Genomic DNA, 230,686 nt, shown 5'->3' with positions numbered 1-230,686 from the left:
GAACCAAGTTCAGTAGAGTTCTGTTATAACACAGGAATGGATTACGTGAGCTGTTCACCTTATAGAGTACCTATAGCACGTTTGGTATCTGCACAAGCTGCTATAAAGGCAAAAATGTAGAATTTATTACTTAATTTAAAGAAAAGCCTAAGTCATATAAAATCGACTTAGGCTTTTATGTATTTCAGAATTTTGTTTTAACTATGGCTTTCAATCCACTTTCTAGCATTCACAAAAGCCTCTAACCAAGGAGACACTTCGTCTTTTCGACCTTCAGGATAGTGTGCCCAGTTCCACTGGAACGTAGAACGTTCTATATGTGGCATGGTTACTAAATGACGTCCAGTTTTATCACACATCATAGCGGTATTGAAGTCGGAACCATTTGGGTTGTGTGGATAACCTTCATAGGCATACTTTGCACAAATATTATATTGGTCTTCAGTATATGGCAAATTGTATTTTCCTTCACCATGTGAAATCCATACACCCAACCTACAACCAACTAATGATGATAGCATTATCGAATTGTTCTCTTGAATTATAACTGAGGTAAATGCGCTTTCGTGCTTATGGGAATTGTTATAGGTTAATTTACCGTGTATTTTATGTTCAGGATTTACCAGCTCCAACTCCATCCACAATTGAGCACCATTACATATACCAACAGATAAGGTGTCTTTACGTTTAAAAAAGTTTTTAATCACTTCATTGGCCTTATCGTTGTATTTTATAGCACCTGCCCAACCTTTGGCAGAGCCTAAAACATCTGAGTTACTAAATCCGCCAACAGCTCCTAAAAATTGGATATCTTCTAAAGTTTCGCGACCAGAAATCAAGTCGGTCATGTGTACGTCTTTCACTTCGAAACCGGCTAGATACATGGCATTTGCCATTTCGCGTTCACTGTTACTACCTTTTTCACGAAGGATAGCGGCTTTAGGTCTCGACTTCGATAGATTTGATAAACTAGGTAGTTTACCGGTGAAATGTTTTGGAAAAGTATATTGTAGGGGTTGGTTTTTATAATTATTGAATCGCTCTTCGGCCAAGCCATTAGCGGTTTGCTTTTTATCTAACAAATAGGAGGTTTTGTACCAAATATCTCGAAGTCTTGAAACGGTTAATGTAAATATATCGGTTCCATTAATAATACTCAATACATCATTGTTAGTAACTTTTCCAATATTGAAAAACTCTATATCTGCTTCAGATAATACCTTTTCAATAGAATCATCTTTTGTTTGTATAACAATACCTGTATTTTCACTAAATAATAATTTAAAGGAATCCTTTTCATTTAATAAAGACAGGTCTAATTCAGCTCCTAAATTATTGTCTGCAAAGCATAGTTCTAGTAAGGTTGTAATTAATCCACCTGAAGCAATATCATGTCCTGCAATTATTTGTTCATCAACAATTAATTGTTGAATGGTATTGAAAACTGTTTTAACATAGTTGGCATCTTTTACGGTAGGGGTTTCAATGCCAATTTTGTTTAGTATTTGAGCGAATGAACTACCACCTAATTTAAAGCTATCTTGTGAGATATTTATATAGTATATAGGACCTGCATTTTTCTTATATACAGGTTCAACTACTTTGTTGATATCATTACAATTTGCTGCAGCAGAAATAATAACCGTACCAGGGGCAATAACATCTTCATTAGGGTATTTTTGTTTCATGGATAACGAATCTTTACCGGTAGGAACATTAATGCCTAGGTCGATAGCAAATTCTGAAACAGCTTTTACAGCTTCATACAAACGGGCATCTTCACCTTCATTTTTACAAGGCCACATCCAATTGGCAGATAAGGACACATTTTTTAAGCCTTCTTTTAAAGGCGCCCATATAATGTTGGTTAAGGCTTCGGCAATGGAATTTCTACTACCAGCAATAGGGTCGATGAGCCCAGAGATAGGGGAGTGACCAATGGAGGTTGCAATCCCTTCCTTTCCTTTAAAATCCAAGGCCATAACGCCTAGGTTGTTTAAAGGCAGTTGTAATGGTCCGGCACATTGTTGTTTGGCAACCTTTCCCCCCACACAGCGGTCTACTTTATTGGTTAACCAGTCTTTACAGGCTACGGCTTCCAGTTGTAATAATTGTTCGAGATAATCGTGGAATTTATCCGTAGTATAGTTAACATCTTGGTAGTTTTGTTTCACCGTTTTATCAATCATTATTGTTTTAGGCGAGCTGCCAAACATATCTTCTAAAGCTAGATCCATAGGCGTATTACCATTGGTTTTAGATTGGAACGTAAACCGATTATCTCCAGTTACATCACCTACAGTATACATGGGCGAACGCTCACGATCTGCTATTTTATGAAGTGTTTCCAAGTGCTTTTTGGCAATAACCAATCCCATACGTTCTTGCGATTCGTTACCAATAATTTCTTTACTCGATAGGGTTGGGTCACCAATAGGTAAGGCATCTAGATCTATTATTCCACCAGTATCCTCTACCAGTTCAGATAAACAGTTTAAGTGACCTCCCGCACCATGGTCATGAATAGAAACAATAAAATTCTCTTCACTTTCTACCATACCACGCACAGCGTTGGAAGCACGTTTTTGCATTTCTGGATTAGAGCGCTGTACAGCATTTAATTCTATCCCAGAGGAGAACTCACCGGTATCGGCTGATGATACCGCGGCACCACCCATACCAATGCGATAGTTTTCACCACCTAGAATTACAATTTTATCTCCTGTTTTTGGTGTGTCCTTTAATGCTTGGTCTTTTTTACCATAGCCAATACCACCTGCGAGCATTATGACTTTATCAAAACCTAACTTTCTAGGTTTTGTGGCTGAGTTTATCAAATCCTCAATATTTTCAACAGCCTCTGCAATTAAGTTTTCCTCATGCTCAAAGGTCAATACAGAACCACAAATAAGAGGTTGACCAAATTTGTTTCCAAAATCGGATGCACCGTTAGAGGCTTTTATTAGAATATCCATTGGGGTTTGATATAACCAGTCACGTTCATTAAAGGCTTGTTCCCAAGGGCGATTTGCTTCCAACCGTGAATAGGATGTCATGTAAACTGCGGTTCCAGCTAAAGGAATAGAGCCTTTACCACCTGCCAATCGATCTCGGATTTCACCTCCAGATCCAGTAGCAGCACCATTAAAGGGTTCTACTGTAGTAGGGAAATTATGGGTTTCGGCCTTTAATGAGATAACCGATTCAAATTCTTGTGTTGCATAGTAGTCGGGAATATCAGCACGCTTTGGTGCAAATTGCTCTACTTTAGGGCCTTTAATAAAGGCTACATTATCTTTATATGCAGAAACGATATCGTTTGGATGGATTTCCGATGTTTTTTTTATCAGTTTAAAAAGCGACTTTGGTTTTTCTTCACCATCAATTATGAATGTGCCATTAAAAATTTTATGACGGCAGTGCTCGCTGTTTACTTGTGAAAAACCAAATACTTCAGAATCTGTCAATGGTCTACCAATTTTTTTTGCAACACCTTCTAGATATTCAATTTCTTCATTACTTAAAGCCAAGCCTTCCTGTTCGTTATAAGCTGCTATATCTTCAATGTTAAGTATAGGCTCTGGTGTAATGTTTATAGTAAATGAATCTTGGTTTAACCCTTTGAATTTCTCAGAAATCATAGGATCGTAATCTTTGAAATTTTCAGCCACAGCCTTAAATTTCTCAATGCGGATAATATCTGTAATGCCCATATTTTGGGTTATTTCCACTGCATTGGTGCTCCATGGGGTAATCATGGCTGCACGCGGACCAACAAAAAAAGCATCTAAGGATGCTTGTTCTATTTTAGGTTGGTTGCCAAATAACCATGTTAATTTTGATATAGTTTCAGGTGATAATTCTTTTGTGGTTTGAACAGCAAAAACTTTGCTATCTGTGTTTCCAAAGAAATGAATCATTATAGATGTATTATGTTGCGTTTTGAAAATGCAAAAATACGTTTTTATTTTAGATTGTTGATTAAGGATTTTTGATTTTTAAGTAGTTTTTGAACAAGCTTTTTAACAGTGGTTTTAACAATTCAGATGGTAGTCTTTGGTTACAACTTAAAGAAAAGCTTTTATAACACTATAATCTCTAATCAATAAAATCTAAAAGTAATTTTTTAAAATAGAAATCACCGATTGGTAATAGGAACTTCCAAACAAATTAAGATGGACCAAAAGATAATATAACTGATAAATTTTAATACGGATTGATGTGTATGCGTCTTGGGGTATACAATTAAAATAGGATTCATAGAATTTATTATCAAAACCACCAAAGAGTTTACTCATGGCAATATCGACCTCTGAATGGCCGTAATAAATTGCAGGGTCGATGAGATATGGAATTCCATCTCTAGATATTAAATAGTTACCACTCCATAAATCGCCATGTAACAGTGATGGTTTTATGTTGTTAAATAATGGTTCTAAGGTTTGGATAATGCGATCGTTGGTAGGACATTCGTTAGCGGAAAGCAAATAGTTTTGTTTAGCCAATTCAATTTGGGGTGACAAACGTTCAATTGCGTAAAATTCAGTCCATGATCTATGTTTATTATTGCTTTGGGGTAAGTTTCCAATAAAATTATCCTTGTCAAATCCAAAATTATTTGCAGTACATTGATGTAATTTGGTAAGGTGTAACCCTAAGTTTTCAAAATCTATCGGAGCAGGGGTTTTCTTTTCAATGTATTCTAAAAGTAAGTAAGCAGTATTTTCAAAAGTACCATAATTATAAACTTTTGGTGCTTTTATGGCTTTTGTATTGCTTATTAATTCCAATCCATTTGCTTCAGTTTTAAACATCTGAAAAGCATTTTTGTTGTTTAGTTTTAAAAAGTAAGAATGCCTAGAAGATTCAATTTTATAAGTTTTTGAAATATCTCCTCCTCCAACAGGAGTTAGTTTTGTGATAGTATCGTTTATAATACTCGAGATGAATATTTTGAAATTGTTAACCATAGTCTAAAAATAAGAAAGACCAACAGATTAATGTTGGTCTTTTTATTTTGTTTTATTGATAGTGTGTTATTGTATTATTAGCTTCTTTGTTATGGACACTTCATTAGAATTTAGTTTTACTAAATAAACGCCCTTGCTTAATATAGAAATGTCTATAAAATTCTTAGAGTTATTTATGGTATGTGTCATGATTTTTTTACCTAGTAAATTATAAACAACTACTTCTAGTTTTTCGGTAGTTGTAAAATAAACTAAGTTATGGGTTGTGGGGTTAGGATGCATTCTAATATTTACTATTGATTTATCCGTAACTCCAAGTGAACTCCATCTGTTCTCTGCCACAGGACCACCCCAAATTAAAGTAGCTAAGTACGGGTTGTCTATAAAAGGATTTCTATTGCCTTGTGCATAAGTGTTTTCACTCACATGGTAGGCGTTTCTATTATCTTCATAAGAAGATACAGGGTCTTCGGCATTCCATTCTAAAAATAAATCAATCATGTCATCTGGAGTAGAGGCACTACTTCCAACGCCAATGTTTGTTGGCAGGCATTGGTTTTCATATCGGATATACATATACATAATTACCCTTGCAACATCACCTTTCCAATTATCACCAGGGTACCAGTTTGTATTGCTATTTACTTTACCTGAATTCCCTGTTCCATCTGCAAAAGGTAAATTGTCCCTTTCGCCATTACGCTGAACATCTGAAGCTCTTATGTGGTGACCATCAGCACCGGGACCAGTATTGTCCATAGCTGGAGTGGCTTTAGATTTAGCATAGATATGTTCTCTGTTATAGTCACAATTTGAACCCCCATTTAAGTTTATGTTTCTTTCTAAATCGTTTGTACAATCTGAGTCAGAACCATCTTCCCATCCATAAATTAATAAAACGTTGGAAGCATTACTTGGGTTTTGGTCGGTAGCTTGTATGGCATCCCAACCATAGGATAATATATTAGTGTGCTTATTTATGGTTAAATTACTTAAGCTTGTTTTTAATGTTAGCCCAGTTTCCGAAAAATCTATACCAGAATAATAATCCTGTAATTCTGCAGGAGGCTCGAGTTGCCCGAAGCAGGTAATTGAAATGAATAAAAATAAAAAGTAAAGATGCTTCATAAACAATTATTTTCGTTGTAAAAGCGCCATGTAAAATCCGTCGAATCCCGATAGGTGTGCTAAGACCTTGTTATCCTTAACAAATATAAAATCTTTTCCAGACTCAGATGTTAAAAATTTATCCACTTGTTCTTGGTTTTCAGAAGGTAACACAGAACAAGTAGCATAAACCAATTGTCCTCCAGACTTCACCATTTTGGAGAATTGCTGTAAAATCTCTAGTTGGGTAGTTTTAATTTTGTCTAAAAATTTAGGTTCTAATTTCCATTTCGCATCTGGGTTTCTTCTTAGTACGCCTAACCCAGAACAAGGGGCGTCAATAAGCACACGATCGGCTTTGTCATAAAGCTTTTTAATGGTTTTTGTAGAGTCGATATGGCGTGTCTCTATATTATGAGCACCATTGCGTTTGGCCCTACGCTTTAACTCATATAGTTTGTTGGCATAGATATCCATGGCGATAATCTGCCCTTTGTTTTCCATTAAAGAGGCAATGTGTAAGGTTTTGCCTCCGGCACCGGCACAGGTATCGACCACGCGCATACCAGGTTTTACATTTAAAAATTCTGAAACCAATTGAGACGAGGCATCCTGTACTTCGAACAAACCATTTTTAAATGCTTGGGTTGAAAACACATTGGAGCGTTCCTTCAGTTTTAAAGCTTGAGGGTAGCCTTTCAGAAATTCAGTTTCAAAACCTAAGTCAAATAGTTCTGCTTGTAATTTTTCTTTGGTCGTTTTTAGGGTGTTTGTCCTTAAAATAACATGGGCCTGTTCGTTAAGTGCAGCAATTTCTCTAGTCCAAATGGTGTTACCCAATTCTTTTTGACCCAGTTCATCTAGCCAATCAGGGATAGATTCCCTAATCTTCCTAATTTTAGAAAGCTCATCAAAACGTCCTTTTATTTTTCGGGTTGGTGTATTTTCAAAATATTTCCAATCGGGCAATTTAATGCCTTTTAGCGTTGCCCAAACAGCAAACAAACGCCAGAGGTTATCACGATCAAAAGGCTCCTTTACTTCAGCGATTTCAGCATATAAACGTTTCCAGCGAACTATATCATAAGTTGTTTCGGCAACAAATGCACGATCTCGGGCACCCCAACGTTTGTCACGTTTTAGCAATTGCTCAATAACTTTATCGGCATATTTACTTTCGTTAAAGATTAAGGTTAAACCATCTATAATGGCAAAGCATAAATTTCTGTGTAGTCGCATTTTTTTATTTCTCAGTGTTCAGTAGGCAGTTTCTGCATTTTCTAAAAACCAAACTGTTTTAAGTTATTGAGTGCGCTAAGTTACATTAAAAGCATGAATTGACGAATGTTTTTATTTTTTCGACATTTAGGCTTATCTTTCTAAAAATTAATGCTTATGAAATCCTGTTTACTTCTTTTTTTGTGTTCACCGTTTTTAATTTCATGCAGAACTAAGGACAATAATTTTAAGCCTAGGCATTTTAATAAGGTTGACATTGAAACTGTTTTTGAGGATTCTTTGTTAAGTATAAGAGCGATAGAAATTTTGGATGATAAGAGTTTGTCATTTGCAGCGAATAATAACACTTTTGGCTTATTTAATCCTAAAACCAAGTTATGGAAAACCTCGATACAGAAGCATGATACATTGGACTTACATTTTCGAGCAGTAGCACATACAACTGAAGACTTTTTTATGTTAAGTATTGAAAACCCAGCGTTATTATTTAAAACGGGTGAAAAAGGCAAAATGGATTTGGTATATAGAGAAGATGCTGAAGGAGTGTTTTACGATGCCATGAACTTTTGGAATGATCAAGAAGGTATAGCCATTGGTGATAGTGTCGATGGTTGTTTATCGGTTATTATTACAAGGGATGCTGGTAGTACATGGAATAAATTGTTCTGTGACCAATTACCAAAAGGATTAAAAAATGAAGGTGCTTTTGCAGCGAGCAATACAAATATAGCTATAATAGGTAACAATACTTGGGTGGCTACTACCGCTGGCCGTATTTATTTTTCACCAGATAAAGGCCATACTTGGGAGGTGTTTGATACTCCCATTGTTAAGGAAAAAGCTACTGAAGGTATTTATTCCATTGATTTTTATGATGTACTAAACGGTTTTGCTATAGGTGGCGATTATACCAATCCCGATACCAATGCTGCTAATAAAATACGAACAATAGATGGCGGCAAAACTTGGCAATTGGTAGGTGAAAACCTAAATCCAGGTTATAGAAGTTGTGTGCAATATATGCCAAATAGGGAAGGCAAGGAGTTGGTAGCCCTTGGTTTTAAAGGTATTGATTATAGTAACGATTCTGGTAAAACTTGGAAACATTTAAGTGATGAAGGTTTTTACACCCTAAGATTTTTAAATGATAGTGTAGCTTATGCTGCTGGTGCTGGACGAATCTCTAAATTGCAATTTAAATAATAAAGAGAGATGTTAGCCTTACTCTTTTCTTCGTTTTTTAAATTCATCAATCATTTTTCGTTTAAAATCTTCTTCAGCTATTTTAAGCCATATTATTTTTTTCGGAGGGATGATATCGGTAAGTTTATTTGAAAATTCAACCCAAAGTTGATGTAGACTGTTTTCAGCTTCATTGTATTTTTCAATAAGTTCTCTTGCTCTTTCATCAGACATGGTGTCAAATGTTTCCTTAATTTCTCTTCGAATGTTTTTAATCTTTATATATTTAATTTTAGAACTATTTTTCTCAAAATCATTGTAAACTGGCCAAAATTTTTGGGCTTCTTTTTCAGTAAGGTCCAAACGTTCAGTTAAAAAAGACACTTTCAGCGCTTTAATGCGTTCCCTATGGTTTTGTGCTTTTATGTTAAGTGAAACCAGTAAAAGCACTATAAAAATGGTTTGTTTTATGTTCATATCCAATTGCATTTATTCAATTAATATAGTTTCAATATCTACATTATTTAAAAGATACTCTTCTAAGTTTTCTTTCTCGAGGTTGTAATCAACAAAAGTGTCTTCTGTAAGTTCTTCCTCAGTTAATAATATGGCTAATTCATAAGAGCTTATGTTTTCATCTATAAGAAAATTTTCAACGGTTTGGGTTTCTAAGGTATTAAAAGAAGGTTGGCTGTTAAAAACAAAAACATTTAAAAATACAATCATGGCTGCAGCTATGCTTGATGCGTAAAGCAATTGTTTCTTACTAAACAAGGCAATGACTTTGGTTTTATCATTAGTTGAAACTTTATCAATTAGTTTATCTTCTAAATTTTTAAAATAGTTTTTAGGTACATTAAAACCTGATGTTTCTGCAAATTTTAGTTTTCTATTGGGTTTTATGGAGCTTAATACCTTGTCATCAAAAGTTTCAAAATACCCAACCGGTGTTTTAAACCCTGTAGACTTTATGGTATGAAGTAAATTCTTTTTCATTTCTACTATATGACTTATAATTTCAATAAAGGTTTAATTATTAGTAAGATAAGCTTCAATTTTTTTTACGGCAAAATGGTATGATGCTTTTAGAGCACCTTCACTTGTTTCTAAAATCTCGGCCATTTCTTTATATTTTAAATCTTGAAAATATTTCATATTGAATACCAATTGTTGCTTCTCTGGTAGCGTAGCGATAGCTTTTTGCAATTTTATCTGAATATCATCACCCACAAAATAAATATCAGAAATTAATTTACCAATAGCAATTTGTTGGGCCTGTTCATTAGTGATTTGCATTCGTTTTGCATTCCTGTTTATATGTGTAATGGCTTCATTGGTTGCTATGCGATACATCCATGAAAATAATTTACTGTCGCCTTTAAAATTTTGAATGTTTTTAAACACCTTTATAAATGTGTTCTGTAATACGTCATCTGCATCATCATGTGACTTTACAATATTTCGAATGTGCCAATACAAACGTTCTTTATATAGAGAAACTAATGTTCTATATGCTTGCTCCTTATTGGTTTTGGACTGTAATTGTTTAACTAACTGTACCTCGTCGGTCACTAATTTTTTCTTATTTGACTCTTAAATATAACAAAAGTTTAAAATATTATTTTAAATAAGATTTCAACCTTCTTATGGCTTAAATATCGATAAAATACACAAAAATACGATAAAATGTTATTTTTTCTTGTTTTGTAAAACGTTTTGTGTTAAGTTTGTATCATAAACCTACTTATGTTGTTAGTTGTCCCCAAATCTAACAATGAATAAAAAAAGGATAGATGCCCAAATCTCTATCCTTTTTTGTATTAAACATGTCTTCTTGTCATTGTCTTAAGTAGTTAGGTTTACTCAAAACTTTGCATGTCAACCAGTTTCTTGTAAACACCATTTTTAGCAATGAGTTCATTGTGTTTGCCTTGTTCAACAATTTCACCTTTATTAAGTACAACTATGATATCGGCATTTTTAATAGTAGATAATCGATGTGCAATAACTATGGATGTCCTGTTTTTCATCATGTTTTCCAAAGCCACTTGTACTAAGCGTTCACTTTCAGTGTCCAGCGCAGAAGTGGCTTCATCTAGAATCATAATTGGAGGACTTTTTAACACTGCCCTTGCGATGCTTAAGCGTTGTTTCTGTCCGCCAGAGAGTTTATTTCCTGAGTCTCCTATATTGGTCTCTATACCTTTAGGTAGATCTTTCACAAATTCCCAGGCGTTGGCTACTTTTAAGGCTTCTATAACATCTTCCTCGGAAGCATTAGTATTTCCTAATTTTAAATTGTTTTTTATACTATCGTTAAATAAAATAGCATCTTGGGTTACAATGCCAAGTAACCCTCTTAGTGATTTAGTTGTTAATTCCCTTATATCTTGGCCATCAATTAAAATAGCTCCTTTGTTTACATCGTAAAAGCGGGTTATTAAATTGGCAATGGTAGATTTGCCACTACCTGATTGCCCAACTAAAGCAACAGTTTGTCCTTTGTTTATGGTTAAGGAGAAATTCTTTAAAACATATTCTTTTTCATATTTAAATGAAATGTCATTAAACACAATATTTTTTGCAAAACCTGATTTATTTACTGCATTAACACTATCCATTAAAGGATTTGGAGTATCTATAATTTCATGGATGCGTTCTGCAGCTGCACCACCTTTTTTAACATTAACCAATCCTCTTGAAATTGCTTTTGCCGGGGTTAGAATGTTATATGCTAATCCTATGTAAACTATAAACTTACTACCATCTAGAAATAAAGTCGAATCACCGCCAATAATTAAATTTCCACCATACCATAGAATTATTGATATCATGCAAATGCCTAAAAACTCACTTGTAGGAGAAGCTAAGTTTTGTCTGTTTAGTAATTTATTTGAAAAACTATAATATCTATTCGTTGATTCTTGAAAGTGGTCATTAAATTTTTCTTCGGCATTAAACCCTTTAATAATTCGAAGTCCGGTAAGTGTTTCTTCTAAAGTAGACAAGAATAATCCTTGCTCTTTTTGAACCCTGTCTGATTTTCGTTTTAAGCTTTTACCAATTTTGGAAATAATAAATCCCATTATGGGTATAAAAATGAATACAAATAAAGTAAGCTTAGAACTTATAATGAGCATGGTAACCAATGTAAAAATAATCGTTAATGGTTCTCTTACAATAAGTTCTAATACCGGAAGCATTGAGTATTGCAGGTCGTTAACATCCCCTGTAACTCTTGCTATTAGATCACCCTTTCTCTGTTCTGAAAAATAAGAAAGCGGTAGCGATAATATTTTGTTATAAACCACATTTCGTATATCCCTAATCACACCATTTCGTAAAAACACCATAAAATAATTGGCTAAATAGCCAAAAATGTTTTTTAGAAAAAAGGTTATGATGATAAGTATTATTACAAAAATAAGTGCTTTAGATTTGTCTCCTTGGGTAAATTCGTTCATGTAAAACGCTAAAGAATCTTCAGCGAAATGACCAATTTCAGAGATTCCTTTGTAAACAGGTTTTGTAGAAGGGATGACTTTTTCTTTTTCAAAAATCACATCTAACATTGGCATGAGTGCCACAAACGAAAGTGTACCAAATAAAGCAAAGAACACATTGGATATAATGTGTCCTACCGCAAATCGTTTATAAGGTTTTGCATACCTTAAAATATTAAAAAATAGGTTCATTAAATAAGTTTCATGTCTTTAAGAATGGTTTCGGCTTTTGTGTCCAAGGCAGTTTCGCAAGCTTTAAAATCTTCAATAGATTCCAAGGGCATATTAACGCTTACATAAAATTTAATTTTAGGTTCTGTTCCACTAGGCCTTAAGGCAACTTGACTACCATCTTCGGTATAATAAATCAATACATTGGACTTTGGAATGTCAATTGCGAATTCTTCTCCTGTAATCATATTTTTAGCTATAGATGCCTCATAATCTTCAAACTTAATAACTGTCGAACCGTTAATGGTCTTAACAGGTGTTTCCCTGGCTTCAATCATCATTTGTTTAATTTCCTGAGCGCCTTCAATACCCTTTTTGGTTTGCGATACCAATTTCTCTTTGTAGAAACCATGCTTTATGTAAAGTTTTATCAATTCATTAAAGAAAGAACTTCCATTGGATTTCGATATGGCAGCAATTTCACAGGCTAATAAAGTTGAAGTAACAGCATCTTTATCACGTACAAAATCGCCAACCATATAACCAAAACTTTCTTCGCCACCACCAATAAAATTAAGTTCTTTATGCTCTTTAATGAGTTTGGCAATCCATTTAAAACCAGTGAGTACAATCTTGCTTTCAACTTCATAGGTATTGGCTAATTTGGTCAACATAGGAGTTGAAACAATCGTTGAAGCAATAAATTCCTTGCCTTTAATTTTTCCTTCCACTTTCCATTGTTTTAAAAGGAAATTGGTCATCATGAGCATCGTTTGGTTGCCGTTTAAGAGTTGCAGTTCCCCATCGTTATTACGTACGGCCACCCCAAGTCGGTCACAATCAGGGTCGGTACCTATAACAATATCGGCATTTACTTTTTCAGCTAATTCCAATGCCATTTTTAGGGCGGCTGGTTCTTCTGGGTTTGGAGATTCAACAGTTGGAAAGTCACCATTTGGGACTTCTTGTTCTTTTACTAGATGCACATTGTTGTATCCTGCTTGTTTCAAAGTTTCTGGAACAGCCGTTATGGATGTGCCGTGCAAAGAGGTAAAAACTATGGTTAGGTTATCCTTTGCTTCTTGTGAGGCACCAACACATCCATTTTCAACAGATGCTTTAATAAAAGCTTCGTCGACTTCTTCCCCTATGTAATGTATTAAATCATTATTAGCTTCAAATTTAATATCGGCATAATCCAAATCATTAATCATTTTTATAACAGCGCCGTCATGAGGCGGCACCAATTGACCTCCATCTTGCCAATATACTTTATAGCCGTTGTATTCTGGCGGATTGTGTGACGCCGTTAAAACAATACCACAATGGCAATTTAAATGCTTTACTGCGAACGACAACTCCGGCGTTGGACGTAAATCTCCAAATAAATACACTTCAATACCATTTGCCGAGAACACATCAGCAACTACTTTGGCTAAAGATTTACTATTGTGTCTACAGTCGTAAGCAATGACAGCTTTAGGTGTTTCATTAGGAAATTGTTTGTGCAGATAGGCGCTTAAACCTTGAGTGCTTTTTCCTAGTGTATATTTGTTGATTCGATTGGTGCCAACCCCCATGATACCACGCATGCCACCTGTACCAAACTCTAAATCTTTATAAAAGCTTTCTTGAATATCCTTAGGGTTATTTGCTATGCTTTCTTTAATAATAGTTTGTGTTTCACTATCAAACTGTGGAGTTAACCATGTATTGATGCGTTCTAAAATTTTTGGTTCTATATATATCATGATTGCATTAAAATAAAGACAAAATTAAGTAATTGAAAACTAATATTAATTTTTGAACTATGATTTAAAATGAAATATAAACGAAATCGAAATAGTTAGAACAGGAGTTTACTAAAAATTCAACTTATCCTTTATAAGGTATCTTTTTTTGCTTTCTTTGGTTCGCAATATGATTTCTCCTAAAAATCCAGCAACAAAAAATTGCGTGCCAATAATCATAGTCGAAAGAGCAAGATAGAATTGTGGACGTTGGGTAATTAGCCTTCCAGCTGGGTTTAAAAATAATTTATCTATACCCAAATACACTGCAAAACAAAAACCAATAGCAAACATAAGCACGCCTAATGCTCCAAAAAGGTGCATGGGGCGTTTGCCAAAGTGTGATAAGAACCAAATTGTAATTAAATCTAGGAAACCGTGAATAAAGCGATCCATGCCAAATTTGGTGACCCCATATTTTCTGGCTTGATGGAGCACTATTTTTTCACCTATTTTGGTAAATCCGGCATTTTTAGAGAGTACGGGAATATAGCGGTGCATTTCACCATTAACATCAATATTTTTAACAACGTTTTTATTGTAAGCCTTTAAGCCGCAATTAAAATCATGTAATTTAACCCCAGATGTTTTTCTGGCAGCCCAATTGAATAGTTTTGAAGGTAGGTTTTTTGTAAGTACATCGTCATAACGTTTCTTTTTCCAGCCCGACACCAAATCGTAACCTTCATTTATAACCATACTGTAGAGTTCTGGTATTTCATCAGGGTTGTCTTGTAAGTCCGCATCCATGGTAATAACAATGTTACCCTGAGCCTTTTCAAAACCAGCATGCAATGCTTGGGATTTACCAAAATTCTTTAAAAACCTAATTCCCTTTACGCTTTTGTTTTTTTCTGATAGTTTCTTAATAATGCTCCATGAATCATCAGTACTACCATCATCTATAAAAATAATTTCATAAGAAAAATGATTAGCAGTCATGACTTTAACAATCCAATCATTCAATTCTTTTAGGGATTCGTATTCGTTAAGTAGTGGTATAACTACTGATATATCCATAGAATTATTTGAAATTTAACATTTCAAAAATACAGAAATTATTGTGAGTCTGGATTGTTTTTTTTCATAGTAGCTGCAACTAGTAACCCGATAACACATAAAGGCAACATATAGTTAACAAATAAGGCTATAAGACTATTTTTTATGGAGTACAGGTTTTCAGCTTCAAGTTTATCAACGGTTTCGGAAATTTTATCGGGAGGCATATTTATGCTTTCGTAGATTCCTACTGCCTTTTCAATTGATTTTTCTTTTAAAAAAGTGGCGGCATCGGTATCAATAAAGTTAAATAGGATAAAAGAAACTAAAGTAACAATTGTTAAACCAATTAAATTGGTTATGAAATAGGCCGTAAATGCTTCTTTAAAATTAGTGTAACCATCAAAGGCCTGCTTTACTTTAGCAATAGAAATAAGCCCAAATATAATTGCAATTGCATATATAGATAAGCCAAACCAAGTGTTGACAAATAAATTTAAGTCTATGGCATATGCAATGGTTAAAAGTAAAGTGAGTAAAACCCCTAAATAAAGCCCATAATCTTTGGCAATTGACTTTAAAGATTTTTCCATGATATAGTATTTTAGTATTTAAATGTTGGTATCCAAAGGTAGTAAAACGCTACTGTATTATTGAAAATAAAAAATAATAAAAAATATTGTTCATTTATAAAAAATACTTAAATTTGCAGCTCGAAAATTGAAAAGATAAAAGCATTTAGCGATGAGAAAAGGTATACATCCAGAAAATTATAGATTAGTAGCATTTAAAGACATGTCTAACGATGATGTTTTTATTACAAAATCTACTGCTAACACTAACGAAACAATAGAAGTTGATGGTGTTGAGTATCCACTTGTTAAAATGGAAATTTCAAGAACATCGCACCCATATTATACTGGTAAGTCTAAATTGGTAGATACAGCTGGTCGTATCGATAAGTTTAAAAGCAAATATGCTAAATTTAAAAAATAAGTTTAGCCTTAATTATTTAAATGAAAGCCTTTCAGTTCTGTTGAAAGGCTTTTTTTATGAATTGAATTTATGTTTTCGAACACATTTAGGGTATCTTTATTTGTTTGATTTTTTTAATTCAAAGGCATATGAATCTTTTCATTTGAAAATTTATAAAACCAAGTGAAAAGTTATATTGACTAATAAAGCGACAACAAAAACATAGCTGAATTTTGTATTTTTTTAAATCCAAGTTTTAGTTTTTACAGAAAGAAACTTAGAAATCACTGTTTTATGAATTATATTCTTTTTGATGGCCCATCCCGAAATAATTTGCTGCCCTTTACCTATACAAGGCCTGTAGCTGATATTAGAATAGGTATTTTAACCATTCGTGAAAAATGGGAAACCTTTTTAAAAACTACTACAACTACTGTTACCGAAGAGTATTTGTCTGACAAGTATCCCATGGTGGAAATGGACGAAAACATTATGATAAATGCTGCCTTTCTTCCCAGTTTGGAATTGGTCGAGATGGTTAATGGGCTAAAAGAGAACCAAGCTATTTTTAAAGGTGAGGACGTTATCGCTTTTTTTACAGAGGAATCCAAAGACGACATCGATTTTAAACAGTACGAGGTCTTGGAGTTTAGAGAGGAACTTATTAAAATAGAGAACACATGGGATATTTTTTCTAAAAACAATGAAGCTATTCAGGAGGATTTTAATCTAATTACCAAAGATAGAACCTCCCAACCAATCCCATCCAGCAACAATATTATTGGCGCGGAGCAAATTTTTATAGAAGAAGGAGCCATAGTAGAATTCGCTACTTTAAATGCCAATACAGGACCAATATATATAGGTAAAGATGCTCTAGTAATGGAAGGTACTTTAATAAGAGGACCTTTAGCGTTATGCAATAACGCCGTAACTAAATTAGGAACTAAAATATATGGTGCTACAACTATAGGGCCTTATTCTAAAGTAGGAGGCGAAGTGAAAAATGTAGTCCTTTTTGGTAATTCCAACAAAGGCCATGAAGGCTATCTTGGAGACTCTGTGTTGGGCGAATGGTGTAATTTGGGAGCAGATACCAATACCTCCAACCTTAAGAACAATTATGCAGAGGTTCGTTTATGGAATTACAATACTCAGGGGTTTGCTAGAACAGGATTGCAATTTTGCGGGCTGATGATGGGCGACCATAGTAAGTGTGGCATTAATACCATGTTTAATACTGGAACGGTTGTAGGTGTAAGTGCCAATATTTTTGGTTCTGGATTTCCTCGAAACTTTGTTCCCAGCTTTAGTTGGGGTGGCCATAGTGGATTGACAACTTATCAAACCAAAAAGGCTTTTGAAACTATTGAAAAGGTGTTTTCCAGACAAAATATGGTATTTGACCAAAAGGATAGGGATATCTTGGAACGTGTTTTTGAACTATCCAAAACCTACAGAAGGTCTTGATTTTTTGATGTTTATCCGATTACTTGAGTGGGTTTTCCATGAAATGTTATATTTGGTCAGCATCAAATCATTTTAATCATGAGGTCCATTTACTTTATTTTTCTCTTTTGGGGTTTTTATGGTTTTACACAGCCTTCAGATTACACCCTAACCAATTTAGAAATTAATAATGAATACCCCCATTTTGGTTTAATGAAAACCAAAGGAAAAAAAATACTGTTTACTTCCTTTGCATTGAATAAGAGGGGGAAAGTAGAATTGGTTGGAGGCAACCCAGTACTAACCATTTATGAAGGTACGTTATCAGGTGATGGCAAAATAATAAAAGTTCAACCCGTAGCAATCGATGCCAATATACCAACGGTAACCAGTGCTGTACTATCTCCTAACGAGAAGCATTTAATCATTACGACATTATATACCAATAAAAACAGGCCTAAAGGTGATTTTAAAGAAACGAATTTCCATTTAGAAATAGGAGAGTATCAAGAAGGTATAGGCTGGACCAACTTTAAGGTGTTGCCTTTTTGTAACCCAAGGTATTCCTATGCGCATCCTGCTTTTAGTAATGATGGTGAAACCTTGTATTTTACGGGTAATGTAAGGGGAGGAAAAGCGACTACCAAAGGCGGTTCCGATATTTTTAAAGTAAACATTATGGAAAACAATACCTATGGTGAACCAGAAAATCTGGGTAGCAATGTCAATTCCTACAGCCGTGAAATGTTTCCTTATGTAAGCGATGACAATACTTTGTATTTTGCGTCTAACCGACCTGGTTATGGTGGCTTCGACATTTATAAATGTGTCATGAAGGAAGATGGTAGTTTTGAAAAGGCTGAAAAATTGCCTAAACCGTTAAATAGTGATAAGGATGATTTTTCATTGATTATAAATTCTAATAGCGCTTCAGGGTTTTTGGTTTCAAAGCGCATTGGGGGAAAAGGCGATGATGACATCTATCATTTTGTTGTAAAGCCCTAAATGAGTCCAATGGACTAATTTTTCCTTACCCGCCTTAAATCCAATAAATTAATGGGGTTAATACCCAATCCCTTCACATTTTTTCTTGTAAAACGTAACACTTCATCGTAGTATAATGGAACCATAATGGCGTGCTCCATAGCAATAGAGTCCATTTGGGTATAAAGTAATTTTCGCTCTTCAATATTCGTAATGGTAAAGGCTTTGTTGTAGAGGCTGTCCAATAATTTATTTTTAAAATGAAAATAATTTGATCCATTAGGAGCAAAGTTTTTACTATAGAAGATAGACAAATAGTTTTCGGCATCTAAGTAATCGGCTATCCAAGAGCTTCTAAACATATCAATTTTACCATTGGATCTAGCGCTTCTTAGTGTAGCTTCGGGCATTACATCAATATTAATCTTTAATCCCGCTTTTTGCAATTCCTGTTGTATATACTCACAAAAGCTCAAATAGTTGCTAGTAGTGTTTAGCGTTATTTCTGGATGATTTATTCCTGTTTCGGTTTTAAATTGTTCTATAAGTTGTTTAGCTTTTTTCGGCTGATAATTATAACCATTAGTTTCACTATGGCCAGCAAGCCCAATAGGTATAAAGCCACCAATTGCAGGATTGCCAATACCGTTGTTTAAATAAAGCATCATTTTTTTTCTATCAAAACCAAGATTTATAGCTTTTCTTATCAACTCCGATTGTATTTCTGGTGTTTCAGAATCTAGATAAAAACCCAAGTATTCGGTGTTTAAATACGGTCCACGAATCATATTTATGGTTTCAAAATACTTTTTACGAAGCTTACCATTACTTGTTAGCAATTCATCCTTATAAGATGCATCTAAGCCAGAAATATAATCTATGTTGCCTTGGGCAAATTGTAAAAATTCACCTTGTTTATCAGGGAGAAAGGTGAGTGCTACAGCTTCTAAATAAGGTAATTGGTTGCCCTGTTCATCCTTTTCAAAATAAAGCTCATTTTTTCTAAACACCAGCTTGATATTTTCTTCCCAACGCTTAAATTTAAAGGGGCCAGTACCTATAGGGTGTGATCTAAATTCAGTGCCATAATGTTCTACTATTTCCTTAGGAACCACAGAGCAATATTTCATGGCCAATAGCCCTATAAATGCAGGAAAAGGCTGTTTTAAATCAATTTGAAAGACCGTATCGTTGATGGCCATAAAATCATCAACTTTGTTTAACACCCAACCTCCTGGAGCAGCTGTTTTAGAATCCCTTAACCGATTTAGACTAAATGTAAAATCTTCTGCGACAACTGTTCGGGTAGAATCTTTTCCAAATAAAGGGTGCTTATGGAAATAAACATCGTCCCTTAAAATGAAGGTATAAGAGGTGCCATCTTCAGATATCAGCCAACGTTTGGCTATTGCAGGATGAATATTGAGATTTTTATCCAATTGTACCAATCCGTTAAACAATTGATTGCAGGCCGAATTATCCTGTAATGTTCTGGAGAAAGCAGGGTCTAGTGTATTTAGATTCGCATATTCGTTATACCGAAAAACCAAATGGTCTTGGTTTATGTTTGAAATATTTTTGCAGGAGAAAAAGACTAAAACAATGCAACTAATTGACAAGTAGTTTTTTAAACATTTTAATGTGGGTTTTATCATATAACTTATTAGTTGTAAATTTGCAGTCTTTTAACGGTAAATATAAATCTTATTAGTTCCTGAAACAAGTTAGGACATACAAAAGGGTTAATGAGCAAAAAAGTCGCATTTTACACATTAGGTTGTAAGCTTAATTTTTCTGAAACATCTACCATAGCTAGAAGCTTTAAGGATGAAGGTTTTGACCGCGTTAATTTTTCGGAAAAAGCCGATATGTATGTGATTAACACTTGCTCGGTTACTGAAAATGCCGATAAGCGTTTTAAAACCATTGTGAAGCAGGCGCAAAAAGCAAATCCAAATGCGTTTATTGCAGCTGTGGGCTGTTACGCCCAACTAAAACCAGAAGAGCTTGCCAATGTTAATGGGGTGGATTTAGTATTAGGGGCAACCGAAAAGTTTAAGATTACCGATTATATAAACGACCTGAGCAAAAATGATTACGGTGAAGTGCATTCCTGTGAAATTGAAGAAGCCGATTTTTATGTAGGTTCTTATTCCATAGGTGATAGAACACGTGCCTTTTTAAAGGTTCAAGACGGGTGCGATTACAAATGCACATATTGTACCATTCCATTGGCTCGCGGCATTTCAAGAAGTGATACCATGGACAATGTATTAAAAAACGCTAGGGAAATTTCAGCACAGGATATTAAGGAAATTGTACTAACAGGAGTTAATATTGGTGACTATGGTAAAGGAGAGTTTGGGAACAAAAACCATGCGCATACCTTTTTGGATTTAGTGACTGAACTTGATAAAGTAGAAGGCATTGAGCGTTTGCGCATTTCGTCTATCGAGCCTAATTTATTGAAGAATGAAACCATAGAACTGGTTTCAAACTCTAGGGCTTTTGTACCACATTTTCATATTCCGTTACAATCAGGAAGCAACGAAATACTTAATAAAATGAAACGAAGGTATTTGAAAGAGCTTTATGTGGATAGGGTTGAAAAAATAAAATCGATTATGCCACATGCTTGTATTGGTGTTGATGTAATCGTTGGCTTTCCCGGTGAAACCGATATGCACTTTTTGGAAACCTACAATTTTTTAAACGAACTGGATATTTCCTATTTGCATGTGTTTACCTATTCTGAACGTGATAACACAGAAGCTGCCGATATGGATGGCGTTGTACCCAATAGCGTAAGAAGTAAGCGTAGTAAAATGCTAAGAGGGCTATCAGTTAAAAAACGCCGTGCCTTTTATGAAAGTCAGATTGGTACAACCAGAACGGTATTGTTTGAAAGCGAGAATAAGGAAGGTTTTATAAATGGGTTTACTGAAAATTATGTGAAAGTAAAAACTCCCTGGAATCCAATATTGGTCAATACATTACATCAAGTGAAGTTGACTAAAATTGATGATGATGGCTTGGTTAGATTTGAGTTTGTAAATCAATTGAAGCCTGTTAAAACCCTTTAAAGTACCTTTTGGGTTAGTTTTATTGACGTTTAACGGATTTTTTTGACGCAGCCAAAATACTGATGTAGGTTTGGATTGAAATACGATTTCAATACTAAGAATCCAAATCTATTAGTCATGAAACATTGTTTAAACCTACTTACAGCATGTATACTTATTTTATCTTTTACCTCTTGTTCACAAGAAGAGGTGCAACAGGATGTTGATTTATTGGGTATTTGGGAAAATATGGCATCTACAAAAACATACACGTTGGTTTTTGGGCAAAACAATACAGGGTTAAGTATTGAGACAAATTCAAATGGTTCTGAAATATCTTCAAGTGCTATTCCATTTAATTGGATAATTAATAATAAGGAAGTATTGCTTTTAGATGGTGCTACGCCTCAAGGGACTTATGTTATAAATGACGAAGGACAATTAGTTTCAAGTGATTTACAATTTGTTAAAGTTTCAAGCGACTATTCAAAATACTATTAAGAAAACCAAAAACCAAATAAAAACAAAAAACTCCCAAGCTTATAACTTGGGAGTTTTTTTATAATGTATTACCTTATTTATATCCTTACACCAACAGGAAGCATACGTTTGTATTTTCTATTACTTCGTACAAACTTTGCTATTTCGGGACTTGTAGGTACAATACTCAAGTTGCGTTCCCCAATTTGCTCAAAAACAGCAGCTAAAAATTCCTTTTTAAATTCATCTCCATTAATTTCACTCGGAATGACAAGTTTTGTTAAAAAAATCTTCCGTTCTTGTAGGGAGTACTCAATTTTAGCTAAATGATTTTCAATTTTTAATTCATATTGTCGTAAAAAATCATTGTCAATTAATTCTGCTACATCAACCATGGTAAGTATATTAATTTATTTTCTTAGGAGTAGTAAATAGTGATAACTATTTGTCTAAATTTGTTTTGCAAAATTACAAAAAAAATCCACATAACAAAAGGGAATATCCGTTAAAAGCTTATGGGTCAAGAGCTAATACATGTGTATTTAATGCCGGGGATGGCTGCAAGCCCCAAAATTTTTGAATATATTGAGTTACCCCAAGACCAATTTAAACTTCATTATTTAGAATGGATGCATCCATTTAACAATGAGACTATAGAAGCCTATGCTTTTCGTATGGTTCCACAAATAAAGCATAATAACATAGTATTATTGGGTGTGTCGTTTGGTGGGGTAATAGTTCAGGAGATGAGTAAACATTTTAAGGTTAGAAAATTAATTATTGTATCTAGCATTAAGTCAGTACATGAAATGCCTAAACGAATGCAACTTGCTAAAAAACTTAAAACATACAAGTTGCTACCGTTCAAATTGATTTCAAATATAGAGCTGTTTGCTAAATACGCTATGGGTGAATTCGTGCAAAAGCGATTGGAACTCTATAAAATGTATTTGTCTGTAAACGATCCTGCATATTTAAAATGGGCTATTACCAATATGTTGTGCTGGAACCAAAAAGAGGTTATTCAAAATATTGTTCATATTCATGGGGATAATGATTCGGTGTTTCCTATTGAAAACATCAAAGGCTGTATAGTTGTTAAAGGAGGAACACATATTATGATTTTAAATAAATATAAATGGTTTAATGCGAATTTACCTGCTATTATATTGGAGGGCTTCTAAAACAGATTCAAATATTTTTTATAATTTTAAGCAAAACTTATTGGTGATGAAGATAGTAAAAAATGCATTAGCGTTTGTTGGATTATTAAGTTTGTGTTATTTGTTTATTAATGCTCTACAAGACGCCCCAACAGATGAAAATTTTGAAAAGAAACTTATAAACGACTATAACGTTTATGCCTTGCAGGTACCACAATATTTAGATTTTGCGGGTGAAGCTTTACCTTTAAAAAATCCAGATATCCTGGAACGTATGGACAGGGAATTATTGGTTAATACTTATTGGCAATCTAATGGGTTGCTTATGTTTAAGCGAGCCAGAAAGTATTTTCCAACCATAGAACCTATTCTAGCGAAATATGGTGTCCCCGATGATTTTAAATATCTTGCAGTTATTGAAAGCGGCCTTACCAATGCGGTGTCGCCAGCTGGAGCTAGGGGTGTGTGGCAGATTATGACTACTACGGGAAAGGAAAACGGTTTAGAGGTGAACAATAATGTTGATGAACGTTACCATTTAGAAAAGGCAACAGAGGTAGCTTGCAAGTACCTTTTAAAATCGAAGGAAGAACTTGGCTCATGGACGTTGGCAGCAGCAGCTTATAATGCTGGGAATTCAGGAATATCAAGACGCCTTGAAGAACAAGGCGTAAACAATTATTACGACATGCTTTTAGGGGAAGAAACAGGGCGTTATATATTTAGGATAGTAGCTTTAAAAGAAATTTTATCCAATCCTAACAAATATGGATTCAACTTTAGGGAAAAGGATTTATATAGTAGCGTGCCAACCTATAAAGTTGAAGTGGACACAGCTGTTACAGATTTTACAAATTTCGCTGAAAAATTTGGTATAAACTATAAAATATTAAAGTTGCATAACCCATGGTTAAGGGAGCCTTATTTAAATAACAAGACACGTAAATTATATCATATTGAAATTCCAAAGGAAGGTTATTATCAATAATTACGCTTTGATGGTATGCTTCAGTTTTTAAAAGACTATTACTGGGAAATATTAATAGCATTCAACTACATTATCTCCATTTCAGTTGTAATCACCATTCTTCTTAAAAATATTAACCCTACAAAAACACTCTCCTATATAATAGTTTTAGTGTTTTTTCCTTTTTTCGGGTTAGTTGTTTATTACTTTTTTGGTCAAGAATATAGAAAGAATAAAATTTTCGGTAAAAAACACATTTTAAATAAAAATGTTGTAAAGTCTATTAATAAAGAGCTTGAGTTAACTAATCGAGACATTAAAAAGATTGATAAATATTTAGATGACAAAGTAAAACTGGTAAAATTACTTTACTCCAGTGATGCCGAACCTTTGACCTTAAAGAATGATGTAAAAATACTAAAGAATGGAGAAGAAAAGTTTCAAAAGCTTATAAAGGATTTGAGAGCTGCAAAGCATCACATACATATGGAATATTACATCATTAAGGATGATGCTATAGGTACTGAAGTTTTAAACATATTATGCGAAAAATCCAATGAGGGGATAGAGGTTAAACTTATATATGATGCTGTGGGGAGCAAAATTTCAAGCAAAATGAAAAAAAAGCTCACTAATTCAGGTGTAGAACATTACCCTTTTATGCCTGTATTGTTTTCTAGGTTTACAGGCAAAATGAATTATAGAAACCATAGAAAGATTACCATTATTGATGGTAAAACAGCCTATGTTGGTGGAATAAATATTGCAGATGAATACCTAAATGATCATCAAACTAAAAGATTCTGGAGGGATACTCATATTTGTATAAAAGGAGAAGGAGTTAAATCACTTCAAATCCATTTTTTAGCTACATGGGATTTTGTATGCGATAAAAAATTAACTGTTTATAAAACCTTTTTTCCAGAAGTTGAAACTAACCAAAATGTCGCAATTCAAATAGCCGCTAGTGGTCCAGATACAGATTGGGCAAACATTATGGAAGTGATTTTTACAGCAATTACTACGGCAGAAGACTATATTTATATTACAACACCCTATTTTGTGCCTAACGACCAAATAATTACGGCACTTCAAGTTGCTTCTAAAAGTGGAGTGGATGTAAGGTTAATTATACCGGATAAATCTGATTCATGGGTTGTTAAACATGCGTCCAATTCCTATCTGGAAGAGTTGTTAAAGGCCGGTGTAAAAGTTTATAAATATCAAAAAGGCTTTATCCATGCAAAGACTATGGTCATAGACGACATATTTTCAACTGTTGGAACATCAAATATGGATTATAGAAGCTTTAATATTAACTTTGAAGTCAATGCTTTTATTTATGATGTAAAACAAAGTGAAATATTAAAGTCCCATTTTATGGAAGATATAAACGAAAGTAAAGAAGTAAGTTATAAAGCCTATTTAAATAGATCTAAGTTTGATAAATTAAAAGAATCCTACTGTAGACTTTGGTCTCCTTTGATCTAAGCTATTTCGACTTTCATTTTTTATACTCTTTGATAGAACTAATGGTTAAAAAAATACACATTTTAGTCTACTTCTTGTGTTTAAATATGTGAATTTTTAGAGTTATTTATATAATACTAACTCTACTTATATAATTGTTCAATATCTACAATTGACACAAAAGTATTTTTCTGTATTGCATTGAGTGAATATTAGAATCCTTTAAATAGTAATCTATAAATGGCAAACAATTTATTATCTTTCAAACTATAAATTTTAAAAATAATTAAATATTTATTAATCAATAAAACCAAATTAGCATGAAATACTTTTATCTTTTTTTTCTAATTATTGGGGCATTTCCAGTATTATATGCACAGCATTTTCATGCAGGCAATGAGGCCTTGACTTATCCAGATATAGAAGGGTATATTACTTTAAAAACAGACTTTCACCAACATACTGTGTTCTCTGATGGGGAAGTATGGCCTTCTATTAGGGTAAGTGAAGCTCTTCGCGAGAACTTGGACGCCATTTCGTTAACTGAGCATATAGAGTACCAGCCACACAAAAAAGATATTCCGCACCCAGATCGCAATAGGGCTTACGAAATTGCATTAAAAGAGGCTGAAGACCATGACTTGTTGATTGTTTCCGGTTCTGAGATAACCCGGAAGGTGCCAATAGGGCATAGTAATGCTATATTCGTGACTGATTCTAACAAATTATTGACTAATCCTTCCGAAGCAGTTTTTGCTGAAGCAAAAAAGCAGGGCGCCTTTATTTTTTGGAACCATCCTTATTATAAAAGACAGGATGGTATTCCTGTTTGGAGTGATTTTCAGAAAGAACGAATCCAAAAAGGAGAACTTCACGGTATTGAGGTAATTAACTCAAATAATTACTCAGAAGAATCACTTGCTTTGGCATTAGAGCACAACTTAACTATTATGGGGACGAGTGATATACATGGACTCATTGATTGGGACTATACAGAAGAAGGTAACCATCGTCCTATCACCCTTGTTTTTGCTAAGGAAAAAACCTTGGAAAGTCTTAAAGAAGCACTTTTTGAAAAACGGACTGTAGCGGTGTTTAATTCCCTTTTGGTTGGAAGAGATGAATTTTTAAAACCCTTGCTAAAAGAAAGTGTCCTAATTAATGAGGCCACATATATAGATAAAGGTTCTATTCTTAAAATTGAGTTGGAAAATGTAAGTAGTAGCGATTTAATTTGGGAAAATGAAACACCTTATACATTCCATAATATGCCGTCGGTATTTGAGATAAAAGCAGGGAAGTCAACCACTTTATTAATAAAGACGATAGAAAGATTAAAGAAATTTGACCTTAAATTAAAAGCTTTGAGAGCTTTTTCTGCTCCAAAACAACAACCTGTAATTGAATGGAATATATCAACAAACATAAATGACATTTGATTAAGGAAAATAAAGGAATCGGTTTAGATGTCTACATGCCTTTGTATTGAGTTAAATTAATTGAAGTACAAAAGAATGACTTTTTAAATATTTGAAAAAATCTTATGAACTTAATATAGAAGCATAAGAGTTTTCGATAGTTTAAAAATAGATTAATCTATTTTAAATATATAAATCCAGTTTTATTTATAAAGGAAGTTTTGAATGAATTGCTTGTTAAAACAAAACCCCAAGAGAAACTAACTTAAGTTACTTCGATCTTCTTTTTTGTGCCCTTAATGAAGCACCAGCACCATAATGTTGGTTTGGGCCTACGGCACGCTTCATATTTTGTTTCATCATTTTAATCTGATCGTTAAGCATACCTTGTTTATCCAACTTTTGAGCTTCACTAAGAAGTTTTTGTGCTTCCTGCTTTCTGCGTTTAGAAAATGCAATACCAGCAAGGTTTAATTTGGCCATGGCAAGATCATGATTCATATTCAAACCCAAAGAAATCGCTTTTCTAAAGTATTTCTCGGCTTCGTTCATATTGCTCTGGGATACCATAATACCATGTAAATAGTTATAGTAGCCTTGCTGCTTTTTAACCAAAGCAGTTTCCGGGTTCTTTATTTTATTGAGCCATTTTTTTGCACCATCAAAATCCTGTTTTCGTAAACGTAAAAAAGCCAATAGGATGAATTCATTTTTAAAATAAAGAAAAATAAAAATAGACGATAAAAGTACATACATTATGCCATTACCTATATTACCTTCAGAAAATTGATAAACTGAATAGGCAAAAATTCCAGTAGCTATTATGAGTTTTATGATTTTATTGTACATAAAGTGTATTGTTAAATAATTTCAAGAAATATTTTAATGAAAAAGAAACTTTCAGATTCATTCCCGTTGCAAATAAACTAAAATTTAATCAAAATTGATGCATGTTCACTTAACAAAAAGCAGGCATAGCTCAAATAAATAAAGGGATTATAAGATTTTTTTACAGAAAAAAATATTTGTGAAATATTTTATAAAAATGATTTGCAAAGTTGTAAAGGCTTTGTATATTTGCCCTCAGTTTTGGAAGACCTCAAAACGACACTTGAAAACATTACAATTTTAGATTTTAAAGATACAAGATAATGAGTAAAAGAACATTTCAGCCTTCTAAAAGAAAGAGAAGAAATAAACACGGTTTTAGAGAAAGAATGGCTTCTGCTAATGGAAGAAAAGTATTGGCGCGTAGAAGAGCTAAAGGAAGAAAGAAATTATCTGTGTCATCTGAGTCAAGACATAAGAAATAATGATTAACAATTGTTGATAATATAAAGGTGTTACTTAAGTGTAACGCCTTTTTTTATATCTATTGATTACTATTTTTGTAACGAATTAAAACACAATATATAACCCTAAGAAAATGCCGAAAAATTCTAAACTTAAATCGATATTAATTATTGGCTCTGGACCTATTGTTATTGGGCAGGCGTGCGAATTTGATTATTCTGGATCACAAGCTTTAAGGTCGTTAAGAGAGGATGGAATTGAAACGATATTGATTAATTCCAATCCGGCAACAATAATGACCGATCCGTCAATGGCCGATCATGTTTATTTGTTGCCGCTTAATACCAAATCCATAATTAAAATTTTAAAGGAACACCCCCAAATTGATGCTGTATTGCCAACTATGGGGGGACAGACTGCCTTAAATTTATGTATTGAAGCTGACGAAAAAGGTATTTGGAAAGATTTTGGAGTAAAATTGATAGGCGTAGACATTAATGCCATTAATATAACAGAAGATAGAGAGCAGTTTAGGGAGTTGATGGAAAAAATAGGTGTTGCTATGGCGCCTCAAGCTACGGCCACGTCATTTTTGCAAGGAAAAGAAATTGCGCAAGAATTTGGTTTTCCGTTATGTATTCGTTCCTCATTTACTTTAGGAGGAGCTGGAGCAGCTATTGTTCATGATGAGAAGGATTTTGATAAATTATTACGTAGAGGCTTGGAAATTTCCCCAATTCACGAAGTGATGATTGACAAAGCAATGATGGGGTGGAAAGAATACGAATTGGAGCTACTTCGTGATAAAAATGATAATGTTGTTATTATCTGTTCTATAGAAAATATGGATCCAATGGGTATCCATACAGGAGATTCTATTACCGTAGCTCCTGCCATGACTTTGAGTGATAGAACTTATCAAAAAATGCGTGATATGGCTATTAAAATGATGCGCAGTATTGGTGATTTTGAAGGTGGTTGTAATGTACAGTTTGCTGTAAGTCCAGATGAAAAAGAAGATATTATTGCCATTGAAATTAACCCACGTGTATCGCGTTCTTCAGCTTTAGCTAGTAAGGCAACAGGATATCCAATAGCCAAAGTAGCTACTAAATTAGCCATAGGTTATACACTAGATGAATTGGATAACCAAATTACTAAGTCTACATCGGCTTTATTTGAACCTACATTAGATTATGTTATTGTAAAGATACCACGTTGGAACTTTGATAAATTTGAAGGATCTGATAGAACATTGGGCTTACAAATGAAGGCTGTAGGTGAGGTTATGGGTATTGGACGTTCGTTTCAGGAGGCTCTGCATAAAGCTACACAGTCATTAGAGATCAAAAGAAATGGTTTAGGAGCCGATGGTAAAGGTTATAAGGATTACAATCAAATTATTGAGAAATTAACCCATGCCTCTTGGGACAGGGTATTTGTCATTTACGATGCGATTGCAATGGGCATTCCGTTAAGCCAAATTTATGATATCACAAAAATAGATATGTGGTATTTAAAACAATATGAGGAATTGTTTCAATTGGAAAAAGAAATTTCGAAGTATACCATCGATACCTTAGAAAAAGAATTATTGTTGGAGGCTAAACAAAAAGGTTATGGTGATCGCCAGATTGCACATATGCTTGGTTGTTTGGAAAGTCAGGTGTATAACAAAAGGGATGAATTCAATATTCAGCGTGTATACAAATTAGTAGATACTTGTGCTGCCGAGTTTAGGGCCCAAACACCATATTACTATTCAACTTTTGAAAGTGATATGGAAATAGCTGGTGGTGAGCGTTATGCAGATAATGAAAGTATAGTTTCAAAAAAGAAAAAGATAGTAGTTTTAGGTTCTGGTCCTAATAGAATAGGGCAAGGGATTGAATTCGATTATTGTTGTGTTCATGGTGTGTTGGCTGCCGCAGAGTGTGGTTACGAAACCATAATGATTAACTGTAATCCAGAGACCGTTTCGACAGATTTTGATACTGCAGATAAGTTATACTTCGAACCTGTCTTCTGGGAGCATATATACGATATTATCCGACATGAAAAACCAGAAGGTGTTATTGTTCAGTTAGGTGGGCAAACCGCTTTGAAACTAGCTGAAAAATTAACCAAATACGGTATTAAGATTATAGGGACAAGTTTTGAATCGTTAGACTTGGCAGAAGATAGAGGAAGTTTCTCAACCTTACTAAAAGAGCATAACATACCATATCCAGAGTTTGGTGTGGCTGAAAATGCAGACGAAGCCTTAGCGTTAGCCGATAAATTGAATTTCCCAATTTTGGTTAGACCTAGTTATGTGCTTGGCGGCCAGGGAATGAAAATTGTAATTAACAAGGAGGAGTTGGTAGAGCATGTGGTAGATTTACTTCGAAAAATCCCCAATAATAAACTGTTATTGGATCATTATCTAGATGGTGCTATAGAAGCCGAAGCCGATGCTATTTGTGATGCTGATGGCAATGTATACATTATTGGTATTATGGAGCATATAGAGCCCTGTGGTGTACACTCGGGAGACTCCAATGCAACGTTACCAGCCTTTAACCTGGGGGATTTAGTCATGCAACAAATTATAGACCACACCCATACCATTGCTAGGGCATTGAATACAGTTGGATTAATTAATATTCAGTTCGCTATTAAAGATGATGTGGTTTATATTATTGAGGCCAATCCAAGAGCTTCCAGAACTGTACCTTTTATTGCTAAAGCCTATAAAGAGCCTTACGTGAATTATGCAACTAAGGTTATGCTGGGTGAGAAAAAGGTAACGGACTTTATTTTTAACCCAAAGTTGGAAGGTTACGCCATAAAACAACCTGTGTTCTCATTTAATAAATTCCCCAATGTTGATAAGCGTTTAGGTCCAGAAATGAAGAGTACAGGAGAAAGTATCCTGTTTATAGATAGTTTGAAGGATGACGAGTTTTACGACTTATACTCCAGAAGAAAGATGTATTTGAGTAAATAATACAATCTATAGAAAAAAAGCCGCTTTTAGCGGCTTTTTTTATTATCATTAGGGTCTTTTACTTTTTTCAACATGTTTTATAAAATACTTAGTATCCCCTAACCAGAAAAATGTTCGGTAGCGTTCTATATAAGTAAGTTTTACATAAGTTCCTTGAAGATTTTCTAAGTCTTCAATTATCTTTTTATCTCCTTTTTCTACAGAAAAATTGAATTGCAACTCTTCCGAGACCCCTTGACTAAGTTTACCTTCCCAAGTCTTAAAGAGCATACCTTTTTTACTGAATTTTATTAAATCTCCTGATCTGACACCTTCACTATATACAGCAAAGTACATAAATAAAAAATAAACCGTGATTAGAGCAATGAGAGCCAATAGGATTTTAATAAAAAACTTCTTCATGAGGTCATATATTTTATTTTAGTAAGCATTGGTTATGTTACTGTTTGATTTGTAAATCAAAACTAAAGAAAATCTCTATTACTTCTGCAATTTTGTTGCTAACTATTTTGGGAATTTTAATATCATAATCTGAAGCCAATGCCTTAAAACCTCCAGTAATAATTATATTTTTATCTTTTTTTGATATGATAGCCGGCACATTTTCTATCGAATTGGTTTTTCCATGAAAATTCAATTGGCCATCAATGGCTAAAGCGGTGTTATCACCTAATGTTGAAAAATCAAAATTTACAATTGTACCTTTAAAAGTGGCCTTAGGATAGGTGTCCGATTCCGCATAATTCTCATTAAAATGTTCTTCCATTAAGGCATTTTTAAATCGAAAACCTTTTACCAAAACTAAGGCAGCAAATTCTCCATTTTCTACATTGAGTATAGCAGTTGCCGAGTTATTCTCCGCTTTAACTTCTTCAAAGGAAGGTACTGATGCTTCAAAACCAACAGTTCCTGTTTTGGTGAGGTATTTGGTTTGTGAATAAATCGTCGTACTTAAAAAGAAAACACAATAAACTATATATTTCATAATACTACTTTAATTAAATAAGCAAAACCTTACCAGTTAGGTTGTTTAATTTTCCAATAAGCCATCATCTTTCCATTTTTGGATGATATCCCTTGTAGATTGTGGCATTAATCCACCTGAGGGAGGCATTGGGTTGGTTGAACTATTAATAGCTGTAATAATACTGTTTACCCTGTTTTTGACTTGTGTATAGGTCGTTAACGAAAATGGTGCGCCATTAGAAGTTGGGCTTCCATGACACCCTGTACAATTACTTGTCATAATAGCTTTTACGTTACCGTTATAGGTTGTTTTACCACTTGTGTCTGAGTCTGGATTTGATAAATCGTCACTACTGCTGGATGAACAACTAAATGTTAGAAAGGCAATAGCCAAAACAAAGATTAAATTTTTAAAATTCATAGCGTTTATTATTAAGGTTAATAAAATTTATAATTAAAAGCGTCTGCTTAGGTTAAATCCAAAATAAATATCACCGTCTCCCCAATCACCAGAACCTTGACCTAAAAAGGTGTTGGTATTCATGCCTTGGGCGTTAGAGAAGTGCATTTGAAACACATGGCCACCTGTTTCTAAATCGAAACCAATGGAAAATGGGTTTTTAAATGGTGAATTATCTGCTCTGTTCATATGCCATCCATAATCCATATTCAGAGACCATCTTTTTCCGAGTTTATAGCGACCGCCTAAACCTAAGGCAAATTGAGAATTATCCTGTTGATCAATAAAAACAAAATTATCATGGAAAAATGTTGGCGCTATCTCCAATGATAAATTAGCACTGAACTTTCTGGAAATTAACAGTTGGGTTACATAGCTTAAGCGATGTTTAAACTCTAACAAAGGCAGGTCTACTTCGTCCAAGGCTGTATTAACTAGCAGTTCATTAAATCCAACTACGGTAAAAGGAAACCCACCTTCTTTTTGTCTTAACAAACGATATTTTAATGAGAACTCATATATTTTTTGAAATGAACTTCTAGAGAAACCAATGTTTAAACCATCCATAATCCCATAAACAAAGTTTAGACGAGTAACGGCTTCATCCAACCCAAAAAAGTTATCCAATCCATTTTTCAAACTACCAAATCTATGGGAAACGATAAAGGTGAATTCTTTTTTGGCTACTAGTTTAGTTGATTCAAAATTCACAATCTTTAAACCTTTAAAAGCAGCATCTGCATAATTGGACCAAGTGGTATCTGTGTCTATTTCGTCTAATAGGTCATTTTGACTTAATAGTGATACTGGAATTAAACAGAGGAGAAGATATAGTTTGTACTTCATAATTTAGGTTGGTTTTATTGTTTTATAAATCGTTTGGTGTATTTGCCTCCAGATAAGGTAATATGTAAAAAATATAGGCCTTGGTTTAAATTAGAAACATCAATTCCAGATTGGAAAACTTTAGTGTTAACTATTTGTTTTCCTAAAACATTTGTAATAGCTATCGATTGGATGTCTAGTTGGTCAATATTTTTTAAATTAATATATGAACTGGTAGGGTTGGGGAATATGCCAATTGTATTTTTAGGGAATTCTTCAGTGCTTAAGGTAGTTAAAGCTTCAATATTGTCAATTTCAAGAGTAGCTACAATGGCATCGCCCCTCCAGGAAGGAGAAGTACTACTTAAAACTCTCATAGTACTAACATTTTGTAATGTATTTGTTATACTGGTTGCCCCTGATAGTAAGCTAAAGTCTGATGGGCTTATAGAAATTGTAAATTCTTCCCAAGGATTACCAGCTGTTACTAAAACAGCATTGGTTGTACATATTTGACCACCGGGGCCATTAAATGCTACCCTTAAGTTTAAATTATTAGTTAAGGCTTTTGCATGGAATTTAACTGCAATAACACCTTGGTTAGTAAAATCTCCAGACCATTGAGAGGAGTTGTGCATTACCATTTTGCTTCCTGCACCAAATCCACCACTGGATACATTTTGTAAATAATTATCATTTGCTCCGTTTGGTCCTCCCGTAGAAATGTTAGTTGGAGGGTTGGGGGATGAGGCAGCCCCTCCGTCTTCTTCCCAAGATAGAACTGTCCCGTTTTCAAAATCATCTATTTGTCCAGCCGTTACTTGAGAAAGGACTGGTGTGACAAAAAAGATGAGAATAGTAAAAAAGTGTAATTGTCTTTTCATAGCTTTTGGATTAATCATTAATTATACTACATTGGTCTAATTTGATTTCTTCCAATAAATCATCATAGCCTATAAATCGTCCTTTAATTTTTATAGGGGCATTCAGGTTTTGTTTTGTTTTAATATTTTTTGATAATTGGCAAAACACAGTTTGATTTAATGTTATGGTATGATCACTTATTCCTGTAATGTTTCCAATTATTTCGATGGATTTGTTAAGGTATTTTTTTTCTGATGTAGTGGGGTCTATAGCGAACTCATTAACTAATATTGATGCTTTCATAGTATAAGAAGCTTGTTCCTCTTCAATATTTCTGTGATCTTGATAAATGTAATTATAGCCTATTACTGAAGCAACTATAACTACTATGACAATAAAAATTAGTTTCTTCATTTTGAGTTGTTTTAAATAACAGCTTCAGCATTTTGCTGAAGCTGTTTGAGCTAGTGTTAAAAAATTATACTTTAGAATAATTAATTAACAAATGAAATCTTTCTTTTTCATATACTATTTCGACTAGCTTATTTTTTCAAATGTTAGAGTATCTGTGCCACCATTGCCTCCACTAATATGCATTAATTCAATTTTAGTACTACTTTTTGATACAATATCCCAATCTTCGGATAGGTCGTCGTTAAAGTTTGCGGGAGATGAAAAGAAGATATTAAAATCAATATCATCACTACTATCGTCATTACTACTACCATTTGTAACAGACCATGTTCCCATATATGTATTAATTCCATTAGTTGCTTCTAATGTCCCGTCTGAATTAAAAGTGAATGTATAGCCTGTAAAATGATTTGTTTCATCCACACCCGAGTCAATAAAGCTTGTGATTTTCCAAGAACTTGATTGGGCAATAGTTTTGATCTCTTTAATTTCCATACTATTGTCATTAGGATTAGTGTCATCGTTTGAACATGAAACTATTGCTAAAGAAAAAAGTAAAATCGTTATTATTTGTTCAATTCTCATAGTTAAGGGCTTTTATGTTTAATTACAATCATTTTTATAACGCATTCTATCCCCATAACCTACTCGCAAGTCTACTTTTGTTTCAGTGTATTTAGATATTTCATGTAAAATCCAATCGTTATTACAATAGGGTAGTTGGGGTATATTTATAGTAACAGTTATATTATTTCCAGAACCACTGGCTGTATAAGTACCATAAACTGTTATTCCTGACCAATAAGAAGAAACTGTTCCGTTTGAATAGAAATTAAAGACATAACCGTCGTAAGCATCATCATAATTGGTATTATAACGTTCTAGTTTGTCTACGGTCCAATTCGAGCAGCTTGTGAGAAAATCAATTAAATCATCAACATTGCAATCATCGCAATCATCATCATTATAATTATAGTCATCATCTTCGTCACAATCATTTTTATGTAAATCAATTGTGGACTCAAGTTGATACAAACTATTTATAATTATTTCAGTATCATCCCATAGTTTAACAGTTATAGGGAAATTAATACTTACAAAATAATTTGAATCCATATTTTTTATAAACCTAAACAGACTTGAATCTTCGGTAAAGGTTTTTGTAGATATTAAATCATTATTAGAATTAAAAACAGATGCGCTCATGGGGTAATTAAAATCTATACATTCTATATCATCATCTGCTTCATTTTCACCATTACAGTTATTAGAATAGCTGTTTAATTGTGATTGAGTGTTGATTTTAACTTCTGAAAAATCATTTAGTATAATGTTAACAGGGAATTTAATTATTAAGTTATCAATATCATCATCATCATCATCAAAAATATATTCAACAATTTTATAGTCTTCAATAGACTTGATAATAATGTCTTCTCCATTTGCAGTAACTTCAAAAGGATGTTTTATATTAAAACAGTTTGATTGGTCAATGATATTATCAATGGAGCCGTCGTTACTAGCAGTTTTAAGCATTAGGCTGGCAACTTTTGAGTTAACCGTTAAAAGGGTTTCATCTGGAGCTTGAATAAATTCTTCCTCTTCTGTTCTACAAGAATTAAAAGTAATAATACCCCATAGGGTGGTAAGAATAATAAAATACTTGGAAACAAAAGTCATTTGCATAAATGGTTTTATTATATAACAACCTAGATATAAAAACTCCTGAAAATTTTTTATATGTCTTTGTTGAGTTTTTTAACATCCTGTTCTAAATACTTTAATCTTAGGGTTGTTAAAATTAAATTGTCGAACCTTTCTTTAGCTATTTTGTGCCTTAATGCATAAACTTTATTACTTGGGTTGGTTTGCGTCAAGACTTTTAAATAGCTTACCTTTCCCTTGTAATCCATGAGCTCTCTATTTTTTATGTGAGAGAGCAAATTCACCATTCTATTTAATTTTTTTTGCATTTTGATTAATGGATTTTTTAATTACAAGAATTATTGTTCTCTAATTAATAAATCTTCAAGCCTTTTTAAGGATTGATTTAACCTAATGGATAATGAAGTTTCTTCTGGATGATCAATTATGGATTTTGTAAGTTGTAAAACGGTTTTTCTTAAGTATATAATTTCTTGATCTTTTATAGATCGTATCATTTTGTTAGGATTGTTTTCATTTTTCATAGCAAAAGGTAATTTGGGAAGGGTTTTTTATTATATAACAGCTTAAAACAAAAAATCCCCAAAATATTTTAATATTTTTTTTAATTAACTTTAAAAATTAAAATTTGAAACTTTGCCAAAACAACTTAATAACGACATCTGCGATACTAGTATATTTTCAAGCATTTACAATAAATATGCTAAAGATTTACAGAATTTCCTATATTACAAATATGGGTCGGGATATAACACTGATGACAAGGTTCAAGATGCTTTTGAGAAGTTATGGGATAATTGTAAAAAGGTGAGCTATAGTAAGGTTAAATCGTATTTATTTACCGTAGCTAATAATTTGATGTTAAATGAAATTAAACATCAAAAAGTTGTATTAAAATATAGTTTGAAGACTCAAAAGCATTACACAAATGAATCTCCAGAGTTTATTTTAGAAAAAGAGCAATTTTTTGAACGGTATAAACAAATACTTGAATCTTTAACCGAAGAGCAACGTGTTGCTTTTTTATTGAGTAAGGCTGAAGGTAAAAAACATAGTGAAATAGCAGAATTTTTAGGTGTTACCCAAAAAGTTGTGGAATATCGTATTTATAGTGCTTTTAAAATTCTAAGGGAAGAACTAGATGGATTTAAAATTAAATAAAGGAGATTTAGCAGTTTAATTGTTATATAATAAAGTTAAGGATTAATGAAAAATGAAGATTTAATTAAAAAATGGCTTAAAGGAGCGCTTACAGATGAAGAGCAAAAACAATTTGATGCTCTTGATGACGCTTTATTAAACACATATATTATAGATGCTGCAAGTGAATATAAGGCCTCACAATTTTTGGAATACAGCAACTTTGAGACGTTTAAGTCTAAATATCAAGAGGCTAAAAGAACTAGTAAACAAAACAACTGGTTCAATCTTCTTTTAAGGATTGCCAGTGTTATTGTAATTGCACTAGGAGTATATTTTACATTTTTTAATTCAAATTCAACCCTTGTTGAAACATTAGCGGGAGAAAAAATTGTTGTTGAGCTACCAGATCAATCAACTGTTGAACTTAATGCAGCTTCAGAAATTGAATATAGTGTAAATGGTTGGCAAAAAAACAGAAAAGTAAGGCTCTACGGTGAAGCCTTTTTTACAGTAGCTAAAGGAAAAACGTTCAGTGTTGTTACTAAAGATGGCGTTGTTACTGTAATTGGAACAAAATTTAATGTAAAGCAACGGGATGATTATTTTGAAGTCCAGTGTTTTGAAGGTAAAGTAAAAGTCACATCAAATGCCATATTAAAAGAGATTCGTTCGGGTACTATTTTTAAAGTTCTAAATGGTAAATTTACGGAAGAGAGTACTTTAATTTCCAAACCCACTTGGCTGGATAACATGAGTACTTTTGATGCTATTCCTGTTAAAGAAGTACTAGCAGAATTTGAAAGGCAATATCAAATAGAAGTAGTTACAAAGAATATAGATGGTAACAGACTATTTACCGGGGCATTTATACACCATAATCTTAAAGATGCACTAATAGCGATTACCCAGCCAATGAATATGACCTATGAATTGAGCTCTTCAAACCTAGTTATTGTTCATGGAAAAAAGAATTAGGCAATTAATCATAATAACTTTTTCTTTATTTTTTTTTGCTGGCGTTTTATCGGCCCAAGAAACCATTTTAAAAAGACAATTATCAGATGTTTTAAATTACCTTGAAACCAAGCATGAAATAAAATTTAATTACGCTCAAGATCAGGTTATGGATATAAAAGTATTTATGCCAGATACTATAGAAACTATTTTGGAAGTGTTAGAATATTTAACAAAACAGACCCCATTGACGTTTAGCTTAATAGGAGATAAAATTGTGGTTGTTAAACAAAAAGAAGCCTATGTGTTTTGTGGTGTGGTTAAAGATAAAAAAGACCATCAACCTATTATTAATGCAATAATAAGCAATGGCGACAATATGGTTTTGAGTGGCGAAAGTGGTTTCTTTTCATTAACAGTTAAAAATCTTGAAAAACCAATTGCTATAAATTGTTTGGGTTATAAATCCAGCAAAATTGAACCAAAATCACTTGTATTTAATGATTGTTTAGATGTGTTTTTGGATCAAGATTTTTATACCCTGTCCGAAGTCGTTATATCAAACTATTTAGTAAGTGGTATTAACAAAATTAACAACGGCTCATTTGAAATTGATTTTTCAAATTTTAAGATCCTTCCAGGATTAACTGAAACAGATGTTTTACATTCTATACAAGCCCTTCCTGGTGTAAACAGTACAAATGAAACAGTCTCTAATATTAACTTAAGAGGGGGAACACACGACCAAAATTTAATTTTATGGGACAATATAAAGATGTACCAATCTGGTCATTTTTTTGGTTTAATATCTATGTATAATCCTCAGATTACCCAAAAAGTATTTCTAAAGAAAAATGGTAGTGATGTATCTTCAACCGATGGAGTTTCCGGTACTATTGACATGCAAACAGATAAAGAAATCAATACCGATTTTAAAGGAAGTATAGGGCTAAATTTTACTAATTTTAATAGTTTTTTAGATGTACCATTAGGAGAAAAATCATCGATACAAATTGCAGCAAGAAAGTCGGTTAACGATTTTTTTAAAACACCTACTTATACGGCTTTTTTTGATAGAATCTCGCAAAATACTGAACTGAGTACAAATACTCCAACTGTAATCAATTCAAATAAAACGTTCGATTTTTATGACACTTCATTTAGATGGATATACAGGATTAATGATAAAGACCAATTACAGATTAATTTTATTAATGTTTATAATAGGCTTTTGTTTGATGAAAATTTAATTAACGAACAATCAACTGAATCAAGAAGAAGTAGTCTTAGTCAAAATAGCATTGCAGAAGGGCTTAGTTATAATCGTATTTGGAATGATAAATTTAAAACTGTATTTGAGTTTTATGAAACAGATTATAAATTAAAAGCCATAAATGTTAATATTGAAGACGATCAGCGCTTTTTGCAAAAAAATAGCGTATCTGAAAGTAGTGTAAAATTAAAAACGTTTTACAATTTAAACCATAGTCTACAGCTATTAGGTGGTTATCATTTTGTAGAGACTGAGATCACCAATTTAGACGATGTAGATAATCCTTTGTTTAGAAACTTAGTTTCTGAGGTGATTAGAACACATGGTATTTTTACTGAATTGGGATATAGGTCATCTAATAAAAAGATAGCCTTTAATTTTGGATTGAGGTACAATTATATTGGAAAATTTAAAAAACAAATACTGGAACCCAGATTTAGTTTTAATAAAAAATTATTAGATGGTTTAACCTTAGAAATTTTAGGAGAGTTGAAACATCAAAATACCTCACAAGTTATTAATTTTCAAAGTGATTTTTTGGGTATAGAAAAGCGCAGGTGGCAGCTTGCCAACAATGACAATATCCCCGTAATAAGAAGCAAGCAAATTTCAGTAGGAATAAACTTTAGTCAAAAGGGGTGGTTATTCAATGCCGATACCTACTTAAAACAGGTTAAAGGTATTACATCACAAAGTCAAGGATTTCAAAATCAGTATGAGTTTGTAAAGACACATGGAGACTACAGTGTTTTTGGTATTGATGTGTTATTTAGAAAGCATTTTAACCAATTTGATACTTGGTTGGGTTATTCCTTTATGGATAATAATTACCGTTTTAAGACTTTGGAAAGAGAAGCTTTTCCAAGCAACTATGATATAATTCATAATATTAGTTTAGGTGCAACATATATTTCGAACAATTTGAAAATAGCCACAGGTTTAAATTGGCATTCTGGAAAACCAACGACCAAACCAGAAGAAGGAAATGAAATTGTTAACAATGAAATAAACTTTGCTAAGGCCAATGAGGCAGTTTTAAAAGATTATTTACGATTGGATATATCTGCAATTTATGATTTTAAACTTAGTAACAATATGAAGCTTAATGCAGGTCTATCTGTTTGGAATGTCATGGGTCGAAAAAATGAGCTAAATAATTTTTATAGAATTAATGAAGGTGCTCCAGTTGAAACACTTCAAAATTCTTTAGGGTTTACGCCTAATGCTGTATTAAGGGTTGATTTTTAATACCTCAACATTTAGTTAAATTATTGCCGAGCAAATTATACCTACAACTATTGCAATACCAAAACTAATTAAGGTGCCTATTAATATATACTCTGTAAGTTGCCTGTTCTTCGACTCTTTTAAATCCCCAAATCGAAAAACCGATTTAGCAGTAATTAGAAACCCTACAGCCTCCCAATGATTGGTAATTATAAATATAAAAACCAAAATGCGTTCTAAAATACCAATATATTTTCCAGCATCTGCAAGTGATTTGCTGTCTTTGTTTAATTTTTCAATATTCCATTTTATAAAAATGGTTTTCATTATAATTGCTGTTGGTATGGTTAAGAACAATAAGCAAACTGCTATTAATAAGCTTTTCTCCGTTAGTTGAGTGCTAATTTCAATTTCTTTATATGTAAAAGAAAAAAAACATATCAAAATAACAATAACGTGCATAAGTTGATCCATAAAAAACCATATGCGCTTTGTTTTTTTCTTTTGTAAAGTAAGCTTTAGGGCATCTACTATTAAGTGGGATAGACCTATTGTTAATATAATGGGCCATTGTGTTATATCCCAAAGTAACAGTGAGGTAAGAACAATATGAATTAATACATGGAGATACAGTTTAGACGATTTTAAACCTCTCTTTTCTTTGTCCTTAACCCATGATTTAGGTTGGAGAAAAAAGTCGCCTAATATATGTGCTAATAAGAGTTTGATTAAAATCATAAATAGTAATTTGATATTTTATTTATAAACATTAGATTAACTTCCATTATTTCCTCTAAGTAGGCCCGTTTTTGCCTAGTACTTACTGCATTTTGATTAATGCCAATCATTTTTCCTAATTCGCTTTGTAATGCCTTAGGATAGGCAATGCTCAGTTTCACTACTTCTGCTGTATTTACTGTCCAATTATTCATTGCAATCAAGGCTAATTTAAAATATAAGTTTAACTCTTTATCAAGTTCAAAATGGTTAGTTTTGATTCTAAGGTTTTGTTTATCTTTTTTTAATGCTTCTATAGTTTCACCAGAAAAAATAAAAGCTTCACCGTTCGATTCGGAAACAGTATTACCTTCATATGTTTTATTTCCAATTCCTATTGACAAACGCACGTCTAATCCACGAATAGATTTAATACATGCTTTAATATAAACTGCAAACAAAAAACTTTGATACCAATCTTTAACTTCTATTTGAAAGCTATCACCACGATATATGTTCCAGTAACTTTTATCTGAACTAATATAGGATAAGGACTTTTTTAAAGTACTTATCCAAATGTTTGGATTTGTTTGACCTCTTGATTTTATAATATCTCCTGTAATAACACTTGTTGTCATTTTATCATGTTATAATATGATAATCAAATATATCACATAAAAACATGATAAACAAATATATCACATAAAAACATGATTTTAGATATTGTTGGCTTCAGGATAGAAATAAAGAAAACTAGTCTTCTTCAGCACGGTTAAGTAGTTTACTGTCAATAGCTTTACTGGCTTTGGCACCTAATTTTTTTAACATTTCTACACGCTTAATTAAATTACCCCGCCCAGTTAATTTTTTCATGGCGCCTTCATAGCTGTTTTGCACGGTTCCAATTTGTTTGCCAATTTTAATAAGCTCGTCGGTAAGGTTGGTAAAGCTATCGTACAAAGCTCCAGCTTGGTTGGCTATTTCCAGGGCATTTTGTTTTTGCCTATCATTTTGCCAAAGGTTATCAACCAGTCTTAATGCGGCTAATAGGGTAGCCGGAGTAACAATAATAACCTGTTTGTCGAAAGCTTCTTCGTATAAATTAGGCTCATGGGCAGAAGCTATAGCAAAAGCGGGCTCAATAGGAATAAACATAAAAACGGTATCGGGACTTTCGTCAACTAAAAACTGATAGTTTTTACTGCTTAATTGGTCTACATGACGTTTAATAGAAGCTATATGTTGCTTTAAATATTGTTGTTTTAAAGTGTCGTCATCTTCGGAAACAAAACGTTCAAAACCCACCAAAGACACTTTACTATCTATAATCATTTTTTTGCCATCGGGTAAATGTATCAACACATCGGTTTGCAGGCGTTTGCCTTCTGGAGAAACATGGCTGTCCTGCAAGGTATATTCCCTGCCTTTTTCTAACCCCGATTTTTCTAAAATTCGAGTAAGAATCAACTCTCCCCAATTTCCTTGCATTTTGCTATCCCCTTTAAGCGCTTTGGTAAGGTTATCGGCATCTTTACTCATTTGTAGATTGAGTTGGGACAAATTCTTTATTTGTTCTTTTAATTCACTGTGTCTGCCAATACTTTCCTTGTTAGTATCTTCAACACGCTTTTCAAAGATTTTTATTTTCTCTTGAAGTGGATTGAGTAAATTTTCTAGACTCTCCTTATTTTGTTGTTTAAACTTGGTAGATTTTTCATCAAATATTTTATTGGCCAAATTTTCAAATTCTTTGGTGAATTTTTCCTGTAATTTCTCTACTTCATTTTTTTGTTCTTCATTTTTTTGATGAAGTATCTCAAACTCTGTATTACGGCGGGTCAGCTCAGAATTTAAAAATTCCTTTTCCTGCCTAATGTTTTCACGTTCACTTTCTACTTTATCCAAGCTTTGTTTTAAATTTTCAATAGTGATTTGCAATTGGTTTTCACGCTCTTTTAAAGTACTTTTTTCACTGTTTGTTTTTAATCTAGTAAAAAGCATACCTAGATAGGCACCAATTGCAGCAGAAAAAACTATAGTAAGGAAAAGAATAATACTATCGGTCATTTATAAAGAAATTTATTCAAAGATAATTTTTTTGGACAGAAGGTTAAAGAGCTAGTGTTGAAGTTATCAACGAAATACTTAAATTATTTTTTTACCCGAAAATTTCCATTGGTCTCATCAAAAGTGATTAAATCTTTAGGAAAAAGAGAATTGAATGTACCTTTTATAATGAGATTGCAAGGCGTGTCTGATGCTACTTCATCTTCAGTCATAACAATTAATCGATCACATAATTGAATAGCCAAATCTATTTCATGTGACGAAAAGAGGATGGTTTTTTGGGTTTCCTTAGCTAGACTTTGTAATAATTTAAGAATATAAGCTTTATGGTACATGTCTAGATGTGTAGTAGGTTCATCTAGAATGATTAAATCTGTATCTTGAGCCAAGGCACGGGCGATCATTACTTTTTGTAACTGACCATCGCTAAGTTCAAAACACTTTTTATTTTTAATATCCTTAATATTGGTTAGCTTTAGTGCATTATTTACCATGGCAATATCTTTAGCAGTTAAGCTACCAATCCAATTTGTGTAGGGCTGCCTTCCTAAGGCAATCAATTCAAAAACAGACAGATTTTTAGATACAATCTGTTCAGTTAATACAAGGCTCATGGTTTTGGCTAGTTCTACGGCACTATATCCTGATAGTGGCTCAAGGTTTAAAATAATTGTACCACTAAGTGGATGTTGAATAGCGGTTAGTGTTCTTAACAGAGTAGATTTACCAATACCATTAGCACCTACTAAACCAACCAGTTCACCACAATGAAGCTCAATATTAATATTTGAAGCAACGGTGTTTTTATAATTTTTTGAAGTATAGCCAATTGCTAAGTCTTTAGTACTTAGTACAACGTGTTTTGGAGTGTCTTTTACTAATTTCAAAACAAAAGTTTTTTAAAAATTCATTTTACGTTTTCTAACTAATAACCAAATGACTACAGGAGCTCCAAACAAAGAGGTAATAACATTAATAGGTAATGTATAATCGCTATTTGGAAGTTGGGCAATACTATCGCAAATAAGCATTATAATGGCACCAAAAATAAATACTGCAGGCAACAAAAGCTTATGGTTGGAGGTGTTAAAAATTTGTCGGGTAATATGTGGAATTGCCAATCCAACAAAGGCTATAGGACCAGAAAAAGCTGTTATGGTTCCAGCTAATAAACTAGTAGCTAAAATGATAAGCATTCTATTTTTTTTAATATGCAAACCTAAACTGCGTGCATAATTTTCACCCAATAATAAAGTATTTAAAGCTTTTATAGAAGCTAGACTTAACAATAGTCCGACTGAGTAAATAATTAGTAAAATAAATACTTCTTCCCATGATAAGTTACCCAAACTGCCAAAGCCCCAAAAAATATACTGTTGCAAGTCTTCTGCAGAAGTAAAATATGAAAGCACACTAACAATGGCTGTTGTAATACTGCCAAACATAAGACCAATAATAAGAATGGCCATAGTATCCCTGATTTTGGTAGATACAATCAAAACCGATAACAAAACCAAAAAACTGCCTGCACTGGCAGCTGCAACAATTCCCCATTTACTGACTAAAGTATTAGCTAAAAGACCTCCAAAAACAGATGATCCCATGATTGTTAAGGCTACACCCAAACTGGCACCAGAAGTAATTCCAAGTACAAAAGGACCTGCTAAGGGGTTTCTGAACAAGGTTTGCATCATAAGTCCAGATACCCCCAATCCGGAGCCTACAATAATAGCGGTTAATGCTTTTGGTAAGCGGTAGTCTAGTACAATTTTTTTAAAGGTATTGTTATTACTTGAGCCAAAAAATATTTCTATTAATTCTGAATTGGAAATAGAAACGGAACCCAAGCTAATATTGATAATAAAACACAATATTAACATCAGGATTAATAACGAAAAAGCCAATTGATATGTGTTTTTATTGGGCAACTTATTCTAAACGTTTAAAAAAGTAAAGTTCGTGATTTTTAAGTAACTCAGGGTGACTAATTTTTATTAGATCCTTAAGTACAATATCAGGCCTGGTCATACCCAATTCAAAATACAAAATACCTCCAGTATCACCAGTAGTATTGGTGAAGGAGTAGATGTTTTTATTCCTAAAGGCGTCAAACAAAGCATGATGTTCATTGCCTTTTTTTAAGTTTTCTAAACTGTTATAGTTAGATGGACTTAACCAAATTTCTGCATTTTTAGCTTTTATAAAAACCGATTCAAAACTTAATTTTAAACTTCCGACGCCTTTGGTGTTATTCCATAGATAGTTAACGTTGGCATCCTTTAAAAGCTGTGCTTCAGTACTGGTACCGTTTGGTAAATACCAAATATCGTTGTGCATGGCACCGCTTAAAACCCTTGGTATTGATTTTACATGATTTGCCAATTGTTTTACTTCCAAATAATTAGTTTTTATCATGTTAAAAATTGAGTCGGCCTGGGCATTTTTATCATACAAAACGCCAAAAAACTTGATCCATTCAGCTTTTGCCAAAGGGGAATTTTCAACCCAATCACCATTGAAAATAACAGGGATTCCAGATTTTTTTATAGTTTCATAAATCCTATTGCCTCCATCAATGCCAAAACCAACAACTACATCGGGGTTTAGTGATAAAAGGATTTCGGTATTTATTACTTCGTTTTTACCCAACTCCTTGATGTTGTTGGCATTTATTTGTTTTCTAATTTTTTTAGACGAAATGTAATCCAATCCAGGAAATCCAACCAATGTGTTATTAACAGAAAGCAATTCTAAAGCAGGAAGGTGAGTCGTAGAGGTAACAACAATTTTTTTGATTGGAAGTTCTATTATGCCACTATAGTCATTAGGATTTAGGGTGATTTTTGGTAGAGAATCTTTATGAATTACCACATAACTATGAGAAGTTTTAGATTCTGGCCAAGGACTATGGATTGTTATCACTTTATAAACCCCCAAATCGCTAACAGAAAACCCTTTGGCGTACTCCAGTTTTAAATCTTTTGTATTCATTTCATTAAAACCTGGTTTGGGTACTACATTTTTACAGCTAAAACATATAATAGCGATTATAAATATTATTTTTTGCAAGGTTTATTTTTTAAGTTCAAAAGTAACATTATTTAATCTTTTGAGTAAAACAATAAACAAAATGTTTTATTTTTACAACGAAATTTGGTTCCTGCCTCGGTGGGATTAAAAAGGGAATCTGGTGAAATTCCAGAGCTGTTCCCGCAACTGTAAGTACTATGCTCAACGTGATTGGGTATCTCTTTAAGAGTCACTATTTCTTCTAGGCCACTGTTAATATAGATTAATGGGAAGGTATAATAGTGAAGGATAAGTCAGGAGACCTGCCATTTTTTAAACCAATAAGTTAAACTTTCGGGATAAAAGTTTGTATGTTACAATCCATGCGATTCTCGAGTAATTAATCATTTAAATGAACAAAAAAACAAGTGTTTTTGGTGTACTATGTTTAGGTATATCTATGGTTGGTTTTACGCAACAGCAAAGCGATTCAACAAAAGTCGAACAATTAGAAGAAGTTGTTGTTACTGATTCACGATTTATGTTAAAACGTGAAAATTCAGGAAAAATGGTTATCAAAATTTCCAAACAAGAAATCGAAAGAAATCAAGCTAGAACAATTTCAGAATTAATCAATACCAAGAGTGGTATTGAAATTAATGGGAGTAGAAGTGTTGAAGGCCAAAACTTGGGTAATTATATTAGAGGAGGAAACAATAGACAAATACTGGTGCTTATTGATGGAGTACAGGTAAACGATCCTTCTATTGTAGCTAATGATTTTGATTTACGCCTATTGGATTTAAATATGGTAGAATCCATTGAAATTATTAAAGGTGCTGCGAGTACGTTATATGGAAATGCCGCTGCTACTGCCGTTATTAATATTACAACTAAAAAGGCTTCAAAAGAAAGTGTATCTGGGAGTTTTTTAACGGTTGTTGGTACTAATCAATCACAAGACGATTTAAATTACAATGCGTCAAGTTTTACTAATAGTGTTTCCGTCAGTGGTAAAACTAGAAAGTTTAATTATTTAATTGGTTTTGGTAATCGATTTGTTGACGGGCTTTCAGCTGCGAAATCTAATAATTCAGAGAAAGATCCATTTTCTAGGTTTAACACCAATGTTAAATTAGGTTATGAATTATGTAAGGCTTTTAACCTTACAGCTTTTGCAAGTTATGATAAGCTAAAAACAGATATTGATGGTTATCCAGCTCCTAATTATACTTTTGCAGACACTTACGATGAATACATTGTAAAGCAGAAAAGAGTAGGGGTGTCCCCTAAGTTCACCTACAAAAATGGAAGTTTTCAAATCAATACTGCATTCACCGAAATTAACAGGGAAACCGTATCAGACTTTAGCTCTGTGAACAAAGCAAAAAGTTATGTAGTCGATGCGTTTAATAAATATGTATTTGATGATACATTTTATACCATTGTTGGATTAAATTACGGCGATTATAATAGTCAATTTGCTAAAGAAGAGAGTTTTACAAATACAGATCCTTATGCAAATGTAGTTTACATATCATATTTCGGACTAAATATTAATGCTGGAATACGATTAAATAACCATAGTGAATATGGCTCACACTTTGTGTATAGTTTAAACCCATCATATAGTATAGATTTAGATGGAGGTTATACCAAAATATTTGGTTCTTATGCGACTTCATTTATTGCACCTAATCTGTCTCAGTTATTTGGTTATTTTGGAGCTAACCCAGATTTAGAGCCAGAAGAAAATTTGACTATCGAGGGAGGTTTTGAATACAATTTAAAAAAGAAATTTCGACTAAGCGGTGTGTATTTTAATAGAAAAGAAGAGAATACTATTATTTATACAACAGGCTATCAAAATGCGAATGCAGTGGCTAGGGTCCATGGTTTTGAAATAGAGGCTGAATTGGGATTGATTGAAAACTTAAACGTATCAGCAAACTATACTTTTATTGAATTAAAAGATGGTTTGCGTTTACGTTTACCAAAGCATAAAGTGAATGCTAATTTAGGCTATAATTTTTGTGAAAATACTTTTGCCTCCTTAAACTACCAGTATGTTGGTAATAGGACGGATACTGATTTTTCTACCTTTGAAAATGTTGAACTACCTCCTTTTTCTATAGTTGATTTATATTTTAGCCAGAAAGTAATTAAAAATAAGTTAAAACTCTTTGTTAGTGTAATCAATTTGTTGAATGAAGATTATTTCGAAATTCTAGGGTATACCACGAAAGGAAGGAATGTAAACCTAGGATTTAATATTAACCTTTAATGATTTTATCTACTACTTAATCTCTTATTGTGAAATATCTCCCTTGTTTGGAGGCATTTTTTATGGAATCAAATCACAATACCAAATTCCATATTTGTCACTTTTACAAACGGAATCATTATCGGTTTTTGGATTGCTATATTCTCGATATACTTTTTCTCCAATACTAAAAGAAATGGGTTTTTTAAAAATTGGACCATCGAAACAAAAGGTATGGAATTCACCATTTTCACCACAGGGGTCAACACCTTCAGGTAAATTGTCAATAAAGTTTTTATCTATAATAGTACCTACAAAATCCTTAGTAAAATATTTTGAATTGGCGCAAACGATAATGGTTTTAAAACCTAAATCTAAAAACTCATTTAATAAATCTTTTGTGTTATGTTTCCAAATGGGGAATATGGCTTTTAAGCCTAGTCGCCCCAGTTGTTTTTCACGATAGGTTCTCAGGTCTTCTAAAAAAATATCCCCAAAGGCAGTATGTGTAAAGCCATTATTTTTTAGTCTAGAGACCTTTTCAAGCATCTTTTCCTCATAGATGGCCATACTGGGCATTTCGGGCAATTCTATTAAAGTGGATGATATGCCAATGGCTTGGGTTTGTGCTATTAAAAGTTCCTTTCTTAATCCATGCATAGACACCCTGTTATAATGACTATTAACAGTTGTAACAAGTTCATCAACAGTATAATTAGAATTTTGTAATAAATGATGTAAGGCTAATGCAGAGTCCTTGCCTGTACTCCAATTGAAGTAGGTTTTAATTTTGTTCAAATAAAAATCTGTTTATCATTTCTGAAGGAAGTTCTTTGTCTACATACATGCCACTGCCTGAAGTTTCAAAACTATTGCTATCGTCAATTAATTTTAACGGCGTGAAATTATTTTGTGATTTGATTTTAGAAAGCTTTCCTGAATTCTCTATGGCAGCTAAGGCAGCAGCTAAAAGCGTTTCGTTTACATTGCCTAAAGTACCAAGGTTTAAATAATCTTCTTCTAAATGAATGTCTGGGGTGAGCCCGTTGCTATAGTCTGTTTTACCAACACTGTTAAGTGATTTAAAGATTAATGGTTGCATGGCATAGGAATGACTTGGATTTACACCTTCTCTACTAAAATCTTCGGAGTCGTAGAGTGTGGTAGAGGCTTGGTATTTACCTTCTGTATTTTTACCAATATGAATCACATCAACATAAGGGTCTAGACTATTTATAACCAATTCACTCGCTGATGCTGAAAAATCTGTAGCAATAATGTAAACTTTAGTTAAGTTAAGACTGTTCAAGCTAGCACCAGCATCGTTGTTAACAAATCTATTGATGAGCAATTCTGGGTTTTCATTTTCAATAGCCGCTTGAAACGCTGTGTTCCATTCTTCAGTACTAAACACATCACCTGTAAACTGGCCGGTTATCATACTCGCAAGCAGTATGGCAGTATTAACCGATCCTCCAGGGTTATATCTTAAATCTAAAACCAAATCGTCTATATTACTGGCTTTAAAATCACCAAAAACAGTATTTAACTGCGCATCATAATCGGCTGTAAAGCCATTATACATTAAATAACCGACTTTTTTTGAACCAAGATCAAAAATATCGGTTTTAAAAATAGGGTTTTCGCATAGCTCTACTTTATTAAGTGTGATAGTTTCGTTTAGTGAATCGATAGTGTCATCAGTAGTTTCTGAAGTACCATTATCATTATATGTCCCCAATGTTATGGAATAAGAACTTGAACCAAATAAGTTAAAGTTGTTATCAGTTTTAGAATTATAATATAATAGGTTACCGTCGACTTCATAAAAAATATCACCTCTTTTTATGCCTTTGCTTTCGGCATCACTACCTGCCAAAACCATACGAACAATGCCAAAAACATTGTTAGAGGTATTGGGCGTGTTAAATAGGCTAAACTCCATACCGTTAATAACGCTACAGCCATCAAAAAAACGTTCCAAAGCGATATAATCATCAACAATCCAACTGTAGCGATCTACGTTTTCCCTTTGGTAGATTAAACTTTCGAATAAATCTTCGGGTTTGGAATAGGAGTTAAGGTAATCGGCATATTCGCCATCTGAGGAAAACCTGTCATTAGCTAGGTTGGGGATATTGTCCTTATATAGATAAAAAAGATTCATGCCCTTCCAAACAAAATCATTTATTTGGTTGGCACTAATGGTATTGTCGTCATTGTCTTCAAAGCAACCGTAAGTTATGATTGATAAACACAGAAGCAGTATTGGGGCTTTTAAATGTTTCATAGCAATTTCTTTTATTATAAGTAGTCTATAAAACCATAAATTTACTTACATTATTGTATAATAAAAAAATAATTGTAACAAAAAGACATGTCGTTCGTCGTAATTTCAAATAGCGTAAAAAGCTATTTATAATACAACCAATCAATTATGACTCAAAGTGAGTTTTTAAATATTGTAATGCCTTTTAAGGATAAAGTGTTTCGTTTAGCAAAACGATTGCTCATATCTACAGAGGAAGCTGAAGATGCCACACAAGAGATATTATTGAAATTATGGAACAATAAAACAAAGATTGAAGGTTATAAAAATGTCGAAGCGTTTTCAATGACTATGACCAAGAATTTTTGTTTGGATAAGTTAAAATCAAAACAAGCCCAAAACTTAAAAATTGTTCATAGCAATTACGAGGATAAGCAAACAGCATTACAAAAACAGGTTGAATTAAACGATAGTGTTAACTGGGTGGGAAAAATAATTGAAGAATTACCAGAACAACAACGATTAATAATTCAGTTGCGGGATATTGAGGAATATGACTTTGACGAGATTGCTGATATGTTGGGTATAAATAACACAGCAGTACGGGTAAACCTATCTAGAGCTAGAAAAACGATAAGAGAAAGATTAACTAATACGCATAATTATGGTATTAAATAGTATAGAAAAATTAATCGAAAAATACGAGAATGGAGAAACATCACTTAAAGAAGAGCAAGTGTTGAAAAACTACTTTACCAGCGACACAGTTGCCCCACATTTAGAAATGTATAAACCAATGTTTACGTATTTTTTGGCAAATCAACAAGAACAGTTTACTAAGGACGTTTCATTAAAAACTAAGAAAGCATTTAATTATAAATGGATTTCTGTCGCAGCAGTAGCAGTTCTTATGTTAGGGTTTTATTTCAATAAACCTAGCGATGTTGGTACAATTGATGATCCTGAAATTGCTTTTAGCGAAGTTTCAAAATCGTTAGCGATGATTTCAAATCATTTTAACAAAGGAACTTCAACAGTGGGCTACTTAAACGAAGTAAATAAAGGCACTTCAACTTTGGGTTACCTTACTGAGATAGAAAATACAACTAATATAATTTTTAAAAAAACAAATAATTAATTATGCAAACGCAAAAAATAAATACCATGAGAAATAGATTAATAGTATTCGTAATGACCATCATGCTAGCACCAATGGCTGGAATGGCTCAAAAAAATGTATTTGAAAAATATAGTGAAAATCCAGATGTTACTTATGTAAACATTAAGCCTAAAATGTTTCAGATGATTGCCAAAATAGGCATAGATACCGATGATGCCGAGGCCAAAGCTTATATGGATATGGTTAAAAGCATTACTAGCTTTAAGACTATTGTAACGGACAACATGTCAATATCAGCTGATATTTCTAAATGGGTAAAATCGCGAGCTAGTGCTTTAGAAGAATTAATGGAGGTTAAGGATGATGGCACCGAAGTTAAGTTTTATGTAAAAGAAGGTATGGATGCAGATCATGTAGAAGAACTTTTAATCTTTGTGAATGGCGTGGATAAGGTTATGGAGGATAAGATTGAGGTGAATGGAAAGGAGCGAAAAATTGAAACAGTTGTTGTGTCGCTTACCGGAAATATCGACTTAAATGAGATTTCTAAGCTTACCCAAAAAATGAATATTCCTGCTGGAGAACATTTGAAAAAGAAAAAATAAACAAATCATCAATCATGCAACGTACAGTTAAATATATAATATTCGCCTTATTTGTCACATTTTTTTTAACAAGCTGTGGAGATGGGGTTAGTTTACAACGGTATTTTGTAGATAACCAGGAATCTAAAAACTTTATCTCACAAGATGTTCCATTATCTATGATAGAAATTGATCAATCTAGATTTAATGAAGATCAGAGGGAAGCTTACGAGTCGGTTAATCGATTAAACTTTCTGGCTTACAAAGCTAACGATTCTAATATAGGCTCTTACAACACAGAATTGTCTAAAGTTAATTCCATTTTAAAACATAAAAAGTATAACGACTTAATTGAATTTAATGACAAAGGCAATAAAGTAGTGGTTAAATATATTGGAGATAATGAAGAGGCAGAAGAAGTTGTTGTATTTGCAAATGCGAACAATTTAGGTTTTGCTATTGTTAGGGTTTTGGGTAACAATATGAGCCCCGATAAAATGGTAACTTTGGTTTCAGCTTTACGGAACAGTGATTTGCAAGTAGATCAAGTTCAGGACATCATGAACTTTTTTAAATAGATTATAGAAATCTTGTTTTTAAAAACTCCTAGCAACAACTAGGAGTTTTTTTCTTGGGTATTGCTGTCCATGTCCTCTTCTGGATATTTTCTTTTGGTGTATACGATATTAACTACAATTAATAAATAGATAAGTACTAATAATGTTAAAATGACAAAATTATCAAGTATATTAAAGACCCCGGTAATAAATAAACCTGCAGCCAAAGAGCCACATAGTAATAATGATTGCCTATCGTTAAGTATCATTTTATATACCTGTATAATTACTAGGAGTAATTCGTTTTAGTTCTGTTTTAATGTCATTAGACACCTCTAAGGTATCAATAAAATTTGAAATAGAATTTTGATTTATTTCTTCGTTGGTTCTGGTTAACCCTTTTAAAGCTTCATAGGGATTAGGATAGCCTTCTCGTCTCAAAATAGTTTGGATTGCTTCGGCCACAACAGCCCAGTTGTTTTCTAAGTCTTTAGCAAACTTTGAATCGTTTAACAATAATTTATTCAACCCTTTTAATGTCGATTTAAATCCAATAATGGTATGACCAAAGGGAACGCCAACATTACGCAAAACAGTACTATCGGTCAAATCACGCTGCAATCTTGAAATAGGGAGTTTTGCCGAAAGATGTTCGAAAATGGCATTAGCTATACCTAGGTTTCCTTCACTGTTTTCAAAATCTATAGGGTTTACCTTGTGAGGCATGGCACTACTACCAACTTCACCTGCTTTAATTTTTTGCTTAAAATAATCCATGGAGACATAGGTCCATATATCCCTGTCTAAATCTATAAGTATGGTATTTATGCGCTTAAGGGTATCGAACAAAGCAGCCATGTGGTCATAATGCTCAATTTGTGTTGTTGGAAACGAATGTTGCAATCCTAATTTGCCTTGCACAAAGGCGCTTCCAAATGCTTTCCAATCAATATTAGGATAGGCCACATGGTGAGCATTAAAGTTACCTGTTGCACCTCCAAACTTTGCGGCACTAGGTATATCGTTTAGCAAATTAAACTGTTCTTCCAAGCGAACCACAAAAACGTCAATTTCTTTACCGAGTCGAGTAGGAGATGCTGGTTGCCCATGTGTTCTGGCAAGCATGGGTACTTGAGCCCATTCATTGGATAATGTCTTAAGCTTATTTAAAACGTTTTGATATTCTGGAATGTAAACCGAATTAATGGCTTCTTTTATACTTAATGGAATAGCAGTATTGTTAATGTCCTGTGACGTCAGTCCAAAATGAATAAATTCTTTGTATTGTATTAATCCTAAAGCATCAAATTTTTTCTTAATAAAATATTCAACAGCTTTTACGTCGTGGTTGGTTACACTTTCAATGTCTTTAATTTCTATGGCATTTTCACTTGTAAAATTTTTATAAATGTTCCTTAAAGAATCAAAAAGAGATGAATCAACAGATTTTAATTGAGGTAAAGGCAATTCGCAAAGCGCGATAAAGTATTCTATTTCAACCAAAACACGATATTTAATCAAGGCCTCTTCAGAGAAAAAAGGCGCTAATTCGTTTACTTTGTTTCTGTACCTACCATCAATTGGAGAAATAGCATTTAAGATTGATAATGACATGTTTCTGATCTTTTTTTAGAAGTTGCAAAGATAGGAAAGAAAGTTGGAAGAGGGAAGCATGAAGAGTATAGTTTAAAAGTGTAAATTTAAAGTAGAATGTTTATGAAACTAAGACCTGTACAATACTTAAAAACTATAAATGGTTTCATTTTCTTCTACATCTTTTTGTCTTATTATTTCTTTATCCTTTTCAAAATACCTTTCGCACGGGATTTATAACCAGCACTTTGTTCATAAAACTCTCGCTGTAAAATTATTGCAAGTTCGTTGTGTATCCAAGTGTTGTTCTCATGTCCAAATAGAAATAGAGTCTCCATGGCATGAACTTTAGCTGCTACTTTATGGTTACTAATCATCCAATCAAAACAAGCTTCAATAATGAGTTCTTTGTGTATTTGTGTTAACACATCTTTTATCGGATTGGAGGTTTGGAGGCAGTACGCTTTTGCAATTAAGCAACAGATTTTTGATACAGGTCGAACAGCGGAGTCTAAATAAATATGTTTTAGGTTATTAGTAAATTTATTTAAATGAGGTGTAATACTGTAAATATTGTCGATACAAACAAATTCTAAGATCCATGCGGCCCGACAAGAATTTTTATCATTTACCATACATAAAATATCTATGAGTTCGGGAAGTAAGCTCAAATTATTTAAAACCAATCGAGCATATCTTAAACGGTTTTGACGGGATGCGTTAACATAGTTTAATTCTTTGTATAATCCTGTTGAGGTCATCTAATTATTTCATAAATTTAGAGTTCTAAAAATACTGCATTTAATACATTTAAACCGATGAAGCGAACAAAAAAAATAATATTGGTTTTATTGCTTATATTGGTATTGTCCCAATTTTTTGGCCCAGAAAAAAACCAAGGTGATTTAAGTTCTGTTGAACTTTTTTTGGCCGAGACCAAACCACCCGAGGACGTTAAATTGATATTGAAAGAAGTCTGTTACGATTGCCATAGCAATTATACAAGATACCCTTGGTACAATACGATAACCCCAGTTAATTACTGGTTGGCGGGGCACATAAAAGATGGAAAAAAGCATTTTAACGTATCTAATTGGGTAGGAAATTCAATAAAGCGTAAAGACCATAAATTTGAAGAGCTTATTGAAATGGTCGAAGACAAATCCATGCCATTGAAATCCTATACGTGGACGCATGCCGAGGCAAAACTTAGTGATACTCAAATTAGGGCGGTTGTTGACTGGGCAAAATTAGTTCGTACAACATATGTCTCAATGCCAAAACCAGAATAAATATGAAACTTCTAAAGAACAAAGACCAAATTAAATGTGATGTGTGCTGTATTTGGAATTTGTTTTTATAATTTGGGATTTTAGAAATTTCTATGATTAAAAAAATATTGATTATTGGTTTTGTATGGCCTGAACCCCAAAGTTCTGCAGCAGGAAGTAGGATGATGCAACTTATAGAGACTTTTAAATCTGCCAATTATAACATTGTTTTTGCAAGTGCCTGTGCTAAAACAGAACATGCTTTTAATCTTGAAAGTATTGGGGTTTCACAAGTTAAAATTGAATTGAACCACTCCAGTTTCGATGAGTTTATTAAAGTATTGGCTCCAGATGTGGTGCTGTTTGACCGATTTATGGTTGAAGAACAATTTGGGTGGCGGGTTGCCAAACATTGCCCTAATGCCCTTAGGGTTTTAGATACCGAGGATTTGCATTTTTTACGCAAAGGAAGACATCAAGCTTTGAAGGACAAGGTTCATTTTAACAAAGTCTACTTGTTTAATGATACAGCAAAACGGGAAATAGCTAGTATTTACAGAAGCGATTTAAGTCTGATTATTTCAGAAGCTGAAATGGAAATTCTTATGCAGGATTTTAATATAGATGAATCCTTATTGCTCTATTTACCATTTATGCTGGATAAACTTTCAGAAGACAAAATAACAAGTATTCCAAAATTTAAAGAACGAAGGCATTTTATTTCTATTGGAAATTTTTTGCACGCACCCAATTATGATGCTTTTTTATTTTTAAAGGAAGCCATTTGGCCTTTAATTAGAGCGGAATTACCACTAACCGAATTGCATATCCATGGTGCTTATGTTCAGCAAAAAGCAAAACAGTTACATGATGAAAAGCAAGGGTTTTTAATAAAAGGCTTTGCAGAGGATCTGAATTGGGTTATGCAACAGTCTAAGGTATGTTTAGCGCCACTACGTTTTGGCGCAGGGTTAAAGGGAAAACTTGTCGATGCCATGCAAAATGGAACGCCTTGTATTTTGACAACCATTGCTGCTGAAGGCATGTTTGGAACCATAAAACCTAACGGATTTGTTGAAGATACTCCTGAAAATATTGCAGACAAAGCCATTGAATTATATAATAATGAAAAACTTTGGTTTGAAAACCAGCAAAACGGATTTAAAATTATTAATGTCCGATTTAACAAAACTGAACATCAAGAAAAGTTTTTAGACGTTATTTTGGAAACAACTAAACAACTCCACGACAAACGACAACACAATTTTATTGGGCAAATGCTACAACACCATACTATGCAAAGTACTAAGTATATGGGGAAATGGATAGAAGAAAAAAATAAAATTATTTAAGGTAAGAATGTTAGATCATAATCAGTTTAACTTATTTGAAAATGTACTTGAATTGAAACAATTCGATTTACCTGATGCTAATGTTAGCCTTTACAACAATGTATTTAACGTAGAAGAGAGCTATACGCTTTTCACAAGTTTATTTAAAACCATCAAATGGCGACAGGATGCAATAAAATTTTATGGTAAAGAATTTAATGTGCCTAGGCTAACAGCATTTTATGGTGATGCTAATAAAGTTTATAGTTATTCAGGTATAACTTTACAATCCCACTTTTGGACTTCCGATTTAATATTCATCAAGAAAAGAATTGAAGCAATTACAGAAACTAAGTTCAATTCATGTTTGTTGAACCTTTATAGAACTGGGCAAGACAGTAACGATTGGCATCAAGATAATGAAAAGGAACTTGGTCAAAACCCAATAATAGCCTCAGTTTCATTTGGACAAACCAGACCTTTTAAATTAAAGCATTTGGGAGATACTAGCTCACAAACGATTACTATTCCATTAGTATCTGGGAGTTTATTGCTTATGAAGGGAGCCACCCAACATTTTTGGAAGCACAAAATACCAAAAACCACTAGAAAAATTAACCCAAGGATAAACCTAACCTTTAGGGTTATAAATTCTTTATAGCTTCAATAGCCTGCTTAACACCAACTGTAGCTTTTTTAGGAATAACCATTAGGTTTTTTTTACTGCTAATATTAGGTTTTGGGTCAATAAAAAACGTAGGCGTATTTTTGGGAGTATAATGTATTAAACCAGCAGCGGGATAAACTTGCATTGATGTGCCAACAATCATTAAAATATCGGATGTTTTACAAATAGCTAAAGCCTTTTCAATCATGGGTACGTCTTCTCCAAACCAAACTATATGAGGACGGAGTTGATGCCCTTTTTTACAAACATCGCCCAACATTAAATCAGTTTTCCACTCTTGTATATCGGTAGCGTCAAGAGTGCTTCTTACTTTAAACAATTCTCCATGTAAATGAATGACATTACTGCTTCCAGCACGTTCATGTAAATCATCTATATTTTGAGTAATGATAGTTACCTTATAATCCTTCTTTAATTCAGCTAGAGCAAAGTGAGCACTATTGGGATGTACTGTTAAAAGTTGTCTTCGGCGTTGGTTGTAAAAATCCAATACTAATTTAGGATTTGTGGCAAAACCTTGCGGTGATGCAACTTCGATGACATCAAAACCTTCCCATAGTCCATCTGTATCGCGAAAGGTTTTAATACCGCTTTCAGCACTTATACCTGCTCCGGAAAGAACTACAATATGTTTTTTCATTAACTATAACTGTTATAGGTCTAACAAATCAGGTCGTCGCGTTTGAGTGCGTTTGTAAGCCTGTTCTTCACGCCATTTTTCTATCTCAGGGAAATTACCACTAAAAAGAATTTCGGGTACCTGTAAACCGTTGTAATCTCTAGGTCTAGTGTAAATTGGTGGTGCCAATAAATTATCTTGAAATGAATCGGTTAGCGCAGAAGTTTCATTGCCCAATACCCCAGGGATTAAACGAATTACAGCATCGCATAGTACGGCCGCACCCAATTCACCACCTGAAAGCACGTAATCTCCAATTGAAATTTCACGGGTAATAAAGTTATCGCGAACACGCTGGTCTACGCCTTTATAATGACCACAGAGTATAATAATGTTCTCTTTAAGCGATAGTTGATTTGCAATACCTTGATTTAAAGTTTTTCCGTCGGGGGTCATGTATATAATCTCATCGTATTGACGTTCAGTTTGCAAAGCAGTAATACACTTATCTATAGGTTCGATCATCATTACCATACCGGCACCACCACCAAACTGATAATCATCAACAGATTTATACTTATCTGTTGTATAGTCACGCAAATTGTGAAGGTGGACTTCAACTAATTCAGATTCTATAGCGCGCTTTAAGATGGAGGCTTCAAAAGGACTTTTAAGTAATTCGGGTAATACCGTTATAATATCTATTCTCATGATACAAAGATAGTTTTTTAGTAAATAGGTAAACCTTCATAATAGTCATACAAAAAAAATCTGCAATCAAAAAAATGCAGATTTTGTAAAGCTAAATTAATGATTCTTAAACTCCTTTTTGTTTATTAATTTCATCTTGAAGTTGACGTCTTACTTTTTGTTCTCTTTCCAAAGCTGTTTTACGGTGTTCTTCAAACTCTTCTTCAATCTCAGAGAGTGCCAATTTGGCCTCTGTAGTCACAGAGTTGCTGTTTTTAAACTTGTAAATAAATAAAATAAGTAATGCAAGAAGACCACCAATAATACACCACATTAATAAATTATATCCTGTTTTGCTCATTTGTAATCCAAAAAGTGACATACTATTTTTTTCTGTGTTGGTTTTATCTAAATCGCTTTGAGTTGTTGAAAGTTTTGCTTTTAAATCGGAGATTTCGTTAGCTTGATTATCAACGATGGCTTGTGTGTCTGCTAAATTTTTGTATAATGTTTTTAACGAGTCTACCACATGTGCCTGAAGGGTGAGGAGCATACTGTGTTTTACTGCTTCATACATTTGTCCGTTCGTGCCTTTAAAATTTCCTGATTTTTTTAAAACATATTCAAATTGATTATTAAGCGTGCTTTTGTCCAATGAAAGACCATCATCTTCTTGAGAAGTATTTTGTCCAAATAAGGGGAATGATAAAAAAACAAGTATGGCTATAGTTGCTAAATATTTATTGAATTTCATTTAGGATTGATTTAAAGGGTTTGTTTTATAATTACGAATTTAAAAAATATTGTTAAGTATGAACTATATTTTAATAAAAAGCCTCACTTTAGTGAGGCTAAGTTACATACGGTTGAAAAATTAAAATGGATTTTTGGTTGTTTTAAATTTTGCCAAAAATGACATTTTGACAAAGAATAAAAGGGTTATCCTTTTCTAATAATAGGTGTAGCGCCTAACTTTAGCAATGTATTTGGCAAGTCTAATAACTTGATGGCTGTAGCCATACTCGTTATCGTACCAAACATAAAGCACAACATTTTTGCCATCTTTCCTAACAATACTCGCTTTACTATCATAAATTGATGGTGCCGAAGAACCTACAATATCGCTGGAAACCAATTCATCGCTTAGCTCATACTTTATTTGTTCAACAAGGTCACCTTCCAAAGCGTATTTCTTTAAAATGGTATTTAATCCCTCCAAAGACGTTTCACTTTCTAATTCCAAGTTTAAAATTGCCAAAGAACCATTAGGGACAGGGACCCTAATAGCATTGGAAGTTAATTTACCTTCTAAACTTGGCAGGGCTTTGGATACGGCTTTTCCAGCTCCTGTTTCGGTAATGACCATGTTTAACCCCGCGGCGCGACCACGACGGTATTTACTATGAAAATTATCTACTAAATTTTGATCGTTGGTATAGGCGTGAATGGTTTCAATATGTCCACTTTTTACACCAAAAGAGTCTTCCATAACTTTTAAAACAGGTGTGATGGCATTTGTGGTACATGATGCTGCAGAAAAGATATTGAGTTTGTCCGGATTGTTTTCTTCATGGTTAACACCATAAACAATATTTGGAACCTCCTTACCTGGTGCAGTTAACAATACTTTGTCTACGCCATTGGATTTTAAATGTCTGCTTAAAGCAGATTTATCGCGAAATACTCCCGTATTGTCAATAACTAGAGCGTTGTTAATGTTGTATTTAGTGTAATCAATATCTTCTGGTGAGTTAGCGGATATGATGTTAACGGTTGTACCATTTATGGAAAGCGCATTATTTTTAATATCGGCAGAAACAGTACCGAAAAAATCGCCATGTACAGAATCGTTGCGAAGTAAAGCTGCTCTTTTTTCTAGTATTTCAGGGGTTATATTGCCTCTTGTAACAATGGCTCTTAATCGCAACTGACTTCCTTTCCCAGTACGAGCCATAAGTTCGCGTGCTACTAAGCGTCCTATTCTGCCAAAACCAAATAGTACAACATCTTTAGGTTTTATATCACTATTTTTATTGGCATCTTTTAGTTTTGAAGCCACAAAAGCGGTAACGTTGTTGTGTTTGCTGTCTTCTAAATGAAATTCATAGGTAAGTTTGCCAATGTCTAATTTTGCAGGAGGAATATCCAAGGTTTTTATAGCTTGTGCAATTTCAACAGAGTCGAAAATAGAGATAGGTTTCTGTACAAATTTGCAGGCATATTCGTGTAAATTTAAAATTTGGCTTACATTTTTGTCAATAAGTTGATTTCTAAAAAGCACCAATTCAATAGACTTGTCATACCATAGGTCACTTATTATTTTAATAAATTCTACAGTAGCCCTTCTACGGTCTGCCTGAAATGCTAATTCTTTTTCGTATGCGTCATTAAAATACATTTTTTATTGATTTTGAGTGTTGTTTAAATTTTGCAAAAGTACCATATTTCAAACGTTTTCGTAACCTATTTTTAAGAAAAATTATTTAATTTAAAAAAGTTGAAGTTTCTATTAATATTATGATATAAATAGTTGTTGGATTTGTTTTTTCAAAATGGTTGCTGGGGTGTTTTGAGTGGAAGTAGAAACCTAAAAAAATAACCCCGCTAAAACCTATTGGTTTCAACGGGGGTTAATTAAGTTTTGTTATATGCATTACCTAAATATAACTTCCTTTCGTTCTAAATTTGGAGTTAAATAGGCGAGCTGTTCTATGTGATCCTCAAAATCATCACCATACTTTTCCTTTAATTTAACAATATCTTCAACAGCCTCTATTCTTTTACCATTAATTTCAGTAATGATATAACCATCTCTTAAACCCAAACTATTGAAGAGTCTTTTGTTTTTTGACTTAGAAATTAAAACGCCTTCAATATCATATTTTTCCTTGGCAGAGTTTGAAAGGTCTCTAAATTCCATATCCCAAAATTCTACAAAATCAACAGGAATAATGTCTTCTCCTGAAATGGTAACAGACTTGGACAACAGTTCGCCATCCCTAAGTACCTTAACACGAACCACATCGTTAGGCCGCTTGGTTTTAATAAACCCCCTTAAATCTTCAAATTTTGAAATTTTAACGTTGTCCAATTGTTTAATAATATCACCTTTTTTAAGGCCTGCTTTCTCAGCTCCAGAATTGTGGGTAACCTCACTGATATAAACCCCTTCGGTGTAGCTAACTCCAATTTCGTCAGCAAATTCACTACTAAATGTTCCACCTTTAATTCCTAAAAGACCTTTTTGTATGTTGCCATATTCCAAAATATCCATATACACTTTTCTGGCAATATTACTGGGAACAGCAAAGGAGTAGCCAATGTAAGACCCAGTTTGTGATGAAATGGCAGTATTAATTCCAATTAAATCGCCCGTAATATTAACCAGAGCTCCACCAGAGTTGCCGGGGTTAACGGCAGCATCGGTCTGGATAAAAGAATGGATGTTTTCTCCAGTGGAGTCCAGGTTTCTGGATTTTGCACTAATAATACCTGCAGTAACGGTTGAGGTGAGATTAAAAGGGTTTCCCACGGCTAAGGCCCATTCTCCCACTTTCACATTATCAGAATCTCCAAAACTTACAACAGGTAAACTTTCATCAGCATCAATTTTTAAAACAGCGATGTCGGTTTCAGGGTCAGAACCAATAATTTCGGCTTCGTAAGTTTTATTGTTATTTAGGGTTACTGATAATTGTTTGGAGTTTTTAATAACATGATTATTGGTGATAATATAACCGTTTGGGTCTACAATAACACCAGATCCAGTTCCTAATCTGTATTGTGGTTCGCCACCACCTCCAAAAAGTAAATCTTGGATAGTCATTTGTCTGGAAGCAACAGCTAGGTTTTTAACATGAACAACTGCATTTACTGTGTTTTCAGCAGCTATTGTAAAATCAGGTGCTTCTAAGATATTATTAATACTACTTAAATTATTGGCAGGTAAAAATGTTGGTGTTTCGTTTTGGGTAACTACAACATTATGGCTGTTATCTTCTAAAAATAACTTGTAGGCTCCCAAGGTCATTATACCACCTAAAGCCGAAACTAAAGCAAGCGATAAAATCTTCTTCATAATTCTTATTAATTTAAATTATAAAAACAACGATTAAAATTAAATATTTATTGAGTTGTCAATTATGTTTTAACGATTTTTAACGTCAATTTTAACGACTATTTAACACATAAAAAAACAGTTTAATATTCCTATATTTGTACACAAATTATGCAGCAAACGTTTTATAAATATCAAGGAACTGGAAACGATTTTGTGATGATTGATAATCGTCAGCAAAGTTTCAACAAAAAAAATACCAAACAGGTTAAAGCGCTCTGTGACCGACGTTTTGGCATAGGTGCTGACGGTCTTATTCTACTAGAAAAACATGACACATTGGATTTTAAAATGGTCTACTACAATTCAGATGGTAACGAAAGCTCCATGTGTGGTAATGGCGGTCGTTGTCTGGTAGCGTTTGCTAAGTACTTAAGTGTAATACAGCATAAAGCTGTTTTTGAAGCTATTGATGGGTTGCATCACGCTGAGATTGATGATAAGAATAATGTAAAGCTTCAAATGTTGGATGTTGATACAATTGAGAAACATTCAAATCATGTTTTTTTAAACACGGGTTCCCCGCATCATGTACAATTTGAAGATGCTATTGACGACTTTGATATAAAATCAAAAGGAGCTGGGATACGTTATGGGGCACCTTATTACCAAAAAGGAAGTAATATTAATTTTGTTAAGAAATTATCAGATAAAACGTTTAGGGTTAGGACTTATGAACGTGGCGTAGAAGATGAAACATTGTCATGTGGTACCGGAGTTACGGCAGTAGCTATTGCTATGCATGCAATTGGACAAACCAAAAATACCCACATTGATTTAGAGGTTCAAGGAGGTAAATTACAAGTGTGTTTTGATATTGAGAATGGGATCTATAAAAATGTTTGGCTAATTGGTCCTGCATCATTTGTTTTTAAAGGTATAATATGACAACGCTAAAGGGTAAAAATATTTATTTACGCGCTTTGGAGCCTGAAGATTTAGTGTTCCTTTATGACATTGAAAATGATGAAGCTATTTGGGAAGTCAGTAACACCCAAACACCTTATTCAAAGCATATTTTAAGGCAATATCTACAAAATGCCCATCAAGATATATTTGAAGCTAAACAATTACGGTTGGTTATTTCAAATTTTAAGCATGAAGCCCTAGGTTTAATTGATATTTTCGATTTCGATTTTAAACATGCCCGGGCGGGAGTTGGTATTTTGATAAAAGAACGGGAAAACAGAGGTAAAGGTTATAGTAAAGAAGCCTTAAAACTTTTAATGAATTATACTTTTTCGCATTTGCAATTGCACCAGCTGTATTGTAATGTTTCAGAAGACAATGAAGCAAGTATCAAGTTGTTTTCTGGATTAGGCTTTAAAAAGATTGGCTTAAAAAAGGATTGGAACTTGATTAATGGTTCATATAAAAGTGAATATTTATTTCAATTCATAAATAGATAAATGTATATAAAAAAGATACTTTGGGCCATCGCCATCATAGGACTAGTAATTGCAGCTTTTTTTGCGAATTTTGTGTATAGAGCCATGTTACGTCCAAATACGGTTTTTAATAATGAGGTGGCTTACCTTTATATTCCAACTAATGCTACTTATACAGATGTTCGAAATCAATTGCAGCCCTTGTTGGATGACATTGCTTCTTTTGATGATTTAGCAAAGCAAAAAAAATATGTTGGTAACATTAAGGCAGGTAGATATGCCATTAAAAAAGGGATGAGTAATAACGATATTATTAATTCCATACGGATAAATAATTTACCAGTAAAACTATCATTTAACAATCAAAGTTCATTGCAAAAATTGGCAGGTAGGGTTTCAAATGAAATTGAAGCCGACAGTATTTCTCTGCTTAATGCAATGAAGGATGTCAATTTTTTATCTGAAAACAATTTTACAGAAGCTACAGCGTTGGGCATGTACTTGCCAAATAGTTATGAGTTTTTTTGGAATACTTCAGCAGAAGCCTTTAGGGACAGAATGTTAAAAGAATACAAACGGTTTTGGAATGATGACCGATTAAAAAAAGCTCAAACTTTAGGGTTGACTCCTAGTGAGGTAATCGCTCTTGCATCAATAGTCTATGAAGAATCTAAGCAAACTAGTGAGCAACCGCGTATTGCAGGTGTTTATTTAAATAGAATGAGAATTGGTATGCCTTTGCAGGCCGATCCTACCATTAAATTTGCCGCATATCAATTGCCCAAATATAAAAACACAATTATTAAACGTGTATTAAATGTTCATAAGGAAATAGATTCACCTTATAACACCTATAGAAACTTAGGCTTGCCTCCGGGGCTCATCGCCATGCCAGATATTTCGGCCATCGATGCGGTATTGAATTATGAAAAACACAATTACCTTTATTTTGTGGCTGATGTAAAACGTATAGGATATCATAAATTTTCCAAGACTTTAGCCCAGCACAATAAAAATGCTGCGGGATACCATAGATTTCAAGATGCTAAGGGCAATTATAGGTAATTATGGTCAAACCATTAAAATGTGTCCTTTTTTTAATTCCACTACTATCCTTATCGCAATCTAGGTTAGAAACTTTTTTAACACCATCGGATACGTTAAACATAACCCGTAGAAATACCGTAATTATTTCAGAAGCTTCTTTTGTAACGATTTCATTAATAGGGTTAAACCAATTATGGTATTCCGATTTTGAGCGTTCTAAGTTTCATGTCATAAACGATAATAATCAATGGCTTCAAATGGATAAGCTAGGACATGTATTTGCATCATACCAAATGGGAAGGGTTGGAGCAGAGCTACTAAATTGGAGTGGGGTTAGCAAAAAAGGACAACTTATTTATGGAGCCACATTAGGCCTAGGTTTTCTAACAGCTGTCGAAATTTTGGATGGTTATTCAGCAGAGTGGGGTTATTCTTGGGGCGATATAGCTGCTAATGCTTTAGGTACTGGGTTGTATGTTGGTCAAGAATTACTATGGAACGAGCAGCGTATTCATTTAAAATTTTCGTTTCACAAAACTAAATATGCAGGTTTAAATCCAGATAAACTGGGTGAAGGTTTTTTAGAGGAAATTTTAAAGGATTACAACGGCCAAACCTATTGGTTAAGTTTTAATTTACACGCTTTTTTCAAGGAATTTAATATACCAAAATGGTTGAATTTTGCAGTGGGCTACAGTGCTGATGGTATGTTGCAGGGGGTTGAGGATATTGACAATAATTTGTTGACAAATAACAATAGAAGACGGCAATTCTATTTGAGTTTTGATGTAAATTTGAATGAATTGAAAACTAATTCACGTTTTTTGAAATCTATTTTTAGTGTTTTTAACGTAATTAAGGTGCCATTTCCAACCTTAGAATTGAGTAAAAATGGCAGTGTATTTCATCTATTGCACTACTAAAAAATGCACATAAACGAGGAATTTTGAAAAAAACAAAAAAATATCTAATTTTGCACGCTCAAATTTTCAAGTGAAATACTATTGTATTACACTGAAGAAATTTAGAAATTATGATAAAGAATATTGCAAGTTATTCAGCCCTGACGCTTACAATTTCTGTTCTATTGTACGCATCGTTTTCAACTAATGAAACGATAGATTTGAGTGAATATTCAACCGAAGGCCTTGAACTAAACTACAGTGTAGGTCTTGATGAAGATATTGCGGGCAATATCGATGTATCGAAAGAAAGTGCCCAAACATTTTCTCCCTATTTAGGAAAATCTTTTGTAGGTTTCAAAGAGGCATTGGCTTTTAAGGAATCTAGAGGTGATTATACCTGTGTTAACAGGTTTGGTTATCTAGGCAAATACCAATTTGGTAAGGGAACATTAAAATTAATTGGAATACATAATCCAACTAAATTTTTAAAAGACCCAAAGTTACAGGAACGTGCTTTTATAGCTAATGCACAACGTAATAAGTGGATTTTAAGAAAGGATATTAAAAATTTTGTAGGAAAACGTATTAATGGTGTCCTTGTAACTGAGTCTGGAATATTGGCAGCAGCACATTTGGCTGGCCCAGGTAATGTGAAAAAATATCTAAGAAGCTATGGGCTCAATAATTTTGCCGATGGTAACGGTACCACTGTATCATATTATCTAAAGAAGTTTTCGGGTTACGATACATCATTTTTAAAACCTAATAGAAAAGCTAAGGCAATTTAATTTCTAGCTTTTATGAATTATAAATATGGTAGGTCTTTTATGGAGGTCTACCATATTTTTTTTCCAATTTTCCGCACTTTTTGTTTTAATGAATTCGGTAGTTAAACTAATATCACAAGCTACACAAATTTGGGTATGTGTCGATAATATGTTGGACAAATCTTCTAATAGTTTATTGTTTCTATAAGGGGTTTCAATAAAAATTTGAGATTGATTATTTTCAAAAGATAGTTTTTCAAGTCGTTTTATTTCTTTTTTCCGTTCTTCCTTATCAATTGGAAGATAGCCGTTGAATGCAAAATTTTGACCATTGAGTCCAGATCCCATCATCGCCATTAAAATAGACGAGGGGCCAACCAAAGGCACTACTTTAACACCTTTCTCATGAGCCAGTTTAACAATATCTGCGCCTGGGTCGGCTACACCGGGACAACCAGCTTCTGATAGCAACCCAACATTAATGCCTCTTAAACAGGGTTCTAAGAATCCAGGCAACTCTATAGGATTGGTAAACTTGTTTAAATGAAACATTTGTATAGCGGACTGGGATTTCCCCGAACTTATTTTTTTGATAAACCGTCGTGCTGTTTTTTCATTTTCAACAATAAACACATCGGTTTGCTCAATAATCTTTTTAACGGAAATAGGTAATACTTCTAAAGGAGCATTATCACCCAAAGTAGTTGGTATTAAGTATAAAACGCCTAGCTCTGTATTCATTACGTATTTAAAATGAAAAGGAAAGTGTAAAAATATTAATTTTAGGTTAATTGTTCAGCAATAATAGAACAAGCCTCATCTAACATTTTGTATACGTTTTCAAATCCACTATTCCCTCCATAATATGGGTCTGGAACACTGTAATTTTGGTTAGGGTATACTTCGTTTAGAATAAACTTCACTTTTTCTTTATCCTGATCGTCTCTAGCAAGTGACATAACATTAATATAATTGGATTCGTCCATGACAAAAATATGGTCAAAATTATCAAAATCTTTGGTGCTAAATTGACGACCTTTCAAGTTGGAAATATCCAAGCCATATTTTTTTGCTACCGCTATAGAGCGTCTATCTGGTTTGTCTCCTACATGATAATTTGCAGTGCCAGCCGAATCTACCATAAAATCACTTAACGGAAGTTTTGAGCGCAAAATACCTTCTGCCAATGGAGAACGACAAATGTTACCCAAGCAAACCATTAAAATTTTAGTCATTGTAATTGTTTTAAACAGAAAGTTTTTTGGTAATATCTTCTACGTACTTTCTAAATTGTTTATCGGTTGAAGATAAATTGTCGACCGTTTTACAGGCATGCAACACGGTAGCGTGATCGCGCTTCCCTATTTGGGAACCAATACTTGCCAGAGAAGCTTTGGTGAATTTTTTAGCAAAGAACATGGCTAACTGCCTAGCCTGCACAATATGTCGTTTTCTTGTTTTAGACTGCAGTGTGTCGATATCCATTTGGAAATAGTCTGATACAACTTTTTGTATGTAATCTATTGATACCTCACGTTTGGTATTCTTTACAAACTTCTCAACAATTTGATTTGCAAGTTCTAGAGTTATTTCTTTTTTATTGAACGACGATTGTGCAATAAGAGAAATAATGGCGCCTTCTAGTTCACGAACATTTGTTTTTATGTTTTTGGCAACATAGTCAATAATGTCATCAGGCATCTCAACACCGTCACGATAAAGCTTGTTTTTTAAAATCGATACCCTAGTTTCAAAATCGGGATGTTGTAACTCGGCAGATAAACCCCATTTAAAGCGTGACAACAAGCGTTGTTCAATATCTTGCATATCAACAGGAGCTTTATCACTAGTTAAAACAACTTGCTTTCCATTTTGATGCAAATGGTTAAATATATGGAAGAACACATCCTGAGTACCAGATTTCCCAGAAAAAAACTGAACATCATCGATAATTAAAACGTCTATAAGTTGATAGAAATGTATAAAGTCGTTTCTGTTATTCTTTTTTACCGATTCAATATACTGTTGTGTGAATTTTTCGGCAGAAATATATAAAACAGTCTTTTCAGGGTACTTGTCTTTTATGTCTACACCAATGGCATGGGCCAAATGGGTTTTTCCTAAACCAACTCCTCCAAAAATTAGAAGGGGGTTAAAGGATGTGCCTCCTGGTTTTGCTGCAACAGCCAATCCGGCACTTCTTGCAAGTCGATTTGAATCACCTTCCAAAAAATTTTCAAAACTGTAATTGGGATTAAGTTGTGATTCAATTTTTACGTTTCTAATACCAGGGATTACAAACGGATTTCTTAATTCTGGGTTTTTATTGTTAAGGGGAATATCAATTTCTTGTGATTTTAAAGCAGTTCTATTGGAACTCGGAATTTTTTCGGTAAATGGTTGCTTGTTACCATAGGTATTTTCCATTTTTATAATGTACACCAACTTGGCATTGTTCCCTAATTCTTTGGTGAGCGATACTTTAAGGATTTTTACATAATGTTCTTCAAGCCATTCGTAAAAGAATTTACTGGGCACCTGAATGCTTAAAGCGCTATCGGTAAGCTTAACTGCAACAATGGGCTCAAACCATGTTTTATAGGCTTGCGGCTGGATATTATCTTTTATAAACTCTAGACAATTATTCCATACCGATTGCGCAGTTTTACTCATTTTTTAGTTTATTTGGTTTTTAGTTAGTTAGAAATTTGTATGAAAAATGATTTTTCATATCTCCCCCATTAAAGCAAAGCAAATATGTGAACAAAATTCTAAAAAAAAAAATCATTTGCTATTGAATTTTTAGAATTTTTTGTGCATGTTTAAGGACTAGCCGAAGCTACAAAAAATTATTTAATTATCTCTATGAAAATCGATGAAATACAAATAAGAGTGAGATATGGCGAAACTGACCAAATGGGGGTAGTTTATCATGGTAATTATGCGCTATATCTCGAAATGGGGCGAATTGAATGGCTGCGTAAATTAGGAATTTCATATAAAAAAATGGAAGAAAGTGGTGTTATGCTTCCTGTTATATCGTTGAGTTTAAATTATAAAAAATCAGCTAGTTACGACGATGTAATTAATGTAAAAACTCAACTAAAAAAAAGACCCACTGCCAAGATCGAATTTGACTATATAATTACGAACGAAATAGGAGAGATCTTAACGAAAGCATCGACCACTTTGGTGTTTATTGATATGAAAACTAACAAACCAGTAAGGGCCCCTCAATATATTTTAGATGCTATTGAGGCTTAGATTGGCTTTATTTCAACACCAAATAAAGTATCAAATAAATTGAATACCGTTTTTGCACTCTTTTTTCTTACAGATATGATGATTTTACAATCCAATTCCAGTTTTTGGTTTATAATGTCAATCTGGTTTTCCTTAACAATCCTCATAACCTTGTTCATGTCTTCATATTTAAAGTTTATGAGGTAGTTTATATTAATGGTTTTGGTGATGATATTGCATTGCTGCAACGTTAATGAAGCTGTAGTTTTATAAGCATTTATTAATCCGCTAACACCAAGTTTAACACCACCAAAATACCGTACAACTACAATTAGAATATTCGTTACCTCAAAAGATTGTATCTGTCCGTAAATTGGCATTCCTGCAGAATTGTTGGGTTCACCATCGTCATTAGCTCTGTAGATAATTGATTCTGTACCTAATTGATACGCATAACACCAATGTCTTGCGTTATGGTGTTCTTTTTTTAGTTGTTCTAAATAGTGTTTTGCCTCTTCTTCATTTTTGACAGGAAAGGCATAACCGTAAAATTTACTGTTCTTATCTTTAAAAAGAACATTTTCGGAGGCGGTATTAATGGTTTTATATTTATCGTCTTCAATCAAGAGTTAAATAGATTGCTTTTGGTTTTAAATAAATCGACAACATCTTCAGTTTTAGGATTGATATGCCATGTTTGAAATTCCATTTGATCAGCGGTTTCTATATTAGCTTGGTTATCATCAATAAATAGGCATTCGCTTGGATTTAACTTGTTTTCTGTTAATACAAATTCAAAAATATCACGATTTGGTTTCCTAAGTTTAATCTCATGCGATAAATAAAAGGCGTCAAAACAAGCTTTAAAAACATTGTAAAATGGAACGTTCTCTATTATCCAATTAATGTGTAGTTCGTTGGTGTTACTCAATAGAATGAGCTTGTATTTGGATGTCGATTTTAAAGTTTTTATAAACTCCAATCGGTGTTTTGGAAAATCCTTTAGTAGGCAATTCCATACTTCGATTAAGGTTTCTTTTGATTGGTCAGGAATATGTACTTTGTAAAATTCCAGAAATTCTCGGGTAGTAATTAAGCCTTGTTCGTATAAACTATTAATGGCTATTATTTCTTCAGAAAAGATATCTATACCTAATATTTGGCAAGTTCTACTTAAAGCGCCTTTAATATCTAGGTTGATGAATACATTTCCAAAATCGAATATAAGGGTCTTAATCATTACTGTACATTTTTAGGATGTCGGTAGCGATGTTTTTTTCAGAAATCAATTGCCCTGAAAAGTGAGGTGCTTTAACACCTTCTTTAAATGAGGCAGCTCCTGAGAAAACCCTTGCTTCATCCCAAAGATTGGTGTCTATAAATAGTTGTAGGGTTTTTGCACCCCCTTCTATGATTACTGAATTTATTTGTTGTTCAAATAAAATAGTACAAATTTCATGAGCTAGATTAGCTTCATAAAAAACCACCTCCTCATAAATATTGCTTTTAGAGAAAGAAGTAGCTTTGTCAGTTATTACTATTGTTTTAGCTTCATCATTAAAAACTGCATGTGCTTCTGAAAGCTTTAAATTGCTGTCTAGGACTATTCTAATTGGGTTTTTACCAGTCCAGTCCCTAACCGTTAATCTGGGATTGTCCTTTAAAACTGTGTTAGTTCCAACCAAAATTGCTTGTTCTTCGGTACGCCATTTATGTACTAATTGTCTGGAGTAATTATTAGTTATCCAAACGGGTTTGTTTTCGCTTTTAGTAAGTGGCGCAATAAACCCATCTATGGTTTCGGCCCATTTTAAAATAATATAGGGGCGTTTTTTTTTGTGAAAAGTAAAAAAGCGTTTATGATGATTTTTACAGTCTTGTTCCAGAACCCCAACGGTTACTTCGCAGCCCGCTCCAGTGAGTTTTTTAATGCCTTTTCCAGCAACCTTTTCATTGTCATCTATACAACCAATAACCACATGCGGAATGTCGTGTGCTATAATCAAATCACTACAAGGGGGTGTTTTGCCATAATGTGAACATGGTTCAAGTGTTACATATAGGGTCGATTGTTTTAAAAGTTCCTTGTTTGTAACAGAACGTATGGCATTTACTTCGGCATGGTTGCTTCCGTAGGCACTTGTGTAACCTTCGCCAATAATGGTATTGTTATAAACAATAACACAGCCAACCATAGGGTTGGGCCTTGTAGTACCTAGGCCATTTTTAGCAATTTCAATACAGCGTTTTATGTATTTTTCATGTATATTCATCCCAATAAATATCGAAACAAAATTAAGGCTTTAAAATGAGTAATAGCACTATCGTAATTCGGAAAATTGAACCAACTGATAATAAGTCTATTGAAGCCGTGATTAGGACCTGTTTCCATGAATTTAAGATTCCTTTGGAGGGTACGGCCTATAGTGATTCTGAAACTCCAAGAATGTATGAGTCCTATCAGAATGATAATGAGGTGTATTATGTTATTGAGTATAATGGTGAAGTTTTAGGTGGTGGGGGTATTAAACCTTTAAAGGATTTTGATGGTACTGTTTGTGAAATCCAAAAAATGTATTTTTCATCAGCTGTAAGGGGCAAAGGTTACGGAAGGCAACTTTTTGAAAAGTGTATGCAATCGGCAAAATCTTTAGGGTATAAGCAATGTTATTTGGAGTCAGCATCGCAACTTAAGGCGGCTATACATATTTATGAAAGTTACGGATTTAGGTATTTGGATAAAGCATTGGGAAATACAGGACATTATTCCTGTGGGGTTTGGATGATTAAGAATTTATGAGGTTAAAAGCAATTCAAGACATATTTCATAAGGAGCTTGATGCTACCTATACTATAGAAGAAGTTGATAGCTTTTTTTATATGCTAATTGCCAATCATTGTGGTGTGACACGTTTGGATTTAGCCATGCAGCCCGATTATCAAATGGATGATGATACAAAGCTTTTTAATGCATTAGCTTTATTAAAACAACAAAAACCTATACAATATTTATTGGGGAAAACTGAGTTTTATGGACTTTCGTTTAAGGTAAACGAGTATACACTAATACCTAGACCAGAAACCGAAGAATTGGTGCAATGGGTCTTTGATGAATTAACAATTAAAGATGAAAAGTTAATTATCACAGATAAAGGATTAAGGATATTAGATATAGGCACTGGTAGCGGTTGTATAGCAATTTCCTTGGCAAAGCACTTACCTAAGGCAAAAATCTATGCTGTTGATATATCAGAAGAAGCATTGCTGGTTGCCAAAGCAAACGCTGAAATTAATCATGTAGACGTTACTTTTTTAAATGTCGATATTTTAAACGCAAATTCTTGGGAAATAGTATTTAAGGATTTTGAATTCGATGTTATTGTTTCCAATCCACCTTATGTTCGTGAGCAAGAAAAATACATGATGAAACCAAATGTTTTGGATAATGAACCGCATTTGGCACTTTTTGTTAAAGACGACAATCCGTTGTTGTTTTACGAAGCTATTTCGCGATTTGCCGTTGATAAGTTGTCAAGAAGAGGTTTGTTGTTTTTTGAAATCAATGAGTATCTTGGTAACGCAATGGTGGATTTGTTGCATCGACAACATTTTTCAAATATAGAATTAAAACAGGATATCTTTAATAAAGATAGAATGGTAAAGGCAATTATTTAATGAACAACATAAAACAACACATAGAAAAACTCCGAGAAGAACTACGTCAACATAACTATAACTATTATGTTCTTGACCATGCAACCATATCAGATTACGAATTTGATATTAAGCTAAAAGAACTGCAAGAGCTTGAGGCTAAACACCCAGAATTTTTCGATGCCAATTCCCCCTCACAACGTGTAGGCGGTGAGGTTACCAAAAACTTTGAAACCATAGTACACGAACATCGTATGTATTCTTTGGATAATTCGTATTCCAAGGAGGATTTACTGGATTGGGAAAAGCGCATAAAAAAAATAGTGGATGATGATATTCAATATACTTGTGAGCTTAAGTATGATGGAGCTTCAATAAGCTTAACCTATGAGAATGGAATTTTGGTTAGGGCAGTTACACGAGGAGATGGTTTTCAAGGGGATAATGTAACAGCTAATGTAAAGACCATTAAATCGGTGCCGTTACTGTTAAAAGGTGATTTTCCGCCTAAGTTTGATATTCGTGGAGAAATCGTTTTGCCTTTTGAAGGCTTTAATAGAATGAATGAAGAACGTATTGAAATAGGTGAAGAACCCTATAGAAATCCACGTAATACAGCATCAGGCAGTTTAAAGCTTCAGGATAGTGCTGAGGTGGCTAAACGTCCATTAGAGTGCCTGCTTTATAGCTTAACTGGAAATAATTTAGATATAGAAACCCAGTTTGAAAGTTTAGAAAAGGCAAGGCAGTGGGGTTTCAAGGTTCCCAAAGCTGCAAAATTGACACATTCAATCGACGAGGTTATTGACTTTGTGGATTACTGGAACGAGAAACGACATACATTGCCTTATGAAACAGATGGTGTGGTTATAAAAGTGAATGATCTGCAACAACAGGAAGAATTGGGTTATACGGCTAAAGCCCCACGCTGGGCTATGGCCTATAAGTTTAAGGCAGAACAGGTTTCAACACGACTTAACAGTATAACTTATCAGGTAGGGCGCACGGGAGCCATAACACCTGTTGCTAATTTAGAACCTGTGGAATTGGCAGGAACCACCGTAAAACGGGCTTCGCTGCACAACGCCGACCAAATAGAAAAGTTGGATATAAGGGTAGGCGATGAAGTGTATGTGGAAAAGGGTGGAGAGATTATTCCCAAGATTCTTGGGGTGGATTTGACTAAGCGTCCAATAGATTCTGAGTCTACTAAATATATCACCAATTGTCCAGAATGCTTTACGGAACTTGTAAGAGAAGAAGGTGAGGCACAACATTATTGCCCTAATTATAATGGCTGTAAACCACAAATTATTGGGCGTATCCAACATTTTATTTCACGAAAGGCAATGGATATAGAAGGATTGGGCGGTGAAACTGTCGCATTGTTGGTCAATGAAGGGTTAATTGCCAATTATTCCGATTTATACGAATTAACCAAAGAACAGGTAATTCCGTTAGAGCGCATGGCAGAAAAAAGTGCCGATAATTTAATTAATGGTATTGAAGCCTCCAAAGCCATTCCGTTTGAGCGTGTTTTATATGCTTTGGGGGTTCGTTATGTAGGTGAAACAGTCGCTAAGAAACTGGCTAAGCACTATAAAAGTATTGATGCATTAGCCAAAGCTTCTGAAGATGACTTGCTTAATGTGGATGAAATTGGAAAAAAAATAGCAAAAAGTGTGTCGACTTTCTTTTCTTCATTGGAAAACATCATTATGATTAACCGATTAAAACAATTCGGAGTCCAGTTGGAATTATCTGCCGAAGCCCTTTTTGGTCAAACAGATAAACTTAAAGGAGATGTTATTGTGGTGACTGGAGTTTTTGAAACTATTTCCCGAAACGAATTAAAAAGACTTATAGAAGACAATGGTGGAAAAGTAAGTGGTTCCATTTCGTCGAAGACCAGTTATATAGTTGCTGGCAATAATATGGGGCCAAGTAAAAAGATTAAAGCTGAATCTTTAGGTATAATCATAATTAATGAATATGAATTCTTACAAAAAATAAAATAATTTAAAAAAAAATCGATAAAATGTATTTATTATTCGTTTAATAGCATTTTTTTTATTATGTTTGTCACATAACTTTAAACCTACGTTATGTACAAGCCCAAATTTTTTTTGGAGAGTATTGTGCCAATAGTTTATATTGTTTTTGTTGTGTTCTTAATAACGGGGAGAGATTCATTAGCTTACAGCGTAAGTTCATTATTAAGTCCGGCAATAGCTCTACTATATTTTACTCTTGTTAAGAAAAAGACCATCTCTGTTTCTTTGTTCTTAATATTTTTTTCCGTGTCTGATTTAATGGTGTTATTCGACGATCACATTCCGTATAAGATAAATTATTTTGTAGGTAATTCGCTTTATGTGCTTGCTTATACTTCATTATTATTTAAGTTCCTTACAAAGTCATATGTTGAATATAGTTTAAAGAACTTTAAAATACACATAATAATTTTAACAGTTCTAAATGTCTATATAGTATATGTTTTGCAAGATAGTATAGCGCGTGATAGGGTTCCAACCCCTAGTGAATACATTATGGAATTAACATATAATATTGTTATGTTGATTTTATTATCATTGTCCCTGCTAAATTATTTTTATAGAGATGATAAAAAATCCTTGTTGTTATTTATAGGTTCTTTATGCATAGTTTTTGGTGAAGTTTTGGGAATTGCATATTTGTATATGGCAAATATGGCAAATGAAGGGGTATTCAATTTTCTTTCCACTACATTGTACCTTATAGCATTTTGTTTTTTCTATTGGCAATCTAAACTTACATTTGATATGTCCAATACATTTGTTATTGAAGAAGTATAATTGGTTTTAAAAAGGTATTGCCTTTCTATGTATATAAAGTATAATGCAAGACACAGTAAATGTTATCAAAGCTGTATAAAAAAGCATACCTCCATCATCATTTACTATAACACCCAGAACAGTTAAATGGGATATAATAGCTCCAATTATTACTCCAATACTCAGTAATGTACCAGCCCAAATAGTTTTAGGAATCAACAAAAGTAAACCGGCAATGAGCTCTAATATGCCTATACCTATTCTGCCATAGGGTTCTAAACCTAAGGTTTTAAATATGAATACACTATCAGGGTGTGCGGTAAACTTAAAGCGAAGGGTTTGGATTAAAACAATTGCAACAAAAATTCTTAGAAATAATGAAACATGTTTTTTCATGATTTTGATATAATAGTATGTTCCTTAGACGATTTGTATACCATTTCATTTCAACTTTTAAAGAAATTTAAACAATTATAGATGTGCCGCTTGCCGATTTATTTTTATTGGTGTCAAAATAAAAGTCAATTCTACCAAGGTTTATGCCATAACACCCTACTTGATTTACGAGCATGTTTTTGCCATTTTTATTTTTAACAACTGTTGGTTTTGGTAAAAAAGTATGGGTGTGCCCTCCAATTATTAAATCGATGCTGCTTGTAGCATTGGCCAAACTTAAATCATCCATTTTTTTAGGATTATTTCTATAGCTATAACCTAGATGAGATAGACATATGATTAAATCGCAGTTTTCTTCTTTTTTTAAAATATGTGTTATGTCTTGGGTTATTTCAATGGGGTCTAAGTATTTTGTTTCCTTAAACATAGCTGGATCTACTAATCCTTTCAATTCGATGCCTAAACCAAAAACACCTATTTTAATACCTTCTTTAACAAAAACCTTATAGGGTTTTACATGGGTATTCATTACTGTATTCGAAAAATCATAATTAGCACAAATAAACTCAAAATTGGCATGGGGGAGTTGGGCAAAAAGACCATCAATGCCATTATCAAAATCATGATTGCCAATAGTGGCTGCATCATATTTAAGTTTACTCATCAATTTAAATTCCAATTCCCCTCCATAATAATTAAAATAAGGTGTACCTTGAAAAATATCGCCCGCATCTAACAAAAGAGTATTCGGATTTTCGTTCCTTATGGCATCAATTAATCCAGCTCTTCTGGCAACACCGCCCATATTGGAGTTTCTGCCTTCACCTGGACCAAAGGGATCAATATGGCTGTGGACATCATTAGTGTGAAGGATGGTAATCATTTTTGTTTTTATAGTAGAGAAAGACTCTAGTCCAATGCCTCCTAACCCTAAAAAACTAGCTCCTGCTGTTGCTTGTTGTATAAAATCCCTTCGATTCATCTTCAGTTTTTTATTTGAACGAACCTGTCATCAATTACAGGATTAATAGTGTCTACTTTTTTTAGATAATCAATCAATGCATTTCTAATCTTATAGTTTAGATTGTATAAACCGTCATTTGGTCTAAAAAACTTCATATTATCTCCATTATTGTATAAATAATCACTAGTAGCCACATAATAAGTTTTGTTGCTCCTAATTGTTTCGCCATTTAACATTGCTGTAAAGGGATTGAAGTCTTGGTCTAAACTTAATTTGAGCTTGGAAATAGGATGGGCTCTTTTGGCTTGGCTTAAGTAGTTTATCATACTATCAATTTGTTTCCCTTTTAAAGCAACTACAACAATTTTATTTTCAAATGGCATTAATTCAAACATGTTACGTATTTTAATGTTGCCCTTTGGAATTGTGGAGCGAATACCACCATGGTTTAGCAAGACCATGTCTATGTCTTTGCCTGTTCTGTTATTAAAAATGGGATTAGCTTGTTCGTAAACCACATCAGCCATAAAATTTCCTATAGCCGTATTAAGTTTGCCATCAGATTTAGAATAGAAATTCATAGCATAGGCAATAGTACTGTCTAAATCTTTTTCAATATGGTTTTTATAAGGCTCAATAAATAATTCAACCTCACTATTGGGGTTAATGGAATCGGTAATCTTTATAAGGGAGCCTTTAATTTTTGTAAGCCTATAAGGTTCTTCTTTGCAACTAACAATAATTAAAAAATTTAACAAAAAAACGAAATATGTGAACCTCATATCTATTGCAAGTTTTTGGTTTTACTTTTGCTACCTTTGCGGAAATGATAAATTTAAATGATTTTAAAGGGTTTTAAAGAAAAATCTAATAAAAAGTATTTAAACAAAATGTTATCTGAGCGTAAAGTTTATGTAGATGATAGCAAAGTTGAAAGTTTGGGCGTTATTTTAAATAGTGATGAAATAGATGATTTTGAGTTGTTCAGAGAATTGGCGGCCTATTTGCATATTCGTCCTAATAAGCTCAAGGTCATTGCTTTTTCACCAACAAAAAATGAAAAACCTAATTTTTGGGAATTGTGTTTTAGTGCAAAGGACATAGGCTGGAATGGCACCATAAAAAATACTGAATTACAGGCATTTTTGGACAAATCGTTTGATGTTTTGATTAGCTATTATGTCAGTGATGAATTAGAACTTAAGTTAATTACAGGTTTGTCGAATGCAAAATTTAAGATTGGAATTTTACAAACAGATACTAGGCTTAACGATTTAATAATTAAAACCCATCTAGATGAATTCAAAGTATTTAAAAAAGAAGTTTTTAAGTACTTAACTATATTAAATAAAATTAAAAATGAACAATAAGTTTTTAGGAACTGGAGTGGCATTGGTAACCCCGTTTAAATCTGATTTAAGTGTCGATCATGAGGCTTTGGCCAATATCGTTAATTTTAATATTGAAAATGGTACAGAGTATCTAGTGATTTGTGGTACCACAGGAGAAAGTGTAACCTTAAACAAGCGGGAAAAGCAGGAGGTGGTTACAACTGTTACTAATGCTAATAAAGGAAGGGTTCCTATGGTTTTGGGTATTGGAGGGAATAATACTGCAGCCGTTGTAGAGGAAATAAAAAGCACCGATTTAAGTAATATGGATGCTATTTTATCTGTAGCCCCTTATTACAGTAAACCTACCCAAGAGGGGCTTTATCAACATTTTAAAGCGATTTCTGAAGCAAGTCCGATAGATTTGATATTGTATAATGTTCCTGGCAGAACCTCAAAGAATATGGAGCCAGAAACAACCTTACGTCTGGCAAAAAATTTTAAAAATATTATAGGTGTAAAGGAAGCAGGCAACAACGTATCCCAATATTTACAATTATTAAAAGATAAACCAGAAGATTTCTTGGTTATATCAGGAGATGACGATTTAGCCTTAGGTGTAGTTTTGGCTGGAGGAGCAGGGGTTATTTCAGTAATTGGCCAAGCATTTCCAAAAGACTTTTCAAACATGATTCGATTAGGATTGCAGGGCAAAACTAAGGAGTCCTATAGTATACATTTTAAACTTATGGATGTTATTGGTTATATTTTTGAAGAAAATAATCCAGCAGGCATTAAATGTGTATTTGATGCCTTAGGATTATGTAAAGATACCGTTAGGTTACCTTTAGTACCAGCATCTCATCAATTAAAGGAGAAGATAGGACGTTTTGTTAATGATTACAATTAAAGGTCATTTTTTTGCAGAAAGTAAAGAAACACCCAAGCTCGTTATTTACAAGGCAATAAAAGAACATAGTACTTCGTAGTGTTAAATATTATTTAAACCTTATTGTTACTGTTGTTCAACAGTTACTTTAGCGTTTAAAATATTTTTTTAAAATCCATATTAATAGCTTAATTTTGCATCCTGTTTTAAACTATGAAGAAAATTTTATACATATTATTGGCATTCACGACATTAAATTCATGTAGTGAATATCAAAAAGTTTTAAAAGCCGAAGAGATAGCCCCAAAATTTAAAATGGGAGAAGAATTGTATAATGCAGGTAAATACGAAAAGGCCAATCGTCTTTTTGCACAAATTGTACCTAATTATAGAGGGAAGCCACAAGCAGAAAAGTTAATGTATTTGTATTCCAACTCATTCTATAAGATGAGGGATTATTATGTTGCAGGGTATCAGTTTGAACGATTTGCTTCAAGTTATCCCGAAAGTGAAAAGTTAGAAGAAGCCTCTTTTTTAAGTGCAAAAAGTTATTATATGCTCTCACCGGTTTATTCAAAAGATCAAACTGATACTGTTGAGGCTATAGAAAAACTTCAAAATTTTATCAATTTATTTCCTGAATCCGAATATTTAGATGAAGCTAATAAGCTCGTAAAAGAATTGGAATTTAAATTAGAGCAAAAAGCGTTTAGTATTGCTATGAAATATGCAGAAATAGCTCCAGGATATACATTTGATTTTGACGCTGCAATTAAATCATTTGATAATTTTCTTTATGAATTCCCAGGATCTGTATTGCGTGAAGAAGCCATGTATTTTAGGTTAGAAGCTGTATACCAACAGGCTATGAACAGTTATGAAACAAGAAGAACGGTTCAAGGTAATGTGGAACATATCAAAAAGTTGCGTTTAGAAAAAGGAAAAGAATACTCTAGTGTATTTAAAAATTCGTTTCCTAACTCAAAATACATTGAAGAGGTAAACAGAATGGCAATCGATATTGATAATGAATTAAAACCGTATCAAACAGAAAGTTAATTTTTAAGAATATATACTAAATAAGTAAATAAGCCATAGGCAAAAAATATATAAAGCGATTAAAAAATGGATTTAAAGAAAACCAAAGCTCCTGTTAATACAATGACTTACGATAGAAATCAAATCGATGAGCAGACAGGTAATATTTATGAGGCTATTTCTATTATTTCTAGAAGAGCGGAGCAAATAAACACAGAAATTAAGAAAGAACTTATAGACAAATTGGAAGAATTTGCTACTTATAATGACAGTCTCGAAGAGATTTTTGAAAACAAAGAACAAATTGAAGTGTCTAAGTTTTACGAAAAGCTTCCAAAGCCTCATGCTTTAGCTATCCAAGAATGGTTAAAGGAAAAAGTTTATTTTAGAAATACTGAGGAAGACGCCCAGTAAAAACCATAACATGTCAATATTAAGCGGCAAAAACATACTGTTAGGAATAACTGCTGGTATTGCCGCTTATAAAACGGCTTCTTTAGTCCGTTTGTTTATAAAATCGGGAGCACAAGTAAAAGTGGTAATGACACCTGCTTCAAAAGATTTTATAACTCCTCTTACCTTATCTACGCTTTCAAAAAATCCTGTTTTTTCATCGTTTACTAATGAAGAAGATGATAGCGCTGTATGGAACAACCATGTGGAATTAGGGCTTTGGGCAGACCTTTTTATTATAGCTCCAGCTACAGCCAACACCTTGTCTAAAATGGCAAACGGCGTTTGTGACAACCTGTTATTGGCAACCTATTTATCGGCTAAATGCCCCGTGTATTTCGCACCTGCAATGGATTTAGACATGTATAAACATGAAAGTACCTTACGCTCGTTTAAAATCCTAAAAAGCTTTGGCAATGTCATGATTCCAGCTACTAGTGGAGAATTGGCCAGTGGTTTAGTGGGAGAGGGACGTATGGCTGAACCAGAAGATATTGTTACTTTTCTTGAAAACGATATTTTAAATCAATTGCCTTTAAGGGATAAAAAAGTACTTGTTACAGCAGGTCCTACTTACGAAGCTATAGACCCTGTGCGTTTTATAGCTAATCATTCCAGTGGTAAGATGGGGTTTGAAATCGCCAAAACAGCTGCAAATTTGGGAGCACAAGTTATTTTGATAACTGGGCCAACCCATGAGGAAATATCTCATAGCTTTATTCAAGTTTTTAATGTTGTAAGTGCCAATGAGATGTACAATGCAGTGCATGCGTACTACAATGAAACCGATATCGCTATTCTGTCTGCAGCAGTGGCCGATTTTAAACCAAAAGCTGTAGCCAGTCAAAAAATTAAGAAGAATGATTCGGAGATGGTTATTGAGCTCGAAAAGACTAATGATATATTGGAATCTTTGGGAACAGCTAAAACACATCAGTTTTTAGTAGGCTTTGCTTTAGAAACCAATAATGAATTAGAAAACGCAAAAGACAAACTAAAACGAAAGAATTTAAATTTAATTGTTTTAAATTCGTTAAATGATAAGGGGGCAGGCTTTAAAAACAATACAAATAAAGTTACCTTTATAGATAATAAAGACAACGTAACGGAGTTTCAATTAAAGGATAAAGCCGAAGTTGCCCAAGATTTATTTAATGAGATTTTAAAACATATCCATGCGTAACATTTTATTTTGTCTTTTATTTGTTTTTAGTTTTAATGGATTTTCCCAGGAATTGAATTGCAGCGTGGTTGTTAATGCCCAACAAACAGGGAATGCAAATCAATCTATTTTTAAAACATTACAAAATCAACTCACAGAGTTTGTCAATAATACCAAATGGACCAATAAGGCTTTTTCGCCTCAAGAACGTATTGACTGCAGTATGGTTATTACCATTACGGAATATAGTGGTGAAGCCTTTCAAGGCTCTATTCAAATACAATCCTCACGACCAGTATTTGGATCTTCTTTTACAACACCAATATATAATTTTAACGATAGGGATTTTGCATTTCGTTATTTAGAATTTCAGAATTTAGTGTTTAACCCTACTCAGTTTGAATCCAATCTCATTTCTGTTTTGACCTTTCATATTTATATGATTTTGGGATTGGATGCCGATACATTTGTAAAGCAAGGGGGTAATCCCTATTTTAGTCAGGCACAAACCATTGTTAACTATTCACAACAGGAAAACTTTAAGGGATGGAAACTGGAAGATGGTTTGCAAAGTAGATTTGCTTTAATAGACAATCTAATGTCTCCAACGTTTTCTGCTTACAGGGAAGTGATGTATCGTTATCATCGGTTAGGATTAGATGTTATGAGTGAAAATGTTAAAAAGGGTAAAGAAGAAATAGCATCTACCTTAAGGTTATTTGAGGCTATGAACAGTAGTAGGCCCAATTCTTTTTTGCAGCGAACATTTTTTGATGCCAAAGCAGATGAAATTGAACAAATATTTACCGATGGCCCCAATGTTAACATAGCTAGTGTTAAGGAAACACTTCAAAAAGTGGCACCTATGCACTCCAGTAAATGGTCAAATATTAAGTTTTAGTTCAATTTACTGTTTTAAGATTTCATTTAGTATATTTAGTTCCTAACCAAATACAATTTTATCACATTGTTAGTTTCACTCGCTATTAAAAATTATGCTTTAATCAATAACCTGAAAGTCGATTTTAACAATGGATTATCCATCATTACAGGCGAAACAGGAGCGGGTAAATCCATTTTATTGGGAGGATTATCCCTAATATTGGGTAAACGTGCAGATTTGAGTAGTTTAAAAGATGATACTAAAAAATGTGTGATTGAAGCTGTTTTTAGTATTACCAACTACAATTTAAAATCTTTTTTTGAAAAAGAAGATTTGGATTACGATGAGCAAACCATTATACGAAGGGAGATATTGCCTTCAGGTAAATCGCGTGCCTTTGTAAATGATTCACCGGTTAACCTAAATAGTTTGCAGGTATTAGGCAAAAGATTAATTGATATTCATTCTCAACATCAAACACTTCAAATTGTAGATGATGCATTTCAATTTCAAGTTATAGATGCTCTGGCAGGAACGGTTTCTGATTTAGGAAAGTATAAAGGGGAGTTATGGTCTTATAAATCACTTCAAAAAGAATTAGAGGGGCTATTAAACCTAAAATCTGAAGCTATTAAAGAACACGATTATAACACCTTTTTATTGAATGAATTGGTTGAAGCCCAATTGGTTGATGGCGAACTGGAAATATTAGAAGAGGAGTACGAAACCTTAAACAATGTAGAGGACATTAAAGAAAAACTTTCAGAATCTTACCAACTACTTGGAGATGAACAAATAGGCATTATAAAAACACTTACCCAATTAAAAAATAATTTTAGCAAACTCTCGGGGTTATCTTCTAGATATAATGATTTATTAGGACGAATTCATAGCTGTTTAATCGACTTAGATGATGTTTATAGTGAAATTGATTTACTTCAAGAGGCGCTTGACGTTAATCCTGTGCGTTTGGAACAAGTTAATACCAAACTACAGACCTTACACAATTTAATGTTGAAGCATGCTGCAAGTGATATAACTCAACTAATTACCATTCGTGATAATTTAGCTGATAAGGTTTCGATTACAGAAAATTTAGATGATACCATTGCACAAAAACAGAAAGAAATAGCGATTAAACTCGAGTTGCTCAATAGAATTTCAGATACAATACATAAAAAACGTACGAAAGCTGTCCCAGAATTAAAGCAACAGTTGGAGACGATTTTAAAAACACTAGGTATGCCCAATGCTCAGTTCAACATTGAAGTTAGCTATACCAGCACTTTATTTTCCAATGGGAAAGATGAGTTGTCCTTTTTATTTTCGGCTAATAAGGGAGGGAGTTTCTTGGAATTGAAAAAAGCAGCTTCCGGAGGTGAATTATCTAGGATTATGTTGGCTATAAAATTAGTTTTATCAAACTATATCCAATTGCCAACCATTATGTTTGATGAGATAGACACAGGAGTTTCAGGGGAAATATCGAACAAAATGGCTGAAATTATGTTGCAAATGAGCAAAACTATGCAAGTGTTTGCAATAACTCATTTGCCACAAATAGCAGCCAAGGGCCATTCGCATTTTAAGGTCTATAAAGAAGATGTTAATAACGTTACCCAAACCAGTTTGGTGAAGCTAAACCACGACGAACGCATTGTGGAAATAGCACAAATGTTGGGAGGCTTAGATATATCCTCATCCGCTATTGCTCATGCCAAGGAGTTGTTAAATTAAACCTTTAACATTTGTTAAAGTTTAGTATTTTTGCCAATATTTAGATCAAACCAAAAAACATAAACATATAAACTATTAAAATATGTACAATTTATTAAAAGGAAAAAAGGGAATTATCTTCGGGGCGTTAGATTCTAATTCTATTGCATGGAAAACGGCAGAACGTGTCCATGAAGAAGGAGGTCAATTTGTATTGACAAACGCGCCAGTAGCCATGCGTATGGGGCAGATAAATGAACTGGCTGAAAAAACAGGTTCCCAGATTATTCCTGCCGATGCCACATCTATAGATGATTTACAAAACCTAATAGACCAATCCATGGAAATTTTAGGAGGAAAGTTAGACTTTGTGTTGCACTCTATAGGTATGTCAATTAATGTTAGAAAAGGAAGGCATTACACAGATCAAAATTACGATTGGACTCAAAAAGGAACCGATGTTTCTGCGATGTCTTTCCATAAATTAATGCAGACGCTTTATAAATCGGATGCCATGAACGAGTGGGGTAGCATTGTGGCACTTACTTATATGGCGGCGCAACGTGTATTTCCAGACTATAACGATATGGCAGATAATAAAGCCTATTTAGAAAGTATTGCCCGTAGTTTTGGGTATTTCTTTGGGCGTGATAAAAAAGTACGTGTAAACACCATTTCACAATCACCAACGCCAACTACTGCCGGTAGTGGAGTAAAAGGTTTTGATGGCTTTATTGCTTATGCCGAAAAAATGTCGCCTCTAGGTAATGCTACGGCATTAGATTGTGCCAACTATACGGTAACCCTGTTTAGTGATTTAACCAAGCGCATAACACTTCAAAATTTATATAACGATGGAGGCTTCAGTAATATGGGTGTAAGTGATGCAGTAATGAGTACCTTCACGGGAGAAGAATAGTTAAAAAAATAAGAAGGATAAAGTAAAACGTAACTATCGTTTTGTGCGATAAATGTTTAAATTTTAAGGCCACCAATGGGGTGGCTTTTTTATGTGTAATGGTAGTTGTTTCTGGTAAAACCTAAATTTTATATACAAAAACATTACAGAATTTAGTTTCAACTTTGTAATCATTTCTTTAATCTTTTTAATTTTTCTTTTGTTTTTTATGAATTTTCAAATGAAAAAATTCATTTACTTTTGTGTATGCAATTAAAGTATTCGTTCATTATTCCCGTTTATAATCGCCCTGATGAAATTCAGGAGCTTTTGCAAAGTTTTGTAACTCTTAAAACAGATACTGACTTTGAAGTAGTTATAATTGAGGATGGTTCCACAATTACTTCAAAAGAAATAGTCGACACATTTAGTGGTAAATTGGATATATCGTATTACTTTAAGGAAAATTCAGGACCTGGTGATTCCAGAAATTATGGTATGCAACGGGCTCGAGGGAATTACTTTATTATTTTGGATTCCGATTGTATATTACCAGAAAATTACCTTGAAGAAGTTGATTGTGAATTAAAAAAAGGTTATGTGGACTGTTTTGGTGGTCCAGACAAAGCGCATCCTTCCTTTACCAATTTACAAAAGGCGATTAATTTTTCAATGACTTCTTTCATTACCACAGGGGGTATAAGGGGGAATAAGCATAGTGTGAATAAGTTTCAACCAAGAAGTTTCAACATGGGACTTTCCAAGGCAGCATTTCAGAATTCAAAAGGTTTTGGAACCATTCATCCTGGAGAAGACCCCGATCTGTCAATTCGATTGTGGAATCTAGGTTACAAAACTAAGCTAATCCCTAAGGCTTATGTATATCATAAAAGAAGAATATCTTGGCATAAATTTTACATTCAAGTTCATAAGTTTGGTATGGTGCGTCCAATATTAAATCAGTGGCACCCCAGGACAAAAAAAATCACCTATTGGTTTCCAACTTTATTTGTCATGGGCTTTGTTGTTGCCTTGTTTCTACTTTTTTTGGGGTATGAATGGTTATTTATCGTTTACGGGGTGTATTTTGCTATGGCCTTACTTTTGGCATTGGTAATTACTAAAAGCATTCTTGTTGCTTTATGGGCTGTTGTAGCTGTTGCCATTCAGTTTTTAGGTTATGGTTACGGATTTTTAAAATCAACTTTAGCTTTGGAAGTATTCAATAAAGACCCTAAGATACATTTTCCAAACTTATTTTTTAAACAGACATGATAAGGAAAGTTAAATCGAAATTACTCAGGTCAATACAAAACAAGCAACTAAATGTGTTTTTGTTGTTTTTGTTCTTGGCGTTTGTTATTCTCATTTTTTCAAAACTTTCTAAATCCTATACCAATACCATGGAGTTTAGAATAGAGAAGATTAATGTACCAGAAGAAAAGGTGATTTTAGATAATTCAGATTCTATTCTAAACATCACAATTAAGGCCTATGGTTTTAAATGGCTCGATTTTTACTTTTCAAGACCAAAAATTAGAGTCGATTTTTCTAAGGATGTTTTTGAGGGCTCTTCAAAGTTTGTCTGGACAAAGTCCAATTCAAGGCGACTAAGTATAAACACCTTTGCTAAGAATGTTGAGATTATTGATATATTTCCAGATACACTGGAATTTAATTATGATGTTAATCTAGTTAAAAAAATACCTGTAGAAATCAATACAAATATTACATTTATTCCAGGGTTCGATATATTCAATGGATTTAGCATTACTCCTGATTCTGTTAAAGTTATTGGACCAAAAGATGTTGTGGGCGCCATTGACTATATTGAAACTGAAACCCTTGTGTTAGAAGATGTAAAAAAGAATATTGATAAAACAATAAAATTAAAATTGCCAAAAAATGGTAATATTCGTTTTTCAGATCAATCAATACATTTAAAGGCTAGAGTTGAACGTTTCACAGAAGGGAGCTTAAAAATACCAATAAGTATTATAAATGTACCAACCGATTTACGAATAAAATACTTTCCAAAAGAGGTTACGGTAATGTTCTATACAAGTTTAGAGCATTTTAAATCGGTAAAACCAAGTGATTTTAAAGTAGTTTGCGATTATGGTAAAATAGGTAAAGAACAGTCCTTTTTTGTGCCGGAGCTAGTGGAAACATCTCAATTTGTTAAGAGTGTAAAGATTAATAATCAGCATATTGAATTTATTATATTAAAATGACCATAGTTGGACTCACAGGAGGCATAGGAAGTGGAAAGACTACTGTAGCTAAGGCATTTGTTGATTTAGGAATACCTGTTTATATAGCAGATGAAGAGGCAAAAAAACTTATGAACCAATCAAAAGTCATTAAGCGAAAGCTTATCGATCTCTTTGGTGATCAAGCCTATAAGAACAATAAATTAAACAAGCCTTTTATAGCCGGTATTATTTTTAATGATAAAAGCTATTTGTCACAAATGAATGAGATTGTTCATCCGCGCGTAGCAAGTCATTTTAAAAAATGGGTGTTAAAGCAAAATGCCGCTTACGTTATTAAGGAAGTCGCTATATTATTTGAAAATAGCGGTTACATGTCCTGTGATTTTGTAATTACCGTTACGGCACCAAAGGCGGTTAGGATAGAACGCTTGTTATCTAGGGATAATACTACTGTAGAACATATCGAAGCTATTATGGAAAACCAGTGGGAGGACAGTGACAGAGTGAAATTATCTGACTTTGTTATTCAAAATACAGATTTAGAAGACACTAAGCAACAGGTATTGGAAATACACCATGAAATTCTTAATAAAATAGCATAACTTTTAAATTTTAACATTTTTGTTAACGTTAGGTTAAATGCAATGAGCCCTAAATGTTAAAATGTTAAATTTGAATGATGAGCAAGAAAATATTTAGCCTACTAATTCTTTTAATGAGCTTGTCCCTAATTGGGATTATTTTTGTGCAGGCCTATTATATAAAGGGGTCTGTAGCTAATGAAGAAGATAGGTTTAATTTTAAGGTTAAAGGAGTATTAGCAAAGGTATCCAACCAAATCCAGGAGGATGAGTTGGCAGAGTATTTTAAGAAGTACCAAAAGGCTAAAGATCTAATAAGTGAAAATAAGGAAAACGATTCCGTTTCAGTTTCGCAATCGGTTTCCCAGTTGTTCATTTACCAAAAAAATAACGATACCAAACAAGCCCTTATTTACAAAAGTGGTATTTTGGAAGAAAATTATAAGTTATCATCGTCGCTCTTTGACATAGGTTTAGATAGTGTTAATGTTAAAAAAATTATTAGCAGTTCTAAAACAGAGATTTATGACAATATTGAGTTTTCTGAAAACGAAGTAAATGAAGCCGATATTGTGAGTATAATAAACAGTGGAGCTCTAAGTACCGCGGAGAAACTAAGTGTTGAAAAAGATTTTAAGGCGATTTCAAAACGAAATCCAATATACAAGAGGGTTTCAAAAGATAAAGTTTTTAATCTGCTTACTAAAAGGTTAAAAGAAAGCGACATAGATATCGATTTCGAATTTGCTATCTATAGTAATGGTTTGGCCACCAAGGTACAGAGTGATAATTTTGAATATGACAAGGCCTCAACCTTTAGTGTGCCCATGTTTTATGATGAAAATAACGTAAGCACTTATAGCTTGTTAGTGAATTTTCCAGATGACAAAAAGTTTATTTTGTCATCAATTATAGGTATGATTTTACTCTCAGTAATCTTTACATCGGTTATTATTATAGCATATTCCAGTGCTTTGTTCCAATTGGTTAAACAACGTAAGATATCCCAAATAAAGACAGATTTCATAAATAATATGACACATGAGTTTAAAACGCCTATTGCGACCATAAACTTAGCTTTAGATGCGATTAAAAACCCTAAGATTATTGATGATAAAGGCAAGGTTTTGAGGTATCTTAACATGATAAAGGATGAAAATAAGCGTATGCATGCCCAGGTAGAAAATGTTTTAAGAATATCTAAACTAGAAAAAAATGAACTTAATATTAGTAAGGACAGGGTAAGCCTACACGACTTAATTGAAGATGCTATAACGCATGTAGAGTTGATTGTTGAAAACAGGCAAGGCTATATAAAAACAGCTTTAAATGCTGGAAAACCATCGGTATTGGCCAATGAGACCCATTTTACTAATGTTATTGTTAATATTTTGGACAATGCCATAAAATATTCCCCAGAAGCACCGGAGATTGAAGTATCTACCGAAAATGTGGGGACAAATATTTTATTAAGCATTAAAGATCATGGTAGTGGTATGAGTAAGGCTGCTGCCAAACGGGTGTTCGAAAAGTTTTATAGGGAACATACCGGTAATATACATAATGTAAAAGGACATGGTCTAGGGTTGGCATACGTAAAGCGTATAGTTGATGACCACCAAGGACATGTATCAGTAGAAACAGAAAAAGATAAAGGAAGCACATTTACCATAAAGCTTCCAATAATTACATAACTATGGAAGAAATAAACAAGAAAATTTTATTGGTAGAAGACGATCCAAATTTTGGAACCGTTTTAAAGGATTATTTAATGATGAACGATTACGATGTGGTTCATGCTAAAAATGGTATGGAAGGCTTCGAGAAATTTAAAAAGGATGATTTCGATTTATGTATTCTAGACGTTATGATGCCTTATAAGGATGGATTTACTTTAGCAAAGGAAATACGTGAAAAAAACACCGATGTTCCTATAGTGTTTCTAACAGCTAAAGCCATGAAGGAAGATGTTCTTAAAGGCTATAAAGTAGGAGCAGATGATTATTTGAACAAACCGTTCGACAGTGAGGTTCTGTTAATGAAAATAAAGGCCATTATGCAACGTAAGGCTACCGAAACGATATCAGACAGTAAACAATTTGAATTCAAAATTGGTCGTTTCGATTTAAATTCGAAGTTACGATTTTTACGTTTTGATGGGGGAGACCCTATAAAATTATCGCCTAAGGAAAATGAATTGCTTCGTTTGTTGGCCTTACATGAAAACGATTTAATGCCACGAGAATTAGCACTTACCAAGATATGGCGAGACGATAATTATTTTACCTCACGTAGTATGGATGTGTATATTGCTAAGTTGCGTAAATACCTTAAACTAGATGAAAAGGTAGAAATCCTAAACATTCATGGTGAAGGCTTCCGATTGGTAATTAATGATTAGAAAACGTATAGATTTATATATAAAATCCAGTGATAATCTGGATTTTTTGCTTTCAAAAAAAGGTGTTTTAACAAAAATCTATCTTGCTTTAGTAAAACTTAAATCCGCTTAGCCAACCATTTCCTAAACTCATAAAAATTTTGTGGCGCCACACCGTGGCCAACTGGGAATTCGTTGTATTGGTGATTAATGTCCAACTTGCTTAGAAAAGGAGGGGTCTGTCTGGCCCAATCTACGGGAATCACTTGGTCTACACTGCCGTGGGAGCAATAAAAAGCTAAATGGGAATAATTACTGGTGTCTTTGTTTTCAGGAATAATATCCTGATTAATGTAACCACTTAATGCAATGACATTCTTTACTTTTTCTGGATAGGTTAAGGCCACAGCATAACTTAAAATCGTACCTTGACTAAAACCCAAAAGGGTAACATTGTCCTTGTTAACAGGGTAACTTGCAACAGCTTCATCTATAAATTTAGCAATTAAGTCCCGAGAATCTGCAGCTTGTTTATTATCACTCCATTTACCTTTTTCTGCATCAAAATTAATGGCGTACCATGCATTGCCAAAAGGCTTCATAGGGTATGGTGCTCTTAACGAAATGACAAACAGTTCTTCTGGTAGTTCCGATGCAAATGAGAACAAATCGTTTTCATCACTACCATAGCCATGCAGCATGATAAGTAATGGAGCATTTTCGTCTAAACTGGACTTTCGAACAATGTGGTGCAAAGAAAGTGTGTTGTGTTCCATTTATTGTCCTATCCTAGAAAACCATTTTTGAAACAAATCCCCTAAAAGTGGCACAGGCTGGGATTTACCCCCCAAAGCACTTACTATACCGAAAATGAATAAAACACTAAAAAATATCCAAAAAGCCAAGGTAGCGTACCAGCTATCCACGGCACTTATAACCCAGCCTAATACAAAATAGGTAAGCCATAAACCTAGGGATTGCCTAGTGTGAAAGCCTATGAATGGATTTTTTTTATCGTTATTCATAAAATAAGCGATAATGGTTCCTATAATGGTTAAATAGCTAACAAAAGCCAATGTTTTGCCCTCATTTATCTCTTGTTGATTCATTTTTATGGGTTTAAATACATTTTGTTATTCGCAATAATACCATACACTTTTCCTTTTAAAGAACTTCCTTTAAAAATGGCGTTTTTAGATCGGGATTTAATATCGTTTTCACTAAAGGTGTAGGTGTTATTAGGGTTAAAAAGAGTAGCATTTAGTTCTTGTCCTATCTTAATGGGGTTTGGTTCTATTCCAAAGCGTGACTTTCCCCTAGTTAAAACCTCAATGGCTTTTTTAGTGCTCAATACAGTCTGTAAGGCGCCAAAAGCACTTTCTAGTCCTATTGTACCATAGTTGGCATGATCGAATTCCACCTTTTTTTCTTCAATGTCTATAGGTGCATGGTCGCTGGTGACCATATCTATAGTGCCATCTTTTAGTCCTTCAATAAGAGCTTCTACATCATTTTGGGTTCGTAACGGTGGGATTACTTTAAAATTGGTGTCGAAATCGTTTAAGGCTTCATCGGTAAAACACAGGTTATGTATGGCTACACTACAGGTGACATCTAATTTTCTAGCTTTGGCTTCTTTTATCAATGCCACTGATTTAGATGTAGAAATGGTAGGTATATGCAATTTGCCTCCCGCATATTCCAATAAAAATAAATCGCGTGCTACTTGCAGTTCTTCAGCAAGCGCAGGATTTCCTTTTAAGCCCAGTTTGGTACTGGTAACCTGTTCGTTCATAACACCATTTCTGGTAATCTTATTTTCTTGAGGAAATGAACATACCAAACCATCAAAATTACAAGCGTATTGCAGAGCAATCTTCATCATGTTAGGATTGGTAACCGCAGTTTTATAATCGTAAAATGCTACAGCTCCAGCCATTTTCATATCGAAGAGTTCGGCTAAATCTTCACCTTTACTAGACCGTGTTAGAGCCCCTAAGGGTAAAAGGGTAACAGCATGATTGGCCGATTTTGAAAGTACAAAGGCAATATCGGCGTTGGTATCAATAACAGGGTTTGTATTGGAATTCATAACAACTGTGGTAAACCCAGAGGCCGCAGCTGTTTTAAGACCATTTTCAATAGTTTCACGCTCTTCATAACCTGGTTCACCAAAACACACACTACTATCAAACCAACCCTGGGATATATGAAGGTTATCTAACTGTATTTCTTTATAGTTTTTTGGGTTTTTTAGATTACTGCCAATATTGGTAATATAGCCATTTTGAACTAATAAATCCTGAGTGCTGTTATGAAACTCGCTTTTTGGATCTATGATGGTGGCAGACTTTATAAGTATGTTCATTTAAAGTATTTTAAGATGAGCATTTCTATTATGAGTAACAGTAGTGCAAAAATAACAAACCATTTCCATAGGGCGTTAATTTTTGTATCACTTTTTATAGTATCAAATACATCGTTTACCGAATTACTTATAGTAACCCCGTTAATTTTGGACAAGTCGAAAAATGTTAAATCACTTTCTTTTCTGTTATAATTGTAACTCACCCTAGATAAGGTTTGTGTTTTGTTTTTTACTGTATAAATACCAGATTTTATAGGGGTTTCCAAAGTTTTAACAACTACTTTTTTATTAAACTTTTGTTGTCTTGGAATGATGTTTATGTTGTTGTTCACTAGAGATAAAATATCATCTTGATGTAATTGTGCAGCGATAGCAAAACGGTTGTCGTTACCTATCGTATAATACAAATCTGGGTTTTTTAAACTGAATTTCCCAATGTTGTACAAAGTAGGAACAATAAGTGGTGAACTCTTAAAGTTTGAATAATCTTCATTTAATGCTGATGAAAATAAAAAAACACGATCCTTTGTATTTAAAAAAGGACTGCCATTTTCAAATTGTAGCGCATTTGAACCCATGTTAGATGTAATCGGATAATAACTATTGGCTTTAGGGTACTGAAAATTGCTAACCCGTTTTTCAAAAACCCCATTATTGTATAAGGGATGTGAATAATTAATTGTAGTTATAAATTTTTCATTTTGAATGGCTTCATTTAAAGCTAAATTAAATGGTCTCAACAAATCATTGTAGGAAGACAAATGGATTTTATTTGAAGGAATAATCAAGATAGAGCCACCTTCCGATACAAATATTTTTAATGTTGAAGCCAAAGGATTTGGAATTAACTCTAATTCATTTAAGATGATAAGATGTTGGTTGCTAATAAGGTTATAATCTAACTGTTTTATTTGGGTTTCAGTATAGTTAAATTCATCGGGTGTATAGATGCGTTTTAAAAAATCGTCGTTGGTCTTGTTTATAGCCAACACATTTATTTTTTGGTTGTCGTTGATATTAAAATAAAGGGTGTTGTCAAATTCAAGCGAAGTATCATCAATAACAATTTTTCCATTTATGGCGGTGTTGCTAGGCAAGGAAAAACGAGTTTGTACGATATTGTCCAGTGCAACAGCTGTTTTAGCTATTAAATTATCGTTGTTGTATAAAGAAACAGGTAAATTTTCAATCGAAACACCAGTGTTTTTTAAAGTAACTGTGAGATCTGTAGTAGAGGCATTTATATTGGAAATATAGACACTATCTATAGCAATATTGTTCGTGTTTACAGGTTGGAGTTTTACCAAATGTAAATTGGTAAGGGAATCAACAATTGGAATAAAATCAGCTTCGGTTTTCTGAAAATCAGAAATAAACACCAAGTTTTTAATGCTATTGCTATTTTTTTCAAATAAGGTATTACTTTTTAATAAAGCTGCTTTAGTTGGTAGAGCATTAGCAGAATAATCCAGTTGTAACAACTCATTTTTTATGCTTTTAATAGATGTATTTTTAAACGTATCGTCGTTAGTAAATATGGATATGTTTTTGTTTTCTGGAACGTTGGCGATAATATCCTGTATAGCACGTTTTAACAATTCACCCTGTTGGCCTTTGGCTTGCATACTAAATGAGTTGTCAAGATAAATAACAGTTTCGGACTTGGTGTCTATATGTGAAGAGTTAGACATAAAAGGTTGAGCGAAAGCCATTATAATAGCTGTAAACAACAATAATCTTGTTGCTAAGACCAACCACTTTTTAATTTGTGAACTTTTTCGGGTTTGCAGTATAGCCTTTTTTAAAAAAGCCACATTTGTAAAATCAACTTTCTTAAACTTCCGTAATTGAAAAAGATGAACAATAATAGGAATTAACAGTAAAAATAAGGCGTATAGAATTTCGGGGTGTTTAAACTGCATTCGTGTATTGATTTATCAAACCTACATATTTTTTTTGTTCCTAAAAGGTTAATTTAAATATTTTTTGAATCAGCAAAAGAATACATAATCCTTAACAGGTTTTAAACCTAGCTCATTAAAATATTGTCTAATTTCTTTCTGTGCTTTTTTATTGGCAACCGTAATAATGCTTTGTGAATTTTTAATTTGTTTTAATTTATCAAATGGCTGCATGGGTTTACCATAAATAGATTTCCCTATTTTGTTGGGGTTGTTACAGATCCATTCAAAAGGAATTCCACGTTTTAAAAATATTTTGGCGGCTATTTTACCTTTATTGCCTGCACCCCAAACGACTAAAGTTTTATTTACGTTATAATCAATATCAATAAAGTGCTTTGTTTTTAAAGTTGTAAAATGGTTATATGCGTAATGGATGTGAGTTCTTGAAGTTCGGGTACTGTAGTCACGCCAATAATGTAATATTTGGTTACAAGGAATGCATTTATAGCCATGTTTGTAAAACCTAAATGTTAAATCGTAATCTTCAGGATAAATATCAGGATTAAAGGCATCACAAGCTATTAAGTCACTTTTATAAACCATCCAACAAGGCGACGGAATAACACATTCTTTGTAGATTTCGGTATAATTGCTACCAGTTTGAACTAAATTATTTAGCCATTTCTCATAGCTTTTATAACCTGGTCCAACGCCATTCTTACTAAAATACTTAACCTGTCCTACAGCGACATGTTTCTGGCCATATTCCATGAGCAATTTGGTTAAGACTTCCAATTTGTTATTCGGCATGATATCATCACTGTCCATTCGGGTTATAAAAGTCCCTTTTGCATATTTAAAAGCAAGTTGTAGCGCTTGAATTATACCTTCTCCATTATTTCTTAACAGTTTTATTCTTTCATCTTTTTTAGCATATTGTTCAACGACCTTAAAACTTTTATCAGTCGACCCATCGTCAACAATTAATGCTTCCCAATGTTTATAGGTCTGGTTTATTATTGATTGTATGCATTCTGGAAGAAAAGATTCAGTATTTTTAAACGGTATTAAGACGCTTACTAAAGGATGTGACATATTGCGAATTTAACATAACCTTATGAAAATTAGGAGTAACATAATGGTATTTTTAGCGTCACTTAAAAAATATTTAATAAAATCAATATGAATACTAGATTTTTAAGCCTTGTTATTGTTGGTATGGTCTTTATTGGCTGTGGAGGAACTAAAAATATAGCTAACGATTTAGCTGTTAACACACCAATTGTTTCTGCAATACATTTAGATAAAGTAGCAGATGATAAAGTGCCAGTAAGCATTAATCCAGGACGTTTTACCAAAGAAACAGTAGTTTACAGATTGCCAAAAGTTATACAAGGAACTTATGCCATAGGTAATTATGGAAAGTATGTTGATGCTTTTAAGGCTTTCGATTATAATGGTAATGAAATGCAGGTTGACAAAATAGATACGAATTCATGGTCTATTAATGATGCCAAAAAATTGGATAAGATTACCTATTGGGTTAACGATACTTACGATATTGAGGAACAAGGTGGTATAGGTAAAGAAACCCCTTTTTCACCAGCAGGGACAAATATTGAACCAGAAAACTATGTATTAAACCTACATGGTTTTATTGGCTATTTTGATGTGTTAAAAAATAACCAGTATAAATTGGATGTTACAGCACCCAAAGGGTTTATACGTACCTCAGCTTTACAGAAGATGGGGTCCATAGCCAGTGAAGATGGAAGGTTTGAAACAAGTTCGTATATAGCAAACCGCTATTTCGAAATTACCGATAACCCCATGATGTATGGTAACTTGGATGTTGAAGAGTTTCAGGTAGGAGACATAAAGATTGTTCTAAGTGTCTATTCACCAAATAAGGTGCATTCGGCAAAGTCGCTTAAGGAAACCATGTTTAAGATGATGCAGGCACAAAAAGCGTATTTGGGAGACATTAACAGCACGCCTCGATACGATATTTATTTGTATTTATCAGAAGGTAAGGAAGATTCTCCAAAAGGTTTTGGAGCATTGGAACACCATACCTCCACTGTGGTGGTTATGCCAGAAAACATACCAGAAGAAGTTTTGGCAAGCAGTATGATTGATGTGGTTTCGCATGAGTTTTTCCATATTGTTACACCTTTAAGTGTGCATTCTGAAGATGTGCATTACTTTGATTATAACGACCCTAGCTTTTCTAAGCATTTGTGGATGTACGAAGGTGTTACCGAGTATTTTGCGACCCTGTTCCAAGTCAATCAAGGCTTGGTTGAAACAGATGAGTTTTACAATAAGATTATGGGAAAGATTCAGGCTTCCAGGCAAATGAATGATGCCATGAGCTTTACCATTATGAGTGAAAACGTGTTGAAACAACCTTATAAAGACCAATATTTAAATGTTTACCAAAAAGGAGCCTTAATTGGTATGTGTATTGATATTTTAATGCGTGAGGAAAGTCATGGTCAAAGAGGTATTTTATCCTTAATGAAGGAACTCTCCAATAAATATGGAAAAAACAAACCTTTTGAAGATGACAAACTTATAGATGAAATCGTGGCCATGACCTATCCTTCTATAGGTGAATTTTTCAACGATCACGTTATTGGTGATATTCCTATAGATTATAATACTTTTTTCGAAAAGGTTGGTTTGGAAGTTGGTGAAACCCAAATAGAGGCCAATTACATTTTAATGAACGGAATGCCTATTGTAAGTGGTAATCCCCAAGACGGCACCATATTTTTTACTGAAATGGCCTTGGAAAACAGTTTTTGGGTCGAGCAAGGTGTACAGGCTAATGATGTTATCAAGTCTATAGATGGTAAGGAACTCACTTTACAAAATGCCAACCAGTTATTGCAAGAGGTCTATATGTGGGAACCTGGTAAGGATGTTGAGATAAAGTTGGAGCGTCAAGGAGAGGAAGTTGTTATTAAAACCACCACCACACAAGGCTATACTATGGGTGAGGGCTTAATTGAAAAAGCGGATGCTACAGACACCCAAATGAGCCTACGCAAAGCCTGGCTAAAAGGTTAGATTTAACAGTTGATAAAATTAAAGCCTGTTGATATTAACTTCAGCAGGCTTTTTTTGGTGAATGATATTTTACTGATACTTTACGCGATAGTATCTAAATTAGTTTAAAAAACACTTAGTTTTTACTTGGGTTCTTTGTTAATATTTAGTTATTCTTTTACAATTTTTCTAGTTATGTTTCCGAAGTTTGTTTGTACAGAAAGTAAATAAATACCAGAAGACAAGAAAGATGTATTAATAGCATTTTTGTTTTCCTTAGAATTATCGATAAACAATTCTGCTCCTTTTAAATCTAAAATTTTAATAGTTTCAATTTGATTTGAATCTTCAACGGTTATATTAATCACATCTTTCATTGGGTTAGGGTAAATTTTAATACTATTGTTTAATAAAGATGATTTATCAATACTTAAAGAAGAAAAATCGACTATAGCGAGCTCATTATGTTTTGGTTTAGTTCCATTAGCTGTACCAAACGTATGTCTTTCTGTTACACTAGTGTTTAGCGGATTAAGTTCAATTAGGCTACCGGTGTTTATTGGTCCACCATTGCACGTTACATAAAGCCTCCCATTAGAAGACTCAACAAAGGTGCCTTGTGGCTGGGCTCCCTCTAAATCTAAAGTGTAGATGAAATTTAAGGTGTTGTTACTGATATCTATTGTATAAATGGTTCCTGAGTTTACATCTTCAGCGTCCTCTTGAACTGTTGTGGCATAAAGCAATCCATTTTTTTCAACAAAGCCTCCTTCCGGATACCAACCAAGGTTTTCAAGACCAGAACTAAAACTTTTAATCTTTTGAAAACCCGTACCATCTTTGTTTATTTTAAATACCATACCTTGACTAAAAGTTAAACCTCCTTCTCTAGAAGCTCCATATAGCACTCCGTTTGACGCCTCATATAAAGGGTTGTTTACTGCACGGTAGTACTCTTCTGGGGTACCACTACCATTTGTTGGCCCTGAAGAACTATGAATTACAGATAATTGATCGAGTGCTATATCATATTTAACAATGGCCCCATTACCTCCTCCTCCATTGTAGGTGGTAACATAAAGATTACCATCCGAAGCATATAAAAGTTTTGACTTTGGTTGTCCAAATTTTGGCGTAGTTGTGGTTAAAAAAGTATCCAGAACGGAAAAAGTAGCTGTAGAGGGATCAAAGGAGGATAATACTCCCTCAGTTCCTCCTAGGCCATTATTTTCACTAGCAAAGTATAACAATCCATTAGCCGCTAATGTTGGACTGTTGTTAAATGTATTTCCAATTCCTGATTGATCATCTATATACTCGATCACTGTATAAGCATTGGTTAAAGGATCAAATTGAAAAAATGTACCTAAGGCAAGAGAAGCTCCAGAATTGACAATTTGGCCACCTTGAGTAGTAAATCCATATAATTTTCCATTATTAGCCAAAGTCATACCGCCATAAGGTGCGCCACCAGTAGAATTCGAAAAGTCATAAAGTTTTTGAAAATTTTGTCCATTCTTATTTACCCTGTAAATGGTTCCTAATCCATTGGCTCCACCTTCAGATGTAGTGCCATACATATAAATTTGGGCGTTTGTTAGTACGCTAAAAAACAAACAAATAGCTATCCCAAGTAAAAGTTTTTTCATAATTATGTATATTAATACTATTGTAAAAATACTATTTTTTAATTAGTGTTGAAGTTTTTGGCTACGGATTTGTTGTGTAAAAATCCTTTGGGATTTCAAAGTAGGTTGGAACTAGCAATTACTTCTAGCCATCTTTGTTATTAATAGTTTTTAGTCCAAGGCCCAATCAATAATATCCTTATACAATTCAACCATTGGCTCAAGGACCTTCTCTTTGTCTTCGAATGACAATGTGTAAAAGGCAGATATCAGGTAGTTTTCATTTTTTACTCCCTCAATTTCGGGTGTGAACAAACTTTCTCTTGCAATAGTTTCTAAATCGTTTTCTATTAGTCTGTTTTCTAAGAACCGTTTTAAGTTTTTATCTTCTGATCTGACTCTTAGTATTTTTTTATTTTTGAAAATAAGCCTCAAAAAATGACTTCTATAATCAATTTTGAAATCACTTATCGTGATACCGTTCTTAAAATAGCAGCTAAATAGTCCTAACTGGGCATCACCAACTTTGTACTCAACGGAAATCATTTGTTCTTTGTAAGGTATTTTCAATAGTAAAGTTTTTACTCTTAGATCTTCATTATAATCAGCTCCTGGCATAAAAGTAATTAACTTTGAATAACTAGGCTCATATTCTTTCTTAAGTTCAACCCCTTCTTTCGAAGCTAATCTTTGAAATTGGTCTTCAAATAGGTTAATTTTAATTTCCATTTGCTTAAAATTATTACGACTTCCTCATGTGTTGACTAAAATAATTCATACCCTTTAATATTTAGCTGGTTTTCCATTGGAGAGAGAGGTTTTAATAAAAGCTCTTAGGTCGTCGTTTGCAGATAACAAATCCTCCTGCCTTAGGTACATCATATGGCCACTTCGGTAACCTTTAAACGTAAAACGGTCTTTCATTTTTCCACTGGGGTCTACTTGCCACATGGTATATTTAGCTGCAAAATAGGTTGTTGCCCCGTCGTAATACCCCGATTGTACAAGCACCTTTAAATAGGGGTTTTGTGCCATAGCCTGTCGTAATTGATCCCTGGTGTTGTCATTGCGTCTATCCCAAGGATGTACATCGCCAAACATATTGTACTTTATATCGGTTTTAAAATTAAGATGTTCCTTTATATAGTAGTTTATGGCTGGGGTAAAAGAGTGCAACCATGAGGTTAATTCTGGACTGTAATCAGGTGAATCACCAGCCTCGCGTTTGTCTATACCCAAATATCTGGAATCCAACCGTCCTATGGTTTGTCCTGTTTTATCTTTTAAGAGTTCCTTCCAAAAAAAGGGGGTTGGAACATCTAAATTATTCTGCAAAATGGCAGTTTCACTCAGTCCAGAGTAAAAACCCATTTTTTTGGCCACGTCTTGCTTTTCAGCATCTGAAATAAAACCACCCTTGGCCAAAGCAGGCATAAGCGTTTCTATGGCATAGTTTTCTACTTCGGGTAAAACTTCTAACAAATCTTTTTGTTGTAAGGCATTTGGTAATGCCTTTTGGTACCAGGCTGCTGCCGTAAAATAGGGGAGGTTTAAGGCAGAATAAATCGGTTGGCTGGTACTGTACAATTTATAGTCTGCAGGCGATACCAAAATAGCCCCATTTAAGTACATCCATTGGTTATTTTGCAAGGCATTGGCCAATCCCATTACCCGTGTTCCACCGTAGCTTTCTCCAATAATGTATTTAGGGCATGTCCATTTGTTGTTTCTGGAAACAAAAGTATTGATCCATTCGGCTAGGTATTTTATATCGGCATTGATGCCAAAAAAAGTTTCTCTTTCAGGAAGTTTGCCTTCCTTGTTTGGAAGCATTCTGGAATAGCCTGTATTTACAGGATTAACATACACAATATCTGCAACATCTAAGATAGAATTGGGATTGTCCTTTATGCCATAGGGCTGAATGGGGTAGCCTTCACTATCGATATTCAAAATTTTTGGCCCCGTATATGCTATATGCATCCAAACCGATGCTGATCCAGGACCGCCATTAAAAGAAATTAATAGTGGCCTATTGTCTTTGTTATTAATATTGTTACGTTGGTAATAGGTGTAAAATAAGGTTGCAATAGGATCGCCATTGGAATCCCAAACAGGTTGTGTTCCTGTTGTTGCTGTATATTGAATATCTACTCCCTTTATGGTTGTACTGTGTGATGTTACAACTACTGTATCTATTGGTATTTTTCGACTTTGGGCATTGCTTAAGTAGCATATAAGTGATAGGGAAAGAAATAAATTTCGCATTGTATTAGGTGTAAATTAGTTTAGTAAACTAAAAATATAGCTTTTAGTTATGCACATAAAAGAATTAACATACCTTAACATTTATTAAAACCCTTCAAAAACGCCTAAACCAAACAGTGCAAAGTCATATTTAACAGGATCGCTAGGATCTAGCTGTCTCAAAGTTTGGTCCAGTTCATAAAGTGCTTTGGCATCATTTTGTTTTCTTTTTAGTAAGCCTAGCTTTCTGGCAACATTACCAGAATGCACATCCAATGGACAGGATAACTGTTTAGGAGACAAGCTTTTCCAAATTCCAAAATCTACTCCGGAATTATCCCTTCTCACGAACCATCTGAGCATCATATTGATGCGCTTGGCCGCAGAATTTTTTAGTGGATCGCTAATGTGTTTTTGGGTTCTTGGTAAATGCTCAATTTCAAAAAATACAGATTTAAAATTTGAAATGGCATGTTGTAGCGAATCCTTTTTGGCATTTGTGTTAAAGATACTTTCCAACCCGTTGTGATTTTTATAAATATGCTGTAATGACTTAATAAATTGTTTACAGTCATCTCCATTAAATGTCCTGTGTACAAAGTGAATTAACGTTTCTAAATCCTTTGGTGAATGGTACATCACAAAATCGAAAGGGGCATTATCAAGTAAGTCCATTAGCCGTTTGGCATTGGTAATAATACTTTTACGATTGCCCCAAGCTATAGAAGCGGTTAAAAAACCAGCAATCTCAATATCCTCTTTTTGGGTAAATAGATGCGGAATTTGTATAGGGTCACTCTCAATAAACTTTGGATTATTGTATTGCCTTACTTTAGTGTCTAGAAAGTCTTTTAATTCATTTTTTGTCATTTTGCTGGGTGTAAATCATGGCTTCGTGCAGCCCATCAACTTGTTCTATATGGGAATATTGAAAACCTAACTTTTCTAGCACCTTTTGTGAAGCAAAGTTAGCTTTCATGGTTCTTCCAATTATTTCCGTATAATTTAATTTGGAAAACCCATAATCAATACAAGCTTTTGCGGCTTCGGTAGCATAACCTAAATTCCAATATGATTCTAAAAGTCGAAATCCTAAATCGATAAAGTGTTTATTATGATTTTTCAGCCCACACCAACCAATAGCTTTGTAGGATTGTTTTTCAATCATAATCCACCTACCAACACCAAATTTGCTATAGTCCGTATAATTTTTAATGAAATTTTTTGCCTCATCTAATGATGCAAAAGGAACATCGCCTGTATATTTTAAAACTTTAGGGTTTTGATTAAGCTCGAATAAAAACGCAGCATCACTAAGTTGAAATTCTCTTAAAAATAGCCTTTTGGTTTCAAGAATAAACATGAATTAAACAAAGTTACCATCTACCATCACTAACTTTCTATCTGCCATGTTGGCCAGTTCTTCATTGTGGGTCACAATAACAAAGGTCTGTCCAAATTCTTCTCGAAGTTTAAAAAAAAGGTGGTGTAGATTTTCTGCAGATTCACTATCTAAATTACCTGAAGGTTCATCGGCAAAAATTAAATCGGGATTATTAATTAAGGCCCGAGCTACGGCCACACGTTGCTGCTCTCCACCAGATAGTTCATTGGGTTTGTGGTCGTGACGCTCTTCAAGGCCAAGAAAATTCAATAGTTCTTTGGCACGTTTTTCAGCTTCTATTTTTTTTGTGCCTTTTATAAAGGCTGGGAGGCAAACATTTTCTAAAGCGGTAAACTCGGGTAATAATTGATGAAATTGAAAAATAAACCCAATATGTTCGTTCCTAAACTTTGCCAGTTTTTTATCACTAAGCGATTTAATTTCAGTGGCATTGATTTCAAGATTGTAATCTTCATTTTTTGAAGCTTTATCCAAGGTGCCTAAAATTTGTAATAATGTTGTTTTACCAGCACCAGAAGCCCCAACAATCGACACAATTTCCCCTTTGTTAACCATTAGGTTAACACCTTTTAGCACATGTAAGTTGTCAAAATATTTATGGATGTTTGTTGCCTTTATCATAAATCTTTTAAATAAAGGGTGAATTTAATATTTTAACTTGTCTTGAACAATGTTGTGTATATATCTTTTAAAAAATATCCTGTTTAAGGACTATTTAAACAATAAAAGCAAAGAAATGTCTATATTGAGAGCTAGAAAAAAGAAAGTTATGCCGTATAAGAAATTTGAGGAATACAATATGCAGGTCACCGATGATGTGAAGAACCGCTATAAAAGTATTATTGAAGACTTGGGTGAGAATGTTAAACGAGATGGACTTTTAAAAACACCCGAACGAGCAGCAAAAGCCATGCAGTTTTTAACACAAGGGTATCACCAAGACCCTATTGAAATTCTTAAAAGTGCCATGTTTAAAGAGTCTTACAATGAAATGGTTATTGTTAAGGATATTGAATTATATTCCCTCTGCGAACATCATATGTTACCTTTTTTTGGAAAAGTGCACATCGCTTATATCCCAAACGGGCATATTGTAGGCTTAAGCAAGTTGCCTAGGATTGTTGATGTTTTTGCAAGGCGATTGCAAGTACAGGAACGATTAACGGAACAGATATTGGATTGTATAAATGACACCCTAAAACCCCAAGGCGTAGCTGTAGTTATTGAAGCCTCACACATGTGTATGATGATGCGGGGTGTTCAAAAACAAAATTCAATAACTACAACTTCAGGATTTAGAGGGCAATTTGAAAAGATAGAAACTCGTAATGAGTTTTTAAAACTTATAGGCAAATAGGGTTTTAGAATATTTCTAGTATAATATTATGAACAAATATAAAATATTAGTATTGAGCATTTTATGTGACGCCATGGGTTACCTCTCTTTTGTTATACCTGGTATAGGAGAGTTCTCCGATATTGTTTGGGCACCCCTTTCAGGTTGGATAATGACCAAACTTTATAAAGGAAAACCAGGTAAAATTGCTGGAGTAATTACGTTTATAGAAGAAGCCTTGCCTGGGTTTGATGTGATACCAACATTTACATTAATGTGGTTATATACATATGTTTTTTATAGACCAAAAAGCTATAAGGAGGCCGATTGAAATAATTAAAAAATAATATTATTCCCAAAATGTCGTATCGAGCTTATCGAACTGTTGTTTTGGGATCTTAAAATTTTATTTTTCAGGATTAAGAATCAATTAATTTCTAATCAACCTCCCTAAAAGTTATAGTCTATAGGTTATACCTAAACTAAAATTTCTGCCCATATTAAAAAGACCATCGGATTTTAATCGGGACAAATGATGAATATAACTTTTATTAGTTAGATTCGTCCCAGATAGCATAATCTCCATATTGTTTTTAAATACCGTAATCGTTCCTCCCAATCCTGCACTTAATAGACCATAAGCAGCTGTAGGGGTTTCAAAATCACTTACTTTATTTTGACTAAATGTGAATTTGTGTTTTATAAATACATACCCGGTATTCAGCCATGTATTGTCAAATTCAGCCCGAAGTATATTGCTTAACGAATTGGCAGGAATTAAGGGTAAATAACGATTGTTGTTTTGCTTTCCGGTAACAGTTTCAAAACTGCTTTCAAAATGGAGCCAATCCAACGGGTGGGGGTGTAGGTGAAAACCAATCTCGCCACCATACAATTTGGCATTGTCCTGCAGATATACAAAAACGGGGTCTTCGTCAATAACATTCCCATTGGGCGATAAAAAAATATAATCACTTATCGTGTTGTGAAATCCATTGGCAAAAAGTTCTAGGTGGTCACTTTTGTATTCCAGTGCGACATCTATTTGTACATTTTTTTCGTTTTTAAGGTCTTCGTTACCAATCTCATAACGGTTTGTGCCTTCGTGAGTGCCATTGGATGTTAGTTCGGCTAAATTAGGAGCCCTAAAGCCAGTGGCTAAATTAACTCTTGCAATTAGGTTATCCATTATATTAGTTTTGGCACCCAAAGCGCCATTAAAACTGTTAAAGCTTTTTGAAATACCAGAATCGACATTTATCTTCCTGTTATCTAGTCTAGCCCCCAATTGAATGTCTATTTTATCAAAATGGATGTGGGATGTTGCAAGAACGCCAATATCATTGGTTGTTGCATTAGGTATTAATGTTTCTTCACCGTAGTTGGTGTTGCTTTGTGTCATACCTTGAAGTCCGATAATAGTTTCAAACTTACCAAGTTCTGGTAAATGGTATTTTACATCGTAGTTTAAGGTTTTTAATTTCATATGTAGGGCTGCTTCTAGAAGCTCATTCTCCATGTGTTCACCTTCATGTTCTTCATCTTCATGCTCTTCATCTTCGTGTTCTTCGTCATGGTGGTGCTCTTCTTCAAATTCCTTTCTATCATTGTATAACAATCCAAAATTGATATCTATTTTCGAGTCATTCAAAAAAATAGTCGATTTTGAACTTAAAACATGATTTACAATCCCTTGATAGGGCAGTAGAGGCGTTCTAAGTTTCGATTGTTCTCCTAGATCTTCTGGAATACCTAATTTCGATTCGTTTGCATTGTATCGCAACTCACTTTTAAAGTTGGTAGTTTGATATCCCAAGCCAACTTTAAAGTCTGTTTCCCTAAAGCGCGTGTTGGTTACACGATAACTCGCTGTTTTATAGTCGGCATGTTCAGTCACACCGCTCCGAAATATAAATTTGAAATGTTCACCAGATTGTTTTATACCTGCATTGGTAGTGTAACCAAGAGTATTGCTAAAATAATTCACCGCTCCATCAGCTTCTGTAGTATGGGCTTGTGCAAATTTTTCAGGATTGATATAGAGCACGCCACCCAAGGCATCACTACCATAAAGTAAGGAAGCTGGGCCTTTAATAATCTCGATACTTTCATTTCCGTAGCCACTTAGCCCTAAACCATGTTCGCTGCCAAATTGTTGGTTTTCTAAACGGACACCTTGATTATATACTAAAACTCTATTACTGCTAAGTCCCCTTATTACAGGTTTTCCTATACTTAAGCCTGTAGTAATGCTTTCCACACCAGCAACGTTTGAAATACCACTCGATAAATTTATGGCACCTTGCTTTTTTAGATCGTTTACACTTTGTTGTTCGACTTTCATTACATTTTCACTCTGTAATTTATGAAAAGGGGTAGATATAATGATGCCTTCCATTTCTATGGCTGAATGTGTTAACTCAATATTTAAAACAGCGTCGTATGGAAATTTAAGATTAAGCGACTGGGTTTCGTATCCTATAAAAGAGACAATGACGTTGTGGGTTCCGTTAGGTATGTTTTTAAGTTCAAAAAAGCCTTCAGCATCGCTTGAGCTTCCTTTTTCCAACTGTGGAAAATAAATATTCGCGGCTTCTATGGATTGTTTTGTGTGAGCATCTACAATATGTCCGGTAATATGGTTTTGTGCTTTTAAGGAAAACCATACCAGACATAGTAAAATGGATACTATGTTTTTCATTACTATAAAATTTTAAATTAATTTAATTAAAAAGTTTTGGAGCAGTGTCCAATAAGTTTTTATGTCAAATTAATTTGTGGAGGCCCTCGAAGTGAAAAGTGAAGTTGTTGAAAATCACTTAAAAAAATATAGTGTAATACAATTAACTGTAGAGTTTGCTTTTCGCAAAAAAGATTTGCTTCAAATGAAGAAGTTGTAAAGTTTTTGCTGAGATGGAATTTTAAAAAGACACAGTCTAAATCTACTTGATGAATATGGGTAGACGTTTCGTCATTACATACCTTATGGGTATGATGGTTGAATATGTGTATAAATTTAAGCGCTGTTGGGGTTAAAAATATAACTATAATAAATACAGTTAATAACTTAAATGCAATATGTTGCCTTAAATTATGCATTAATCAACCAATCGTTTAAAACCAATTCTACGAAGCATTTTCTTTTCAAAATTCCAGAAAAATTGATACTGTCCAAATAACCAACCAATCAAGACCAATAAAACTTGATAAAAAATAAAGCCTATTAAAATATATAATGTCCAATAGGCAAAAGCGGGTAAATTCTCTTTAGTAATACCTAGTAACTTAATTATTGGTCTTCCTACATAAACAGAAGAAGACCCAGTAATGGCAAATACAAAGAAAATATTTATGAGTTCCCATCTGTAGTTTACCTTCCATTTTTTTTGAAGTCTATCGAAAAGCTTTAAAACAATTTTTAACAATATAAAAAAGAAGAAGAGGCTTAAAAGAAAAACAAAACCAATATGTTCATCTTTTAAGAATAGCAAGGATAATTTGTAGGAAGAATATCCCAAACCAACTATTCCCAACAACAGGAAAACAAATTGCCAATTTTTATTTATGTCCCAACGACTTTTTAATTTTTCCACATTATAAAATTAGAAGAGCAAAAATATGAAAAACAGATTTAAATTCTAGGGACAAATGGACCTAATCGTTGTTTGTAAGTCAATTGAAAATAAATAAAATAGTTATATAATTTGTAATTTACTTCATAGCCATAATCAATATTAGGACTATAATCTATTTGTAGCTCATAAAGATTGGGATTATACCGCTGTGGTTGAAGCACTCTTTGGTTCCATTCTGTAACATAGAGGTAATTTCTGTTTTCCAAAAAACTTTTAGAATAGTAGCCTTCTGGCCTTGCCATACTCATTAACCAAGCATTGAATCCAGGTTCTATTATTATAATTTCATATTCCAATTCATCATTGGTTATGGTAACTGTATCACTGGTAGGCTTTAACAAATCCTGTTCAGTCAAATTGTTGTTGGAAGATACAGGCTTTGCTGTATTGCAGCCAATGATTAATCCAAGGGTAAATAAAAGTAGAATTGAATTTTTCATATTTCTATTTTTTACAGGAACAAAATAAAATTAATTTACAGATTGTAGAAATTCGATTAAGTGAGTTGTCTCTGTAATGGATTGAACTATACTTTAGTATTGTAGTTTCATACAACATAAAGTTACAAAAATTGTACCTTATAAACTTATTTTTAAAGGGCTTTTAACAAAAAGCCCTAACATTTACAGTTAGGGCAATCTTATAACCAAGATGGTTATTTATGGTATTTATTTGTTAACCTAATATGCTTACAATTTGCGAAGCTAGTTCGGTACCAATACGGTCTTGAGCTTCATTGGTTGCAGCACCTGTATGTGGTGTTAACGATAATGAAGCGTTCATTAGCAATTGAATTTCAGGTTTTGGTTCTTTTTCAAACACATCCAGAGCTGCACCTGCAACTTTACCGCTTTCTATAGCTTTAACCAGAGCCACCTCATTAACTACGCCACCACGTGCCGCATTAGCCAGGATAACACCATCTTTCATGATGTTAAATTCGGCTTCGTCAATCACATAGTCCTTTTGAGATGGTACGTGAAGTGTAATGAAGTCCGCTTGCTTTAATACCTCTTCTTTAGTGATGGTTTCAATTTCAAAGTTTACCTTTTGTCCGTCAAAGAACTCTAATTCTAAATTAGCCTTTTCTAAAAACGGATCGAAGGCAATAACTTTCATTCCTGCACCAAGCGCTACTTTGGCAGTGGCTTGACCTATACGCCCAAAACCTAAAACACCCAGTGTTTTTCCTTTTAGTTCTACCCCTTTGGCGTAGGCTTTCTTTAAACCTTTAAAATTGGTATCACCCTCTAAAGGCATATCTCTGTTTGAATTATGTAAAAAACGGGCCAAACCATAAAAATGAGCAAAAACCAATTCGGCAACAGAATGGGAAGATGCCGCTGGGGTATTGATTACATGTAGGCCTTTTTCACGGGCATATTCTACCTCAATATTATCCATACCTACACCACCACGACCAATAATTTTTAAAGTAGGACAAGCATCAATTAGATCTTTGCGAACTGTTGTTGCACTTCGAACCAATAGAACAGTAATACTATTCTCGTTTATATAATTAGCCAATTGTTCTTGCGCTACAGTAGTAGTAATTACTTCATACCCTGCTTTTACTAGAGCATTGATACCACTTTTGGAAATTCCATCGTTTGCTAATACTTTCATTTTTTATGTAAAGAGTTAAAGGTTGACAGTTAAAAGTTCGTTGAACGATTAATAGTTCAACCTAAAAATTAAATTTTATTTTTAAAGTTTGAATAAGCAACTAAACACTTTAAACGGAGGTTACTTGCTATAAACTGTTTTTAAGCTTTACTTTCTAATTCACTCATGACTTCTACCAGAGCTTTCACGCTATCCAAAGGTAGGGCGTTGTACATTGAAGCACGGTATCCGCCAACACTTCTGTGACCATTAAGTCCGTTTATACCTGCATCTTTTAGCATGGTTTCAAAGGTTTCCTTTAAATTTTCGTTCTCTAGGGTAAATGTAGCATTCATGTTAGAACGATCACCCTTGACGGCAAATCCCTTAAATAAAGGGTTTAGGTCGATTTCAGAATAGATTAAACGTGCTTTCTTTTCGTTTTCTTCTTCAATCGCTTTTATGCCTCCCAATTTTTTCAACCATTCTAAAGTTAACATTGAGGTATAAACAGCAAAAACTGGAGGGGTGTTGAACATACTACCACTAGCAATATGTTTTTTGTAATCCATCATAGAAGGAATTTTTCGGGATACTTTGCCTAAAATATCTTCTTTAACAACAACTAAGGTTGTTCCAGCAGGGCCCATATTTTTTTGAGCTCCGGCATATATTAAATCGAATTTTGAAAAATCGAGCGAACGTGAAAAAATATCGCTACTCATATCACATACCATTGGGATAGGAGAATCTGGAAACGACTTCATTTGTGTTCCAAAAATGGTATTGTTTGAGGTACAGTGAAAATAATCGTAATCCTCTGGAATATCATACCCTTTTGGAATATAGTTATAGTTGGCATCTTTTGAAGAAGCCAACTCATAGATATCATCAAAAATTTTAGCTTCGGCCATAGCTTTATTGGCCCATGTGCCAGAGTTTAAATATCCTGCTCTTTTTTCCAATAAGTTTAAAGCAACCATTAAAAACTGTGTACTGGCACCGCCTTGTAAAAACAAAGCTTTATACCCTTTTCCCTCCAAACCAAGCAATTCTAAAGCTAGAGATCTGGCTTTTTCCATAACATCCACAAATGCTTTGCTACGGTGTGATATTTCTATCAAGGATAACCCACTATTGTCTAATTCTATAATGGCCTGAGATGCTTTTTGTAAAACTTCCTGAGGCAAAATGCATGGCCCTGCACTAAAGTTGTGTTTTTTCATCTGTTTATTTTTATTTTTAAACTGTGTGATGTGACCCTAAATATTTAAAATACACCATTGCGGAGTACAATTAATGAAAATTTAATTGTTTAGGGTTTCATTGCTTGAGTAAAAATTTTAGGAAACAAATGTCCTAATTTATTGAATAATTTTTGGTAAGAATTCAATAATTTTTTGGTCAAATTGATAATAAAAATTTAATAGAATCGACACTATCTGCATAATCCCAAAGTTTGGGTTTTTGCGTCTGTCCAAATGCAATTTCCTTATCATAAAATCCGTTAGAAACTATACATTGAATTTGCTCTTTATCGGCCTCTAATTTTTCTTTCAATTGTTCTGGGTTCTCGTAATATTCGTAAAACATGGTTGCGATGGGAGATGTGTAACTAGCATCTTCTTTTATCATAAAGAAACCATTTTCCAACATTTCAAATTCGCTCATTAAATATACAGCTTTGTTATAATCGTAGTTGTTGGCGTATTTGGCTTTTTCAATTATAGGATGCCAGTGGTAAATGGCTTCAAAAAAAACATCAAATGAATACCGTTTTGGCACAAATAATTTGGATACATTTCTACAGCCTAAACCGAAGAATCTAAATATATCTTCTGATAGGGCTTTCAATTCTTCTTTTGATTCATTTCCAGTGAGCACAGCTATAGAATTTCTATTGTTTCGGATTATAGATGGCTTTCCTTTAAAATAATACTCAAAATAACGTGACGTATTGTTACTTCCCGTTGCAATTACGGCGTCAAATTGCATCACTTTTTCTTCAGTAAACTCTATACATCCTTTAAATTTAGGCTCAACAATTTCCAAATATTTAGCTAAATAAGGCAGTAATTGTTTGTCGTTGGAGGACAATTTTACCAAAACGTGATGCCCAGTAATAAGTACCGATAAAAAATCGTGAAACCCCACCAACGGAATATTTCCTGCCATTATTATAGCGACCTTTTTTGACGTTAGGTTACTTATATGGTATGGCTCTAACCATTTTCCCAAATTATCTTTAGTAAGTGCCTTAGCCCAAGTGTTTAAGGCAAATTGTATGTTTTCTGGTGTAAACCATCCGTTGTATTCTTCAGCTAATTTTAACTGATGCTTAAACCCATCAAAGAAAAGAGCATTATGCTCAACACTTTTTCTTTTTGTTGGAACTTTATTAGAAAATTGGCCTATAAATTGGCCTAATTTTACAAAAGCATCAATTCTTTCTTGTAATTCCATGCTTAATTTGGTTTTGAATGGTTTTGGTTTTACTTTTGCGATTGCAAATTTAGAAAGAAAAAAACGCTATGGCAATTATAATAACAGACGAATGTATTAATTGTGGGGCTTGTGAACCCGAATGCCCAAATACGGCAATATATGAAGGTGCTGACGACTGGCGCTATAAGGATGGCACAAGTTTAAGCGGTACTGTGGTATTGACTAATGGCAATGAGGTTGAAGCAGATGAACCACAAGAACCTATAAGCGACGAGTTTTATTATATTGTACCCGATAAATGTACAGAATGTAAAGGGTTTCATGATGAACCACAATGTGCTGCAGTTTGTCCAGTAGATTGTTGTGTCCCAGATGACGACCATATAGAAACCGAAGCGGAACTATTAGCTAAACAACGTTTTATGCACCCGGAAGATTAATTATAAAATAATGAATAATGAAAATCCTAAGTGAAAGCTTAGGATTTTTTTATTTAAACATGTGTAATCATATAATAATATAACCAATCATTTATACTTATATCTACATCACTCTATAGATTTTACATAGAGGTAGGAAGTAATCAATCTACAATCAATAATTTGGTTATAATGTTTTGGTTTATTTTGAATTTTAAAATATAGATGCCGCTTGTTAAGGTTGATACATTAAGAGGAATGGTCTCAATTGCATTTACTGTTTTGTTATTAATTAAAGTATAAAGTTTAACTCCATTTATAGTATATAATTCCAATGAGACCCTGCTGTTTGAAGCTAAATCAAAAGAAACGTTAACCATATTTTTACTGGGATTAGGATAGATTTTAATGGCCGCATCCATAGTTTGCTTTTTAGTCATATCCAAAGTAGACGTGAAAAATTCAGCTTCTTGCATTACAATTGGTGTAGATTTGCCATGAGCTTCCCAAAGCTCATAAAGCTCTTGCCCTTTGTTATCAGTAACATTTTTATCTCTTAAGAACTCGATATATTCTTTTGAGGAGGTTTGGTATAGTAGTTTAACCACAATACGGTTAGTTGTTTCAGGTACTGTATAAGATGTTATATCTGAAAAAGCGCCATCAGGATAGGAATACCCAATGGGAGCAGCTTGTACTGCTTCAAAATTGGCATTAATGAAACCACGTGGTGGAATTCGGTTATCCTTTACAACAACATTATTCAAAGCAAAGTGAAACGATTCGCCTGCGGTATATGTTCCTGTGCCATTAGCATTTGCAAGTGCAGCCACGGCCTCACTCATACCTAACTTGACTTCATAAATTTTGGTACCGGTTTTATCTAATGTACCGGTATCTGAATCGTAAGCACCAGATTCATAAATTATGTTGTCATCATTGTCATAGCATTGAACATTAATCCACATGCGCCTGCCCTCTGGATAACCCGATGGTAATTTATGTCCTGTTTCATTAATAATTTTCACATCTAGATTATATCCATTTATTGTTGTTGTAACGTTAAGATTTAAGGTAGCAGCATTTTGGAGCATGTATTGTGCTCTACTAATACCGGCATCAATAGCATCGACATCCACATCTCCAGCATATTTGGCCTTAATAAGTAAAGGTACAAAGGTGTTGCCGCCTGTTAAGTCATGGATGGCTAAATCATTTCTAGTTGAGGCAAACTGTTTATTACAACCTTTGCCACTGGTTTGTGGCATATGGCAATCAATACAGCTGGAAACATTAGTTTTTGTACCTCCAAATACAGCTGAAGGTATGCCTTCTGCTGTATTATAAGCACTCATTTTCCATTCACTATAAGTGCGCTCTACTGGAAACATCTCGTATTTATCAAAGGTTGGTGCAGGAGTATTTGTAGCATTAGGCTGGTATGAACCATCGGGTGCTTTACTAAATACAGGATTGCTTACATCGTGACATGTAGCACAAATTTCAGAGCTTGAATGAAATGGCGAATATAGAGTAGGGTGATTTGCGTTGGCATCATCATAAGGGCCTCGTCTAGTATTATCATCAGCATCTACCACATACATACCATTGCCATGTTGTGTAGGCACATTTTCAGGAGCTAAGGTATTTATATAGGCCAAATCTTCTGGTCTAGTGCTAAGCGGGTCTACCATTTTATGACAAAAATGGCATTGCACACCCTCTCTATCGGCACTTGTTAGAGCTGAGCCATCAGTTGGAGTGCTTCTACCTTCTAGCCAACCTCTTGGAGTATGACAGCGCATGCACAAGTCTCCAGAAAATAGCGCATCTTGGTTGGCAATGGTTAATGAGGCTTCAAATAAAGGATCGCGCATGCTGTGGGACATCATGCTACCTTGGTAATTAAAAGCTGGTTCTACGTTATTATCATAACCTCCATGACAACTATGGCATTTGTTAGGCGAATTGAATGTGCCAGACTCCAAAGGTTGGGATCCTGGCATAAAGAAATCGTCTAAAGTTGTAGGGACATAGGAAAATATCCCACTTCTGTTTATCCAACTCATGAATATAAATAGAAGTATTAATAGTAAACTAAGCTTTATGTAGAGATGTTTCATACTATTTAAGAATTAATGGTTGATCCCTAATTGACCATAAAGATTAAGTATTTTATTGCTTATAAACTATGATATTTGTCAGCTTTAGTTAAAAGTTTATACTATGATTAATGGCTTATAACACTTGAAAAACTCTGACTATTTTCCCGTTTTTAATGCTAATTTTACTAATTATCTTAAAAAAAAATTGAAACTTGGTGCCATTAAAAGTTAGCTTCAATCTTAAAATTGAAATAGTAGTGTTTAAACACACAAACTAATCAACTATCCTTTTGAAGATTTAAATAAATTAATTAGAAATCATGAAACAGGCTACATAAGTTCAAATATTATTTGTTGGTCGCAGTTATATGTGAAAACGACTTTGATTTACCTTTTAATACTTATAGATAGAATTTAATGAAGTAGGGCTATTTCAAATTTATTTTGTTAAAATTAATGGTGAAATCAGAAATAGTGAACAAATGGACAATTGACACTAAATAATTTATTATAAGGATTAAAAAAGGGTAATAACTACCTGAATTTTTAATGAAGGAAATCTGGTAAAAAGAAAGGGATGATATTTTAAAAATGAAAAGACAATAACTAAACTCTAATCTTCACTCCTAAGTTTTATTAAATTTTATCTTAGTAGCTCACAACATTAGAGCTATTCATAATTAAACCTTAATTATCACTTCTAAACTGTTTCATTTCTTCAAGGGGCTCAATGATGGCGTCGTTTTCCCATGCCGATTTATCGAATGTACTAAGTTGAATAAAGGGGACTTCTTGTTTTGGTTTTATTTTGTTAAAGTCATCCTGATTACTATTACTAAATTTTGTTAGAAGAAACTCTTCTTTAGTTAGGTTGTTGCCTTCAATTTTAAAGTTAAAGCCTATTTTGTTTTTTTGAGGACTGTTTTCAATCAATTTAAAATCACGATTTACATAAAAGTAGCTACCCTTTATTCGTTTAATGTATTTGGGTTGGTAGGTATTATTGCTTTGTTTTTCATAAATATAGGTGCCCTTGCTTACATTATCGATGTATTTAATACCCAATATTAAACGTAAATTAAACTTACTGCCATGGCGGGATTTGTAATAACTGTAATCTACTCTTGTAATAGCATAATCCCTTTGGTTAACTACAAAGGTACCCGTTAGTTTCGATTTCGACCTATTAGGTTTAAAGCGTATGATGTAAATCAGTTCATTATTGTTATAGTTAATGTCTTCTAATTCAAAATCATAAAGGTTGGAATCAATAAGGGTATTTAAAAATGAGATTTTTGTAAATGTAGCTTTTTTAACCAAAGATTCTGCACTGTACTTTAAGCTAGATACCTTGTAGGTTTTAGGTTTGTCTTTTTTTAACTCTTCTTCTTTAAGAGACATAGAATCTTCTAACTTAAAAATACCTGTCTTTACTTTGTAGGTCTTAGTAGTGTCTAAATATTTTAATACCAAGGCTTTAGCTTTTTCTTCCACGTTGTCAAGAGAAAAATCCTTTTTATGGTCCAGTAGTTTGGTCACTTTGTTAACTTCTATTTTACTACTATCCTGATGCAACGTGTGAAGCGCTCCTTTAACATCAGTAAAGTGGACAATATTGCTGCTAATGATGTCGTTGGAAAGTTGGATGAGTTCGGCATTGGCCATATCCAAATTTTTAGAAGATACGTGTGAAGCCTTTTCTATTTCGAAGTCCAAATGTTTAAAATCAATATGATCTGTACTTCTATAAAAAAGCCTATAGGTATTAAGGTCGTAATTGTAATTCTTGCTAATATTTCGTTTTACCCGTGCCATTAATGAATCAACATTTGGCTTTTTATTGCTTAAATAAACTTCGTCCAATTGGTTTATGGCTTCGTCTAAAGTAATGGTGTAATTAAGTGATTTTATGGTTTCAATACTAATATACTTGGCTTGGTAACCCATACATGAAATACTAACGGTTGTAATCGTGTTGTTATTTGTATTAATTGTAAAAAAACCTTCCTCGTTAGTGATAACTCCACTGTATTTACCTGTTTTTACTGTAACATAAGGTATAGGAGTTTTGGTTACTTGGTCAATAATTTTAGCAGTAATGGTTTGTGAATAACTAGAAAAGAAAATAGATATTAAACAGAGGCTATAAAAAACTTTAGTCATTAAAATGTGTTTATAATTTCTTGACGATCGAATTGGTATAATGTTACATAAAATAACAATGGAAATAGTTACATTTGCACTCGCAAAAATCAATATAATATGAAAGCAGGAATCGTAGGATTGCCTAACGTAGGAAAATCAACTTTATTCAATTGTTTATCAAACGCAAAAGCACAAAGTGCTAATTTTCCGTTTTGTACTATAGAACCTAATATAGGAGTAGTAAATGTGCCTGATCCTAGATTAGAAACCTTGGAATCATTGGTAAAACCGGAGCGTGTGGTACCTGCTACAGTGGAAATTGTTGATATTGCAGGATTGGTAAAAGGCGCCAGTAAGGGAGAAGGTTTAGGCAATCAGTTTTTGGGTAATATTCGTGAAACCGATGCTATTTTACATGTATTGCGTTGCTTTGATAACGATAACATTGTACATGTGGATGGCAGTGTTAATCCTATTCGAGATAAGGAAACCATTGATATTGAGTTACAACTAAAGGATTTAGAAACAGTTGAAAAAAAACTGGATAAAGTCAAGCGTGCTGCTAAAACAGGAAATAAGGACGCTCAAAAAGAAGAAGCAGTATTGTTGCAACTAAAATCGGGTTTGGAAACCGGAACGTCGGTAAGAGCTATTGAGTTTGAAGAAGATGATTATAATGATTTTGTAAAGCCACTACAACTAATTACAGACAAGCCAGTGATGTATGTTTGCAATGTAGATGAAGGCTCAGCAGTTACTGGTAATACCTATGTGGAGCAGGTAAAAACTGCTGTTAAAGATGAAAGTGCTGAGGTGTTAGTTTTGGCTGTTGGAACAGAAGCCGATATTAACGAACTGGACGATTACGAAGAACGCCAAATGTTCTTGCAGGATATAGGACTTGACGAACCAGGTTCGGCAAAATTAATCAGGGGTGCCTATAAATTATTGAACCAACAGACCTATTTTACTGCAGGTGTTAAGGAGGTAAGGGCATGGACGGTTAACATAGGAGCATCTGCACCACAAGCTGCTGGTGTTATTCATACCGATTTTGAAAAAGGTTTTATCCGTGCTGAGGTTATTAGTTATGACGACTATGTGAACTATGGAAGTGAAGCTAAAGTTAAGGAAGCTGGAAAAATGCGTGTTGAAGGAAAAAATTATACGGTTAAGGATGGTGATGTAATGCACTTTTTGTTTAATGTGTAGTTTTTTTGTTAACTACTTTTATGCTTACTGTGTATGCATAATATTTAATTCATTAATTTTTTAGTTATTAATTAAATATAGAAGATCTTGGTTTCTGTTTTATAAAAAAGTCTAATGCAAACTAGTTCTTTTTATCTTTTTTATAAAGCGGAACCCTATAAGAAAGTGTGTAACCATAACCTACACCAATGCCACTGCTATCGTATGTTTTGTTAAATCCAGGAATGTAAAGGTTTTCAAAACCATTAGGTTCGGTTTCTTTTACTAAACCTTTCAATTGTAGGTTAAGTCCAAGATAAAGGTTATTGAAAAGTTCAGCTTTAATACCTATCATCAATTCTATCCATAGCGCCGTAAGGTTACTAAATTTTCTATTTTCGGTATCGGTGTATTGTGGCGTCCAATATTGATCAGTACTATAGATTTGAAAACGGTTTCTGGTATGGTTAAAAGAACTTGCTCCAAGACGGAATCCAGAAAAAATCATGTTGTCCATATCCAACCAATTTTGGTACAGGTTATAATCGATGCCCCCTTTTAAGTAGCTTCCTTTAGTAGTGACATCAAGATAATCAGTGACAGTATTTTTTTCTTCAATCCCTAGTTCACCCGCAATATATAATTTGTTCTTAATTCGATAATCGGCAATAACTTCAAAGCCACTATAATCATTATCTGTAAAAGAACGAATAAGTTTACCGATGTCACCCCCAATCCGCAAGCCATATTTTAATTTATAAGTAGTAGAGTCAGTTGCACTACTGGGAATGCTATTATTTTGAGTATTGGCAGACACACAAAACAACAGAGCTATAACAATGCTACTAATGGTATAAGATAAAGTGTGCCTTTGTTTCATCTTCTATAGATTGGTTATCGGTTAAGGATTCTTTTAATTTTATCCAGTTTTCGCCATCTGGTTCTATGGTAAGGGTAACATTTTTAAAAATGGTTTTGTAACCACATGCCCTTGAGACATAAATTTCTTCAGTAGAATAACTAATGGTTATTATATCTTCATTCCCTTCAATGGTTCCATCCTCTTTTTTTAAATAATTTATATGCAGTTTAAATTGTGTTGTATTTGAGTCTGTACGAAGGGGGAGTATCAAATCATCTGTGGCACGAACCACATCATAGCCGGGTAAAGCTTCGTTGTTACCAACACCTTGAACCCTTAAATCGAGTACGTTCTTTTTTTCTTCTTGATTAGAAAAATCATGTAAATCTATAATTAACCTTGGTGTAGTGGAAGTTGTTTCTGGGCAAATGTCATCACGTTCACAACTAAAATGACTCGTTAAAATGAGTACTAAAATAAGTAGGCTTATTTTTTTCATAAATTAATTTTCCATTTATCTGCGTTCCAAAAGTACAACATTTTCTACATGAAAGGTTTGCGGAAACATATCCACTGCTTGCGTTCTGGTAACTTTATACATATTATCCATTAAAGCTAAGTCCCTTGCTTGAGTGGCACTATTACAACTCACGTACACTACCTTTTTAGGTGCAATGTTTAGTATTTGTTGTACAACATCTTTGTGCATGCCATCACGTGGGGGATCGGTAATGATTACATCAGGTTTTCCATGTGCTGCAATAAATTCTTTATTAAACACCTTTTTCATATCACCAACAAAAAATTCAACGTTAGTAATATTATTTAATTGTGCATTTTCCTTGGCAGCAGTAATGGCATCTGGTACAGCTTCCACACCAATCACTTTTTCGGCTTCCTTGGCTACAAATTGAGCAATGGTTCCAGTGCCAGTATATAAATCGTAAACCAATTCCTTACCTGTTAACCCAGCAAAATTACGTGCTATCTTATAAAGTTCGTAAGCTTGATCAGAGTTAGTCTGATAAAATGATTTGGCATTGATTTTAAAAAGCAAACCTTCCATTTCTTCATAAATATGGTCTTTGCCTTTATAGCAAATAACTTTTTGATCATAAATGGTATCGTTAGCTTTTTCGTTAATAACAAATAATAACGAAGAAATTTCTGGAAATTGTTTGGCGATATAATCAAGAAGTAATTCACGTTTTGCAACATCTTCCTTAAAAAACTGAATGAGTACCATAACTTCTCCAGTGGTAGAAGTGCGAATCATCATGGTACGTAAAAACCCGGTTTGGTTACGCGTATTGAAAAATGCTAAACCGCTTTCTGTTGCAAATTGTTTTACCGCATTTCTAATGGCATTTGACGGATTGGCCTGCAAATGGCACTGGTTTATATCTAAAATCTTATCCCACATCCCAGGAATATGAAAGCCTAGGGCATTCTTGTTATCCAGCTCTTCAGACGATTGAATTTCATCTTGAGTCAACCAACGGCTGTCGCTAAACGAAAACTCCATTTTATTTCGGTAGAAGTATTGTTTTTTAGAACTTAGGATGGGTGTGATTTCAGGTAATTCGATATGTCCGATACGGGTCAGGTTATTGATAACCTCTTTTTGTTTATAGCGTAATTGGTGCTCATAGCCCATATGTTGCCACTTGCATCCACCGCAAGTGCCAAAATGTTCACAAACAGGTTCGGCCCTTTTTGGTGACAGCTTATGGAAAGCCGTAGCTTTTCCTTCGTAATAGGCTTTACGTTTTTTAAGGGTTTGAATATCTACTACATCTCCAGGTACGGCATTGGATAAAAATATAATCTTACCGTTTTCAGCTTTGGCTATGCTTTTGCCTTTGGCACCAGCGTCAAGCACTTCTATATTTTCGAAAAATTGTTTTCTTGTTTTTTTCCTTGACATGTTGCAAAAATAGTAATCGTGCAAAATAAAAATAGGTTATTTCGATTAACTTTAAGATTTAAGTAAATATAATTGAACCTTATTTGGGTTTTTGTGTTTCTGTTGTATTAAAGATTGTGTTAAACGAATAAAATGTGCTACAAGGAAATGAAACGATTGAAACTACAGATTTCTTCACTTTAGGAAAGAATAACTAACTAACATTTCTTAAACCGACGCATATTTATTAACTTGCGGACCTACTCAGGGATGATTTCTCTCCCACGCTGCTTTTTCGTCCCAAAAATTCCAATAATTATTGGGAGGGTTTCCGAAAGAATAAAGGTATAGAAGGAATGGTTGTTTATTAATTAAAACTATTAAAAAATGGCTGTTTTAGAAAACAAATTAACGTCACAGCAAGCAATTGAATTAGAAAACAAGTATGGTGCACATAATTATCATCCTTTACCGGTTGTTTTAACTAGAGGAGAAGGCGTATATGTTTGGGATGTGGAAGGCAAACGGTATTACGATTTTTTATCGGCTTATTCTGCAGTGAACCAAGGGCATTGTCACCCGAAAATTATTAGTGCGTTAAAACATCAAGCCTATAGTTTAACACTTACCTCTAGGGCTTTTTATAATGACCAGTTAGGTAAATATGAAAAATACATTACCGAGTATTTTGGCTATGACAAGGTATTGCCTATGAATACAGGCGCAGAAGCCGTTGAAACCGCAATAAAATTGGCAAGGAAATGGGGGTATGAAAAGAAAGGTATTCCAGCCAATCAGGCAAAGATAGTAGTATGTCATAATAATTTTCATGGTCGGACAGTAACTATAATTTCGGCCTCTAACGATCCCGTTGCTACTGAAAATTTTGGACCTTTTACACCTGGAATGGTATCCATTCGTTATAATGATTTAGATGCGTTGCATGATGCTTTGAAAGATAGCAATGTAGCCGCATTTTTAGTAGAGCCCATACAGGGCGAAGCAGGCGTATATGTACCAGACGATAATTATATTAAAGCGGCTTATACCTTATGCAAACAGAACAATGTACTGTTCGTTGCCGATGAGGTACAAACAGGCATCGCACGAACGGGTAAATTATTGGCGGTTCACCATTCAGGAATTAAACCTGATGTACTTATTTTAGGAAAGGCCATTTCTGGCGGTGTCTTACCGGTTTCAGCTGTATTGGCAGATAAAGAAATTATGGACGTTATACGTCCTGGCAATCACGGATCTACTTTTGGTGGCAATCCATTGGCTTGTGCTGTTGCTATGGCAGCACTAGAGGTTGTGGAGGAAGAAAACCTAGCTGAAAATGCCGAACGCCTTGGCAAAATCTTTAGAGCAAGTATGGAAGAACTTATTAAATCAACTGATTTGGTGAGATTGGTAAGAGGAAAAGGCTTGTTAAATGCTATTGTGATCGATGATTCAGAAGACAGTTCTACGGCTTGGGATATTTGCATGAAGCTTAGGGATAATAGCTTATTGGCCAAACCAACCCATGGCAATATCATTCGTTTTGCGCCGCCTTTGGTGATGACGGAACAGCAGCTTATGGATTGCATTGATATTATAAGTAAAACAATTAAATCTTTTGAATAAAAAAAGCACCCCATTGGTGCTTTTTTTACTCAATTTACATAAGAATTTTATTGGTTTTGCATTTGCCATTGCTCCATTATTTCTTGAGATTGTCTCATTATTTCATCCCATCCAACTGTGGATATTCTGTAAATGGTCATGATAAAGTACAATAGGTTAATAATTAAAATTACCAAGGCCACAATCTTAGCGGTGTTCATTGTCTTGACGCTTGCTGGTTCAAATTGATCTGGATAATTTTCAACATTTTTTAATTTGCTATATGCAATATAGAATGCAATTCCCGATAAAATAAAGCCTAAGCCGCCAAAACAGCAACATAAAAGACCTAAAATAGCCAGTACATAAACAAGCGTTGGATTGAGTTTTTGTTGTTCCATAATTAAATTGATTAGATGAGTTTTGATACAAAATTTGTTACAATAATAACAATATTGAGAATTGCCAAAATAGTAATAATTTTATTATTGTATTTAAATTTTTTAAACGTATTAAAAACAATTACGATTAAAAGTAGTATTAAAGTATAAATAGCTGGATACATATAAAAAGCATCGACAAACTCGCCTTGGGTCACTAAGGACGCCGATCGTTGTAATCCACAGCCCATGCATTCAATACCAAAAAGTTTTTTATTTAGGCAGGGCAACATATAATCATCAAAACCCGACATAATAGTATGTTTGTTGGGCTAATATATTAAATTTGTTAATCATTTAAATTATTATTTAAACGTGAAGTATTTTAATTATATACTCATTGTAGTTGGGGCTATTGTAGCCATGTATGCTAAAGTTGGATCAGATCAAAACCAATTTATTTTAATTGGGGGTATTGTTGTTTTAATGATTGGTGTTTATCGTATTTCGAAAAGTATTCCTAGTAAACGGGATGAAGAAATTAATGACGAAAACATGGCGCAATAAATAGATTTTTTATACATATCAAAAAAAGTTATGTCTTTTCAATTAGGTGATTATGTTTTGGTTTTGGATGAAGACCTATCGGGGATTGTTAAAGCATTGAATGATGATATGGTCTCTATTGAAACCGATGAAGGCTTTGAGTTGGATTTTCCTTCCGACGCTTTGGTCAAACATAAACAGGACAAAATGCTTCGGCAAAATGCCTTTTCTTATGATAACTTAAATAAAATAGTTTCAGAAAAGGAGCAATCCGCAAAAAGAAAGTCAATAAAGGTAAAGTCCAAGGATCGGTTTGAACCTACTATGGAAGTCGATCTACACATCAATCAATTAGTGAAATCTGCCAAAGGTATGAGCAACCATGATATATTAACTTTGCAATTGGATACGGCAAGACGCCAATTGGAGTTTGCTATTACGAAACGCATTCAAAAAGTGGTGTTTATTCATGGTGTTGGGGAAGGTGTCCTTAAAGTTGAATTGGAGTATTTGTTTGGGCGATACGACAATATTAAATTTTATGATGCTAATTACCAGAAATACGGTTTAGGAGCGACCGAAGTTTACATTTACCAAAAGGGGTAATCATTTAAGGAAATTCAGGGGTTAATTGTCTAGTGCCAGAAGTAGAACTATCCTGTAAAGTACCAAAATCAAAATTTTGAGTAATGACTTCTAAATTAACACTCTTTATTAAAAGTGTAATCGTATATGTTTGGTAAATTGTATGCTCTCTGTAAGCTAATGCTGGAACCGATTCGGAGACATCTTTATTCAGATAATCAGCGCCAACGTCGGGATCTCTAACATCATCCCTTGGATTTTCATTTTGGTCAACGCTTTCTTCATCCCGTGTTAATACACCATCACCATCATCATCGTCATCCAAGTAATCTGGTATGTCATCACCATCGGTATCTTGAGCGTTTGAGAGACCATCAGCTTGGGTGTAATTTGGAGTTTCATTTTTTGTAGGTACATTGTCTCCATCATCATCATCATCTAAATAATTAGCTATACCATCACCGTCGGTATCATCATTATCCAAATTGCCATCTGCATTAATATCTTCAAACTCAGCAGGAATACCATCATTATCATCTTCAATAAGTGTGGTGGTAAATACTGCTTCGTTATTGTTACTTTCATAATCCTCTTTTATTTTAACTTCAGAAGGAGGGATGGGACTACAAAACAAGCCTGAAGGTAATGTGCTATTCGTATACGTTCTATAATTAAAAGTATTAGAATTGGATGTTTTTTCAAGTATTTCTCCAGCTTGTAGAGCAAAAAGATCTTCAAAATTTATGTCTTTAACCACAAATGACAAAGATTCTGAAGGATCGTTTTTTGTTTTATAAAACACTAAATCGTTGCAGGATTCTAATGCAAAAGTGTCGTCAAAATCAAATTCAACTGTTATGATATCACCATCATCACAAGACGATTGAAAAAACAAACTTACAACAGTTAAAATAAAAAAGGCCTTTCGCATAGTTTGGGTTTTAGGCAAAAATAATAGAATTGTAATTTATAACGCCTCTAATTGAAAATAATTTTATTTGAAGTATTTTTGGTACTTAAAACATCAATTTAATGACTACACCAAAACCTGTTTATTTCGATAATGCTGCTACGACACCTATTAGGGATGATGTTGTTGATAGTATGGTGGAAGCCATGAAAAACAATTTTGGGAATCCGTCATCTTCTCATGCCATAGGACGATCTTCCAAATCTATTATTGAATCTTGCAGAAAATCGATTGCCAAACAGTTTAATGTGTCTGCTGGAGAAATAATATTTACCTCTGGAGGAACTGAGGCCGATAATTTAGTATTGCGAAGTGCAGTAAGAGATTTGGAGGTAAAACATATCATTACTTCAAAAATTGAGCACCATGCTGTATTACATTGTGTAGAGCAATTGCAAGCTGAATATAATTTGGAAGTTAGCTTTGTAAATATTGATAGGCATGGTGAGGTAGATTATAATCATTTGGAAGTGTTGTTAGATAAACCATTAAAGACATTGGTTAGCTTGATGCATATAAATAATGAGATTGGTAATATTTTGGATTTAAGCCGTGTGGCGCATTTATGCAAGGCCAATAATGCCCTACTTCACAGTGATACGGTACAATCTATTGGACATTACAGACTACCTTTGGATGAAATCCCTGTTGATTTTTTAGTAGCTAGTGCCCATAAGTTCCATGGCCCTAAAGGAGTAGGTTTTGTTTATATAAGAAAAAACTCAGGACTTAAACCTTTGATTTTTGGAGGGGAGCAGGAGCGTGGTTTAAGGGCCGGTACCGAAAGCATACATAATATCGTGGGATTGGAAAGTGCCTTAAGTTTATCATACAAAAACTTAGAACAGGAAAGGGATTATGTGAAAAATTTAAAGAGGTATTTTATATCTAAAATAACTTCTGAAATTCCAAATACTACTTTTAATGGTAACTCTGGAGATCTTGAGAAAAGTACCTATACACTAGTAAATGTTTGTTTGCCTGTGCCTAGAAGCAAAGCAGCTATGTTTTTATTTCAATTGGATTTAAAGGGCATAGCCTGTTCTAAGGGTAGTGCCTGCCAAAGTGGTAGTAACCAAAACTCGCATGTGCTTGCAGAACTTTTAAATGATGAAGATTTGCAAAAACCTTCTGTTCGATTTTCTTTTAGTATTTACAATACTGAGAAGGAAGTTGATTATGTTATAGATATACTAAAAGCATACATTTAATATTAATTATTACCCGACTCTCACACCAAACAGGATTAGGTTTATAAGACCTTTGAACAATATTATAATCTGTTCTTATTCCAAATTGGTTAAAACGGACAATTTAAATAATATTTACGTTTTTTTAGTTAATATTTTGTAGTTCTCCAAGTCCAGAATCAATTTTTTTCGCTTACTGCTTAATTATTTTGTAAGTCTTTAAATTTTTAGTGTCTAGGTTTTTAATTATAAAAAGATACATGCCAGTATTTAATTCAGAAAAATTAATGGATTTACTCTAGGTTTTCAACATTTGTTTTCCTGTAGTATCAAATAGCCTCGTCTCTAACTTTAAGTCGGTGTTAATTTTTACCCAGTCTACTGCTGGATTAGGAAATATTTGTACTAGGGTTTGGTCAAACTCGTTGGTGCCAAGGCTGGTGCCATCTGATGCGGTAACCGATAAAAAGCTGATAGGAGGGACAAAAGTGTAGGAAACAGTATTGTTTTTAGGATTAACAGTTGAAGCATAGGCATTCCAGATGTTTGTAGCATCTTCAAGTTGCAAAACAAGATTGTTTTCGTCTATACTATTAAGTTCTGTATCTTCATAATGGAAGGTAATATCACCTTGAAAATTACTAAAGGTATTGCTAAAATTATAGACTCTATTAACGCTTTGTGCATTTATTGCTATTCCAGATTTAGTAAAATCATTAGCACCATTGATTTGAAAATCACTATTTGGTAGAAGTTCCAAACCGCTAAAATAAAATAGGGTGTTACTTGCTATATCTAAAGCATAGCAACTGCTATTCGTTAATTCATGGGCGTGAAAATTAAAACAAATTAAGACAAAAATAAAGTTAAATTTTAGACCAGGGATTTTGTGTTGGTAAAAGGTAATGGTGTTGAACACTATTATTTAAGTTCCTTTAATGCTTACACTTTGGATAATTGGGAGGCTAACGGGGGCAACGTAAAAATTTCATTTACAGTTATTGCAGATATTTACGATATAAGGTTCGTGATTTTTAGAACTCATAAAGCCAGATAAACTATATAAAAGAGTTTATTAGTATAAGATTATTGCTCTTAGCAGTATTTTTTCAAATCTCTTATCACTTCGGGTAGGAGATTTTTAGTTTTAATGCTTTTCTAAAATAAAAGAATTTGTTTCACCAGATTTATTTTTTATAGTTATGTGGATGATATTACTTACTTTAAATGGCGAATCCTCAGTTAATAAATCACAGATATCCATTGATAAAAGATCCATGTCGTTTATTTTAAGTATCTTATCTCCAACATGAATCTTATCTTTTAAGTCTTCGCTCCAAACAATACCAACAATTAAATTATTGTCCTGAATAGTTGGCGTAAAGCCAAAGTTTTTTTCCGTTAGGTCACTTTTAGCTTTATAAGCATCAAAATGAAACCGCTTATGCTTAAAATCCAGGGTCATTATGCCATGCTCCAAAATATCTGCACCAATTCTGGAGTTGTCGTCACTGGTGGTTATGGTTGAAATATTGGTAAAGGTATGTCCATCAATTTCAATTTCAGGTATTTTAACTAGATATTGCGTTTCGGCTTCAGAGTTGCCAAATAAACCAATACTTGATGTGCCTTCACCACGAGTAGAATGGCTTAATATGTTGTATTCTTCCAATGTTTTATAGTTAGATTTACACATATCGTAAAAGCCACTGGCACCCGTATCTATAAGTACATTCTCCTTGGCATTTTTTTTATCTTTTATATTAATGCTTATATAGGGACTACTTTGGTTGCTTTGTAGTACTAAATCCATGCCTGTTTGCTTGTTTAATTGAAGTTTATTAAGATCATTAGTTAAAATAATAAGGTTTTTTTCAGACTGAATTTGAACAATAGACTTTCTAAGTATATTACTCCCTATTATTCCATCAATCTTATAACAATCAAACACTAAATTATTGGTGCCATTAAAAACCAATGCACTGGTGTTTTTAAACGATACATTTCCTAGAGTTAGCAAAGGAATAGATATAAGTTCCATACGTTGCTTATTTTGGTTGGCATCTGACACTGAAATAGATTTACTATTACTACTCTTTATTTCTTTCATCAAAGCTGAAGAGATTAAATTTGGGGCTCCAGTATCAAAAAGAAAATTATAGTTGGTGTTATTGATAGTGACTGGAATTATTAACTTACCTCTTATATTTTTGTACTGTATTTCGGTATAATAATTTTTAGATGTTGGTTTACCAGTTTTAAATGTTGTTTTTTGGGCATAACTTGGGTTAATAAAAGCTAGACAAAAAATAATATTCAACAAGCATTTGGTCATAATATGCGTATTAAAATTTCATGGTTGTCCTAATGTTAAATATACGAGGAGTTAAATAATTGGGAACAGCAAATTGGCGTTTGCTATAGACATCTCGAACCCAAGTATTGGTAATGGAGTTTTGAACATCGAAAATATTGAATATCTCAACACCAAAAGACAGTGCTTTAAATGGTTTTTTCCAGCCATTTTTAAATTGTTTTTTATCATCAACCAATACAAATTGAAAGCCAACATCGGCACGCTTGTAATCGGGTAATCGGGTTTGGTAAACATAGGGGTCAGCATAACTCGGGGAGCCACCTGGCAATCCTGTATTGTATACCAAATTTAAATACATCTTCATGCTAGGGATGTTGGGCACATAATCTTGGAATAAAGCGGCAAATTTTAAACGCTGGTCTGTAGGCCTTGAAATGTAACCACGGTCATCTATGTTTTCTTCAGTTTTTAAATAACCAAAGCTAAACCACGACTCGGTTCCAGGTACAAACTCGCCATTTAAGCGTATATCCAAACCATAGGCATAGGCTTCAGCATTATTTTTTGCGCGGTAACGAATGCGTACATTTTCAAGGGTATAAGGATTTACATCGGTTAATTTTTTATAGTATACATCAGTGGTTAGTTTAAAAGGTCTGTCCCACATTTTAAAGCTATATTCGTTGCCCAAAACAATATGAAACGATTTTTGGGCCTTTACATGGGGTTGAATGGTTCCTATTGAATCCCTTAGTTCCCTATAAAAAGGCGGTTGATAGTATACCCCTGTAGCAATCCTAAATAACATATCCTTTTCCCAATAGGGCTTAACAGCCAATTGGGCACGCGGACTAAAAACAGTTTGGTTAGACTTCTCAATATGCATACCGTTAACCGACCAATTATGAACCCTAAGCCCCACATTATACCATATATCACTATTTCTTATAGAGGATCGTTTGCTCCATTGTAAATACCCTTGAAACCTATCTATTTTAGTATTGTTGACAGTCCTAACATTTTGAAAAGGCTCTAAAGGACCAGTATAGGGTGCGTAAGGCTGCTCATTTCTAGGGATAAATGGTGGACGAATAGAGAATCCAGCAGAATCAATAACTTCCCATTCCACTAGTCGATCCCGTATATCTTCATGATTATACTTAACAGACCATTCTATACGGTTATCATTAATATTTAAATCGCCTTTATGTTCAATTGATGTGATTAAGGCATCTATATCGTTTCTTCCGTGGTTAAGTTGACTCCCAATACCTTCGCTGAATTCTACTTCACCTAAATTGTCGTCACCAATACTCGTGTTAACCTCGCCAAGACTGTATTGGGACAAAATATCGAAATACTCTTCCTCAGTAGTGTGATAGGTAGAGGATATGAGTTTTAAGTTTAAATTATCATTCACAAAAAACGATGCCTTTAAAGCTCCAAATAAGGTTTGATATCGGTCTTTTTCCTGGCCATCATAAAACACGATAAGGGCAATAGGATCGGATAGCGTACCAAAATTGGTTTGTCTTGCCTGTGGAGCATAGCCATATTTATTTAGTGATGCATTCCCTAAAAAGCTTAAGTGAAATCTATCTGTAAATTTATAGGTTAAGAAGGTTTGAACATCAGAAAAAGCAGCATCGTAATTGGTTTCGGTTTCTTTGGCATTAACCAATAAACCATTGTCCCTATATCTTAGACCTACAATACTGGTGAATTTGGAATCCTTACTAATATTTTCAATAGATAAGCTTCCTCCTAGAAGACTTAAATCGGTATTAATTTCAAACTTATAGGGTGTTTTATAGGTAATATCTAATACAGAAGATAATTTATCGCCGTACTTGGCTTGGAATCCACCGGATGAAAAGTCGACATTTTGAACCAAATCAGTATTTATAAAGCTTAAGCCTTCCTGTTGTCCAGATCGAATTAAGAACGGGCGATAAACTTCTATATCATTTACATAAACCAAATTTTCATCAAAATTACCACCCCGTACCGAATATTGTGTACTTAATTCATTGTTGTTACTTACACCGGGTAAGGAGAGTAATAAATTTTCCACACCAGCATTGGCTCCTGGGATTTTCCTAATGGTTTCTGGCTCTAAAACCGTTATACCTTCAATATTTTTTCGACGGTTACCAGAAATAACTACCGTTGTAATTTGTTCAATGGAGGTATGTAAAACGGGGTTGAACTCATATTCTTCACCATTCTTTAAATTAAAGGTGGATACAATCTTTTTAAAGGAAAGATGTGTAAACTCAATAATTATATCTTGATTTGCAGGTATCTTTAAGATATAAAACCCATTATCGTTGGTTTGGGTTCCTTCTTTACCAGCTTTAATATTAACACTGGCAATAGGCTTATTATTATTGTCCAGAATAACACCTCTTACAGTAGCAGTTTGTGCATACCCAATAATTGATAGCAAAAAAATTATAGTGGCCAGTAAATTTCTTGTGTTCAAAAGCGTAACTTATTTTCTGTAAAACAGTATTTCAAAAGTAGAACTATTTCCAACATTATCGGTAACAATTAGTTTTAAATTATTTTTAGTGTCGGTAACAATACCATCATTAAAATCGTGAGTTAAGGTCTTGGTTTTGTAATCGTACTCCATGAGTATCCATTTACCGTTTACTGTGGCTCGGTAATTGGAAATACCACTTGGTGTATCGTCTATTTTAATCTTAAAAAAACGGTAATTACTAATCCATTGCTTGTCCCTAACATTTTTTGATGATATTGTTGGTGGTATGGTATCTAAAGCCAGTGCATAGGTGCCTAAATTTTTAGCTCTTCCTATTAAAAGGTCTCCTTTTAAGGATGAGTTTATATAAGCAGGATATTTAGAATAACCTAATAAATTTGCAATGTATAATTTGCTTTTATCTGTGTCACTAAAATTGCTGACATCATAAGAAATGCTTATGTTCTTCTTAACCGGTAGGATGTCATCATGTAATATTAGCGTATCATTATGCACTTCAAAATCCATATAAAAGTCATCGTAGAATGTGTCTTTATATATATCAACAGAAAATTTGCCTTCTTTTAAATTGGTTGTTTGATCAGTTTTAATAAGATATGGTGTGATTTTTTTAGCTTCAGGCTTAATGGAATCGTTTTTAACACCTTTAATTTCTAAGGCTATCCATGAAGGATTGTTTTTATAGTCGTTTATTTTAATTTTAAAGATAGAACTGGTACTGTCCTTAATGTTTAAATAACCATTATTAAAAGATGGTTTTAGGATGCTTAATGGATTTTCATCATTGAACAGTTTTTGTATGCGTTCCTTTTCTTCTTTATAATGCTGGTAATCAATAAGTCGGTTTAGGTGTTTGGTTTCATCAAATGAAAACGAACTAAAATCCAGTTCATAAGATTTGCTACCATTAAAAAAAGTCTGAATATTGTCTACGCCATTTTTATTTGGCGCATAATCCTGTCTGTCATTTGTAATGATTCCAATACCAATTTTACCATACGCTTCTATGTTTTCAACAGTGTAGTCGCCATTCTGTAATGGAATAAGCCTTAGTTTTTGTTTGGAATTTGAGTGATTAACATGAGAGTGTTTTTCAATAGGGTAGGCATAAACAGCTTTAACAAAAGGAGGCGTAGAGTCTTTAACATTTATACCAAAAAGCATTGGGTTTATGGGGTGTTCATTTTTATCACGTATTTCAAAATGTAAATGAGGGCCTGCAGACCCCCCTGTGTTTCCACTATAGGCAACTATATTTCCTTTAGTAACTAAAAGGTCACCTGCCTTAGGAAATAATTCAATTTCAAAAGATTCTTTAGTGTATTGTTGTTTTTTTACGTAAGCTTCAATCTCTGGTGAAAATTTTTGCAAATGTGCATATACCGTTGTGTAACCATTTGGGTGGGTAATGTAAAGCGCTTTACCGTAACCGTAGTGAGATACTTTTATTCGACTTACAAATCCATCTGCAGAAGCCAAAACTTTAAGCCCTTCACGTTGTTGGGTTTTAATATCTAACCCCGAGTGAAAATGATTTGAGCGTAATTCGGCAAATGTGCCAGCTAGTACCAATGGAACTTCAAGAGGTGGTGCAAAATAATCTTGTGGGTAATTGTTTTGTGAATATGTAGAAAGCGTAAAAAGTAAAAGAAAAAATAGGATTAATCTCATAGATGTTAGGTATTGAGGCTAAAATATTAAATTGCCTTAAAATCTCAAAGACTTACTCAAAAATTAGACCATTGCAGTTAATATGAGATAAAACGACAAAGAAAAAATTTTATTGAAAAACAATTGTTATTTATGGTGAGGTATGTTAACTTTGTGAGATAAGTATTGAAATTTGTAAATGGGTAATATTGAAGATATTGTAGGTTCTTTAGAAAACAAGATCAGGAATGTATTGCAGAAGATAGAGCTTCTAAAGCTTGAAAACTCAAAATTAAATGAAGAGTTGGCAAACAATAAACAAGTACTTGAAGCCCAACAAAAACAAATTGTATCATGGGAAGAAAGGTATGAAGCACTTAAACTTGCAAATTCAATACTTGGTAGTGACGATAATAAAAGAGAAACTAAGCTTAAAATAAATGCATTAATTCGGGATATAGATTATTGTATTGCTCAATTATCAGAATAATGCAACATCATTTTCAATGTCAGAGAAGCTTAAAATAAAGTTGTCAATAGCTAACAGAGTGTACCCTTTAACTATTGATGCGCATCAAGAAGAAGGATTGCGTAAAGCGGCAAAAAACATTGAGGCCATGATACAACAATTTGAGCAAAGTTATTCTGTTCGAGATAAGCAAGACGTATTGGCCATGTGTGCTTTGCAATTTGCTTCTCAACTAGAACAGAAAACAATAGATAAAGAGCATGTAAATGAGCATTTAGAAGAAAAACTAGATGCATTAAATAAACTGTTACAGTCACATGTAATCTCTTAACGTTCTTTAAAATAAGTAAAAGTTACTGCCTACATTGGTTATTTTTTTTGATAAACTCAACATTAATTCTTTAAAAAGGGTGAGTTTAAGTTGTAAAAGCATGCTGCTGTGCTAAATTAATTTTGGTACCGAGCAGATCCTTGATCAGCTTGTTAGCCCTAAACTTGTATTTAAGGAGTTTATACAAAACTTTAAACTGGTGTAGGCTTTTTTGTATATTCAAATTAATCAAACATAATGGATAATTCAATTATATTAATTGCAGGAGGTGTACTACTAGGTTTAGTGGTTGGTTTTATTATAGCCAAAACTATCGAAAAAGGTAATGCATCTAAACTAATAAGGGATGCTAAACGAAGTGCTGCTTCCATTTTAAAAGAAGCTAACAATGAAGGGGAGACTATTAAGAAGGATAAAATACTACAAGCTAAAGAGAAGTTTATAGAACTTAAAGCCGAGCACGAAAAGGTTATCTTAACTCGTGATAAGAAAATGGCAGAGGCCGAAAAGCGTACTCGCGACAAGGAATCCCAGATATCAAGTGAGCTATCGAAGAATAAAAAGTTAAATACCGAGATTGAAAATAAGATTAAGGAATATGATCATATGCAAGAAATCTTGGAAAAAAGACAACAAGAGTTAGACAAGTTGCATAAAAGCCAAGTGGAGCAGCTTGAGGTAATCTCTAGTCTTTCGGCAGAAGATGCTAAGGCCCAGTTGGTAGAATCCTTGAAAGGAGAGGCTAAAAATGATGCGATGGCTTACATCCAAAATGCATTAGAGGAAGCCAAACTAACAGCGGAACAGGATGCCAAAAAAGTTATAATTAACACCATACAGCGTATTGGAACTGAAGAAGCTGTTGATAACTGCGTTTCCGTGTTCAATATTGAATCTGATGATGTAAAAGGCAGGATTATTGGTCGTGAAGGACGAAACATACGAGCTTTAGAGGCAGCTACGGGTGTTGAAATTATTGTTGATGACACACCAGAAGCTATTATATTGTCTTGTTTTGATTCAGTAAGGCGTGAAATTGCTCGTTTGTCGTTGCATAAATTGGTTACCGACGGACGGATACATCCAGCCCGAATTGAAGAGGTGGTTAAGAAGACCAAAAAACAAATCGATCAAGAGATTATTGAGGTGGGTAAACGTACCGTAATCGATCTTGGGATTCACAATCTAAACCCAGAACTTATAAAAGTTGTGGGTAGAATGAAATACCGTTCATCTTACGGACAAAACCTTTTGCAGCACTCGCGTGAAGTGGCAAAACTATGTGGTGTGATGGCAGCAGAACTTGGCTTAAATCCAAAATTGGCAAAACGTGCCGGATTATTGCACGATATAGGAAAGGTACCAGATGCAGAAACCGATATGGAAACACCACACGCTATTCTTGGTATGCAATGGGCTGAAAAATATGGTGAAAAGGCTGAAGTCTGCAATGCTATTGGGGCTCACCACGATGAGATTGAAATGAAGTCCTTATTAGCGCCTATAGTACAGGTTTGTGATGCCATATCTGGAGCAAGGCCTGGTGCTAGACGACAAGTCTTGGATAGTTATATACAAAGGTTAAAGGACTTGGAAGATATAGCATTTGGTTTTCAGGGTGTAAAAAAGGCTTATGCCATTCAAGCAGGTCGTGAACTAAGAGTTATTGTGGAAAGTGAAAAGGTAGACGATCAAAGAGCTGCAGAACTGTCATTTAATATTTCCCAAAAGATTCAAACCGATATGACCTACCCTGGTCAAGTGAAGATTACTGTAATTAGAGAAACCAGAGCGGTTAATATTGCTAAGTAATTAGTTTTGTTAGAAAGTTAGAAAGTTAGAAAGTTAGAAAGTTAGAAAGTTAGAAAGTTAGAAAGTTTCATATTGTAATAACCAATAACCAATAACCAACAGCTACTTTCTTGGATGGTATTTGTTGATGACTTCGGTGAGGTAACTTTTATCCAAGTGAACATAGATTTCGGTAGTAGTAATGCTTTCATGGCCTAGCATGAGTTGAATGGATCTCAAATCGGCATCATTTTGTAACAAATGCGTGGCAAACGAATGTCTGAAGGTATGGGGTGAAATACTTTTTTTCAAACCTATTTTTTCGGCCAATTGTTTAACAATTGTAAAAATCATGGCTCGAGTCAATTGTTTACCGCGACGGTTTAAAAAGAGGGTATCCTCAAAGCCCGATTGTTTGTTAAGATGCGACCGAATCTTATTTATATAAATGTTAATATACTTTTGTGTAGTAGGCACTATGGGAACAAAGCGTTCTTTATTCCCTTTGCCAGAAACTTTTATAAAGCCTTCATCAAAGAACAAGTCAGATAGTTTAAGATTAGTCAATTCACTTACGCGGAGGCCACAACCGTATAGGGTTTCCAAAATGGCACGATTGCGTTCCCCTTCAGGTTTACTTAAGTCAATGGCGGCTATAAGCTGGTCTATTTCATCTTCTTCAAGAGTATCTGGTAATTTGCGTCCAATTTTAGGAGATTCAATAAGTTCTAGGGGATTGGAGTCCCTGTAGTCTTCAAATACCAAATAGCTGAAAAAGCTGCGCAAACCTGAAATTAATCGGGCTTGCGATCTGGCGTTTATACTTTTGGCTGCTTCGTAAATAAAACCTTGTATCGTTTCGGCTGATATATCAATGGGTGAAATACTTATGTTATGTGCTTCAAGATAAGTTATTAATTTTCTTATATCCCTTGAGTAATTATCTAAAGAATTTTTGGACAGCCCCCTTTCTATCTTAAGATACAATTGGTAATCTTTAAGTGCGTGTTCCCATTTCATGACAGTAAAATTAAGATAAATAAGTAAAAGCCTTTTAAAGAGGGTTGATTACTTAAGAAACTGATATCCATCATTTTGTATCTAAAAATTAATCCTTAGAATTAAAGAGTCAATAAAAATCATTCCATTAAACACTTAAAATTATGAAAAAGCTAATACTTTTTATTGCGTTTTTGTTGTTTACATGTAATAATATAAATGCTCAGGAAAATAAATTAGGTATTAAAACCGGACTTAACGTTGCTTATATATTGGGAGAAAACACGTCTATGTTTGATGCCAGAGCTTCATTTCATTTTGGAGCTATAGTTGATTTTTTAATCTCTGATAAATTTTCTATTCAACCAGAAGTTTTGTATTCGTGTCAAGGAGTTACATATAATGATGGAGGCTATGATGGTAAATTTAAACTCGATTATTTGAATGTTCCTGTAGTGCTTAAATATAAAGTTGTAGAAGGATTTTCCCTTGAATGTGGTCCACAAATAGGTGTTTTATTGTCAGCTAAAAACGAATTTAATTCTTCAGAAGAATCAGGAGAAGAGGATATTAAGGATCTAATTAATAGTACTGATTTTAGTATAAATTTTGGGCTGGGTTCTGAGTTAGAGAATGGATTATTTTTTAGCGGAAGATATATTTTAGGGATTTCGGAAATATTTAAGGATAATGAAGGAAATAACCAAAATGGTGTCTTTCAAATTTCCATAGGTTATTTCTTTTAAAATTTTCAAGAGGAAGCGTGTAGCTTCCTTTTTTTAACTAAATATTAAATACCCTTACTTAATGAGATAAAACTTGAAAACTAACATTCATTATGTTTATCTAAACGAAAATTATTGCATTAAACAAATAACTAAAGTATAATTAAAACTAAATAATCATGAAAAATTTATTATTTCTTACTGTTTTAGCAGTATTTGGCTTGTCTAGCGTTATTGCGCAAGAAAGCGATAATGGCAGCTCAACCTCAAAAGGTAAATGGTTAATAGAAGCCAACACAGGATTTGGAGGTGGCCCCATGGGACTTACAGGACATTCTGCAAACACAGGATTTGGTCTGTCGTCTATAGATGGAGAAACAGTTTGGTCTTTAGGGGCCGAGGCTGGTTATTTTGTTGTCAATGACTTAGCTATCAAAGTCGGTCTGGGGTATTCAGATCTTGCTGGAGAAACTATCTTTTCTTATAAACTTGGAGCCAAATATTATTTATCTGGAGTAATTCCGTTTCAGTTAGATATTACTGGTGCATCTTGGGAAGATATAGAAGAAAACCCTTTGTGGCTTGGTATACAAGGTGGGTACGCATGGTTTATTGTTGAAAATGTGAGTATCGAGCCTGGTTTAAGATATAATGTTTCATTAAATGAAGATTTTACAGATGAAGGAATTTTTGAATTCCGCATAGGTTTTGCATTGCACTTCTAATTATGTTTAAGCACATAAAAAAAACCGAAGCATCATGACTTCGGTTTTTTAATGTGTTTTAAATCGAAACTCCTAAAAAGGAATTAAAATTATAAATAGCTTACTTCTTTTACATAAAATTCTTAGAAATTATCTGTAAGTATGTTAATTAAATCTACTATTGCCCAGATTCCTAAACCAGCAAATGTAACTATAAATAAAATGTTCCATCCCACAGGTTTTTTGTAGTACCATCTATGCGCTGCAAAAGGCCAGCCTAAAAAGAACCATAGTGCTACACCTACCCATTTGTCTTGAGAGGCAACAGTGGCTAAAGGCTCTACTACTTCCGTGGTCGAAGTAGTTACTTCTGTATTTGTGGTTGCAGAAGTTGTTCTTTTTACAGGAAAAGAAGCGTAACTGGCACTAAACATGAATAAAGTGACTAACAAGGAAAATAATAATTTAGTTTTCATAAGTTAAAAGATTTATGTTTGTATAAATTTAAAAATAATTCTGATATGATTCGAAAAATCTTACTTTATTATTTGTTTTTTATGATGCCATTGCTATGTCTTGGGCAGGAAAGACATGATTACATAGGTGGTATCGTGTTAAATGATACATTAACAATTACATATAAAATAAGTTTAGTTGATAAAAATGGTAAAGTTGAAGGCTATTCAATATCAGATTTAGGTGGAAAATACGAAACAAAATCGACTGTCTTTGGTGAATATAATGAGGATGCAAAAGAATTGAGTTTTAGAGAAACACAAACCATTTACACAAAAACACCATTAGAGCCAAATTACGATTTTTGTTATATAAATACCACAATCAAAAATTTTTCATTGGGTAAAACCAAGAAAGTTAAAACAAAATTTATTGGTTTATTTTCTGATAATGTAGAATGTATAAGCGGAGAATTGTTTTTAAGTTTAGCAGAAAAAATAGAAGACAAAATGGAAAGGATGGTTGAAAAGATAAATAAAATGAAGCGGATTCCTGATAGTATTAAACAAAGATTCCAACCTTTAAAAATGATGGATACTCTTAACATGAATATTTTAAGAAGAGATCAAACGTTGAGTATTTTTTCAAAGAGCAAGGATGTAAATTTAATTATATATGATGGGGGAAAAGAAGATGGAGACAAAATTACTGTTTATGCCAATAATAAACCTCTATTCGAAAATTATGAAGCAAAAAAGGAACAAAAAATTATTAGAGTTAAAATTGGAGAAGGTACCACAACACTTGTTATAAAGGCCACAAATGAGGGTGTGATAGCTCCAAATACTGTTGTTGTTGAACTCCAGGATGAAGACAATACAATCAAAGCCTTATCCAATTTAAAGAAAGGTGAATCTACAACAATAAATATTCTAAAGGCTAAAGGATAAAATTATATATCTTTAAAGCATGAAAAAACTAATCATCATTAACGGTCCCAATTTAAACTTATTGGGTAAGCGAGAACCAAATATTTATGGGAGTTTAACCTTTACAGAATTTTTTGAGGCGATTAAAGAAAAGTACAAAACCATAACGTTAGAGTATTTCCAGTCGAATATCGAAGGGGAAATAATTGATAAGCTTCACGAAGTTGGTTTTAGTTACGATGGTGTTGTTTTAAATGCAGGGGCTTATACCCACACATCCATTGGTATTGGTGATGCTATTAAAGGTATAGAAACGCCTGTGGTTGAAGTACATATTTCCAATACTTTTGGAAGGGAAGAGTTTAGGCACCAATCCTATATTTCACCAAATGCAAAAGGGGTTATACTTGGCTTTGGTTTGCAAAGTTACGAATTAGCGATTCAAAGTCTTATATAAGGCTTTTAGATATTTAGAATATATAAATAAAAAGTTCCGATTTTAATCGGAACTTTTTATATCTAAAAATCTAAGTATCTAAACTATCTAAGTCGACCTTATAAATGTATCACTTCATCATAAGCATCGGCAACAGCTTCCATAACTGCTTCACTCATGGTTGGGTGTGGGTGAACTGCTTTAAGTACCTCATGGCCTGTAGTTTCAAGTTTTCTGCCTAAAACGGCTTCAGCAATCATATCGGTTACCCCGGCACCAATCATGTGGCAGCCTAACCATTCACCATACTTAGCATCGAAAATAACCTTTACAAAGCCATCCTTATTACCACCAGCACTGGCTTTTCCAGACGCAGAGAACGGGAATTTTCCAACCTTAATATCAAATCCCTTTTCTTTGGCTTGTTTTTCGGTTAAACCTACACTGGCAATCTCTGGGGAACAATAGGTGCAACCTGGGATGTTACCATAATCTAAAGCTTCAACGTGTTGACCAGCGATTTTTTCAACACAAAGAATACCTTCAGCAGAGGCTACATGCGCTAAGGCTTGCCCAGGAGTAACATCACCAATAGCATAATAGCCGGGGATGTTGGTTTGGTAAAAGTCGTTTACCAATATCTTATCACGGTCTACCACAATACCAACATCTTCCAAGCCTATATTTTCAATATTGGTTTTAATACCAACAGCACTTAATATAATGTCTGCTTCAAGAATCTCTTCCCCTTTTTTGGTTTTTACGGTAGCTTTAACACCATCGCCAGAGGTATCAATACTGGTTACTTCGGCAGATGTCATTATTTTTACACCACTCTTTTTAAAGGAACGTTCCAATTGTTTAGAGACCTCTTCATCTTCAACAGGCACTACATTGGGTAAGTATTCCACAATGGTCACCTCGGTTCCTATGGAATTATAGAAATAGGCAAATTCAACACCAATGGCACCAGAGCCAACCACAATCATTTTTTTAGGTTGTTTGGGTAAGCTCATAGCCTCACGATAACCAATTACTTTTTTACCGTCTTGTGGTAAGCTGGGTAATTCACGAGAACGTGCCCCAGTTGCAATAATTATATGGTCGGCACTATATTCGGTACCTTCTACGTCTATTTTTTTTCCAGGTTTTAGTTTACCATACCCTTTTACAACATCAATCTTGTTCTTTTTCATTAAAAACTCAATACCTTTGCTCATACCGTCGGCAACACCGCGACTGCGTTTAATCACAGCATCAAAATCATGAGAGGCATCTTTTACTTTTAAACCATAATCCTCGGCATGCTTCAGGTATTCAAAAACTTGGGCCGATTTCAATAGAGCCTTTGTTGGGATACATCCCCAATTTAAACAGACACCGCCCAAATTTTCTTTTTCAACAATAGCCGTTTTAAATCCTAATTGTGACGCTCTAATTGCTGTTACATAACCACCAGGACCACTTCCAAGAACAATAATATCGTATTTACTCATGTGTTAAATTTTAGGCTACGAATTTACGAAATCGAATTTTAATAAGGAATTTAGAGTAGGCTAAATTTCTATCTTTCTAGTACCTTTGTAAAGCAAGTTTTCTATTTATGAACATACCAAGAACGAGTTATCCACGAATTGTTATTATTGGAGGTGGTTTTGCAGGAGTAGCACTAGCTAAAAAATTATCAAAACAAGAGGTTCAAGTAGTCCTTTTAGATAAGAATAATTATCATACATTTCAGCCTTTACTTTATCAAGTTTCTACTGGGGGCTTGGAACCAGATTCCATAGCTTATCCTATTAGAAAAATACTAAAAGACTTTCCTAATTTTTATTTTAGGTTAGCTCATGTTGAAGCTGTTGATACCTTAAAGAATAAGGTCATTACCAATATTGGAAAACTTAAATTTGATTATTTGGTTGTTGCCACAGGTTCTAAAACCAATTATTTTGGTAATTCTGAAATAGAAAAGTACAGTATGGCCATGAAAACCATACCGCAATCCCTTAATTTAAGAAGCTTGATTCTTGAGAATTTTGAAGAAGCTTTATTGACTTCCGATTTAAACGAACGAAATGCTTTAATGAATTTTGTTATTGTTGGGGGCGGTCCAACAGGAGTGGAATTAGCTGGTGCTTTGGCTGAGATAAAAAAAGGAATTTTACCAAAGGATTACCCCGATTTGGATACCCGAATGGCACAAATACATATTGTACAATCTGCTGATTGTATTTTAAAGGGTATGAGTGAAAAAGCTTCTGAAAAAGCCGAAGCATTTCTAGAGAAACTAGGGGTTAACATTTGGAAAAACATTAGGGTAACCCATTATGATGGTAAAACCGTTACGACCAATACCGATCTTACTTTTGAAACAGCTACATTAATTTGGGCAGCGGGAGTAAAAGGCGCTAAAATTAAAGGTTTGGATTCTAAGGATATCATTACTCAGGGAAATAGAATTATTATAAATCAATTTAACCAGGTTAAAGGGTTTAATCACATTTTTGCTATTGGAGATATCGCTCACATGGTAACGGACAATTTTCCAGGTGGTTTACCAATGATGGCGCAACCGGCCATTCAACAAGGTAAACAATTGGGCGATAACCTTCTTCGTTTAATAGAACAAAAACCATTAATGCCATTTGTTTATAAGGACAAAGGTTTTATGGCAACCATAGGTAGAAATAAAGCTGTTGTAGATTTAAAACGATTTAAATTTCAAGGGGTGTTTGCCTGGTTTGTGTGGATGTTTGTCCATTTATTCTTTTTAATAGGCTTTAGAAACCGCATGGTGGTTTTTATAAATTGGGTATACAATTATGTGCGTTTCGACAGGGAAGCGCGATTGATTATTAGGCCTTTCAAAAGGAGAGAAGATTTTTAATCTTTTATTTTTATTTTTTCAAATAAGAATTTATAAATGTTTGATTGTCAAATTTTTTGATTAAATTGTTAAGGATTTTACTAACCAAAATTTATTCAAAATGAAAAAACATGTTTTATTTATCCTGCTACTTTCTGTAGCTGTAATGTATCCCCAAAAGAAAGAAAAAAATGGTATTGTATATAAAGAACATCCTGCTATTGTAACAGTTGAAGCTATGCAACAAGCCGATATTGCAGGAGATGTCGATAAAGTAGCTTCTTATTTAGCAGATGATTTTAAATCTTACAGTGGAACTACTAGGGATAAAAATGCTAAAGGGACGAATAAAGAAGATTTTTTAAAATGGGTTGCGAATCGAAGTAAATGGACGGCATATAGAAGTTTAACTAGACATGGAGAGGCTTATCCCGATGCCATAGAATATAAAGATGGTAAAGTTTGGGTACAAACTTGGGATTATCTTAAAGGTGTTCATGATGAAACTGGTGTTAAAGTTGAAATGCCAGTGCACAATCTGTACAGATTAAACGATGATGGTAAAATTGAACTCGCCATCTATTATAATTATCCTGTAGGAAGGGATATAAGAAGTGCTTTTTCGCCTAGAACAAATGGAACCTTATATAATGAGCACGAATATATAAATAAAGTACGTAGAATGTTTACTGCTTTTGAAAATGGTGATATGGATAAAGCCTATAGCTATATAGATGAAAAAGCTACGTTTACGGGATTAGAAATGCCTGTTGGTGAGTCCATAGGTTTAGAAGAGCTTAAAGCTCGTAACAGTAGTTTTTTAGAAAATTATACTATTGAGAGTATCGATGTGGTAGGATACCCAGATTGTTTACATTATGAAATTGGAAATGGTTATACGGTTCAGTCTTGGTGGAACTTTAGATTGACTCGAAAATCTGATGGTAAAAAATTTGTAATCCCAGCCATGTACACTCACGATTTCAATGATGAAGGTATGATTGAAAGGGGGATATCCTATATAAGCACAAAGGCATTAAGCGATAATTAAAAATAAGAAAGCCAAATATTAACTCCTTTAATCTTAAATTAGAGGAGTTTTTTATTGAAATTAATTAACTATGAATAACCGTGTACCAATTTTTATATATTTGATGTCTGATCTTACTTAATATGACGTATTATAGAATTTTATTCCTTTGTTTTTTTATTTCAATTTTTGGTACTGAAAGCATTAATGCTCAAGATGAAACTGCTATCAAGACCATAATAAAGGGAGAAGTTTTTAATAGACCACAGAGTAAAAATCTATTATTGGTTAAAGCTTTTGACGATGCTAGATTTGATAAAATAGCAACCATATCTATAGTTAATGGTAAATTTGACTATACGCTAAGTTCAAATGAAGTTCAAGCATATAAACTCATTTTTGAGGAAGAGTTTTATGCAGGAGCAATGAAACCTATCACTTTTTTTGCTGAGGATGATGTTCTAGTCATGAAACTTCATGATTCAGAAAATTTTTTGGAAAATAAAATTGAAGGTGGGGTTTTAAATTCTACGTTCAACAAGTTCAATGAAAAAACCAATGCTGTCTTTTATAGCAAGTACATGGCAATCGAAGAGGAATATAAAGACATACCACGAGAGAAGCTGTTTTCGGAAACATATCATAAAATCATACAAAAACTAAAGGACGCTAAGAGCCATGAAGAAAAAATCCCAATCTATAAAGAAATGGAGAATTTACAAAGCAGTGGTTTGGATAAGAGTGAATTAGGGGAAGAAAAGTATGCTAAAAGCAAAAGGTTATTTGATGCTTATTTGAAAGACAAATACCATTACATTAAAAGTAACCTTGATATGGTGTCTTTGTATATGGTAATTGATGATTTAATGGGTATTAAATATAACAATGTTGATATATCTTTAATAAGAAATGCATTTAAAAAGCTAAGTGAAGCGTTTCCAAATCATTCTTACACTAATTTGGGAGCCAGTTTGTTGCATGCTTTAAATGACCTAAAACCTGGAGGGCAGTATGTTAATTTCATAGCACCAGATATTAACGGAAATATGTTTGAGTTAAATTCCATTTTGAAGAAAAATAAAGTTGTTTTGTTGGATTTGTGGGCGACTTGGTGTGGCCCCTGTATCGCTAAAACACGTTTGGTAAAGCCAGTTTATGAAAAGTATAAAGATAAAGGATTTACTATTTTAGGTGTTGCCGGTGAATATAAGACATTGGATAGATACAATAAGTTTATGGAAAAAGAGCAATGGGAGTGGCAACAACTTATTGAACTTAATAAGCAAAATAGTATTTGGGAAAAATACAATGTCATGAATGGTGGTGGCGGTATGTTCCTTATCGCTAGCACGGGAGAAATATTGGCGGTAAACCCTAGTGCTGAGGAAGTAGAAGCTATTTTGGAAAAGCAATTATAATTCCTCAGTAAAGTGTTTGCGTTCTTTAGATTTATTAAATTTTTCCTCGTTGTACTTTGCAGAACCCCCTTTAGGAATAGAAAGCGATTGCCAATCTTTACCCTTTAATACCTTACCTAAAAACACGATTTGTCCAACGTGATAACTATAATGAGCCAATTGTCTATTTATGGCTTCGGTAATGGTGTGCCCTTGGTTCCTAATATAAATAATACGCTCTAAATCACCTGCTGTAAGTGGTGTAATAGCATCAAATAAACATTGCCAGCCTTTTTCCCAAGCGTCAAGAAGCTCTGCTTTGCTGGTATAGCTGTCTTCAAATTCTATATCACGTTGCCGCCATTCTTTTTCGCCATCTTCGCTTAAAAAATTGGTCCATCGGCTCAACATATTGCCAACCAGATGCTTCACAATTATAGAAATGGAGTTGGAATCTAAAGCTATTTCATTTTGAAGTTCTTCGAAACCTAGCTGGACAAAGGTTTTATCACCTAAGCTTTTATAATATTTAAATTGTTTGGTTATACTGGTGAGATAACTTTTCATAGGACAAAAATAAAAATTTAAAATTTTGACCCCTAGAGAGACTAGAATATACTCTACTCTTTAGGGATGAATTTTAAAGCTACCCCATTAATACAGTGTCGCTTTCCAGTGGTGTCTCTAGGGCCATCATTAAAAACATGGCCTAAGTGTCCACCACAATTAGCACAGTGTTCTTCAACACCATAAAAACTATTGGTATTGCCATTTGTATAGGCAATATTGCCCTTAATTTCCCTGTCAAAACTTGGCCAGCCAGTACCAGAATTAAATTTGTGCTCACTCTTAAAAAGGGGTGTTTCACAAGCTTTACAAACATAAAGACCTTCTTCGTAATTATTGTTTAAGGGACTTGAAAAGGCACGTTCGGTGCCAGCTTCCCTTATAACATAATATTCCAATTCAGTTAATTGCTGTCGCCATTCAGCCTCTGTTTTAGTGATTTTTAGCTTTGATTTTTCAACTTGTTTTTGTGCAGAAGAATTGCAATTATAAATTATAGTAAATAATAGGACAATTAAAATTTTATTCATAGTACAGATTTTGTATTAAGTCGTAACACACCCTTTTAACTAACACAGAATAAGATATAACAGTTAAATAAAATTTATATATCATGTTATGCTCAAAATTTAAAGTGTCAATAAAAAACTATTTTGAGTGTTTTTTCGTAACTAATTATGTAGAACAGTTAAATCATTAAATGATTGTTTGTATTTTTAACAGTAATAAAAATTGATATTATGCAAATAAGAAAACCGTTATTGATAATAAGTACAGCTTTATTAATTGTGGCTTGTGCGACCAATCCTTTTACAGGTAAAAAAACAATGGCCCTGGTGCCAAATTCACAATTGTTTCCAACATCGTTCGCTCAATACAACGAATTTTTAAATGAAAACAAAGTTATAAAAGGCACAAAAGATGCTGAAATGATAACTCGTGTTGGGCAGCGCATAGCAGTAGCTGCAGAGCGTTGGCTAAATGCCAATGGACATCAAGGCTATTTAAAGGATTATAAATGGGAATACAATTTGGTGGATGATAAAACCGTTAATGCTTGGTGTATGCCTGGTGGTAAAATTGTATTTTATACCGGTATTTTGCCCATAGCTAAAAGCGAAACAGGAGTTGCGGCCATTATGGGACATGAAGTGGCCCATGCCTTGGCAAATCATGGCCAGCAACGTATGAGTGCAGGTATGTTGCAACAACTAGGAGCTGTGGCCGGTAATGTAGCTATTAAGGATGAAGAAAAAAGAAATGTGTTTAACCAGGCCTATGGTGTTGGTTCTACAGTAGGGGTTATGTTACCCTTTAGCAGAAACCATGAAACCGAGGCCGATCAAATAGGGCTTTATTTAATGGCAGTTGCAGGATATAATCCTGATGAAGCAGCCGAATTGTGGAAACGTATGAAAGCTAATAGTGGTGGACAAGCTCCGCCTGAATTTTTAAGTACACATCCTTCAAACGATACAAGAATTAGTAACTTGATTAAATGGGCGCCTAGAGCTAAAGAAGAAGCCAAAAAATTTGGCATCACATCATTTAGAGATTAGTTTACCATTTAAAATAAATTATTTGATTACTTTAGAAGCTGTCAATAAAGACAGCTTTTTTAATTTAAGAATGGGGTGGTTGTACACGTTCTTAATTTTATAATTAATATGGCATCAAATAATTATTGAAATTTAAACGTGTGAAAAAACTTGAAAAAGGTAGCAAAAAATTGTTGAATGCTTGGGCATTTTACGATTGGGCCAATTCAGTATATACCTTAACTATAGCATCGTCTATCTTTCCTATATTTTATTCGGCTTTATTTATTTCTGAAATAAAAAAAATTAATGCATTTGGATTCGAGTTTAAAAGTACGGCTTTAATCACATTTGTTACAGCTTTTACCTTTTTGGTAGTTGCCTTTATTTCTCCTATATTATCGGGAATTGCCGATTATGTTGGTAACAAGAAAACATTTTTAAAGTTTTTTTGTTATTTAGGTAGTGCAGGGTGCATAGGTTTGTTTTGGTTCGATATATCACCAGATAAAATTCATTTGAGTTTACTATTCTATTTTATGGGCTTAATAGGCTATTGGGGGAGCTTAGTTTTTTATAATTCCTATTTACCGGACATAGCTTTTGAACATCAACAGGACAGCATTAGTGCAAAAGGGTTTTCCATGGGGTATTTGGGTAGCGTAATTTTATTGATCATCAATTTAATTATGGTAATGTTTCCTGAAATGTTAAACATTGAATCTTCGTTAGATGAGACAGCTTCACAAAGAGCCATGCGATATTCTTTTGTTACAGTTGGATTTTGGTGGGCATTGTTTAGTCAATATACTTTCTATTGGCTGCCTAAAGGAGTCTCAGAAGACCATAAAATAACCAAGGCCATTTTATTTAACGGGTTTAAGGAACTTCAAGTAGTTTGGAAAGATCTCAAGAATAACTTAAGATTAAAACGTTATTTAAATGCCTTTTTTGTATTTAGCATGGCAGTGCAAACTATTATGTTGGTTGCCGTTTATTTTGGAGAGGAGGAAATTGCTTGGGCGGATGACAATGCTAAAAAAATGGGATTGGTAGGTAGTATTTTATTGATTCAACTTATAGCTATTATCGGCGCATTTTTAACCTCAAAAGCATCAGAAAAGTATGGAAACATTAAAACGTTAATAGGGGTAAATGTTATTTGGATGGTGCTTTGTGTCTATTCCTATTTTATGATTACTCCAACACATTTCTATATAGCTGCAGGTATTGTTGGGTTTGTTATGGGTGGCATACAATCGCTGGCGCGATCTACCTATTCCAAGTTTTTGCCAGACACAGAAGACACGACTTCTTATTTTAGTTTTTATGATGTTGCCGAAAAAATAGGTATTGTTATTGGCATGATTATTTATGGAGCTATAGACCAGTTTACTGGTAGTATGCGAAACGCTATTCTGTTTTTGGTTATTTTCTTTTTTGTTGGTATTATTTTATTGGTCAGGGTACCAAAAAAAGTATCAGGATAACACTTTCAATCAGAAGGCACCAACAAAATTAATCACTTTTTAGACACATATACACAAAATTTATTCTGTAAATATATTTAGAGAAATTATCATTATTTTATAAATTGATAAACCCTAGTCCATTTAGATTCTTCATTAGGTTTAATACTGAATTCCACCATTGGTTCTGGGCAAAAGGACTGTTCTGTGAGGTGTATGTAAAAAGGGCCGTGATTAACATCGGAAATAACTTTAACAGCAGTTTTTGTTTTGTTGTTGGATAGCACATATTCTGTTGTTAATCCTGGATCAATATGCCCGCCTGTCCAATCATCATTGCTTAGTGACTCGTTTAGTTTTAATTGGTTTTCTTGTATGGTAACTCTAGAATCAAATCCTTTGATAAGTGTAATGGGTTTTGGGAATTCAATTCTATAATCCGTATTTATAGGTTGATTATCAAACATAAAAAAATTATGGCAGTATGGGTTTATAAACATATCTTTTGTTCCTATATTTTTTAGGCAATGGTTAATTTTAATTTCTGGTTTGTTTTCAACCAAAACTATATTTTTTTCATAATGGTAGGCATAGCCAAAGGTTGTGGTGAATTTCTGGGTAAAGCGAATAGAATTTTTAGTGGTCTCAATATCCCATTGGCCTTTTTCAATAAATTTATAGGGATAATCCCAATGGTATGCAGAATCATTTGCTTTTTCGAGTACTCCTACACCTATTTTAAGGAAGGGCTCGCCAGGCTTAGCCTCAGTAAAACCTTGTGGATCCCGGAATTCTTCGGCAGTGCCTGTTGCGGTTCCAGCATTTAAAGGATCATGTTTTCCGGGTGTTATTGTGCCATTGTAATCCTGCCATTCTTGAAAATAAGTGTGGCCTTGGTATTCTACTTGAGCGATTATTCCAGACCAATCAAATCGTGTACTTCTATAATAGCCATGTTCTGCATTAGGGATTAAAACATGCGCTGTTAACACATTGTTGGCTAGTGCTTTTATAGGATAGTGATCACCGTTTTTCTTTTCTTTGTGTTTTGATGTACAAGAAAGCATAACTACTAAAAGCAGTACACTTATGAAATAACTCTTCATTTGTTTTAAGTTAGACCAGCTTATAATACAGTCCAAATAAATGGATAAAGATATCCAGTTAAAAAACTTTTAAAACTGGATTATGATTCTGTTGGCTTTTCAGCTTTAACTATAGATATTTTCAGTTCATTTGTTTTTTTATCCAAATCTATTTTTATACTGTCACCTTCCTGTAAATGAGATGCAACAATTTCTTCTGCCAAAGCATCTTCAATATACTTTTGTATGGCGCGTTTTAATGGTCTAGCCCCATACTGTCTATCAAAACCTTTATCTGCTATGTAATTTTTTGCTTTGTCGGTTAGGGTTAGGTTGTAACCTAAATCTTTAATTCTATCAAAAAGCTTTTGCAGTTCAATATCAATAATCTTGTTGATGTCTTCTTTTTCAAGTGGATTAAATACAACCACATCGTCAATCCTATTTAAAAACTCTGGTGCAAACGATTTTTTCAGTGCGTTTTCAATAACGCTTCTGGCGTTGGCATCTTCTTGTGCTTTTTGTGAAGCCGTTCCAAAACCAATACCAGTGCCAAAATCCTTAAGTTTTCTTGCTCCAATATTGGATGTCATAATTATAATAGTATTTCTAAAATCTATTTTTCTACCTAAGCTATCGGTTAAATATCCATCATCCAACACTTGCAATAACATATTGAACACATCGGGATGTGCTTTTTCGATTTCATCCAATAGAATAACAGCGTATGGTTTACGTCTTACTTTTTCGGTTAATTGTCCTCCTTCTTCATAACCAACGTATCCTGGGGGCGCACCAATTAATCGGGAAATGGCAAATTTTTCCATGTATTCGCTCATGTCTATACGTACAAGCGCATCTTCGCTATCAAATAATTCTTTTGACAATATTTTAGCCAACTGCGTTTTCCCGACTCCCGTTTGTCCTAAAAATATAAACGAACCAATAGGTTTATTAGGGTCTTTAAGACCAGCTCGATTACGTTGTATGGCCTTAACAACTTTTGCTACTGCTTCATCCTGACCTATAACCTTACCTTTAATCAATTCTGGCAATTGGGCTAATTTATTAATTTCTGTTTGGGCAATTCTGTTTACAGGAATTCCTGTCATCATGGATACCACATCGGCCACGTTTTCTTCGGTAACTATTTCGCGATGTAACTTGGTTTCCTCTTCCCATTTTTCCTGGGCTACAGCCAATTCTTTTTCGAGACGTTTTTCGTCATCCCTTAACTTGGCGGCTTCTTCATATTTTTGTTTTCTTACCACCGAATTTTTGGTTTCTCTAACATCTTCCAGTTTCTTTTCTAATTCAATAATCTGTTTGGGAACTTGAATATTGGTGATGTGCACCCGCGACCCAGCTTCATCTAATGCATCAATTGCTTTGTCTGGCAGAAAGCGCTCAGTCATGTACCTATTGGTCAATTTTACACAGGCTTCGATGGCTTCTGGCGTAAAATCGACATTATGGTGTTCTTCGTATTTGCCTTTTATGTTGTTGAGGATCTCAATGGTTTCCTCAACAGTTGTGGGTTGAATTATTACCTTTTGGAAACGCCTTTCTAATGCGCCATCTTTTTCAATGTATTGTCTATATTCATCTAATGTAGTTGCACCAATGCATTGAATCTCACCACGAGCTAAAGCAGGTTTAAACATATTGGAAGCATCCAAACTTCCAGTGGCACCACCTGCGCCTACAATGGTGTGGATTTCATCAATAAATAAAATAACATCATCATTCTTTTCCAACTCATTCATTACCGCTTTCATACGTTCTTCAAACTGTCCACGGTATTTTGTGCCTGCTACCAAACTAGCCAAATCAAGTGTTACTACACGTTTATTGAAAAGAATTCGGGATACTTTGCGTTTGGTAATACGCAATGCTAGGCCTTCGGCAATAGCAGATTTACCAACGCCTGGCTCACCTATTAATAGCGGATTGTTTTTCTTGCGTCTACTTAAAATTTGTGAGACGCGTTCTATTTCCTTTTCCCTGCCAACAACAGGGTCTAACTTGCCTTCTTCAGCTAAAGCTGTTAAATCACGTCCAAAATTGTCTAAAACAGGTGTTTTTGACTTTTTATTTGGTTTGCTTGATGGCGAATTGAATAAATTATCTTTAGAGGTGTCGTCATCTGTATTGGTTTCGTCGTCTTGAAAAGATTCCGATTTAGGTTCTATATAGTCACTGTCGTTTGTAATCATAAGCTTGAATTGTTCTTTAACATTATCGTAGTCAACTTTTAATTTATTTAAAAGTTTGGTAGTTGGGTCGTTTTCATTTCTTAGTATGCATAGAAGTAAGTGTGCGGTATTAATGGATGTGCTTTGAAACAGTTTTGCTTCCAAAAAAGTTGTTTTCAAGGCACGTTCTGCCTGTCTGGTTAGGTGTAGGTTCTTTTTCTCGTTTGATACTACAGAAATTTTAGGATTAGCGGGACTTAGAATCTCCACTTTACGCCTTAAATGGTTTAGGTCTACATTCAGCGCATTAAGTATGTTTATAGCCTTACCATTACCATCACGTAATAGCCCAAGCATTAAATGTTCTGTACCAATAAAATCGTGGCCCAATCGCAACGCTTCTTCTTTACTGTATGCAATTACATCTTTTACTCTAGGTGAAAAATTATCATCCATAATTGTCTCCTTTCTGCATTAAAAATACTAATAATAGTTTACTAAAGTCAAAAACCATACCTTAAAATGCTAATTGACGAAAAAATCTTTATAAAATCAAAACATTTTAGAAGATACTTATTAACTAAAAAAACCAATAAAATTGTTAATAAAAATCACTAAAAAAAGCACCATAAAGTCCTGTCCTAACTAATGAAATACTTATATTAGCATGTTTTGAAAAATAATAAAATTTTAATTTAATAATATATGACAGAAGGAGAAAAATTGATCCCTATTAACATTGAGGATGAAATGAAATCGGCGTACATTGATTACTCAATGTCGGTCATTGTGTCACGTGCATTACCAGATGTTAGAGATGGGTTAAAACCCGTTCACAGACGTGTATTATATGGTATGTACGAATTAGGTGTTAGAGCAAATTCAGCACACAAGAAATCCGCAAGAATAGTTGGAGAAGTTTTAGGTAAATATCACCCCCATGGCGACACCTCGGTTTACGACGCTATGGTGCGAATGGCTCAAGAGTGGAGTTTGCGTTATATGTTGGTTGATGGCCAAGGTAACTTTGGATCTATTGATGGTGATAGTCCGGCGGCAATGCGTTATACAGAAGCGCGTATGCGAAAGATATCTGAGGATATGTTGGCAGATATTGATAAAGAGACTGTAGACCATAAATTAAACTTTGATGATACCTTACAAGAGCCTACTGTTTTACCAACACGTATCCCTGGATTGCTCGTAAACGGTGCATCTGGTATTGCGGTTGGGATGGCTACCAATATGCCTCCTCATAACCTTTCTGAAGTTGTGGATGGTACTGTCGCATTTATAGAGAATAGTGCTATTGAGGTTGATGAGCTCATAAAATATGTTAAAGCTCCCGACTTCCCAACAGGTGGAACCATTTATGGGTACGATGGTGTAAAAGAGGCATTTCAAACCGGACGGGGACGAATTGTAATTCGTGGAAAGGCCAATGTTGAAGAAGTTAACGGTAGGGAATGTATTGTAGTAACTGAAATCCCATATCAGATCAATAAGGCAGATATGATTAAGAAGACTGCTGATTTGGTGAACGAAAAGAAACTGGAAGGCATTTCTACCATTCGTGATGAATCGGACAGAAATGGGATGCGCATTGTTTATGTATTAAAGCGAGATGCCATACCAAACATTGTGCTTAATAAGCTCTATAAATATACTGCTTTGCAATCATCGTTCAGTGTTAACAATATCGCCTTGGTAGATGGGCGTCCTCAATTACTTAATTTAAAGGACTTAATCCACTACTTTGTTGAGCACAGGCATGAGGTGGTTGTGAGACGTACCACTTATGAGTTGCGTAAAGCAGAAGAGCGTGCTCATATTTTAGAGGGATTAATTATTGCATCAGATAATATAGATGAAGTTATTGCTTTAATACGTGCATCATCTAATGCAGATGAAGCTCGTGAAAAGTTAATGGAACGTTTTAAATTATCAGAAATTCAAGCTAAAGCAATTGTTGAGATGAGGTTGCGTCAGCTTACAGGTTTAGAGCAAGATAAGCTTCGTTCAGAATATGATGAATTGTTAAAAACCATTGAAGACTTAAAGGATATCTTGGACAAAAAGGAGCGTCGCATGGATATCATTAAGGAAGAATTACTTCAGGTGAAGGAAAAGTATGGTGATGAGCGTCGTTCTAATATCGAATATGCAGGTGGTGATTTAAGTATTGAAGATATGATTCCAGATGAAAAAGTGGTGATTACCATTTCACATGCGGGTTATATAAAGCGCACATCGCTTACAGAATACAAGACACAAAATAGAGGAGGGGTTGGGCAAAAAGCCTCCACAACGCGTAATGAAGACTTTTTGGAGCATTTGTTTGTAGGAACCAACCACCAATATATGTTGTTCTTTACTCAGAAAGGAAAATGTTTTTGGATGCGTGTTTATGAGATTCCTGAAGGTAGCAAAACATCTAAGGGACGTGCCATTCAAAATCTCATAAATATAGAGCAGGACGATAAGGTTATGGCGTTTATTTGCACCCAAGACCTTAAGGATGAAGATTACATAAACAGCCATTATGTAATTATGGCCACCAAGAATGGACAAGTTAAAAAAACGTCTTTAGAGCAATATTCGCGTCCGCGTACCAATGGTATCAATGCCATTACCATAAGAGAAGATGATGAACTACTTGAGGCTAAGTTAACCACAGGGAACAGTCAGGTAATGTTAGCTCTTAAATCGGGTAAGGCCATTCGTTTTGAAGAGGCTAAAACAAGACCTATGGGGCGTAATGCTTCGGGAGTACGAGGCATTACTTTAGCCAACGATAATGACGAGGTAGTAGGAATGATAGCTGTAGATGATATGGAGAGTAATATATTGGTTGTTTCTGAAAACGGATACGGTAAACGATCTTACTTAGAAGACTATAGAATTACCAATCGTGGAGGAAAAGGCGTGAAAACCATTTCTATTACAGAAAAAACAGGTAATTTAGTGGCTATAAAAAATGTAACGGATGCAGACGACCTTATGATTATTAATAAATCTGGAATAGCTATTCGTATGGCAGTCGAAGATTTAAGAGTAATGGGTAGGGCCACACAAGGTGTTAAGTTAATAAACCTTAGAAATGGTGATTCTATTGCAGCTGTTGCTAAAGTAATGCATGATGAAGATGAAGTAGAAGATACCGAATCTATTGAAAACAAAGGTGATCAAGAAGGTGGCACAACTCTTGATAATATCAATAACGAAAACAATTTAGAAAATTAAAAACCTAAATATTATTTAAAAATGAAAAATCAAATTATTATAGCTTTAGCATTTTCAATAGGTGTCTTTTCTTTTGCCCAAAAGAAAGAGTTGAAAACTGCAGAAAGAGCTATTAAGGGAACTAACTATGCCGAAGCAAAGGCAGCCTTAAGTCAAGCAGAAGCCTTGATGTCTGCCATGGATGAAAAAAGTAAGGCAAAGTACTATTTTTTAATGGGGCAAGCTTTGTATGCGGGAGGTAATGGTTCTAGTCAGGATATTGACAAGGCTATTGAAAGTTTTAATATGGTTGAAGGTGCTTACGCTTCAGAAATAGCTGAGGTTAAACGACAAATGACCAATAATATATTGACAAAAGGAAATGAAGCTTACGAAGCAAAAGATTTTTTAACTGCTTCAAAGCATTTTGAGCATGCTTACAGAACCTCTGAAAAGGATACGTTATTCTTGTATTATGCAGCAGCAACTGCTGTTAATGTTCAAGAATATGATAGAGCTTTAGGATTATACGAAGAATTAAAAAGATTGGGGTATACTGGTATCGCTACCGAATACTATGCTACCAATAAGGAATCTGGTGAGGAGGAAGTCATGGACAAAACAACTCGGGATATTTATGTTAAAAGCGGAAGTCATGTTGACCCAGGTGTTCGCAAGACAGATTCCAAGAAAGCCGAGATTGTAAAAAACGTAGCCCTTATTTATGTTAGTCAAGGCAATAATGAAAAGGCACTTGAAGCTATGAAGGATGCTAGGGCAGAAAGTCCAGATGATATTAATTTAATTCTTAGTGAAGCCAATGTGCATTATAAAATGGGTAATAAGGATAAGTTTAGAGAGATTTTAGAGGTGGCTACTAAAATGGATCCTACAAACCCGGAATTACAGTATAACTTAGGTGTTATTGCATCTGAATCTGATGATAAGGAAAATGCGAAGAAATACTATAAAAAGGCTATTGAGTTAGACCCTAACTATGTAAATGCCTATATTAATATGGCAGCATTGGTATTAAGTCGTGAAGAGCCCCTTATTGAAGAAATGAATGGTTTGGGAACATCCAAAGAAGATGATAAGCGATATGAAGAACTCAAAGAAGAGCGTCAACAGTTGTACAAGGATGCCATACCATATTTAGTAAAAGCATTAGAGATTGATGAAAAGAATGTCAATGCAGCCAAAACACTTATGAATATTTATAGTGTTACAGGAGATACGGCTAATTATAAGGTAATGAAAGCTAAAGTTGAGACTTTAGAAGGGCAATAAAAAAATTATTTATTCAAAAAATATAAAAACCGTCCGGTCACTCAGGTTCTTGAAGTACCGGACGATTTTTTTATACAATTTTTTTAATGACTCTTAGTTTATGGGTGTGTTTCCCTTTGTCTACATTATATATGCCTGTATGATCCAATCGGTCAACCCTTACCTTGCCATGGGCATGTATAATATAGTTGTCTTCCATAATAATACCAACATGTATTATCTGTCCTTCGTTGTTATCAAAAAAGGCTAAATCTCCAGGCTCACTTTCTTCAATAAAACTTAGTGCTTCTCCTTGTGTAGCCTGCTGTGAGGCATCACGTAATAATTTGTAGCCATTAAGTTTGTACACCATTTGTGTGAATCCAGAACAATCAATTCCAAATGGGGTTTTTCCGCCCCATAAATAGGGTGTGTTCAAGTATAAAAAAGCAGTTTTAATAAGATTGGCTTTTGTTATTTTTCCTTGAATAGTGTTGCCGTCAAAACGATGATTCAAAACTTTTAGGCTGTTTAATGTAGAACCCATTAAAACTGGATGGAGCTGATGGTTTTTATCCTGAATAAATTCTACTAAATCTCCAGAAAGCTTAGGTTTTTCCTTTTTTAATGCATTGTATAGGTCCTTTTCAATTTCAAAAAACTGCTTATTGTCTATCCAACCTTCATAACCATCAAAGTCCAATCGGATTTTGCTCCACGATTTTCTGGCTTCAATGACCTTAAAAAACTCACCATAAAGTATTTGAGAAGTAAGTTCGCTTTTATCTGATGCTTCTATCCTAAGAGGAACAATGCTTAAATTACAAATTCCGTATTGCATTAATAATTAATTACGTTCTATAATAATTGCAGAAGCTCCACCACCACCATTACAGATAGCTGCAGCTCCAATTTTAGCATTGTTTTGTTTTAAAACATTAAGTAAAGTAATCAAGATTCTTACTCCTGAACATCCAAGGGGATGGCCTAATGAAACAGCACCTCCATTAACGTTAACATTTGTGTCTTTAAGTCCTAAAATTTTCATATTGGCTAATCCAACAACTGAAAAAGCTTCGTTAAACTCGAAATAATCAACATCGTCAATTGCTATACCTGCTTTATCTAAGGCTTTTGGTAAAGCTTTAGCTGGAGCCGTTGTAAACCATTTAGGTTCCTGTGCTGCATCAGCATAACCTCTAATAATAGCCAGAGGTTTTAATCCTAATTCATCAGCTTTAGTTTTACGCATTAATACCATAGCTCCAGCACCATCATTTATTGTTGAAGCATTAGCGGCGGTAACTGTACCTTCTTTTGTGAAAGCAGGTCTTAATTGTGGTATTTTATCAAGCTTAACATTTTTATATTCTTCATCTTCGGTAACAAGTATAGGCTCACCTCGACGCTGAGGCACTTCAACTGGAACAACTTCATCGTTGAATTTACCAGATAGCCAAGCTTCTGCTGATCGTTTGTATGATTGAATGGCATAGGCATCTTGGTCTTCTCTTGAAAAATTGTATTCTTCAGCACAGGCATCAGCACAAACTCCCATAGCATTTTGGTCGTAAGCATCTACCAAGCCATCTCTCTGCATACCATCTATAACTGATATTGGGCCAAATTTATTACCATTTCGGGCATGTAAATAATGTGGAATTAAACTCATGTTTTCCATTCCACCAGCAATAACAATATTAGCATCACCAAGAGCAATAGCTTGTGCTGCCTGCATAACGGCTTTCATTCCAGAAGCACAAACCTTATTTATTGTCGTGCAAGGTACAGTATTGGGGATGCCTGCCATAATTGCAGCTTGTCTTGCAGGAGCTTGGCCAGAACCTGCTTGTACAACTTGTCCCATAATAACCTCATCTATCAATTCGGCTTTAAGGTTTATTTTGTTTAAAGCTCCTTTTATGGCTGTTGCACCTAAATGAGGTGCAGGAACAGTAGATAAGGCACCTAGAAAGCTACCTATTGGTGTTCGGGAAGCCGAAACGATCACAACATCTCTACTCATTAAATCACTGTTTAGTTAAGTACTTGCGAAAATAATGATTTTTTTAAGATTAAATTAAAGGATTGACCATTATAAAAAATCTATTGACACTTATATTTTATTACTTTTGAAAAACTTGAGTTCTTTTAATTTACCTTAATATTGTAGGTGGGAATTACTTAAAAATTGAAAGAAGTAAAAGTATACAAATGAAGGACATTATAAACAAACTTTACAGAAACCACTCTCTTATTTACAAGGGACTATTATTTATATGTACCACATTTTTAATAGTTTATTTATTTCCTAAAAGTGGAAAGTTTAAGTATAATTTTGAGAAGGGTAAACCTTGGCAGTCTGAAAATTTATATGCCCCTTTTGATTTTGCCATCACAAAAAGTGATGAGGAAATCAAAATAGAAAAAGAATCGATTTTAGATGAATCTGTATTGTATTTTAACCTAGATAGTCTTATAGTTGATAAGGTTAAAGATAAATTTGAAACAGAGTTCAACAAAATTTTTCCCGATTCTATCCCCAAAACTGAACGTAATCTATTACATGGTATAGGAGTTGAAACCTTAAATAAATTATATAAGTATGGTGTTTTGGATGAAGCTTATGACTATCCAGACGAAAGAACGGTGGTAATATTGAGAGGTAGGACCATAAAAGAGAAGACCTTTTTTTCAAACCTTGTTAAACCAGATGCAATATCGAAAATAATAGAGAGTAGTTTAATAAACAATCTTAATAAATATAATAATGGTTTTGTTTCTTTGTTTTTCGATATTATAGAATCCAACCTATCGTACAACAAATCCTTTACAGATAAAGCTTTAGAGGACGAATTCAAGAACATATCTTTTACAAGAGGAAGTGTAGAAAAGGGAACTTTAATCATTTCTAAGGGGGAAATAGTAGAAGGTGAAAAATTCCAGCTTTTAAATTCACTAAAATCTGAATATGAGTCTCAGGTGTGGAATGAATCCAATTACAATTGGATATTGTTTGCCTATACCTTATTGGTCGCTTTGGCTCTGCTGATGCTATTGTTATTTTTAAGGAAGTACAGGTATGTTGTTTTTGAGGACAACACCAAGGTAACATTTATTTTCTTCAACATTTTCCTTATAATTTTCTTAACCACTTTGGTGGTTAACTACAACTCAAAGTACATCTATGTTGTCCCTATTTGTATATTGCCACTGGTGTTTAAAGCTTTTTTTGATGCACGCTTGGGTTTATTTGCGCATGTAATTACAGTGTTGCTGCTTGGGTTTATAGTACCCAATAGCTATGAGTATATGTTTCTTCAAATTATTGCCGGTATTGTGACCATACTTACGGTTTCCGAACTTTATAAAAGGGCAAACCTATTCATTTCGGTGGGACAAATCACATTAATATACATAGTAGCCTACTTTGCTTTTTTTGTTATCCATGAAGGCACTATTGAAACGATAAAACTGGAAACCTTCATGTGGTTTGTTTTGTGTGGTCTGGCAACCTTGTTTGTACAACCATTAATTTATGCTTATGAAAAGCTATTTGGTTTAGTATCTGATGTTTCTTTGTTAGAACTATCGGATACAAACACAAAATTGTTAAAAGAATTATCGAACAAAGCGCCCGGTACTTTTCACCATTCTTTAAATGTAGCAAACTTAGCAGAATCTTGCGCCAATGAAGTTGGTGCAAATGCCATGTTGATTCGAGTTGGAGCTTTGTACCATGATATAGGTAAAATGACTAATCCCACCTATTTTACCGAAAATCAATCGACAGGCATTAACCCACATGACGAGTTATCTTCAAAAGAAAGTGCAAAAATTATTATTGAACATGTTATTAATGGTATTGAAATAGCTCGAAAAAATAAACTTCCAGATCGGGTTGTCGATTTTATTAGAACCCATCATGGTACTAGTATGGTTTATTATTTTTATAGAAAGGAGAAGGAATTAAAGGACATTATAGTTGATAAGTTGGACTATAGCTACCCCGGTCCGAAACCTTTTAGTAAAGAAACGGCCATTCTAATGATGTGTGATAGTGTTGAAGCTGCTTCAAAAAGCTTAAAAGAACCTACCTCTACTAAAATTGATGCCTTTGTAGAAAGTATCATCAATAAACAAATAGAAGAAGAACAATTCTTAAATGCCAATATCACTTTTAAGGAAATAGAATCAATAAAAAAAGTGCTCAAGCACAAGTTGTCAAACATTTATCATCTGCGAATAGAGTACCCAGAATAAATATTTAAAAAATAAAAAAAATAGTTGCGTTCTATGTACATATAAATTACATTTGCACCCGCTTGAATGACAAAAGTAAATTGTCGTACAGCATAGGTTCTTAATATAATATTTAGGAGAGGTGGCAGAGTGGTAATGCAGCAGATTGCTAATCTGTCAACGCGAAAGTGTTGCCGGGGTTCGAGTCCCCGTCTCTCCGCAATTTAAGGTTTGAGCTATGTGATTTGTGAGTCAGCCCTCCAGCTGGCCCTTTCGCTAAAATGTTTACAGGACATTTTGTATACGCTCATTCCGGGGTGTAGCGTAGCCCGGTCATCGCGCCTGCTTTGGGAGCAGGAGGTCGCAGGTTCGAATCCTGCCACCCCGACAAATAAAAGCGTGGAGCTCTTGTAGAACGTTTACTTTCTTAAAAGAGTATAAGGGTTTTATTTTAAATTAATGCATAGCTTTAATTTGCAACAAACCTTTCTAGGATCAATTAAATTAATCCTACTACCCCGCATAATGGTCGCGTAGCTCAGCTGGATAGAGCATCTGCCTTCTAAGCAGACGGTCACAGGTTCGAATCCTGTCGCGATCACGAATAAATAGTACAATAAGAAAAAACGCCAAACTCGCTTGAGCGTTTTTTTGTTTGTACTATTTTCAACGCGGAGCGTTGTAGGAACACCACGTCAGTGGTGAATCCTGGATACCATTGGATTCCCACGGATTTTGTTTGTACTATTTTCAACACGGAGCGTTTCAGGAACACCACGACAGTGGTGAATCCTTAATGCTAAGGTTTGGGAAATAAAAAAAACATGAGTGTGCAGCACTCAAGCTTTATTCTTGTGCGATAAAGCTTTGATGGATTGTTCAAAAATATTTCTGTCGCGATCACTCAATAACCTGTTGATATTCATCAGGTTATTTTTATTTATAGTGATTTCTAAAATCCCAGAGAAGCAGATAATTTGGCTGTTTTATCACGCCAAACGTTCACAATACAGCGCACACTTTCACCATAATACTTGTAATTATGGCAACTCTAAAAACCATGCTGGACACCAGAAGATCTAAATCTTACAGATTTTTTCATAATGGTTGATTTTAATTTATAGTTTAATATGGCAGAATAAGGGAATAATCTCAATTGTCTTAATAGCAATAATGTATAATCTATAAGTTTATAAGAACAAAATATTCTGTGGAATGACAAATATCAGTTTATAAATAGATTCGTGAGAAGCATTTCCTTTTTGGAGAGGCTTTTTTACTTCAAGAAAATTTTATCTAAAGAATTTCACACGGTATGTTAAATATTGGTTAATGCAAATTTAGAACAAGTATCACCTAATAATTCAGCAAGAAGATAATACAAATACATTATATATTTAAAAACATTAAGGATATGATATAGATCATTGTGTAGGAGTTAAAGGTTTAATAATTTATTCGATTAATTAATCTTTGACATCATGAAAATTAAAACTACTTTGGGGTTTAATCCTTTAAAGATGTTCAAAAAGCATCACCCCATCAATTCATTTCTGTCTGTAGCACTTGCATTGTCTGTTATTAATCTTTCCACTAGCTGCTATTATAAAATAACAGACCTTACTACTTCACAAGAAGAAATTAATGAACGCATTGCCACTTTTAAAAGTTTTGGACATTATACCATTATTCAATCAGGTGAGAATCTTTTTCATTTGAACAATATAAAAATTGATCAAGAAAATAATATGTTGTATGGTACAATGGAGAATTTAAGTCCTTCACATGAATATAAAAAACCAAGGAAAAAAAATTCAAATCGCTTTAATAAAAACAAACAAAATCCTACCAATGAATTTCATATAAAACTGAAAACCAATATTACACTTGAAGTTGGTAAAGAAGTAAGTATTCCGTTTGAGGATATTCACTCGATATCCTTGAACAAAAGAGATTCGGGAACTGAACTTGCAGTTGTCATGTTGGGAGCTTATAGTTTTATTGGTACTATTTATCTAATCTTATTATTAACCAAAAGTTCTTGCCCATTTGTATATGTAAAAAGTGGTGACACCTATCAATTCATCGGAGAACTATATCCAGGCGTTTTAACCGAAAATATGCAAAGAGATGATTATATTCCTCTAGGAAAGTATGATGATTCCAATAATGACTATTCTATTAAAGTAACAAATGAGTTAAAGGAGATCCAGTATACAGACCTTTTAGAACTAATTGTAGTAGATCATCCTAGCGATATTCAGGTTCTGTTAGATGACCAAGGAAACATGTACACGTTTACCAATCTTATTCAACCAATCCATGTACTTATAGACGACCTTGAACTAGATAAGGAAACAGTATTTGAAAAAGATAATAATTTTTATGCCTTTAATAATACTACGGAATGGGATGATAACAAGCGTCACATCATAATTGAGTTTGATGCGCCCGAAGATCCTGCAGATGCTAAGCTGTATCTTACAGCAAAAAATTCAATGTGGTTAGATTATATTTTTGGAAAATTTAATGAACAATTCGGATCCTATTACCAAGAATTTCAAGTTCAGCAACAAACTAAAACCAAAGAGCAAAGTGAAAAGTGGATTCGTGAACAATATATTCCACTGTCAGTATTTGTTGAAACGTCAAACGGATGGCAACTCATTGATGAAATCAATACAGTTGGGCCATTAGCCTTTAGAGATCTAGTTGTTCCTATCGACATAAATTTAATTACTCAAGATAGATTAAGAGTTAAACTGGAAACCGGATTTATGTTCTGGGAAGTGGATTATGTAGGTATTGATTATTCAGAAAACCTACCACTAAGTGTAAATCATATTTCGCCATATGAGGCAATAGATCATAATAACAATTTAGTGACTAAATTAATCACTTCTGAAGATAATATTTACTTAGCACAACCAGAGGTTGGGGATGAAGTTATAGTTAATTTTAATCTAGAAAATGCAAGTGATAATGATACACATTCAATTTTCTTGAAAAATAGAGGGTATTATAATTATGTTCGGGAATATGAAGGTGAACCAAATCTGGAAGCATTAAGAATGTTTAAAAGAAAAGGAAAATTTCCTGATTTTTCAAAATCCGAATATTATGTATTAATGGGAATAACTGATGAAGAATTTGTTGTATTAAACAAATGAACGATACTATGTTCAAAGCAGAACGTTCTAATATTGACTTAATAAAAGAAAATGTTCAAGAGGTTAAATCTCTGAATGGAATATTTATTTCTGGTTTTTGGTTATTTGTAATCCGATTTGCAATGCGTTTAAGAATCCTTAGATTAATAATTAGAAGCTATCCTATTCCAAATGATTGGATTAATGCACTAAAATACCTAATTGTGTTACGAAAAAATATTCTAGGAACACCAAAAATTAAAAAACTTGCTAAGGTCAAAGGCAAGTATTATATGGGTATTTATACTTCATCTTGGTTTTCTAAAGAATTCGACCAGTTTATATTATCTCATTTAAATGATTATAAGCCAATTAAAAGACCTTCAAACAGGTTTGATATGGTCTTCATAGCTGTTACGGATAAGTGCCCTTTGCGATGTGAACATTGTTATAATTGGAATAAATTAAACGGGAAAGCACAGTCAAGTATTAATAATTTGTCTGGTATTATTAAAAAACTGCAAACAAAGGGTGTAAGTCATATTCAATTTCTTGGGGGAGAACCTATGCTGGAATTTAAAAATATATGTGACGCGGTAAAGTCCTCAAAGACAAGTTCAGAATTCTGGATAACCACCTCTGGTTTTTCATTTAGTGAAGCTAAAGCGAAAGAACTTAAAGCTTCTGGAATTAGAGGTGTTATTATTAGTCTTGATCATTATGATCCATTAAAACATAATCAATTTAGAAATCATAAGAGCGCTTTTAACTGGGTTAAGCTTGCGGTTAAACATGCAATAAATGCCGAGTTGATCGTTGCCTTGTCCATTTGTATTACCAAGGAGTTTTCAACCGAATCCAATCTTAATAATTATATGGAACTAGCAAAGGACTTGGGAGTCATGTTTGTACAATTTTTAGAACCAAAACCGGTTGGGCATTATCAAAATAAAGATGTTTTATTAACAAAAAACCAAATTGCTGCATTAGAGCAATTCTTTCTAGAATACAATTTTACATCAAGATATTTAGATTACCCAATTATCATTTATCCAGGTTACCATCAACGTAGAAAAGGGTGCATGTTAGCTGGAAAAAAATCAATTTATATTGATACAACTGGGACTATTAATCCATGTCCTTTTTGCCATAGATCGTATGGAAAAGTTTTAGAAAATGATCTTAATTCTAGATTAGAACAGCTTGTAAATCAGGGTTGTGTTGAACATGGATAAACGCTTCTAAACTGATATCCCTCATTGTGAATCTGTATTGATACAAATACATTTATTACTTATAAAATATGTCCGGTTTTTTCCTTCATGTAATATTTAGGATATCCAATGACTAAGTGTCATTTAAATTTATACTACAAATTTAAAAACTTACAGTCATGAAAAAAGTCATTTTATTATTATTAACAATGGGAATGTGCATTTCATCTTGTAGTAAAGATGATGAAACAATAGATAGCATAACAAAGGATACAGACATAATAATTGGTACCTGGGGAAAATACAAAGATGTAAACCTGGAAGACAAGTGTATTTTAGAGTGTGATCCTTATGATCTTAAAAATCAAGTTCAATTTCTAGAAAATGGTACATTATTAGCATTTTTTGAAAGAGAAACTAGTTATGTGGATGGTACTTGGGAAAAGATGAATAATGGTACCTATAAGATGGTGTGTTTTGGTATAACCGAAATCATTGATATTGACTTTACGAAAGAAGATGAAATGGTTTACAGGTATCCAGATGCAGAGTATTATTGGGTTAGAATAAGATAAAATTGACAATCATGAAAACATTCACTTCATCACTCAAAATGATATCAATAATGCTATCAACATTAATTTTATTACAAAGTTGTGTTGTGTATAATAAAACCCCCGTCAATCTTGATCAAGCTGTCGAAGCAACTAAAGAGAAAAAAAACTTCTCTAAGTCCAAGATATTTTATAAAGATGGTAATACGCAAGAGTGTTTTAAAGTAGTTAAAGAGCAAAACAATTATTACTGTGTAAACAAGAAGGATAAAATCTTTGAAATAAATTATACTAGAGATTTAATTAATAAAGAGCGAGTAGAATTTGTTAAAACACAAAATAAGACAAAATCAATAACAAAATCAATAATTGTTCCAGTTTTAGGTACAGTAGTAGTTATAGCAGCAGCAATAGGTATTATACTTTTTTCCATTAGTGGGACTTTTCCTATAACATAAGGCTTTAAGTATTATTTTTTAAGGCTCAACTAGAACTTAAAGACCTGTGAATATAATAGTTTATAAGTTGTAATGCTATGATATCACCTAGCCTTTAGAGGGATTTGTATTAGGTGTATATCTAATGAGAGTAGAGTTTAAATAAGTTAATCTTACATAGATGAACCTTCAGTATACTAATAAAAAACTAATGAATCATGATTATTTCAATTGATAACCCCAACGTTTATTTTAAGTTGTTTTATCTGTTAGCTTTTACGTTTATATTTCTTGTTGTTATCTATAAAAGTATAAAACGCGGCTATCATTTACGGTCGGTGTTACTAATGCTAACTACGATTTCCCTTTTTACGGTTATAGGATCTAGACTATTCACCATCCCCATACAGGATTGGCTTAGTGCTATTAGTACAAAGTCGCTTGTATTTAATAATAGATCTGCAATAGGAGGTTTATTATTTGGACTTGTTGGATTAGTAATTTCCCAACGTGTTTTTGGATTTAACCGCCCTATGTTGGACTTATATGCTTGGATAGGACCTTTTGCCTTGGGTATTATAAAATTTGGCTGTTTAGTTAATGGTTGTTGCTACGGTCTGCCTTTTAAAGGGTTTTGGGCCGTACACTATCCTAAAGGTACACATGCACATTTTAATCAATGGTATTCGGGTCTTATAGAAAATGAGGCACTTCTTTCTTTGTCAGTACACCCTGTTCAATTATACGAAAGTCTGCTATTATTTAGTATTGGATATATCGTATGGAAAACACATAAACTATTTAAAAAGAATGCAAGCGCTCTTCTATTTGGGCTATTTTTATTTTTTATGATGCGATTTGGAATTGAATTTTTAAGAGATCCCAATGGATCACAGTTTAGTTCTATATATTATTGGGGATTAAGATCTTATCAATGGAGTATGTTGGGTTATGCAATTTTAACAGGTCTTCTTTTATGGATTTATGAAACCCGTACACAAAAAGAGTTTATTAAAGGACTGCAAAACTCACCCTACATACATGTTGATTTTATTTATATTATCTGTATATCGTTAATACTATATACATTTAGGGCGCTTTTTTCTTCCTACGAACTTTTGGTTGTTTGGATAAAATTTATTCCTGCTATTTTATTATCCCTTTATTATCTATATTCTGACACGAAATTAAAGCGCTATCGTGTGCTTACCAGTGTTTTATTGCTTGCACCATTCTACATATTTGCTCAGACCATTCCTAATCAAATGCCAGAAATAAAACAATACAAGCGAATAGATTTTGGCGCTTCTTTTGGTGATTTTGCTAATGAAATTGCATTTAATCCACGAGAGGGGGAATGTGGCACCTCTTATGATTATGAATACTACAAACAGGTTTATCAAATGATTGGTTTAGGTTACTCACAAGTAACCGAAAAATATAACAGAACCTACACTTATGGTATAAACCTATCAGGCGGAAATTTAAAAAGTACAAATTTAGAAACAAATACTAAACAATCAGAATTTATATTTGCTGCCAATCCTTTTTATAAAATCGATGGGGAATGGATTGGATTAGGTTTTGGACTCCAACTTGGTAAGCTACGGATTAATAAATTTGAAGAGTTAAATGAAAATAATATAGAAGACGCTAAAAAGGATTATAACATAATTCCAGAATTTTATGTTAGCGTAGGTCCAAGGAAATATTTGGATGTAGATTTTAATTATGGGTTTATGATGCCTTCGGCATATCCTACTTTATACTCAAGATCAAGTATTGGAAGTTCTTTGGGACTTGGTCATGACTATAGCTTTAGGTATGGTCGTATATGGAATCTTGAAACCGATTATGTATCTGCTGAAGCCTTAATTACGGATCAATTTGGAATAAATTTAATGTATGTTTTTAAGGATAATAGTTTTGATTATCTTGATTATGATGCTTCTGGTAAACTTGTATTTTCATTGAATTACAGATTTGGACATAAAACCAAATAATCTATAATCATTTAAATGTTTTATTAGTGTTGTTTGTAAATTTGGTAGAAGAATTACTTTTATTTTATAGCCTCTAAATTTGATATAGGTTGAAGCGAAACTGGGTTTATAAGTTGAAGTTCTTCTAAAACAACAACTACCAATCTCACATAATCGTTTATAATTTCATTCACCAAGTTAGGATCTGTAATATCTATATAGCCTTTCCAAATAAGTTCCCTGCTATTAGTTGGGCAAATGCAGTACATAGAAGTTTCTGTGTGGTAAATGGTATATTCTTTATAATAATCTGGATTATAAAAGGCATCTTGGTATTTTAAATAGTCTTCTTTAAACTTTACGTAAGTACTATCGAAGCCGTCATAATTTTTTTTGTATTCAATCTTGTCTTCAACACCTATTACTTTTGTTAGTAAAATGGTATTAAATCCATTTTCAATGAGATTGGTTTCTAGAGCTATTAGTTCATCTTCTGTTTTTTTTTCGGTTGTAAAAGATGATTTTAAAAACTCCAAACTCATTACAGCTTCAATGCCCCTAGATTCGTATTCTTCTTTTAATTGTCCTTCAAATTTCTGTCTGGCTTCAATATTTGAGGTTATGCCAACCAATAAAACTTTAGTTGGACTATAACTGTCTATATCCGGATTTTTCCAATAGTCAACAAGTTCAACATTAGAACAACTTGTTATCAAAAAACATAAGCCTATTTGCTTTAAAAATGTCATTATTTTAATATGCCTAATTAAGCAAACGTTTTTGTTTTCCTTCCTTAATAATGCCTTTTACTAACGTAAATAATTGCTTTTTTATGGTTTGATATTTTTCTAAATACTTGCTTACAACTATTATAAGTTTTGCATGCTTGTCTCTGTAGGCCTGTTCTTTTTCAAGCTCGTCTTTGCCATCAACCATAATTTTAAGTCCTCTTTTATGATTTTTTAGCGTGTTGAATAGAGTATTGTTTTCTTTTTGAAGTTGACTTAATCTATCTATAATTTTTTTACTTTCTGTAAAATGTTTTGAATCGATCAGCTGGAGTGTATATGATTTTATCAAATCATCAAAGAATAATTGCTCGTCTTGAATGAACGCTAATTCAGACAGCCATTTTTTTGAATTATTATGCATTGTTTCTGGACTTAACCAGGCTTTATATTTTATTTTGGGTACTTTGGTTTTCATCTTTAATTGATTTTAAATTTAAAAAAGCAGAAAGCAATATGTTTTAGATATTGCTTTCTGTTTAATGGTGATTAATCAACTTCAATAATTTTTTTAGGAGGCTCTTTTACAATGGCTTCTTCTTTTTTAAGTAATTTAACTTTTAAGATACCATTTTTATATGTTGCTTTTACATCTTGATCTAAATCCACAGATTGAGGCAACATCATAGATCTTTTAAAGGATTTGTAATTAAACTCTTTTCGGGCATAATCATCTTCTCTTTCTTCTTCTTCAACTTCTTTTTCACCAAGAACGTGAAGGACATCTTCTTCAATAGTAACTTCAAAATCTTTTTTGTTAAACCCAGGGGCTGCAAATTCGATTTCAAAATCTTTTTCGTGTTCTCTTATGTTCATAGCTGGTAAAAGACTGTCGTCTTCAAAGAAATCGTCTTTAAAAATATCATCAAACCTCATTAAGCTATTTAAATTATCAAAATTAGAGGGGAACAATCTATTACTCCAGGGTCTTAACAAATTGTTGCTCCATGGAGTAAATAACCTGTCGTCAAAAGGGGATAACCTTTTGTTTTTTTTACGTTTCATTAATGTAGTCATGATAGTATTGTTTTAGGTTACACTTATAATTTCGTGACCATAATGTATTTACAAAAAAGAGTTTCTACAATGATATATATCAGTCTAAGTAATTTGTTAAATGTGGTTTTTCATACTTGTTTTAGTTAACAAGTACGCTTTCCAGATATTGAAATAATTTAAATTTAAAATTGGATAACGCATTGTAAAAGCCGAAAATTTTTAATTCGATGTCTTCATGTTCTTTTACAAAATAGTTGTCGCAAGCTAGGTCTTCACATTCTATTTTAATTTTAATATGATTTGTATGGGAATAAAGCTCATTTAATAAGTTAACCCGCTTTGTATTTATGCCTTTAATTTCATTTTTATAGTTAGTAAGCCTTTCATATAGATTTATGGCATGTTTTTTATAAATGGGTTTGTCCAATAAATGTTCATAAAATTCCAACTCTAAACTTAAATTTTCCAATATACTTATAGTAGAGGATATATTGTATTGTAACTCCTCAATAGATTTGTTGCTATTAAAACTTTTATAGGTTTCTTGTGTTTTCATTTTATTTAAATATTTAAATCTATAGTATTATTTTTTCTACATCACCTAGTTTAGGTATGGTTACGTTCCAGTTATATGTGTCTTTTATTTTAAGTCTAAAAGCATCCAAGGCGTTGAGTTCACCATGAATTAAAAATATTTTTTCTGGAATATTTTTAATGTTGGTCATCCAATTTAATAAATCACCTTGATCGGCATGAGCAGAAAGACTTTCTATACTTCTAACCTGTGCTTTTACTGGATAATATTTTCCAAAAAAACGTATTTCATGTACGCCATCCTTTAATTGCCTGCCTCTTGTGCCTTCTGCTTGATAACCCACTAATAAAATGGTGGTGGAGGGTATATCTATAAGTTGTTGTAGATAGGTAAGTACACGGCCTCCTGTTACCATGCCGCTACCAGCTATGATTATTTTGGAACGCTTATCATCAATAGTTTTCCAAGTTTCTTTATAGGATGTTATTATCGTTATATGTTGGCACATATTGTTATAGTCACTATGGGTTAGTTTATGCCATTCTGGAAAGTGTTTAAATAGCTCTAAAACACGATTTCCCATTGGACTATCGATAAACACGGGAATATTTGGTATTTTGTTTTTTTGATACAGTTTCCAAATTAAATACATAAGGGTTTGTAAACGTTCTACAGCAAAACTTGGAATAATTAAATTTCCCTTTTTATTAATGGTGTCCTTGATTAAATTAGAAAGTATATCTTCTATATTCTCAGTGTCATGTAGCTTGTTACCATAAGTACTTTCAATAAAGAGAATATCTGCCCATTCTGGTTTTTTTGGTGCATGTAATAAATAGTCATTAAATCTGCCAACATCTCCTGAAAAGACAAATCGTTTGCCATTAATATCCAACTCAATAAAGGTAGCTCCCAATATGTGTCCGTTATATTGAAAACGATAAGCTATGTGTTTCGATAGACTTATCCATTTGTCTGTTACTTCTGCCTGAAAATGAGAAATGGCTTTTTCGGCATCAACCAAGTTGTAAAAAGGCAATGCTGGTTGGTGTTTAGTGTATTTATCTTTATTGGCTTTCTCGGCTTCTTCCTCATGGATCTTGGCACTATCCCTCAAAATGATTTCAGAAATAGCTAATGTTGGAGCTGTACCTATAATTTTTCCATTAAAACCATGTTTTACAAGTCTGGGCAAATACCCCACATGGTCTAAATGACCATGGGTAAGCAATACAACATCAATTACTTTAGCGCTTACGGGTAAAAAACTCCAGTTAAGTTCCCTTAGGTTCTTTAAACCTTGAAACACACCGCAATCTATTAGTATGTTTTTTTCTGAAGTTTCTAATAGAAATTTAGAACCCGTAACAACACTGGCACCACCCAAAAAATGTATGTTCACATAATTGTCCATAGGATCTAATTATTGCAAAGCATTTGTATTTCATTTAAAATTTTGCTTTTTCTTATTTCTGAAATGCCCAAATGATCTAAATAAAAAGCATCACCAATTAATTCTCTACATAGCACAACATCCCTGCTTAATAAAAATTGCTTTTCTTGGTTAGAAAGCAGAGTAGACACGGTTATGGGATATAAGCCCAAGCGGTCTATGCGTTCTTTTAAGCCGTTGCTTTTAGGATAGTTCCAACTTAATAGATATAAGTTAGCACACTTTCCATATTGTATAGCATCTTCTGTAAAGCGTGTATTAGTTACTACCCAACCCTTTGTAAGTTTAGAACCGTTCTTTGGATTTGAATTCCAAAACGCCTTTACATCGTTATATCGGGAATGTATATAAAGCGGGATTTTTACATTGCAGTTAAGACCTTCTTCACTATGAAATTTACATTCTATTACAGAAGTTTCTCCATTTTTATTGGCCAAAATATCTATTTCGTGGGTAATACATTGTCCATGAAGTATGGTATTAATCTCAATGTTGTACCCCGAATATTTTAAAATGGCACCAATGAAACGTTCAAAAGGAAAGCCTGTTGGTCCAAGTTCGTAGATGGCTTTTTTAAGCTTATACCTAGAAGCCAAAAAACTTTGCTCCTTTTTTAACAGAGCAAAAGCTCTGTTATAGATTTCTTTTGTGGAAATGCCCTGGTACAGTTCATCCCTTACGTTATCAATAATTTGGTTAACGGTATGTTTGTCTGCCCCGGTACGGATTAAGGATGCCTTGAGCTTTTTTAATGAAAATTTTGCTTTTTCACCCGAAGATTTAATAATATTGAATGTATTGTTTTCCATTTACTATTGCTTTGTAATTATTAAGCAAAGCTTTATTTATCACTAAAAAAAGCCTTAACCCAAGCTTTAACTTGATTTTTGGTCATGCTATCGGCTTTTACAACAGGTTTAACCTTAGGCTTAAGGCGAGGATGGTTTAGTGTTATTTCTTTATGAAGTTTTTCGCCCATTTCTGCAGGACCAAATAAAACAACGGTATCTGCATCGTTAATTTCTGCAATAATGGCATTAAAGTATTTTTTTATTTGATGTTTTTCACGTTCCAAATATTTGCTGTCTTGTACTACATCTTGTGGACCTCCTTTAAATCGTGTACCGGACCCCCCATGTACATGAAAATGTTCTACATTGGAAAGTAATGTATTTAAACTCACTTTTCCATTATACAGAGTTACTATAATTGCTCTTGTTTTATCTAACCAGACACCTGTTTTCATGAGTTTAAATTTTAATATTTGATCTCAGTTCCTTAAATCATGCATGATTAAAAGGGGTACCTTAGAATTGTATCCCATTTCTTTTACTAATGGATGACTTAATGCGTTTCTAAAAAAACTATGTTTTTTATTTATAAATGCCACCATATCACTGGCCCTACTCTCAACAAAGCAGTTTACAGCGGTTGGAATATCCACATGGCTAAGCGTGTGGTAGGTATGGGGAAGTTCTTTAAAATATTCTTCTAAAAGAGTCTTGTTGTTAATCTGTTTGTTAGTTAGTCTCTTTTCTGTAGCAACGTGCAATATCCTAATGGCTGCATCGCATTTTTTAGCTAAATTTATTAAATGGTTAAGTTCTCTTTTTTTAAAATGCGTTTTATAGCTTGTAGGAAAAACGATTTCCTTTGGTAAATGGTGTTTTGCTCCTTCTGGAACAACAAGGACGGGACAGTTCCTAACATTTTCCATGACATTTACAGCTACATTGCCAAATATTCTTTTTTTAGAATCTGTTTTGCCTTTAGTCCCCATGACTATTAGTTCTATATCTTTCTCTTCAACAGTATTTTTTATAGCTTCAACTACATTATTGAACTTAGAAATAGTCTTAAAGTGATGCCTTTGGTTGTTATAATCTTTAAAGGCCAGCATATCTAATACTTTAGCAAGACCATTTTCTGATTCTAATTTAGCGGATTCATACAATTCATTACCAGGTTCCATGTTCAGTAAGCTATCGATTACATGGTTTGTTGCAGAGAATACATTTAAAATATAAAAATCACAGAAATCCTTTTTGTACAGTTCCAAAGCATAAGTAATAGCATACCATGCATTTTTGGAAAAATCTGTAGGCAGTAATATTTTGTATTTCATGATTTAAGAACTTATATAAATTTAACCTTAAAAAGGTCTTTGGGCAATGATCGATATCAACTTATTCTGGTATTACCATAAAAGGAACTTTAGCATGAAACCCTAATTTTTTAATTACAGGTTCATTTATTAATTTTTCAACTATGCTGTGTTTATAATTTACCATAGCCAGAATATGAATGCCTAGTTCTTCAATAAAATCATCTATTTCTGTTGCTTTATTGGTATACTTTGGAATCCAATGAATAGAATAATCATAATTATCCAAAAAATCTTTAAGTGTTATTAAGTTGTATTCTTGTACATCGTTTAGTTGATCTTCTATGCTAATGTGCATAATTCTAATTTTAGAATCATATAAATCTGCTAGTTCCTTTAAGTGTTTTAATTCCTTATTACTAAAAAATCGGTTGAAATCCGTTGGAAAAGCAATTTGTTTGGGTTCAATAAAATCATAATCTTGTGGGATTATTAAAATAGGACAATCTTTCAATTCTTTTGCCATGTGGACTGTATTGCTTCCAATAAAGAATTCTTTGGCACCGGTAGCACCTTTAGTTCCCATAATAACCAAATCTATATCTTGCTCTTTAACCACTTTTTTAACCGCTGCTCTCAAATCGTCTAGGCTTAGGATAATTTGAAAATCATGGTTTGCATTAGCATCAGCGCTTTCAGCCAAAGTTTTTAATTCCAATAATTCATCCATGGCCTCTTGCTCCATTTTTTTTAGCAGTTTATTTGAAAGGTTGGAAAGTGTTGATACTTTAATGGTTGTAGCATGTAAAAAATAAAAAGTACAAAGCTTATCCTTGAATAATTTTAAAGCATAAACAATGGCGTTCCAAGCATTATCTGAAAAATCGGTGGGTATTAATATGCTTTGTTTCATGGGTTCTCTTTTATTGTTTTAAGGTAACGTTGGAATTACCAAAAAGGGCACATTTAAGTGGAAACCGATTTGGTTTATTGTATTTTTAAAGAACAAGTTTTCAAAAAACGAACGTTTATTTTTGAGCATAACCAATAAATTTATTCTTGTTTTTAATTGAAAATTTGTAATTCCCTCTTCTACGGTTTGGTTACTAACATTATGAAATAAATGGGTTATTTTTTTGAAATGACCGTCAAGTATTTTTTTGTTCCTCTTTTGAAATTCAGATAAATCATAACCATAAGTAAGATGTAGAATGTTAACCCTAGCATTAGTAAGTGAAATAATGTCAATAATCGGTTTAATTTGATAAGGTTTATAACTTATACCGTAATCTGTTGTGAATAAAACCTCATGTAGTGGTTCAAATTCAAAGTTATTTGGTATGGCTAGTACAGGGCAGTTTACATCTGTTAAGACATGCACCGTATTAGAGCCAAATAAAATTTCTTTCGCACCTGTTGCGCCCTTGGTACCCATAACAACATAATCTATGTGTTTATCTTCCACAATGGTTTTAATCTCTGGTACAAGTGAGTTAAAAGCAGCTATGGTCTCAATAGTATGTTTCGGGTTGTTAAATTCTTTTTCTATACGGGTTTTAAAATAGTTTAATTCGTTTAGAGCATTTTCCCTAACCACATTGTACATTCCAAATTGTGCAGATTCCCTTAACACATATTCTATATGGTAAACCGTAGGAGTATATGTGTTTAGCAAGTAGAACCTACTATCCTCATGCTTAAAAAGCTGTAATACATAGGTAATAGCGTTCCATGAGTTTTTAGAAAAATCGGTGGGAACCAGTATATTTTTCATTCGTTTAAGCTTTTTAATTTTTTTTGTACCTAAAGTTTTAATTATAAAATTTTCAAGACATTATACCTTAATTTTTGTATGGACATGATTGTGTTCCATATATATTCATAAAAAAACAGTAGTAACATAGTATCATTAAAGTTAAATACTATACTCAGTTGATTCAATGATATATATCAGATTTATCAATGCCCAATAGCAGGACACATATGTTAAAGTTGGGAATGTAAGGCCTGGATTTGTAGTTCTAAACGAAAAAATTAATATAAAAAAGCAAAAAAGGGAATTCTATAATTAATTCCCTTTTCTTTTTCACCATATTGAGTATGTGAAATGATTAATAGCTCATTTTTTTAAATAAGAAACAGGAAGTTTAGGCTTCCTGTTTCCTTTTTGAAATACTTGATTTTACTAACAATCTTTTTCTAACCATTATACTAACCATAAAGGGTATCAAATATTCAGGTAATTAATATCGCCAAGTATTTCTAGGCAGTACTTAATATTGAGTAATATTTAAGCCTGCTTTTTTTTATAAGAAACAGGAGATCGTAACCTCCTGTTTCCCCAAAGCATTTAATGACATAATCTAACGTTCGGTTGTCTTTAACATAATCTTTATTTCTAAAGACCTTGTATTTGGGTTTTCCCGTTAAAAAATAGCATTAGCTACTTTGTTTTGGTATTATTGTAATGTAACAATAGTACCTAAATCCTAGTAATTATGTAAATGAACTTTTTAAGTATTATGCTAATATACTTCACTTTATTTTGCTGCAAAATGATATATATCAGTTTTAAAAATACTAAATAGAAATGATGTTATATGCAGCAGTTAATAAAAACAGCCCTAAAAAAAACAACAAGGTATAAATCACCTGTACGAGTTTTATATTGATATATTCTAGGGCAGCTACGGTTCTTTTGGGAAATATAAACAATGATAATCCCATATAAAGGGATGCCCATCCAATAAGTGTGATAATAAGTTTCCAGTTTGCTTCCCAAATATTATGGAACAACACATTTAACAATCCAACAATTATTGAAACAAATGACGAAATAATTAAAAATTTTTCATCTTTTAAATCTGTGAAAATTTGTTTAATGCGTTTAGGATTAAAGCTTAATATCACAAAGAAGATAATGAGGTACCAACCCCAAAATTTAGCTAAAAAAATAGAGCGTTCCATAATAGTTTATTAAGATTCGTGTAATACCAAAAAAGGTGTTTTCATATGATAGCTTAGTGCCTCAGCTTTTGAATGAAACAATAGTTGTTGAAAATAATTAAGGTTTTTAGCTACCATGCAAATCAAGTTTGAATTTCTACTTTCAACAAAGCACTGTATAGCATCTTGAAGGGATCTATTGGTTAAATAGTGAAAACTGGAATCTATGTTTATAAAATAATCGTCTAATAACTCACGATTCCTAGTTTGGTCATTATTTAGGGTGGTTTTATTTTTGCTTACATGGAGAATACGCAAAGAAGCTTTGTTGTTCTCCAAAAGATCTAATAGGGGCTGTAATATTCTAATATCATAATTCAAGGAAAAATCGGTTGGAAAGGTAATTTCTTTTAGATTAGTAAACTGGGCTTTTTCTGGAACAACTAGCGTGGTACATTTTACTTTTGTAATAACATCGCCCGTATTACTTCCAATAATAATTTTTTTTAATCCAGAAGCTCCTTTTGTGCCTATGACAATGATGTCAATATTTTTTTCCTTAACATGCTTTCGTATAGATTCTATAAAAAAATTGTAATCAGCTAGGGCATAGAATCTATGGTTTTTATTAGAAGGGAATAGTATAGATATGCGTTTAAGGACCTGACGTAATTTTTCTATAGAGGGTTTTGTATAGACATATTCAAGTACATCTTCTGTAGCAAGATAAGGGGTGCCATTCATTAAATTATCACTTATCCTGTTTATATGTAGTAAATAAAAATGACAAGGCTCCTTACTAAAAAAATGAATAGCATATTGTATGGCGTTCCACGAATTTTCAGAAAAATCGGTGGGTAGTAGTATGTTTTTCATCTAAAAGCATCTTTATGGTCACTAAGTTAACGTGAAGTAGTTTTAGATAAAATGATATTCATCATTTTGATGAAGCAACACTAAACAATACTTTTTAATTTTTCTAAATTCACGACCTTAATATTTCGTCCTTCTGTTTTTATAACCCCAAGCTTTTTAAATTCGGTTAATGCTCTAATTAATGTTTCGGGAGCAATCCCTGCAACGCTAGCTAAATCGTTCCTTGAAATTTTTATTAAGTCTTCGGGTTTACGGTTTATTTTTTCAGCAAACTTTAAAATGGTGGAAGCTGTTTTTTTATTAACTGTACCATAGGCCATTTCTAAAAGTTGTTCTTTTATCATCGATAGGTCATCAGTTAAAAGTTCAATTAGTTCCAGAGCAACTTTGTGATTTTCGTTAAGTATATCATTAAAGTCCAAGATTGAAATACCCGTTAATTTGGTATTTGCTATTGCAGTAGCCGTCTCCTGGTGTGGTGTATTATGTAAGAATGATGTGTAGCCAAACAAATCATCTTCTTTATACAGAGCAGTCACCAACTCTTTGCCTTGTTCATCAATTCTGAAGCATTTAACAGATCCATAGGAAATTAAGTAAATGAAATTGGAATGGTCTCCTTCTCGATAGATAATTTCATCTTTATTAAACTTAAATTCATCTCCGTAATCATCAAAAAAATTTTTTAGATCATTAAGTGTTTTTATTTCACTTTCTTGAGGTTTAACATATTTGTTATCTGTACTATAATGATTTAATTCTTGTAAAATAGAAACTTTTGCCAAACGACTTTCTATAGCACTTATTATATCATCCTCAGTAAAGGGCTTGGTAATATAATCATCGGCCCCTAAGTTCATTCCTTTTCTAACCTCATGACGCTCAGTTTTGGCAGATAGAAAAATAAAGGGAATATGTTTGGTTCTATGGTGTTTTGATAATATTTCCAAGGTACTATATCCATCCAATTCTGGCATCATAATATCACAAACAATAATATTAGGTAAATGTTTTTTAGCCAGTTTAACCCCTATTTTACCATTAGAAGCTTTTAAAACTTTATAATTGGATAATTCTAAAAGTTCTGCTGTATTTTCTCTTAATATGTCATCATCTTCTACAAGTAAAACAGTTTTCATGGGGTTGCTGAGTTTGGAAAAGTTATAATAAAAGTGGTTCCTATATTTTCTTCGCTTTCAAAATGTATGGTACCTCCTAAATTTTCAAGATGATTTTGAACAATATTTAAACCTATACCCGTGCCTTGGGTATTAATTACATTGTGAGCTCTAAAATAACGTTCAAAAATATGTTTTTGATCTTTTTTGGGAATGCCAATGCCGTTATCCTTTATCGTTATGGTGGTGATTTTTTCATTTTGTTCAATGCGTAAGTCTATAGTTGATCCTTCAGGAGAATATTTTATGGCATTGTATAGTAGGTTAGAAAGTATTAATTGAATTATTTTTTCATCCTGATAGAGTGAAAGGTCATCAATGTTTTCAGGATACATTATTTGCTGTCCTTCCTTTAAAAGCATATTAGCATCATATACAGCCTCATTTACAACTTTGCTCAGCTTAAAATTGCTGAATTTGTAATTGACTTTGCCTGTTTCCAGTTTTTCAACTGATAAAAAGTCATTTATAATGTTGTTTAAAAAATGAACTTTATCTATAATTGTTTTGATGTGCTTATCACGCTTTTCCTGATGTTCCTCCAATGTGTACTTGCTAAGGAGTTCGCTAGATGTTAAAATAGCGCTCAAGGGAGTTTTAAATTCATGGGACACCAATGATAGAAACTTGGTTTTTAATTCACTAAGCTCTTTTTCTTTATTAAGAGCTGTTTCTAGTTGCAATGTTCTTTCCTCAACTTTATTTTCAAGTTTTGTTGTGTAATTTTTTCGCTCGGTTATGTCTAAAACAATAGCTGTAAAAACATCTTTTCCATTTAACCTAGATCGTTGTACGTGTTCTTCAACGGGATATGTTGTACCATCTTTGCGTTTGTGCTCACTTTCAAATTTTACCTTGACTACATTATTCTTTAATAAAACATCAATTGTTTTTCTATATGTTATTTCGTCTTCATTCGGTTTAATGTCAAGAGTGGTCATCTGTTTTAATTCTTCCAAGCTATATCCAATGTTTTTTTGTGCGCCATGGTTAGCGTTGATGAATTTTAGTGTTTTGGCATCAAAAACATATACTTCATTTAAAGATTCATCGAAAATAGATGCAAGTAGAAGACGTTCCTCTTCGGCTTTTTTTCTTAATGTTACATCGTTTAGAATACCAATAAAATTTGTGACAATACCCTTATTATCAGTAATTGGAAAAACATACAAATCGTTCCAAAACATAGTACCATCCTTTTTATAGTTCCGCAATCTCGCCTGACAACTTTCTCCTTTTTTTATTGCTTTCCTTAGGACGTTAAGAGATTCTTGATTGTTGTCCTTCCCTTGTAAAAATCTACAATTGCGATTAAGTATTTCTTTTTCTGAATAACCTGTTAACTTTGTAAATGTAGAGTTGAAAAAAATAACTGGGTTGTCGTATTTTAAAGCATCGGTTATCACAATTCCGCTGTTTGCCGATTGTAATGCTTGGGTACGTAGCATAAGGTTTTTTTTAATTTCCTGCTTTTCTGAAATATCCCTAATTAAAGCCATAATGTAGGTTTTGTTATAGATAGAAAAAGGATTGAGTTCAATTTCTACAGGAAATATGGTGCCATCTTTTTTTAAGGCATAAATATCAGTTGCCTCGTTCATTTTACGTCGTTTTCTCTTCTGAATAAATTTTTCAAAATGAATGGCATGGCTTTTATGGTAATTTGATGGGATAAGCAAGTTAAGGTCCCTTCCCATTAGTTCCTTTTTGTTGTACCCAAAAATAACTTCAGAAGCTTCGTTAACCTCCATTATTTTTTGATGATGATCAACAATGATAATACCTTCAGAAACTATTTCTAAAAGAATATTAAATATTTCTTGATCTTGTTGGAACATGGATAATACACTTACGGTATGCTTCATTAAAAATACAAAAAATTCCTCGTTTATTTTAGTAAGACTGACCTATATCATTATTAAAAAGCATACAAGTATTTAACTTTATTAGCATGGAATTTTACTTTAATTATTATGGAAACTATAAAGAAAATGACTCACAAATTTTACCAAAATCTTGGCAAGCTATTTTATGCTGTAGCAGCCTCGGATCGGCAAGTGCGTGTTGTAGAATTTAATAAACTTAAAACCTTGGTTAAGGAACAATGGTTGGATTTAGACCCTATAACAGACGATTTTGGAACGGATGCCGCTTATCAAATAGAAATAGTCTTTGATTGGTTAGAAAAAGAAGGCAATTTAGAAGTTGCCTCTTGCTTTAGAGATTTTATAGATTATAAAAATGACCAAAAGCACTTGTTTACCCCTAGTATTAAAAAACTAATCAATAAAACGGCCTATGCAGTTGCAGCAGCATTTTCTGGCATCAACAAATCGGAGTTAATTATATTGGCTAAATTAGATTTAGAATTAAAAAAATAAAACTATGGGTAGTTTTAATAGTATAATAAATTCAAGTCAATTAGTGTTGATCGATTTTTTTGCAGAATGGTGTGGCCCTTGTAAGACGTTGGCACCTATTTTAAAAGAGGTGAAGCACGAACTTTCCAACGACATAAGAATAATAAAAATTGATATTGACAAAAACCTGCCCTTGGCCACTAAATATAAAGTTAGGGGCGTACCTACCATGATGCTCTTTAAAAAAGGTAAATTGCTTTGGCGTCAATCTGGTGTGCTTCAAAAAAATGATATTCTTGCTGTTATACAGCAACATACCTAATACTGTTATTATTATGATCGATATCATTTTGTAAAAGTATAGATCATCCTAAATTTGATTTATTACAAATGAATTAAGTTATGAAAAAACTAATCTTATTACTTATGGTTTGTCCATTTATGGTATTTCCACAGACTTTAGAAGAACTGGATTTTATAGCGCCTATAAATGAAGGATTTATTGCCGTTATGAAAGGTGGTTCATGGGGTTTTATTAATAATGAAGGTATAATAGTTATAGATTTTAGAAATGATTTGGTTACAACAGAAATGGATGGGTATAAATATCCTGTTTTTAAAAATGGTCTATGCTTGATTTCCAAAAAATCAGACGGTATCACTTACTTTGGATACATCGATAAAAGGGGGAAAACAGTAATAGAGCCCCAATTTTTAAATGCAACAAACTTTTTTGAAAACAAGGCTATTGCATTGCATGTTCTTAAAGAGGAATTAGGAAAAAACGATGTTTTGGGAAAGAATGTTATTCGCTATAAATATTTTGAAGCCGTTATTGATATTGATGGAAACATAGAACATTATTTGAATCCCAAAGGAATAAATGTAGTTCTGGACAAAAAAAAATTATTAATACCTCCTAAAATAACTTCAAAGCAAATTACTAATAATATTTACGCTGTATATACAGATAATATGAACTGGAGAATAGAAGTTATTAAGAACTAAATACGATTCTAAATGAAGGCAAACCTAAATTTGGGTAGTGTTTTCGGCATTAAAATAATAGTGCATTGGACATTCTTTTTTTTAATTCTATGGATTGTTTTTAGTGAATTAAAGCGTGGTGGTAATAGCGAGAGCATTTTTTTTAATATAGTATTGGTCTTGGCTGTTTTTGGATGTGTTGTATTACATGAACTTGGACATGCCTTAGCAGCAAAGCGTTTTGGTATTGGTACAAAAAAAATTGTACTGTTGCCTATTGGAGGTATGGCAAGTTTAGAACGTATCCCAGAATCACCAAAACAAGAATTTTTGGTAACACTAGCAGGGCCCTTAGTAAATATTCTTATTGTTGTAATGCTTTATTTTATTGTACCGGTAGATGAATTTGTTAGGTTGAATTTTACCGAAACTTTCGAGATATTAATGAGTTTTACAATTCAAAACTTTCTGTTTTATTTGTTTTTGGTTAATTTAGGTTTAGTGATATTTAATTTCATTCCGGCTTTTCCAATGGATGGTGGACGCATTTTAAGAGCTTTATTAGCCATTAAATTGGCTCCTGTAAAAGCGACACAGATTGCCTCAAGTATTGGACAGTTTATAGCAATTCTTTTTTTGTTTACAGGAATGTTATATAACCCTTTCTTAATCATTATTGCACTGTTTGTTTTTTTGGGAGCACATGGTGAAAATCAAATTATTCAACATATGGCATTACTTAAGGGTCATACAGTTGATGAGGCTATGATGATAAACATAACCACTTTTAAACCTGAAGACTCTATAGATTTGGTTGTGAATAAAATCATTTCAGGGACAGAAACGAACTTTCTTGTATTGGAGGACCATAAAATTAAAGGGATTTTATACCATAAAGATATAATTGATAAATCCAATGAAAATGTATTGGTAAAGGATGTCATGAAAACAAAATTTGAAACCGTGAAAGATACAGATAGTCTTCATAAAATTTATCATATCATTTTTGTTGAAAATAAAACATTTGTACCTGTTTTAAGTAAAGAAAGAGTTGTTGGGGTTATTGATGCAACCAATCTTAATGAATATATATTGTTACAAGCTAGGTTAGTCTTTTGATTATGAAGATTTTTCAAATATTAGGTGTGATTGCGTTAATTGCCTCGTGTTCCAATAAACGAGATGGTATTCTTCCAGTTATGAAATCTTTAACCGAATCAGTTTATTCTTCGGTAACTATTCAGCCAGACAGTATGTATCAAGCTTACGCCATAGTAGCCGGTATTTTGGAAGCCAATATGGTTGAGGAGGGAGATGCGGTTTCAATAGGAGATCCACTTGTTCAAATTATAAACAGTACACCTAAGCTCAATGCCCAAACGGCTAAACTTGCTCTGGATTTGGCAAGAGAAAACTATAATGGAAAAGCAACCGTTTTAAAGGGAATTCAAAATCAAATTAACACAGCTATTCTTAAATATAAAAACGACTCATTAAATTATTTCAGGCAAAAAAAGCTTTGGGAGCAAAATATAGGATCTAAGATAGATTATGACACCAAAAAACTTAATTATGATCTAGCTTCAAATAATCTACTTACACTTAAAAATAATTATCAGAGAACAAAAAACGAATTGCAAACTGTGGTCAAGCAATCGGAAAACAATTACAGGGCAGCATTAATTGGTTCCAAAGATTTTACTGTAAAAAGCAAGATTAATGGTAAAGTATATGCTCTTTATAAAGAGCCTGGAGAAATTGTAAATAGTATGGATCCGCTCGTTTCTATTGGTAGTGCTTCTGATTTTTTAGTTGAAATGTTAGTAGATGAAGTTGATATTGTAAAAATTAAAGTGGGCCAAAATGTTTTAATTCATCTAGATGCATATCATGGAGAGGTCTTTAACGGAGTGGTGTCAAAAATTTATCCTGAAAAAGACCTACGCAACCAAACCTTTAAAATTGAAGCAGTTTTTATAAAACCGCCTGAAGTTTTATATCCAGGTCTTTCGGGTGAGGCAAATATTGTTATATCAAAAAAAGAAAATGTATTAGCTATCCCAAAAGCCTATCTGATAAATGGTAATAAAGTGATAACTAACAAAGGCATAGTTACAGTTGCTTTAGGAATACAAAATATGGAGTATGTTGAGGTGCAATCTGGATTAACCGATAGTACTTATATTTATAAACCAGGGCAATGACCAATTGGAAGCTCATATTAAGTATAGGGAAAACACATTTATTGACAAAAATAAAGCAAACATCAATTGCTGCATTAGGAGTAACTTTTGGTATTGGTTCCTATATAACATTGGTTTGTTTTATGACCGGGTTGAATGCTATGCTGGATAACTTAATTTTAAATCAAACACCACACATACACATTTATAGTGAAATAGAACCCTCTAAAAATCAACCAGTTGATATGTATTATGGAGTTAAAAATAGCTTTAATGTTGTACATTCAATTAAACCAAAGTTGAGTCAGAAAAATATTCATAATGCACTTCCTATTATTCATTATTTAAATGCTAACGAAAAGGTTAGAGGAGCTATTCCACAGATAAAGACACAAATTTTTTATATCGCTGGTTCCATTGAATTGGGTGGAAATCTAACTGGAATAAATCTAATTGAAGAGTTACGGTTGTTTAATTTTGGAGATTATATTATCGAAGGTTCGGCTAAGGCATTAGAAAATACTGATAACGGAATTTTACTAGGGATAGGTATAGCAAAAAAAATGTCATTAAAAATTGGCGATCGAGTTCAAGTTAGTCCAATTGGGGGTGATGTTTTTCCATTAAAAATAGTTGGTTTTTATCAAAGTGGAATTGCAGATGTAGACGCTATTCAAAGTTTTGCAAATATTAAAACCGTACAGCGTATTTTAGGTCGACCCAATAATTATATAACTGATATCAATGTGAAACTATACGACATTGAAAAGGCAATTCCTTTGTCAAAAAAAATACAGCAGCAATTTAATTTAAAAGCAGTTGACATAAAAACGGCCAATGCACAATTTGAAACAGGTACAACCATAAGAAATCTTATTACCTATGCTGTTTCTATTACCCTGCTTATTGTTGCAGGATTTGGTATTTATAACATTTTAAATATGCTTATTTATGAAAAGATGAATGACATAGCTATTTTAAAGGCCACTGGATTTTCTGGTAGAGACGTTCAGTTTATTTTTATGAGCCAAGCGATGATTATTGGATTTGTTGGCGGTATATTAGGGTTAATTATTGGTTTTGGATTAGCTAGTTTAATAGACACTATTCCATTTAAAACTGAGGCTTTGCCAACAATTGAAACTTATCCAATAAATATGAATCCATTATTTTTTATTATTGGTTTTTCCTTTGCAATGCTATCTACTTTTTTAGCGGGTTATTTGCCATCAAAAAGAGCTAGAAAAATAGATCCGGTTAAAATTATTAGAGGTCAATAAGATGACTACGGTATTAGAGGCAAAACATATAAACAAGTATTTTAAAAAACCTGTTCTTTTTCATGTTTTAAAGGATATTAATTTTAAAATAGAAAAAGGAGAATTTACTTCAATTATGGGAAAATCGGGATGTGGTAAGTCTACCTTGTTATATATTTTGTCTACAATGGATACTGACTATGAAGGGGAACTTCTTTTAAATGATGAGCTTATTACAAACCAAAGTAGGGATTATTTATCCTTTATAAGAAATAAACATATAGGGTTTGTATTTCAATTTCATTATTTATTAGCAGACTTTACAGTATTGGAAAATGTGATGCTTCCAGCAAAAAAATTGGCAGAAAAATCTCTTCAAGAAATTGAATTTGATGCTTACGAAAAATTAAGAACCTTAAATATAGATCATTTGGCTAAAAAAAAGGCTTCTCATATATCAGGTGGAGAAAAACAACGTGTAGCAATAGCTAGAGCCCTAATTAATAACCCTGCTTTAATTATGGGAGATGAACCAACAGGCAATTTAGATAGCTACAACTCTGAGAATGTTTTCGATATATTTAAAAGACTAAGTTTAGAAGAAGGCCTTTCCTTGTTAGTTGTGACACATGATGAAGATTTTGCTAACCGAACAGATAAAATAATTATGATGGAAGATGGCAGGATAGTCACTAACCCACGGCAAATGATTTAAATCATTTTATATCATCGATAAGGGTGTTAACTTTCTGAATAATTAAAGAAACAAATGCCTTTTTTAGATTATTATAAAATTCTTGGCTTATCTAAGTCAGCTTCAGAGGATGATATTAAAAAAGCATACAGGAAGTTGGCAAGAAAATACCATCCCGACTTAAATCCAAATAATGTAGATGCTGAAAAGAGATTTAAGGAAATTAATGAGGCCAATGAAGTATTGGGTAATCCTGATAACCGAAAAAAATATGATGCCTATGGTGAACATTGGCAACATGCAGATGAATTTGAAAAATCTAAGCATCAAGGGCCATATAAAGGACATTACCAAAGTGACTCCAAAGGGTATTCTGAAGAAGATTTCTCAGCTTTTTTTAGAAATATGTTTACTGGTTCGCATTCCCGAACAGGAGGTAGGCAAGTTAAGTTTAGGGGCCAGGACTTAAATGCCGAATTACAATTAAACTTGAAAGATGTATATACATCACATAAACGCACGTTGACCCTTAATAACAAAAACATTAGAATTACCATTCCAGCGGGTGTTGAAAATGGGCAAGTAATAAAAATTAAGGGACATGGTGGGAAAGGTATTAATGGAGGTCCCAATGGGGATTTGTATATTCAATTTTCTATCATAAACCATTCTAAATTCAAAAGGGATAAAGAAAATTTATACACCACGGTCGATTTAGATTTATATACAGCCTTGTTAGGAGGAGAGGTTACTATGGAGACATTTACTGGAAGAGTAAAACTCAACATAAAACCAGGGACCCAAAATGGCACTAAAGTAAAACTGAAAGGGAAAGGCTTTCCAAAATATAAAAAAGAGGCACAATTCGGGGATTTAATAATAACCTATCATATTAAATTACCTACTAATCTATCGAGTAGGGAAAAAGAATTAATTGAACAGTTACAAGCGTTACGATCATAATGGAAAGAACAGATTTAATACCAGTAAAATTAGTTTGCAAGCATTATAAAGTTCCTGTAGCCTTTATTAATAGGTTAAAAGAATTTCAACTTATTGAATTAAAGGCTTATAAGGGCACATTTTTTATTCATAATAAAGAATTAATAAAGGTTGAAAAAATAGTTAGGTTACACTATGATTTAGATATAAATATTGAAGGTATTGATGCCATTTATAATTTATTGGAGCAAGTATATGCTTTAAGACAAGAAATAAGGATGCTGCACAATAGGTTGAGATTGTATGAAGATTTATAAACAATTAACATGGATAAAATTAAAACATGGATTGTTGAGCACCCAACTACATATAGTATTGTAAAATATCTATTGTTAGTTGTATTTGTTTTAATCCTTATACAACTTGCACGAAGGTTTTTAAGAAAACAAGTTACAGATACAGTGGCAAGGTATAAATCTCAAAAGGGCATAGAGATACTGGGTTATGTTATTTTAATATTGTTGACCTTCTCATATTTTTCGGGTAATATTAAAGACTTAACACTGGCCATTGGATTGTTTACCGCAGGAATTGCCATTACACTTCAGGAACTGATTTTAAGTATTGCAGGATCATTATATATTTTTATCGTTAAAGTATATAAACCCGGGGATAGAATAGAAATCAATGGTATTAAGGGAGATGTTATTGATGTAGATAGTATTTATACGACTATGATGGAAATTGGGCAATGGGTAAGTAGTGATAATTACAGTGGGCGCATTGTTAAATTAAGTAATGCCTTTGTTTTTAAAGGACCTATTTACAATTATTCCCAAGATTTTCCTTTCATATGGGATGAGCTTAATTTACCGGTTACCTATGGGTCCGATAAGGAGATCGCGAAATCGCTGATCATTAAGATAGCCTCAAATATCCTTTCGGAATTTACAGCAAAGTCTAAATCTCAATGGAAATCGGTTGTTAATAAGTATTATATTGAAGATGCTTTGGTTGATCCTACATTAGCCATTACATTAACCGATAACTGGATTCAATTTAACTTAAGGTATATTGTTGACTATAAAAGGAGACGCTCTACCAAACATTTGTTATATGATGAAATCCATAAGGCCATAAAGAAAACAAAAGGAAAAGTGTCATTAGCATCTGCGACTTTAGAACTTATTAAGATACCTGAAATAAATGTTGAATTAACAAATAAAGCTGAATAAATGCTAACGTTCAAAAACTTTAATATTGCCGATTGGTTTTCGTTCTACCGTATAGTGGCAGCACCAGTTTTGTTGGCAATGTTATGGTTGGATTGTCGTTTGGTTTTCACTTGGCTCTTACTGGTAAGTTATTCAACAGATGCCATTGACGGTTATTTAGCGAGAAAATTTAATATAACAAGTCCTAGAGGGTCTCAATTGGATTCGTTCGGGGACCAAATAACACTTATTATAGGGCTTATAGGTTTGTTTTATTTTGAAACACATTTTATTAAAGCTAACCTTACATTAATACTCATTGCCTTTGTACCTTATGTGGTTCAAATGATCTTGGCTTATATGAAATATGGTAAGGCAACAGCTTTTCATACCTATCTGGCTAAAATTTCGGCAGTACTGCAAAGCCTGTTTATTTTATGGTCTTTATTCTTTAGACCTGAACCTATTTTGTTTTATACAATGATCATAGTAGGTGTTTTGGAAACAATTGAAGAGATTACTTTAATTTTTATGTATAAAAAATGGGCCTCAGATGTTAAAGGGATTTATTGGGCTTTAAAGGATAAACGGAGGTTAAAAGGGAAACAACTAAAATGAATGTTTATGAGGAGTTACTCCCTGTTTACCATAATATTGTTATGTATAGCTATTGTCGGGGTAGATGTACTGTCGTTTTATTGGCTTCAGGAAATTACACGATTGCTAATTTCGCCAGCATTTAAAAGTATTATCTATGTATTGTTTTGGTGTTTTACTATAGGGCTTATATCTGCAATAATTGTTCTTAAGATTACCCTAGACGACATTAATCCAAGACGGAAACAATTATTGGTTTCCTCATTATATGGTCTTACTGTTTCATCGTTTATACCTAAGATTTTATTTGTTATAATTATATCGATATTGTTTTTTGGAAACTATATTATAGCAGAAAAGGAGTCGACCATTGTGGTACCTTTGGTTGGCTTATTATCTGGGGTATTACCCTTTGTTGTAATTGTATATGCTATTTTTAAATCTGTTTACCATTTTAAGGTCCACCCCCATATTATACATTTTAGTAAGTTGCCAAAGGCCTTGGCAGGCTTGAAGATTGTACATATATCCGATTTGCATATTGGAGGCTTCAATTACAGATATGAAATTTTACAAAAGGCTATAAAACTGATTAATAATGTGCACCCTGATTTTATCTTTTTTACGGGTGACTTGGTTAATAACTATGCATGGGAGTTAAGAGGTTGGAGTAGTATATTTAAGAAATTATTGGCGAGTAAAGGAAAATATGCCGTTCTTGGAAACCATGATTATGGTGATTATTCTGAATGGAAGACTGCTAAAGAAAAGAAAGACAACTTTATTAAAATAAAACGTTTTTATGAGGATATTGGTTTTAGGTTGTTACTAAATGAATCTGAAATAATAGAACTTAACAATGAAAAATTAGCTGTAATTGGTGTTGAAAATTGGGGAAAACCACCGTTTAAACAATACGGTGATTTAAAGGAATCTATAAAAACCATAGAGCATATCCGTTTTAAAATTTTGCTTTCGCATGACCCTAGTCATTGGTCAAATGAGGTAATTGATAAAACAGATATAGCCTTAACACTTTCTGGGCACACACATGGGATGCAACTTGGACTTAATTACAAGGATATGACCTGGAGCCCCATAAAATATAAATATAAATATTGGGCTGGGTTATATAAACACAATGAGCAGTTTTTGTATGTTAACAGGGGGTTGGGATGGATTGGTTTTCCTGGGAGATTAGGCATGCGGCCAGAGGTTACTTTAATTACACTTCAATCAAACTGACTAATATCATTTTTTTAATTCATCGTATCAAATAAATTAGTTGCATAATTAACCAGTTGTAGAAATGATTCTAAAATTAGGAAAATCTAAATGTTACCAGTTGCTCCAAAATAATTTTATAGGGCATTTGGCATACATTTATAACAATCACCCTTACATAGTGCCTATTACATATTTTTATGATAATAGTGCTAATACTATAATTGGTTATTCGGGAATTGGGCATAAGATAAAGGCCTTGCGTATTAATAGTGCTGTGTCATTAGAAGTTTCTGAAATAGATTCCGTTAATAATTGGAGATCTGTAGTGGCTTATGGTGTCTACGATGAATTTATTGGTAGCACTGCCAAAATTAATTTGCATAAATTTACAGAAGGTGTAAAAGGTTTAATTAAATGGAAAGAGGGGAGGGACTTAAAGTTTTTAAGTGAATTTTCCAGTAAAATATATAAAGAAGGCACACCTGTAGTTTTTAAAATAGATATAGATGATGTTACAGGAAGAGAACGCCAATTTATGTAGAACTTTGTTGCACTTCATTATTAATTTATAGGTTTTATAAAAATCATTTAATTACTTGTTTGCTTTTCTTTTTCTTGTCTCTCTAACTTCTTAAAGTACCGTTTTGTCAAAAAATTATGCTTTAAAGCTTCCATGTTTTGGTTAAACTTATCAGTTCCTTCGTTAATATTTTTAATGGATTGCTCTAAATTTCTTACGAAATCTTCATCCTTAAATAGGTAATCTACTGTTCCTTTACCATTTTTGTAGTCAGTAATGGTTTCATTTATATTGTTTATTACCATTTTAATTCCTTCTGAAGAAGCTTCGAGATTAGTAAGTAATACTCTTACTTTTTGCGCTTCAATGGAATCGTTTAGTAGTATACCGGCAACACTTTCATTAAAATTTATGGTATTGATTATGGAGTTAAGGGATTTCATGGACTTGTTGGCTTCGATGCTCATAATACGTAATTGATTAACAGTTTGCTTTAAGTTATGGGATACAACGGTATCATTAATAAGCATGCCAAAGGTTCCTTTACTATCTGCCATGGCATCTGCTATATTAAGTAATTTTGCAGTTAGTAAAGCTGCATTTTCATTGGTTACATTTAAAGTATTGAGCATTTCGTTTGTGCCAATTTTGGTGTAAGATTTAATGACATCTCCAGATGAGATCATGTTAGAATTCCCTTTTCCTGGGATAATATTTACGATCATGTTACCTACTAGACCATCGGTTCCTATGGTTGCTATTGCATCTTTTTTAATATGTTTTACCATTTTTTCTTCAATGGTCATGGTGACATTAATTGTTGAGTCGTTTATCATTGAAATAGTCTTTACGGTACCAATGTTTATTCCAGAATAGCGCACATTATTACCGTGCATAAGACCATTTACATTATTAAAATTTGCACTAATTGTAAAGGTTTTTACAAACATATTTTGGCGATTACCAATTAAGTAAATGGCTACCACAAAAAGAATTAGCCCTATTATAACTAAGAGACCTAAATAGAGTTTTTGATTGTATGTTTTTTTCATGATATGTATATTTATTTAAAGAATGCTTTTACCTTGGCATCTTTTGATTTTTTTAATACGTCAAAAGTTCCCTCGGCATAGTTAATGCCATCAATTAATAAAATCATACGTTCCGAAACGACCCGGGCACAATCCACATCATGAGTTATTATAAGGGACGATGTTTTGTATTGCTGCTGCACACGTCTCATGAGTTCAATAATTTCTTTAGCAGTTATTGGATCCAGACCGCTAGTTGGTTCGTCGTACAGAATGATTTTAGGTTTCAATATTAAAGCTCTCGCTAATGCGATTCGTCGTTGCATACCGCCAGAAAGTTCAGCTGGCATTAGGTCTATGGTATGGGCCAAACCTACACTTTCTAGGACTTCAGTTACGAGTTGTTTTGCGTCGGTTATTTTACCAAACTTATGTTTATGTCGTCTTAAAGGAAATTCTAAATTTTCTCTTACAGTCATGGAATCGTAAAGTGCGCTTCCTTGAAATAGAAAACCAATTTCGGTACGTAATTCGTCTAAATCTACTTGATCCAGAGTAGCTATATCCTTGTCCATTATTTTAACACTGCCAGAGTCAGGTTCCATTAACCCTACCAAACATTTTATCATCACTGACTTTCCTGAGCCAGACTTGCCCATTATTACAAGGTTTTCACCTTCAAAAAGTAACAAGTTAAATCCATTTAAAACAATGTGATTGCCAAATGCCTTTTTTAAATTTTTAATTTCGATTATAGGCTTTTTGAAGTTTAAAGCTTTTCGTTCTTGTATGTTTTGTGTTAGAGTCATTTTTTAAATTTCAAAAAATATGTCTGTTACAAAAACTGCTATAAAGTCTATGATAAACAAAAGCATGGATGAGAATACTACTGCAGAATTTGCCGCCAAACCAACCCCTACGGTTCCTTTATCACAATGATAACCTTTAAAACACCCTACCAAACCAATGGCAAATCCAAAAAAATAAGTCTTTAAAGTAGCAGGAATTATATCACCAAACCTTAGAGCATTAAAAACTTTGGTAAAGTAAAGCGGAAAGGAAACATCGCCTTTTAGATTTTCTACTAAATAAGAGCCATAAAGAGCAATGCCGTCACCTATTATTACTAATATAGGAAGCATAAATGTAGTAGCAAGCACCCTAGTAACCACGAGGAAATTAAAAGGGTTAGTTCCAGAGACTTCCATGGCATCAATTTGTTCTGTCACACGCATAGAGCCTAATTCGGCACCTATTCCAGAAGCAATTCGACCAGCAAATGTTAGTGCAATAATTACAGGGCCAATTTCCCTAACAATCGATATGCTAACCATAGAGGGCATCCATGATTCAGCCCCAAACTCCTCAAGAGTTGGTCTTGTCTGTAATGTAATTACAAGACCTATTATAAAAGCGGTAATACCAACTAATAGAAAAGATCGGTTTCCAACATTGTAACATTGTTTTAAAAACTCATTAAATTCAAAGGGCTTTTTAATAAGTTCTTTAAAAAACCTTCTGGCAAAATTTGTGAGTTCGCCAATTTCAACAAAGAACGCTTCTATTTGAATTAATTTCAGCATATTACGTTTTTTCAAATATTTAAATTTATAATATCACTCCTACATATAAAATGATTAAAATCATTTGGTTCCTCATGGTTTACTATAAAACTGTAGAGATATATTATACATTATGTGCTAGAAGTAATTATAATTTTTAGTTTTCAATAGGCAAAACTGATGCTCGTCATTGTACAAGCTCATTATTGTTAGGATATTTAATAGTATTATAAATTCAATCCATCATGAAAAATAAAGAAGATATTCAATTTGTTGAAAAAATAATTAGAGCCCTTAGAAAATCGGCTATAGAATTAGAAGAATTTCAAGTCAAATCTGCTTTAGGAAAGGCAGAAGCTCAAGATAAGTACGAAGAAGTAAAGAAGAAATTTAACCTATTTCTTCACAATAGTGAATTTAAAATTAAAGGCATTAGAGAAAAAATAGAAGAACTACATACCAAATTTGATGAACTTCGTGTACAATTGGCCTTGGGAAAAGCAGAAACAAGAGAGGTTTTTAAAAAACAAAAAAAGCAATTGTTAACCACGTTGCATGATATTGAAGTAAAAATAAAGACTAATGAGACGTTAAATAGAATGTATGCGCTAACACTTATTGAAATAGAACAATTTAAAATTCAGTTGGAGATCTTAGAGCAAAAGTTTAAAAAAGACAAAAGAGCAGCCAATGAATCATTTGAACGGGGTAAAAATGAGTTCAATAGTTTTATAGATAAATTTAAGGGTAAATATGCTAGGAAAAAAGAAGAAACCAGACTAGAGCATTTCCTAAATGAAATATCTGAAGCCTATGGACATTTTAAAAATGCATTTTCCAAACCTTGAACTAAATAAGGAAACCTAAAATACCATCCTAAATACACGAAGGGATTCCACAATAAGATAATCTTCTAAGCAACTTTTTGGAATCCCTTGCTCTGTTTTAAATAATAATTAAACTTATTGTTTAGTTCATTGTTAAAATGAATGTAACTAATAGTCATAATCACCTTTTTTGATATTGGAGACCATTCCAAAACCTATAATTACAGCAGAGGCAAAACTTAAAATACCCAATACAGAGATACCATTTAAAAGTGGAGTGATTTTGAAAATGATAAAGAGGGTAGCTCCAACAATAAGAGCTACCATGATAAATGCAGCAATTAATTGTTTTGTTATTCTTTGAAGGGTATGTACCATTGGGTCTATACCCTTATGGGTTAAATCAACCTTTATCTGTCCAGAATTAATTTTCCGTATTGCATTCTTCAAGTCTAGGGGGAATTCATCCATGTAATCCGTTAGCTCTACGATTGAGTTAACAATTTTCTTGCCCATTAATATAGGGTTGTATGTTTTTGTGGCGCTACTTTTTAAATAGGGTCTTACAATTTCAAATTGTTCTAAGCTGGGATCGAGTTTTTCAATAACACCTTCAATGGTAATTAGTGATCTTGCAAAAAGGAAGAAGTAAGTAGGTACTTTTAAACCATGGGCGATGATGATATCTTTTAGTTCTAATAGAATAGTGCTCATTTCATTTTTATGGACATCTCGGACATAATATTTTTCAACAAATTCGTTAATATCAAATTCTAAATCTCTCCTGTTTAAAATGGGAGCATTATTTGAAAGCTGCTGTAAAGTCCTAATTATTTTTTTTACATCTTTATTGTTGATGGCAATAAACAGCTTTCCAAAAATTAAAATATCTCTAGGCAGCATGCTTCCCATCATTCCAAAGTCCAAATAGCAAATATGGTTGTTAGGGAGCACCAGTAAGTTCCCGGGGTGGGGGTCTGCATGAAAGAACCCATATTCAAAAATCTGTTTAAAATAACTTATCGATAGCCTACGGGCAATAATTTTGGTGTCAATGTTTTTAGACTTTAATTTTTCTATTCTATCTATTTTAGTTCCTGAAACAAACTCCAAGGCTAAAACTTTTGTTGTTGTGTACTCTTGGTATACTTTGGGGGCCTTGGCAAACTGTTCTAAAGAGTGGTCGTTGACCAAGTTATTGTAAAACCGCTGAACGTTAACAGATTCATTTATAAAATCGAGTTCTTTTAATATTGAAGCCTCAAAATGCTTAACCAATCCTACAGGATCGAAACTTTTTAAAGAGGGTATTTTTTTCTCTAATACATGGGCTATTTTGTACATGACCTTTATATCTTCGACAATTACATCATAAATGCCAGCATGTTGTATTTTTAAGGCAACCCGTTTACCTGAGTGAAGGGTTACTTTGTGTACTTGTGCCATAGATGCAGAGGCAAAGGGTTGCGGTTCAAACCAGGCAAAGAGGTTTTCAACCGTATCTTTAAGTTCAGTTTCAACAACTGTTTTGGCCATGCCTTCAGACATTGGAGGAACATTATCTTGAAGCTTTTCTAATTCTAGGGTTAATGCCAGCGGTACTAAATCTGGTCTATTACTCAATATTTGGCCAAACTTAACAAAAGTGGGACCTAGTTCTTCACAGACCAGTCTCATTTTGGCCCATTTACTATACTTGGCAACTCGTTTTTTTGTGGTATTGGGAATTAATTTTTGAACAAAGGTATAATGTTTGTTTTCTTCCATATACTGAACCAAATCTTCAAAGCCATATTTTATCAAGACCTTTAGAATTTGGTTATATCTGGAGATGGATTTAAATTTTTTTACGATGTCAATTACAACTCCCATATTATTTAGTTTCCAATTTATTGAGTCTGGCCTCCAATAAGGCAACAGTATTATCCAGTTTTTCAATTTTCTCATGTAATGACTTGATGTCATCGGCATGGGCCACGTTTATTTTTTTATAAAATTTGACGATCAATCCTTCTATTTTTTCATAGAGTTCTTCTTTGAGCTCATTTGTTTTTAAAATAACCTTATCCAAGAACTCTAGTTCGTTACCATTTTCGTCTAATCTTGATTCGGCCATGGCTTTATTAATATTATCTTTTCCTTTTTCTGATAGTTCATTTATTCTATCCAAAAGTTTGGTGTCTCTTGCTAAAACATAAATGCTGGAACTTAGGGTGAGCAACTCTATTATTGTTTTAGTTTTCATGAGTTTATGGTTTAATTTTTATCAATACTAAATGTATTAACAAATAAGATCATTTAATATGATTTTAATCATTTTAGGAAGGAGTCTAATGTTTTAATTTTAAGTTGTTAACCACGGAAATATTAAATACAAACAGATGAAATCCAATTCTATAATACCAGTAATGACTAAAAAAGTGGTTTTTGTTTCCCCGGAACAAAACCTTTTGGACGTCAAGCATATTTACGAGAAAAAAAAATGGCATCACCACATACCTGTTTTGGAAAATGAAAGATTAGTTGGTATGGTTAGTTTGGTAGATTTCATGTATAATATTGTAGGAGCAGGAATGAATGACGATCACGAAGTTTATAAAAAGCTAAAAGTAAAGGATATTATGACACAAAAACCATTTTATCTAACAACCAAGTCAAGTGTAGAGGATGTAGCAAAAGTTTTATCTACACAATACTATCATGCTGTCCCTATTCTAGAAGATGATAAGTTGGTGGGTATTGTTTCAACTGCAGATATTATAAATTATTATCTCAATAAAGCCTTGTAAGGTTTTAGTCCTTAAGAAGTTTTTATTATTATGTTTACTCTATTAAATTATAAGTGAGCTCATTTTCAGAGGATATATTGTTGCTCCAACAATCCAAATTATAAATGGTAGTTTCTGCTATATTGTTAAGGGCTTCATCTGTTAAAAAAGCCTGATGTCCGGAAAGAAGAACATGGGGTAGGGCGTTTAATTTTATGAGCAAGTCGTCTTTTGGAATATCTAAAGAACTATCTTTAAAAAATACTTTCCTTTCGTGCTCATAAACATCCATGCCCAATCCTGAGATATTTTTGTTTACCAATGCCTCAATAACATCTAAAGTATTAATGATAGCCCCTCTTGCCGTATTTATAATTATACAATTTGGCTTCATTAAACTAATAATTTTTTTATCAATTAGATGATGTGTATCTGTGTTTAAGGGCAAATGGATAGAGATGATATCAGATGCTTTGCACAATGTTTCAAGTGAAACGTATTTTAAATGATATTGACTTGTTAATGACGTATTGGGAGCAGCATCAAAACCTAATAAGTTACAGCCAAAACCATGCATAATTTTGGTCATAACAGAACCTATTTTACCAGTACCTATTATGCCAACCATTTTATTGTTTAAATCGAAACCCGTTAAATTGTTTAAATCAAAATTAAATTTTTTTACTCGTTCATTGGAAAGAATTAATTTTCTATTTAATGCCAATAAGAGCGTAACGGCATGTTCAGCAATAGCATTGGGTGAAAAGGAAGGAACATTGGCCACCTTTAAGTTTAGTTTATATGCAGTAGACAGGTTAACATTGTCATAACCAACCGATCTAAGTGTAATGTATTTTATGCCAAAATCCTTGAGTTTTTCTAAAACTATATTAGAAGCATTATCCGAAGCAAATAAAGAAACGGCTTGGTAACCTATGGCTTTCATTGCTGTATCTGTAGTTAATGCATCATCAATGAAAGTGAGTTTGTGTTTTCTATTATTGGCTTTTTCCAAATAAGGAACTTCAAATGCTTTAGTGCTGTAATTGAGGATTTTCATTTCAATTGATATTTATAGATAATTTCTCCATCCTTTGTTTGTTGGATTGATGTACAAAGGCTAATTCTGTAAGCACTTATTGATTTTTTTTGATGTTTAAATAATAGTTTTATGTCTTGATAATCTTTGCGCATTACAGATAAAGTTATTTTATTGAACCAAGATCAACAATGATATAAATCAGATATGTAAGTGTGTTTGATTATTGGTAATATTTAATGTAAGAGACACTGCTAATTTTATGGTTTAAATAAATGTATGTTTTGCAAAGACAATCTTTTTCTATAATCTTAGTAATTTTATATAAGTTTATTTTACTGATAAATGTCATATTCTTAAATTTTATAAAAAGATATTTTTGTCTTAATTTAAAATAAAATTAAATGCCCATTAAAAGTTATCTAGCACATTCGCATGAAGGTAAAAAACAAGAGCTTATTGAAGCCTTGTCTTCGTTGGAAAACTGTGAAGTTATCCCTGCCGAAAATAAAGATCTTCTAATAGTAGTAACAGATACAGAAGGTAAAATTCAAGACGAAATTTTAAAAGAACAAATTGAAGCCATAGATAGTTTAAAGTTACTAGCTATGGTATCAGGATTTAATACACCAAAAAACAAATAAAATATGTACACCTCTTTGACCAGTAGAAGAAGTTTCATTAAAAAAATGGCAGTAATGTCGGCAATGACGGCTGCTGCTAGCATGTTTCCAGGTATCATCTTTGCATCCGAACAAAAAGAAGGATTACCTGAAGGCGGTAATTTAGATTGGAAAAAAGCACCCTGCCGTTTTTGTGGCGTTGGCTGTGGTGTCTTGGTAGGCATTGAAAATGGTAAAGCTGTTGCTGTAAAGGGCGACCCAAATTCATCAGTAAACAAAGGGCTTTGCTGTGTTAAGGGGTATCATTCTGTTATGGCCATGTATGGTAAAGATCGTTTAACCATGCCATTGGTTAAGAAAAATGGAACTTATGTAGAAACTTCAATGGAAGAGGCATTGGATTTGATCGCTTCAAAAATGAAGGATACCATAATAAATCATGGTAAAGATGCGGTGTCTATTTATGGATCTGGTCAGTGGACTATTCCAGATGGTTATGTGGCTTCAAAATTGTTTAAAGGTTGTATTGGCACTAATAATGTTGAGGCTAATGCCCGCCTGTGCATGGCTAGTGCGGTGACAGGCTTTTTAACTTCCTTTGGTATAGATGAACCAATGGGCTGCTATGAAGATATCGACCACGCTGATGTATTTGTGTTGTGGGGGAATAATATGGCCGAAATGCACCCGGTATTATTTTCAAGATTACTGGATCAGCGTTTAAAGCGTGATGTTAAAATTATAGATTTTGCTACCCGTACCACCCGCACCAGCATGGCAGCAGATAAATCTATTTTGTTCAAACCGCAAACCGATTTGGCAGTAGCCAATGCTATTTGTTATGAGATTATTAAGAATGGATGGGTTAACAAATCGTTTGTGGAAAAACACTGTAACTTTAGTAAAGGGTTGACCAATATGGGTTATGGTTTGGAAGATAACTATAAGTTTACAGATAAACCTGAAAAAATAAGCTTTGAAGAATACAAGAGCTTTTTAGCGGATTACTCACCTGAGAAAGTTGAAAAAATTTCAGGAGTATCTGCTAAAGACATAAAATATATGGCGGCTTACTACGGTGATCCTAATAAAAAAATTATGTCATTATGGTGTATGGGCATGAATCAACATTCGCGCGGTACTTGGATAAATAATTTGGTATATAACATTCACTTATTAACCGGAAAAATTTCTACACCAGGGAATAGTCCGTTTTCATTAACGGGACAGCCCAGTGCCTGTGGTACTGTAAGGGAAGTGGGTACACTAACCCATAAGCTGCCACATGGTGTAGTGATGAACAAAGAACATCGGGATTTTGCTGCTAAAATATGGGATGTTCCCGTTGAAAACATAGACCCTAAACCAACCTATCATACTGTAGAAATGTTTAGAGCCTTGGATAGGGGTGATATTCGCTTTATGTGGATACAGGTGACTAATCCTATGGTGACTATGCCAAAATTGAAACGTTATAGGGATGGTGCTAAAAAAGAGGGGCGTTTTATAGTAGTTTCAGACATTTACCCGACACCAACCACCGATATTGCCGATGTTATTTTACCATCAGCCATGTGGGTAGAACGAGAGGGAATGTATGGTAACTCTGAGCGTAGAACCCAGTACTTTGAACAGATGGTAGAGCCGCCGGGAGAGGCCATGAGTGATACCTGGCAACTTATAGAAGTCGCAAGGCGATTGGGTTACAAAAAACAATTTTATTACAAAAAAGAAACTCATATAGAAGAAATATATAATGAATACCGTCGTCATCATGACAATAAAAAACACAATATGGCTCCGTTGGAAGTTCTTAAAAAAGAATCGGGAGTCTTGTGGCCTTATGTCGATGGTAAATCAACACAGTGGCGTTTTAATGCACAATATGATCCTGCTTGTAGTAACGGGGAAGATTTTCATTTTTATGGTAAGCCAGATGGTAAGGCCGTAATATGGCAGCGCCCTTATGAGCCAGCTGCTGAGGAACCGGATAATGAGTATCCATTCTGGTTAAATACTGGCCGTGTGGTTGAACATTGGCATACGGGGTCAATGACACGTAGAATACCAGTATTGCATAAGGCCATGCCGCATAGTTATGTAGAATTAAATCCAAATGATGCTAAGCGTATGCAAATAAAAACTGGTGATATGGTCAAATTAACTACCAGACGTGGAGAAATTGTTCTGCCGGCAGCTATTAACCAAAGAGGAGTTCCTGCACCAATGCAGGTATTTGTTCCGTTTTTTGATGAAAATATGCTTATTAATGACATTACGTTAGACTCATTCTGTCCTATTTCTAAAGAGCCAGATTATAAAAAATGTGCCGTAAAAGTTGAAAAAGCATAAGTTATGAGAAAGCGATTAGGTATCATATCACTATTTGTTATTCTATTTATTGCTTTTATAACAATATGGAGTTTTAGTTATCAAACAGGACGGGAAGAAGCTTATATTCCTATGGAAAACACTAGTTCAACACCTGTAATTCCTTCTGAAACTGGAGTATTCCGACGTTCTGAGTTCGCTTTGGATTACAGTAATATGCCAATAGACAAAAACCATGAACGTACGTTAAAAACCTATTATAAAAACAGGGCTTACCATGGCGCACCCCCTACTATTCCGCATCCCGTAAAAAATGAACTTAGTATGGGAGGAAATACCTGTTTGCAATGCCATCATAATGGGGGTTTTACAGAAAAATTTAATGCTTATGCCCCGGTAACACCACATCCCGAAATGGAGAATTGTAGACAATGCCACGTACCACAGCATACAGAAACTTTATTTAAGGGTACTAATTTTCCAAAAATTACTGTGCCAGAGGTAGGGGTAAATAATGCATTACAGGGAAGTCCCCCAGTTATACCACATCAAATAGAAATGCATGAAAACTGTTTGTCCTGTCATGCCGGACCAAGTGCACCAAAAGAAATTAGGGTAACTCATCCAGAACGCATTAACTGTAGGCAATGCCATGTCCTAAACAATAAGGAAACTACTGATATAGGTGTTTTTAAAAGACAATCAATACAATGAAACATATTTACAAAAGATTATACATCATATTAGGTTTTGTGTTTTTTATGATGGTGCTTACCTCCTGTAAACATGGGGAAGGTGAATACCATAGCATTAATGATAAAATAGAAGCAGAAAGCAAACATTATCTGGGCGTGACAGTATCATCTGAAGACCATATAGGAGATATTAAAACCATACAAATTACTGAAGGAGAACATATGTTTTTAATACCCGAACGTAAAAGTCAGATAAAATCGTATGCCTGTACAGAGTGCCATACCAAGCCATTGTACGAAATGCAAAGTCATGATGTTAAAAAGGCCCATTGGGATATCGATTTAGATCATGCTAACGACAATACTATGAACTGTGTGACCTGTCATAATACCAATAACATGAACGATTTAATAAGTATTACGGGAAACACTATAGATTTTAATAAAAGTTACCAATTGTGCAGTCAATGCCATTCAAAACCTTTTGAAGATTGGAAAGGTGGCGCACACGGTAAGCGTATTGGTGGTTGGGTACCGCCTCGGTTATCGATGACCTGTGTAAACTGCCACAATCCGCACCAACCGCATTTTGAATCGCGTTGGCCGGTACGTTTTAACACGCAAAAAGTAAAGGAAAGAGAATAGTTCTACTAAAAATAAATGTATGGGTAGCAACAAAAAGAAATGGTTTTCATTAAACCTAAGCAATAACAAACCAAATGGAACATCCTGTGGCTGTGGAAAATCATCGGATGGCTGTGGTTCGCATAATCCGACACCAAATAAGGATGAGCGTACCAAAGATGGTTTTGAGCAAGTTTTTGACGTAAAGATGAGCAGACGCACAGCTTTTAAGCAGTTAGCAGCAAGCTTGGCCATAGGGGCTGGTGCGGTAAGTACCTCATGTAGCATTATAGCAGGTGATGAAAGTAAGGAAAAGGCGCAAATAGACTGGGAAGAACAGTTTAAAGGTAATTATAAATTGATGAGTGATGATGAAAAGAAAGCCACGGTAGATCGTTTGGTGCGTTCATACCAATTGCGCACAGGAAAGACCTTAAACATGTCGTCTAAAAACGCTGAAAAGGATGTATTGTTTGGCTATGCCTTCAATATTTCAAAATGTCAGGGCTATATGGATTGTGTGAGTGCCTGTGTTGAAGAGAACAATCAGGACAGAAATTCGCAAATGCAGTATATACGCATCCATGAAATGAAAGATGGAAAGGGCTTTAACTTTAATGAAGCTGACGATAATTATTATCATGAAGTACCTGCCGAAGGGCATTTTTATATGGGGACCCAATGTTTCCATTGTGATAATCCACCTTGTGTGGAGGTATGCCCAGTACAGGCTACGTGGCGTGAGGATGATGGTTTGGTGGTTGTGGATTACGATTGGTGTGTGGGCTGCCGTTACTGTATGGCGGCTTGCCCTTACGATGGGCGTCGATTTAACTGGAGTAAGCCCGAAGTACCCGAGGAAGAAATCAACAAAAATCAGCATTATCTAGGAAACCGCATGCGTAAAAAGGGTGTTATGGAAAAATGTACTTTTTGTGTCCAACGTTCTAGAGTTGGTAAAAATCCAGCTTGTGTAGAAGCCTGTCCTACAGGAGCACGAATTTTCGGTAATTTATTAGATCCTAACAGTACAATACGTTGGGTACTTGAAAATAAGAAAGTGTTTAGATTAAAGGAGGACTTGGGCACTGAACCTAAGTTTTGGTATTTCATGGATTAAAATACATATCATGGGGAGACTTAAAGTTTTTAAAAGTTTAGTAAAGGATAGTTTAGATGTTACTACACGCGGGTCTAAAAAATACCATTTATGGATGGGTTTTTTAACCTTAATGATGTTAATAGGGATGTATTGTTATTCCATTCAATTGGAGCATGGTTTGAGTGTTACTGGAATGACAGATCGAGTAAGTTGGGGTTTGTATATTTCAAACTTTACATTTTTGGTTGGAGTTGCAGCTGCGGCTGTAATGTTGGTTATGCCTACTTATGTTCTTAAGGATATTGACTTCAAGCAAGCAGTTTTAATTGGTGAGGGATTGGCTGTGGCCGCATTAATAATGTGCTTAGCATTTGTTATTGCAGATATGGGAGGACCTTCGGTATTATGGCATATGATACCTGGTATAGGGGTTTTTAATTTTCCTAACTCCATGCTAACCTGGGACGTAATTGTTCTTAACGGATATTTGTTTATAAACATTACCATACCATTTTACATTTTGTTTAGGCATTATCAAGGTAAGGAATCTAAATCCAGTGTTTATGTGCCTGGAGCATTTATCTCGGTGTTTTGGGCTGTGGCTATCCATTTAGTGACTGCATTTTTATATCAAGGATTACAGGCCAGACCGTTTTGGAACAATGCATTATTGGGACCTCGTTTTTTGGCATCCGCATTTGCTGCAGGTCCAGCACTAATTATTTTGGTATTGGCTGTAATACGTACCTACACTTCTTTTAAGGTTGAAGATAAAACCATTAAGAAGATTGCTATGGTAGTTACTGTAGCAGCTCAGATTAATCTTATCATGCTCATTTCTGAATTATTTAAAGAATTTTATGCTCCAACACATCATAGTGAAAGTGCCTATTACCTATTTTTTGGATTACACGGTAAGGATGCTCTTTTACCTTGGATTTGGACGGCCATTCCTTTAAATGTGTTGGCTACGGTTTTATTAACATTCCATAAATTGCGTAATAATTTTAAAGTGTTATTCTTTTCTTGTTTTATTTTGTTTATAGCTATATGGATAGAAAAGGGTTTTGGTTTAATTGTACCCGGTTTTATTCCTGGACCTTATGGAAAAATTGCTGAATACTTGCCAACGGGTATTGAAATAGGTGTAACCTTAGGCATTTGGGCGTTGGGCGCTTTCGTATTTACTATTTTGGCTAAAACAGCGATAAGTATAGAAACTGGAAAACTTAGATATAAGAATTAACCATTTGCATTTTTCACAAGAACCTTATTTTCTTAAATTTCATGAGATTTATCATGTAACAGATTAATGGTTACTTTTAATTTTGCTCGGACTAAAATAAAATTAATTAAGTTAGAACTATAGATAAAAAAATAATAAAAATGATGATAAAAAAACAATACTTACTTATTGCATCCACATTAATAATGGCACAGTTTACGCAGGCTCAGTTTACATTAGATGCAGAATTTAGGCCAAGAACAGAATACCGTCATGGGTTTGGTAATTTAATTGCTGATGGTCTTGATGCAGGATTTGGTATTTCTACAAGGGCGCGTTTAAATGCAGGCTTTAATACAGATTACTATACCTTTTATTTAAGTTTACAAGATGTAATGGTATGGGGCGAAAACAGACAGATTTTACCATACGATCAAAATAATTCCTTTGCAATATTCCAAGCTTGGGCAGAACTTAACTTGGGCTCAGGGTGGTCTACAAAAGTAGGACGACAAGTGTTGTCATATGACGATCAACGTATTCTTGGCGGATTGGATTGGGCGCAACAAGGGCGAAATCATGATGCAGCTTTGATAAAGTATAAAAAGGATAAATTCTTATTAGATTTTGCTTTAGCTTTCAATCAAGATTATTCACATCCAACAGGTTTCGTCTCAACAGGAACAGGTTATGACACAACAGGATTTTTCTCATATAAAACCATGCAAATGTTGTATTTAAAGCAAGCTTGGGAGCAATTTTCGGGAAGTTTACTGTTGCTTAACAACGGGTTTCAAGAGTTCAACGATGATAACAGCCCAAATGGTGTTAGCAATTTACAAACTTTAGGCACCCATTTAGAATACAAGGAAGGTAAAATTGGTCTAGCGGCAAATGCTTTCCTTCAAACAGGCAAACACCAAAACGAGATAAATGCTAAAGGGGCTTATTTATTGGGATTGGACTTGACCTATAAAGCTTCTGATAAAGTAGACTTAGGAGCAGGAATAGAAATGATTAGTGGCAATGACGCCAATGCTGGTGAAACTGGGGCCTTCTTCCCTTTGTATGGCACTAACCATAAGTTTAATGGCTTTATGGATTACTTTTATGTGGGCAACCATGCCAATTCTATTGGATTGATAGATATCCATGCCAGTGCCAATTTTAAATTGGGAGACAAATCTAGCCTTATGATAAAAGTCCTTAATTTTAGTGGGGAACAAGAGCTGCCAAGTGGAGAAAAGGCATTAGGAACCGAAATTGATTTAGTTTATAAGAAAGCATTTAAAGGTTATAGCCTAGCTATGGGGTATTCACATTTATTCCCTGCAGACGGCATGTATGAGTTAAAAGGTATTTCAGAAAGTAATACTGCTAATGGTCAAAACTGGGCTTGGGTTATGTTGGTGATAAAACCAAAATTAATTAACTAACAATAAATGGGTTAAAATATAGTGCAGTTTATAGAAAATAAAATATTTTTACCTGAATAATAAAACACTAGTGAATCTTCGAAAAAACATATTACCAGATAAGAGATCGAGATGGAGACCTACAGCTGTATTTTTAATTGCTATTATTACAGGATTAGGTTTTTTTATGGCAAAAGAAGCTTCGGTCATATCATATATGTCCGATAACCCTCAAGCCTGTGTTAATTGCCATGTTATGACACCAGTATATAATAGTTGGATGCATAGTTCACATAGGGAGTGGGCTAAATGCAATGATTGTCATGTACCTCAAAATAATATATTTAATAAATACTATTTTAAAGCGAAGGATGGGTTATTACACGCCTCTGTATTTACGTTAAGGGCAGAACCTGAAGTTATGTTTATGCGTGAAGAATCAGAAGAGGTCGTCCAGGACAATTGTATTCGATGCCATGTACAACAAGTCACTCAAACCAAGTATGTTGGTTGGATTGATGATCACTCTAAAAACAGAACTGAAAGAAAATGTTGGAGTTGCCATCAGGAAGTGCCACATGGTACGGTTCACGGTATATCAACAATTAAAAATAATATTGCACCCATTCCAACCGATGTAGAAGAGTTGGTTATTCCAGATTGGTTACAAAAACAAATAGAAGACAAATAAACTTTATCAAGATGAAAAATAAAATACTATTCATTGTTACAGCAATAGTTGTGTTTCTACTAGGCTTATTGGCCTCAAGTATTCTTAACAGGAAAAATGAAGCTAAATTTAAATATGTGCCTCAGGTAGAATTGTCTGAAAATGAACCTCGAAATGATGAATGGGGAAAAAACTTCCCGGCTGAATATCAATCGTTTTTACAGACTACCGACACATCGTTTGTCTCATTTCAGGGTGGCTCTGCCATGCGGGATATGTTGGATGAAGACTCTCGGTTAGTAGTGCTATGGGCGGGTTATGGATTTTCTAAAGACTATAATCAGGGTAGGGGACACCAATATGCAGTTGAAGACTTAAGGAATACATTAAGAACTGGAGCACCTAAAGGAAAAGGAGACGGGCCTATGCCAGCAACCTGTTGGACATGCAAGAGTCCAGATGTGCCACGTTTAATGAACGAACAAGGTATTGCGGAGTTTTACAAAGGCAAATGGGCAGATAAAGGCGAAGAGGTTGTTAATCCAATAGGTTGTGCCGATTGCCATGACTCTAAGACCATGAAACTAACTATTTCGCGTCCTGCTTTGGTTGAAGCTTTTGAGGCTATGGGTAAGGATATTAATCAAGCTACACACCAAGAAATGCGTTCTTTGGTATGTGCGCAATGCCATGTGGAATATTATTTTGATAAAAACCTGCCCGGAAAAGAGGGGATACCTTATTTAAAGTTTCCTTGGAAGGATGGTATGTCTGTGGAAGCTATGGAAAAATATTATGATGAATTAAACTTTAAAGATTGGACACATAAACTAAGCCGAGCCCCAATGTTAAAAGCACAGCATCCAGGCTATGAAACCTATTTAACAGGGGTTCATGCCGATAGAGGTGTATCTTGTGCCGATTGCCATATGCCTTACAAGAGTGAAGGAGGTCAGAAGTTTACAGATCACCACATTCAATCGCCTTTAAACAATGTAGCCAACGCTTGTCAAGTATGCCATAGGGAAGATGCCGATAAGCTAAAACTAAATGTTTTTGAGCGTCAGCAAAAATCTACCGAGAGTAGGCTTAAGTTAGAAGATGCCTTGGTGAGAATGCATGTAGAGGCAAAAAAATGTTGGGATTTAGGTGCAACAGAAGAGCAAATGAAGGATATCTTAATGGATATACGTCATGCACAATGGCGTTGGGATTATGCTGCTGCTGCGCATGGTGCATCTTTCCATTCACCTGTTGAAACAGGTAGGGTATTAGCTAGTGGTTTAGATAAAGCTACCGAAGGACGTGTTAAGCTTGCACGCTTATTGGCTGAATTAGGACATAACAAACCTGTTGAAATGCCAGATATATCTACAAAGGAAAAAGCGCAAGCCTATATAGGGTTGGATGCTGAAAAAATGGAAACCGATAAGGCAGAGTTTAAAAAGACATTAGTACCACAATGGTTGGAAGCGGCAAAAAAGCGTGAAGCTACTTATGGTTCTAAAAAAGTCTCAATGAATACAAAATAGACTTTTCAAGATTAATTTAGTGTTTATTAAGGATAGCTTTTAAGATTTTTATAGTCATTAAAAGCTATCTTCTTTTTAAAATCGCTTTTATGCAGAATATGTACAAATTTTTATCATCGTCTAGTCTAGCTCTGTTGCTATTATTGATATTTGCTATAGCTATGGCAACAGCCACTTTTATAGAAAACGATTTTGGAACCCAAACTGCTTGGGTTACCATATATGATGCTTGGTGGTTTGAGTTGGTTATGCTGGGATTGGCACTAACTTTTATAGCCAACATTTTTAAGTATAGATTATTGAGAAAGGAAAAATGGTCCGTTCTGCTATTTCATTTGGCTTTTATAGTTATTGTTTTAGGTGCGGCTATAACCAGGTATACATCATATAGTGGTATCATGCGTATTAGGGAAGGTGCTTCATCAAATATTATAATTTCAGACGCCAATTTTTTAAATGTCACCCTAATTGATGGTGAAGTATCGAAAAAGATTAATAAAAAATTAAGCTTTTCACCTATAAGAGATAATCGTTTTGTGCTAAACACAACCATAAAAGGAAAACCGGTAAACATATCTTATAATAATTATATTGCCGATGCCATCCCAGAAGTTGTGGAAGATCAAAATGAAGGCGAACCACTATTAGAAATGGTTGTTACTACAGGTCATGGAAGAAACACGGTATATCTTAAAAAGGGAGAAATAGAAAAAATTGGTAAACAGTATGAAATTGGTTTTAACTCCAATAAGGAAGACATCATAAATATTATAGAACAAGAGGGGGCACTAAGTATAAAAACTCCTTATGATCTGGATTTCTTTATTATGGCTTCACAAAAAGCTGGAAAAATAAAAAAAGACAGTTTACAAGCCATAACCTTAAGAATTCTATATCGGGCAGGAGACATATCGTTTGTGCCTTTGGCATATTATAAAAAAGGTAAATTCCAGTTAACAGGTACATCAGAAAAATTAAAAGATAACGACGAAACAAAGGATGATGGGCTAATTGTAAATGTATCGGTTAATGGAAAGGAAAAACCTGTAAATATTTTATACAGACAAGGGTTTTTACCAATACACGAAGAAGTAGTTATTGATAGTGTGAAGATGATATTGTCTTACGGTGCAGCAGCTATAAAAACTCCCTTTTCAATCCAGTTAAATGACTTTCAGTTAGAACGCTACCCTGGATCTTCCAGTCCGTCGGCTTATGCAAGTGAAGTTTCTATTTTAGATGGCAATATAAAGAAGCCGTTCAGAATCTTTATGAACAATGTTTTGGATTATGGGGGATACCGTTTTTTTCAAGCAAGTTATGATACCGACGAAAAGGGTACGGTACTATCAGTAAACCACGACCAATTAGGAACTTTGGTGACTTACTTCGGATATTTTTTAATGACATTGGGCATGTTGTTTACATTTTTTGGTAAGGCCTCAAGGTTTAAATTAATTAACAAAAAACTAAATCAGTTAAAAAAGAATCAACTTCCAACGGTACTCATTTTGCTTTTTACAATTCAGTTCGGTATGGCTCAAATGCCGCCTGATTTATTGACAATTAAAGTAGATGAGGCCTTAAAAGCCCAAGAAATAGATAAAACCCATGCTGATTTTTTTGGAAGGTTATTGGTACAAGACTTAGATGGTAGGATAAAGCCCGTAAATACTCTTGCATCAGAGTTTCTTAGGAAAATCTCAAGAAAGCCAAAATTTGTATATCCAGTAAGAAACGACAAATTGATTTTTGATGCTAACCAAACATTTTTGGCTATGCATATGTTACCTCAATTATGGCAACGTGTGCCCATTATAAAAGTTGATTTTGAAAAGACGGGAAATTTATTTGAGTCCATTCCAAAAGGGAAAAACAATTTAGTAGCTTTTGCCAACTTATTTAACGAAGACGGTAACTATTTATTAAGAAATGAAGTTGAAGAGGCCAATAAGAAGAAACCTGCAGAGCGCAACGAATTTGATAAGGAAGTTTTAAAAATAGATGAACGTTTTAATATTCTATATAATGTATTTGCTGGAAATTATTTAAAGATTTTTCCAAATAAAAATGATGAAAACAATACTTGGTTTAGTTATATCCACCATTTTAAAGATTTCCCGGAAGAAGATGCTAAGTTTTCCAAAAATATTATCCCAGTATATTTTAATGATTTATTGACTCAAAACTATAATGCAGCTCATGAAAAATTGGTTTATATAAAAAAATACCAAGAAGTCCTAGGAGCCAATATAATACCAACACCACAACGCATTGAAGCAGAATTGTGGTATAATAAGACGAATCTAAACTTTTGGTTGTTTCAGGTCTTTTTTACCTTAGGTTTTACTTTGTTGGTTTTGTCGATTGTGAAAATGTTTTATAACAAAAAAACTATAGAACTAATAAATAACATTTTCATAGTTTTAACCTTGGTTTCTTTTCTGTGCTTTACAGGAAATATACTTTTGCGGTGGTATGTAGCACAGCATGCCCCATGGAGTAATGGTTACGAAATGCTCATTTTTGTAGCATGGGTTCTAATCCTTTGTGGTTTGATTACTTTTAGAAAATCGGATTTCTCATTACCATTGTCTACTTTATTCTCGGGAGCACTATTGTTTGTAAGTTATTTAGATTGGTTAAACCCAGAAATCACCAATTTAATGCCAGTTTTAAAATCGTATTGGTTAAAAATACATGTTGCTACCATAGTAAGTAGTTATGCGCCATTAGCTTTAGCTGCTGTTTTAGGATTAATGGCTCTGATGCTTATGGTTTTTAAAACCTCAAAGAACAAAGCTGTTATGGAATTAAAAATAAAGGAACTAAGCTACATTAACGAGATGGCTATGACCATAGGCTTGTTTGTACTTTCCATAGGTACTTTTTTAGGCGGTGTATGGGCCAATGAATCATGGGGACGTTACTGGGCATGGGATCCAAAAGAGACTTGGGCTTTAATTAGTATTATTGTTTATGCCATTGTTCTGCACTTGCGTTTTATTCCAAGACTAAATAACCATTATGTTCTAAATGTAGCCAGTATGTTTGCGTTTTGGTCTATAATTATGACCTCCTTTGGGGTAAATTATTATCTGTCTGGATTGCACAGTTACGCTGCTGGTGATCCATTGCCCATACCAACCTTTGTTTATGTCTTGGTAGTATTTATGTTGATAATAGCTATTCTTGCTTATTTTATGCAGAAAGAAAACAGGTTAGCATAAAAGAAAGTTTAAATTAAAATACTTTTCTTACATTTAAACAGTAAACTAAAGTCATGCTTAAAAAAGTCTTTGGAAGTGCTGTTTTTGGTGTCGATGCAACTACAATCACCGTAGAGGTTAATGTTGATACGGGTATTGGGTATCATTTGGTTGGCTTGCCCGATAATGCCATAAAGGAGAGCAACTACCGTATTGCGGCAGCCTTACAGAATAATGGTTATAAAATTCCTGGTAAAAAGATTATCATTAATATGTCCCCAGCCGATTTGCGCAAAGAGGGTAGTGCTTACGATCTTACCTTGGCCATAGGTATTTTGACAGCTTCGAAACAGATACAAGCAGAATACTTAGAAGATTATTTAATTATGGGAGAACTTTCGCTTGATGGTAGTTTACAACCCATAAAAGGGGCATTACCCATTGCTATAAAGGCTAGGGAGGAAGGTTTTAAGTATTTTATTTTACCTAATCAAAATGCTAAAGAAGCAGCCATAGTAAATGAATTAAAGGTTTATGGTGTGGATAATATTAAACAGGTCATTGATTATTTTGATAAGGGAGAGCAATTGGAACAAACCATTATCAATACTCGAGAGGAGTTTTATAAAAATTTGGAATTTCCTGAATTCGATTTTGCCGATGTTAAAGGACAGGAAGGTATAAAGCGATGCATGGAAATTGCAGCAGCTGGAGGACATAACATTATTTTAATTGGACCTCCCGGAGCAGGGAAAACTATGTTGGCCAAGCGCTTACCTAGTATTTTGCCGCCCATGACACTTCATGAAGCTTTAGAAACTACCAAAATCCATTCTGTAGTTGGAAGGGTTAAGGAGCATACAGGATTGATCGCACAACGGCCGTTTAGAAGTCCGCATCACACGATTTCAGATGTTGCACTTGTGGGAGGAGGGGCGTTTCCACAACCAGGAGAGATTTCACTATCGCATAATGGTGTCTTATTTTTGGATGAACTCCCGGAATTTAAGAGAAGTGTACTGGAAGTATTGCGTCAACCTTTAGAAGATCGTGAAGTCACCATTTCCAGAGCCAAGTTTACGGTCACTTATCCGTCGTCCTTTATGTTGGTAGCGAGTATGAACCCCAGTCCCGGAGGTTATTTTAACGACCCCGATGCGCCTGTAACTTCAAGTCCTGCAGAAATGCAACGGTATTTGAGTAAGATTTCAGGTCCTTTATTGGATCGGATTGATATTCATATTGAAGTAACACCTGTTCCATTTGAAAAACTTTCAGAAGACAGAAGAGGAGAAACCTCGGTAGACATTCGAAAACGGGTAACAGCAGCTAGGGAGATTCAAAGCAAACGTTTTGAAGAAAGTGATAACGTGCATTACAATGCCCAAATGAGCAGTAAACAAATTCGTAAATATTGTGTTTTGGACGACCCCTCTAAACAACTGTTAAAAATGGCTATGGAACGTTTAAATTTATCTGCTAGAGCTTACGATCGCATTTTAAAAGTAGCCCGTACCATAGCGGATTTGGAAGGGGTTGAGTCTATTAGTGGTACACATATTAGTGAAGCTATTCAATACCGCAGTTTGGATAGAGAAGGGTGGTTGGGATAATGCATTTACCCTTTCTTAAGACATTTTTTGTGCTTAGATTATTTTAATTAATGTGATTTCGGATATTTATTATATTAAGAAATAAACCCAATTGTGTTTATGCCTTTGTTTAGCAATAGAAACTGAACACAAAAACCAAACAATAATGAGAATTTTATCAATTATAATACTATATTCATCCATTTGTTTTACTGGTTTTTCTCAAGAATCAAAAATAGAAGAGAAAGAGGAGATCAAAAATGTGATTAACCAGTTTTTTAAAGCAATAGAAAAGAAGGATTCGATTTTAATGCGCTCTACAATCTTGGGTGATGCTCAAGTTTGGAGGCGACGATCTAACAACGAAGGACTTCCCAAGATTGACTTCCGCTTTTCTAAAGATTCTACTCCAACGATGTCTTCCTGGCCAGATATGAAAGAAATTGCCCTGGACTATGACATTACCACCAACAATGAAATTGCAGTAGCTTGGATACCATATGAATTTTGGATAGACGATAAATTTTCACATTGTGGAATAGATGTTTTTACCTTATTTAAAAAAGACGGGGAATGGAAAATCATAACATTAGCCTATACTGTCGAAAAAGTAAATTGTAATCAAATAAACCGAAAAAATTAAGTGATTGACAAAAATAGTAATAGCCAAATTAATACTCTAAATATTGGAAGCTGAAAACACTTCTAAAAAATCAATATATTATCGCACCAATACGAATTACCGTTAGAATACCTATGTGTATTTTTGGCTACCTTAATATTCGTTATAACTTTATATACAACTGCATAGACTACCAAGAAACACAATGATAACAAAGTAAAATGTTTTTTGATATTTGCTAGAGTGTCTATGCCAAAATAAATTTATATAGTTTGTTTGGGATGAGATAAGTTCTTTTTTTTCAATTTTGAGATAATAAAACTTATATTGGTGCCAATATTTGTAGACAATCTTAAAGAAAATGAATAAACTCCTAATAATTTCCTTATTAACAATTTTTAGCTGTAACCCTATTAAAAAAGAGGAAAAATCAATTGAAAGAACACCAAAAATTGAAATAGCTGAAACTCCTGTTTTAAATTTAGAACAGGCCAATCGCTTGGCAGAACTCCCTTTAAACTGTATCAATACCGAATATCCAAACAAATTGTCGCAAACTATTGGGAGTGATACAGATTTGTTACCACCGCGCACTTTACATCCTGCTTTTTATGGTTGTTTCGATTGGCATTCGGCAGTACATGGGCATTGGAGTTTGGTGAGCCTGCTAAAACAATTTCCCAATATCGATCATGCCGAGGAGATAAAACAACTGTTGTTGAATAATCTATCCAAAGAAAATATAGAAGCCGAAGTGGCCTATTTCCAAGGAGCGTTCAACAGTTCTTATGAGCGTACTTACGGTTGGGCATGGTTGTTGAAATTGGCAGAAGCAATACATACATGGGATGATGAAGCGGCCAGAACATTAGAAAATAACCTGCAACCCTTAACCGATTTACTTGTTGAAAAATACATCGAATTTCTACCCAAGTTAAATTACCCTTTACGAGTTGGAACTCATACTAATACGGCATTTGGTTTGTCCTTTGCATACGATTACGCTCAGAGCTTAAATAACAAGGCACTAAAAAATGCTATTACACAACGCGCCAAATACTTCTTTTTAACTGACAAGAATTGTCCCATGACATGGGAGCCTAGTGGAACTGATTTTTTATCACCCTGCTTGGAAGAAGCTGCTTTAATGAAAAGAATTCTGCCAAAAGAGGAATTTAAAACATGGCTTCATACTTTTTTACCAGAGTTAAAGGATATAAATTACACCTTAGAAGTGGGCTTGGTTTCCGATAGAACCGATGGGCATTTGGTGCATTTAGATGGAGTTAATTTTTCACGAGCATGGAGCTTATATAAAATAGCGGAAGGTTTGCCGGAATATGAACATTTAATGAATATAGCCAATCATCATATAAACTATTCCTTGCCTAGTATTTTTGGTGATAGTTATGAGGGTGGCCATTGGTTGGGAAGTTTTGCAATATATGCCTTAAATGCTGTGGACAATGATTAAGAACTGGTTTAAAAACATAGGTCCAGGTCCTTTAATAGCTGCTGCTTTTATTGGCCCAGGTACAGTGACCGTTTGTACCTTGGCCGGTGTAGGTTTTGGCTATGCTTTGCTCTGGGCTATGGTCGTTTCCACTTTGGCTACCATAATTCTCCAGGAAATGTCTGCCAGATTGGGTATTGTTTCACAGAGGGGACTGTCGGAAATTATTCGTTTGGAAATACAGAATCCTGTTTTAAAAATACTGACAATACTATTAACAATATCTGCAATTGTAATAGGTAATGCGGCTTACGAGGCAGGAAATATTTCTGGAGCTGTTTTGGGATTAGAGTCTATTTTTGGAAACCAAAGTTTTAGTATCAACATATTCTCATTTAATGCCTTAAGTTTATTAGTAGGTGTAATTGCCTTTGTTTTGTTGTATTTTGGTAATTATAAAATACTGGAAAAGTCATTGGTCTTTCTGGTGATTTTAATGAGTTTGGCATTTTTGTTTTCAGCAGTCATTACCAAACCGAATTTGATTAAAGTATTTGAAGGGACATTTTTACCTAATTTTCCAAAAGACAGTCTTTTAACGGTAATAGGATTAATAGGTACGACGGTAGTGCCATATAACCTGTTTTTACATGCCTCATTGGTTAAAGAAAAATGGAACACGTCCCACGATTTAAAATATGCAAGGAAAGATACCATCATTGCTATTGTTTTAGGAGGTTTGGTATCTATGTCTGTAATCGTAGCCGCAGCTTCAATGCCATCTACTGAAATAAGAACGGCTTCTGATTTAGCTTTAGGCCTTGAGCCATTATTTGGAAGTTTTGCGAAACACTTTTTATCTATTGGACTATTCGCAGCAGGGATTACTAGTGCTATAACAGCACCCTTAGCAGCAGCGTATGTTGCTACAGGTTGCTTAGGGTGGAGCAGTAGCATGCATTCAAAAAAGTTCAGAGGTGTATGGATGATTGTTTTAATTTTAGGGATATACTTTTCCTCCTTAAACATAAAGGCAATTACAATTATTAAATTTGCCCAAGTAGCTAATGGAATGTTGCTGCCTGTAATAATTGGAGTATTGCTTTGGATGATGAACAAGAGCCATATTTTGGGTGTTCACAAAAATACTTTTTGGCAGAATGTTCTTGGTTTTGCCATATTAGCCTTAAGTATGTTGCTATCTTTAGTGGTATTTAACAAAGTATTTCAGTTTGGTTTGTTTTAAAACGGCAATCAGTCATTCAATTTCCACTAATCTTTTGACCATAGAATATGTCAGTATCTAATAACTTATTAACTTAGTTGTCAATAACCAATATTAAGACCTTTGAATAATCTAATCATTGATATTAATGCTGATGTAGGTGAGGGCATTGATAATGAAGCCCAATTAATGCCACTTTTATCGTCCTGTAATATAGCCTGTGGTGGCCATGCAGGGAATAATGATACCATGATAAAAGTTATAGAATTGGCTAATGAACATGGTGTTAAAATAGGTGCACATCCCTCGTTTCCAGACAAAGAAAATTTTGGAAGGGCAGTAATGGATTTACCTTATACAGCTTTGTTTAAATCAATCGAAGAGCAAGTTTGTCAATTAATTAGTCATTTAGATGAAGCTCACATGAGCTTGCACCATATTAAACCCCATGGTGCACTTTATAATCTAGCTGCAAAGGATAAAAATATAGCCAAGGTTATTATTGAGCTTTTAAAAGGTTTTGCTTTCCCAGTATATCTATATGTGCCTTATAAGTCGGTAATTGCAGAATTGGCTATTAAAAACCATATACCTATTATCTACGAAGCTTTTGCAGACAGAAATTATAATGATGATTTAAGTTTAGTATCCAGAAAAGAGACAAATGCATTAATTAATGATGAAGAAGCATTATTTGATCATGTTTATGGGATAGTAAAGCATAAAAAAGTAAAGACTGTTTCAGGGAAACTAGTCCCCATACAAGCTCATACATTTTGTGTGCATGGTGATAACCCAAAAGCCGTTCAATTATTAAAAAGTTTAAGAAGTAGATTAGAAAACCAGCAGATTCAAATTTTTTGATATCATATCATTTATCATACAAGCGTTTTGGGCAACAGGCCATACTTATTGAATGGCCAGCGGTTATTGATGAAAAAATTTTAAATGATCTTTTAAGTTTTAAACAGAAAATTATTGAACACTATGTTGATTTATCAGTTTACATAAACCACGCATATAATTCATTATTAATTAATTATGAGTTTGTTGATTTTGATTTTGGCAAAGAAATAGTTATCCTTCAAAAGCTTTATGAATCCAATAAAATTGAAGGTAAATTAAGCTTAAAAATTTGGAAGGTACCTGTTTGTTACGATGCAGTATTTGGTATTGATTTAAAAGTGCTTTCAACAACAAAAAATATGACTTTTGAACAGATTATAGAGTGCCATACCAAAGCTGCATACACTGTTTACTTTATAGGTTTTTTACCAGGCTTTTTATATTTAGGAGGGATGGATGAAAGACTGTATGTACCAAGAAAACCTAAGCCACGATTACGTGTTAAAAAAGGAGCGGTGGCTATAGGTGGTATGCAAACAGGGGTTTATCCATCTGAAAGTCCTGGTGGTTGGCATATTGTAGGTAATACACCTATTAGTTTTTTTGACGCCTCGAAATCAAAACCCTGTTTTGTTAAAGCGGGTGACAAAGTACAGTTTGTTTCAGTTAGCCTCAAGGAATATAGTGATATTAAAATTCTTGTAGATGAAGGGGTCTATTTTTTAGAAAGTGAGGTGCTATATGATTAAGGTGTTGCAATCTGGTTTTTATTCTACCATTCAGGATTTTGGTCGATATGGTTATCAAGATTATGGAGTGCCATATTCAGGTGTTATGGATCGTTATGCTTGTACTATGGCTAACACATTACTAGGAAACCCTAAAGAAGCTCCTGTGCTAGAAATAACCATGACGGGGCCAACCTTGGAATTTTGTGTTTCAACCATGTTTTGTGTTTCTGGAGCCGAAATAAATCCAACATTAAATGGAAGCACAATTAAAAACAATAAAGCTATAGCAGTAAAAGCTGGGGACATTTTAAGTTTTGGAAAGCTTATTAACGGCTACCGTGCATATTTGGCTGTTTTTGGAGGTTTTCAAACCGAATATGTTATGGATAGCTATAGTATGTACAAGGGAGTTACGACAAACACTTCTATTGTTAAAGGTGACGAACTGGAGATAGAAGCTATGACATCGCCAACCAAAAACCACCATGCGGTGTTGCGGGTTAACACTAGCTATTTAACAGAAAAAAATCTTCCTGTTTTTATAGGTCCAGAGTTTGATAAACTTACTGAAAGTCAACAGAAGGTATTGTTAACTAAGATTTATACTGTTTCAAAAAACAATAATAGAATGGCCTATCAGTTAGAGGAACTTCTTGAGAATATGTTAGAGCCCATTACAACATCACCAGTGCTTCCAGGAACCGTACAGTTAACCCCTTCCGGGCAATTAATAGTTTTAATGAGGGACTGTCAAACCACGGGTGGATATCCAAGGGTTTTGCAGTTGAAAGCATCGGCTATAGAAATATTAAGTCAAAAGTTGACAGGGGAACCTGTTGTCTTTAAATTGATAAAAATGTAAGCTTTTCATTGTTTTTCAAGAGGCATTTTTAAGTACCCAATACGTGTGATATGAATAAAACAGTTGGTTTTTTAGTTTTAGTATTTTCATTTATAGCTTGCAAAGAGGATAAATTACCTGATGCCAATGTGATTGTAAATAAATCGATTGAAGTCTCTGGAGGAGAACGTTTCCAGCATTCTAACATAGCTTTCGATTTTAGAGATAGACATTATGAGGCTATTAGGGACAATGGTTATTTTTTATTAACGCGCACTACTATAAATGAATCAGACACCATTGTGGATGCTTTGGATAGCCAAGGTGATTTAACGAGATTTATTAATGGAAAAAGGATTGTCTTGCACGATACAATGGCATTAAAATACAAATCTTCTGTAAATGCAGTTCATTATTTTTCTGTATTACCGTATAGGTTGAATGATGCTGCAGTAAATAAAATGTATTTAGGAAAAACAACAGTTAATGATTCTGAATATCACAAGATAAGGGTCACTTTTGATAAAGAGGGTGGTGGTGAGGATTTTGATGATGTTTTTGTTTATTGGATAAATATAAATACTTATAAAGCAGATTATATAGCGTATTCTTATGCCGAGACGGATGAAATAGGATATCGTTTTAGAGAAGCTTATAACGAGCGTTTTATAGATGGTATTCGGTTTGTAGATTATAATAACTATAAGCCTAGAACAAACGTGGATGGAGTTGAAATAATGGACCGTTTGTTTCAGCAAGGTCAATTGGAACTGCTTTCAAAAATAGAGTTAAAGAATATTTTAGTGAATTGATTAAAGGATCTCATGTGTAAGCTAAATACCAAGCAATGCCTTTGTATATTATGTGTTTTAATGGAATATTACTATAAATTCAGACCATTGAAAATTATGCTAGTTCTAGTGCAATTTCGATCATTTCCTTAAAGGTGGTTTCACGTTCTTTGCTTGTACATCGTTCACCTGTAACCAATGAATCTGAAATCGTTAAAACAGAAAGGGCATTTACATTATGCTTTGCTGCAACTGTATATAATCCCGCAGTTTCCATTTCTACACATAGCACCCCAAATTTTGACCATTTTTTATAGGATTCGAAATCATCGGCATAAAACTCATCAGAAGTAAATACATTACCGGCTTTAATATCAATTTGTTTTCGCTTTGCTGCCTCAACCGCTTTTTGAAAGAGTTCAAAGTTTGCTGTAGGAGCGTAATCGGCACCTCCAAAGCGTAATTCGTTAACGCCCGAATTTGATGAAGCGGCCATAGCCAATACAATATCCCTGATTTTTATTTGTTTTTGATATGAACCAGCACTACCAACACGTATTAAATTTTTAACATCATATTCAGTAATGAGTTCATGGGCATAAATTGAAATGGAAGGAACACCCATACCAGTACCCATTACAGAAACTGTTTTGCCATTATATGTTCCGGTATAACCAAGCATGCCCCTAATTGTGTTAAAGCAAACGGCATTTTCAAAAAAGGTTTCAGCAATCCATTTGGCTCGTAATGGGTCTCCGGGTAATAGAATAGTCTCAGCAATATCACCTTTTTTTGCTTCAATATGTACACTCATAGTTGGTTTTTGATTTCAGGTATAACGTTTCAAGTAATATTAATAATGTGAGGTTGGGGGTGTTCCGGAAATAATAGCAATACCAGATGAGGTGCCAATTCTGCTAACCCCTAAGTTTATGTATTCCAAAGCTGTATTGGTATCTTTAATTCCCCCAGAGGCCTTGACTTTAACAGGACTGGATTCTGCCAATTCCAACATTAATTTTACATCTTCAATTCTAGCACCTCCAGGTCCAAAGCCTGTTGAAGTCTTTATGAAGTCGGCACCACTTTGAATGGCTAACTCACTAGCTTTAATTATTTCTGATTCATCGAGATAACAGGTTTCTAGAATGACTTTCAAAATGTTATTGGGCATCTTTTGTTTTACTCCTTCAATATCATTTCTTACACCATCAAAATCTTTGCTTTTTAAAAAACCGATATTCATAACCATATCAATCTCATCGGCGCCATTTTTTAAGGCGTTTTGGGCTTCGTAAACTTTGGCTTTGGTTGTCATGGCTCCCAAAGGGAAACCTATAACACTGCAAACTTTTACATCTGAATTTTTAAGCTGTTCTTTAGCCATGCTAACATAACTGCTGTTAACACATACCGAATAAAATTTAAAACGCTTGGCTTCCTCACAAAGCTCAATAATATCTTCTTTAGTGGCAGTGGCTTTTAAAAGCGTATGGTCTATATAATCATTGAGTTGTTTCAAGTAAATTAGAATTAAAAACACAAAGTAACGGAAAGCTACTTGCATTGGTGTAATTACCCAAAGGTATTAACAATTATTAACAATGTAGTATAATGTAAAAAATAAATGCCAATTCAATTAGCTTTTAATAGAATTGGCATTTGTACTTATCTTAGGGTGATGACTAGATCTACGAGTATGAATGAGAAAGATTGTCAATCTCAACTTTTAACAGATTTGAAGTATCAACACGATGAGCACCGGTTTCTAGGTATTTCTTAGCCGTTTCCAAGCTGTTTATTCCACCAGAAGCGATAATTTTTATTCTGTTTTTAACGGTTTTTTTTATCATTTTGATACAGGTTAATGTCGCACCACTTTTGGTAAAACCACTTGAGGTTTTTATATAATCTATGTTGGTGTCCAAGCAAATTTCACAAGCTTTTATGATTTCATTTTTATTGAGTTCTGAAATTTCCAAAACTACTTTTAAAGGTACTGTTCCAATGGCAAGTTTAACATCTGTGATGTCTTTTAAAACCGAAACATAATTCTTGCTTTTTAAATAGCCTAAATTCATGACCATATCAATTTCATCGGCACCGTCTTTTATAGCTTTTTGGGCCTCATAGACTTTGGCTTCGGTTGACATGGCACCTAGTGGAAAACCAACAACAGTACATATTTTTACGCTTGTGTTGTTAAGTAGTTGTTTTGCCAAGGCGACATATGAACTGTTTACACATACGCTGTTTAATTGGTTGTCCTTGGCATCATGGCAAAAATCAATAATTTCCCGTTCTGTAGTTGTAGATTTCAAAAGAGAATAATCAATGTGCTTAAATATATTCATTGCTATTAAGTAGGTTTTTTGTTTATATCATCTATAGAATGATGTATAAACGGTTTAACAATTTGGAGGGAGATGTAGAGCTTTGAGCTTTACGTTAGAGCTAAGTTAATAAAACAAATTGCTGTTGCAAGTGCAGAAGGTATGCTGTTTATCGATTATTTTCATGACTACCGTTTAACTTGTTTGTTTTCAAAATATTGCAGTTGGTCAAGGTTATGTGTATTTTATCGAAAATATTAATTTGTTTATCGATAAAAAAAGAAAAGCAGCGTTTGTATTATTAAAAATTTACGCTACTTTTCAAACTAACCAATCAATTAATAGACTGTACTTTGAGTTTTTTGTTACAGACTTAAAAACTATTATACTTTGGTAACCAAGTCACTTTGGTTTCTAAACACCAAGTGATCATCAAAAGCATCCAATAATATTATGCTATCCGTTGTTACTTTTCCGGATAATATCTCTTTACTCAATGCGTTTAGCACTTCCTTTTGTAAAACACGTTTTACAGGACGTGCACCATATTCTGGGTTATACCCTTTATCGGCTAAGTAAGCAATAGCCTCTGTTGTGGCATCAAAGGTAATGCCTTGTTGGCTTATTATTTTAGTTATTTGTTTAAGCTGTAAGCCCACAATATCTATAATATTTGCTTTGGTAAGCGGTGTAAACATAATAATATCGTCTATACGGTTTAAAAACTCTGGTCTTACGCTTTGCTTTAATAATCCTAACACATCAACTTTAGCAGATTCTATAGCTGACTCAATATCTTTTGTGGCTTCAAAACGCTCTTGTATTAAATGGCTTCCAATGTTTGAAGTCATAATAATTATTGTGTTTTTGAAATCAGCAACCCGACCTTTATTATCGGTTAAATGGCCTTCATCCAAAACTTGCAATAAAATATTAAAGGTATCCGGATGAGCCTTTTCAATTTCATCCAATAGCACTACCGAATAAGGTTTGCGTCTAACGGCCTCTGTAAGTTGACCGCCTTCATCGTAACCTATATATCCCGGAGGAGCTCCCACCAATCTGCTTATGGCATGACGTTCTTGATATTCACTCATATCAATTCGGGTCATAGCATTTTCGTCATCAAATAAGTATTCGGCCAAAGCTTTAGCCAATTCAGTCTTTCCTACCCCAGTTGTTCCTAAAAACAAGAATGTTCCTATTGGTTTTTTTGGGTTTTGTAAGCCCGCACGACTTCTTCTCACAGCATCACTAACGGCTTCAATGGCTTCCTCTTGTCCCACTACGCGTTTGTGCAATTCATCTTCCAGTTTTAATAATTTGTCACGTTCGCTCTGTAACATTTTGGTAACAGGAACGCCTGTCCATTTGGCTACGACTTCGGCAATATCATCATAAGTGACTTCTTCTTTAATCAAAGCATTTTCAGATTGCTCCTGAAGTTGTTTTTGAAGAGTTTCTAATTGCTCTTGGGCTTCCTTGATTTTGCCATAACGCAATTCAGCCACTTTGCCATAATCGCCTTCTCGTTCTGCTTTTTCGGCTTCTAATTTATAGTTCTCAATATCTTGTTTTGTATTCTGAATGTTATCTACAACTTCCTTTTCACTTTTCCACTTGGCGTTTATTTCGTTGCGATGTTCTTTGAAATTCGCTAAATCGGAACGTAATATTTTTAATTTGGCTTCATCTTTCTCCCGTTTTATGGCCTCAATCTCAATTTCCAACTGCATGATTTTCCTGTCCAAAACATCCAGTTCTTCTGGTTTGGAGTTAATTTCCATACGCAGTTTGGAAGCGGCTTCATCCATTAAATCGATGGCCTTATCGGGCAAAAAGCGATTGGTTATGTAGCGTTGCGATAGTTCTACAGCCCCAATAATGGCCTCATCCTTAATACGTACTTTATGGTGTGTTTCGTATTTTTCTTTTATGCCACGTAAAATGGAGATAGAACTTTCGGTATCGGGTTCATCAACCATTACTTTTTGAAAGCGACGTTCCAGTGCTTTATCTTTCTCAAAATACTTTTGGTATTCATCCAAAGTGGTAGCACCAATGGCTCTAAGTTCTCCCCGTGCCAAGGCAGGTTTTAGAATATTTGCGGCATCCATAGCGCCTTGTCCACCACCTGCACCTACCAAAGTATGTATTTCATCAATAAAGAGTACTATATCGCCTTCGCTGGTGGTTACTTCCTTGATTACTGCTTTTAAACGTTCCTCAAATTCCCCTTTGTATTTGGCACCAGCAATTAGAGCACCCATATCTAAAGCGAATATTTGTTTTTCCTTTAAGTTTTCAGGAACGTCGCCATCTACAATCCTATGGGCCAACCCTTCTGCAATCGCCGTTTTACCAGTACCAGGTTCACCCACCAAAATGGGGTTATTTTTGGTACGACGGGATAAGATCTGAAGGATCCTTCTTATTTCTTCATCGCGACCAATTACAGGATCTAATTTTCCATCCTTAGCTAATTGATTTAAATTTTTAGCATATTTTTTAAGAGAATTATAAGTGTCTTCCTGACTTTGTGATGTAACGCGATCACCCTGTCTAAGTTCATTGATACTTGAATTTAAGGCTTTTTCAGTAACACCTAGGTCTTTTAATATTTGTGATATCTTGCTGTTAGATTTAAATACTGCTAAAATTAAATGTTCGATAGATACATAGTCGTCTTTCATTTTTTTAGCAATAATTGAGGCTTCATTTAATGTTTTGCCCGTTTCCCGGGACAACATAAGTTCACCTCCAGACACTTTAGAAAAACTTTGTAATTGTTTATCCAATACCTGTTGAAGTATGACTATATTTACATTTAACTTTTTTAAAATAAAAGGTAATACATTTTCGTCCACTTCAAAAATACCTTTAAAGAGATGCTCATTTTCAACTTGTTGGTGTCCAAAGCCCTGTGCAATTTGTTGAGCTTGCTGTATGGCTTCTTGAGATTTTATTGTGAAATTATTTAAGTTCATAATATTATTTTTAGGTTCTTTATTGCTTATATTTCAATAACCTTACCACTATACTTTAGCAGACAAAATGTCTGTAAATAGGTGATTATTGCTGACTTTTGGTCAGTTTGTAAGCTATGGATATTTTTACGATTTATTCTTGAAAATGAACAAAATTAACCTACATGAATTTATTGTTATACATGAATCTCCACAGATTTTGGTTATTAAAGATGGTAATACAACAGTTCCATGTATCGCATGGTCAAATTCTGGAGGTTGAATTGAAAAATTTTATTTAAATTATAAGGTTATGAAGTATAGCTATCTGTTTGTATATGGTACATTATTAAGTAATGCCAATAATGACATGTCTCGGTTTTTATTGCAATACGCCAAGTTTGTTAGTAAAGGATATTTCTATGGAAAATTATATCTAATAGATTGGTATCCGGGTGCTATAGTAAGTATTAATAAGGATGATAAGGTTTTTGGTCATATTTATAAAATTTTAGATGAAACAACACTTTTTGAGACTTTGGATGATTTCGAAGGTATTGATGAACAATTATATATAAGGTGTTTACTTGATGTTTACTCTAAAAACAAAACCCCACATAATTGTTGGATTTATTTGTATAATCAGTCTGTAGCCAATTTGAAGCAAATTTTTTCGGGGGATTTTTTAAACCCTGAATATTGAAAGGAATTAAAAGTTTTTAAAAATATTATTTTTAATGTCTTCCCATTCCTCTTTTAAAATACCATAACAACATGTATTGCGTTTATAACCGTCAATCATTATAGTGTCTTTTCGCAATATGCCTTCCAGGGTGGCGCCCAGTTTTTCAATAGCCTTTCGGGATTGTAGGTTACGTTCATCTACACGAAATTCTACTTTGTCAAAATTTAACTTATCAAAAGCAAATTGTAGCATTAAAAATTTTATTTGCTTATTGAGTCCAGTTCCTTGAAATTCACGTCCAAGCCAAGTCCATCCTATGTGTAACACCTTATTTATCCAGTTTATATGGCCAAATCGAGTGCTTCCTGCATAGGCTTTTTTTTGTTTGTCATAAATTATAAATGGAATTGTTGTTTTATGGTAAAGGCCATCAACAGCTACTTGTACGTAATCTTTAAGAGCATCTGGAGTATCAATTTTACTAGGTGAAAATTGGATTAAATCCTTCTCTTGTGCAATATGTAATAAACGCTTGTAATTGTTCAACCCCAAGGGTGAAAGTCTTGCATGATTGTTTTCTAAAGTAGGAGCTAGCATGGTGTTTTATTTACAGCGTAGCACAAATATAAATTAGTTATACTTATTTATTAACTAGTCAGGGTGTATTTTGTATTTTTACCCAACACAAAAACGGTTTAAATGCAACTAACAAAAGAAATGGTTTTGCAACAAGCCAATGCCGCTTGTAAAAATACATTAATGGAAACCTTAAACATTGAGGTTGTAGATTTTGGTGAAGATTTTTTGGTGGCACGTATGCCTGTTACATCAAGAGTATATCAACCAGATGGCATCTTGCATGGTGGAGCTACAGTGGCTTTAGCTGAAAGTGTTGGTAGTTTTGCAACACATATATTTATAGATATTGAAAAGTATTTTGTTCGAGGTATTGAAATAACAGCTAATCATTTAAAGAGTATTAAGGAAGGTTTTGTTTATGCAAGGGCGACATTTGTTCATAAAGGTAAAACCACGCAATTATTGGACATTCGTGTAACAGACGATAACGATAATCTTATTTCTTTATGTAAATTAACCACTATTTCTCTCCCCAGAACTAAGTAATGACAACAGCTCTTTTTTTTGAACGTTTACAAGCACACTTCGAACGCAAGCTTCCTTTTGTGGTTTACAGAAAACCTAATGAAAACACGATTTATTCTATCTTACAGAATTCTGATGAGTTGTATTATGCCAATGATTTTACTGAAAAAGGTTTTGTTTTTTCTCCTTTTGACGATATTGACAAAACCATTTTAATACCACTCGAGGCTTGCGAAATTATATCACTTGATAATTTTCACTTTACCAATAAGGAAAAAGGAGTTATATCTTTATTAAAGGATATCGAAGAAAAAGAACAGCAACATCACATTGCAATTGTAAAAAAGGGTGTTAAAGAAATTAAAAAGGGGATTCTAAGGAAAGTCGTTTTGTCTCGAAAGGAGGTCCATAAGTTAATCAATCCAAATCCTTTTACCATTTTTAAAAAACTATTGAGCACTTATGTCAAAGGGTTTGTTTATTGTTGGTATCACCCTCAGGTAGGATTATGGCTGGGTGCCACACCAGAAACCCTTATAAAAATAGAAAATCAGAAATTTTCTGTAATGGCTTTGGCAGGAACACAGCAATATAAAGGAGTGAAGAATATTGTTTGGCAAAATAAGGAAATTGAAGAGCAACAATATGTAACCGATTTTATTACAGAAAACATAAAAACATATGTTATTAATATTTCGGTATCCAATTCAGAAACAGTGAAGTCAGGTAATTTATTACACTTAAAATCGACTATTACTGGAACCTTAAACCTAAAAGACATAAATCTTAAACAGTTTTTAAGGAAACTACACCCAACACCTGCTGTTTGTGGAGTGCCTAAGCCAGATGCCAAAGCCTTTATCTTGAAGAATGAAAATTATAACCGAGAGTTTTATACTGGATTTTTAGGGGAATTAAATTTTGAAATGTACAGACAACCAAGAGCTGGAAAAAATAATATAGAGATAAGGGCTTATGCAGAAAAAAAATATACTATTCAACTTTATGTTAATTTACGATGCATGCAACTTAAGGATAGCAATGCTCTAATTTATGTTGGAGGGGGCATTACAAAATTGTCCAGCCCAGAAAGTGAATGGGAAGAAACGGTGTCAAAGGCCATGGTAATTAAAACTGTGTTATAGTTACTTAATTTATGTCTATTTCTTATTTTTGGGCATAGATTAAAAAGTAAATGATATATCCTAAAATTCCGCTGGCCCAAACAGTGGTTCAACTTTGCAAAAGCAAAGGCGTTAAACATATTGTAATATCACCAGGAAGTAGAAATGCCCCATTAACCATAGGTTTTACAAACGATTCTTTTTTTAACTGCTATAGTATTGTCGATGAGCGTTGTGCTGCTTTTTTTGCATTGGGTATAGCACAGCAGATGCAAAAGCCTACTGCGGTAGTTTGTACCTCTGGTAGTGCTTTGTTAAATTATTATCCAGCTGTAGCTGAAGCGTATTATAGTAATATTCCTCTGGTGGTTATTTCAGCCGATAGACCTAAACATTTAATTGGCATTGGTGATGGACAAACCATAAATCAAAAGAATATATTTGAAAACCATATTCTCTTTTCAGCAAATTTGAAACTTGATTTAAAGGATGAATATAATATTCCTACAAACGAAGAGTTGCCAATTATAAAAAATTTAGAAGATAAATTTGAACGTTTGTTAGGGCTACAAAAAGATATCCAAACTTTTAATGAGGAAGCTATTAATACTGCTATTAACGCTGCAGTTCACAAACAGGGTCCTATCCACATTAATGTGCCTTTTGATGAGCCACTGTATGAAACAGTTGATAAACTTTCGGTAACTCCTGAGCTTATCGAGTTATCGAACAAACGAAAACCTATTGAAGATTATGTAATTAGACAATGTTTGGAAGATTGGAACACAGCCAAGCGAAAACTGGTTTTGGTGGGGAGTAATACGCCAAACGCTATCGATCAAAAATGGTTGGACGAGTTGAGTGAAGATGAAAGTGTTGTGGTGATGACTGAGACTACTTCCAATATACATGGCTCTAGTTTTTTTCCAAGTATTGACCAAATTATCGCACCTTTAGATGATGATGAAAAACAGCAGTTGTGTCCAGACATTTTATTGACTTTTGGCGGATTGATTGTTTCCAAGAAGATAAAAGCTTTGTTGCGAAAATACCAACCCAAACAACATTGGCATATAGATATAGAACAGGCTAATGACACCTTTTTTTGTTTGAATAATCATATTGTTGCCACTCCCAACCAGTTTTTTGAAAACTTTTTACCCAAAATAAC

Annotated in this window: 226 protein-coding genes, 3 tRNA genes, 1 other RNA gene and 1 riboswitch (2 of these 231 only partly in view); of the genes, 118 read left to right on the top strand and 112 right to left on the bottom strand. The window is 33.7% G+C overall.

Annotated elements, in window-relative coordinates; translation table 11 throughout:
• Positions 1-120, top strand: partial view of a pyruvate, phosphate dikinase gene (gene ppdK / locus MR053_RS08595; RefSeq protein WP_242132042.1) — the final stretch only. The gene continues 2,610 nt to the left of window position 1, outside the view; only the last 120 of its 2,730 coding nucleotides appear in the window; the start codon falls outside the window, past its left edge; the stop codon is at positions 118-120.
• Positions 121-197: 77 nt separating this feature from the next.
• Here the strand turns inward: ppdK and purL are convergent, their stop codons facing one another.
• The 4 genes from purL to MR053_RS08575 form a co-directional block, all read right to left on the bottom strand.
• Complete coding sequence (gene purL / locus MR053_RS08590) at positions 198-3,920, bottom strand: phosphoribosylformylglycinamidine synthase (RefSeq protein WP_242132041.1); 3,723 nt, start codon at positions 3,918-3,920, stop codon at positions 198-200.
• Between the two features lie 192 nt (positions 3,921-4,112).
• Positions 4,113-4,970, bottom strand: coding sequence for a fructosamine kinase family protein (locus MR053_RS08585; protein WP_242132040.1), 858 nt, complete (start codon positions 4,968-4,970; stop codon positions 4,113-4,115).
• Positions 4,971-5,036: 66 nt separating this feature from the next.
• On the bottom strand, positions 5,037-6,098 hold the full coding sequence (locus MR053_RS08580; RefSeq protein WP_242132039.1) for an endonuclease: 1,062 nt from the start codon (positions 6,096-6,098) through the stop codon (positions 5,037-5,039).
• Positions 6,099-6,104: 6 nt separating this feature from the next.
• Positions 6,105-7,316 (bottom strand): RsmB/NOP family class I SAM-dependent RNA methyltransferase, encoded by a 1,212-nt coding sequence (locus MR053_RS08575; RefSeq protein ID WP_223551594.1) that lies wholly within the window; start codon positions 7,314-7,316, stop codon positions 6,105-6,107.
• 156 nt (positions 7,317-7,472) lie between these two features.
• Between MR053_RS08575 and MR053_RS08570 the strand changes: the two genes are divergently transcribed.
• Positions 7,473-8,519: a WD40/YVTN/BNR-like repeat-containing protein gene (locus MR053_RS08570; RefSeq protein ID WP_242132038.1), complete on the top strand. Its 1,047-nt coding sequence runs from the start codon at positions 7,473-7,475 to the stop codon at positions 8,517-8,519.
• Between the two features lie 18 nt (positions 8,520-8,537).
• On the opposite strand, the gene MR053_RS08565 is transcribed toward MR053_RS08570, so the two are convergent.
• The 7 genes from MR053_RS08565 to MR053_RS08535 all read right to left on the bottom strand — a co-directional run bounded on the left by MR053_RS08565 (position 8,538) and on the right by MR053_RS08535 (position 15,554).
• On the bottom strand, positions 8,538-8,975 hold the full coding sequence (locus MR053_RS08565; protein ID WP_223551592.1) for a hypothetical protein: 438 nt from the start codon (positions 8,973-8,975) through the stop codon (positions 8,538-8,540).
• Between the two features lie 12 nt (positions 8,976-8,987).
• Complete coding sequence (locus tag MR053_RS08560; RefSeq protein WP_223551591.1) at positions 8,988-9,494, bottom strand: hypothetical protein; 507 nt, start codon at positions 9,492-9,494, stop codon at positions 8,988-8,990.
• 33 nt (positions 9,495-9,527) lie between these two features.
• Complete coding sequence (locus tag MR053_RS08555) at positions 9,528-10,070, bottom strand: RNA polymerase sigma factor (protein ID WP_223551590.1); 543 nt, start codon at positions 10,068-10,070, stop codon at positions 9,528-9,530.
• Positions 10,071-10,357: 287 nt separating this feature from the next.
• Positions 10,358-12,193, bottom strand: a complete 1,836-nt coding sequence (locus MR053_RS08550; protein ID WP_242132037.1) for an ABC transporter ATP-binding protein — start codon at positions 12,191-12,193, stop codon at positions 10,358-10,360.
• Positions 12,193-13,923, bottom strand: coding sequence for a phospho-sugar mutase (locus MR053_RS08545; RefSeq protein WP_242132036.1), 1,731 nt, complete (start codon positions 13,921-13,923; stop codon positions 12,193-12,195). The genes MR053_RS08550 and MR053_RS08545 overlap by 1 nt, the downstream gene beginning before the upstream one ends.
• A gap of 111 nt (positions 13,924-14,034) precedes the next feature.
• Entirely contained in the window at positions 14,035-14,982 is a 948-nt protein-coding gene (locus MR053_RS08540) for a glycosyltransferase family 2 protein (RefSeq protein ID WP_242132035.1), read from the bottom strand.
• A gap of 38 nt (positions 14,983-15,020) precedes the next feature.
• Positions 15,021-15,554: a DUF4199 domain-containing protein gene (locus tag MR053_RS08535; protein WP_242132034.1), complete on the bottom strand. Its 534-nt coding sequence runs from the start codon at positions 15,552-15,554 to the stop codon at positions 15,021-15,023.
• 151 nt (positions 15,555-15,705) lie between these two features.
• On the opposite strand from MR053_RS08535, the gene MR053_RS08530 reads away from it, so the two are divergent.
• The 3 genes from MR053_RS08530 (at position 15,706) to MR053_RS08520 (ending at position 18,390) form a co-directional block, all read left to right on the top strand.
• Positions 15,706-15,957: a type B 50S ribosomal protein L31 gene (locus tag MR053_RS08530; protein WP_223551585.1), complete on the top strand. Its 252-nt coding sequence runs from the start codon at positions 15,706-15,708 to the stop codon at positions 15,955-15,957.
• Positions 15,958-16,230: 273 nt separating this feature from the next.
• Positions 16,231-17,406: a GlmU family protein gene (locus MR053_RS08525; RefSeq protein ID WP_242132033.1), complete on the top strand. Its 1,176-nt coding sequence runs from the start codon at positions 16,231-16,233 to the stop codon at positions 17,404-17,406.
• A 78-nt stretch (positions 17,407-17,484) separates the two neighbouring features.
• A complete protein-coding gene (locus MR053_RS08520) occupies positions 17,485-18,390 on the top strand; it encodes a TolB family protein (protein ID WP_242132032.1) in 906 nt (301 codons plus the stop codon).
• Between the two features lie 14 nt (positions 18,391-18,404).
• Here MR053_RS08520 and MR053_RS08515 read toward each other — a convergent pair whose 3' ends face one another.
• The gene (locus tag MR053_RS08515) at positions 18,405-20,024 is read right to left on the bottom strand and encodes an ABC transporter substrate-binding protein (RefSeq protein WP_242132031.1); all 1,620 of its coding nucleotides are present in this window, start codon (positions 20,022-20,024) and stop codon (positions 18,405-18,407) included.
• A gap of 90 nt (positions 20,025-20,114) precedes the next feature.
• On the opposite strand from MR053_RS08515, the gene mtaB reads away from it, so the two are divergent.
• On the top strand, positions 20,115-21,452 hold the full coding sequence (gene mtaB / locus MR053_RS08510; RefSeq protein ID WP_242132030.1) for a tRNA (N(6)-L-threonylcarbamoyladenosine(37)-C(2))-methylthiotransferase MtaB: 1,338 nt from the start codon (positions 20,115-20,117) through the stop codon (positions 21,450-21,452).
• Between the two features lie 117 nt (positions 21,453-21,569).
• Entirely contained in the window at positions 21,570-21,932 is a 363-nt protein-coding gene (locus MR053_RS08505; RefSeq protein ID WP_242132029.1) for a hypothetical protein, read from the top strand.
• 77 nt (positions 21,933-22,009) lie between these two features.
• Here the strand turns inward: MR053_RS08505 and MR053_RS08500 are convergent, their stop codons facing one another.
• Entirely contained in the window at positions 22,010-22,306 is a 297-nt protein-coding gene (locus MR053_RS08500) for an N-acetyltransferase (protein ID WP_223551579.1), read from the bottom strand.
• 120 nt (positions 22,307-22,426) lie between these two features.
• Between MR053_RS08500 and MR053_RS08495 the strand changes: the two genes are divergently transcribed.
• From MR053_RS08495 to MR053_RS08480, 4 genes are all read left to right on the top strand, one after another.
• Complete coding sequence (locus MR053_RS08495; RefSeq protein WP_242132028.1) at positions 22,427-23,095, top strand: alpha/beta hydrolase; 669 nt, start codon at positions 22,427-22,429, stop codon at positions 23,093-23,095.
• Between the two features lie 46 nt (positions 23,096-23,141).
• The gene (locus MR053_RS08490; protein WP_242132027.1) at positions 23,142-24,062 is read left to right on the top strand and encodes a lytic transglycosylase domain-containing protein; all 921 of its coding nucleotides are present in this window, start codon (positions 23,142-23,144) and stop codon (positions 24,060-24,062) included.
• Between the two features lie 15 nt (positions 24,063-24,077).
• Complete coding sequence (cls, locus tag MR053_RS08485; protein WP_242132026.1) at positions 24,078-25,532, top strand: cardiolipin synthase; 1,455 nt, start codon at positions 24,078-24,080, stop codon at positions 25,530-25,532.
• A gap of 299 nt (positions 25,533-25,831) precedes the next feature.
• Positions 25,832-26,950, top strand: coding sequence for an Sb-PDE family phosphodiesterase (locus MR053_RS08480; protein WP_242132025.1), 1,119 nt, complete (start codon positions 25,832-25,834; stop codon positions 26,948-26,950).
• Between the two features lie 249 nt (positions 26,951-27,199).
• Here MR053_RS08480 and MR053_RS08475 read toward each other — a convergent pair whose 3' ends face one another.
• Positions 27,200-27,778, bottom strand: a complete 579-nt coding sequence (locus MR053_RS08475; RefSeq protein WP_242132024.1) for a tetratricopeptide repeat protein — start codon at positions 27,776-27,778, stop codon at positions 27,200-27,202.
• A 302-nt stretch (positions 27,779-28,080) separates the two neighbouring features.
• Between MR053_RS08475 and rpmH the strand changes: the two genes are divergently transcribed.
• Together rpmH and carB are read left to right on the top strand one after the other, a co-directional pair.
• On the top strand, positions 28,081-28,242 hold the full coding sequence (rpmH, locus tag MR053_RS08470) for a 50S ribosomal protein L34 (RefSeq protein ID WP_038527912.1): 162 nt from the start codon (positions 28,081-28,083) through the stop codon (positions 28,240-28,242).
• A gap of 113 nt (positions 28,243-28,355) precedes the next feature.
• Positions 28,356-31,211, top strand: coding sequence for a carbamoyl-phosphate synthase large subunit (gene carB, locus MR053_RS08465; protein ID WP_242132023.1), 2,856 nt, complete (start codon positions 28,356-28,358; stop codon positions 31,209-31,211).
• Positions 31,212-31,259: 48 nt separating this feature from the next.
• On the opposite strand, the gene MR053_RS08460 is transcribed toward carB, so the two are convergent.
• The 10 genes from MR053_RS08460 to MR053_RS08415 form a co-directional block, all read right to left on the bottom strand.
• Positions 31,260-31,613: a 6-phosphogluconate dehydrogenase gene (locus tag MR053_RS08460; protein ID WP_223551573.1), complete on the bottom strand. Its 354-nt coding sequence runs from the start codon at positions 31,611-31,613 to the stop codon at positions 31,260-31,262.
• 37 nt (positions 31,614-31,650) lie between these two features.
• Entirely contained in the window at positions 31,651-32,196 is a 546-nt protein-coding gene (locus tag MR053_RS08455; RefSeq protein WP_242132022.1) for a YceI family protein, read from the bottom strand.
• A gap of 45 nt (positions 32,197-32,241) precedes the next feature.
• Positions 32,242-32,598, bottom strand: coding sequence for a hypothetical protein (locus MR053_RS08450; RefSeq protein ID WP_223551571.1), 357 nt, complete (start codon positions 32,596-32,598; stop codon positions 32,242-32,244).
• A 33-nt stretch (positions 32,599-32,631) separates the two neighbouring features.
• A complete protein-coding gene (locus tag MR053_RS08445) occupies positions 32,632-33,483 on the bottom strand; it encodes a DUF5777 family beta-barrel protein (protein WP_242132021.1) in 852 nt (283 codons plus the stop codon).
• A gap of 14 nt (positions 33,484-33,497) precedes the next feature.
• On the bottom strand, positions 33,498-34,346 hold the full coding sequence (locus tag MR053_RS08440; protein ID WP_242132020.1) for a T9SS type A sorting domain-containing protein: 849 nt from the start codon (positions 34,344-34,346) through the stop codon (positions 33,498-33,500).
• Positions 34,347-34,356: 10 nt separating this feature from the next.
• On the bottom strand, positions 34,357-34,740 hold the full coding sequence (locus MR053_RS08435) for an OB-fold protein (protein ID WP_242132019.1): 384 nt from the start codon (positions 34,738-34,740) through the stop codon (positions 34,357-34,359).
• 123 nt (positions 34,741-34,863) lie between these two features.
• Positions 34,864-35,325, bottom strand: coding sequence for a beta-barrel fold lipoprotein (locus MR053_RS08430; RefSeq protein WP_242132018.1), 462 nt, complete (start codon positions 35,323-35,325; stop codon positions 34,864-34,866).
• 18 nt (positions 35,326-35,343) lie between these two features.
• Positions 35,344-36,420: a hypothetical protein gene (locus MR053_RS08425; protein WP_242132017.1), complete on the bottom strand. Its 1,077-nt coding sequence runs from the start codon at positions 36,418-36,420 to the stop codon at positions 35,344-35,346.
• Between the two features lie 56 nt (positions 36,421-36,476).
• On the bottom strand, positions 36,477-36,713 hold the full coding sequence (locus MR053_RS08420) for a hypothetical protein (protein ID WP_242132016.1): 237 nt from the start codon (positions 36,711-36,713) through the stop codon (positions 36,477-36,479).
• Between the two features lie 30 nt (positions 36,714-36,743).
• Complete coding sequence (locus MR053_RS08415) at positions 36,744-36,902, bottom strand: hypothetical protein (protein ID WP_242132015.1); 159 nt, start codon at positions 36,900-36,902, stop codon at positions 36,744-36,746.
• Positions 36,903-37,041: 139 nt separating this feature from the next.
• Between MR053_RS08415 and MR053_RS08410 the strand changes: the two genes are divergently transcribed.
• Genes MR053_RS08410 through MR053_RS08400 form a run of 3 tightly spaced genes read left to right on the top strand, consistent with a single transcriptional unit; the run spans position 37,042 to position 41,023 of the window.
• On the top strand, positions 37,042-37,566 hold the full coding sequence (locus tag MR053_RS08410; protein WP_223551563.1) for an RNA polymerase sigma factor: 525 nt from the start codon (positions 37,042-37,044) through the stop codon (positions 37,564-37,566).
• 45 nt (positions 37,567-37,611) lie between these two features.
• Positions 37,612-38,523: a FecR family protein gene (locus MR053_RS08405; protein WP_242132014.1), complete on the top strand. Its 912-nt coding sequence runs from the start codon at positions 37,612-37,614 to the stop codon at positions 38,521-38,523.
• Positions 38,507-41,023 (top strand): TonB-dependent receptor plug domain-containing protein, encoded by a 2,517-nt coding sequence (locus tag MR053_RS08400; protein WP_242132013.1) that lies wholly within the window; start codon positions 38,507-38,509, stop codon positions 41,021-41,023. Before MR053_RS08405 ends, MR053_RS08400 begins: the two co-directional genes overlap by 17 nt.
• Before the next feature lie 15 nt (positions 41,024-41,038).
• Here the strand turns inward: MR053_RS08400 and MR053_RS08395 are convergent, their stop codons facing one another.
• The 6 genes from MR053_RS08395 to MR053_RS08370 all read right to left on the bottom strand — a co-directional run bounded on the left by MR053_RS08395 (position 41,039) and on the right by MR053_RS08370 (position 46,777).
• The gene (locus MR053_RS08395; RefSeq protein ID WP_242132012.1) at positions 41,039-41,740 is read right to left on the bottom strand and encodes a DUF3307 domain-containing protein; all 702 of its coding nucleotides are present in this window, start codon (positions 41,738-41,740) and stop codon (positions 41,039-41,041) included.
• Entirely contained in the window at positions 41,737-42,357 is a 621-nt protein-coding gene (locus MR053_RS08390; protein ID WP_242132011.1) for a SatD family protein, read from the bottom strand. The genes MR053_RS08395 and MR053_RS08390 overlap by 4 nt, the downstream gene beginning before the upstream one ends.
• A gap of 115 nt (positions 42,358-42,472) precedes the next feature.
• A complete protein-coding gene (gene rmuC / locus MR053_RS08385; RefSeq protein ID WP_242132010.1) occupies positions 42,473-43,786 on the bottom strand; it encodes a DNA recombination protein RmuC in 1,314 nt (437 codons plus the stop codon).
• An 83-nt stretch (positions 43,787-43,869) separates the two neighbouring features.
• Entirely contained in the window at positions 43,870-44,673 is an 804-nt protein-coding gene (locus MR053_RS08380; protein WP_242132009.1) for an ABC transporter ATP-binding protein, read from the bottom strand.
• A gap of 12 nt (positions 44,674-44,685) precedes the next feature.
• Positions 44,686-45,714 carry a FecCD family ABC transporter permease gene (locus MR053_RS08375; RefSeq protein WP_242132008.1) on the bottom strand — a complete coding sequence of 343 codons (1,029 nt, stop codon included), beginning with the start codon at positions 45,712-45,714 and terminating at the stop codon, positions 44,686-44,688.
• A 1-nt stretch (position 45,715) separates the two neighbouring features.
• Positions 45,716-46,777 carry an ABC transporter substrate-binding protein gene (locus tag MR053_RS08370; protein ID WP_242132007.1) on the bottom strand — a complete coding sequence of 354 codons (1,062 nt, stop codon included), beginning with the start codon at positions 46,775-46,777 and terminating at the stop codon, positions 45,716-45,718.
• A gap of 146 nt (positions 46,778-46,923) precedes the next feature.
• A riboswitch (cobalamin riboswitch) is annotated at positions 46,924-47,140 on the top strand.
• 67 nt (positions 47,141-47,207) lie between these two features.
• On the opposite strand from MR053_RS08370, the gene MR053_RS08365 reads away from it, so the two are divergent.
• The gene (locus tag MR053_RS08365) at positions 47,208-49,079 is read left to right on the top strand and encodes a TonB-dependent receptor plug domain-containing protein (protein ID WP_242132006.1); all 1,872 of its coding nucleotides are present in this window, start codon (positions 47,208-47,210) and stop codon (positions 49,077-49,079) included.
• 60 nt (positions 49,080-49,139) lie between these two features.
• On the opposite strand, the gene MR053_RS08360 is transcribed toward MR053_RS08365, so the two are convergent.
• Positions 49,140-49,856 carry a Dph6-related ATP pyrophosphatase gene (locus MR053_RS08360; RefSeq protein WP_242132005.1) on the bottom strand — a complete coding sequence of 239 codons (717 nt, stop codon included), beginning with the start codon at positions 49,854-49,856 and terminating at the stop codon, positions 49,140-49,142.
• Entirely contained in the window at positions 49,843-51,348 is a 1,506-nt protein-coding gene (locus MR053_RS08355) for a S41 family peptidase (protein ID WP_242132004.1), read from the bottom strand. The genes MR053_RS08360 and MR053_RS08355 overlap by 14 nt, the downstream gene beginning before the upstream one ends.
• Before the next feature lie 147 nt (positions 51,349-51,495).
• Here MR053_RS08355 and MR053_RS08350 point away from each other — a divergent pair, with 147 nt between their 5' ends.
• Genes MR053_RS08350 through MR053_RS08335 form a run of 4 tightly spaced genes read left to right on the top strand, consistent with a single transcriptional unit; the run spans position 51,496 to position 53,609 of the window.
• The gene (locus tag MR053_RS08350) at positions 51,496-52,005 is read left to right on the top strand and encodes an RNA polymerase sigma factor (protein ID WP_242132003.1); all 510 of its coding nucleotides are present in this window, start codon (positions 51,496-51,498) and stop codon (positions 52,003-52,005) included.
• The gene (locus MR053_RS08345; protein WP_242132002.1) at positions 51,992-52,465 is read left to right on the top strand and encodes a hypothetical protein; all 474 of its coding nucleotides are present in this window, start codon (positions 51,992-51,994) and stop codon (positions 52,463-52,465) included. Before MR053_RS08350 ends, MR053_RS08345 begins: the two co-directional genes overlap by 14 nt.
• A 26-nt stretch (positions 52,466-52,491) precedes the next feature.
• Positions 52,492-53,052 carry a DUF4252 domain-containing protein gene (locus MR053_RS08340; protein ID WP_242132001.1) on the top strand — a complete coding sequence of 187 codons (561 nt, stop codon included), beginning with the start codon at positions 52,492-52,494 and terminating at the stop codon, positions 53,050-53,052.
• A 14-nt stretch (positions 53,053-53,066) separates the two neighbouring features.
• Entirely contained in the window at positions 53,067-53,609 is a 543-nt protein-coding gene (locus tag MR053_RS08335) for a DUF4252 domain-containing protein (RefSeq protein ID WP_242132000.1), read from the top strand.
• A 38-nt stretch (positions 53,610-53,647) separates the two neighbouring features.
• Here the strand turns inward: MR053_RS08335 and MR053_RS08330 are convergent, their stop codons facing one another.
• The 3 genes from MR053_RS08330 to MR053_RS08320 all read right to left on the bottom strand — a co-directional run bounded on the left by MR053_RS08330 (position 53,648) and on the right by MR053_RS08320 (position 55,942).
• Entirely contained in the window at positions 53,648-53,857 is a 210-nt protein-coding gene (locus tag MR053_RS08330; RefSeq protein ID WP_242131999.1) for a hypothetical protein, read from the bottom strand.
• Between the two features lies 1 nt (position 53,858).
• Entirely contained in the window at positions 53,859-55,202 is a 1,344-nt protein-coding gene (gene purB, locus MR053_RS08325) for an adenylosuccinate lyase (protein WP_242131998.1), read from the bottom strand.
• A gap of 173 nt (positions 55,203-55,375) precedes the next feature.
• On the bottom strand, positions 55,376-55,942 hold the full coding sequence (locus tag MR053_RS08320) for an adenylosuccinate lyase (protein WP_242131997.1): 567 nt from the start codon (positions 55,940-55,942) through the stop codon (positions 55,376-55,378).
• A gap of 57 nt (positions 55,943-55,999) precedes the next feature.
• On the opposite strand from MR053_RS08320, the gene MR053_RS08315 reads away from it, so the two are divergent.
• The 3 genes from MR053_RS08315 (at position 56,000) to MR053_RS08305 (ending at position 58,444) form a co-directional block, all read left to right on the top strand.
• Positions 56,000-56,473, top strand: coding sequence for a heme-binding domain-containing protein (locus MR053_RS08315; RefSeq protein WP_242131996.1), 474 nt, complete (start codon positions 56,000-56,002; stop codon positions 56,471-56,473).
• Between the two features lie 92 nt (positions 56,474-56,565).
• A complete protein-coding gene (locus tag MR053_RS08310) occupies positions 56,566-57,804 on the top strand; it encodes a glycosyltransferase (RefSeq protein ID WP_242131995.1) in 1,239 nt (412 codons plus the stop codon).
• A gap of 7 nt (positions 57,805-57,811) precedes the next feature.
• Entirely contained in the window at positions 57,812-58,444 is a 633-nt protein-coding gene (locus MR053_RS08305) for an alpha-ketoglutarate-dependent dioxygenase AlkB family protein (RefSeq protein WP_242131994.1), read from the top strand.
• On the opposite strand, the gene MR053_RS08300 is transcribed toward MR053_RS08305, so the two are convergent.
• The 5 genes from MR053_RS08300 to MR053_RS08280 all read right to left on the bottom strand — a co-directional run bounded on the left by MR053_RS08300 (position 58,428) and on the right by MR053_RS08280 (position 63,858).
• Positions 58,428-59,111 carry an SIR2 family NAD-dependent protein deacylase gene (locus MR053_RS08300; RefSeq protein WP_242131993.1) on the bottom strand — a complete coding sequence of 228 codons (684 nt, stop codon included), beginning with the start codon at positions 59,109-59,111 and terminating at the stop codon, positions 58,428-58,430. The two genes, MR053_RS08305 and MR053_RS08300, sit on opposite strands and share 17 nt — an antisense overlap.
• 12 nt (positions 59,112-59,123) lie before the next feature.
• Positions 59,124-59,801 (bottom strand): tRNA (guanosine(37)-N1)-methyltransferase TrmD, encoded by a 678-nt coding sequence (trmD, locus tag MR053_RS08295; RefSeq protein ID WP_242131992.1) that lies wholly within the window; start codon positions 59,799-59,801, stop codon positions 59,124-59,126.
• A 106-nt stretch (positions 59,802-59,907) separates the two neighbouring features.
• A complete protein-coding gene (locus MR053_RS08290; RefSeq protein WP_242131991.1) occupies positions 59,908-60,534 on the bottom strand; it encodes a tRNA (guanine-N1)-methyltransferase in 627 nt (208 codons plus the stop codon).
• 195 nt (positions 60,535-60,729) lie between these two features.
• Positions 60,730-62,178 carry a glyceraldehyde-3-phosphate dehydrogenase gene (locus MR053_RS08285; protein ID WP_242131990.1) on the bottom strand — a complete coding sequence of 483 codons (1,449 nt, stop codon included), beginning with the start codon at positions 62,176-62,178 and terminating at the stop codon, positions 60,730-60,732.
• Between the two features lie 255 nt (positions 62,179-62,433).
• Complete coding sequence (locus tag MR053_RS08280) at positions 62,434-63,858, bottom strand: S1C family serine protease (RefSeq protein WP_242131989.1); 1,425 nt, start codon at positions 63,856-63,858, stop codon at positions 62,434-62,436.
• Between the two features lie 150 nt (positions 63,859-64,008).
• Between MR053_RS08280 and dapF the strand changes: the two genes are divergently transcribed.
• The 5 genes from dapF (at position 64,009) to MR053_RS08255 (ending at position 68,025) form a co-directional block, all read left to right on the top strand.
• The gene (dapF, locus tag MR053_RS08275) at positions 64,009-64,785 is read left to right on the top strand and encodes a diaminopimelate epimerase (protein WP_242131988.1); all 777 of its coding nucleotides are present in this window, start codon (positions 64,009-64,011) and stop codon (positions 64,783-64,785) included.
• The gene (locus MR053_RS08270) at positions 64,782-65,306 is read left to right on the top strand and encodes a GNAT family N-acetyltransferase (RefSeq protein ID WP_242131987.1); all 525 of its coding nucleotides are present in this window, start codon (positions 64,782-64,784) and stop codon (positions 65,304-65,306) included. The genes dapF and MR053_RS08270 overlap by 4 nt, the downstream gene beginning before the upstream one ends.
• Entirely contained in the window at positions 65,307-66,350 is a 1,044-nt protein-coding gene (gene mltG, locus MR053_RS08265) for an endolytic transglycosylase MltG (RefSeq protein WP_242131986.1), read from the top strand.
• Between the two features lie 2 nt (positions 66,351-66,352).
• Positions 66,353-67,255, top strand: a complete 903-nt coding sequence (locus tag MR053_RS08260; RefSeq protein ID WP_242131985.1) for a DUF2279 domain-containing protein — start codon at positions 66,353-66,355, stop codon at positions 67,253-67,255.
• Between the two features lie 110 nt (positions 67,256-67,365).
• Complete coding sequence (locus MR053_RS08255) at positions 67,366-68,025, top strand: peptidoglycan-binding protein LysM (protein WP_242131984.1); 660 nt, start codon at positions 67,366-67,368, stop codon at positions 68,023-68,025.
• 3 nt (positions 68,026-68,028) lie between these two features.
• On the opposite strand, the gene MR053_RS08250 is transcribed toward MR053_RS08255, so the two are convergent.
• Genes MR053_RS08250 through dnaA form a run of 3 tightly spaced genes read right to left on the bottom strand, consistent with a single transcriptional unit; the run spans position 68,029 to position 70,677 of the window.
• Positions 68,029-68,745, bottom strand: coding sequence for an SAM-dependent methyltransferase (locus MR053_RS08250; protein WP_242131983.1), 717 nt, complete (start codon positions 68,743-68,745; stop codon positions 68,029-68,031).
• Positions 68,746-68,786: 41 nt separating this feature from the next.
• Positions 68,787-69,239, bottom strand: a complete 453-nt coding sequence (locus MR053_RS08245; protein WP_223551787.1) for a low molecular weight protein-tyrosine-phosphatase — start codon at positions 69,237-69,239, stop codon at positions 68,787-68,789.
• A gap of 10 nt (positions 69,240-69,249) precedes the next feature.
• Complete coding sequence (gene dnaA, locus MR053_RS08240) at positions 69,250-70,677, bottom strand: chromosomal replication initiator protein DnaA (protein ID WP_242131982.1); 1,428 nt, start codon at positions 70,675-70,677, stop codon at positions 69,250-69,252.
• Positions 70,678-70,869: 192 nt separating this feature from the next.
• Between dnaA and MR053_RS08235 the strand changes: the two genes are divergently transcribed.
• Positions 70,870-71,268 (top strand): acyl-CoA thioesterase, encoded by a 399-nt coding sequence (locus MR053_RS08235; RefSeq protein ID WP_223551789.1) that lies wholly within the window; start codon positions 70,870-70,872, stop codon positions 71,266-71,268.
• Here the strand turns inward: MR053_RS08235 and MR053_RS08230 are convergent.
• The 3 genes from MR053_RS08230 to ribD are packed head-to-tail and all read right to left on the bottom strand — an operon-like array spanning position 71,265 to position 73,520.
• Positions 71,265-71,873: an IMPACT family protein gene (locus MR053_RS08230; protein ID WP_242131981.1), complete on the bottom strand. Its 609-nt coding sequence runs from the start codon at positions 71,871-71,873 to the stop codon at positions 71,265-71,267. The genes MR053_RS08235 and MR053_RS08230 overlap by 4 nt on opposite strands.
• Positions 71,870-72,487 carry an HAD family hydrolase gene (locus tag MR053_RS08225; RefSeq protein ID WP_242131980.1) on the bottom strand — a complete coding sequence of 206 codons (618 nt, stop codon included), beginning with the start codon at positions 72,485-72,487 and terminating at the stop codon, positions 71,870-71,872. Before MR053_RS08225 ends, MR053_RS08230 begins: the two co-directional genes overlap by 4 nt.
• Complete coding sequence (gene ribD / locus MR053_RS08220; RefSeq protein WP_242131979.1) at positions 72,480-73,520, bottom strand: bifunctional diaminohydroxyphosphoribosylaminopyrimidine deaminase/5-amino-6-(5-phosphoribosylamino)uracil reductase RibD; 1,041 nt, start codon at positions 73,518-73,520, stop codon at positions 72,480-72,482. The genes MR053_RS08225 and ribD overlap by 8 nt, the downstream gene beginning before the upstream one ends.
• Before the next feature lie 35 nt (positions 73,521-73,555).
• On the opposite strand from ribD, the gene MR053_RS08215 reads away from it, so the two are divergent.
• The 4 genes from MR053_RS08215 to MR053_RS08200 all read left to right on the top strand — a co-directional run bounded on the left by MR053_RS08215 (position 73,556) and on the right by MR053_RS08200 (position 77,735).
• The gene (locus MR053_RS08215; protein ID WP_242131978.1) at positions 73,556-74,047 is read left to right on the top strand and encodes a GNAT family N-acetyltransferase; all 492 of its coding nucleotides are present in this window, start codon (positions 73,556-73,558) and stop codon (positions 74,045-74,047) included.
• A complete protein-coding gene (prmC, locus tag MR053_RS08210; protein WP_242131977.1) occupies positions 74,044-74,922 on the top strand; it encodes a peptide chain release factor N(5)-glutamine methyltransferase in 879 nt (292 codons plus the stop codon). The genes MR053_RS08215 and prmC overlap by 4 nt, the downstream gene beginning before the upstream one ends.
• Complete coding sequence (gene ligA, locus MR053_RS08205; protein ID WP_242131976.1) at positions 74,922-76,919, top strand: NAD-dependent DNA ligase LigA; 1,998 nt, start codon at positions 74,922-74,924, stop codon at positions 76,917-76,919. The genes prmC and ligA overlap by 1 nt, the downstream gene beginning before the upstream one ends.
• An 87-nt stretch (positions 76,920-77,006) precedes the next feature.
• Positions 77,007-77,735: a hypothetical protein gene (locus MR053_RS08200; protein WP_242131975.1), complete on the top strand. Its 729-nt coding sequence runs from the start codon at positions 77,007-77,009 to the stop codon at positions 77,733-77,735.
• Between the two features lie 6 nt (positions 77,736-77,741).
• Here the strand turns inward: MR053_RS08200 and MR053_RS08195 are convergent, their stop codons facing one another.
• The 3 genes from MR053_RS08195 to MR053_RS08185 all read right to left on the bottom strand — a co-directional run bounded on the left by MR053_RS08195 (position 77,742) and on the right by MR053_RS08185 (position 79,856).
• Positions 77,742-78,110: a DoxX family protein gene (locus tag MR053_RS08195; RefSeq protein WP_242131974.1), complete on the bottom strand. Its 369-nt coding sequence runs from the start codon at positions 78,108-78,110 to the stop codon at positions 77,742-77,744.
• A 67-nt stretch (positions 78,111-78,177) separates the two neighbouring features.
• A complete protein-coding gene (locus tag MR053_RS08190) occupies positions 78,178-79,092 on the bottom strand; it encodes a bifunctional metallophosphatase/5'-nucleotidase (RefSeq protein WP_242131973.1) in 915 nt (304 codons plus the stop codon).
• Between the two features lie 2 nt (positions 79,093-79,094).
• The gene (locus MR053_RS08185) at positions 79,095-79,856 is read right to left on the bottom strand and encodes a 5'-nucleotidase C-terminal domain-containing protein (RefSeq protein ID WP_242131972.1); all 762 of its coding nucleotides are present in this window, start codon (positions 79,854-79,856) and stop codon (positions 79,095-79,097) included.
• A gap of 57 nt (positions 79,857-79,913) precedes the next feature.
• Here MR053_RS08185 and MR053_RS08180 point away from each other — a divergent pair, with 57 nt between their 5' ends.
• The 13 genes from MR053_RS08180 (at position 79,914) to MR053_RS08120 (ending at position 92,642) form a co-directional block, all read left to right on the top strand.
• Positions 79,914-80,444 (top strand): DUF6913 domain-containing protein, encoded by a 531-nt coding sequence (locus MR053_RS08180; protein WP_242131971.1) that lies wholly within the window; start codon positions 79,914-79,916, stop codon positions 80,442-80,444.
• Positions 80,434-81,315: a 4-hydroxy-tetrahydrodipicolinate synthase gene (dapA, locus tag MR053_RS08175; protein ID WP_242131970.1), complete on the top strand. Its 882-nt coding sequence runs from the start codon at positions 80,434-80,436 to the stop codon at positions 81,313-81,315. The genes MR053_RS08180 and dapA overlap by 11 nt, the downstream gene beginning before the upstream one ends.
• A gap of 192 nt (positions 81,316-81,507) precedes the next feature.
• A complete protein-coding gene (locus MR053_RS08170) occupies positions 81,508-82,353 on the top strand; it encodes an outer membrane protein assembly factor BamD (RefSeq protein ID WP_242131969.1) in 846 nt (281 codons plus the stop codon).
• Positions 82,354-82,419: 66 nt separating this feature from the next.
• Entirely contained in the window at positions 82,420-82,746 is a 327-nt protein-coding gene (locus tag MR053_RS08165) for a DNA-directed RNA polymerase subunit omega (RefSeq protein ID WP_242131968.1), read from the top strand.
• Positions 82,747-82,756: 10 nt separating this feature from the next.
• The gene (gene coaBC, locus MR053_RS08160; protein WP_242131967.1) at positions 82,757-83,968 is read left to right on the top strand and encodes a bifunctional phosphopantothenoylcysteine decarboxylase/phosphopantothenate--cysteine ligase CoaBC; all 1,212 of its coding nucleotides are present in this window, start codon (positions 82,757-82,759) and stop codon (positions 83,966-83,968) included.
• On the top strand, positions 83,961-84,848 hold the full coding sequence (gene porD / locus MR053_RS08155; RefSeq protein ID WP_242131966.1) for a type IX secretion system protein PorD: 888 nt from the start codon (positions 83,961-83,963) through the stop codon (positions 84,846-84,848). Before coaBC ends, porD begins: the two co-directional genes overlap by 8 nt.
• A 66-nt stretch (positions 84,849-84,914) precedes the next feature.
• Positions 84,915-86,567, top strand: coding sequence for a DNA repair protein RecN (gene recN / locus MR053_RS08150; RefSeq protein WP_242131965.1), 1,653 nt, complete (start codon positions 84,915-84,917; stop codon positions 86,565-86,567).
• Between the two features lie 82 nt (positions 86,568-86,649).
• A complete protein-coding gene (locus MR053_RS08145; RefSeq protein ID WP_223551807.1) occupies positions 86,650-87,465 on the top strand; it encodes an enoyl-ACP reductase FabI in 816 nt (271 codons plus the stop codon).
• Positions 87,466-87,711: 246 nt separating this feature from the next.
• Complete coding sequence (locus MR053_RS08140) at positions 87,712-88,719, top strand: glycosyltransferase (protein WP_242131964.1); 1,008 nt, start codon at positions 87,712-87,714, stop codon at positions 88,717-88,719.
• Positions 88,716-89,678 (top strand): CdaR family protein, encoded by a 963-nt coding sequence (locus MR053_RS08135; protein WP_242131963.1) that lies wholly within the window; start codon positions 88,716-88,718, stop codon positions 89,676-89,678. Before MR053_RS08140 ends, MR053_RS08135 begins: the two co-directional genes overlap by 4 nt.
• Positions 89,675-90,262 carry a dephospho-CoA kinase gene (gene coaE, locus MR053_RS08130; protein WP_242131962.1) on the top strand — a complete coding sequence of 196 codons (588 nt, stop codon included), beginning with the start codon at positions 89,675-89,677 and terminating at the stop codon, positions 90,260-90,262. Before MR053_RS08135 ends, coaE begins: the two co-directional genes overlap by 4 nt.
• 77 nt (positions 90,263-90,339) lie before the next feature.
• A complete protein-coding gene (locus tag MR053_RS08125; protein WP_242132173.1) occupies positions 90,340-91,935 on the top strand; it encodes a sensor histidine kinase in 1,596 nt (531 codons plus the stop codon).
• Positions 91,936-91,937: 2 nt separating this feature from the next.
• The gene (locus MR053_RS08120) at positions 91,938-92,642 is read left to right on the top strand and encodes a response regulator transcription factor (protein WP_242131961.1); all 705 of its coding nucleotides are present in this window, start codon (positions 91,938-91,940) and stop codon (positions 92,640-92,642) included.
• A 98-nt stretch (positions 92,643-92,740) separates the two neighbouring features.
• Here the strand turns inward: MR053_RS08120 and MR053_RS08115 are convergent, their stop codons facing one another.
• The 5 genes from MR053_RS08115 to MR053_RS08095 all read right to left on the bottom strand — a co-directional run bounded on the left by MR053_RS08115 (position 92,741) and on the right by MR053_RS08095 (position 97,988).
• The gene (locus tag MR053_RS08115; RefSeq protein ID WP_242131960.1) at positions 92,741-93,397 is read right to left on the bottom strand and encodes an alpha/beta hydrolase; all 657 of its coding nucleotides are present in this window, start codon (positions 93,395-93,397) and stop codon (positions 92,741-92,743) included.
• Complete coding sequence (locus tag MR053_RS08110) at positions 93,398-93,730, bottom strand: DUF4870 domain-containing protein (RefSeq protein ID WP_242131959.1); 333 nt, start codon at positions 93,728-93,730, stop codon at positions 93,398-93,400.
• 2 nt (positions 93,731-93,732) lie between these two features.
• Complete coding sequence (locus MR053_RS08105; RefSeq protein WP_242131958.1) at positions 93,733-94,989, bottom strand: dihydroorotase; 1,257 nt, start codon at positions 94,987-94,989, stop codon at positions 93,733-93,735.
• Positions 94,986-96,911 (bottom strand): vWA domain-containing protein, encoded by a 1,926-nt coding sequence (locus tag MR053_RS08100; RefSeq protein ID WP_242131957.1) that lies wholly within the window; start codon positions 96,909-96,911, stop codon positions 94,986-94,988. Before MR053_RS08100 ends, MR053_RS08105 begins: the two co-directional genes overlap by 4 nt.
• Positions 96,912-96,980: 69 nt before the next feature.
• Positions 96,981-97,988 carry a glycosyltransferase gene (locus MR053_RS08095; RefSeq protein ID WP_242131956.1) on the bottom strand — a complete coding sequence of 336 codons (1,008 nt, stop codon included), beginning with the start codon at positions 97,986-97,988 and terminating at the stop codon, positions 96,981-96,983.
• An 87-nt stretch (positions 97,989-98,075) separates the two neighbouring features.
• On the opposite strand from MR053_RS08095, the gene MR053_RS08090 reads away from it, so the two are divergent.
• Positions 98,076-99,968 (top strand): M61 family metallopeptidase, encoded by a 1,893-nt coding sequence (locus MR053_RS08090; RefSeq protein WP_242131955.1) that lies wholly within the window; start codon positions 98,076-98,078, stop codon positions 99,966-99,968.
• A 149-nt stretch (positions 99,969-100,117) separates the two neighbouring features.
• Here the strand turns inward: MR053_RS08090 and MR053_RS08085 are convergent, their stop codons facing one another.
• The 6 genes from MR053_RS08085 to MR053_RS08060 all read right to left on the bottom strand — a co-directional run bounded on the left by MR053_RS08085 (position 100,118) and on the right by MR053_RS08060 (position 105,848).
• Positions 100,118-101,596, bottom strand: coding sequence for a choice-of-anchor tandem repeat GloVer-containing protein (locus MR053_RS08085; protein WP_242131954.1), 1,479 nt, complete (start codon positions 101,594-101,596; stop codon positions 100,118-100,120).
• 150 nt (positions 101,597-101,746) lie between these two features.
• The gene (locus tag MR053_RS08080) at positions 101,747-102,304 is read right to left on the bottom strand and encodes a hypothetical protein (RefSeq protein ID WP_242131953.1); all 558 of its coding nucleotides are present in this window, start codon (positions 102,302-102,304) and stop codon (positions 101,747-101,749) included.
• Between the two features lie 54 nt (positions 102,305-102,358).
• Positions 102,359-103,843, bottom strand: coding sequence for a S10 family peptidase (locus MR053_RS08075; RefSeq protein ID WP_242131952.1), 1,485 nt, complete (start codon positions 103,841-103,843; stop codon positions 102,359-102,361).
• Positions 103,844-103,927: 84 nt separating this feature from the next.
• Positions 103,928-104,692 (bottom strand): TIGR02757 family protein, encoded by a 765-nt coding sequence (locus MR053_RS08070; protein ID WP_242131951.1) that lies wholly within the window; start codon positions 104,690-104,692, stop codon positions 103,928-103,930.
• Positions 104,679-105,185, bottom strand: coding sequence for a GNAT family N-acetyltransferase (locus tag MR053_RS08065; protein WP_242131950.1), 507 nt, complete (start codon positions 105,183-105,185; stop codon positions 104,679-104,681). Before MR053_RS08065 ends, MR053_RS08070 begins: the two co-directional genes overlap by 14 nt.
• Positions 105,186-105,188: 3 nt before the next feature.
• Positions 105,189-105,848: an ABC transporter ATP-binding protein gene (locus tag MR053_RS08060; RefSeq protein ID WP_242131949.1), complete on the bottom strand. Its 660-nt coding sequence runs from the start codon at positions 105,846-105,848 to the stop codon at positions 105,189-105,191.
• A gap of 148 nt (positions 105,849-105,996) precedes the next feature.
• Between MR053_RS08060 and folE the strand changes: the two genes are divergently transcribed.
• Together folE and MR053_RS08050 are read left to right on the top strand one after the other, a co-directional pair.
• Positions 105,997-106,584: a GTP cyclohydrolase I FolE gene (gene folE, locus MR053_RS08055; protein WP_223551824.1), complete on the top strand. Its 588-nt coding sequence runs from the start codon at positions 105,997-105,999 to the stop codon at positions 106,582-106,584.
• A gap of 28 nt (positions 106,585-106,612) precedes the next feature.
• A complete protein-coding gene (locus tag MR053_RS08050) occupies positions 106,613-106,894 on the top strand; it encodes a hypothetical protein (protein ID WP_242131948.1) in 282 nt (93 codons plus the stop codon).
• Between the two features lie 126 nt (positions 106,895-107,020).
• On the opposite strand, the gene MR053_RS08045 is transcribed toward MR053_RS08050, so the two are convergent.
• The 6 genes from MR053_RS08045 to MR053_RS08020 form a co-directional block, all read right to left on the bottom strand.
• Positions 107,021-109,264 (bottom strand): TonB-dependent receptor, encoded by a 2,244-nt coding sequence (locus tag MR053_RS08045; RefSeq protein ID WP_242131947.1) that lies wholly within the window; start codon positions 109,262-109,264, stop codon positions 107,021-107,023.
• 397 nt (positions 109,265-109,661) lie between these two features.
• Positions 109,662-110,156, bottom strand: coding sequence for a DUF6787 family protein (locus MR053_RS08040; RefSeq protein ID WP_242131946.1), 495 nt, complete (start codon positions 110,154-110,156; stop codon positions 109,662-109,664).
• A 38-nt stretch (positions 110,157-110,194) separates the two neighbouring features.
• Positions 110,195-110,638, bottom strand: coding sequence for a DUF6146 family protein (locus MR053_RS08035; protein WP_242131945.1), 444 nt, complete (start codon positions 110,636-110,638; stop codon positions 110,195-110,197).
• 235 nt (positions 110,639-110,873) lie between these two features.
• Positions 110,874-111,824 carry a D-2-hydroxyacid dehydrogenase gene (locus tag MR053_RS08030; protein WP_242131944.1) on the bottom strand — a complete coding sequence of 317 codons (951 nt, stop codon included), beginning with the start codon at positions 111,822-111,824 and terminating at the stop codon, positions 110,874-110,876.
• 140 nt (positions 111,825-111,964) lie between these two features.
• A complete protein-coding gene (gene serC / locus MR053_RS08025) occupies positions 111,965-113,029 on the bottom strand; it encodes a 3-phosphoserine/phosphohydroxythreonine transaminase (protein WP_242131943.1) in 1,065 nt (354 codons plus the stop codon).
• Between the two features lie 178 nt (positions 113,030-113,207).
• Positions 113,208-114,266 (bottom strand): acyl-CoA reductase, encoded by a 1,059-nt coding sequence (locus tag MR053_RS08020; protein ID WP_242131942.1) that lies wholly within the window; start codon positions 114,264-114,266, stop codon positions 113,208-113,210.
• Positions 114,267-114,334: 68 nt separating this feature from the next.
• On the opposite strand from MR053_RS08020, the gene MR053_RS08015 reads away from it, so the two are divergent.
• The gene (locus tag MR053_RS08015) at positions 114,335-114,688 is read left to right on the top strand and encodes a 4Fe-4S dicluster domain-containing protein (protein ID WP_242131941.1); all 354 of its coding nucleotides are present in this window, start codon (positions 114,335-114,337) and stop codon (positions 114,686-114,688) included.
• 143 nt (positions 114,689-114,831) lie between these two features.
• Here the strand turns inward: MR053_RS08015 and MR053_RS08010 are convergent, their stop codons facing one another.
• Positions 114,832-116,736 carry a T9SS type A sorting domain-containing protein gene (locus tag MR053_RS08010; RefSeq protein ID WP_242131940.1) on the bottom strand — a complete coding sequence of 635 codons (1,905 nt, stop codon included), beginning with the start codon at positions 116,734-116,736 and terminating at the stop codon, positions 114,832-114,834.
• Positions 116,737-117,459: 723 nt separating this feature from the next.
• Complete coding sequence (locus MR053_RS08005) at positions 117,460-118,935, bottom strand: carboxypeptidase-like regulatory domain-containing protein (RefSeq protein ID WP_242131939.1); 1,476 nt, start codon at positions 118,933-118,935, stop codon at positions 117,460-117,462.
• 99 nt (positions 118,936-119,034) lie between these two features.
• Between MR053_RS08005 and ychF the strand changes: the two genes are divergently transcribed.
• Entirely contained in the window at positions 119,035-120,129 is a 1,095-nt protein-coding gene (gene ychF, locus MR053_RS08000; RefSeq protein ID WP_242131938.1) for a redox-regulated ATPase YchF, read from the top strand.
• A gap of 121 nt (positions 120,130-120,250) precedes the next feature.
• On the opposite strand, the gene MR053_RS07995 is transcribed toward ychF, so the two are convergent.
• Genes MR053_RS07995 through rlmD form a run of 3 tightly spaced genes read right to left on the bottom strand, consistent with a single transcriptional unit; the run spans position 120,251 to position 122,897 of the window.
• Entirely contained in the window at positions 120,251-120,988 is a 738-nt protein-coding gene (locus tag MR053_RS07995) for a DUF6048 family protein (protein WP_242131937.1), read from the bottom strand.
• Positions 120,954-121,469, bottom strand: coding sequence for a DUF6452 family protein (locus MR053_RS07990; protein ID WP_242131936.1), 516 nt, complete (start codon positions 121,467-121,469; stop codon positions 120,954-120,956). The genes MR053_RS07995 and MR053_RS07990 overlap by 35 nt, the downstream gene beginning before the upstream one ends.
• Before the next feature lie 15 nt (positions 121,470-121,484).
• Positions 121,485-122,897 carry a 23S rRNA (uracil(1939)-C(5))-methyltransferase RlmD gene (rlmD, locus tag MR053_RS07985; protein ID WP_242131935.1) on the bottom strand — a complete coding sequence of 471 codons (1,413 nt, stop codon included), beginning with the start codon at positions 122,895-122,897 and terminating at the stop codon, positions 121,485-121,487.
• A 366-nt stretch (positions 122,898-123,263) separates the two neighbouring features.
• On the opposite strand from rlmD, the gene rocD reads away from it, so the two are divergent.
• A complete protein-coding gene (rocD, locus tag MR053_RS07980) occupies positions 123,264-124,505 on the top strand; it encodes an ornithine--oxo-acid transaminase (RefSeq protein ID WP_242131934.1) in 1,242 nt (413 codons plus the stop codon).
• A 47-nt stretch (positions 124,506-124,552) separates the two neighbouring features.
• On the opposite strand, the gene MR053_RS07975 is transcribed toward rocD, so the two are convergent.
• Both MR053_RS07975 and MR053_RS07970 read right to left on the bottom strand, forming a co-directional pair.
• A complete protein-coding gene (locus MR053_RS07975; protein WP_242131933.1) occupies positions 124,553-124,885 on the bottom strand; it encodes a CCC motif membrane protein in 333 nt (110 codons plus the stop codon).
• 11 nt (positions 124,886-124,896) lie between these two features.
• The gene (locus MR053_RS07970) at positions 124,897-125,178 is read right to left on the bottom strand and encodes a DUF2752 domain-containing protein (RefSeq protein ID WP_242131932.1); all 282 of its coding nucleotides are present in this window, start codon (positions 125,176-125,178) and stop codon (positions 124,897-124,899) included.
• A gap of 61 nt (positions 125,179-125,239) precedes the next feature.
• Between MR053_RS07970 and MR053_RS07965 the strand changes: the two genes are divergently transcribed.
• Both MR053_RS07965 and MR053_RS07960 read left to right on the top strand, forming a co-directional pair.
• Complete coding sequence (locus MR053_RS07965; protein WP_242131931.1) at positions 125,240-125,431, top strand: hypothetical protein; 192 nt, start codon at positions 125,240-125,242, stop codon at positions 125,429-125,431.
• A 30-nt stretch (positions 125,432-125,461) separates the two neighbouring features.
• Positions 125,462-126,016, top strand: a complete 555-nt coding sequence (locus MR053_RS07960; RefSeq protein WP_242131930.1) for a Smr/MutS family protein — start codon at positions 125,462-125,464, stop codon at positions 126,014-126,016.
• Positions 126,017-126,020: 4 nt separating this feature from the next.
• Here MR053_RS07960 and MR053_RS07955 read toward each other — a convergent pair whose 3' ends face one another.
• The gene (locus tag MR053_RS07955) at positions 126,021-126,926 is read right to left on the bottom strand and encodes a hypothetical protein (RefSeq protein WP_242131929.1); all 906 of its coding nucleotides are present in this window, start codon (positions 126,924-126,926) and stop codon (positions 126,021-126,023) included.
• A 101-nt stretch (positions 126,927-127,027) separates the two neighbouring features.
• Here MR053_RS07955 and MR053_RS07950 point away from each other — a divergent pair, with 101 nt between their 5' ends.
• Positions 127,028-128,176, top strand: coding sequence for a cysteine desulfurase family protein (locus tag MR053_RS07950; protein WP_242131928.1), 1,149 nt, complete (start codon positions 127,028-127,030; stop codon positions 128,174-128,176).
• Between the two features lie 277 nt (positions 128,177-128,453).
• Here the strand turns inward: MR053_RS07950 and MR053_RS07945 are convergent, their stop codons facing one another.
• Entirely contained in the window at positions 128,454-128,915 is a 462-nt protein-coding gene (locus tag MR053_RS07945) for a hypothetical protein (protein WP_242131927.1), read from the bottom strand.
• Between the two features lie 129 nt (positions 128,916-129,044).
• Between MR053_RS07945 and MR053_RS07940 the strand changes: the two genes are divergently transcribed.
• A complete protein-coding gene (locus tag MR053_RS07940; RefSeq protein WP_242131926.1) occupies positions 129,045-129,212 on the top strand; it encodes a hypothetical protein in 168 nt (55 codons plus the stop codon).
• Positions 129,213-129,302: 90 nt separating this feature from the next.
• Here MR053_RS07940 and MR053_RS07935 read toward each other — a convergent pair whose 3' ends face one another.
• From MR053_RS07935 to MR053_RS07925, 3 genes are read right to left on the bottom strand one after another with little or no spacing between them, the layout of a single operon-like run.
• Positions 129,303-130,490 (bottom strand): aspartyl protease family protein, encoded by a 1,188-nt coding sequence (locus tag MR053_RS07935; protein WP_242131925.1) that lies wholly within the window; start codon positions 130,488-130,490, stop codon positions 129,303-129,305.
• Positions 130,491-130,500: 10 nt separating this feature from the next.
• Positions 130,501-132,957, bottom strand: a complete 2,457-nt coding sequence (locus MR053_RS07930) for a TonB-dependent receptor (protein WP_242131924.1) — start codon at positions 132,955-132,957, stop codon at positions 130,501-130,503.
• A gap of 9 nt (positions 132,958-132,966) precedes the next feature.
• Complete coding sequence (locus MR053_RS07925; RefSeq protein ID WP_242131923.1) at positions 132,967-134,652, bottom strand: M23 family metallopeptidase; 1,686 nt, start codon at positions 134,650-134,652, stop codon at positions 132,967-132,969.
• 178 nt (positions 134,653-134,830) lie between these two features.
• On the opposite strand from MR053_RS07925, the gene MR053_RS07920 reads away from it, so the two are divergent.
• The 4 genes from MR053_RS07920 (at position 134,831) to rny (ending at position 137,243) form a co-directional block, all read left to right on the top strand.
• Positions 134,831-135,121, top strand: a complete 291-nt coding sequence (locus MR053_RS07920) for a hypothetical protein (RefSeq protein ID WP_242131922.1) — start codon at positions 134,831-134,833, stop codon at positions 135,119-135,121.
• 16 nt (positions 135,122-135,137) lie between these two features.
• Positions 135,138-135,431, top strand: a complete 294-nt coding sequence (locus MR053_RS07915; protein ID WP_223550265.1) for a cell division protein ZapA — start codon at positions 135,138-135,140, stop codon at positions 135,429-135,431.
• A gap of 54 nt (positions 135,432-135,485) precedes the next feature.
• Positions 135,486-135,612: non-coding RNA, 6S RNA (gene ssrS, locus MR053_RS07910), on the top strand.
• 56 nt (positions 135,613-135,668) lie between these two features.
• Entirely contained in the window at positions 135,669-137,243 is a 1,575-nt protein-coding gene (gene rny, locus MR053_RS07905) for a ribonuclease Y (RefSeq protein ID WP_242131921.1), read from the top strand.
• Positions 137,244-137,345: 102 nt separating this feature from the next.
• On the opposite strand, the gene xerD is transcribed toward rny, so the two are convergent.
• A complete protein-coding gene (gene xerD, locus MR053_RS07900; protein ID WP_242131920.1) occupies positions 137,346-138,242 on the bottom strand; it encodes a site-specific tyrosine recombinase XerD in 897 nt (298 codons plus the stop codon).
• 143 nt (positions 138,243-138,385) lie between these two features.
• Here xerD and MR053_RS07895 point away from each other — a divergent pair, with 143 nt between their 5' ends.
• Together MR053_RS07895 and MR053_RS07890 are read left to right on the top strand one after the other, a co-directional pair.
• On the top strand, positions 138,386-138,967 hold the full coding sequence (locus tag MR053_RS07895; protein ID WP_223550269.1) for a porin family protein: 582 nt from the start codon (positions 138,386-138,388) through the stop codon (positions 138,965-138,967).
• A gap of 200 nt (positions 138,968-139,167) precedes the next feature.
• Positions 139,168-139,671, top strand: a complete 504-nt coding sequence (locus MR053_RS07890; protein ID WP_317221708.1) for a hypothetical protein — start codon at positions 139,168-139,170, stop codon at positions 139,669-139,671.
• Positions 139,672-139,793: 122 nt separating this feature from the next.
• Here the strand turns inward: MR053_RS07890 and MR053_RS07885 are convergent, their stop codons facing one another.
• Complete coding sequence (locus tag MR053_RS07885) at positions 139,794-140,126, bottom strand: NINE protein (RefSeq protein ID WP_242131919.1); 333 nt, start codon at positions 140,124-140,126, stop codon at positions 139,794-139,796.
• 45 nt (positions 140,127-140,171) lie between these two features.
• Here MR053_RS07885 and MR053_RS07880 point away from each other — a divergent pair, with 45 nt between their 5' ends.
• Together MR053_RS07880 and aroQ are read left to right on the top strand one after the other, a co-directional pair.
• Positions 140,172-141,056: a hypothetical protein gene (locus tag MR053_RS07880; protein ID WP_242131918.1), complete on the top strand. Its 885-nt coding sequence runs from the start codon at positions 140,172-140,174 to the stop codon at positions 141,054-141,056.
• 19 nt (positions 141,057-141,075) lie between these two features.
• Positions 141,076-141,492 (top strand): type II 3-dehydroquinate dehydratase, encoded by a 417-nt coding sequence (gene aroQ, locus MR053_RS07875; protein ID WP_223550278.1) that lies wholly within the window; start codon positions 141,076-141,078, stop codon positions 141,490-141,492.
• A 98-nt stretch (positions 141,493-141,590) separates the two neighbouring features.
• Here aroQ and lpdA read toward each other — a convergent pair whose 3' ends face one another.
• Positions 141,591-142,967, bottom strand: coding sequence for a dihydrolipoyl dehydrogenase (lpdA, locus tag MR053_RS07870; RefSeq protein WP_242131917.1), 1,377 nt, complete (start codon positions 142,965-142,967; stop codon positions 141,591-141,593).
• A gap of 107 nt (positions 142,968-143,074) precedes the next feature.
• On the opposite strand from lpdA, the gene MR053_RS07865 reads away from it, so the two are divergent.
• The 3 genes from MR053_RS07865 (at position 143,075) to MR053_RS07855 (ending at position 146,785) form a co-directional block, all read left to right on the top strand.
• Positions 143,075-144,358 (top strand): NAD(P)/FAD-dependent oxidoreductase, encoded by a 1,284-nt coding sequence (locus MR053_RS07865; RefSeq protein ID WP_242131916.1) that lies wholly within the window; start codon positions 143,075-143,077, stop codon positions 144,356-144,358.
• A gap of 100 nt (positions 144,359-144,458) precedes the next feature.
• A complete protein-coding gene (locus MR053_RS07860; RefSeq protein ID WP_242131915.1) occupies positions 144,459-145,388 on the top strand; it encodes a nuclear transport factor 2 family protein in 930 nt (309 codons plus the stop codon).
• 122 nt (positions 145,389-145,510) lie between these two features.
• Positions 145,511-146,785: a TlpA disulfide reductase family protein gene (locus MR053_RS07855; RefSeq protein ID WP_242131914.1), complete on the top strand. Its 1,275-nt coding sequence runs from the start codon at positions 145,511-145,513 to the stop codon at positions 146,783-146,785.
• On the opposite strand, the gene MR053_RS07850 is transcribed toward MR053_RS07855, so the two are convergent.
• Together MR053_RS07850 and msrB are read right to left on the bottom strand one after the other, a co-directional pair.
• A complete protein-coding gene (locus MR053_RS07850; RefSeq protein ID WP_242131913.1) occupies positions 146,780-147,331 on the bottom strand; it encodes a DUF1572 family protein in 552 nt (183 codons plus the stop codon). The two genes, MR053_RS07855 and MR053_RS07850, sit on opposite strands and share 6 nt — an antisense overlap.
• A 53-nt stretch (positions 147,332-147,384) precedes the next feature.
• Complete coding sequence (msrB, locus tag MR053_RS07845) at positions 147,385-147,861, bottom strand: peptide-methionine (R)-S-oxide reductase MsrB (protein WP_242131912.1); 477 nt, start codon at positions 147,859-147,861, stop codon at positions 147,385-147,387.
• 210 nt (positions 147,862-148,071) lie between these two features.
• Between msrB and MR053_RS07840 the strand changes: the two genes are divergently transcribed.
• A complete protein-coding gene (locus MR053_RS07840; RefSeq protein ID WP_242131911.1) occupies positions 148,072-148,890 on the top strand; it encodes a M48 family metallopeptidase in 819 nt (272 codons plus the stop codon).
• A gap of 140 nt (positions 148,891-149,030) precedes the next feature.
• The gene (locus MR053_RS07835; RefSeq protein WP_242131910.1) at positions 149,031-150,359 is read left to right on the top strand and encodes an MFS transporter; all 1,329 of its coding nucleotides are present in this window, start codon (positions 149,031-149,033) and stop codon (positions 150,357-150,359) included.
• A 92-nt stretch (positions 150,360-150,451) separates the two neighbouring features.
• Here the strand turns inward: MR053_RS07835 and MR053_RS07830 are convergent, their stop codons facing one another.
• Together MR053_RS07830 and MR053_RS07825 are read right to left on the bottom strand one after the other, a co-directional pair.
• Positions 150,452-151,444: an aldose epimerase family protein gene (locus tag MR053_RS07830; RefSeq protein ID WP_242131909.1), complete on the bottom strand. Its 993-nt coding sequence runs from the start codon at positions 151,442-151,444 to the stop codon at positions 150,452-150,454.
• Positions 151,445-151,524: 80 nt separating this feature from the next.
• Complete coding sequence (locus tag MR053_RS07825; protein WP_242131908.1) at positions 151,525-154,074, bottom strand: ATP-dependent Clp protease ATP-binding subunit; 2,550 nt, start codon at positions 154,072-154,074, stop codon at positions 151,525-151,527.
• 249 nt (positions 154,075-154,323) lie between these two features.
• Between MR053_RS07825 and gyrA the strand changes: the two genes are divergently transcribed.
• Entirely contained in the window at positions 154,324-156,861 is a 2,538-nt protein-coding gene (gene gyrA / locus MR053_RS07820) for a DNA gyrase subunit A (RefSeq protein WP_242131907.1), read from the top strand.
• 21 nt (positions 156,862-156,882) lie between these two features.
• Positions 156,883-158,130 (top strand): tetratricopeptide repeat protein, encoded by a 1,248-nt coding sequence (locus MR053_RS07815; protein ID WP_242131906.1) that lies wholly within the window; start codon positions 156,883-156,885, stop codon positions 158,128-158,130.
• 70 nt (positions 158,131-158,200) lie between these two features.
• Here MR053_RS07815 and MR053_RS07810 read toward each other — a convergent pair whose 3' ends face one another.
• Entirely contained in the window at positions 158,201-158,950 is a 750-nt protein-coding gene (locus MR053_RS07810) for a C40 family peptidase (RefSeq protein ID WP_242131905.1), read from the bottom strand.
• A 6-nt stretch (positions 158,951-158,956) separates the two neighbouring features.
• The gene (locus MR053_RS07805; RefSeq protein WP_242131904.1) at positions 158,957-160,135 is read right to left on the bottom strand and encodes an acetyl-CoA C-acyltransferase; all 1,179 of its coding nucleotides are present in this window, start codon (positions 160,133-160,135) and stop codon (positions 158,957-158,959) included.
• A gap of 188 nt (positions 160,136-160,323) precedes the next feature.
• Between MR053_RS07805 and MR053_RS07800 the strand changes: the two genes are divergently transcribed.
• The 9 genes from MR053_RS07800 to MR053_RS07760 all read left to right on the top strand — a co-directional run bounded on the left by MR053_RS07800 (position 160,324) and on the right by MR053_RS07760 (position 169,708).
• Positions 160,324-162,372 (top strand): HD family phosphohydrolase, encoded by a 2,049-nt coding sequence (locus MR053_RS07800; protein ID WP_242131903.1) that lies wholly within the window; start codon positions 160,324-160,326, stop codon positions 162,370-162,372.
• Between the two features lie 115 nt (positions 162,373-162,487).
• Positions 162,488-162,571, top strand: a tRNA-Ser gene (locus MR053_RS07795).
• Positions 162,572-162,664: 93 nt separating this feature from the next.
• A tRNA-Pro gene (locus tag MR053_RS07790) sits at positions 162,665-162,739 on the top strand.
• A 139-nt stretch (positions 162,740-162,878) separates the two neighbouring features.
• Positions 162,879-162,952 (top strand) — tRNA-Arg (locus MR053_RS07785).
• 880 nt (positions 162,953-163,832) lie between these two features.
• Positions 163,833-165,521, top strand: coding sequence for a hypothetical protein (locus MR053_RS07780; RefSeq protein WP_242131902.1), 1,689 nt, complete (start codon positions 163,833-163,835; stop codon positions 165,519-165,521).
• A gap of 8 nt (positions 165,522-165,529) precedes the next feature.
• Entirely contained in the window at positions 165,530-166,735 is a 1,206-nt protein-coding gene (locus MR053_RS07775; protein WP_242131901.1) for a radical SAM/SPASM domain-containing protein, read from the top strand.
• A 194-nt stretch (positions 166,736-166,929) separates the two neighbouring features.
• Entirely contained in the window at positions 166,930-167,289 is a 360-nt protein-coding gene (locus tag MR053_RS07770) for a hypothetical protein (protein WP_242131900.1), read from the top strand.
• A gap of 11 nt (positions 167,290-167,300) precedes the next feature.
• Positions 167,301-167,726 (top strand): hypothetical protein, encoded by a 426-nt coding sequence (locus MR053_RS07765; protein ID WP_242131899.1) that lies wholly within the window; start codon positions 167,301-167,303, stop codon positions 167,724-167,726.
• A gap of 197 nt (positions 167,727-167,923) precedes the next feature.
• On the top strand, positions 167,924-169,708 hold the full coding sequence (locus MR053_RS07760) for a prolipoprotein diacylglyceryl transferase family protein (RefSeq protein WP_242131898.1): 1,785 nt from the start codon (positions 167,924-167,926) through the stop codon (positions 169,706-169,708).
• A 59-nt stretch (positions 169,709-169,767) separates the two neighbouring features.
• On the opposite strand, the gene MR053_RS07755 is transcribed toward MR053_RS07760, so the two are convergent.
• The 14 genes from MR053_RS07755 to MR053_RS07690 all read right to left on the bottom strand — a co-directional run bounded on the left by MR053_RS07755 (position 169,768) and on the right by MR053_RS07690 (position 182,431).
• Positions 169,768-170,436 carry a hypothetical protein gene (locus tag MR053_RS07755; protein WP_242131897.1) on the bottom strand — a complete coding sequence of 223 codons (669 nt, stop codon included), beginning with the start codon at positions 170,434-170,436 and terminating at the stop codon, positions 169,768-169,770.
• Positions 170,437-170,449: 13 nt separating this feature from the next.
• Positions 170,450-170,893, bottom strand: coding sequence for a hypothetical protein (locus MR053_RS07750; protein ID WP_242131896.1), 444 nt, complete (start codon positions 170,891-170,893; stop codon positions 170,450-170,452).
• Positions 170,894-170,964: 71 nt separating this feature from the next.
• Positions 170,965-171,492, bottom strand: coding sequence for an Hsp20/alpha crystallin family protein (locus MR053_RS07745; protein WP_242131895.1), 528 nt, complete (start codon positions 171,490-171,492; stop codon positions 170,965-170,967).
• A 121-nt stretch (positions 171,493-171,613) separates the two neighbouring features.
• Positions 171,614-172,030 carry a hypothetical protein gene (locus MR053_RS07740; RefSeq protein WP_242131894.1) on the bottom strand — a complete coding sequence of 139 codons (417 nt, stop codon included), beginning with the start codon at positions 172,028-172,030 and terminating at the stop codon, positions 171,614-171,616.
• 19 nt (positions 172,031-172,049) lie between these two features.
• Positions 172,050-173,423: an MBL fold metallo-hydrolase RNA specificity domain-containing protein gene (locus MR053_RS07735; protein WP_242131893.1), complete on the bottom strand. Its 1,374-nt coding sequence runs from the start codon at positions 173,421-173,423 to the stop codon at positions 172,050-172,052.
• Between the two features lie 5 nt (positions 173,424-173,428).
• Positions 173,429-174,271 (bottom strand): restriction endonuclease, encoded by an 843-nt coding sequence (locus MR053_RS07730; protein WP_242131892.1) that lies wholly within the window; start codon positions 174,269-174,271, stop codon positions 173,429-173,431.
• A gap of 32 nt (positions 174,272-174,303) precedes the next feature.
• Complete coding sequence (locus MR053_RS07725; RefSeq protein WP_223550330.1) at positions 174,304-174,708, bottom strand: hypothetical protein; 405 nt, start codon at positions 174,706-174,708, stop codon at positions 174,304-174,306.
• 24 nt (positions 174,709-174,732) lie between these two features.
• Complete coding sequence (locus MR053_RS07720) at positions 174,733-175,587, bottom strand: universal stress protein (protein WP_223550332.1); 855 nt, start codon at positions 175,585-175,587, stop codon at positions 174,733-174,735.
• Positions 175,588-175,648: 61 nt separating this feature from the next.
• Entirely contained in the window at positions 175,649-176,479 is an 831-nt protein-coding gene (locus MR053_RS07715) for a universal stress protein (protein WP_242131891.1), read from the bottom strand.
• A gap of 18 nt (positions 176,480-176,497) precedes the next feature.
• The gene (locus tag MR053_RS07710) at positions 176,498-177,340 is read right to left on the bottom strand and encodes a universal stress protein (RefSeq protein WP_242131890.1); all 843 of its coding nucleotides are present in this window, start codon (positions 177,338-177,340) and stop codon (positions 176,498-176,500) included.
• 806 nt (positions 177,341-178,146) lie between these two features.
• The gene (locus MR053_RS07705; RefSeq protein ID WP_242131889.1) at positions 178,147-178,533 is read right to left on the bottom strand and encodes a hypothetical protein; all 387 of its coding nucleotides are present in this window, start codon (positions 178,531-178,533) and stop codon (positions 178,147-178,149) included.
• A gap of 9 nt (positions 178,534-178,542) precedes the next feature.
• Positions 178,543-179,388 carry a universal stress protein gene (locus MR053_RS07700; RefSeq protein WP_242131888.1) on the bottom strand — a complete coding sequence of 282 codons (846 nt, stop codon included), beginning with the start codon at positions 179,386-179,388 and terminating at the stop codon, positions 178,543-178,545.
• Positions 179,389-179,468: 80 nt separating this feature from the next.
• A complete protein-coding gene (locus MR053_RS07695; RefSeq protein ID WP_242131887.1) occupies positions 179,469-180,527 on the bottom strand; it encodes a response regulator in 1,059 nt (352 codons plus the stop codon).
• Complete coding sequence (locus tag MR053_RS07690) at positions 180,524-182,431, bottom strand: PAS domain-containing sensor histidine kinase (RefSeq protein WP_242131886.1); 1,908 nt, start codon at positions 182,429-182,431, stop codon at positions 180,524-180,526. Before MR053_RS07690 ends, MR053_RS07695 begins: the two co-directional genes overlap by 4 nt.
• A 126-nt stretch (positions 182,432-182,557) precedes the next feature.
• On the opposite strand from MR053_RS07690, the gene MR053_RS07685 reads away from it, so the two are divergent.
• The 13 genes from MR053_RS07685 to MR053_RS07625 all read left to right on the top strand — a co-directional run bounded on the left by MR053_RS07685 (position 182,558) and on the right by MR053_RS07625 (position 192,570).
• Complete coding sequence (locus MR053_RS07685; protein WP_223550345.1) at positions 182,558-182,947, top strand: hypothetical protein; 390 nt, start codon at positions 182,558-182,560, stop codon at positions 182,945-182,947.
• 4 nt (positions 182,948-182,951) lie between these two features.
• Entirely contained in the window at positions 182,952-183,248 is a 297-nt protein-coding gene (gene trxA, locus MR053_RS07680) for a thioredoxin (protein WP_242131885.1), read from the top strand.
• Positions 183,249-183,328: 80 nt separating this feature from the next.
• On the top strand, positions 183,329-183,934 hold the full coding sequence (locus tag MR053_RS07675; RefSeq protein ID WP_242131884.1) for a WG repeat-containing protein: 606 nt from the start codon (positions 183,329-183,331) through the stop codon (positions 183,932-183,934).
• Between the two features lie 12 nt (positions 183,935-183,946).
• The gene (locus MR053_RS07670; RefSeq protein WP_242131883.1) at positions 183,947-185,032 is read left to right on the top strand and encodes a site-2 protease family protein; all 1,086 of its coding nucleotides are present in this window, start codon (positions 183,947-183,949) and stop codon (positions 185,030-185,032) included.
• A gap of 2 nt (positions 185,033-185,034) precedes the next feature.
• A complete protein-coding gene (locus MR053_RS07665) occupies positions 185,035-186,117 on the top strand; it encodes an efflux RND transporter periplasmic adaptor subunit (protein ID WP_242131882.1) in 1,083 nt (360 codons plus the stop codon).
• A complete protein-coding gene (locus MR053_RS07660) occupies positions 186,114-187,376 on the top strand; it encodes an ABC transporter permease (RefSeq protein ID WP_242131881.1) in 1,263 nt (420 codons plus the stop codon). Before MR053_RS07665 ends, MR053_RS07660 begins: the two co-directional genes overlap by 4 nt.
• A gap of 1 nt (position 187,377) precedes the next feature.
• Complete coding sequence (locus tag MR053_RS07655) at positions 187,378-188,070, top strand: ABC transporter ATP-binding protein (protein WP_242131880.1); 693 nt, start codon at positions 187,378-187,380, stop codon at positions 188,068-188,070.
• A gap of 54 nt (positions 188,071-188,124) precedes the next feature.
• On the top strand, positions 188,125-189,012 hold the full coding sequence (locus MR053_RS07650; RefSeq protein WP_242131879.1) for a DnaJ C-terminal domain-containing protein: 888 nt from the start codon (positions 188,125-188,127) through the stop codon (positions 189,010-189,012).
• Positions 189,012-189,308, top strand: coding sequence for a chaperone modulator CbpM (locus tag MR053_RS07645; protein ID WP_242131878.1), 297 nt, complete (start codon positions 189,012-189,014; stop codon positions 189,306-189,308). The genes MR053_RS07650 and MR053_RS07645 overlap by 1 nt, the downstream gene beginning before the upstream one ends.
• Before the next feature lie 9 nt (positions 189,309-189,317).
• Positions 189,318-190,226, top strand: coding sequence for a mechanosensitive ion channel family protein (locus tag MR053_RS07640; protein WP_242131877.1), 909 nt, complete (start codon positions 189,318-189,320; stop codon positions 190,224-190,226).
• Positions 190,227-190,823, top strand: coding sequence for a CDP-alcohol phosphatidyltransferase family protein (locus MR053_RS07635; protein ID WP_242131876.1), 597 nt, complete (start codon positions 190,227-190,229; stop codon positions 190,821-190,823).
• A gap of 6 nt (positions 190,824-190,829) precedes the next feature.
• Positions 190,830-192,047: a metallophosphoesterase gene (locus tag MR053_RS07630; protein ID WP_242131875.1), complete on the top strand. Its 1,218-nt coding sequence runs from the start codon at positions 190,830-190,832 to the stop codon at positions 192,045-192,047.
• Positions 192,048-192,111: 64 nt separating this feature from the next.
• Entirely contained in the window at positions 192,112-192,570 is a 459-nt protein-coding gene (locus tag MR053_RS07625) for a pyridoxamine 5'-phosphate oxidase family protein (protein ID WP_242131874.1), read from the top strand.
• Positions 192,571-192,617: 47 nt separating this feature from the next.
• Here the strand turns inward: MR053_RS07625 and MR053_RS07620 are convergent, their stop codons facing one another.
• The 3 genes from MR053_RS07620 to MR053_RS07610 are packed head-to-tail and all read right to left on the bottom strand — an operon-like array spanning position 192,618 to position 195,163.
• Positions 192,618-193,601 carry an MlaD family protein gene (locus MR053_RS07620; RefSeq protein ID WP_242131873.1) on the bottom strand — a complete coding sequence of 328 codons (984 nt, stop codon included), beginning with the start codon at positions 193,599-193,601 and terminating at the stop codon, positions 192,618-192,620.
• An 11-nt stretch (positions 193,602-193,612) separates the two neighbouring features.
• Positions 193,613-194,389, bottom strand: a complete 777-nt coding sequence (locus tag MR053_RS07615; protein ID WP_242131872.1) for an ABC transporter ATP-binding protein — start codon at positions 194,387-194,389, stop codon at positions 193,613-193,615.
• A gap of 3 nt (positions 194,390-194,392) precedes the next feature.
• Positions 194,393-195,163 (bottom strand): MlaE family ABC transporter permease, encoded by a 771-nt coding sequence (locus tag MR053_RS07610; RefSeq protein WP_242131871.1) that lies wholly within the window; start codon positions 195,161-195,163, stop codon positions 194,393-194,395.
• Positions 195,164-195,387: 224 nt separating this feature from the next.
• Between MR053_RS07610 and MR053_RS07605 the strand changes: the two genes are divergently transcribed.
• The gene (locus MR053_RS07605; protein ID WP_242131870.1) at positions 195,388-195,990 is read left to right on the top strand and encodes a hypothetical protein; all 603 of its coding nucleotides are present in this window, start codon (positions 195,388-195,390) and stop codon (positions 195,988-195,990) included.
• Between the two features lie 147 nt (positions 195,991-196,137).
• On the opposite strand, the gene MR053_RS07600 is transcribed toward MR053_RS07605, so the two are convergent.
• Positions 196,138-197,841 (bottom strand): ABC1 kinase family protein, encoded by a 1,704-nt coding sequence (locus tag MR053_RS07600; RefSeq protein WP_242131869.1) that lies wholly within the window; start codon positions 197,839-197,841, stop codon positions 196,138-196,140.
• Between the two features lies 1 nt (position 197,842).
• A complete protein-coding gene (locus tag MR053_RS07595; RefSeq protein ID WP_242131868.1) occupies positions 197,843-198,214 on the bottom strand; it encodes a hypothetical protein in 372 nt (123 codons plus the stop codon).
• A gap of 136 nt (positions 198,215-198,350) precedes the next feature.
• Here MR053_RS07595 and MR053_RS07590 point away from each other — a divergent pair, with 136 nt between their 5' ends.
• On the top strand, positions 198,351-198,758 hold the full coding sequence (locus MR053_RS07590; protein ID WP_242131867.1) for a CBS domain-containing protein: 408 nt from the start codon (positions 198,351-198,353) through the stop codon (positions 198,756-198,758).
• Positions 198,759-198,792: 34 nt separating this feature from the next.
• On the opposite strand, the gene MR053_RS07585 is transcribed toward MR053_RS07590, so the two are convergent.
• Positions 198,793-199,797, bottom strand: coding sequence for a 2-hydroxyacid dehydrogenase (locus MR053_RS07585; RefSeq protein WP_242131866.1), 1,005 nt, complete (start codon positions 199,795-199,797; stop codon positions 198,793-198,795).
• Positions 199,798-200,180: 383 nt separating this feature from the next.
• Between MR053_RS07585 and MR053_RS07580 the strand changes: the two genes are divergently transcribed.
• From MR053_RS07580 to MR053_RS07495, 18 genes are all read left to right on the top strand, one after another.
• Positions 200,181-200,420, top strand: a complete 240-nt coding sequence (locus MR053_RS07580; protein WP_242131865.1) for a hypothetical protein — start codon at positions 200,181-200,183, stop codon at positions 200,418-200,420.
• 3 nt (positions 200,421-200,423) lie between these two features.
• Entirely contained in the window at positions 200,424-202,751 is a 2,328-nt protein-coding gene (locus MR053_RS07575) for a molybdopterin-dependent oxidoreductase (RefSeq protein WP_242131864.1), read from the top strand.
• 3 nt (positions 202,752-202,754) lie between these two features.
• The gene (locus MR053_RS07570; RefSeq protein WP_242131863.1) at positions 202,755-203,444 is read left to right on the top strand and encodes a nitrate reductase cytochrome c-type subunit; all 690 of its coding nucleotides are present in this window, start codon (positions 202,755-202,757) and stop codon (positions 203,442-203,444) included.
• Positions 203,441-204,070 (top strand): cytochrome c3 family protein, encoded by a 630-nt coding sequence (locus tag MR053_RS07565; RefSeq protein WP_242131862.1) that lies wholly within the window; start codon positions 203,441-203,443, stop codon positions 204,068-204,070. The genes MR053_RS07570 and MR053_RS07565 overlap by 4 nt, the downstream gene beginning before the upstream one ends.
• A gap of 19 nt (positions 204,071-204,089) precedes the next feature.
• Positions 204,090-205,169 (top strand): 4Fe-4S dicluster domain-containing protein, encoded by a 1,080-nt coding sequence (locus MR053_RS07560; protein ID WP_242131861.1) that lies wholly within the window; start codon positions 204,090-204,092, stop codon positions 205,167-205,169.
• Positions 205,170-205,179: 10 nt separating this feature from the next.
• Positions 205,180-206,397 carry a sulfate reduction electron transfer complex DsrMKJOP subunit DsrP gene (dsrP, locus tag MR053_RS07555; RefSeq protein WP_242131860.1) on the top strand — a complete coding sequence of 406 codons (1,218 nt, stop codon included), beginning with the start codon at positions 205,180-205,182 and terminating at the stop codon, positions 206,395-206,397.
• 140 nt (positions 206,398-206,537) lie between these two features.
• Positions 206,538-207,812, top strand: a complete 1,275-nt coding sequence (locus MR053_RS07550) for an alginate export family protein (protein WP_242131859.1) — start codon at positions 206,538-206,540, stop codon at positions 207,810-207,812.
• 70 nt (positions 207,813-207,882) lie between these two features.
• Positions 207,883-208,482: a cytochrome c nitrite reductase small subunit gene (nrfH, locus tag MR053_RS07545; protein ID WP_223550395.1), complete on the top strand. Its 600-nt coding sequence runs from the start codon at positions 207,883-207,885 to the stop codon at positions 208,480-208,482.
• 5 nt (positions 208,483-208,487) lie between these two features.
• Positions 208,488-209,993 carry an ammonia-forming cytochrome c nitrite reductase gene (nrfA, locus tag MR053_RS07540; protein ID WP_242132172.1) on the top strand — a complete coding sequence of 502 codons (1,506 nt, stop codon included), beginning with the start codon at positions 208,488-208,490 and terminating at the stop codon, positions 209,991-209,993.
• An 89-nt stretch (positions 209,994-210,082) separates the two neighbouring features.
• Complete coding sequence (gene ccsA / locus MR053_RS07535) at positions 210,083-213,223, top strand: cytochrome c biogenesis protein (protein ID WP_242131858.1); 3,141 nt, start codon at positions 210,083-210,085, stop codon at positions 213,221-213,223.
• Positions 213,224-213,276: 53 nt separating this feature from the next.
• Positions 213,277-214,815: a YifB family Mg chelatase-like AAA ATPase gene (locus MR053_RS07530; protein WP_242131857.1), complete on the top strand. Its 1,539-nt coding sequence runs from the start codon at positions 213,277-213,279 to the stop codon at positions 214,813-214,815.
• Between the two features lie 145 nt (positions 214,816-214,960).
• Positions 214,961-215,437 (top strand): nuclear transport factor 2 family protein, encoded by a 477-nt coding sequence (locus MR053_RS07525; protein ID WP_242131856.1) that lies wholly within the window; start codon positions 214,961-214,963, stop codon positions 215,435-215,437.
• A 340-nt stretch (positions 215,438-215,777) separates the two neighbouring features.
• Positions 215,778-216,890, top strand: a complete 1,113-nt coding sequence (locus tag MR053_RS07520) for a DUF2891 domain-containing protein (RefSeq protein WP_242131855.1) — start codon at positions 215,778-215,780, stop codon at positions 216,888-216,890.
• Positions 216,883-218,115 carry an Nramp family divalent metal transporter gene (locus MR053_RS07515; protein WP_242131854.1) on the top strand — a complete coding sequence of 411 codons (1,233 nt, stop codon included), beginning with the start codon at positions 216,883-216,885 and terminating at the stop codon, positions 218,113-218,115. The genes MR053_RS07520 and MR053_RS07515 overlap by 8 nt, the downstream gene beginning before the upstream one ends.
• A 102-nt stretch (positions 218,116-218,217) precedes the next feature.
• Positions 218,218-218,958, top strand: a complete 741-nt coding sequence (gene pxpA / locus MR053_RS07510; RefSeq protein ID WP_242131853.1) for a 5-oxoprolinase subunit PxpA — start codon at positions 218,218-218,220, stop codon at positions 218,956-218,958.
• A complete protein-coding gene (gene pxpB, locus MR053_RS07505; protein ID WP_242131852.1) occupies positions 218,955-219,689 on the top strand; it encodes a 5-oxoprolinase subunit PxpB in 735 nt (244 codons plus the stop codon). Before pxpA ends, pxpB begins: the two co-directional genes overlap by 4 nt.
• Positions 219,682-220,533 carry a 5-oxoprolinase subunit C family protein gene (locus MR053_RS07500; RefSeq protein WP_242131851.1) on the top strand — a complete coding sequence of 284 codons (852 nt, stop codon included), beginning with the start codon at positions 219,682-219,684 and terminating at the stop codon, positions 220,531-220,533. Before pxpB ends, MR053_RS07500 begins: the two co-directional genes overlap by 8 nt.
• A gap of 50 nt (positions 220,534-220,583) precedes the next feature.
• Positions 220,584-221,324, top strand: coding sequence for a DUF6503 family protein (locus MR053_RS07495; RefSeq protein ID WP_242131850.1), 741 nt, complete (start codon positions 220,584-220,586; stop codon positions 221,322-221,324).
• Between the two features lie 94 nt (positions 221,325-221,418).
• Here the strand turns inward: MR053_RS07495 and deoD are convergent, their stop codons facing one another.
• The 4 genes from deoD to clpB all read right to left on the bottom strand — a co-directional run bounded on the left by deoD (position 221,419) and on the right by clpB (position 226,623).
• Complete coding sequence (gene deoD / locus MR053_RS07490; RefSeq protein ID WP_242131849.1) at positions 221,419-222,117, bottom strand: purine-nucleoside phosphorylase; 699 nt, start codon at positions 222,115-222,117, stop codon at positions 221,419-221,421.
• 39 nt (positions 222,118-222,156) lie between these two features.
• Positions 222,157-222,825, bottom strand: coding sequence for a deoxyribose-phosphate aldolase (gene deoC, locus MR053_RS07485; RefSeq protein WP_242131848.1), 669 nt, complete (start codon positions 222,823-222,825; stop codon positions 222,157-222,159).
• Between the two features lie 169 nt (positions 222,826-222,994).
• Positions 222,995-223,657: a deoxyribose-phosphate aldolase gene (gene deoC / locus MR053_RS07480; protein ID WP_242131847.1), complete on the bottom strand. Its 663-nt coding sequence runs from the start codon at positions 223,655-223,657 to the stop codon at positions 222,995-222,997.
• A 362-nt stretch (positions 223,658-224,019) separates the two neighbouring features.
• On the bottom strand, positions 224,020-226,623 hold the full coding sequence (gene clpB / locus MR053_RS07475) for an ATP-dependent chaperone ClpB (protein WP_242131846.1): 2,604 nt from the start codon (positions 226,621-226,623) through the stop codon (positions 224,020-224,022).
• A 292-nt stretch (positions 226,624-226,915) separates the two neighbouring features.
• Between clpB and MR053_RS07470 the strand changes: the two genes are divergently transcribed.
• Entirely contained in the window at positions 226,916-227,305 is a 390-nt protein-coding gene (locus MR053_RS07470; RefSeq protein WP_242131845.1) for a gamma-glutamylcyclotransferase family protein, read from the top strand.
• 6 nt (positions 227,306-227,311) lie between these two features.
• Here the strand turns inward: MR053_RS07470 and MR053_RS07465 are convergent, their stop codons facing one another.
• Entirely contained in the window at positions 227,312-227,884 is a 573-nt protein-coding gene (locus tag MR053_RS07465) for a GNAT family N-acetyltransferase (protein ID WP_242131844.1), read from the bottom strand.
• Positions 227,885-227,986: 102 nt separating this feature from the next.
• On the opposite strand from MR053_RS07465, the gene MR053_RS07460 reads away from it, so the two are divergent.
• The 3 genes in view from MR053_RS07460 to menD are tightly spaced (at most 50 nt apart) and all read left to right on the top strand, a layout consistent with a single transcriptional unit that may run on beyond the window.
• The gene (locus tag MR053_RS07460; RefSeq protein ID WP_242131843.1) at positions 227,987-228,412 is read left to right on the top strand and encodes a PaaI family thioesterase; all 426 of its coding nucleotides are present in this window, start codon (positions 227,987-227,989) and stop codon (positions 228,410-228,412) included.
• Positions 228,412-229,536 carry a chorismate-binding protein gene (locus MR053_RS07455; RefSeq protein ID WP_242131842.1) on the top strand — a complete coding sequence of 375 codons (1,125 nt, stop codon included), beginning with the start codon at positions 228,412-228,414 and terminating at the stop codon, positions 229,534-229,536. The genes MR053_RS07460 and MR053_RS07455 overlap by 1 nt, the downstream gene beginning before the upstream one ends.
• A gap of 50 nt (positions 229,537-229,586) precedes the next feature.
• Positions 229,587-230,686, top strand: the 5' portion of a protein-coding gene (gene menD, locus MR053_RS07450) for a 2-succinyl-5-enolpyruvyl-6-hydroxy-3-cyclohexene-1-carboxylate synthase (protein ID WP_242131841.1). The gene runs 661 nt beyond the window's last position; the window shows 1,100 of its 1,761 coding nt (coding positions 1-1,100); it begins with the start codon at positions 229,587-229,589; its stop codon lies off the right edge, out of view.

The organism is Aestuariivivens marinum (genome assembly GCF_022662175.1).
GTDB lineage: Bacteria > Bacteroidota > Bacteroidia > Flavobacteriales > Flavobacteriaceae > Aestuariivivens > Aestuariivivens marinum.
Note: the sequence above shows the minus strand (reverse complement) of the source record. Positions and strands in the feature narration are given on the sequence as shown.

Bases quoted from the DNA above. Each gene is read 5' to 3' on its own strand.
- purL (WP_242132041.1), bottom strand. From the start codon at position 3,920: ATGATTCATTTCTTTGGAAACACAGATAGCAAAGTTTTTGCTGTTCAA.
- MR053_RS08585 (WP_242132040.1), bottom strand. From the start codon at position 4,970: ATGGTTAACAATTTCAAAATATTCATCTCGAGTATTATAAACGATACT.
- MR053_RS08580 (WP_242132039.1), bottom strand. From the start codon at position 6,098: ATGAAGCATCTTTACTTTTTATTTTTATTCATTTCAATTACCTGCTTC.
- MR053_RS08575 (WP_223551594.1), bottom strand. From the start codon at position 7,316: ATGCGACTACACAGAAATTTATGCTTTGCCATTATAGATGGTTTAACC.
- MR053_RS08570 (WP_242132038.1), top strand. From the start codon at position 7,473: ATGAAATCCTGTTTACTTCTTTTTTTGTGTTCACCGTTTTTAATTTCA.
- MR053_RS08565 (WP_223551592.1), bottom strand. From the start codon at position 8,975: ATGAACATAAAACAAACCATTTTTATAGTGCTTTTACTGGTTTCACTT.
- MR053_RS08560 (WP_223551591.1), bottom strand. From the start codon at position 9,494: ATGAAAAAGAATTTACTTCATACCATAAAGTCTACAGGGTTTAAAACA.
- MR053_RS08550 (WP_242132037.1), bottom strand. From the start codon at position 12,193: ATGAACCTATTTTTTAATATTTTAAGGTATGCAAAACCTTATAAACGA.
- MR053_RS08545 (WP_242132036.1), bottom strand. From the start codon at position 13,923: ATGATATATATAGAACCAAAAATTTTAGAACGCATCAATACATGGTTA.
- MR053_RS08540 (WP_242132035.1), bottom strand. From the start codon at position 14,982: ATGGATATATCAGTAGTTATACCACTACTTAACGAATACGAATCCCTA.
- MR053_RS08535 (WP_242132034.1), bottom strand. From the start codon at position 15,554: ATGGAAAAATCTTTAAAGTCAATTGCCAAAGATTATGGGCTTTATTTA.
- MR053_RS08530 (WP_223551585.1), top strand. From the start codon at position 15,706: ATGAGAAAAGGTATACATCCAGAAAATTATAGATTAGTAGCATTTAAA.
- MR053_RS08525 (WP_242132033.1), top strand. From the start codon at position 16,231: ATGAATTATATTCTTTTTGATGGCCCATCCCGAAATAATTTGCTGCCC.
- MR053_RS08520 (WP_242132032.1), top strand. From the start codon at position 17,485: ATGAGGTCCATTTACTTTATTTTTCTCTTTTGGGGTTTTTATGGTTTT.
- MR053_RS08515 (WP_242132031.1), bottom strand. From the start codon at position 20,024: ATGATAAAACCCACATTAAAATGTTTAAAAAACTACTTGTCAATTAGT.
- mtaB (WP_242132030.1), top strand. From the start codon at position 20,115: ATGAGCAAAAAAGTCGCATTTTACACATTAGGTTGTAAGCTTAATTTT.
- MR053_RS08505 (WP_242132029.1), top strand. From the start codon at position 21,570: ATGAAACATTGTTTAAACCTACTTACAGCATGTATACTTATTTTATCT.
- MR053_RS08500 (WP_223551579.1), bottom strand. From the start codon at position 22,306: ATGGTTGATGTAGCAGAATTAATTGACAATGATTTTTTACGACAATAT.
- MR053_RS08495 (WP_242132028.1), top strand. From the start codon at position 22,427: ATGGGTCAAGAGCTAATACATGTGTATTTAATGCCGGGGATGGCTGCA.
- MR053_RS08490 (WP_242132027.1), top strand. From the start codon at position 23,142: ATGAAGATAGTAAAAAATGCATTAGCGTTTGTTGGATTATTAAGTTTG.
- cls (WP_242132026.1), top strand. From the start codon at position 24,078: ATGCTTCAGTTTTTAAAAGACTATTACTGGGAAATATTAATAGCATTC.
- MR053_RS08480 (WP_242132025.1), top strand. From the start codon at position 25,832: ATGAAATACTTTTATCTTTTTTTTCTAATTATTGGGGCATTTCCAGTA.
- MR053_RS08475 (WP_242132024.1), bottom strand. From the start codon at position 27,778: ATGTACAATAAAATCATAAAACTCATAATAGCTACTGGAATTTTTGCC.
- rpmH (WP_038527912.1), top strand. From the start codon at position 28,081: ATGAGTAAAAGAACATTTCAGCCTTCTAAAAGAAAGAGAAGAAATAAA.
- carB (WP_242132023.1), top strand. From the start codon at position 28,356: ATGCCGAAAAATTCTAAACTTAAATCGATATTAATTATTGGCTCTGGA.
- MR053_RS08460 (WP_223551573.1), bottom strand. From the start codon at position 31,613: ATGAAGAAGTTTTTTATTAAAATCCTATTGGCTCTCATTGCTCTAATC.
- MR053_RS08455 (WP_242132022.1), bottom strand. From the start codon at position 32,196: ATGAAATATATAGTTTATTGTGTTTTCTTTTTAAGTACGACGATTTAT.
- MR053_RS08450 (WP_223551571.1), bottom strand. From the start codon at position 32,598: ATGAATTTTAAAAATTTAATCTTTGTTTTGGCTATTGCCTTTCTAACA.
- MR053_RS08445 (WP_242132021.1), bottom strand. From the start codon at position 33,483: ATGAAGTACAAACTATATCTTCTCCTCTGTTTAATTCCAGTATCACTA.
- MR053_RS08440 (WP_242132020.1), bottom strand. From the start codon at position 34,346: ATGAAAAGACAATTACACTTTTTTACTATTCTCATCTTTTTTGTCACA.
- MR053_RS08435 (WP_242132019.1), bottom strand. From the start codon at position 34,740: ATGAAGAAACTAATTTTTATTGTCATAGTAGTTATAGTTGCTTCAGTA.
- MR053_RS08430 (WP_242132018.1), bottom strand. From the start codon at position 35,325: ATGAGAATTGAACAAATAATAACGATTTTACTTTTTTCTTTAGCAATA.
- MR053_RS08425 (WP_242132017.1), bottom strand. From the start codon at position 36,420: ATGACTTTTGTTTCCAAGTATTTTATTATTCTTACCACCCTATGGGGT.
- MR053_RS08420 (WP_242132016.1), bottom strand. From the start codon at position 36,713: ATGCAAAAAAAATTAAATAGAATGGTGAATTTGCTCTCTCACATAAAA.
- MR053_RS08415 (WP_242132015.1), bottom strand. From the start codon at position 36,902: ATGATACGATCTATAAAAGATCAAGAAATTATATACTTAAGAAAAACC.
- MR053_RS08405 (WP_242132014.1), top strand. From the start codon at position 37,612: ATGAAAAATGAAGATTTAATTAAAAAATGGCTTAAAGGAGCGCTTACA.
- MR053_RS08400 (WP_242132013.1), top strand. From the start codon at position 38,507: ATGGAAAAAAGAATTAGGCAATTAATCATAATAACTTTTTCTTTATTT.
- MR053_RS08395 (WP_242132012.1), bottom strand. From the start codon at position 41,740: ATGATTTTAATCAAACTCTTATTAGCACATATATTAGGCGACTTTTTT.
- MR053_RS08390 (WP_242132011.1), bottom strand. From the start codon at position 42,357: ATGACAACAAGTGTTATTACAGGAGATATTATAAAATCAAGAGGTCAA.
- rmuC (WP_242132010.1), bottom strand. From the start codon at position 43,786: ATGACCGATAGTATTATTCTTTTCCTTACTATAGTTTTTTCTGCTGCA.
- MR053_RS08370 (WP_242132007.1), bottom strand. From the start codon at position 46,777: ATGAATACAAAAGATTTAAAACTGGAGTACGCCAAAGGGTTTTCTGTT.
- MR053_RS08365 (WP_242132006.1), top strand. From the start codon at position 47,208: ATGAACAAAAAAACAAGTGTTTTTGGTGTACTATGTTTAGGTATATCT.
- MR053_RS08355 (WP_242132004.1), bottom strand. From the start codon at position 51,348: ATGAAACATTTAAAAGCCCCAATACTGCTTCTGTGTTTATCAATCATA.
- MR053_RS08350 (WP_242132003.1), top strand. From the start codon at position 51,496: ATGACTCAAAGTGAGTTTTTAAATATTGTAATGCCTTTTAAGGATAAA.
- MR053_RS08345 (WP_242132002.1), top strand. From the start codon at position 51,992: ATGGTATTAAATAGTATAGAAAAATTAATCGAAAAATACGAGAATGGA.
- MR053_RS08340 (WP_242132001.1), top strand. From the start codon at position 52,492: ATGAGAAATAGATTAATAGTATTCGTAATGACCATCATGCTAGCACCA.
- MR053_RS08335 (WP_242132000.1), top strand. From the start codon at position 53,067: ATGCAACGTACAGTTAAATATATAATATTCGCCTTATTTGTCACATTT.
- MR053_RS08330 (WP_242131999.1), bottom strand. From the start codon at position 53,857: ATGATACTTAACGATAGGCAATCATTATTACTATGTGGCTCTTTGGCT.
- purB (WP_242131998.1), bottom strand. From the start codon at position 55,202: ATGTCATTATCAATCTTAAATGCTATTTCTCCAATTGATGGTAGGTAC.
- MR053_RS08320 (WP_242131997.1), bottom strand. From the start codon at position 55,942: ATGACCTCAACAGGATTATACAAAGAATTAAACTATGTTAACGCATCC.
- MR053_RS08315 (WP_242131996.1), top strand. From the start codon at position 56,000: ATGAAGCGAACAAAAAAAATAATATTGGTTTTATTGCTTATATTGGTA.
- MR053_RS08310 (WP_242131995.1), top strand. From the start codon at position 56,566: ATGATTAAAAAAATATTGATTATTGGTTTTGTATGGCCTGAACCCCAA.
- MR053_RS08305 (WP_242131994.1), top strand. From the start codon at position 57,812: ATGTTAGATCATAATCAGTTTAACTTATTTGAAAATGTACTTGAATTG.
- MR053_RS08300 (WP_242131993.1), bottom strand. From the start codon at position 59,111: ATGAAAAAACATATTGTAGTTCTTTCCGGAGCAGGTATAAGTGCTGAA.
- trmD (WP_242131992.1), bottom strand. From the start codon at position 59,801: ATGAGAATAGATATTATAACGGTATTACCCGAATTACTTAAAAGTCCT.
- MR053_RS08290 (WP_242131991.1), bottom strand. From the start codon at position 60,534: ATGAAATTCAATAAATATTTAGCAACTATAGCCATACTTGTTTTTTTA.
- MR053_RS08285 (WP_242131990.1), bottom strand. From the start codon at position 62,178: ATGTATTTTAATGACGCATACGAAAAAGAATTAGCATTTCAGGCAGAC.
- MR053_RS08280 (WP_242131989.1), bottom strand. From the start codon at position 63,858: ATGAAGAAGATTTTATCGCTTGCTTTAGTTTCGGCTTTAGGTGGTATA.
- dapF (WP_242131988.1), top strand. From the start codon at position 64,009: ATGCAGCAAACGTTTTATAAATATCAAGGAACTGGAAACGATTTTGTG.
- MR053_RS08270 (WP_242131987.1), top strand. From the start codon at position 64,782: ATGACAACGCTAAAGGGTAAAAATATTTATTTACGCGCTTTGGAGCCT.
- mltG (WP_242131986.1), top strand. From the start codon at position 65,307: ATGTATATAAAAAAGATACTTTGGGCCATCGCCATCATAGGACTAGTA.
- MR053_RS08260 (WP_242131985.1), top strand. From the start codon at position 66,353: ATGGTCAAACCATTAAAATGTGTCCTTTTTTTAATTCCACTACTATCC.
- MR053_RS08255 (WP_242131984.1), top strand. From the start codon at position 67,366: ATGATAAAGAATATTGCAAGTTATTCAGCCCTGACGCTTACAATTTCT.
- MR053_RS08250 (WP_242131983.1), bottom strand. From the start codon at position 68,745: ATGAATACAGAGCTAGGCGTTTTATACTTAATACCAACTACTTTGGGT.
- MR053_RS08245 (WP_223551787.1), bottom strand. From the start codon at position 69,239: ATGACTAAAATTTTAATGGTTTGCTTGGGTAACATTTGTCGTTCTCCA.
- dnaA (WP_242131982.1), bottom strand. From the start codon at position 70,677: ATGAGTAAAACTGCGCAATCGGTATGGAATAATTGTCTAGAGTTTATA.
- MR053_RS08235 (WP_223551789.1), top strand. From the start codon at position 70,870: ATGAAAATCGATGAAATACAAATAAGAGTGAGATATGGCGAAACTGAC.
- MR053_RS08225 (WP_242131980.1), bottom strand. From the start codon at position 72,487: ATGATTAAGACCCTTATATTCGATTTTGGAAATGTATTCATCAACCTA.
- ribD (WP_242131979.1), bottom strand. From the start codon at position 73,520: ATGAATATACATGAAAAATACATAAAACGCTGTATTGAAATTGCTAAA.
- MR053_RS08215 (WP_242131978.1), top strand. From the start codon at position 73,556: ATGAGTAATAGCACTATCGTAATTCGGAAAATTGAACCAACTGATAAT.
- prmC (WP_242131977.1), top strand. From the start codon at position 74,044: ATGAGGTTAAAAGCAATTCAAGACATATTTCATAAGGAGCTTGATGCT.
- ligA (WP_242131976.1), top strand. From the start codon at position 74,922: ATGAACAACATAAAACAACACATAGAAAAACTCCGAGAAGAACTACGT.
- MR053_RS08200 (WP_242131975.1), top strand. From the start codon at position 77,007: ATGTACAAGCCCAAATTTTTTTTGGAGAGTATTGTGCCAATAGTTTAT.
- MR053_RS08195 (WP_242131974.1), bottom strand. From the start codon at position 78,110: ATGAAAAAACATGTTTCATTATTTCTAAGAATTTTTGTTGCAATTGTT.
- MR053_RS08190 (WP_242131973.1), bottom strand. From the start codon at position 79,092: ATGAATCGAAGGGATTTTATACAACAAGCAACAGCAGGAGCTAGTTTT.
- MR053_RS08185 (WP_242131972.1), bottom strand. From the start codon at position 79,856: ATGAGGTTCACATATTTCGTTTTTTTGTTAAATTTTTTAATTATTGTT.
- MR053_RS08180 (WP_242131971.1), top strand. From the start codon at position 79,914: ATGATTTTAAAGGGTTTTAAAGAAAAATCTAATAAAAAGTATTTAAAC.
- dapA (WP_242131970.1), top strand. From the start codon at position 80,434: ATGAACAATAAGTTTTTAGGAACTGGAGTGGCATTGGTAACCCCGTTT.
- MR053_RS08170 (WP_242131969.1), top strand. From the start codon at position 81,508: ATGAAGAAAATTTTATACATATTATTGGCATTCACGACATTAAATTCA.
- MR053_RS08165 (WP_242131968.1), top strand. From the start codon at position 82,420: ATGGATTTAAAGAAAACCAAAGCTCCTGTTAATACAATGACTTACGAT.
- coaBC (WP_242131967.1), top strand. From the start codon at position 82,757: ATGTCAATATTAAGCGGCAAAAACATACTGTTAGGAATAACTGCTGGT.
- porD (WP_242131966.1), top strand. From the start codon at position 83,961: ATGCGTAACATTTTATTTTGTCTTTTATTTGTTTTTAGTTTTAATGGA.
- MR053_RS08145 (WP_223551807.1), top strand. From the start codon at position 86,650: ATGTACAATTTATTAAAAGGAAAAAAGGGAATTATCTTCGGGGCGTTA.
- MR053_RS08140 (WP_242131964.1), top strand. From the start codon at position 87,712: ATGCAATTAAAGTATTCGTTCATTATTCCCGTTTATAATCGCCCTGAT.
- MR053_RS08135 (WP_242131963.1), top strand. From the start codon at position 88,716: ATGATAAGGAAAGTTAAATCGAAATTACTCAGGTCAATACAAAACAAG.
- coaE (WP_242131962.1), top strand. From the start codon at position 89,675: ATGACCATAGTTGGACTCACAGGAGGCATAGGAAGTGGAAAGACTACT.
- MR053_RS08125 (WP_242132173.1), top strand. From the start codon at position 90,340: ATGAGCAAGAAAATATTTAGCCTACTAATTCTTTTAATGAGCTTGTCC.
- MR053_RS08120 (WP_242131961.1), top strand. From the start codon at position 91,938: ATGGAAGAAATAAACAAGAAAATTTTATTGGTAGAAGACGATCCAAAT.
- MR053_RS08115 (WP_242131960.1), bottom strand. From the start codon at position 93,397: ATGGAACACAACACACTTTCTTTGCACCACATTGTTCGAAAGTCCAGT.
- MR053_RS08110 (WP_242131959.1), bottom strand. From the start codon at position 93,730: ATGAATCAACAAGAGATAAATGAGGGCAAAACATTGGCTTTTGTTAGC.
- MR053_RS08105 (WP_242131958.1), bottom strand. From the start codon at position 94,989: ATGAACATACTTATAAAGTCTGCCACCATCATAGATCCAAAAAGCGAG.
- MR053_RS08100 (WP_242131957.1), bottom strand. From the start codon at position 96,911: ATGCAGTTTAAACACCCCGAAATTCTATACGCCTTATTTTTACTGTTA.
- MR053_RS08095 (WP_242131956.1), bottom strand. From the start codon at position 97,988: ATGTCACATCCTTTAGTAAGCGTCTTAATACCGTTTAAAAATACTGAA.
- MR053_RS08090 (WP_242131955.1), top strand. From the start codon at position 98,076: ATGAATACTAGATTTTTAAGCCTTGTTATTGTTGGTATGGTCTTTATT.
- MR053_RS08085 (WP_242131954.1), bottom strand. From the start codon at position 101,596: ATGAAAAAACTTTTACTTGGGATAGCTATTTGTTTGTTTTTTAGCGTA.
- MR053_RS08080 (WP_242131953.1), bottom strand. From the start codon at position 102,304: ATGGAAATTAAAATTAACCTATTTGAAGACCAATTTCAAAGATTAGCT.
- MR053_RS08075 (WP_242131952.1), bottom strand. From the start codon at position 103,843: ATGCGAAATTTATTTCTTTCCCTATCACTTATATGCTACTTAAGCAAT.
- MR053_RS08070 (WP_242131951.1), bottom strand. From the start codon at position 104,692: ATGACAAAAAATGAATTAAAAGACTTTCTAGACACTAAAGTAAGGCAA.
- MR053_RS08065 (WP_242131950.1), bottom strand. From the start codon at position 105,185: ATGTTTATTCTTGAAACCAAAAGGCTATTTTTAAGAGAATTTCAACTT.
- MR053_RS08060 (WP_242131949.1), bottom strand. From the start codon at position 105,848: ATGATAAAGGCAACAAACATCCATAAATATTTTGACAACTTACATGTG.
- folE (WP_223551824.1), top strand. From the start codon at position 105,997: ATGCCGTATAAGAAATTTGAGGAATACAATATGCAGGTCACCGATGAT.
- MR053_RS08050 (WP_242131948.1), top strand. From the start codon at position 106,613: ATGAACAAATATAAAATATTAGTATTGAGCATTTTATGTGACGCCATG.
- MR053_RS08045 (WP_242131947.1), bottom strand. From the start codon at position 109,264: ATGAAAAACATAGTATCCATTTTACTATGTCTGGTATGGTTTTCCTTA.
- MR053_RS08035 (WP_242131945.1), bottom strand. From the start codon at position 110,638: ATGAAAAATTCAATTCTACTTTTATTTACCCTTGGATTAATCATTGGC.
- MR053_RS08030 (WP_242131944.1), bottom strand. From the start codon at position 111,824: ATGAAAGTATTAGCAAACGATGGAATTTCCAAAAGTGGTATCAATGCT.
- serC (WP_242131943.1), bottom strand. From the start codon at position 113,029: ATGAAAAAACACAACTTTAGTGCAGGGCCATGCATTTTGCCTCAGGAA.
- MR053_RS08020 (WP_242131942.1), bottom strand. From the start codon at position 114,266: ATGGAATTACAAGAAAGAATTGATGCTTTTGTAAAATTAGGCCAATTT.
- MR053_RS08015 (WP_242131941.1), top strand. From the start codon at position 114,335: ATGGCAATTATAATAACAGACGAATGTATTAATTGTGGGGCTTGTGAA.
- MR053_RS08010 (WP_242131940.1), bottom strand. From the start codon at position 116,736: ATGAGTTGGATAAACAGAAGTGGGATATTTTCCTATGTCCCTACAACT.
- MR053_RS08005 (WP_242131939.1), bottom strand. From the start codon at position 118,935: ATGACTAAAGTTTTTTATAGCCTCTGTTTAATATCTATTTTCTTTTCT.
- ychF (WP_242131938.1), top strand. From the start codon at position 119,035: ATGAAAGCAGGAATCGTAGGATTGCCTAACGTAGGAAAATCAACTTTA.
- MR053_RS07995 (WP_242131937.1), bottom strand. From the start codon at position 120,988: ATGAAACAAAGGCACACTTTATCTTATACCATTAGTAGCATTGTTATA.
- MR053_RS07990 (WP_242131936.1), bottom strand. From the start codon at position 121,469: ATGAAAAAAATAAGCCTACTTATTTTAGTACTCATTTTAACGAGTCAT.
- rlmD (WP_242131935.1), bottom strand. From the start codon at position 122,897: ATGTCAAGGAAAAAAACAAGAAAACAATTTTTCGAAAATATAGAAGTG.
- rocD (WP_242131934.1), top strand. From the start codon at position 123,264: ATGGCTGTTTTAGAAAACAAATTAACGTCACAGCAAGCAATTGAATTA.
- MR053_RS07975 (WP_242131933.1), bottom strand. From the start codon at position 124,885: ATGGAACAACAAAAACTCAATCCAACGCTTGTTTATGTACTGGCTATT.
- MR053_RS07970 (WP_242131932.1), bottom strand. From the start codon at position 125,178: ATGTCGGGTTTTGATGATTATATGTTGCCCTGCCTAAATAAAAAACTT.
- MR053_RS07960 (WP_242131930.1), top strand. From the start codon at position 125,462: ATGTCTTTTCAATTAGGTGATTATGTTTTGGTTTTGGATGAAGACCTA.
- MR053_RS07955 (WP_242131929.1), bottom strand. From the start codon at position 126,926: ATGCGAAAGGCCTTTTTTATTTTAACTGTTGTAAGTTTGTTTTTTCAA.
- MR053_RS07950 (WP_242131928.1), top strand. From the start codon at position 127,028: ATGACTACACCAAAACCTGTTTATTTCGATAATGCTGCTACGACACCT.
- MR053_RS07935 (WP_242131925.1), bottom strand. From the start codon at position 130,490: ATGACCAAATGCTTGTTGAATATTATTTTTTGTCTAGCTTTTATTAAC.
- MR053_RS07925 (WP_242131923.1), bottom strand. From the start codon at position 134,652: ATGAGATTAATCCTATTTTTTCTTTTACTTTTTACGCTTTCTACATAT.
- MR053_RS07920 (WP_242131922.1), top strand. From the start codon at position 134,831: ATGGGTAATATTGAAGATATTGTAGGTTCTTTAGAAAACAAGATCAGG.
- MR053_RS07915 (WP_223550265.1), top strand. From the start codon at position 135,138: ATGTCAGAGAAGCTTAAAATAAAGTTGTCAATAGCTAACAGAGTGTAC.
- rny (WP_242131921.1), top strand. From the start codon at position 135,669: ATGGATAATTCAATTATATTAATTGCAGGAGGTGTACTACTAGGTTTA.
- xerD (WP_242131920.1), bottom strand. From the start codon at position 138,242: ATGAAATGGGAACACGCACTTAAAGATTACCAATTGTATCTTAAGATA.
- MR053_RS07895 (WP_223550269.1), top strand. From the start codon at position 138,386: ATGAAAAAGCTAATACTTTTTATTGCGTTTTTGTTGTTTACATGTAAT.
- MR053_RS07885 (WP_242131919.1), bottom strand. From the start codon at position 140,126: ATGAAAACTAAATTATTATTTTCCTTGTTAGTCACTTTATTCATGTTT.
- MR053_RS07880 (WP_242131918.1), top strand. From the start codon at position 140,172: ATGATTCGAAAAATCTTACTTTATTATTTGTTTTTTATGATGCCATTG.
- aroQ (WP_223550278.1), top strand. From the start codon at position 141,076: ATGAAAAAACTAATCATCATTAACGGTCCCAATTTAAACTTATTGGGT.
- lpdA (WP_242131917.1), bottom strand. From the start codon at position 142,967: ATGAGTAAATACGATATTATTGTTCTTGGAAGTGGTCCTGGTGGTTAT.
- MR053_RS07865 (WP_242131916.1), top strand. From the start codon at position 143,075: ATGAACATACCAAGAACGAGTTATCCACGAATTGTTATTATTGGAGGT.
- MR053_RS07860 (WP_242131915.1), top strand. From the start codon at position 144,459: ATGAAAAAACATGTTTTATTTATCCTGCTACTTTCTGTAGCTGTAATG.
- MR053_RS07855 (WP_242131914.1), top strand. From the start codon at position 145,511: ATGACGTATTATAGAATTTTATTCCTTTGTTTTTTTATTTCAATTTTT.
- MR053_RS07850 (WP_242131913.1), bottom strand. From the start codon at position 147,331: ATGAAAAGTTATCTCACCAGTATAACCAAACAATTTAAATATTATAAA.
- msrB (WP_242131912.1), bottom strand. From the start codon at position 147,861: ATGAATAAAATTTTAATTGTCCTATTATTTACTATAATTTATAATTGC.
- MR053_RS07840 (WP_242131911.1), top strand. From the start codon at position 148,072: ATGCAAATAAGAAAACCGTTATTGATAATAAGTACAGCTTTATTAATT.
- MR053_RS07830 (WP_242131909.1), bottom strand. From the start codon at position 151,444: ATGAAGAGTTATTTCATAAGTGTACTGCTTTTAGTAGTTATGCTTTCT.
- MR053_RS07825 (WP_242131908.1), bottom strand. From the start codon at position 154,074: ATGGATGATAATTTTTCACCTAGAGTAAAAGATGTAATTGCATACAGT.
- gyrA (WP_242131907.1), top strand. From the start codon at position 154,324: ATGACAGAAGGAGAAAAATTGATCCCTATTAACATTGAGGATGAAATG.
- MR053_RS07815 (WP_242131906.1), top strand. From the start codon at position 156,883: ATGAAAAATCAAATTATTATAGCTTTAGCATTTTCAATAGGTGTCTTT.
- MR053_RS07810 (WP_242131905.1), bottom strand. From the start codon at position 158,950: ATGCAATACGGAATTTGTAATTTAAGCATTGTTCCTCTTAGGATAGAA.
- MR053_RS07805 (WP_242131904.1), bottom strand. From the start codon at position 160,135: ATGAGTAGAGATGTTGTGATCGTTTCGGCTTCCCGAACACCAATAGGT.
- MR053_RS07800 (WP_242131903.1), top strand. From the start codon at position 160,324: ATGAAGGACATTATAAACAAACTTTACAGAAACCACTCTCTTATTTAC.
- MR053_RS07780 (WP_242131902.1), top strand. From the start codon at position 163,833: ATGAAAATTAAAACTACTTTGGGGTTTAATCCTTTAAAGATGTTCAAA.
- MR053_RS07775 (WP_242131901.1), top strand. From the start codon at position 165,530: ATGTTCAAAGCAGAACGTTCTAATATTGACTTAATAAAAGAAAATGTT.
- MR053_RS07770 (WP_242131900.1), top strand. From the start codon at position 166,930: ATGTGCATTTCATCTTGTAGTAAAGATGATGAAACAATAGATAGCATA.
- MR053_RS07765 (WP_242131899.1), top strand. From the start codon at position 167,301: ATGAAAACATTCACTTCATCACTCAAAATGATATCAATAATGCTATCA.
- MR053_RS07760 (WP_242131898.1), top strand. From the start codon at position 167,924: ATGATTATTTCAATTGATAACCCCAACGTTTATTTTAAGTTGTTTTAT.
- MR053_RS07755 (WP_242131897.1), bottom strand. From the start codon at position 170,436: ATGACATTTTTAAAGCAAATAGGCTTATGTTTTTTGATAACAAGTTGT.
- MR053_RS07750 (WP_242131896.1), bottom strand. From the start codon at position 170,893: ATGAAAACCAAAGTACCCAAAATAAAATATAAAGCCTGGTTAAGTCCA.
- MR053_RS07745 (WP_242131895.1), bottom strand. From the start codon at position 171,492: ATGACTACATTAATGAAACGTAAAAAAAACAAAAGGTTATCCCCTTTT.
- MR053_RS07740 (WP_242131894.1), bottom strand. From the start codon at position 172,030: ATGAAAACACAAGAAACCTATAAAAGTTTTAATAGCAACAAATCTATT.
- MR053_RS07735 (WP_242131893.1), bottom strand. From the start codon at position 173,423: ATGGACAATTATGTGAACATACATTTTTTGGGTGGTGCCAGTGTTGTT.
- MR053_RS07730 (WP_242131892.1), bottom strand. From the start codon at position 174,271: ATGGAAAACAATACATTCAATATTATTAAATCTTCGGGTGAAAAAGCA.
- MR053_RS07725 (WP_223550330.1), bottom strand. From the start codon at position 174,708: ATGAAAACAGGTGTCTGGTTAGATAAAACAAGAGCAATTATAGTAACT.
- MR053_RS07720 (WP_223550332.1), bottom strand. From the start codon at position 175,587: ATGAAATACAAAATATTACTGCCTACAGATTTTTCCAAAAATGCATGG.
- MR053_RS07715 (WP_242131891.1), bottom strand. From the start codon at position 176,479: ATGAAACAAAGCATATTAATACCCACCGATTTTTCAGATAATGCTTGG.
- MR053_RS07710 (WP_242131890.1), bottom strand. From the start codon at position 177,340: ATGAAAAATATACTGGTTCCCACCGATTTTTCTAAAAACTCATGGAAC.
- MR053_RS07705 (WP_242131889.1), bottom strand. From the start codon at position 178,533: ATGGAACGCTCTATTTTTTTAGCTAAATTTTGGGGTTGGTACCTCATT.
- MR053_RS07700 (WP_242131888.1), bottom strand. From the start codon at position 179,388: ATGAAAAACATACTACTACCCACCGATTTTTCTGAAAATTCGTGGAAC.
- MR053_RS07695 (WP_242131887.1), bottom strand. From the start codon at position 180,527: ATGAAAACTGTTTTACTTGTAGAAGATGATGACATATTAAGAGAAAAT.
- MR053_RS07690 (WP_242131886.1), bottom strand. From the start codon at position 182,431: ATGAAGCATACCGTAAGTGTATTATCCATGTTCCAACAAGATCAAGAA.
- MR053_RS07685 (WP_223550345.1), top strand. From the start codon at position 182,558: ATGACTCACAAATTTTACCAAAATCTTGGCAAGCTATTTTATGCTGTA.
- trxA (WP_242131885.1), top strand. From the start codon at position 182,952: ATGGGTAGTTTTAATAGTATAATAAATTCAAGTCAATTAGTGTTGATC.
- MR053_RS07675 (WP_242131884.1), top strand. From the start codon at position 183,329: ATGAAAAAACTAATCTTATTACTTATGGTTTGTCCATTTATGGTATTT.
- MR053_RS07670 (WP_242131883.1), top strand. From the start codon at position 183,947: ATGAAGGCAAACCTAAATTTGGGTAGTGTTTTCGGCATTAAAATAATA.
- MR053_RS07665 (WP_242131882.1), top strand. From the start codon at position 185,035: ATGAAGATTTTTCAAATATTAGGTGTGATTGCGTTAATTGCCTCGTGT.
- MR053_RS07660 (WP_242131881.1), top strand. From the start codon at position 186,114: ATGACCAATTGGAAGCTCATATTAAGTATAGGGAAAACACATTTATTG.
- MR053_RS07655 (WP_242131880.1), top strand. From the start codon at position 187,378: ATGACTACGGTATTAGAGGCAAAACATATAAACAAGTATTTTAAAAAA.
- MR053_RS07650 (WP_242131879.1), top strand. From the start codon at position 188,125: ATGCCTTTTTTAGATTATTATAAAATTCTTGGCTTATCTAAGTCAGCT.
- MR053_RS07645 (WP_242131878.1), top strand. From the start codon at position 189,012: ATGGAAAGAACAGATTTAATACCAGTAAAATTAGTTTGCAAGCATTAT.
- MR053_RS07640 (WP_242131877.1), top strand. From the start codon at position 189,318: ATGGATAAAATTAAAACATGGATTGTTGAGCACCCAACTACATATAGT.
- MR053_RS07635 (WP_242131876.1), top strand. From the start codon at position 190,227: ATGCTAACGTTCAAAAACTTTAATATTGCCGATTGGTTTTCGTTCTAC.
- MR053_RS07630 (WP_242131875.1), top strand. From the start codon at position 190,830: ATGAGGAGTTACTCCCTGTTTACCATAATATTGTTATGTATAGCTATT.
- MR053_RS07625 (WP_242131874.1), top strand. From the start codon at position 192,112: ATGATTCTAAAATTAGGAAAATCTAAATGTTACCAGTTGCTCCAAAAT.
- MR053_RS07620 (WP_242131873.1), bottom strand. From the start codon at position 193,601: ATGAAAAAAACATACAATCAAAAACTCTATTTAGGTCTCTTAGTTATA.
- MR053_RS07615 (WP_242131872.1), bottom strand. From the start codon at position 194,389: ATGACTCTAACACAAAACATACAAGAACGAAAAGCTTTAAACTTCAAA.
- MR053_RS07610 (WP_242131871.1), bottom strand. From the start codon at position 195,163: ATGCTGAAATTAATTCAAATAGAAGCGTTCTTTGTTGAAATTGGCGAA.
- MR053_RS07605 (WP_242131870.1), top strand. From the start codon at position 195,388: ATGAAAAATAAAGAAGATATTCAATTTGTTGAAAAAATAATTAGAGCC.
- MR053_RS07600 (WP_242131869.1), bottom strand. From the start codon at position 197,841: ATGGGAGTTGTAATTGACATCGTAAAAAAATTTAAATCCATCTCCAGA.
- MR053_RS07595 (WP_242131868.1), bottom strand. From the start codon at position 198,214: ATGAAAACTAAAACAATAATAGAGTTGCTCACCCTAAGTTCCAGCATT.
- MR053_RS07590 (WP_242131867.1), top strand. From the start codon at position 198,351: ATGAAATCCAATTCTATAATACCAGTAATGACTAAAAAAGTGGTTTTT.
- MR053_RS07585 (WP_242131866.1), bottom strand. From the start codon at position 199,797: ATGAAAATCCTCAATTACAGCACTAAAGCATTTGAAGTTCCTTATTTG.
- MR053_RS07580 (WP_242131865.1), top strand. From the start codon at position 200,181: ATGCCCATTAAAAGTTATCTAGCACATTCGCATGAAGGTAAAAAACAA.
- MR053_RS07575 (WP_242131864.1), top strand. From the start codon at position 200,424: ATGTACACCTCTTTGACCAGTAGAAGAAGTTTCATTAAAAAAATGGCA.
- MR053_RS07570 (WP_242131863.1), top strand. From the start codon at position 202,755: ATGAGAAAGCGATTAGGTATCATATCACTATTTGTTATTCTATTTATT.
- MR053_RS07565 (WP_242131862.1), top strand. From the start codon at position 203,441: ATGAAACATATTTACAAAAGATTATACATCATATTAGGTTTTGTGTTT.
- MR053_RS07560 (WP_242131861.1), top strand. From the start codon at position 204,090: ATGGGTAGCAACAAAAAGAAATGGTTTTCATTAAACCTAAGCAATAAC.
- dsrP (WP_242131860.1), top strand. From the start codon at position 205,180: ATGGGGAGACTTAAAGTTTTTAAAAGTTTAGTAAAGGATAGTTTAGAT.
- MR053_RS07550 (WP_242131859.1), top strand. From the start codon at position 206,538: ATGATGATAAAAAAACAATACTTACTTATTGCATCCACATTAATAATG.
- ccsA (WP_242131858.1), top strand. From the start codon at position 210,083: ATGCAGAATATGTACAAATTTTTATCATCGTCTAGTCTAGCTCTGTTG.
- MR053_RS07530 (WP_242131857.1), top strand. From the start codon at position 213,277: ATGCTTAAAAAAGTCTTTGGAAGTGCTGTTTTTGGTGTCGATGCAACT.
- MR053_RS07525 (WP_242131856.1), top strand. From the start codon at position 214,961: ATGAGAATTTTATCAATTATAATACTATATTCATCCATTTGTTTTACT.
- MR053_RS07520 (WP_242131855.1), top strand. From the start codon at position 215,778: ATGAATAAACTCCTAATAATTTCCTTATTAACAATTTTTAGCTGTAAC.
- MR053_RS07515 (WP_242131854.1), top strand. From the start codon at position 216,883: ATGATTAAGAACTGGTTTAAAAACATAGGTCCAGGTCCTTTAATAGCT.
- MR053_RS07500 (WP_242131851.1), top strand. From the start codon at position 219,682: ATGATTAAGGTGTTGCAATCTGGTTTTTATTCTACCATTCAGGATTTT.
- MR053_RS07495 (WP_242131850.1), top strand. From the start codon at position 220,584: ATGAATAAAACAGTTGGTTTTTTAGTTTTAGTATTTTCATTTATAGCT.
- deoD (WP_242131849.1), bottom strand. From the start codon at position 222,117: ATGAGTGTACATATTGAAGCAAAAAAAGGTGATATTGCTGAGACTATT.
- deoC (WP_242131847.1), bottom strand. From the start codon at position 223,657: ATGAATATATTTAAGCACATTGATTATTCTCTTTTGAAATCTACAACT.
- clpB (WP_242131846.1), bottom strand. From the start codon at position 226,623: ATGAACTTAAATAATTTCACAATAAAATCTCAAGAAGCCATACAGCAA.
- MR053_RS07470 (WP_242131845.1), top strand. From the start codon at position 226,916: ATGAAGTATAGCTATCTGTTTGTATATGGTACATTATTAAGTAATGCC.
- MR053_RS07465 (WP_242131844.1), bottom strand. From the start codon at position 227,884: ATGCTAGCTCCTACTTTAGAAAACAATCATGCAAGACTTTCACCCTTG.
- MR053_RS07460 (WP_242131843.1), top strand. From the start codon at position 227,987: ATGCAACTAACAAAAGAAATGGTTTTGCAACAAGCCAATGCCGCTTGT.
- MR053_RS07455 (WP_242131842.1), top strand. From the start codon at position 228,412: ATGACAACAGCTCTTTTTTTTGAACGTTTACAAGCACACTTCGAACGC.